The organism is Desulfovibrio sp. Huiquan2017, from assembly GCF_017351175.1.
Taxonomy (GTDB): Bacteria; Desulfobacterota; Desulfovibrionia; order Desulfovibrionales; family Desulfovibrionaceae; genus Pseudodesulfovibrio.
On record NZ_JAFMPN010000001.1, the window covers coordinates 57672 to 283243 of the forward strand.

Genomic DNA, 225572 nt, shown 5'->3' on the forward strand with positions numbered 1-225572 from the left:
ATGCCGTGGATGGACGCGGCCCAGACCTACACCTTACTGACCATCGGTGACGGCCTGGTGGCCACCATTCCCTCGCTGATCATCTCCACGTCGGCGGGTATCATTGTCTCCCGCGCGGCCGCCGAGGCCAAGATGGGCGAGGAATTCATCGGCCAGCTCTCCTACCACCACCGGGCACTCAAGCTTGTTTCCGGCATCCTGGTGATCTTCGGCATCGTCCCGGGCATGCCGACCATCCCGTTCCTGACCCTGGCCGCCATCGTCTTCAGCGTGGCGCGGATCTCATCGCGCCAACAGCACCATCTTACCGTGACCCAGGACGAAAAGGAGCAGAAGCAGCCCACCACCTTGGATACTCCCGAGGAGGTCCAGGCCCTGCTGCCGCTCGATCAACTGGAGCTGGAAGTGGGCTACGGGCTTATTCCGCTGGTGGACGAGGAACAGAGCGGCAACCTGCTCTCGCGCATCCGCTCCATCCGCCGCCAGTTCGCCCTGGACATGGGCGTTGTCGTCCCGTCCCTGCATCTGCGCGACAACCTCCAACTCAAGCCCGGCGAATACCGCGTGCTCATCAAGGGCAACCCGGTGGCCGGTGCGGAACTGCTTATCGACCATTATCTGGCCATGGACCCGGGCGACGCCAAGCACCGTATAGAGGGCGTGGACACCGTGGAACCCGCCTTCAACCTCCCGGCCGTCTGGATTCCCGAGGCCCAGAAGGAAGAGGCCATGCTGGCTGGCTACACCGTGGTCGATCCGTCCACGGTCATCGCCACCCATCTGACCGAAATATTCCGCCGCAACCTGCACGAATTCCTCGGCCGCCAGGAGACGCAGGAACTGCTCAACAACCTGTCCAAGCGCGCGCCCAAGGCCGTGGAATCCCTGGTGCCCGCCGTGCTCAGCCTGGGCGGTGTGCAGAAGGTTCTCCAGGGACTGGTCCAGGAAAACGTATCCATTCGCGACCTGCTGACCATCGTGGAGACACTGGCCGATTACGGCACGGCCACCCAGGATCCGCACCAGCTCACGGAGTACGTCCGCGCCCGCATGGGCCGGACCATCGTCAAGCCATATCTCGGCGACAACGGGGTGTTGCCGATCATCACCCTGAACCCGCAGATCGACGAAATCCTGAACAACGCCATGCGCCCGGCCGAACAGGGCGGTTATCTGGCCTTGGAACCGGGCATGGCCCAGCAGATCATCCAGGCCATCAACCGCTCCACAGAGGATGCCATGGTGGCCGACGGCCAGCCCATCCTGCTGGTCACCCCGCAACTCCGCTCCCAGCTCGCACAGCTCCTGACCCGGTTCATCCCGACCCTGCCGGTGATCTCCCAGGCCGAGATTCCGGCGGACGTCAAAATTCAGTCAGTCGCAACCGTTGAACTCTAGGACCAGATTATGAGAATGAAGACTTACCGGGCGGCCACGTCCACGGCCGCATTCGCCAAGGTCAAATCCGAACTCGGTGATGAGGCCGTCATCCTGTCCAACAAGACCGTCACGGAGAACGGCTGCAAATGCTGCGAGATAGTGGCCGCCGTGGAAAGCGACATCCGACCGCGCCGCCCGCAACAAGACACCAAGGAAGACGTGGTGGACGCCGCACTTCGGGATTCGGTCGGCTGGCAACGCGAGTGGAGCCAGATCAAGGGACAGATACTGGCCCTGATGAAGCCACAGATGGACTTGAACCTCCTCTCGCCCAAGCAGCGCATCGCTCTGGAATATTTGGAACGCGAAGAAGTGGACGAACGGGTTTTGACCCACGTCTACTGCACCATGCGCGAGACCCGCGACCTGCCGGTAATGGGTGCCCTGGACCCGCTGCTCAAGGCCACTCCGTTCAAGGCCGGGACCTGGGCCAATACCTTTCACGCCTTTGCCGGACCCGGCGGTGCCGGAAAAACTTCCAGCCTGGTGCGCCTGGCCCTGCGCATGAAGAAGGAGCAGCCCCGCATGCGGCTGTGCCTGGCCACGGCTGACGGGGGACGGGGCAAGGGCCGCCTGGTCCTCAAGCACTACGCCGAACTGAGCGGCCTGGCCTTCCGCGAGATCATCACCAAGGAAGACTTCGCCCTGCTCCAAAGCGAGGCCCGGCAGTTCGACATGATTCTCATCGACCTGCCCGGCCTGTCCGGCCGGACCACGCTGGAGGAATGGTCGCATCTCTACGGCCTGGACGAGTGCCCCGACCTGTCCATCCACCTGGTCATGAATCCCTATTACAGCAAGGGCCAGTTCGAGCGTTTCGTGGACAAATACAAAAGTGAACAACTAGCCAGCGTTATCTGGACGAAACTCGACGAAGCCTGTACATTCGGGGCAATATTGAACATGGCGTTCGCCGGCGGACTGCCGGTTTCGGCCCTGTCGTACGCTCCCGGCCTGAAAAACAGCATCAGCCCGGCGTCGGAAGAGATGATCTGGCGACTTATGTTCATGCGCAAGCTGCCCGACGGCAACACACAACCCTAAGGAGCGCGTCACCGTCATGAGTTCGAATCTCCCCCTGGTCCTCTCCGTCACCTCCGGCAAAGGAGGCGTCGGCAAGACCAACATGTCGGTCAACCTGGCCTACTCCCTCAGCGCCGCGGGCAAGAACGTGGTCCTGCTGGACGCCGACCTGGGATTGGCCAACGTGGACGTCATCCTCGGTCTTGCCCCTGAGCACAATCTCTTCCACCTGTTCCACGAAGACATGACCCTGGATAAAATCCTCTTCGATACCCCCTACGGCTTCCGTATCCTCCCCGCCTCCTCGGGCGTGAGCGACATGGTCAATCTGGACAAGGGCCAAAAATTGGACCTCCTGGACGCCATGGACTCTCTGGAAGACAGCGTGGACTACCTCATCGTGGACACGGGCGCGGGCATCAACGACAACGTACTCTATTTCAATCTGGCCGTGCAGGAACGGCTCCTCATCATCACCCCGGAGCCTACATCCCTGACCGACGCCTATGCGCTCATCAAGGTTCTCAAGCTACATCACGGCGTGGAAAAATTCCGCGTGCTGGTGAACATGGTCAAGGACGTGAACATGGCCCGGGAGGTCTATCTCAAGCTCCTGAACGCCTGCGACCACTTTCTTGATGGCATTTCGCTCGACCTGGTGGGCTTCGTGCCCTATGACCAGAACGTGCGCAACGCGGTCATCGCGCAAACCCCGTTCTGTCACAAATTTCCCAAGACCCCGGCCAGCGTCGCTGTCCGGCAGACGGCCCAGAAGGTCAAAAACTGGCAGGTAACCCCCAACACCGATGGCAATATTAAATTCTTCTGGAAAAAGCTCCTCTTCCAGGAACGATCCGTGGCTTGAGCTGGAACAGGGCGTCAAGCATTGGGACGATTTTTCCCCGCGCGACCGGGAAAACATCGTCCGCTACTATGCGCCCAAAATCCGGATTCTGGCGTTGCGGCTCAAAGCCAAGTTGCCCCAAAGTGTGGAGCTCAACGAGCTCATCAGTGCGGGCAGCCTCGGGCTTCTGGACGCCTTGGGGAAATTCAACCCGGAATTGGGGATCAAATTCGACACCTATTCGGAAAACCGGATCAAGGGGGCCATGCTCGACGAGCTGCGACGCATGGACTGGTTTTCCCGGGGGCTGCGGCAAAAGGTCAAGGTGCTGGAGGACTCCATGCGCCGGATCGAACACGAGACGGGATCCCCGGCCACGCCGGAACAGCTCTGCGCCCATACCGGCATGTCCGACAAGGAAGTCCAGCAGGGACTCGAAGCCCTGAACAATCAGGTATGTCTCAGTCTCGACACGTTCCAGGAAAACCTCATCAGCCAAAAGAAGATGACCGACAACGAACCGTTCCAGTCGGCCGCCTTCCAGGAGATTGTTGACAAAGTAGCCAATCTAATTGAAGAATTGACGCCAAGAGAAAAATTGGTCATATCTCTCTACTACGGGGAGGAGTTGAACATGAAGGAGACGGCCGAAGTTATGGACATAACCGAGGGGCGCGTCTCGCAACTCCACTCTCAAGCATTGAATAAATTAAGAAAAACGTTCAGAGCTCGTTACGAAAACGAGTAGCATCCATGTAAAGGAGACTTTCGATGGCTTACGACACCAACATGCGCGTTCTGGTTGTAGACGATTTTTCCACGATGCGTAAAATCATCAAAAACATCCTGCGCCAACTGGGTTTCAACAACATCGTCGAGGCCGATGACGGCTCCACCGCCTGGGAAGTGCTCAACAAGGACAATATCGATTTCATCGTTTCCGACTGGAACATGCCGACCATGTCCGGCATCGAACTGCTCCGCAAGGTTCGCGCCAGCGAGGAGTACTCCGACATCCCCTTCCTGATGGTCACCGCCGAGGCCCAGCAGGAAAATATCATCGAGGCAGTGCAGGCCAAGGTGTCCAATTACATCGTCAAGCCGTTCACTCCCGAAACACTGGGCCAGAAGATCGACAAAATCTTCAGCTAAATGACGTTGCCAAATAGGCGTATGCCATGGTCTTGCTCGTCCCGGATGATGCCGATGATGTAACCGACGCTCCCGCGGGACAGCGGAAAGCGGAGTTGGACGATGCCGCGGCGAGTCGGGCCACCCAGAAGGTCGATCTCGACCTCGACGATGCCCCATTCCTTGAAGACGAGGACGAAGAGGAGGAGATCGAGGCCACCGAGAGCGAAATCCCGTTCCCGACCGAGGACGACGCCAAGCCCAAGCCGGGCCTGGTCGCCCTGCTCAAGAACAAATTCGTTCTCATGGGGATGGGCGTCATCCTGATCCTGCTGGTCATCATCGCCATCCTCCTTTTGCGCGAACCCGAATCGCCACCTCCTCCGCCGCCCGCGCCCGCCGAGGAAGCGGCTGCCCCGGAACCGGAACCAGCGGTCCCGGAAACGCCGCAGGTCCTCATCAAGTTGGATCCGTTCCTCATCGAACAACGGGACGAATCAGGCAAGATCCGCTTCCTTGAGATCACTCTCCTCCTGTCCACCGAGGACGAGGGGCTGGCCAGGCAATTCAAACAGGAGACGTTTGCCGTACGCAACGCCCTGTACTACTATCTCAAGAATAAGGATCTCCAATTTCTGTCCGATGAGAAGAACAGCGAGAAGTTAAAAAATGAATTACTGGTCATCGTCAACCAGTACATGGGGTTTGGTCAGTTCGATACGTTGATGTTCGAACAATATCTTGTGAGGTGATCCATGAGCTCCACGCCGTTGGACCTGCCCATACTCATTTCCCAACTGCCCTTCGTGCAGAAGATCGCCCACGCGGAAAAGGCTACGCCCGAGATCAACCAACAACTCTTCGGTCCGTTGATCCAAGAACAGCTCCGTCAGCGCGAGGGCACGGTGCAGAAGGTCCAGGAGAACGCCGCCGCCGATCCCGTGGACCGCGACGGCCATAATGATCAGCGGCAGGAAGCCTCTTCCGAGCGCAAAGGATGCGCCCCCGAAGAGGAAGACCCGGATGCCGGGGCCTCCGACGGGTCCCCCTGGTCCGGCAACATCGTCAACGTCAAGATCTGACCATCAAGAGACAAGACCCATCATGTCCAATATGCTCATCATTCTCTTCACCCTCAGCGAGGTCGTCTTGCTCGGCGTGGTTATTGTCTTCTTCCTCCGGCTGCGCAAATCCGAGATCCTGCTGTCCGGCCTGCACGCCAAGCAGGAGGAGTTCATCAAACGCCTCCAATTCAATACCCAGCTCGAAAATGAACTGGTGGCCACCTTCGAACAGCGGCAGCAGGAACTGGTCGCCTTGAACACCCAACTCGAAAACAAGGCCACCGAACTCAGGAAGCTGGTCAGGCTCGCCAACGAATACGCCAAGTCTCCACAATTCATGCGTGAAATCATCATCCAAGGACACCGTTCCGGCAAGACCGCCACGCAACTCGCCAAGTCATCCGGCCTCGGGCTGGACGAAGTCGAACTGATCATCGACCAATCCTAGGGCACCGCCATGCGCATCTCCGGTTCCGGCACAGGCGGTTTTTCCTTCGACGGCGACAGTCGGTCCGACCGATTCCGCAACCGGCACCGGCCCGGTCAAAAAGTCCGGGGTGTGCTGCTCAAGAACCTTCCGGACTCCATGGCCTGGGTAGACATCGACGGCGAACGGCTTCTGGCCCAGCTCGAAACCGCCCACGCCGAAGGCAGCCGCCTGCTTTTCCTCATCCAGCAACTTGTGCCGCACATTGTCCTCAAGGAGCTGACCGGCGGAGGGCAAGGGCGCACCGCCACCACCCTGTCCAGGGTCGGCGATTTCGATTCCGCGCGTACCCTCTTCGAGAACCGCTTTCGCCCGGCGCTCAAGCAGGCCGGTCTTTTCGGACGCCCCCTATCCCTGCCGGCCTTCCTCGCCCTGCTGGCCGCCTCGCCGCCGCTCCTCGCCGCCTACCAGGACGCGGCCAACTGCGCCTGCCCGCTATCCCGAGCCCTGCAAGACGCGAACAAGGGTATTCTCGTCTATCAACCATGGCTCTCGCCCGCAGCATTGCGCCAGGCCACCATCATCCGCCGCGCCCAAGAGGCCTCCCGGCTCACTGAAACCGTGGTGGAATTCGATCACGCGCGCATGGGACTGACCCGCGTCCAATTCCTGCGCAAAGCGGACGCCCTGTCCTGCCGCGTGCAATTGCAACACCCCGAACACGCCAGCGACCTCTCGCGCTACCTCGATAGCCACTCGCACCCCGAAACAACTCTGCAGGTCCAGTTCCTCGGCGTTACCAAACTCCCCCGGGCCAGCCACAGCGGTCTTCTCCCCGAACTGCTTTTCAAACAATAGAAACGCCTCCGACATCCGGGAGGCGACAAAAAGACGCGCCGCATCTGCCTGCGCACATACGGATAACCGCATGGCGAGGCAGGCCGCGCCGAAGTCGTAAAAATACCCCGCCGGAGGCTAAATTTCCCAGCTCTCGCCGCGAAGCAATTCGCAACGACGCATGGCTCTTTTGGGAAGGCTCTGGGATAGGCCCACCAAAAGGGGCTGTACCAGATAATCAGCCCATATGCTTCTTAACCAACTGTTTCAGTTGTTTAAACTGAGTTTGTGGATTGCTGGTATTAAAACGCCATTCACATTCCTTCAAAAAAAGGGGGAAATGTTTGGTCGGGATACCGTTAAACTTCCTCATATGACGCTTGGCCTGGTTCCAAAAATTCTCGATTCCGTTGATGTGGTTCTGCTTGTCAGCAAACAACTTCGAGTGGTTGATCCTGAAATGTTTGAATTCAGAAATATCCAGAACATTGTAGCTGTAAAGAGCATCTGAGTACACGATACTGTCTGGCCGCACCTTCTTCTGAATGATTGGCAACAGCGTTTTACTTTTGGCGTCAGGAATTACTTGCGTGTAGACCTTTCCGCCTCGCTTAAGGATTCCAAAAACAGGCACCTTGCCTGCGGCCCCTCGGCCTCGTTTACCCTTCCGTTTCCCTCCGAAGTAGCTTTCATCGACTTCAAATTCGCCGAAGTCCATCTCTTCACAGGCCTCTTCTTCGGCTATGATTTTTCGGAGACGGTGAAAATAGAAAGCGGCTGTTTTGACGGTCACTCCGACCAGATCGGCAGCACAGCGGGCTGTGGTCCCTGCCACGAAATGCTCGATCAAACGGAGCTGCTTACTCTGACTCAAACGACTTTTCCGCATTGCCATACCGATACCTCAGAGGAGTTATCTGGTACAGCCCCCACAAAAAAGCCCGCCTTTCGGCGGGCTTTTTCAACTAGTGAAGGGATTGCCTAGGCCACGGCGGGAGCCGGACGGAGTTGTTCGCGGGCCGGAGCTTCCTCGACCGCGGGGATGACTTCCAGCTTTTCCTCCAGATAGAGGTCCCGGTTCTCGTCCAGGTGCCGGAGGAAAGCGTTGTTCAGGGCATGACCCGAAGCGAAGACCTCGAAATGCCCCTGAAGGCGCGCGCCGAAGGTGGCGATGTCGCCGACGAAATCCAACATCTTGTGACGCACGAACTCGTCGTCGAAACGCAGCCCCTCGGCATTGAGGATATTGTATTCGTCCAGAACAACCGCATTGTCCAAGGTGCCGCCCAAAGCCAAGCCGTTGGCATGCAGGTAATCGACTTCCTTGAGAAAACCGAAGGTACGGGCCTTGGCGAGATGCTGGGTGAAATTCTCGGGAGTGATCTCCAGGGACATCTCCTGGCGACCGATGAGCGGGTGCGCGAACTCGATGGTGTAGTCCAGACGCAGACCGTCATAGGGGCGGGCCTTGATGTATTTGCCGTCCTGCTCGAACTCCATGGCCTTCTTGACGGCCATGATTTTGCGGGGCTTGTTCAGCTTGCGGACGCCCGCCTGCTTGAGCAGATAGACGAAAGAGGCGGCGCTGCCGTCCATGATGGGCACTTCCTTGCCCGTGACTTCGATGTGGATGTTGTCGATGCCCATGCCGTTGATGGAGGCCAGCAGATGCTCGACGGTGGCCACGGTCTCATGGCCGTCTCCCAGCACCGTGGCCAGGCTGGTCTCCACGACCAGGGACGGGGCGGGAGTCAGGAAGGTGGACCCGGATCCGTCGCGTAGGGAAAACAGGATGCCGGTGTCTTCCGCTGCGGGCCTAAGGACCAAATCCACCTGCTTGCCGCTGTGGAGCCCGATCCCGGTGCAACGTACTGATCTATGTATAGTTGTCTGAGACATTATTCCTCCGGTTGATTAACCAATCATCCTTTTAGCAAGAACGATGCCAGAGGTTAGAATTAGTGTAATTCATTATTTTACTTGATTTTTTTGACGATCCGCTCATCCAAACATGTGTTGCATTACAGCAAATCTTTGTTTTTTTACAACAAGAAGCGGCTGGAGGTGTTGCATTTCTACGATTATTTTTTCCGCGCAACGACCACACGGTCCCGTCCGGCGAGGTCTTTTTCCACGCCAACCTCTTCGAATAACGGCCGTTTATCAATAATGATATTTATTACTGTCTGACCCTGCCCACAGCCAATTTCCATAAGCAGCCATCCCCTCGGATTGAGCATGGCGGCCACCCCAGGGAGCATGGCCCGGATGTGATCAAGCCCATCCGCGCCGCTGACCAGCGCGCCGGTGGGTTCGAAGCCGGTGACTTCATGGCTGGCGGCCTCAAATTCGGCTTCGGTGACGTACGGAGGATTGGAAACCACCAGGTCGAACGCCCCTTCCACGGTCTCCACGGTGAAGTCGGCCTGAAGAAAGTCGAGCCTATCGGCTACATTGTGCGCTTCTGCATTGGCACGGGCCACATCCAGAGCATCGGCGCTGATGTCCACCGCCACCCCTCTGGCCTCGGGGAAGAGCGTGGTGAGGGTCACGGCCAGAATGCCGGAACCGGTGCCGAGGTCAGCAAACCGAAACGCCTGTTTCTTGGTGAACCGCGCCTCCACGCCCTCGACGATGTGTTCGGTTTCGGGCCGGGGAATGAGCACGGCGGGCGAAACGACGAAATCGAGCCCGTAGAATTCCCGGCTGCCCAGGATATAGGCCACGGGCTCGCCCGCTGCTCGGCGCGCGATCAAGGCCTCTACGGCGGCCAACTCCGCCCCTGTAAGTACCCTGCCCCGCTCAAGGTTCAGGGCCAGGCGTGAGCAGCCCAGGGCATGGGCAGCCAGGAGCTCGGCGCTTAAACGCGGCGAGTCCACGCCGGACAGGCGGGACTCGCACGCTTTCAGCACATCCTGAATGTTTCGGGACACCGGAGCTCCTCGCCGGGAACGACTAGTCGCCCTGCCGCTTGAGGGCTTCGGCCTGGAAATAACTGATCAAGGCATCGGTCAAGTCCTGCAACTCGCCCTCCATAATCTGGGGGAGTTTGTGCAAGGTCAGGTTGATGCGGTGGTCGGACACGCGGCCCTGGGGGTAGTTGTAGGTGCGAATGCGCTCGGACCTGTCGCCGGACCCCACCTGGCTGCGCCGGGTGGCCTCTTCCTCGGCCTTGGCTTTGTCCTGCTCGAGCTGGAGCAGACGGGAACGCAGGACCTTCAACGCCTTGGCCTTGTTCTTGTGTTGGGACTTTTCGTCCTGGCAGATGACCACCAGGCCGGACGGAATGTGGGTCACGCGAATAGCCGAGTCCGTAGTGTTGACCGACTGGCCGCCGGGACCGGAGGAGCGGAACACATCCACGCGCAGGTCCTCGGGACGAAGTTCCACGTCCACTTCTTCGGCCTCGGGCATAATGGCCACGGTCACGGCGGACGTATGGATGCGTCCCTGGGACTCGGTGGCCGGGACGCGCTGCACCCGGTGCGTTCCGGACTCGTACTTGAGCTTGCTGTAGACCTTGTCGCCGGAGATGGAGGCGATAACTTCCTTGTAGCCGCCGGAACCGGTGTGGTTGGCGCTCATCTCCTCGACTTTCCAATGATTGATCTCGGCGTACCGGGTGTACATGCGGTACAGATCGGCCGCGAACAAGGCCGCTTCATCGCCACCGGTGCCCGCCCGGATTTCCAGGATGATGTTCTTTTCATCCATGGGGTCCTTGGGCAGCAGCAGAACCTTGAGCTCGTCCTCAAGCGCGGGCAGTTGGCCTTCAAGGTCGTCGATTTCGGCCTTGGCCATCTCCCGAATCTCGGGATCGGCGTCGTTCATCATCTCGTGGTTGTCTTCCAGATCCCGCGAAAGCTGCTTGTACTTGCGAAAGACCTCGACCACCTCGCCCAGGTCGGCGTGGGCCTTGGAGACCTTCTTGTACCGCTCCTGGTCGTTGAAAATATCGGGCTGGGCAAGCTCCTGCTCCAACTCGATGTATTTTTCCTCAATTTCTTCTAGCTTGCCAAACATGGTCTAGCACTCCTCGGCGTTGACGGCGCAGCGCAGGGCGGCGATGGCCACCTCAAGCTGGCTGTCGTCGGGTTCCTTGGTGGTCAGCAACTGCATCATCAGCCCGGGCCAGCACATCAGTTTGCACAGGCCGTTCTTGCTGTATTTACCGGCAAATTTGATCATCTCATAGGCCACACAACTGACCGGAATCATAAGGAAAAGCTTCATGCCGACGATGTACAGATGTTTGACCATGAAATGTTCCGGCGAATAAAACGTCAGCAGCCAGGGCACAAGCACGGCATAGAGCAGAATGGACACGGCCAGGACGAAAAGCAGGAAGGCTGTGCCGCAGCGCGGATGCAACCGGCTGTAGAAACGGCTGGACGCCGGAGAAAGCTCCTTGCCCTCTTCCCAAGTCCAGATGATCTTGTGTTCGGCCCCGTGATACTCGAAGACCCGCCGGATGTCCGGGATATAAGAAATGGCCAGGATGTAGCCCACGAAGACGACCATCTTGATCAACCCGTCCCAGGCGTGGAAGCTCAGGGAATCCACATCGCCGCCCAAGCCGAGCATCTCCATGCCCACGGACAGGAAATGCGGCAGGACCACAAACAGGCCGAGGGCCGCGCCGAGCGCCAGAACCATGGTCAGAACGAGGTGCCAAGTGGTCAGTTCCCCGTCTTCTTCCTCGGTGTCCTCGGCAGCCTGCATGGCTGAATAGTTGAGGGCCTTGATGCCGTTGACCATGGTTTCCATGAGCACCGGAAAGCCGCGCAGGAAGGGTTTCTTGAGCAAGGGATGTCTGATCAGGGTGAACCATGGCCGGACATCGGTGACGATCTCGCCGTCCGCCTTGCGGATAGCGATGGCGAGCTTGTCCTGGGCGCGCATCATCACGCCCTCGATCACCGCCTGGCCGCCCACGGCCTGGGGTGCGGCCATCGTCAGAATTCCTCGCAGTCTCAAGCAGATACCCTCCGGTATAAGGAAACATCCCCGGGCGGCACGCGCCATGTCCCGTGTGCGGAGAATCATGGATTCCCCGCCGATTGTAAAGCGCCGGATAAAACAATATGCCTCCGAAGGGTACACGACCCCAACGAAGGCATATGGTCTCGGCTTTCGCCGAAAAAACAGCTACTTGGATTTGGCGGCCAAGGTGTTCAGATCGCCGTACTTCTTGCGGAAGCGGTCAATGCGGCCGGCGGTGTCCACAAAGCGCTGCTTGCCGGTGTAGAAGGGATGGCAGTTGGCGCAGATTTCCACCTCGAACGCCTCACCCTTGGTGGTCAGCAGCTCGGCCTCGTATCCGCAGTGACAACGGACTTTAGCCTTGTAAGTCTTGGGATGAATATCGTTTTTCATGACTATCTCCTGTCATTCTTTTTGCCTGGAACTCGGTCTTATACGCACTGCCCCCCTGCTTGGCAAGGGAAATCTCCGGAATTTACCCGGTTATTCTTCGTGCGCCGAATTGCCGACAACCGCGCCCGCCAAGGCGCAAAAAAGGCGGGGGCCGAAGCTCCCGCCTTTGTCAGTCGAGTTCGGTCGAGAACTAGACGCAGCCGGTGGGCTTGGGCAGGCCAGCCATCTTACAGGCTCCCTTGCCGGGTCCGGACGGGAACAGCTCGTAGATCTGCTTCAGCTTGAAGCCGGTGACCTTGGAGAGGATACGGACCATCGGAGCGATGCCGTTCTTCTTGTAGTAATCCTGCAGGAAGTCGATGACCTTCTGGTGATCCTCGGAGATCTCCTTGATGCCCTCGGATTCCTTCACGTATTCGACCCAGACAGGGGTCCAGTCTTCAAATTTCTGCAGGAAGCCGTCTTCGTCAACTTCGAAAGAAGAGCCCTGGAATTCAACAACAGCCATTGTATCCTCCTAAGTGGATGTTTGTCTTGCTGTGGCCCCGAGCAATTCCCGGAGCGACCATATCCGTTTAAACAGCGATCCGCTGCTTAGCTGCGATCAAAAAGACTCGGTGTAAAACCGTGGAGGGACATTACGTCGCCTCCCTAACCTTGTCAAGTACTCGACACATTTCAACAGAACAAAAAGCAACCCGGGGAAACGTCCATAACGGACTAGGATTCCACAATTTCGGACAGATGTTGGTGAGCATACTCCAAGGACGGGTCCATGTCGAGAGCCGCCTGCAAATAATCCGCCGCCTCCCGGAGATTGCCCAAAAACTTATGGCACAGGCCAAGGTTCGCCAGATCGTGGGGCGAGCCGCTGTCGATATCCAAAGACGCCTTGAAGTCCTCGGCCGCCAACTCGTACCGGCCGCCTTTGAAGTGCGCCACGCCACGCAGATTGAAGAACTCCCGGCACTCCCGGTCGAGCCCGATGGCCCGGCCCAGGAGTTCGATGGTCTCTTCCCAGGCCTCCAATCTGGACAGGGCGTAGGCCTGGTAGAAGAGCGCCAGGCCGCGTTCGGCGTCTGCGGGTTGCAGGTCAACGGACTCCTCGAAGCAGGCCGCCGCATAGGTCGGGTCGCCCATGCGCAGGGCGAGCAGTCCACGGAAGAACGGCAGGAAGTAGGCGCCGGGATAAATCTCCTCCAGCACATCCAGCCCTTCCAGGGCTGCGTCGAAGTCGGCCTCCTCGGCCAGGATGCGTCCCACGAAAAGTCCCATGGAGCGATGCGGCGTGCGCTCGCGGAAGTCGAAGCCGGGCACGAAGTTGTAGTTTGCCGTGACCATCAGCTCCGGGTGCCGGGTGTCCACGGAATACAACGTGTCGCCCATGTCTCCGAGGCCGCGCGCCAGGGCGTTCAGTTCATTGAAGATATCCTCGTCCTCCACCGTAGGCAGGGAATCGAGGGCAACCACGTCCCCTTCCTTCAACCATTCGATCTGATCGAGTTCGGTGAATTTGGGCAGTCCCGAGGCCTCGTACACGCGGCTGGTCTCGAAATCGCCCGCCAGCTGGGCCACCTCGGTCACGGCGCGGATGGCGGCCTTGACCGGCGAGGCCGCGGTCCCGGCGGTGAATACTATTTCGCTCAACGCCGGGAAGGTCTTGCGGTCCCAGGCCACGGCCGCCACGGTGGGCACGGGGTAGCCCAGGGAAAAATCCTTGAGGATGATGGTCACGCCGTTACGCTCGAAGCAATCGAGCAGGCGGCGCAGGATCGGGTCGTCACAGGAGGCCGAATCAATGGTCGGGGTCACCCGTCGGCTACGGTCGATGAGCGCGCAGACATGCCGCTCCACCAACTCGCACGCGCCTTGGGCAATGGATTCCTCGAAGGTGTTCCCGGCGGATGAACCGTTAAACTCATTGAGCTTCTTGAACCAATCCAGAGGGACGTACTCTTCCTGCCCGGAACGCACGTTGAGCGCGGGGTGGAACTTCCAACGGATGAGATCCAGGAGCCGAACGGCCTTGTCCGCGGCGATGTCCTCGTTCACCGAACGGATCACCTGGCCGATGTCCATGACCTTGCCGGGCCATCGCTCCTGTGCCTCGGACCAAGTCAGTTCGGTGAAATTGCCCGGATCGGCCCAAAAGCTGAAATAGGAGAACCGCTCCACCAGTTCCATGAGGGCCGAGGCCTCGGCCTGTTCCGGGGACGCGCCCTTGCCCATCTGCTTGCGCGTGGGCATGACCTCGCGGGCTTCGGGACCGCACTCACTGACAAACACCGGAATGCCGAGACGGCCGGTATCCACCCGGTCGGTCTTGGCCAGGACGCCGCTGCATTTCTCGGCCAGAGCGGCCTTGACGCGCTTTACGGTCTCCACCGGGGTGCATGCCTTGTCCTGGTCGGTGGTGAAGGATTTGGGGCAATGTTTGAGCTCGATCACAATGCCTTCCTCTTCATGCGGAACAGGTTGACGACGTTCTCCTCGCCGGTCTCGTTGTCCTTGTAGTTGGCCTCGGACTTCATCATGGCGAAGAGTCCGGCGGCCTTGTCGAAGAATTTCCTGCCCTGCCGCTTCTTGTCCATGGCCATGAGGACCTCGGCGGTCGGGGCCTCTGCCAGCTGGGCGTCGAGGAAATCCGCCAGCGGTTCGTAGACCGCCTCTTCATAGAGTACCTCGCAACCGATAATGTAGTCGAAGCGCCGCCCCAGCGAATCCGTGGTGAAGTCCACCCGCCGGATGTCCACCAAGCCGTCCAGACCGTTCCTGAGAACATTGATCCGGCTGAACAGCAAAGCGTAGGGCTCCACATCGCTCACGGTCACATGGTGGCCAAGCTTGGCCATGACCATGCCGTTCACGGCGCAGCCCGCGCCCACCTCGAGAATGGAGCAGCCGGGCGCGAACGGAAACCGGGTCAGGGTATAGCCCAGCACCAGGCAGGAAGGCCAAACCTTGGCCCACAGGGGCAGGACAATTTTTTTGCCCGCCCGGGATTTGTCCACCAGCTTGTCGAGATACTTCGGCATCTGCTTGACCTGGAGCACCTCCAGGCTCTTGTCGCCGATGTTCACGGTCTCGAATCCGACCTCGCCGAACTCCCGCACGGCAATGTCGATGAGCGCACCGATAGGCTGGTCCAGGTTGAAAACGGTATCCGCCATTTTTCCCTCCGGAATACAAACGCCTCACGAAGAGGCCGCTAATTTTATTGGTCTATCGAATTGATCTTTTCCAGGACCCACAACCCGCCGGGCCCGGCGTCGTCGCGGCCGAAGTCCCAGACGGCCCGGTACTGGACGGGACGGCCATCCTCGCCCACGCGCAACTGCGCGTCATAGTGCACGGAGGCCACGGTCCGGCCGTTGGCCGAATGCAGTTCGGCCAGCAGGGCCGAGACAAGCATGACCTCGGTGCGGGGGCGATCCCCGGCGGCCACGGCGTCGCCGTAGACCCCGTCGGATAAAAAGTCGCGGAGGGCGTCGAAGTCCTCCTTGCCTCTGGCTTCCTGAAAACGGGAAAAGAGGATCTTGGCCCCTTCCAGGAATTCGGCCTCGTCGAAACCGTCCGCCCGGATGGACGGACCGGTGGGCGTCGTGGGCGCGGGCCGGTCGTCGGGTTCCTTGGAACTGAGCATGTCCCAGGTACGCCTGGCGGCTTCGTGCCGGTCCATGGCGCCGGGCCGGGGACGCTCCTCGGTCCCGTCGTCGGAGCGATCCTCCCCGTCGGGCTTGGCCGGATAGTCGGGACGCGACCAACGGCCGGGCTTGGTCCGATCGTCGTCGCCGCCGGAACGCCGCCTGAAGGCGCGGACCAGGAAATAGGCGATGAGCACCAGCAAAAGGATATTCAGAATGGAGCCGGTGCGGCTTGCGGGCCCGGCCTGGGCCAAAGCCGGCGTGGCCGCGAGCAGGACCAGGGCGGACGCCGTCAACAATCGGCCCAGGCAATGGACCGGGCGTGTCGAACGACCGGCCGAACCGGTCGCGTTCGCGTGGATGTCATTGTGCATGGGTGCTTCGTAAAACAAAGTCGGCGGACAGGCAATCAATCGATGAGCGCAAGGTTGCGCAGAATGGCGTAGAGGCTCTCCACCTCGATGGGTTTGGGCAGGTAGGCCGCGGCCCCGCCCTTGTAGTAGGCCCGGACCACGGTCTTCGGGTCGTTCAGAGCGGTAATCATGATGACCTTGGCCTCGTCGGCGGTGGACACGCCCAATTCCTGTTCCATGGCCCGGATGTCCTTGAGGGCCTGATGGCCGTCCTTGTTGGGCATCATGATGTCCATGCAGACCAGATCATAAGGGCGGCCCTCGTCGATGGCGCGACGGAAGGCGTCCACGCACTCCACGCCGTCGGAGGCCGTGTCGCACTCGCCGAAATCGGACAGCAACGCGGTCAAAAGCTTACGGCTGGTGAATTCATCTTCAACTATAAGGATACGCATTGATTCTCCTTCTCGGAAGCAAAACTACACCACTCGACAAAGGAATTCAACGGGCCGGGACAAATCCCGCCGCAATCTATAACGCCTTCATAGGGCGCATCGCCGCCCTGCCGGGGCTTGCCCTAAAGGCGATTGCCACGTAGAAACAGGGCCGCGGCCAACCACGCCGCCCGGAGGAAAACGACCATGGATTTTTCGCACATTCCCGCCCTGCTCGGCGGTTTTTTCGATTTTCTGGACAGCCCGCAATGGCGCGCATGGCCGTTCAATTCCGGGTATGGGGAACACATTCTGCCCGCCGTGGCCCGCCTGCTCTTCGTCTCCCTGATCATGGGAGCGATCCTGCTCTTTCTCCGGCTGCTCTTCGGCCCGGGCGGCCCCCTGCGGGACAAGGAACTCGACGAGGAGGCCCGCCTAGAGACCGAAAAGGAACGGGCCGAGCTCAAGGAGCGGTTCGAAAAGGGAGAAATCTCCGAACCGGAATACGAAGTCAGGATGAAGAGGCTCAAGGATTGACCATGTCCCTGCCCGCACACGAAGAACTGATCCGGGAATTCGCCGAAAAACACCTCACCGGCGAGGAAAACAACGACTACCACATCCGCCTGAAGCTCGACCACACCATGCGCGTCCTGGACAACGCGCGGGCGATCATCGAAGCGGAAAAGATCACCGGCCGCACCGGGGAACTGGCCGTCATGGCCGCCCTGTATCACGACATCGGGCGCTTTCCGCAATTCGCGCGTTACCGGACATTCCGGGACGCGGAGTCCGTCAGCCACGGACGCATGGGCGTGCTCGCCCTGCGCGGCCTCGACCTGCCCGGCGGCTTTTCCCCGGCCGAATGGCGGTTGATCCGAGCCGCCGTGGGCCTGCATAACGCCAAGGATGTCAACCCACGCCTCCGTCCCCCTTTGGCCACCATGGTCGATGTCACCCGCGACGCGGACAAGCTCGACATCTTTACCGTCATCCTGGACTACATGGAGCAGCCCCATACCCCTGGCCGGGCGGTCCTCTTCCGGCTCAAGACAGACCCCACGCGCTGTACCCCGGCGGTTCTGAACGCGGTCTTGTCCGCCGGGTCCTGCGACTATTCCCTGCTCCGCTACGAAAAAGACTTCCTGCTGCTCATGACCGGCTGGATATTTTCCCTGACCTACGCCACCTCGGGCCGACTGCTGCTCGAACGCGGCCTGGTGGCCCGAACCTTCGCGCTGCTGCCCGAAATCCCGGAAAGCGAAATCCTGAAGGCCAAGGTCCTCGACCACCTGCACGCCCGGGGATCGGCCAACTTCTGACATCCGCCGGGTACGCCTCTTCAATCCTCCTCCGGGAACGCAGCTTTACTTCCCCCGACGAGTGCTTATTCTTTGCGGTAACGCACTCTCATTCGAACACAGGAGGACCCCCATGTCCGATACGCTCTACGACGTCGTCATACTCGGTTCCGGCCCCGGCGGCCTTCAGGCGGCCATCCATGCTTCACGCAAAAAGGCCCGGACCCTCATGCTCGGCCGCATCGACAATTCCAGCCTGTACTGGGCTCATGTGGAAAACTACTGCTGTCAGATCAAGATATCCGGCGAGGAAATCCTCAAGAAGGGCCGCGTCCAAGCCGAAAGCTTCGGGGCCGAATTCCGCGACGAAGACGTCCTGGCCATCGAGCCGGACGGCAAAACGTTCTCACTCAAACTCGAATCCGGCGACACGGTCCGGGCCAAGACCATTATCCTGGCCACGGGTTCCAGCCGCAACAAGCTGGGTGTGCCCGGCGAAAAGGAACTGCTCGGCAAGGGCGTGAGCTACTGCGTGGACTGCGACGCGGGCTTCTACCGAAACGAAGTGGTGGCCGTGGCCGGTTGCCGTAGCGCCGCCGCGGGCGGAGCCGTGGCCTTGACCAACTTCGCGAGCGAGGTGCACCTCTACTGCCAGGAACTGGACGTCAACGAAGGATTGAGCAAGCAGTTGACCGACACCGGCGTACACGTCCACGAGGGCGTGACCATCAAGGAAATCCAAGGGGACGACGCGGTCCGGTCCGTGCTCCTGGACGACGGCTCCACTCAAGACGTCAGCGGCGTGTTCATCGAATTGGGCGCCAAGGGCGTGCTGGAATTGACCGCCATGCTCGGCGTGCGGTTGGATGAAAACATGAAATATATCGAGGCGGACAAAAAGCAGCGCACCAACGTGGAAGGCGTGTACGCCGCAGGCGACATCTGCGGCCCGCCCCTCCAGATGGCCAAGGCCGTCGGCGAGGGATGCGTCGCGGGCATCGAAGCCGCCACCTACGCCAAGAAGCTTGAGGTCGGCGCATAGGCCGAAGCAGCTATACCCCGGGGATGCGGCAGCAGACCTGGGCCTCGATGAAACCGGATATCCGCTTGCGGGCATCCGGTTCGTCGTTGTTGAAACGCAGCACCGCATAGTGCGTGCGGTCCTTCATAAAGGTCTTGAACACCGAGCACCCCACGCCGATGCCCTGCCCGTCCATGTCGAAAGGATGAAAGGTCAGACGCACGCGGTCGTCCTTTTCCACGGGACAGCCGCCTCGGTCGTCGCCCAAAAAACGCACGCGGGTGCAACTGGCGGACATATCCTCCAACACCCCCCGGACGGCCTGTCCGCCGTTGACCACGAAAGCCGGGAACGAGCAGGCGCAACGCGGCTCCCTACGCTCCTCGGCGTCGAAGATCTTCCGAGGGGCGGCCAATTCAAAAATTGTGGAAGGCGTGTCCACGGTTTTCAGGACGCGGGTATGGAAGCCGAGCAGCTTGCCGTCGTAGACGTAGCGGACCTGGGCGAAGGCGTCCGTCGCCAATCGCTCGACCACCGCGTCGGGCACATCGGCAAAGACCGTCAGGCGGCCGTCGGCCTTGAGCCCGGCGACCAGCCCGAGGAAGCGGTCCTCGAAGGTCGAGACCTCCAGAATGATGCTGTCGCCCACGGCGATATCCATGCCACCCTCCCGTATTGCTTCAGTAAACCATGGCGTTCCGGCCAGCAATTATATATACGGTTCCCATGCTCAAAACACTCGGAATCCTCGCCTGGGGTGGATGCCTGCTGACCCTGGTCTGGCAAGGCGCCGTCTGGGCCGTCACCGGGACCCGGCCCGTCCTGACTCTCATGGATGTGCTGAGCAAGTTGTTCGGCCTGGACATGCTGACCCTGGCGAGCGAGTTTCCCCTGGATATCGCCGCCAAGGCGGCCTACGTGCTCGTCACCACGGAACTGGCTCTCTTCCTGTGGTGGGCGGGAGCGGCCTTGTTCGGTCTGATGTTCGCCTTCGGCCTGCTCGGCCGGGGATAAATTCAGCGCATCCTCCCTTTCCCCGGACAATGCTCATCCTGACCTCAAAACCTCTTTAAGGTATGGACTAAACCCCACGGTTTCAGCTACAAGTTTGTATTCCGCTCTAACCTATGAGGTTGATCCATTGCAAAAACGGTATCTTCCCATCACCATCGTGACCGCCGTCCTTTTTCTCGTCGCCGTCGGCGGCTACCTGGCTCCGGCCGGTTCGGAAGGACCGCCCGTCCGGGTGCTCCTCGAAAACAAGGGGGGCAAGGTCATCCTGAACCATGCCCGGCACATCGACGACATGAACGGCCGGTGCGCCGACTGTCACCACACCTCGGCCGACGACAACAATCCGCCCGCCTGCGGCTCCTGCCACGTCGCCAAATTCGACGAGGCCTTCAAAGCCGGCCATCAGAAAACCATGGACAAAAGGCAGTGCGCCGCCTGCCATCACGCCGGGGCGAGTATCGCCAAATTCAACCACGCCGAACACGCCGACGACTACACCTCCGGCGACTGCCTGTCCTGCCATCACGACAAGGATATCGAACCCGAACCGCAGGCCTGCGCCAACTGCCATACGGACGGGGCCGACTCCCGCCCATCCCTGCGCGACGCGGCCCACGCCAGGTGCGCGGACTGCCATGAAGACCTTTATAAGGAAGGAGCCGTGGGCTGCACCCGCTGCCACGAGCGCAAGGCCGAACCGGCCGTCGAGGCCAGCTACCGGGCCTGCGCCGATTGCCACACCGGGCCCACCGACCGGCTGATCCCCACCACCATGACGGCTTACCATGACCAATGCCGGGGCTGCCACGAGAAGAACGGCAGCGGCCCGTTCGATGACGACGCCTGCTACCAATGCCACATGAAATAAGGGACCGAAGCGACATGAGCGATTTCAATTTCAGCCTGCTGTGCGGCGAAACCGGGCCCCTGACCACGTCCTCCCGGCCGGACCGGCTGCGCCTGTCCATGGAGGGCCTGACCCCGATCCTGGGCGTGGGCGAACAGGTCCTGGCGGGCACCAAAGTGGCCGTGGGCAACGGTCCGGACAAGGGCGATCTGCACGCCCCCCTGGCCGGAACCATCCTCGAACTGGAGCCCCACTCGATGTTTATCGAGATGGGCAGCGGCGGCAAGCTGGCGCCCGTCACCCCCTGCGTCGAGGGCGGCGATCCCCTCCGGCAATGGCTCAAATCCATGGGTATGGACGTGGGCGCCCTGTACAAGGCCTCCACCCTGATCATCAACGGGGTCCCGCCCGAGCCCGGCATCTCCGCGTTCGAGCCTCTGCTGCGCGACTACCGCAAGACCCTGGAACTGGGGTTGGAAACGATCCGCAAGGTGATCGAGCCAACCAAAATGTTCCTGGTGGCGGCCAAAGGCAACCGGGCCAATGCCTTCGCCAACTGCACCGTGGCCCATGTCCCCCCGGTCTACCCCAACGGGCTCGACCCGCTGGTCTACAAGGCGATCCTCAAACAGGAGGTCCTGCCCGGCTCCCGGCCGAAAAACGCCACCATCCTGTCTGTCCGCGAACTATACGCCGTCGGCCGGGTCATGGAGACGGGCCGCCCCGTGACCGAGACGGTCATGACCATCGGCGGCCAGAACCGGCTGGTGCGCGTGGGCACCCCCGTGGGCCTCCTGGCCGCCGAGGCCGGAGTCCAAGTGCAACCCGGCGACCGCGCCGTCCTGGGCGGCCCCCTACGCGGCCTGGCCGCGGTCAATCTGGAGCAGGGGGTGGACAAGGACACCTACGGCCTGACCCTCATGCGCCGCGAGGCGGGCTTCGAAACCACGGACAATTTCTGTCTCGGCTGCGGCGCGTGCGAACGCCACTGCCCGGCCCGGATCATGCCGGGCATGATCAGCCGCTGCGCCGAATTCAAACAGTTCGAACGGGCCGAGGCCTACCACATACACTCCTGCATGGAATGCGGCCTATGCGGCTATTGGTGCACGGCCCAACGCCCGCTGCTGCAATACATCCGCCTGGCAAAGTACGAACTGGCCCTGCTGGCCGGCGCGCACGCCCCGGACACCCCCCCGGATGACAAACTGAAGGAGCAGACCGGAGACACGCCATGCTGAAGCCGCTCAATCCCATCCTGACCGTGACCGTCCCGCCGCACGTGCATTGCGGCCGGACCATCCAACGCCACATGCTCGACACCCTTCTCGCGCTCATGCCCGCCGCCATCCTGGCCGTGGCCGTCTTCGGCATGGGAGCCCTCCGGGTCATGGCCTTGTCCTGCGCCGTGGCTGTGACCGCCGAGGTCCTGCTCAACCGGATAATGAAGCGCGAGCAGTCCGTGGATGACTACAGCGCCCCGGTCACCGGACTGTTGTTCGCCTTCCTGCTCCCGGCATCGAGCCCATGGTGGCTGGTAACGGTCGGCGCGTTCGCCGCCATCGTCCTGGGCAAGATGATTTTCGGAGGCCTGGGCGGCAGCCCGCTCTGTCCGCCCCTGGTCGGCTGGGCCGTGTGCCGCATCTCCTGGGGAAGCTACATGGACACCAACGCGACCATGCTTTCCTCCCAACTGGCCGCCCCCCTGCAACAGCTCAAATATTTCGGTGCGGAGTCCATCGGCTCCATCCATTACCAAGATCTGCTTCTGGGCAACCAGCTCGGCGGCCTGGGGGCCGTGCATGTGGCCGCCCTCCTGGCGGGTGCGGCCTATCTGCTGCTGCGCGGCCGCATCGCCTGGGAAATCCCGGCAGGGTTCTTCGGCGGGCTGCTGCTGACGGCCTGGCTTTATCGCCTTCTGGACCCCACGGTCTACGCCCCGCCCCTGTTCCATCTGCTGGCGGGCGGCGCGGTCTTCGGCGCTTTTTTCCTGGCCACGGACCCGCCGTCCAGCCCCATAGGGCGGATTCCCGCCCTGCTCTTCGGGCTCATGGCCGGGGCCATGGTCATCGTCATCCGGGTGTACGGCCTGTATCCCGACGGCGTCCCCTTCGCCATCCTCCTGGCCAACCTGTTCACCCCGCTGCTGGACCGCATCCGGCCCAAACCCTTCGGCGGCCCCTACTCCTTCTTCAACGGCACGGAGGGCGCGTAAATGAAGGAAATGATCAAAATGGTCCTGGTCCTGTCGCTCATCTGCGGCTTGTCCGGCCTAACCCTGGCCACGGTACGCCAGTCCACATCCGCGCGCATCGAAGAGCAGGTCATGACCTACGTGCAGGGCCCGGCCCTGTCCCAGATATTCACCGGCTACGACAACAATCCGATCAAGGACCGCAAGACCTTCGACCTGCCCGACGGCCCCGTGACCGTGTTCCCGGCCATGAAGAACGGCAAGCTCCTGGGCGTGGCTTTCGAAACCTTCGGCAAGGGCTTCGGCGGGCCGGTGGGCATAATGGTCGGCTTCAACATCGACGGGACCACCCTGGCGGGCATCGGCACCACCACTCTCAAGGAGACCCCCGGCCTGGGCATGCGTCTGGTCGAGCCCGAATACCGCGACCAGTTCCGGGGACACACCACCAAGTCCGTGGCCCTGACCAAGGACGGCGGCGACATCGCGGCCATTGCCGGAGCGACCATCTCGTCCACGGGCAGCGTGGCCGCAGTCAACGAGGCCATCGGAATCTTTCAACAGATCAAGGACAAAATCCACGAAACGTGGGCATCATAGGACAACCGCCATGAGCACATTGTGGAAGGAATTTTCAAAAGGCCTGTGGCACGACCTGCCGCCGTTCAAGCTGGTCCTGGGACTGTGCCCCACCCTGGCCGTGACCAAGACCGCATACAACGGCTTCGGCATGGGCGTGGCCGTCATCTTCGTCCTGGCCCTGTCGAATATGCTGGTCTCCATGTTGCGCAAGATCATCCCGTCCAAAGTGCGCATCGCCTGCTTCATCGTGGTGGCCGCTTCGCTTGTGGTCTGCGTGGAGTTGCTCATGCAGGCGTATGCCTATCCGCTGTACCTGCAACTCGGTATTTTCGTGCCGCTGATCGTGGTCAACTGCATCATCCTCGGCCGGGCCGAGGCCTTTGCCTCGAAGAATCCGGTCCTGCTGTCCGTGGCCGACGGTATGGGCATGGGCATAGGCTTCACCCTGTCCCTGACCTTCCTGGGCTCCCTGCGCGAGCTGTTCGGCTACGGCACCTGGTTCGGCATGCACGTCATGGGGACCTGGTTCAAGCCCTTCGGCTTCATGGTTGAGGCACCGGGCGCCTTCGTCTGCCTGGGCCTCGTGCTCACGGGCATGAACGCCCTGACAAACTGGCAGCGCAAGACCAAGGGGCTGGAGGCCGTCGAGGGCCCGGTCCACGACTGCAAGACCTGCGGCATGTGCGCCAGCAAGCCGAGAACATAGGGAGACGCCATGGACTACTTCGTACTCGTCATCGCCGCCATCTTCGTCAACAACATCGTGTTGGCGCAGTACCTGGGCAACTGCCCGTTCATCGGCACGTCCAAGGAGTCGGGCGTGGCGCTCGGCATGGGGCTGGCCGTGGTCTTCGTGGCCACCCTGGCCGCCGTCATCACCTGGTGCGTGCAGGAGTACCTGCTTGCCCCCAATGGCCTCGACTACCTCCAGACCATCGCCTTCATCCTGGTCATCGCCGCCCTGGTGCAGTTCGTGGAGATGTTCCTGAAAAAGGTCATTCCGCCCCTGTACAAATCGCTGGGCATCTTTCTGCCGCTGATCACCACCAACTGCGCGGTGCTCGGCATAGCCATCATCTGCCAACGCGAGGAATACGGCCTGTTCGAGACCTTCCTCTTCTCCCTGGCCTCGGGCGTGGGCTTCATGCTGGCCCTGGTCCTCCTGGCGGGCATCCGCGAACGCCTCGACCTGGCCCGGGTGCCCATGGCCATGAAAGGCACTCCGCTCGGCCTGATCATGGCCGGGCTCATGTCCCTGGCCTTCTTCGCATTCAAGGGAATGGCCTCCTAGGAGGGAGCATCCATGATCACCGCTTCCGTACTTATTCTTCTCGGCATCGGGTTCACATCCGCCGTTATCCTGGCCGTGGCCTCCAAGCTGCTCTACGTCTACGAGGACCCGCGAATCGCCCAGGTGGAGAGTGTGCTGGCCGGGGCCAACTGCGGCGGCTGCGGCTTTCCCGGCTGCGCCGGGGCGGCCCAGGGCGTTGTGGACGGCAAGGCCGGAGCCACCGTCTGCGTCATCGGCGGCGACGCCGTGGCCACCAAGGTGGCCGCCATCATGGGCCTCGAATTCGCCACCATGGAAAAACAGATCGCCTTTGTGGACTGCACCGGCGGCGAACGGGCCGAGGAAGTCTACCGCTACGCCGGGGTCAAGGACTGCCGCGCCCAGCACATGCTCTACAGCGGTTCCAAGATGTGCCCCGAGGGTTGCCTGGGCTTCGGCACCTGCGTCACGGCCTGCCAGTTCGGGGCCATAGAGATGGGCCCCAACGGCTATCCGGTGGTGGACCCCAACCTGTGCACCGCCTGCGGCGGCTGCGCACAGGTCTGCCCGCGCGGCGTGATCACCATCTGGGGCATGACCGCGCGCATCACCCACCTGAACCTCGAAACCGACTGCCTGGCCCCATGCCGCCAGAGATGCCCGGGGCAGATCAACATTCCCCGTTACATCGAGCAGGTCTCGCGCGGCGACTATGCCGGGGCCCTGGAGACCATCCGCGAACGCATCCCCATGCCCCTGTCCATCGGCCGGATATGCCCCCACCCCTGCGAGAGCGTCTGCCGACGAGGGCACGTGGACGAGCCCGTGGGCATCAACATGATCAAGCGGTTCGCGGCGGACTGGGAGATGAACTCCGGCGTCCGCCTGCCCATCGCCTGCGCCCCGGAGACCGGCCGCAAGGTGGCCGTTGTCGGCGGCGGTCCGGCCGGACTGTCCTGCGCTTTTTTCCTGCGCCGCCTGGGGCACAGCCCGACCATCTTTGAATCCATGCCCAAACTCGGCGGTCAGCTCAGATACGGCATACCGGAATACCGGCTACCCAAGGACGTGCTCGACTGGGAGATCCAGGGCATCCTCGATCTGGGCGTCGACGTGCAATACGAGCGGTTCTTCGGCAAGGATTTTTCCCTGAACACCCTGCGCGAGGAAGGCTTTGAAGCCGTGTTCCTCGGCATCGGCGCGTGGATGAACCTAAACCTGCGCATCGACAACGAGGACGCCAGAGGCGTGTCCACGGGAACGGAATTCCTGACCAAGATAGGGTTGGGCATCGACACCGGCACCGGCAAAAAAGTCGTCGTCGTGGGAGGCGGCAATACCGCCATCGACACGGCGCGCACCAGCCTGCGCCTGGGCGCGGATGTGACCCTCATGTATCGCCGCACCCGGGACGAGATGCCCGCCAACACGGAGGAGATCATCGGCGCCGAGGAGGAAGGCGTCAACTACCTCTTCCTGGCCGCGCCCACGCGCATCGTCAAAAACGACGCGGGGCACGTGACCCATATCGAATACATCAAAATGACGCTCGGCGAGCCCGACCAGTCCGGCCGTCGCCGCCCCGTCCCCATCGAGGGGTCCGAAACCCTCATGGAAGCGGATACCGTGTACACCGCCATCGGCCAAAAACCCGAGCTCTCCTGCCTGTACGAAAACGGCGTCTGCCCGTTGGAGGAAACGCGCTGGCGGACCCTGGCCGCCGATCCCGACACCTTGGGCACGGCCCTGCCCCACGTCTTCACCGGCGGGGACATGCACACCGGCCCGGCCCTGGTCATCACCGCACTGGGCGAAGGCCGCAAGGCGGCGCGATCCATCCACCAGTATCTCAACGGCGAGACGCCGCACGTGACCGAACGCACTCAGCGCGACCTACTGGCCTACACCATGTTCACCGATGTGCCCGACGTAGGCTATCGCGAGCGCTCCGAGATGCCGCTGCTGGCTCAATGCGACGAGCGAGCCTGCACTTTCGACGAAATCGAGGGCGCGCTGAGCGAAGAACAGGCCAAACACGAAACCTGCCGCTGCCTGCGTTGCGGCCTGACCTGCTACAACCGGGATATAGACAACGGCCAGGAATGCTTCAACGGTGACTGCGTAAAAAATCAGTAAAAAAAGGTTGCAAAGCGCCAGGCTTGGCGATATACAGTGTCTCCCTTGAGGCGATGACCCCAAGGAAAGACCAAAGTGGGCGATTAACTCAGCTGGTCAGAGTGCCATCTTCACACGGTGGAAGTCACAGGTTCAAATCCCGTATCGCCCACCACTTTGAGAAAACAACGGACGCTTGAAATAAGCGTCCGTTTTTTTTGGCGTGCGCCGCCATTCAGGCCTTGATCCATTCACAGATCTGATCCAGCTTTTCCGGCGGGTAGAGCTTGACCTCGCAGTCCATGAGCGATTCGCCGAGCTTGACGCCCCAGCGGGCCCAGGCCGGGCCGCCGACCGCGGTCAGCCTACGGAAATTCCGGCGGTGGGCCAGGCCGAACTTGGCGTCGTCCCACAGAGCCTTGAGCTCCCCCCTTGAAATCCGCATCCATGAACAGCAGCGTCGGCCTTGCCGCCCTTGCCCAGACCCCTTTCCAGGGCCGGAATCCAGACGTCCCTGTAATCCGCGCCCGTCAGCTTGCCCGTTGCGCGGACCGCGACCATTCCCGGCGTGGACTGTTCCATAACGGTGATCATGCGATTCTTCCTTGTTCGGATGCCACGGTTCAAGGATGACAGCCCCCATCCGCACCGTTCTGGGAACGGAACGCGAGCAACTGCATGCCGCCGATCCGCCGAATGCGGGTCAGACGAAGATCACCCGGATGGATACGTAACCGATCATGTCTCCGAGCCCTTCAAAAAACTCACCGGCATCCCGTCCGTTCACTTCGAGAATCTCCGGTTCCTTGTCGCGCAGGAAGTCGGCCAGCACCCCGGCGTCCACCAGGATGCCCCGGGCAAGCAGTCCCCGGCCGATTTCCACGGCCAGGGTGCTAAAGATCTTCATACCCAGCCGGGCCGGAGCAGCCTTGGCGCGGGAGTGATCCTTGATCTCGATCCCGCTGCGGAAACTCTTGTAGAAGTTGTCCCTGCCCATGACGATGCCCACCACCCCGGGCATGGCGCCGCCCAAGGCCATGCGGTCCCCGTCCTTGACGTAGGTCCGGTCCAGGTCGTCCACCGGGCTGTTGTTCAAAAAGATGGTCCGAACCGAGGAATCGATGAATTCGTCGTCGAAACCAAGCGCATCGTGCAGGAACCCGCGCACCGAAACCCCGGAAACGCTGTCCAGCGCGAATCCCTTCTGTAGAATATAATTCCAGCCCCATGCGGCCTCGGCAACCATAGCAATTTCCATACAGCCGTCCTTACTGATTAATACCATTTTCGCCTTCCCCGGGAATTGCACCGAAATGGAACATTATGCCGGAGTGAACATAATCTATTGTTTTTTTTGACATTAATTTTAAAAATACGCTAAGAGAAGACAGTTAGTCTGTTTATCGACAATGCGTCAAGCGGTGCGGTCAATTTCTAAAAACGCAGAGGGTGAATCAATGTCAAGAATTCTGAGAATCAACTGTCGAACGAAGGAATACACTTTCGAGGAGAGCGGTCCCTACGCCGGGCTCGGCGGTCGTGCGCTGACCTCCCGGGTCATCAACAAGGAAGTTCCGGCCACTTGCCATCCGCTGTCCGCCGAGAACAAGCTGGTCATCGCCACAGGCCTCATGGGCGGCTCCACCGCAGCCAACTCCGGCCGCGTATCCGTAGGCACCAAATCCCCGCTGACCGGCGGCATCAAAGAATCCAACTCCGGCGGCCTGTTCGCCCACAAGATGCCCAAGATGGGGCTCAAGGCCATTATCCTCGAAGACAAGCCCGAGGACGGCGCGCCCTTCGCCACCCTGTTCATTACCGAAAATAAGGTCGAATTTCGCGATGCCTCCGATATCGTCGGTATGGACAACTACCCCGCCCATGAGAAACTCCTGGCGGAATACGGCGACAAGCTGGTCGCGGGCATGATCGGCCCTGCGGGCGAAACCCTGCGCAAAACCGCCACCATCCAGTTCACCGATCCGTACAAGCGCCCCGCCCGTTCGGCCGGTCGAGGCGGTGTCGGCGCGGTCATGGGCTCCAAGAAGATCAAGGCCATCATCCTCGACCCGGCGATCAATGTGAAGGTCTCTCCCGTTGACGAGGGCACTTTCAAGGAAGCCCGGTCCACCTGGGCCTCCATCCTCAGGGGCCACCCGGTCACTTCGCAGGGCCTGCCCGCCTACGGCACCAACGTGCTGGTCAACATCGTCAACGAGGCGGGCGCCATGCCCACCAAGAATTTCCGCTACGGCCAGTGCGAGCACGCCGCCGAAATCTCCGGCGAAAAGATCGCCGACCTCATCAAGGCGCGTGGCGGCAAGACCACCGAGGGCTGCCACACCGGCTGCGTCATCCGGTGCTCCCAGCAGTACAACGACGCCGAGGGCAACTACGTGACCTCCGGTTTCGAATATGAAACCGTGTGGGCCCTGGGCGCCAACTCCCTGATCAAGGACATCGACGATATCGCTTTCATGGACCGCATCTGCGACGAAAAGGGTATGGACACCATCGAGATCGGCAACACCGTGGCCGTGGCCATGGACGGCGGAATCATTCCTTGGGGCGACGGCAAGGCGGCCATCGAGCTGCTCCAGAAGGTCGGCACCAGGGATCCTCTGGGCATGATCATCGGCAACGGCGTGGACTTCGCCGGCGGCGCCTTCGGCGTGGATCGGCTGCCCACCGTCAAGGGCCAGTCCATGCCCGCCTACGACCCGCGCGCGGTCAAGGGCGTCGGCGTGACCTACGCCACCACGGCCATGGGTGCGGACCACACCGCCGGTTACGGCGTCACCGCCAACATCCTGGGCGTGGGCGGCACCGTGGACGGCCACCAAAAGGAAGGCAACGTGGAGCTGTCCAAGAACCTCCAGGTAGCCACTGCGGCCATCGACTCCATGGGCTTCTGCCTGTTCGTGGCCTTCGCGGTCCTGGATTCCGAGAACGGTGTCCAGACCATGGCCGATCTGGTCCAGTCCTGGACCGGCACCGCCTTCTCCGTGGACGATCTGGTCGCCCTGGGCGCCGGCGCCATGAAGGACGAGCAGGAGTTCAACGAGCGGGCGGGCTTCTCCAAGATTGATGACCAGTTGCCCCGCTTCTTCGAAACCGATCCCCTGCCGCCCCACAACGTGGTCTGGGACTACTCCGCGGAAGAGCTTCAGGGCGCCAAGGTCTAAGGGCCGCATTGCACTGAATGATATGGGCCGGGGCATGTTCCCCGGCCCCTTTTTATGGTTGACCCCCTTTCCTCAACCGCCTAGGTTCATAACATGGGAATAGAACTCAAATGCTTCGCCACCTTGGCGGAATACTTACCGGAAAACAGTCAGGACTACCCCGTGGAACCAGGGGAGACCATCCGCTCCCTGGTGGCCAAGCTCGGCATCCCGGAGAAGGATGTGACCATCATGTTCATCAACGCCCTGCGCTCCGACCTGGACAGCGCGATCAAGGACGGCGATCGCGTCGGACTGTTCCCTCCGGTAGGCGGAGGCTAGCCCGTTGGACGCCTCCCTCGAAAACGCCATCCGAAGCCTCGCGCAGCCCCGCGCCCTGCCCTGGGGCGGCTCGGGACCGATTCTGGAGGTGACGGACGTGACCGAATTGGCAGGCAAGCACGGTCTGCCCGGCCACGAGGTCGAGGCCCTGGCCCTGGAGCTGGCCGTCACTCCCGCCCGTTACCTGCGCAACCGGGAGTCCATATCCAGCGAAGACCAGATCCGCCTGTTGCGGACGCGCATTGCCCAAGTAGGACTCGGCGGCTTGGGCGGCTCCTTGCTGGAACAATTCCTGCGCCTGGGCGTCGGCACTCTGCGCGCGGCCGACGGCGACGCTTTCGAAACGTCCAATCTGAACCGCCAGGCCCTGGCCACCCTGGACGGGCTCAACCGGCGCAAGACCCGCGCGGCCCGGATCCGCGCGGCGGAAATCAACCCCTCGACCTCGTTGGAAACGCACGCGGAATTCCTTACTCCGGAGACCCTGCCCTCCTTTCTCGACGGCTGCTCGCTGGCCGTGGACGCCCTGGGCGGCCTGACCATGCGTGCGCCCCTGCAACGGGCTGCAGCCTCGGCGGGCATTCCCCTCGTAACCGGCGCCCTGGCCGGCTGGACAGGCTTCGTCGCCGTGGTCCTGCCCGGACAAATCGGTCCGGCGGAGCTTATGGGCACGGACAACGGCGGCGAGGAACGGCTCGGCTGCCCGGCCCCGGCCGTGAACCTCATCGCCTCGCTGATGGCCTCGGAAGTCGTCAACATCCTGACCGACGCGCCGACCCTGGCCGGGCAAATGCTCGTGGCCGACCTGCGCTCGCATTCTTTCGAGACCGTTTCGCTCTAAATCGGTGCCAATTCCCATTTAATTATGTTTTAATTGACGCAATTCGGAAGATTCGTCTATTTTGGTCACTTGGTAGCATATTCTGCTAAATCCGCTTTCTTTGACCAGCGAACTCCGAGGTACCCCATGCAACAACCCCCTGAAACTATTCTAAGATTACGCGTCTGGCTCGAACAGGAAGACCAGACATACATCGGCATAGGCAGCACCCTGCTGCTCCAACAAGTGGAAAAACTGGGCTCCCTGCGCAAGGCGGCCGAGGCCCTGGGCATGTCCTACAGACGGGCTTGGGGCAAATTGAAGAATGCCGAAGAACGCATCGGCAGGCCTCTGGTGGAGAAAACCAAAGGCAAAGGGCAACGATTCAACCTCTCGCCCTACGGCAAAGAAGTCATGGAGCAATTCCTGCACTTCTATCTGGATGTAGAGGAGTACGCCACCAAACGAGCCTCGGAACTGCTTGAACTGGACGTCAAGAAATCCGGTGAATTCTACCGGGACGACATGGAATAGCGCCTCATCTTGTTTGAGGTCTGCGGATATAACTGTTCATCAAATGGAGGAAACAATGAAACGCTTGCTCATCGCCGTCCTGTCCTGCCTGGTCGTCGCGGCCATGGCCCTGCCCGTCATGGCGGGCCAGACCCTGATGATGGCCACCACCACCAGCACCGCCAACACCGGCCTGCTGGATGAACTGGTCGTGCCGAAATTCCTGAAGGACACCGGCATCGAAATCAAATACGTGGCCGTCGGCACCGGCAAAGCCCTCAAAATGGCCGAGAACTGCGACGTGGATGTGGTTTTGGTCCATGCCCCGGCCGCTGAGAAGGCCTATGTGGACAAGGGCGTGCTCATCGACCGCAAGGAGCTCATGTACAATGACTTCGTCATCATCGGCCCGGCCGACGATCCGGCGGGCGTGCAGGGCATGAACGTAGCCGAGGCGCTGAAGACCATCGCCCAGAAACAGGCCGTGTTCGCCAGCCGCGGCGACAACTCCGGCACCCACAAGAAGGAACTCTCCCTGTGGAAGGCCGCCGGAATGGCCGTGCCCGAAAAGGCCGCCTGGTACGTCCAGACCGGCCAGGGCATGCTCCCGACCATCAACATCGCCAACGAGAAAAATGGCTACACCATGACCGACCGCGGCACCTACATCAAGTACGCGGACACCAAGGGCGGCAACCCGCCGCTGGTGGTTCTGGTGGAGGGTGACAAGGTCCTGTTCAACCAGTACAGCGCCCTGGCCGTGAACACCGCCAAATGCAAGGACGCCCAGTACGAGTTGGCGACCAAGTTCATCAACTGGATGGCCTCCCCGGAAACCCAGGCGGCCATCGGCAACTTCAAGCTCTTGGGCAAGAAGCTGTTCATCCCCAACGCCAAATAGCTTTACACCGCTGATTCGGCGGGGGAGGGAAGCGGCAATTCCCTCCCCCGCCTTTACGAGACCATCATGGAATATCTGCTGCAAGGCTTCCTCCAGGGATTCAGGCTCCTCTTCTCGGGCGATCCCGAGGCCTATTCCGCCATCTGGGCCACCGTCTACGCCTCCACGCTGTCCATGATATGCAGCATGGCCATAGGCGTGCCCCTGGGCTTCCTGCTCGGCTACAAGACATTTCCCGGAAAGAAGGTCGTCCGTACCGTGGTGGACACCCTGCTTTCCTTCCCTACCGTGGTCATCGGGCTGGTGGTCTACGCCTTCCTGACCCGCAACGGTCCGCTGGGCGGCAGCGGCCTGCTCTTCACCATTCCGGGCATGGCCATCGGCCAGACGCTGCTCGGCCTGCCCATCATCGTGGCCATGACCGCCAATGCCGTCGAGTCCCTGGACAAGCGGCTGCCCATGACCCTGATTACCCTGGGCGCCACTCCCACCCAGATGATGTGGGCCACGGTCCTCGAAGCGCGCTACTCCATCATGCTCGCAGCCATGGCCGCTTACGGACGCATCGTCTCCGAGGTGGGCATCTCCATGATGGTCGGCGGCAACATCAAATGGCACACCCGAACCATCACCACGGCCATCGCGCTGGAAACAGGCAAGGGCGAATTCGCCGTGGGCATCGCGCTGGGCATGGTCCTCCTGACCGTGGCCCTGCTGGTCAACATCGGGGCCGCCGGACTCAAGAAGCGGGCCGTCCAATGAGCGCGCTCATCACCCTCGACAACATCCGGCAGCGCTATGCGGACCGGACCGTCCTCCAAATCGACCATCTGGAATTCGACGAGGGGACGATCACCGGTCTGGCGGGCCCCAATGGCTCAGGGAAATCCACCCTGTTGCGCCTGCTCGCCTTCCTGGACGCCCCAGCCCAGGGAACCATCAGTTTTCTCGGCCGCCCCGCGCAGGCCCGATCCTCTGTGAACCGGCAGGTCTCTCTGCTGGTCCAGGAGCCCTACTTGCTCAAGCGCACCGTCTTCGCCAACGTGGCATACGGCCTGCGCATCCGAAGCAAGAACGACATCCCGGCCAAAGTAAACAGGGCGCTCGAAATCGTCGGACTGGACCCCGCAGCCTTCGCCAAGCGACAGTGGTATGAACTGTCCGGCGGCGAGGTGCAACGCGTGGCCCTGGCGGCCCGGCTGGTCCTCAAGCCCAAACTCCTGCTCATGGACGAGCCCACAGCCAGCCTGGATGCCAAGAGCGCCGAGCTAATCCATACGGCCGCCCTGTCCGCCAGCCATGAATACGGCGCAAGCTTGGTCGTGGCCAGCCACGACATGCCCTGGCTCAAAGCGCTGGCCGATCACATTCACTATCTGGAAAACGGCCGCCTGGTGCGGACCGTATAACCGTTCGGAGGAATCCATGAAGGCAGTCTCCATCATCGGGCCCAAGAATTCCGGCAAGACCACCCTCGGGCTCAAGCTCGCCCGCCACTTCAAGGACCAGGGACTGACCGTCTCGGCGGTCAAGTTCAGCCACCACGGCCTTAATTTCAGCGACAGCGACACCACCGAATACGCCAAGATATGCAACACGGTGGGCGGCCTGGGTCCCAAGGAGGCCTTCATCCACTGGACGAAACACCGCTTTCTGCCGGATTTGTTGCCGCTTCTCACCAACGACGTGCTCCTGGTGGAGGGCGGCAAGAGCCTCGGCTTCCTGCCACGCGTGCTCTGTCTTCAGGGGGATTTGTCCGACGGCACGGACTGGCTTTCCCCGGAACTGGCCATCGCCAGCGTGGGCGAGACCGCCGTGGACGGCGTGCCGGTAATCAACGACCTGCCGGCTCTGGCCGACACCATCCTGGCCAAGGGGTTCTTCCTGCCCGGCATGGATTGCGAAACTTGCGGCCGCCCGGACTGTCGGACCCTGGCCGCGGAGATCGTGGCCGGAAAGGTCACCCCCAAGGCGTGCCTGGCCATGCACAACTCCATCCAGGTGGACATCGACGGCGCGGTGGTGGGCATGAAGCCGTTCGTGGAGGACATCATCTCGGCCGCCATCCGCGAGATGATCCGGACCCTCAAGGGGTATGCGCCGGGCAAAGCAACCATCAAGCTGGACGTCTAGGCCATGCGCATCGTCCTTTTCGAGCCGGAAATTCCGCCCAATACCGGCAACATCGCCAGGCTGTGCGCAGCCACCAAGACCCCGTTGCACCTCGTCGAGCCGCTGGGATTCTCCATCGACGACAAACACCTCAAACGCGCCGGGCTGGACTACTGGCCCTTCGTGGATGTAACCGTGCACCCGAACTTCGAGCAGTTTCTCGAAACCGTGGCCCCGCCGCGCCTGGTCATGGCCACCACCAAGGCGCGGACCTCACACCACCGTTTCCAATTCCGGGCCGACGACGCCATCGTCCTCGGTCCGGAGACACGCGGCCTGCCCATGGAACTCATGGAGGGACACCCCATGGTGCGCATCCCCATCTGGGGAGAAGTGCGCAGCCTGAACCTGTCCACGGCCACGGGCATCCTGCTCTTCGAGGCCCTGCGCCAAACGGACGGCATCGTGGATGCCTTCCCTGCTTGAATTTTCCCCGCTACGGCGCTAGAATCCACAAAGTCGGAAGATTCCCCCCAACCCTTTCACCCGAGATCATAAATTCCATGAAACTCCTCGTTACCGGCGGCTGTGGCTTCATCGGCACCAACTTCATCCGGCTCATGCTCGACGCCCACCCGGACTGGTCCATCGTCAACCTGGACAAACTGACCTATGCGGGCAACCGCCTGAATCTCCTGGACCTTGAGGAAAACGCGCCACGCTACGAGTTCGTGCACGGCGACATCTGCAACCGCGAACTGGTCATGGATCTCTTGAATGACAAGAGGCTCGACGCGGTGGTCAACTTCGCGGCGGAATCCCACGTGGACCGGTCCATCAACGACCCCTCGCCGTTTGTGACCACCAATGTGGGCGGGGCTCAAAACCTTATGGAATGCGCCCGCCAACGCGGCATCGAACGGTTCGTCCACGTGTCCACGGACGAGGTCTACGGCACCCTCGGCCCTTCGGGCAAATTCACCGAGACCACGCCGCTCTCCCCCAACAGCCCGTACTCGGCCAGCAAGGCGGGCGCGGACCTCATGGCCCGAGCCTACTTCGAGACCTATCATTTCCCGATCCTGATCACGCGCTGCTCCAACAACTACGGGCCGTACCAATTCCCGGAAAAGCTCATCCCGCTCATGTTCCTGAGCGCCAAGGCGGACAAAAGTCTGCCCGTGTATGGCGACGGACTCAACGTGCGTGACTGGATTTATGTGGACGACCATTGCCGAGGCGTGGAGCTGACCCTGACCAAGGGACGCGAGGGCCAGGCCTACAACTTCGGCGGCAATGCCGAAGAAACCAACATTTCGGTGGTCAAGACCATGTTGTCCATATTGGGCAAGCCCGAATCACTGATTACCTTCGTCACCGACCGGCCCGGCCACGACAAGCGTTACGCCATGGACTTTTCCCTGGCGGCCAGGGAGCTCGGTTTCGCCCCGACCCTGCCCTTCAGCGAAGGACTGGCCCGGACCGTCGCCTGGTACGAGGCCAACGGCCCCTGGCTTGAGCAGGTGCAAAGCGGCGAGTACCGGACGTTCATGGACACCTGGTACGAGGAGCGGGGCTGATGCGCCTGGAAGGCTCTCGAATCGCCATCCTGGGCGGCAAGACCGGGCTGCTCGGGCAAGCCCTGGCAACGGCATTCGGCCGCGCCGGCGCCCTGCCCTTCCCCCTGTCCAGCCGCGACTGCGATGTCCTCAATCCGCTCTGTGTCGAGCAATGGCTGGACAAAAACGACCCGGATCTGTTGGTCAACGCCACGGGGTATACCCAGGTGGATCAGGCCGAAGACGAACCGGAAATGGCCTTCGCCCTCAACGGCTCGGCCCCGCCGCTCCTGGCCACCCTGGCCGCGCGTCGGTCCATCCCCTTCGTCCATTACAGCACGGACTTCGTCTTCAACGGAGGAAAGCGCACGCCCTACACCGAGTATGACGAGCCCGGCGCCTCCTCAGTCTACGGCATCAGCAAGGCGGACGGCGAACGCGGCCTGCTCAAGCTCGGCTACGACCGCACCCTGATCATTCGCATCTCCTGGCTCTTCGGTCCTGGAAAATCAAATTTCGTAAAAAAAATTATTGGATTATCGGAAACACACAGCAAGCTGACGGTGGTCAACGACCAGATCGGCTCTCCCTCCTACACCCCGGACATCGCGGCAAATACCCTCAAGCTGCTGGAATTGGACGCCACCGGCATCTTTCACCTGGCCAACACGGGCGAAACATCCTGGCACGGCTTGGCCAACATGGCCGTAAGTCTGGCGGGCAAATCCTGCACGGTCTCACCGGTACCCAGCTCAGGCTATCCCACGAAGGCCGGCCGACCGCCCTACTCGGTGCTGGACCTGGCCAAGTTCATCCGCACCACGGGGACGACGCCGCGCCGATGGGAAGACGCCCTCAAACAGTACGTCCTGGACGACCTCGGCTTCGGGGCCTGAATCCCATCCGCTACAGCATCAGCTCGCGGCCCCGGGCATTGGATTCGGCCAGGCGCTCGGACAGGAGATTGACCAGGAAACGGTTGATGGCCGTGACCAACCTCGGCGCGCGCGCCTCGATGGCGTCGAGCTTGCGCAGGGTCATGCGGTAAAGCACGCATTTTTCCGCAGCACGAACGGTCGCCGATCTCGAGGACAGGGTGTAGATGCCCATCTCTCCAAAAACCGCACCGGGACCGACTTTCTTGAGCCGGATGATCCGGCCGTCGGGCAGTTCCAGCTCCACGTCCAGCCTGCCGGACTCCACGAAGAACATGGAATCCGAGGTGTCGCCCTGGCGAAAGACCGCTTCACCCGCCTGAACCGTCTCACGCTTGAGGACCTTCATCAGCGCCGGGATGTACTTGGGCTCCGGGAAGATCGGCATCAACAGCTCGGGCAGGGTCTTCCGCCTCATCTCCAACATGCCTTCACCATCGAGGACGCGGTTCTCGCACCACTCCAAGGCGTAGTCCAGATTGAAAAAGGTCCGGAACTGCCCCGCCTCGTCGCCCGCATACCCCAGAGCGACCAGATGCGACTCCAATTCCAGCGGAGCGCTGGTGACGACCACCTGGATGCCGCGTTCCGTGGCCAGCTTGTGCAGCTTGGCGAACCCGAAGCTTGAGGCCGAGGCGAAACCCTCGGCCAGCCGGAAGTCGAGAACCAGATATTCCAGGGAAAGCTGATCGCGATCGTCCAACCGCTTGCGGACGGCCTTGATGAGCCGCTCCATGGCTCCCAGGAAGACGAACCCCTGAATACGCATGATGTGGATATGGTCGCCGAACTCCTTGAGGACGCGTCGCTGGGCCGATGCCCGGTCCACATTGCTGGTATGCTGCGAACCGGAGAGTTCGTGGCGCACGACCCCGCCCCGGCCCGCCCGACTGAGCGTGACCATCAGGGCCAGGGCCACGCCGAAACCGATGCCCTCAAGCAATCCGAGAAAAATGGTCGCCGCGAAGGTCAACCGGAGAAACCACAGCTCGGATCGGCTGGTGAAGGAAGACTTGGTGCGCAGCATCCAGTCGCGGATGAGATCCAACCCGGCATAGACCAGCAACCCCTCGGGCACGAACCGGGGGATCATGGGCAGGATGTAGTCGCCATAGAGCAGCCCCACCGCGCAGACCAGCCCGGCCACGATCCCGGCCAGAGGGCCCCGCCCACCCGCACTGTAGCTGCCGGCACTCCGCCCGTAGGACAACGAAACCGGCATGCCGCAACACATGCCCGAAACAATGTTGGTCACGCCCAACGCGCTGTATTCCCGGTTCAAATCGCTCTCGCGGCCTCGAAGGAGTTCCAGCCGCGTAATCCGGAACATGACCGTGAGCACGGCCAGGACGACCATGGCTCCGATATACAGCCCATGGGACTTGATCACCGCCCACTGGATGCCACTGAAGAGCATGGGGGACTTGAGCATCTCGACCAGATGAACCAGCAGGGACCCTTCGGGGAAAGCCACGGGCACGGCCAGATCATGCAGAGCCGGGGTCGGGCCCCAGATGGAGGCAGCATTGCCCGCCCCCACGGCCACCAGGATCAAAGCCAGCAGGAACAGGGAGTTCTTGCTCCGAAACATGGCGAAAAACAGGATCAGGCCGAAGACCACGCTCGGCCCCATGGTGTAGAGGTCCTGCCGGAGATCAAAATTATTCCCCAGGGACAGAGCCAGACTGTAGGCGTTGCTCCAGTCGAGGTTCAGTCCGCCCATCCAGGCGAAGGCCCCGATGAGCACGAACACGCCCACGCCGCCGATGGCCCCGCCGATAATTTGCAGAGGAAGATAGCGGATGTACTCGCCGAGCTTGAATCGGCCGATCGCCAGCAGGCTTAGCCCGGTGAGCAAGGCGGCCACGGCGATACCGGCCAGCAGGGTCGGCAGGATGAGCTCCGGGGCGAAGGTCTCGGCCATCTCCCGGTACATGCTGCCCAGGAACAGAAAGAGCACGGCGGTCAGGACCGTCTCGGGCCCAACCAGAGCAAAGGGAATGCGCGACAGGAAGGAAAAGAAGATGGATCCGACGATGACCCCGGTCAGGGCGGTACCCAACAAGAACGGCAGGTATTGGTGCATGCCCCCCTGAGATGCGGCCAGCAGGGACAGGGCGTATACGAAAAAGAGCGACAGCACGCCGGAGACGACGCCCGCATACAGGTTGAGGGTCTTGCCGCCGCGCAACAGCCTCCAGCGGTCCGGGTCCCGGATTTCCTCAATGCGGGGCCCGTCGACCTCGCCCGGGTAGTCGGCCTCCCAAACCTGCGGTTCACCGGCCTCGGCGAGGTCGCTGACGTCGATCTCGCTCTCGTCCACTTCGGGCAACTCCTCCAAGGTCTCCAGCGGCGCACCGCACTTGGAGCACGCACTGCCGTGTCCAGGTTCCTGCACATGACCGCAGGCCGCGCAAAGGATATCCTCGGGTCCCTCAAAGTCCACGGTCAGGTGCTCGCTGTCCAGATCCATGGCCGCAAGGGGTTCCCCCTCGCCGCCCGAGGGAAGCGGTTCATCCGGGAGAACGCTTCCGGCCGTTCCCTTCATGTCGTCGTAAGATATTTCCGGGGTGTTCGGAGGCCTCTTCCCGGCCGCGATGGTCACGCCCCGTCCGCAATCGGGACATCTTGCCCGCCTTCCGGTCAAGGAGTCAGGGACTTCGCGCTCATAGCCGCAGGAATCACACTGAAAAATAGCCACTGGGGTACCACCGGAGTCAAGAGGTATGCACTAAGCCGGTCGAAACAAAACCGGTTCCCATATTGTTTCACGCAGTTAACTACATACGTCAAGCCCAACGACCGTGCAAGCCGACGAGCCAACGCTTATTGCATATTTTTCCCCAGAAAATTCATCAGTGACCTAAAGTTTACCCTCTGGGTGTCGATACAATAAGTGCGAGTGAGGCAAATTGTGTACACGGACCGTACCACCTCCCCGCGCACGAACCGTGAAATCCCATGGAAGGGCCATCATGCGCAAGCATACCGTTTCCATACTCGTTTCCGATCAGGAAACCCACCCGGGCCTGCCGCGTCTGTTGCAGTCCATCTCCCGACAGTCCGACGGATTGGACCGGATGGAGATAGTGGTGATAGGAAACGGCGGCCATGCCCCCGACTCGGAAGGTCTTTGGCGGGCCATCACAGGTCTCGAGGCCATACGCCTGGAAATCTGCGATCCCGACGTGTCCCCGGGCATGGCGCGCAACCTGGCCGCCGCCAAGACCATCGGCGATCGGCTGGTGTTCCTGCGCCCCGACCACCGGCTGGACCCCAAGTATCTGACCACCGCCGACGCGGTCTTCGCCGACCACTCCGAGACCGATGTCCTGTATGCCGACTACATCCGCCTCGCCCCAAACCGAAACCAAACTCCCGGCCCGATCATGATCCAACTGCCCTCCTTCCGGGACGGCCTGCTCCAGACGCGTGGATTCCTCGGCCCCGGGGTGCTCTTCACCCGCGAAATTTTCGAACGGACCGCGGGATTCCGCGACAACACCGTCTACCGAGACTGGGACCTGTGGGTCCAGGCTGCACAGGCGGGCGCGAATTTCTACCACGCCGGCTATCCGCTGACCTCCTGCGAGCACCGCAAGGTATCCTTCCGCGAACGGGCCGAGGACGGCCGCTGCAAGGCGCTCCTGGTCATCAACAACCAACACTACTTCCACGAGCACAGCGTGCGCTGGGCCCTTGCCTATTTGCGCGGCGATCCCTGGGCCGAGGCATTTGGATTCATGACCATCCCGGGCCCCATGGATGTCACCCGCATGCTCCACGACCACGCCATGAAGGCCATGGGAACCGACACGTTGGCCGAGCAAGCCATCCGGCAATTCGACAAGGCCGTCATCAATTCCTCGAAGATTCTCTGACCAACCGTTCATTTCCCTGAGCAAAGCCACCCCCGGCAAGGCTGCTCCAAAGAGGCAAGCTCCGTGACGGGGGGCGATCCAGCTGGAATCAGTCGTCAAAAGCCGCTTCGCACCGATCTGGCGATTATGCTTCCGGCGGGCAAGAATTCGCCCCTTGCATCTTTTCTTCGCACCTTCGAGGCGGATTTTTCCGCCACGCGGTTTTCGCCCACGGAAATGAAGCTGCCCATATGAGTCCTGTAAAAAAAAGGACCGCCCCAACGGACGGTCCTTGCGAATAGCCTTGTTGCCCGCCCTACAGCGGGATGCCGGTTTCCCGAAGGTCCTTTTGAAGGAGTTCTCGGATGCGCCCTGCTACCGGGCCGGGTTTGACATTGTGAATGGGCTTGCCGTTGAAGCGGACCACGGGAATGGCGTCGCCCGTGGTGCCGACGATAATTACTTCGCGGGCCAGGAGAATCTCTTCTTCGCTGATACTGCGAAAGACAATAGGCACCTCGTTCTTGATCAGGTCCACAGCGCGCATGAGCGTGGTTCCGGCCAGGGCGTTGGTGAATTCCGGGATAATCAGCCTGCCGCCATCGTCCACGATGCAAACGTTTTCCGTGGCCCCCTCGGCCAGGAATCCATTGCTGTCGAAGCAAAACGGGAAATCGTACCCCTTTTCCTCGGCCTCATGCTTCATGAGCACATTGGGCAGATAGTCGATGGACTTGATGGTCGCCAAATACGACTGCTTGGCCGGAATAGAGGTCTTGAAGGCGGTGACGCCTCGCTCGTAGACCGATTCCGGTTTGGGGTGCAGGTCGTAGGCCACCACATACAGGCTCGCCTCGGGGCATTCGGACGGATAGATGCCGAAACCGCCGGGGCCGCGCCCGATGAGCACGCGGACCAAGCCGTCGGCGCGGCCGCCCGCCCGGGCCACGTCCAGGATGAGGCCCCGGATATCGTCCCAGGAACACGGCGGCGTCATGTAAATGGCCTGGCAGGAACGCTGCATGCGGGCCATGTGCGGCTCAAGCTGGTAGAGTTTTCCGCCCACGAACTTCATGGTCTCGAAGATGCCGTCGCCGCGATGGACCAAATGGTCGTCCCAGGGCATGAGCATGAGCTTGGAGTCCGTGCAGATCATACCCACACGGTGCTCGTAGAAGGCCTGGATCTCGTGCGCGCCGGGGCGCTCAACGGCCAGCATGGCCTCCAAATAGGCTTTTGAATCCGCTACCTTTGCCACAGGAATCTCCTTAGGGTACACGCACCAGGTCGCGCTCGATCAGGGTCTCGGCGATCTGGATGGTGTTCAGGGCCGCGCCCTTGCGGATGTTGTCGGAAACGATCCACATGTTGATGCCATTCTCGATGGTCTCGTCCTCTCGGATGCGGCCGACGAAGGTGTCGTCCTCGCCCGAGGCATTGATGGCCATGGGGTAGATGAGCTTCTCCGGGTAGTCCTCGACGGTCACGCCCGGGGCCTTGGCAAGCAGGGCGCGGACATCGTCGGCGGTCAGCTTGAGTTCGGTCTCGATGTTCACGGACTCGGAGTGGCCGTAGAAGACCGGCACGCGCACGCAGGTGGCGGTAACCTTGATGTTCGGGTCGCCCATGATCTTGACGGTCTCGTTGACCATCTTCATCTCTTCCTTGGTGTAGCCGTTGTCCAAGAAAACGTCGATGTGCGGCAGGCAATTGAAGGCGATCTGGTGCGGATACACGTCGGCCACCACGGGCTGGCCGGACATGAGGCGGCGGACCTGATTCTCCAGTTCCTCGATGGCCTTGTGGCCGGTGCCGGACACGGCTTGGTAGGTGGATACGACCACGCGCTTGATCCGGGCTTCGTCATGGATGGGCTTGAGCGCGACCATCATCTGGATGGTGGAACAGTTAGGGTTGGCTATTATGCCCTTGTGCCAGTCCAGATCCTCGGGATTCACCTCGGGCACCACCAGGGGGCACTCGGGGTCCATGCGCCAGGCCGCGGAGTTGTCCACCACCACGCAGCCGGCCTGGGCCGCGATGGGAGCGAATTCCTTGCTGATGGCACCTCCGGCCGAAAACAAGGCGATGTCCACGCCCTCGAAGGAATCCTTGGTCAGTTCCTGCACGGACAGTTCCTCGCCCTTGCACTCGACCTTCTTGCCCACACTGCGGGCGGAAGCCAGGGGAATGACCTTGCTGTAGGGGAAATCCCTCTGTTCCAGGACGCTCAACATCTCCTGGCCCACCGCGCCCGTGGCGCCGCACACCGCGACAACGAAATTCTTGCTCATTTTCCTTACCCTCAAAACTATATATTGAGATTTTTTCCGATTTCCAGAACGGCCTCGGCGCGGTTGAGCGTGTACAGATGCACGCCCGGAGCGCCCCCGGCAATGAGTTCACGGGCCTGTTTAGTCGCGTAGTCGATGCCGAGTTTGTACACGGCATCGTCACCGCCCTCCTCATGCGCCTTTTCCAAGGCGCTCAGGAACTTGCCCGGAATGGCCGCGCCACACAGGCCCAGGATGAACTTGGCGGACTTCAGGCTCATGATCGGCAGGATGCCGGGGATGACCGGCACGTCGGCACCCATGAGCTTGAGCCGCTCCACATAGTCGAAATACATACGGTTGTCGAAAAACAACTGCGTAACCAAAAATTCCGCACCCTTGCGCACTTTGAGGTGGACCATGTCCAGGTCGGACCGGATGGACGGCGATTCACAGTGCGGCTCGGGATAGGCCGCGCCGCCCACGCACAGGGAGGGATAGCCCGCGCGGATGAACTCGACGAGGTCCGAGGCGTGCTTGAACTCCTGGGCATTGAAATCGAAATCCACCACGCCCCGGGGCGGATCGCCGCGAAGGGCCAGGACGTTTTCGATGCCGGCCTCGATGAGGCTCTCCAAAAAGACGTCCAGCTTCTCGGCCGACGCCCCCACGCTGGTCAGGTGGGTGACCGGCTCGATGCCGTGTTCCCGTTTCATGCGGGTGGCGATCTCCAGGGTATTGTCCTGTGTGCCGCCGCCCGCGCCGTAGGTCACGGACGCGAACAGGGGATCAAGGACCTTGAGCTTGTCGACCACCTCGAAAAAGGCGGGCCAGGCCTCCCGCTCCTTGGGCGGAAAAAACTCCATGGAGATGAACGGGGACTTCCCGTCGATCAGATCACAAACGCGCAAAGCATACTCCTTCAACGGACACTTCAAGAACAGCCCACATCGGGCAAGTGAAAATACATACTCCTTCTCGGCCCAACCTTCAATGCCGAAATGGCGTCAATCCACGCCCGGCGGGCATCGCCGCGCGCCATGTAGGGCATCGACGATGACGATGTCGGCGGGCAGGAAATCCAGGACGGGCGGCCGACCGGGATCGACCCAGGCCATGCTCTGATTTTCCATGCTCTGCAACTCGCCTGAATACTTCGTGATATGGAAAAAATACAGGTGTACGGAGAACTCGTCGTACTCATGGCGCAGGTCGCGCCAATAGGCGAACTCATCCGGCGTGACGGCCAACTCCTCGCGAAACTCACGAACCAGGGCCTGCTCGCGCGTCTCCCCCGGCTCCACTTTGCCGCCCGGAAATTCCCACCAACCAGCCATGGGACCGCCATCAGGCCGCCGCACGGCCAGATAGTGTCCGTCGCGCCAGATGATGCCCGCCACCACATCAAGCACGGGCTTGCTCACGACTCGTCACCCGCCCCGGTGATGGCCTCCATGCGGCCTTCGAGTTCGGCCATGTGCTCCATGAGCGTTTCGGCCCATTCGGTGGCGTCCTTGTAGGCCGCGTTGAGCTTGAGGGCCTCTTCGGGCTTTTCGTAGGTTGCGGGATCGTTCATTTTCTTCTCCAGGCTCGCCTGCTCGTCCAGCACCTTCTCCAGATCTTCCTCAAGCTTGTCGTACTTTTTCTTGAGAGGTTTGAGCTCCCGGTAGAGCCGATTGCGTTCTTCGGCCTGACGGCGCTTATCCTCCTTGGTCAGCTTGCGCTTCTCCGGCCCCTCGTCGGCATCGCAAGCGGCCTGGCCGTTGCGGCACGCCTCTTCCTGTTTCTGCAGGGCATGAAACGCCTCGAATCCGCCCACATGCTGGGTCAGTCCATTTTCGTCCAGAGCCCAGACCTCCTCCGCCACCTCGTTCAGCAGGTAACGGTCGTGGGCCACGAAAAGCAGCGTCCCCTCGTAGTCCTGCAAGGCCCGGATAAGCCCTTCGCGGGTCTCTATGTCCAGGTGGTTGGTGGGCTCGTCCAGGATGAGCAGATTGGCTTTGGCCAGGAACAGGGTGGCCAGGAGCAGGCGGGACTTCTCTCCGCCGGACAACCCCTTGACCTTGCGATCGAAATACGGTTCGCCGAGCAGGAACAGGCCGAGCACGCTCATGACCTGCTCTTCGGTCAGGCCGGGACTGGACAGCCGCCGGATCTCGCCCAGGACCGAGCTGTCCAGATTCAGGATTTCATGCTGATGCTGGCTGAAGTAGCCCATCTCCGTGCCGGGACCGATCTTGACGTGTCCGGCCGAGGGCGTCAGGGATCCGGCGATAAGCTTGAGCAGGGTCGATTTGCCCGCACCGTTAGGCGCGACCACGGCCACCTTCTTGCCCCGGAAGAGCTGGAAATTCAGAGCAGGCCAGACCGACTCGCCGCCCTGGTAGTGGAATTCAAGATCCACCACGGAGATAGCGACCTTGTCGCCGCGCTTGGGCTCGGGCAATCGGAAGTTCAGGCTCCGCCCCCGATGATGGGTGGCCTGAACCTCCTTGATCTGGCTCAGTTCGCGCTCCAGCTTCTCCACTTTCTTGAGCTTGCTTTGCGCCTGGGCGGCCTTGCGCGCCTTCACGCGAAACTTGTTGATGTACTTATATTCGTTCTCGATCCTGGCGGAGAGCTTGTCCGCTTCCTTGCGCCGCTGCTCCCGATTCTCCTCGTCCCAAACCAGAAACTCGTCGAAGGAGCCCTTGCGCAGAATCGGCTTGGCCCCGCCCAGGAAGAGCACGTGGGTGCCCACGCGATTCAAGAAGATACGATCGTGGACCACAAAAGCGAGCGCGCCCCGAAAGTTGAGCAGATAGTCCTCCAGCCACTCCACGGCCTCCAAGTCGAGGTGGTTGGTGGGTTCGTCGAGCAGGAGCACGTCGGCGCCCTGCAAGAGCACACGCCCGAGCTTGGCCCGTTCGCGCCAACCGCCGGACAATTCCCCGATGCGCTTGTGCAGGTCATCCTCGGCAAACCCCAGGCCGGTCAGAATGGCCCGCGCCTTGTGGTCGGGGTTGTAGCCGTAACGCTCTTCGAACTCCGCCTGCCGATGGGCCAGGCGCTCGATGCGCGCATTGTCGCCATCGGCCACGGCCCGTTCCCAATCCTCCCAGAACTCGTTCCAGGAAGGCAGGGCGGACAGGACCCAGGCCAGAAGCTGCCGCTCAAGGATTTCTCCGGTCATTTCCTGGGCCACGTACCCCACGCGGGCTCCCTTGGTCAGGGTGACTTGGCCGCCGTCGGGCTCGACTTCCCCGGCCAGGACTTTGAGCAGAGTGGATTTGCCGCAGCCGTTGGGGCCGGTCAGGGCCAGGCGCATGCCGGGCGCGACCTCAAAGGCCACGTCGGAAAAGATCGGCTCGCCGCCGTAAGATTTCTCAAGGCTCTGTACTGTGATGCGGGACATAAATAATGGACCTTTTTCGTTTGGGCATGAGATATAATGGGGAACGAGGATTGGCAACTGTTTTGACCGCGCGCGATCCGACGGGTACATTGGCCCTATGCGGACATGGCACGTTTATCTCCTTCGTTGCGCGGACAACAGTCTCTATTGCGGCATCACCAACGACCTGAACCGACGGCTGGCGGCCCACAACGCCGGGACCGCCTCCAAATACACTCGAGCACGGCTTCCGGTGTCCCTGGCGGCCAGCACGGAGGTGGACGGGAAAAGCTCGGCATTGAAACTGGAACTGGCCATCAAGAAGCTCCCGGCCGGACAGAAGATCCGACGACTGCTGGAATACGCCGGCAAGAGATGTGCTACGGACGGATGACATCCTGAAAACAGACGCATTTTCTTGCCAGGCACGGGGTTTACACGTACCTTGGCTGTGACCCGAATCTTCCCAGAAACCGACAACCCGATACGCAACCGCATGCTGGAAGTCAGTACCCTATACCTTCTCCTGACCATGTTCGGGTTCGTCCTCCTGGGGATCGTCGTGGTTCACCATCACAACTGCTCGGACATGATCCGCCGAAAACGAAACGAAGTCCGGCGGCTGACCGTCCACCTCGAAGCCAAAAATTCCGTCCTGGATGAACAGATCGCCGACCTCAAGACCCAGGTCGAGGAACTCGACGAAAAACTCTCCATCCTGGAACAACGGCAACAGCCATGATGACCTTCAGCACGATTTTTGGCCTGGCTCTGGCCGTATTCTTCGTGATCTTCCGCATGATATCCAAACACCGCTACGCGACCATGAACGAATTGTTCAACCGACAGCATGAACTGGAGCTCCGGCACCAGTCCCTGCGCGACCGAAAACGGACGCTGGAACGGGAGTTGGCCGACAAGGGACAGGCCCTGACCGCCCTCAAAAGCAATCGATTCGAAATCCGAAGCATTTCCGTGGCCGATCTGGAAGCCGACGACACGGATGAAAACGAAAAGATCGGCCGCTATCTCCTCAACCAGGGCAAGATCACCCAGGAACAGCACAAACGGGCGCTCAAAAAGATGGAAATTCTCAAAATGGACTACATCGGCGTATGCATGGCGCTCGGCTTCATCGACCTGGAAACCGGCAGACAGGCTGAGAAGGCGGGAAAACTCAGCTCTCCCCCGCTCTAGTCCGGCCGCACACCGGGGCCCGCGCAAGGGAAAACACGATGTCCGCCATCAGGCGGCTTGCAATGGTTGCTTTCGTTAGAGGAAGGATCTTCAAAAAAGGGCCGCGTCGCAACGACGCGGCCCTTTGTCGTTTTCTTTCGAACCAAACTACATGTTCGCCAGCACGGCTTCGGCCATGGCGGTGCAGCCCACGGATTTGGCTCCCTCCTGCCTGATGTCGCCGGTGCGGTAACCCTGCTCCAAGGTCTTTTCCACGGCCTGTTCCACGCAGTCCGCTTCCTCGGTCATGTCGAAGGCGTGGCGCAGCATCATGGACACGGACAGAATGGTGGCCAGGGGGTTGGCCAGATCCTTGCCCGCGATGTCTGGGGCCGAGCCGTGGATGGGCTCGAACAGACCGGGATTGCCCGCGCCGAGGCTGGCCGACGGCAGCATGCCGATGGAACCGGTGATGGCCGCGGCCTCGTCGGACAGGATGTCGCCGAACAGGTTGCCGGTGACCAGGACGTCGAACTGGGAGGGGTCGCGCACCAACTGCATGGCCGCGTTGTCCACGTACAGATGGGACAGCTCGATGTCTGGATAGTTCTTGTGCTCGTCGATGACGATCTCGCGCCACACGCGGGAAACGTCGAGGACGTTGGCCTTGTCCACGGAGCAGACCCGTTTGGAACGCTTGCGGGCGGCCTCAAAGGCCACCTTGGCGATGCGCCGGATCTCGTGCTCGAAATAGACCATGGTATTGTAGCCGAACCGTTCGCCGTCCTTTTCGCCGTCAAAACGCGGCTCTCCGAAATAGATGCCGCCGGTCAGTTCGCGCACGACCATAACGTCCAGCCCCCTGGCCACGATGTCCGGGCGCAGGTAGCAGGCATCGGCCAACTGCTTGAACAGCTTGGCCGGACGCACGTTGGCAAACAACCCAAGCTCCTTGCGGATGCCGAGCAGTCCCTTTTCCGGGCGGATCGAAGGATCGATGGTATCCCACTGGGGACCGCCCACCGCGCCCAGCAGCACGGCGTCGGAATCCTTGCACTTGGCCACGGTGTCCGCAGGCAGCGGCACACCCTCGGCATCAATGGCGCAGCCGCCGATCAACGCTTCGCTCGTCTCGAAGGTACGGCCAAACTTGTCGCCCACTTTGTCCAGAACCCGCAGGGCCTGGGCCACGATCTCCGGGCCGATGCCGTCGCCGGGCATTACACAAATCTTCATTGCTGTCTCCTGTTGGTGAGGGATGCCTCCGGCGGCGCCTCGCCAGCGGGGCGTCTCCGACGGCTCAAGAACATTTTAAAAAAGGTTCTTGAGAATCTCCAAAACTTTTTGTCGCGCCTTCAGCAGGGCCGGGACGGACAGAATTGCCTCAATCAGAACGATGCGGTCGCAAAGTTCCTATTGCCGCCCCCTCTTTCTCCCATTCCCCAAACAACGATAAAAAGTTGGGGAAAGGATGGGAATGAGGAGAGCGAGGAAAGGGAACCCATTGAAAATGGGTTGTCCCTTCCCCGGCCACCAGCGGCCTGCCTAGGCCAATTTTCTCTTTCCGTATTCGACCAGTCCTCCGGCGTTCAGAATTTCCTGCATGAACGGAGGGACCGGGGCGGCCTGGACGGTCACGCCGGTGGTCAGATTCTTGATCACGCCAGTGGAGGTGTCCACTTCGATCTGATTGGTATCGCTAAACTTGTCGATGTCGTCGCCGATTTCGAGCAGAACCAGGCCCATGTTGAAGCCGTTGCGGTAGAAAATGCGCGCAAAGCTGTGGGCCAGGACCACGGGAATACCCGCGCCCAGGATGGAGATCGGCGCATGCTCGCGAGACGAACCGCAGCCGAAGTTCACGCCGCCGACCATAATGTCGTTCTGCTTAACGCGCTTGACCCACCCGGCCTCCAGGCCTTCCATGCACTTGGCACCCAGCTCCTTGGCGTCGGTGGTCACCAGGAAACGAGCCGGAATGATGGCGTCCGTATCGATATTGTCGCCCACTTTATGGACGGTTCCGGTTACTTTCATTATTGCACCCTTCTACAGTTTGGCGGGGTTGATGATCTCACCGGCCACGGCGGAAGCGGCGGCCACGGCGGGGTTGGACAGGAAGACCTCGGACTCCAGGGAACCCATGCGGCCCTTGAAGTTGCGGTTGGTGGTGGCGATGACGCGCTCGCCACCCGCCAAAATGCCCATATGGCCGCCCAGACAGGGGCCGCAGGTGGGCGGGCCCACAATACAGCCCGCGTCCATGAATATTTCCATCAGCCCTTCCCGCATGCATGCCTTCCAAATGGACGGGGTGGCGGGCAGGATGATGCAGCGCACCTTGGGGTCAACCTTGCGCCCCTTGAGCACGGACGCGGCCAGGCGCATGTCCTCGATACGGCCGTTGGTGCAGGAACCGATGACGGCCTGATGAATCTTGAGCCCGGCGGTCTCGTCCACGGGCTTGACGTTTTCAGGCAGGTGCGGACAGGCCACCTGAGGGGCCATGCCGGTGACGTCGATGTCGAGCACGCGCTCATACTCGGCATCCGCATCGGCGGCCATGAGCGCCCCGCCCTTGAACCCGGCGTTCTTCGAGTAGTCCAGAGCCTTTTGGTCCACCGGGAACAGACCGACTTTGCCGCCCGCCTCGATGGCCATGTTGGCAATGGTCATGCGCCCTTCCATGGACATGGCGTCCACGACCGCGCCGCCGTATTCCAACGCCTTGTAGAGCGCACCGGACACGCCAAGAATGCCAATCTGGTTAAGGACAAAATCCTTGGGACCGACGTACTCGCCCGGGGTGCCGGTCAGATTCACGCGGATGGTCGGGGGGACCTTGAACCAGGTCTCGCCCAGCGCCATGGCCGCGCCGACGTCGGTGGAGCCCATGCCCGTGGCGAACGCGCCCAGGCCGCCGTAGGTACAGGTGTGGGAATCCGCACCCACCACCACGTCGCCGGGACCGACGATGCCCTTCTCGGGCAGCAGGGCGTGTTCCACGCCGACCTCGCCGCATTCGTAGTAATGGGTCACGCCCATTTCTTCGGCGAACTCGCGGACAACCTTGACCTGCTCGGCGGAATCAATGTCCTTGTTCGGGGTAAAATGATCGCAAACCAAGGCGATCTTGTCCTTGTCGAACACTTTTTTGGCACCCATGGCCTTGAAGGCCTTGGCGGCCAGCGGCGCGGTAACGTCGTTGGCGAGGACCATGTCCACCTTGCACTGGACAATCTGCCCAGGGCCGGAGATATCCTGGTCCGTATGATTCTGCAGAATTTTTTCAGCTAAGGTCTGACCCATCTGTCTATTTCTCCTCTTTCGCTTTTTCCAAGCGGTTCAATGCGTTGACCATGGCCAAAGCACTGGCTTTGACCACATCGGCATCGTTGGCGCGGCCCACGGCCTTGACGCCGTCATACTCGATGCGCACGGCGACGCCAGCCAGGGCGTCGGACCCTTCGGTCACGGCGTTGACCGAATAAACTTCGAGTTTCGGGGATACGCCCACCAATGAGTAGATGGACTGAAACACGGCGTCAATGGAACCTTCGCCGAACTTGCTGGTTTTGCGCACTTCGGCCTCGCCTTCGGCCCCAAATTCCATGACCGTGGCCGCGTGTGGCGGCACGTCGCCCGTACCGGAAAACACGGACATGTCCACCAACCGAAAACGGTCCTTACGTCGATACACGGACTCCAAGATGAGCGCTTCCACGTCTTCGTCGAAGATCTGCTCCTTCTTGTCGGCCAGATCCTTGACCGCCTTGAAGAGCACGTTGAGCTGGTCCTCATCCAGGTTGTAGCCCAATTCCTCGGCCTTTTTGCGCACCGCGTGGGAGCCGGAGTGCTTACCGATGACGATCTCATTGGTGGTCAGGCCGATGGAGGCCGGAGTCATGATCTCATAGGTCAGGCGGTTCTTGAGCACGCCGTCCTGATGCACGCCGGATTCATGGGCAAAGGCATTGGCCCCGACGATGGCCTTGTTGGGCGGGATGGGCATGCCGATGATCTGGGACAGGCGGCGGCAGGACGGGAATATCTGTTCGGTAACGATATTGGTCTCCACGCCATAGAGTTCCTTGCGGGTGTTCAGCGCCATGACCAAGTCCTCCAGGGCCGCATTGCCCGCGCGCTCGCCGATGCCGAGCACGGTGCATTCCACCTGGCGCGCTCCCGCCCTGACGGCGGCGAGGCTGTTGGCCACGGCCGAACCCAGGTCGTTGTGGCAGTGGACCGAGATCATGGCCTTGTCGATGTTCCGCACGTTGCCCATGAGGTACTTGATCAGGTCGTAATATTCAAAAGGCTGGGTGTAGCCCACGGTATCCGGGATGTTGACCACGCAGGCGCCTGCGTCGATGGCGGTCTCGGCCACCTTGACCAGGAAATCCCAGTCCGAGCGCGAGGCGTCCTCGGCCGAAAACTCCACGTTGTCCGTGTACTGCCGGGCATGGCGGACGGCCTTGTCGATCATTTCGATGACTTCGTCGGCGGTCTTGCCCAGCTTATGCTTCATATGAATTTCGCTGGTGGCCAAAAAAACGTGAATGCGCGGGTGCCGGGCGTCCTTGACGGCCTCCCAGCAACGGTCGATGTCTTTGGTCACCGCCCGGCACAGCCCGGCGATCTGCGGTTTTTCCACAGCGGCGGCAATGGCCTGGACCGCTTCGAAATCGCCCTGGCTGGCAATGGGAAAACCCGCTTCGATGATGTCCACGCCCAAAGTTTCGAGCTGACGGGCCATGCGGATTTTCTCGTCCAAATTCATGGTCGCGCCGGGCGACTGTTCGCCGTCACGCAAGGTGGTATCGAATACGTACACTCTTTCTGCCATGGTATCCTCCGGGATATCTTCCCCCGCGGGGGCCTGTTCTAAATGTTTGACAATGGGTATGCAACCGCCAAGCACAAAACCCGCACGGGGTAGCGTGGCGATCAAGGTCAGTACGACGTACTAATATGGGATGGGGAGAGAGCTAGTTCAGCTCTTTCTTGGAGCCGTCCCGTAGTAGTCGCTTGTTGGTACGGGATAGTAGGAAAAGGGTGTAGAGCGGGCCGGAAATGAGATAGCCCAGGAAGAAGACGAAGCCGAGCACCTTGGGGCGGGACGCGATGAGGGAAAAAATCAGAATCGCGGTAACCATCCAGCTGAAGGGATGGGCCTTGAAGGCGCTGATTTCCTTGAAGGAGTAGAAGCGGATGGTGCTGACCATGAAAAACGACAGCACGTAGACGAGGACCAGGGTGCCTACGGAGACCACGGAGTGCATGTACTCCTGCGGAACGTATTCGGTGAAGAGCACCAGGGTGGCCAAGGTACAGGCAGCCGCCGGAATGGGCAGGCCCACGAAATGCTTCTTGGAGGAGGTCGAGGCCTGGACGTTGAATCGCGCCAGCCGCAGGGCGCCGCAGGCCATAAACAGGAAGGCGGCCATCAAACCGAGGCGGCCGAAGTCGTTCAAAATCCAGAGATAGGCCATGACCGCCGGGACCACGCCGAAGGCGACCAGATCGGCCAGAGAGTCGAGCTGGACGCCGAATTCGCTTTGCGTGTTGGTGATGCGCGCCACTTTGCCGTCCAGTCCGTCGAAAACGCAACTGGCCAGAATGCACAGGGCACAGGAGGCGATGTCCCCCTGGATGGCCCAGGTCAATCCCAGAAAGCCGACAAACAGGCTGGCCGTAGTCAGCAGGTTCGGCAAGAGATAGACACTCTTATGGCGCGGCAATTTTTTTTCAACCATGGCGATCAGTTTGGTTTTTCTCCGGATCAGGCGGAACGTTTTTCCGCCAGGGCCGTTTCGCCGGCGATGGTCTTTTGACCGACGCTGACAACTGGTACATAGCCATCCGGAATGTAAAGGTCAACTCTTGATCCAAACTTAATCAGACCATATCGCTCGCCGCGCTTGAGCTTGTCGCCCGGTTCGGCCCAGCAAACGATGCGCCGGGCGATGAGGCCCGCGATCTGGACCATGGTGAACCGCTGATTGCTCTTGCCGGTGATGACCACGACGTTGCGCTCGTTGTCCTCGCTGGCCTTGTCAAAGGAAGCGTTGAAGAATTTGCCGGGGATATAGCGGATGGTCTCGACCTTGCCGCTGACCGGCATACGGTTCACGTGCACGTTGAAGACATTCATGAAAATGGCGATGTACTGGCGGTTTTCCCCCGTCATGGGGTCCACGGCCCGACCGACCTTGATGACCTTGCCGTCCGCCGGAGCGGCCACGGCTTCGGCATCCTCCGGGCCGACCCGCTCGGGGTCGCGGAAGAAATGACCGATGAATGCAGTGGCGAACAGCCCGAGCACGGCCACGGGCCAGCAGCCGATAATGGCGAAGATCAGGGTGGTGAATGCGGCGATGACGATGTAGGGCACCCCTTCCAGGGCGACGCCGACTGACGGTTTCAACATAGCGCGTCGAGCTCCTTATTCTATAAAGTCTCAGATCCTTACCCTTGGCTCCCTCAAACCGCAAGTTTGTTTTTTACAATATATTCACCGCAAGGTATACCCCGGGCATGGACCCGGTCACACACCTTTCCTCGGGCCTCATGGGCGGCCTGGCCGCGCGCCGGTGGTTTCCCGAAGCGCGATTTCTCGTGCCCGCCTGCGTGCTTGCGGCCTGGATTCCCGACGCGGACATTTTTTTCGGCGACGGCCCGGAATTTAACCTGCTCTATCACCGGGGCGTCAGCACCTCCCTTTTCGGCACCCTGGTCCTGGCGTTCGCCCTGGCCGGATTGTACAAACTCGCCTTCCGACGTACCCCGTTCGTCAAAATCGCCGCCCTGTTCTACGCGCTCACCCTGACCCACGTCTGGCTCGACCTGATAACCACCTACGGCACCCAATTGCTCGCCCCCTTCTCCAACCACCGCTTCGCCCTGGACGGCGCGTTCATCATCGACCCGGTCTTCACCCTGACCGCCCTTTTGTTTATCGCAGCGGCCCTGTTGCTCCGCGCGCACCGTCACGCCATCGCCCTGGCGGGCATGGCCTGGTTCTTCGCTTATCCCCTCGCCAACATGGGCATGGGGGCCGCGCTCCAGACCGTCTACGCCCACCGCCTCCAGGCCTCGGGCACAGCCTACGAACACGTTCACGTCACCCCGGACGCCCTGTCGCCCCGCTTCTGGAAAGTGGTCGTCACCGCCGGGCCGGACTACCTGCTCGACACCATGGACCTGTTCGGCGACCGCGAACCAGTCGCCCCCCTGCGCGTCAAGCGGGCGGACAAGACCTTCCTGCGCACGCTCGGCAAACAGCAGTCCATGTTCGCCACCTATGCCTGGTTCACCAAATGGCCCTACGTGGAGGAGACCGACACGCCGGAAGGCCGGACCCTGGTCTTCCACGACCTGCGCTTCACCTCCACCAACCCGGTCTTGTCCTGGTATTACGACGACAGGCGGCAGCCCTTCACCCTAACCGCGCACCTCGACCAAGCGGGACGCATCACGTCTTGGTCCTATGAAGGCGGCATCAGCGCCCGGGCCGGGGAATCCACGCAATGATCTGGCTCACGCTCTCCGTGGGCGCAGCCTTTTTCATGGCCACCAATTCCGCATTCATAAAGCGCTTCTTCTCGGATCTGTCGTCCTGGGAAATGGGCCTCATCCCTTATTTTTACGGATGCCCTCTTTTTCTCGCCACCCTCGCGTTCATCGACATCCCGTCCGTGGGGCCCGGCTTCCTGCCGTCCCTGGCCTGGGTCCTGCCTTTACTCATGATCGCCATCACCCTGCACTACCGGGCCATCCACCTGTCGCCCCTGTCCCTGACCCTGCCGTTTCTGAGCTTCACCCCGGTCTTCGTCCTGCTCACCGGCGGCCTCATCCTGGACGAAACTCTCAAGCCCCAAGGCGTGGCGGGCATGCTTCTGGTGGTCGTGGGCGGTTACGTGATCAACCTCGACTCGGCCCGATACGGCTTTCTCGGCCCGATCAAGGCCATCTGGAAGGAACCCGGCTCGGCCATCATGCTTCTCGTCGCCGTCCTGTTCGGCCTGACCTCCGTGGGCGGCAAGGTGATCATCCTCAATTCTTCGCCCATGTTCGCAGCCGTGGTCATCTTTACCTTGTACGGCGTCCTGCTGACACTCATTCTGCTGGCCACGGGCAAGGCGTCCCTCAAGAACCTGATCCGCAGGCCCCTGCTCGGCATCGCGGCCGGGCTGATCGTCTTCGCCGAGGCCGTCTGCCACAACACTGCCATGACCCTGACCTCCGCCGCCTACATGATCACCATCAAGCGCACCGCTGGCATCTTCTCGGTCCTGTATGGCTGGCTGTTCTTTAAGGAACGCGGCATCCGCTTCCGCTTCATCGGCGCCCTGATCATGACCGCCGGAGCCGCTGTCATCGCTCTGTGGGGGGGATGACGCCCCCCCTTCCGATTCTTTACCGCCCCTTCACGAGACGGGACGCGCCGAAACGGACCATGGTGATATGTGTCAATATGGGATCAGGGAAAAGCGGTACGGAGACGCGTTTTCCGCGAGACAGCGGCAAACCGTCGTGGATATCTTTAAGGACCTCTTTCAAGAAAGCCGCAAACGGACAAGGCAATCGGCCACCGAAGGAGTCCCTTTTCCGCGTGGGAATCAGGTCAGATAGCGATAGAAGTCGCCGCCGAGCCGGTGCATGGGCAGGACCTTGCCTTCGAGGATGAGGCCTTGGGGGATAAACTTTTCGGTCAAATATTCGACCGGAGGCTGAAAGCCGTTTTCGCGGGCCAGGATGACCGAGGCGCGGCTGGCCACACTGTGGGCTATGAGCCCCTCGGGGAAGAATACGGTCCGGTCCAGGTTGTCGCCGACGGCATGAAGGAAGGCCCGGTACTTGTGGAAACAGTTGTCCGCGTCCAGGGATTGCTGAATGCCCGCCATGACCTCGTTGGTCACGAAGTTGACGGTCCGCCCCCGGACCAAGTGGAAGGCTTGCTCACGAGTGGGATCGACGAGCATGACGGCCCCCGCCCCCAAGGATTGAACCAGATCGTAGGTACGTTCGCCGGACAGTGGATCGCACTGATATCCCAGGGTCTGGATATCGGAAAAACCGCCGCGCCGGGCCAGGATCTGCAAGGCCAAGAGCATGATGCCGGTCCCGGCCCCGAGGTCCACGCCCATAAACGGACCGCAGCCGGACATGGCGTCGGCGCAAGCCAGGACCGCGCGCATGATGTGGGCCGCGCGCGGGGCGTCGGCCAGGACGCGAAGCACCGGAGACCACATGCGCAGACGGTTCATGATCTCGATGTCGTCACCCGGCTCGTTCATGGACTGGTGGCGTGAAAATTGTTCGTAAAGCCCGGCCAGTTCGCCGTAGGGAACGGCGTCGCGATGGGCGTCCTCGTGCACGTAGGCAAAAAAGTATTTCACGGCCAGATTGAGCAACCGGGCATCCGACACCGGCTCCGCGGGATCGCAGAGATGCTCCACATCCGAGACCAGAGGGTCGGTGGTATAGAAATCCGGAGCTATGGCCGGGGCCGGAGAATCGACCATGGCCGTGAAGTTCCGGGCCTGCATGCCCGCCGAGGCCAGGGGCGAACCGGTCAGTCCGCCGGGGACCGCGCCGGAAAGATGTATTTGCGTGTGGTGTATGCTCGTTTTGCTCATGATCGTCCAGGCGGCGGGTTACGGGAAATTGTTGCCGTCCAGCCGGTATCTGCACGGACCATACCGAGCGGATAAAAAAAAGCGCATCAAAAACGCTATTTATTTATAATACAACAAAACAAATAGGTTAAACCGTGGCTTCGGACAAAAAAAGGCCGACCCTCATGGATCGGCCTGGAATTTCGTGGAGCGGGAAACGGGATTTGAACCCGCGACTTCAACCTTGGCTAGGTTGCACTCTACCACTGAGTTATTCCCGCGGATCTTCGGCGGCGGGCTCCCCTAAAAATGCCGGTCTCTCGCGGAGACCGGCTTAATTAGCTGGAGCGGGAAACGGGATTTGAGCCCGCGACTTCAACCTTGGCAAGGTTGCACTCTACCACTGAGTTATTCCCGCGTATCTTCGGCGGCGGGCTCCCCTAAAAAAGCCGGTCTCTCGCGGAGACCGGCTTAATTAGCTGGAGCGGGAAACGGGATTTGAACCCGCGACTTCAACCTTGGCAAGGTTGCACTCTACCACTGAGTTATTCCCGCCGAGTGGAGGCGACATCCGGATTTGAACCGGAGAATGGAGGTTTTGCAGACCTCTGCCTTACCACTTGGCTATGTCGCCGACTTTTTGGAGCGGGAAACGGGATTTGAACCCGCGACTTCAACCTTGGCAAGGTTGCACTCTACCACTGAGTTATTCCCGCGTATCTTCGGCGGCGGGCTCCCCTAAAAAAGCCGGTCTCTCGCGGAGACCGGCTTAATTAGCTGGAGCGGGAAACGGGATTTGAACCCGCGACTTCAACCTTGGCAAGGTTGCACTCTACCACTGAGTTATTCCCGCCCTCAAAAGCGAACCACTGTTTACCCGTGGCCCCGTTGGGTGTCAAGCGGATTTTGATTTTTTTTGAAATTCGGGGGAGTATGAACTCCCCGTAATTTTTGGCCTAATGGAAAGACTTTACTTTTTGAGCCTTTTTGGTATACCAACGCGTTCTAATTCAGTAGAAAAGGGGTTGCACCCTAAGCTCCTCAACAGACTGCTCACTCACAGAGGGGGAGGTTCATATGGAAGCGAACGATCTAAAGTACTTCAAGGAAACTTTAAACGGCATGCTCGATGACATCCTCAGAAAAAGCGAGGCGACCATCGAGGACATGAACGAGTCGGGTGAAATCTACGCCGACCCTGCCGATCGGGCCACGGCCGAAAGCGACCGGGCCTTCACCCTGCGTCTGCGCGACCGCGAACGCAAGCTGATCAAAAAAATCCAGCAGGCCATCAACCGCATCGACGACGGCGAGTTCGGCATCTGCCAGGAGTGTGGCGACGATATCTCCATTGCCCGGCTCAAGGCGCGGCCCATGACCACGCTGTGCATAAACTGCAAAAGCAAACAGGAAGAAGACGAGGCCGTGCGCGGCGACTAGCCGCCCGACCAATTCCGGACGAGAACGGCCATGGAAGCCAATTTCTTCCGCTTCCTGAGCGCGGAACTCGCGTCTACTCTCTCCGGCCGTCGAATAGACAAGGTATTCGGCCCGGCCCCCGGCGCTTGGGTGCTGGCCATCCAAAATACCGGCGAACCACTTCATTTGATCTTCAGGCCCGCCAAGTCGGCGGGCCATTTATTTCTCTCCCCGGTCAAGCCGGTCAACCCGCAAACAGCTCCGGCCATGGCCATGTGGTTCCGCAAGCGGCTCCGCAACCGCAAAATCCTGGCCGCGCACAGCGACTGGCCCAACCTGCGCCTGGCGCTCAAACTCTCCCCACGCACCGACCCGGACGGCAAGACCTTCCTCATCTTCGACTGCCGCACCGGCATGTCCCTAGCCGACGACCTGCCCCCGTCCTTCACCATTGAGCCCGAATGGCCCGCCCTGGAGGACGTCCTTGAAGAGCCGGACATCTGGCGCGACTATCCGCATATCTCCCCGCCTCTGCGCAAAGCCCTGGCGGGTCTCCCCGTAGATGACGCCCACGCGCTCTATTTCGGCGTGGCCACGGCTTCGACGGGGCACTTTCACCTGGCCCGGTCCGGGGACGCATGGTCGCCTCCCACGGTATGGCCGTCCGGCGGGAACGACGAAATCTTCGACACGGCTCTGGCCGCCGCCCGGGCCTACGGCGAGCGCACCCTCTTCCCCCTGCTCGACATGGAGGAGGACAAGGCGCAAACCATTCAGCTCAAACGAGTACGCAAGAAGCTCAAACGCAATCTCGCCTCCCTGGACAGGGAACAGGCGCGCCTTGAGCAACTCGCGGCCGAACAGGTCAAGGCCGAGGCGCTCCAGGCCGAGCTCTACCGTTTCAAAAATACCGAAGGCCTCGAATCCGTGGACGTGACTCATCCGGCGCTCGGCCCCATGACCGTGCCCCTCAATCCGTTCATCTCGCCCACCGAGAACATGGAGCGATATTTCAAGCTGGCGGCCAAGGCCCAGCGCGGCTTCCCGCACGTGGAACGCCGCCGCCGGGAACTCCTGGCCGAACTCGCCCGGGCCGAGGACGGCACCCTCGAACTGCATCCGGCCTCGCTCCCTCATGGGGCTCCCGCACCCGAAGGCCCGACCGCCCTACCCAAACGCTTCCGGGGCCTGGCCGTGCGCCTGTTCCGCACCAGCGACGGCTTCACCGTGATCCGGGGCAAAAACAAGACCGCCAACCACCACATGCTTAGCCAAGCGGCCTCGCCCTTCGACTATTGGTTCCATGTGGAGGACGGCCCCAGTTCGCACGTCATCCTCAAACGCGACCACCCCGGCCAGGACGTCCCCGAAACCTCCCTGGTCCAGGCCGCCGTCCTCTGCGGCCTCAAGAGCTATCGCAAGGACGACGGCAAGGCCGACGTCATGTACGCCCTGATCAAGGACGTGCGCAAGGTCAAGGGGTTCAACCTCGGCCAGGTGGCGGTGGACCGCAAACTCGGCACCCTGCGCGTCGATCTCGACCCGTCGCTGGAAGAAAAGCTGAGCTAAAAGCGCCCCTTGGCCCCCATCCCCTTCCTTTTCCATTTTGTTTATCGCCGCTTCGCGAGCGGATCGCGGGAAGATGTACCCAATTACTGGAATATGTGATGGATGCGATGGTAATCCGAAAAGATGCACGGAGCATGCTGACGCACGATTCCCGCGAAACAGCCCAAAACATTCTGGAGATTCTTAAGAACCTCTTGGAAGCGGTTCTTAAGCGGGTCCAGGGCAGCGCCCTGGCCGCCGGAGGCATTCTTTTTTTCGCTAGACCATCCGGTTGACGGACATCTTCTCCAGCATATTCAGGGCAAGCTGTTTTTCGGAATCCATGCGATTGACCACGCTTCGGCGGATGCGGGCAGTGGAGGAACCGAACTGATCCTTGCGGGTCTCATAGACCCCCTTGATGAGCTGGGCATTAAAATCCTCGCCCTGCCCCTTGTTCAGGAACCGGCCGATGACCTTGTTGAAGATGTTGGCCGCCCCCGTGGGTCCGTGCTGGACCGAGGTGGACCAGAGGACTTCCTGAAGCGCGGGAGGAGCGTTGTCGAAATCGAGCCCGGTGCGCTCAAGAATCATGTCCCGGGCCGGGCCGTAGGTCCGGCGGGCGATGAAATCATGTTGAGCCTGCTCGAACCCGGCGGGATCTTCGGCAGCGATGGCCCGCCAGACGGCGGGCATGCCGCCCTGCCTGGAGCCCGTGTCGGCGGGCCCGGCCTCGCGCAGACGTTCGGCCCACTCCGGGCGGTCCGCGTCGAGGTAGGTCAGAAACTCGTCCATGGTGCCGGGCTTGGAGGCAATCTGATACGTACCGTAGGAGGTCCCGCCCACGCCGTCATAGCCGATGGCGGCCGTGCCGTCCGTGCCCGATTCGAAACCGGCCGACAGCGTGCCGGGGACATGGACGTTGGCGTTGGGCCGAACAGTCTCGACGGCCCGCGCCGGGGCGACGGATGGCCGCGCGGCGGGGGCCCGCACCCCGGCCTCGTCGCGCATGATGCGGGAGAGGGCGGACAAGGCTTCGAGCATCTGGGAATCATTGATGATGGAGACGTCAAAAGACCCTTCGTCCTCACCGGGCGTATCGGCCCCGTCGCCGAACAGGGCCTTGGTCATGCGCATCTGGTTATCGAAGGAGGTCCGCCGGGCGAGCTGCCCGGCGTCACGCCCGGAGGCGGGGGTCCGCGTTGCGTTGAGGGTCTCGTAACCGTCGATCTTACCGATGGACATGGGCTGCTCCTGCGCTGAAAACGTCAAAATATTGGCCCCCGAAGGGGATGCGCAAGGAGAGAAGCAAGGGCTGTGCCTATGAATGCAGCCCACTGAAATGGTTGAGAATCAGGATTTGAATAGATGCGTATACCGCATATCGGCGAGCATGCGGTCCACAAGCTTGCGATGCCCTGAGGGCAAAGCGTAATTGGCCAGATCCGCCGGAGGCACGAACCCGCCTTTGACCGCCTCATGGAAGACCGGCTCCCTGGGATCGCCGTCGTAGCGGCACAGGAAACAATCCATGGTCACACGATAACGGGTGTAGCTGTAGCGGACCACGGTGATCTTCTCCACCGGTTCCACGGCCAGCTCCACTTCTTCGAGGTATTCACGCCTGAGGGCCTGTTCCGGGGTCTCGCCCGGCTCGATGCAACCGCCGGGGAACTCCCACAGGCCGGGCCAGACGTCGCCGGGCTTGCGCTTCTGGATGAGCACCCTGCCCCGATGGACCAGGAACCCGGTGGCCATGTCCACGCGGATGACCTGCTTGGCGGCGGGAAGGACGGGACGCAGGGGAACCGTGCCCATTTCGCGGGCCCGGCAGAATTCGCGTACCGGGCATTCCTCGCAATACGGATTCTTGCGGCAGATCAGAGCTCCGAATTCCATGAGCGCCTGATTGAAGTCGCCGGGCCGGTCCTCGGGAATGAGCCGTCGGACCGCGTCCTCGACCATGTTCCGCCCCGCCCTGTCGCGGACAGGGAGGTCCATGTCCAGGAGCCGGGCAAAGACCCGCAGGACGTTGGCGTCCACGGCGACCTCGTGTTGCCCGAAGGCGATGGAAGCCACGGCCCCGGCAGTGTAGTCACCCACCCCCGGCAGGGAGCGGATATCCGCGAATTCGGTAGGGAAATTGCCGCCGAATTGGTCTTCGATCAAAACAGCGGCGCGGTGCAGGTTGCGCGCGCGGGAATAGTAGCCGAGCCCTTCCCAGAGGTTCAGGACATCTTCCTCGTGGGCTTCGGCCAGGGAGCGGAGATCGGGAAAGCGATCCATCCACCGCTTGTAGTATTCCACCACCCGGTCCATCTGGGTCTGCTGGGCCATGATCTCTGAAACCCAGACCCCGTAGGGGCTGGGCTCGCGCCGCCAGGGCAAATCCCTGTGTTCGGCGTCGTACCATTGCAGCAGTTTGCGCGTGAATCCGGTCCGGTCCATGACCGATGTTGTCTACTCCCCCTTGGCTTGGTTGGCAACCGCCTCGGCGGCCCTGACGGCGGCCTCCTGATCGCCCAGATAATAATGCCGCACCGGGGTCAGGTCGTCGTTCAACTCGTAGACCAGGGGCAGCCCCGTGGGAATGTTCAGCTTGGTGATCGCCTCGTCGGACATGGAGTCCAGGAACTTGACCAGCCCGCGCAGAGAATTCCCATGGGCCACGATGAGCACCCGCTTGCCCGCACGCACCTGGGGCGCGATGGTCTCGAACCAGTAAGGCATGGTCCGCCCGATGGTCAGCTCCAGGCTTTCGCAGCGCGGCAGTTCGTCGGGAGCGAGTGAAGCGTAGCGAGGATCATTGCCGGGAAATCGGGCGTCGGCGCTGTCCAGCTCCGGCGGCGGCGTATCGAAGCTGCGCCGCCAGACAAAGACTTGCTCGTCGCCGTACTTCTGCGCGGTCTCGGCCTTGTTCAGCCCCTGCAACGCGCCGTAATGGCGCTCGTTGAGCCGCCAGGTCTTGAAGACCGGCAACCACATGAGATCCATCTCGTCCTGGACCAGCCACAGGGTGCGGATGGCCCGCTTGAGCAGCGAGGTGTGGGCCACATCGAAAGTCAGCCCGGCCTCCTTGAGCAGCCGGGCACCGTCCACGGCCTCGTGCACGCCCTGCTCGGTCAGGTCAACGTCGGTCCAGCCGGTGAACCGATTCTCCAAATTCCATTCGCTCTGCCCGTGCCGGATCAATACCAATGTATGCATGTCGCCTCCGATACATGTTCGGTTCATGAAACGACAGCATAACCCCAGAACGGGTTTCTTGAAAAGGGAGTGCTTACGGCGATCAGTACCGCTTGGGCGCGGCCTTGCGGATATCCTTGTCGATCTGGTCAAAGAGCTCACGCTTGCGCTTGTCGAAGGTCAGGGCGCTCTTGACGGCGGCCACGGACACACTCAGGACGCTCAGGATGATGACCAACCCCTTGGATATCTCCCACCGCTGGCTCGGATCCTTGATGGTGTCCAGGATGATGTTGCCCTCGATCCCGTGGGTGAAATAGATGAGCGAAGGCACGGCGATGAGCAGTATCCCCAAGCCGATGAGTTCAAGCCAGATGAAATTGCGGCCGAGCATGAGGATGAACAGAGTGAAGTCACGGATGATGCGCAAAGTGACCAGCCGCTTCTGAAGGCTGTCGATATGTTCTTCGATTTCCCCCACAAAACGCAGGGATTTGCGAAAATTGTCCGCATCCTGAAGACGTTGGGTGCGTATCCAGTTAATCTTGTCCACGCAATAGTTGAACTCCTTGTTGAATTCCCGAAGAAGCTTGGGAAACGGGAACCAAGCGGCCTCGCGCTGGATGTCGCGCACCCGGTGCGTAAGGTATTCGACGTTGGCGTTGATCCGCTTTATTTCGCGCCGAACCTCGTCATTCAGGGCGTCCTGGAACTTCTGGGCGCCTTTGAGCAGTCGATGGTAGGCGACGTAATTGTTGGTCCTGCCGTAGTTACGCAGTCGATCCAGTTCCTCATTGGCTGTTTCGAAAAAAGGGTGGGTCTCGTCGAACCGCTTGGCGATGTCGTCGGTCAGGACCTCCACCTGCTTGCGCATGGACTCCACCGAACTCTCGGCCTCGTTCCACTTCTCCCACATGGCGCTCAGGAGCTGGACCCTACCCCTGTCGAGTTCCGGGTCCACCAGGACGCGGTTGAAGATGTTCGGGTCGCGGACCACCAGATCGAGCAGAGTGTCCATGGCCTGGCCGGTGAAGCCCATCTTGATCATGCAGACCGCCTGCCGATAGATCGGCTGCAGCCAGGTGGGTGACAGCGAGTTGACCCGCTTGTAGGTGTTGATGGCGTCCTTGTAATCGCCTTCCACCTCCATGAGCCGAGCCTGCAAAAAAGCCATGCACCCCTGTTGCAATGGGGTGTAGCTCATGCGCTCGGCCTCCTGCCAGTGGAACAGGGCCTGGTTGGTGTCGCCCTTCTCCAGATACCAATAGCCCCACAGGGATTGCGGCTGGTAGCTCCTCGGGTACTTGATCTGGGCATCCTTGAGCAGCCGCTCGGCCTCGTCCATGTCCCCTTTTTCAAGGCTCTCCATAGCCCCCCAGATATACTCGCCTTCCTGAGGAACGAGTTGCTTGAACCCGTCCCCCCACTCCTTGGCCCGGCTGCGCCAGACCAACTTCAGGGTACGCAGTTGCACCGGCACGTTGATCTCGAATACAGCCCGGGCCAACAGGCTCTCCAGATCGTTCCTGGACTCCATGATCTTGAAGATGGAGGAGACGAAATCATCCTTGGACACATCCTTGTCCAGGCCTGAAAAACTTTCGGAAAATTCGTTGATGTCCGCTTTGGCCAACAACCGCCAAACCTGAGGCTGAGGAGTGGCTATCTTCTTGCTCGGGCATTCGGACACTCCGTGATTCTTGAGCCCGCAATAGAAGCACTCCCGCCCTTCGTCCGTGCCGGACAGGACGTTGGGCAGGGCCACCTGCATGGTCCCGTAGCCCTTGCCCTCGTCGCCGTCTTTGAGGGACAGGGCGCACCAGGAATCCAGGGCGACCGGCCCCGCGCCGTAACGCGCCTCGTTCATGCGGAACCACGGGGATAATAAAAATCCGTCCATAAAGTGTACGTGCGGGTAATCCGGGGTGAGCCGGTTCCAGTCCAATCCCACCTTGCGGGGCAGGTCGGCGGTGAAGTGCAGGTCGCCCTGAGGCACGGCGGCCATGATCACAGGCCAATATTTCTTGTCCTGGGCCTCTTTGGTATAACGGATGAGATTCATCATCTCGGTGGTGAAGGACTTGAGCAGCCGGAAGTTGTCCAAGGGCAGGAATATCGCCCCTTCCTTGATGTCGGAAATGTATTTGAGCCCGAGGCGCTGCAACAATTCGACGACCTCGGTGGAGAAGTCGCGCCAGCCGAGAATGCTCTCCTTGTCCGACATGCGCCCGAGCGGTTTGATGATGAAATACCAGCGCAGGGTGGATTCGTAGTCGAGCCCCTGATCGGCCACCAGGCGGAGCCATTCCACGTTGGCCAGCCCGTCCACGTGGGGAGCGGGTTCGGTGGACAACCCGGACACGGATTGAATCCGCCCCTTGAGCTTGGGATGGATGACCACCTCGAATTCGTCGGGGGCGGGCACGGTCTGGTTGTCCAGCTCCACGGACAGGGATACGGAGTACCCGAGATCGTAGCCCACCAGGAAAGTCAGGGGCACAAGCTGGCAGAAAACCGGCATGGGGTTGACCCGAGCCCATATCTGAAGCCGGGCCATGGCCCGGAAGACCTCCACGGTGTTGCAGTACCACAGGGCCTGCTCGCCGTCCTTGGCCACGCACAGGGCGCCGTATTCCTGCAGGGTATTGTCCACCGCGCCGTGCAGGTCGCCCTTCCAGACCACCCAGATACCGAAACCGGAGGCCACCAGCCGGGACTGGCTAATGACGGGAAGGGTTTCCAGAAGCTTGACTATGTTTGGCACGGGGTCACCTCACGCCCTGCGGCGGTCGTTCGCAACGGGAAAAGCATGCGGTGCGGGATGAACCGACCGGCATGCGCTAACGCAATGTATTCAGAGGAACTTCTTTCCCCTCGCGGACCATGCAAAACAGGTTCCAAACACGTTCCGCCTCGGCACTTCTACCTCTTTTTTCACACCCTTGCATGTATATCTCGACCTTTCGCCGCAAGGCCTCCAGGGCCAGCCCCTGCCGGGTTTCGTCAAGTTTCCGACTTTGCAGGATTTTCACCAGCGCCCGGATACGATGCAAATCGGCGCAGGGCACGCATACGGAGAGTTGGTCCGGCCTGCCGCCATGTTTCCGGGTCAACGGTTCGCGGACCAGCCCCACCGGAAAATGCAGACAGGCGCGCAACCACATGTCGTAATCCTCGCAGGACGGCATGGCCGTGTCGAAGGGCCCCATGACCTCCCAGGCCCGGCGGGTGAACATGGTACACGACGGACTGATCAGGCACATCTCCAGGGAAGCCTCGAAAAACCACCCTTCGGGCTTGGCGTAACGCGCGGGCTGGTTGACCCGCTTGCCGCCCCGGTACCAAATTTCCTCGGTCTGGCAGATTTCGTAACCATGTTCGGCCATGTAGGCGAGCTGGGTTTCGAGCTTGCGCGGCAACCACTCGTCGTCGGAGTCGAGCAAGGCCGCGACCTCGCCCACGCATTCAGCCAGTCCGGTGTTGCGCGCCCCCGAGACGCCCTGGTTCGCCTGGCGGCGATAATGGATGCGCGGGTCGGCGTAGCGGGCCACCACCGCCTCGGTGTCGTCGGTAGAGCCGTCATCAATGATCCGGCATTCCCAGCGGGCGTAGGTCTGGGACAAGACAGATTCGAGCGCCCTGCCGAGATATTCCGCCCGGTTGTAGGTGGGCAGGATGATGGAGACCAGAGATTTTTTCATGTATCGGAACCCTTGCTTTCGCCGTCGCGAACTGTCATGTTGTGTATCCAACAGTCCACCCAGGCGCAATCAATGAGAATATTTCAAGTCATCAATGTCCGCTGGTTCAACGCGACCGCATGGTACGCCATAACCCTGAGCAAACTCCTGGCCGACGCGGGACACGAGGTGCTGGTGCTGACCCAAGCCGGGACCCAATCCGAAGATATGGCTCGGAAAGCCGGACTGGACACCGTGGCCGTGGACCTGAACACGACCAATCCCGTGCGGTTCGCCGCTGCCGCAAGGCATATCACACAACTGTTGCGCACGCATCGTCCGGATATCGTCAACTGCCACCGGGGAGAAGGCTTTTTCCTCTGGGGGCTGCTCAAATTTTGCGGCTTCCACTACCGGCTGGTGCGCACGCGCGGCGACCAACGCCCACCCCGTTCCGATGCGATCAACCGCTGGCTTCACGCGGGCGTGGCCGACGCCGTGGTGGTCACCAACCGGCGCATGGCGGACTATTTCCTGCAAAAGATGCGCACCCCGGGGCACGGAGTGTGGCTCATCCACGGCGGCGTGGATACGGCAAAATTCCACTTCGATCCGACCGGGCGCGACAAGGTTCGCGAAGAATTCGGCTTCGGCCCGGACGACCTGGTCATCGGCCTGCTCGGCCGCTTCGACCGGGTCAAGGGCCACCAGGAGACCATCGAAGCCGTGGCAGGCCTGCGCCGACGCGGCCTGGACAACATCCGCCTGTTCCTCATTGGCTTCGATACCGCCATGACCACGGACCAGATCCAAGAGCATATCCGCGACGCTGGAGTCGAGGACATCACCCGCATCAGCGGCCGCAGGGACGATGTGGCCGCCTGCATCAGCGCCCTGGACATCGGCGTGGTCGCATCCCTGTGGTCCGAGGCCATCGCCCGCTCGGCCCTGGAGATCATGGCCGAGGACCGTCCCCTGGTATCCACTGACGTGGGCGTCATGCCGGACCTGGTGGATCCCGCCGTGATGGTGCGCCCCGGCGACGTGGACGGGCTGGCCAAGGCCATCGAAAGCGTCGCCACGGACGCCCGGCTGCGCGAACAGGTCCTGACCGCGCAGAAGCGGACCATGTCCCAACTGACCCTGGACGAATTTCTCAAGCGATCCCTGAATCTTTACCAGAGCCTGCTGGACGGGGACTGATCCGGTCAGCCGCCGAAGAGTTCCCGGGTCTTGGCGATTCGGTCGGCCACGGCCAAAACGGTCATGGCGTAGCTCTCGGAATGATTGTAGCGATAGATGACCTTGAGCTTCTGCGCATCGGTCATGGAATCCTTCCAGCCGTGCTCGGCCACGAAGTTGGCCATGGAATACAAAGCGTCCCGGGTGTCGAAGAGGTCCACGCGCCCGTCTCCGGTCCCGTCCCGGCCATAATGCTCGGCATTGGTCGGCATGAACTGGCACAGACCGATGGCCCCATACACGGAGCTGCGGATGGTCAGCGGATCCTGGCCGTTTCCCTTGGCGTAAAGGATGAGCGCCTTGAGCTCCTCATAGGCCCAATCCCCCTTCTCTCTGGTCCGTTTCTTCAGCCAATCCAATGTCTCTTCGGAAATATCCGCGCGCTCGATGCGTCCCCGGATAAGCTCGAAATCACCGGCCAAAGCCATGGATGCCAGGATGGTGAAGGCATTGTAATCGCCAACGCTCATGCCCAACCGCGATTCCAGCAACATAAGCGCCGTCAGGACGTCGCCCGGCACGCCATACCGCTCATGAATCAGGGTCAGGTCGGCCCGATGCTCACGATAAAAGGCATAGGCCCCGGCGATGAGCAGCGGATTGAGGTAGCGGTCCATGACCTCGGGTTTCGGCTGAGGCCCCGGAGCCCTGGCCGAAAGACGGGTGTTGAGCAGAACATTCATCTTGCGGGCCATGATCTCGGGCTGAAACTCAAGGTCCGGACTGGAAAAAAAATAGGTGATCTTGCGCCGTTCAAAGCCGTCTAGGGTCAGCCGCCCCACGAGCGGGTCCCACACGGACCCGGCCAAGGCCGTTCCCGCCGCCCCCAAAATCGTCAGGGCACAAATGAAAACGGCGGCCAACGTCGTTCCGATGGCCGCGCGTTTCATGCGCCGTTTGGGCTTTGGATCAAATTCGATCCATGGGGACAAAACCCATCTCCTCTTCGAAGTCCTCGTCCATTCTGGAGAAGAACTCCTTGAGATCATAGACCTTGCCGCAGGATGGGCATTTCAACGTAACCTCGCGACATCCCCGGTAGGCGGTCAGATCGAGACCGCATTTCTCGCACTTCATGCCCCTGGCGCACCAGGTACGCTTGCGACCGGAAAACACGGTGCTACTTGACCTCCTTGAGGCCGAGGTTCTTTTCGCCCATGGCCACGTAGAGTTTGGATACGGCGGTGCCGTAGTCGGCCAGAGCCTGGGACAGCTGAGCCTCGGACAGGCTAAGGCGTTCCTGGGCATTGAGCACGTCGGTGTTGGTGCCAACCTGGGCCTGATATCGGGCCACGGCCATGCGGTAGGCCTCTTCGGCGGCAACCACGGACTTCTTGGCCACGGAGATGCGGTCGGCCGCCTCCTGCAAATTCAGGATGGAGCTCTTGACCTCGAAGCCCGCGTTGAGCCGGGTGTTCTCCAGGTCGGCCTGCATCTGCTTGACCATTTCGTCGTACTTCTTGGAGTCGTAGTAGTCGGAACCCCAAGAGAAAATTTCCATGGAGGCGTCCACCCCGGCAGTCCAGTATTCGCCGGCCTTCTCGGAGGAGTACCCGTTGCCGTTACTGGCGGGATCGTCACCGCGGGTGACGTAGTCCCAATGCCCGTTGACCGAAGGATAGAAACTGCTCTCGGACATGGTCACATCCTTCTGGGCCATCTCCACGCTCTTCTGACCGATGAGCAAATCCGGCCGATGGTCATAGGCCCGAGTCAGGCAATCCCTAAGGGACAAATCGAAGGGGATGTACTTCAGTTCGCCCACGTATTGGATCGGAGCTTCCAAGGGTATGTTCAGCAGGGTGTTCAACTGGGCTTCCTGGGTGAAGACGTTGTTGCGCGCCTTGAGCAGCTCCTGCTTGGAAGTGGCCAGATCGACCTCGGCGTCGAGGACCTCGGCCTTGGGCCGCAGGCCGACCTCGTAGAAGGCGTTGGTTACCTTGAGCTGGGATTCCAGACGGGCCACGGAGTCCTCGGCGGACTTCACATCCATACGCGCCTTGAGCAGAGAAAGGAAATTGGCCTGAACAGCCTCGATCAGAGTCAATTCCACGTTGGTCAGGGACGCCTCGGTGGACTCCTTGTTCAGCTTGGCCTTCTGCCAGTTGGCCAGCAGGTTGAACCCCTGGAAGATCGGCTGCGTCAGGTTCACGGAGGCGACCCAGTCTCCGTCCTTGCCGCTGTAGGTGTAATCACGGTTGTAGTGAGTGTACCCGTAGGAACCGCTCAGGGCCGGGCCGAACTTGCCCAGGGCTGAGCGCTGACCGTGCGCGGCGCCACGCAGTTGGGCGCGGATGGACTGCATGTTCGGATTGTATCCCAGAGCCCTCTGCACGCACCGTTCCAGATCGTAGGGTCCGGAAATGTCTTCGGCCCCGCCTTTATCCATGGCGGGGTCGGCGTCCTGGGCGAATGCGATTCCGGCCGAAGCCAGCAGGGCTGAAAGCATCAGAGCCAAAAATAAAAACCGTGTGCGGTCCATATTGAAATTCCTACTTGAAATTACTCGTTAAGTTGAACCATCAACAATCATCAACCCAACTATTTAACGACTTTTTTTCGAGTCCGCAAGCTTAAACGTCATACCTTTCGCAAGGCCGCACAGTCCGACGGATCGCCCTGAAGCTTTTCCAGGGTATGTCGGAAAGTCGGGAGCAGCGGCTCCAGGCACTCGGCCACGGCCTTGGGGCTGCCGGGCATGTTGACGACAAGCGCCCCGCCCAAGGTCCCGGCGACGGCCCGGGAGATAGCCCCGTGGGGAGTTTTGGCCAGGCTGGCCATGGTCATGGCCCGTTCATAGCCGGGCAACCTTTTTTCGATGACGGCCAGGGTCGCTTCCGGGGAGACGTCCCTGGGGGCCACGCCTGTGCCGCCCGTGGTCAAAATAAGGTCGAATCCCTGGTTCAGGGCCAGGTCGGCAAGCAGTCCCTTGAGCTGGGCGGCCTCGTCCGGAATGACGAACCCCTGCACGCAGTTCAGGTCCAGAACCGCGCCCACGAGCCTGCCCACCAGCGGGCCGGATTCGTCCACGCGCTCCCCCCGGGCTCCCTTGTCGCTCAGGGTGATCCAGGCCAGAGCGTAGCCGGTACGCGCGACCTCGAAGACGCCCTCCCCGGCCGCTGCGTCGTCCAGGACCTCCATCAGATACAGGGGGCTCGACGCCGCGCCCGCGCCCTGGGGCAGCCAGGTCGTCGAACGCACCAAAAACGCCCCCCCTTTCCCGGTCAGCCGGTCGCCGACGCGCAGGCCGGGCCGGACCGTGTCCGTAACCAGGGCCGCTGGGAACGGGGTCTCGTCGCCGGAACAGAGATAGACGAAGCCGCCCTTCTCCACCGGGGCCGCCAGACGGCAATTCAGACTCTTGCAGGACATGAGGATTCTCCCTTGATTATCAGGCCAGCAGGACCGACAGGATGCCCGCCACGAACACGCCGCCGAAAGTGCCGGGACCGCCGATGGAGACCACCGGCGTCCCCACCCGGTTGCGGAAGCGCGGCACCAGCAGCGGGATAAGGTTGCCGCCGAGCACGGCCCCCATGGTCCCGGCCACGTAAGCGGCCACCGGGCGGTACTCCGGGGGCACGAAAAAATAGACGCACAGAAAGGTGATCAAGGCGGGCAGAACCAGCGGGATGCGCATGCCGGTAAAGGGATCGGGCTTGGACATGGCGTAGCATCCGGCCGCGACCATAAGCATGACGAAACCGATCCAGGGATAAACTCCGCCTGCCTGAAAGATCATGTGTTGGCGGATGATAAAGGTGAGACTCAACAACAGGGGCATGAGGAAGCCGCCAACGTTGATGGCGAAGACCTGCTTCTTGAGTTCGCTTTCCGCCTCCTCCTCGATGCGCACGGGGCGGCCGCCCTCGTCCATACCGAAACGCATGGACCGGGGCTTGGAGACCACCACCAGGCGCTCGCTGGTGTGTACAGGGATATTGATCATCCGGCCGAGCAGGATGGCGATGAGCATGAGCACACCCTGAGCCGGCGTCAGCCCGAGCTTGGAGAAGGCGTCGGCCACCAGGGACACAGGCAGGAACACGAACAGAAAGAAGAGCGCCACCAGCAGGAGCAGCGCCGGGATCATGCCGCCGGAATATTGAAAATAGGGGTTCATAGTCAACGCCTTGATTGCGGACGCGTCCCGGCCGGTTGCTTTTGCCTTTATCCCGGACCTATAGTAAGGACGCATCCATGAGGTTCGGATGTATCCTAACCTGAAACCGAAGTAAATCAAAGCACTCAGAGGCATACATGAAAGGCATCATTCTCGCGGGGGGAGCGGGCACCCGGCTCCACCCCCTGACCCGGGTGGTCAGCAAGCAATTGCTACCCGTGTACGACAAACCGATGATCTACTATCCCCTGTCCACCCTGATGTTGGCGGACATCCGGGACATCATGATCATCTCCACCCCCCACGACCTGCCCAACTTCCGCAAGCTCCTGGGGGACGGCTCCCGGCTCGGCCTGAACCTGACGTACCGCGAGCAGCCCCAGCCCGAGGGCCTGGCCCAGGCATTTCTCATCGGCGAGGACTTCATCGGTTCCGACAATGTCTGCCTGGTGCTCGGCGACAATATCTTCCACGGCCACGGCCTGAGCTCCCTTCTCATGGCGGCGGGACAGCTGACCCGGGGCGGCCGGGTCTTCGCCTATCTGGTCAAGGACCCGGAACGCTATGGCGTCGTCGAATTCGACAAGAACTTCAAGGCGCTGTCCATTGAGGAAAAACCGAGCAAGCCCAAGTCCAAATATGCGGTCACCGGACTGTATTTCTACGACAACGACGTCATCGGCATGGCCAAATCGCTCAAGCCCTCGGCACGCGGGGAGCTGGAGATCACGGATATCAACCGGCTCTACCTTGAACGCGGCGACCTGGAGGTCCAAACCCTGGGCCGGGGCTACGCCTGGCTGGATATGGGCACCCACGAGTCCCTGCATGGGGCGGCAGGCTTCGTGCGCGCGGTCCAGGCCCGGCAGGGCTACGTCATTTCGAGCCCCGAGGAGATCGGCTACCGCATGGGGTTCATCTCCCGCGAACAGCTCATGCAGCTGGCCTCGGAAATGAGCAACAACGACTACGGCAGGTATCTCATGGAAATGGCCAAGGAAGACCTCGGCAACTCCTAACGGGACGACCCGTGGGCGAAAACGACGAAGCCGCCTCCCCCGACAATGGGAAGCGGCTTCATGAGAGAGAAAAAAACGCGGTCCGAAGACCGCGTTTTTCATGTGCTAGTGATGGTCGCTGTGCATGGCCTCGCGCACACGGATGATACCGATGGTGAGAATCCAGGCCAGGTAGATGAAAATCAGGGACACGCCGACAAAGCCGGGGCCCGAGCTCTGAGCCATACCGTGAAGCAGTTCGCCAATCATGTTATCCTCCTCAATCACCCTTTTTTAGCTTGAAAAGATGTATCTTATTGCCCCCCGAATCGCCTTGTTGTCAACCCCATTCCGCCATTTGCCCAGCTCCTCGACGCCCGTTTGAACAGCTGCTCGCGCAAGCCTCGCCGGAGGACGGCCGCGCTTTCGCGTCCACATTCGCATCCAGCCCAGCCGCTTGTCACAACCCCGGCTTTGCCCTAGTATTATCCCACAAGGGCAGCACCCTCTTCAGAAAACGGTACGCAATGGGCATCCTGGATTCTCTCGGCAAGCTATTCTCCAAGTCCGACAAGGGCTCCTCGCCGGCCAAAGGCAAGGCTTCCCGGCCCGTTGAGCGGATGCGGAAGCAGGACGACGTGTCGCTCGAAAAAACGTCCGACGCGAAACCCGCCGCCTTCCGCCCCGCCCCCGTGGACGAAGCCGCCCTGGGTTTCAGCATCACCATCAAGGATGGACGGATCACCAAACGCAAGGCGTTCCGCATCTCGGTGGAAGGCCTGACCGTATTCGTCCACCGGCTGGGCAAGACCTTCCCGGTGACCGATATCAGCGCCTCAGGCCTGGGTTTCCGTTTCCCCAAACCACGCATGAAGTGCGGTGTGAAGATCAAGATGGACCTGCATCTCAACGGAGGCAGGGAAGTCGAAGGCGTGCTCTGCCAGGTCATGCGCCATGAGCGCGGCGTGGTCGGCTGCGCCTTCGTAGACCTGGACCGCAAACAGGAGGACGCGGTGGGCCGGATCGTCCTGGAAGGCGAAAAGCAGCTGGCGGCGCGCAGGACCGCTTCGAGGAAGACGGGCCGGAACTAGCCATCGGCCCGAACGCGTAATTCCTCTATATATGCCTCAAGATCGTTGAGGTCGCCCGGTTTATAGTCCTCGGGATAGAGCAGCGCGGTCATGAAGAAGACCGAACCGATGCGCAGGGCCGTGCTGGCGCTCATGGAGAACTGCTCAAGCCGCCGGGCCACGCCCTCGGCATCGTCGCCGCGCAGCCGCTCCACCAGGACCCAAGCGTTTTCGGCCAGCCCGGCCAGAAGCTTGGCCTTCTTCTCCAGACAACCCTGGAAGGCGGTCTGTCCGCCCTCGGCCAGGGCTACTTCCCCCTCGGCCTCGATACGCTTCACGTCGGCGTTGACGTGTTCCAGATAGGTTATCAATTCGGACAGAGCGTTGTCGGACATGGATCTCTCCTGTTTTTTGGACGAAGCATAGCCGCGAAACTTCAGGAAAACAAGGGCGCGCGGAACATATGGACGGCCGCCTTGCCGGTAAATCCGCTTTACACCGGAGCCAAGAGGTTTTACCTCATTGGGTCCCGGAACTCGAACCCCCAAGGAGACTCGAATTGAGCATACTCTCCACCAGCCTCGGGCTGACACGTTACCGCATCATCGAGGAGGTCCCCGGCGAACTGCTTCAGCAGGTACCCGACAAGCTGAAGCAATTCTGCATGGTGGACATCGACGGCACGGCCGACGAACGCTCCTTCGGCTGGACCAACATCGACGACATGCTGGATATGAACTGGGCCGCTTCCCCGCCGGAAAAGGCCTCCTACTTTGCCTTCTCCCTGCGCCTGGACACCCGGCGCATCCCGCCCTCGGTGCTCAAGAAGCACAACACCATCGCGGTGAACAAGGAGCTTGCGCAAAACAAGGAGCAGGGCAAGAATTTCATCTCCCGCGACCGCAAACGCGAGATCAAGGAACAGGTCACCCTGCGACTGCGGGCCCGTACCCTCCCCATCCCGGCGGTCTTCGACATCATCTGGAATCCCCCGGCCAACCGTATCTACCTGGACACCACCAACGCCAAAGTCCGGTCCCTGTTCGAAGATCACTTCGCCCTGACCTTCGACCTTCACCTGGAACCGCTGACCCCGTTCTTCATGGCCATGGACATCCTCGGCGAAGAAGCCGCGCCCAGGCTGGAAAACCTCGACCCGACCATCTTCGTCTAGGAGCGCCCCATGGATCTTTCACTTGTTGAACGCGAAAACACTCTGCTCGGCCAGGACTTCCTGACCTGGCTGTGGTTCAAGACCGACCAGGACACCGTGCTCTTCCAGCTTGAAGACAACCGGACCTTCACCCTGCACATGGAACAGAAGCTGTCCGTTCAAGGCGGCGAGGGCGAAACCAAGGCCACGGCCACGGTGACCAGCCCCGCCGGGGAACTGTCCGAGGCCAAGACCGGCCTGAGCACCGGCAAGAAGGTCAACAAGGCCCAATTGCTCTTCTCCATCGACGAAGACGAGTGGCTGGTCACGGTCAGCGCCGCGGACTTCGGCCTGTCCGGCCTGAAAACCCCGAAGATCAGCACCAAGGACGACGAAGGCGACGACCCGGACGCCAAATTCCTGGAAAAAATGTTCCTGGTGGAACGCTGCCTGGAGATGTTCGACGTGGTCTTCACACAATTCCTCAATCTCCGGCTGAGCAGGGACTGGGCCGAGGAATCCGCCCGGGTCAAGCTCTGGATCAACGGCTAGCCCCATGGCCGACGCGGTGCGCATAGCCTGCTACGGCGACAGCCTGACCGAGGGATACGGCCTGGACCCGGACGAGGCCCTGCCCGCAGTCCTGGAACGCGGTCTGCGCGACCGAGGAATCGAGGCCCGCTGTCTCAATTTCGGGATATCCGGCGACACGACCGAGGACGGCCTTGGCCGCCTGAACGCGGTCCTCGATGCCGATCCGGACGGAGTGGTCCTGGCCTTCGGAGCCAACGACTGCTTCCTGGACGAGCCCGTGGACGAGGTCGCAGCGCGCCTGTCCAAGCTGATCGAGACCTTCCGTAAACGGAATGTCCCGGTCCTGCTGGTGGGCATCAACGCGGGGCTCAATCCGGACGGGGAGTACAGGGCACGCTTCGAAGCGATCTTCCCGGACCTGGCCGAGCGTTACGGGCTGGCCTTGTTCCCGGACATTCTCGTCCCGTACCAGGGGAATCCGTCCCTGACCCTGCTGGACGGGCTGCATCCCAACGCGGCCGGGGTAGAGGCCATCGGCCGCGCCCTGCTCCCCCAGGTGGCGGACCTGGCTCGGGGACTCAGGCCGTAGGCGGCCGCCCTTCCTCCTCCTTCTCTTCGCCTTCAAGGAACTTCTTCTTCATCCGGTGCACCACGATGGCCACGACCATGCCCGCCACGCCCAGGGCGATGGCCGCGCCCACCGGGACGCGTCCCCGCACGCCCGAGGAAAGCAAATGTCCGCCCGAGGCCAGAAATATGGTCTCGGGCAGCATGGCCACCCAGGAAAGGAGCGCATACGGCAGGGAACGGACCTCGGTGATCCCGAGCAGATAGCTGGTCACCGGAAAGGGCAGAACCGGAATGATCCGGCTTAAGGAGATGAGGTGCAGGGGGTGGATGCGGCTCAGGGAGAGCATGCGCCCATATATGGGATTGTCCGCGAACCGCGCCTTGAGCCGCTCGCGCACGCCGTAGCGGGCCAGGAGAAAGGCTCCCACAGCACCGATAGTCATGCCCGCCGAGGCGTAGGCCGCTCCGAACTTCCATCCGAAGAGCGCCCCGGCGGCCACAGTGAAAAGCACCTGCGGAACCAGCAGCATGGTCAACAGCGCGTTGACCGCAATGAAGATCAGCGGTCCCAGCTTGCCCTGCGCCTCCACCAATGCGGTCAGCCGGGTCATGTTCCGCTCGCCCCAGTGCTCCATAGCGAAGGAAAGCAGACCGAGCAGGACGAAGGCCGCCGCGAATTTGAGGACAATCGGCCAGGATACGGACCGTTTTCCCTCATTCCGTTTCATGTGACGCGCCCTCCCGGGGCCGGGTCTTGTGCTCCGACGAGGAATGCCATAGCGTAACGCCGGGTTCCGCCCCCCATCCTTTTACGGGGTTATCGGCGGAAAATGAAGAGGAAAACCAAAGGACGACCATGCGCTACAAACTGCAAATGATGAATACGGATTTCGGGGTGGGCATGTTCGCCGCCCTGCCGGACACGAACCTGAGCCACAACGAAATGATGGACCATCTCCGGGCGCACCCCTTCGACGACTACATGCATGAGTTCGTACTCCAGGGGTTCAAGGAATTTCGCCCGCGCAAGCTGGAAAAAATGATCTCGGAAGTCATGCGCGATCGGGGCGAATCCGACCCGGTGGCCACTGCGGTCATGTATGAGGCGTGCATCTGCCATCAACGGCTGAACCGGCTCCTGCCCCTGTTCGACGGCGTCGATCCCGAGAAACTGCTCGCTTTCACCCCGGCCATCCATATCCGCTCGCGCATGCTTGAGGACCAACCCCTGCACCGGGAATGGGCCCGCATCTTCGGCCGCAACATCTTCACCCTGGCGCCCCTACCCGCCCCGGCGGACGCGCCCGCACCACCCTTTTCCGCAGAGGAGCCGACCGGCCCCGAACCGGTGAGCGCCGCGACCGTACGCGCAGACCTGGACGGCGAACTGCCTCCGCCGCTGGCGCGCCGACCGCTCACGGAGACCATTGAAACCGCCCTGCCCGCCCTGGGCAAGGCCGATGCCTTCATGGGCCCGCCCATGGATCACAAGGCCTCCCTGTCGCCCTACGCCCGGCTACGTCACTGGTCGGTCAAGACGCGCACGACCAACGGCAACCTGTCCAATTCCCTGAACGGCCTGCAGACCTGCTACGGACGCGGCCTGACCAAAGAGCGGGCCGACGCCTCCTACGCCATGGAGATGGTCGAGCGCTTTTCCTCCTACGCCAGCTTCGGCCCCAAGGGCGTGCTCGGCTACGCCCGCGAGTACCCGCTGACCTTCGCGGCCTACGACGAGCTGGACGTCCCGGCGATGAATCCGGCGGACATCCGGCTGGAGGTGCCTTACGCTGGCCAAAAGCTGCATTGGATGGAAGGACACGCCGCGGACGGCTCACCTATCCTGATTCCGGCCCAGTTCGTCTTCCTGTTCTGCAACCTGGACGAGCCGTCCCTGTTCAGCGCGCTCGGCTCCACCGGACTGGCCTCGGGCAACACCCTGTTCGAAGCCAAGGAGGCGGCCCTGACCGAAGTCATCGAACGGGATTCGGACGCCACGCAACTTTTCGACCCCAGGCGCTGTTTCCGCGTGGAAAGCGACGACCCCGAAATCGGCCCACTGCTTGAAAAATACCGCGAGGACGGCATCCACGTCTGGTTCATGGACATGACCACCGAGTTGGGCGTGCCCTGCTACAAATCCGTGGTACTCGGCAAGCACGGCGACGTGAACAAAGGCGGCGGCTGTTCGCTGAACGGCAGGTCCGCCCTGGTCTCGGCCATGACCGAGACGGCCTATCCCTACCCCGGTCCGGCCAGCGGTCCGGTGCCGGAAGGACTGCCCGTGCGCAGGCTCGAAGACCTGCCTGACCTGTCCACCGGCAGTGCCGAAGGCGATGTGATTGTGTTGGAAAGAACGCTTGCGGCCAACGGCTACCGCGCCGCCTATGCGGACCTGACCCGCCGCGACCTGAACATCCCGGTGATCCGGGCCCTGGTCCCGGGGCTGGAGATCATCTCCGACTTCGACCAATATTCACGGATCAGCCCGAGACTGTACCGGAACTACCTCAGAGCGAAGGCGTAACCCGGGCCTGGCGGCGGCGCTTGCGCGGCCCCTTGGTGCCGATGGTCCGATAGAAGACCTCCAGGACGCCCGCCCCGCCGAAAAGCGCGAGCAAGACCCAGGCCGTGGCCGGGTTGGTGCCCACGCTCTGCCAAACCATGGCCACGAAGGCCCCGGTACAGGTCAGCACGCCCAGGGCGGACAGGACACGTCCTGCGCCCCAACCGTCCTCGTCCTTGAAATTGGCCGCGTTGACCACGGCGAAGATCGACAGGAAGCCCGCGCTGCCCAGGGTGGATATGGCCGAAAGGTCGGCCACGTTGGCCAGAATCAGGGCAAGCACGGTGGTGACCACCAGCCCTTCGGCGGGTGCGCCCCACATCTGCCGCTCCAGTTGGGAGGGCAGTTCCCCCTCCTTGGCTATGGTGTAGCACAACCTGGAAGCGCCATAGAGAGTGGCATTGATGGCGGAGAAGGTGGACAGTAGCGCGGCCACGGCGATGAGGGTGAATCCGGACTGCCCCAGGAATGGCTTGGCCGCCTCGGCCAGGGCGTAATCACGGGCGTTGATGATGTTGCCCAGCGGCAGGTTGCCCACCACCACGATGGCGATGGCCACGTAGAGCAGAATCACGAACCCCACGGAAATGTAGAAGGCCAGCGGCAGGTTGCGCTCGGGATTGCGGATGTCCGCTCCGGTATTGGCGATGAGCTCGAATCCCTCATAGGCCACAAAGATGATCATGCCTCCCGCCACCAGGGGAAGCAAGGGCACCCAGGTATCCGTGGCCAGCCGAGCGGGCTCCACGCCCTTGACGCCCACGGCCAGGAAGAAAAGCAGGATGGATATTTTGATGACCACCACGTAGGTTTCGGCCTTGCCCACCACCTTGGCACTGGCCAGGTTCAAGACAGCGGGCACGACGATGGCCAGGGAAATGAGCCCGTGGAGCACAGGTGCGCCGCCCCCCTTGGGAAAGAAGACCGCCCCGTAGGAGCCGAAGGCGTGGGCGTAGAGGGCCAGCATGACCACATAGGAAAACCACAGCAGGACGTTGAGCGCGCCCACGTGCATGGAATTGCCGAAAATCCGGTCCAGGAAGACCACGGTGCCGCCCGGCCCGGCATAACGCACGGACAGTCGGGCATAGGATGCCGCAGTGATCAGGGCCACCGCCCCGGCCACGGCAAAGGCCACGGGCGTGCCGCCCTTGGCCAGTTCCACGCTCAATCCCAGCACGGCGAAAATACCGCCGCCGACCATGCCGCCCACTCCGATGGACACGGCTCCCCACAGCCCCATTTTATTGTCTTTCGAAACCATGATTCGCCCTGGTTGCAGATTGAAGGCAGCCCCCTCGGGCCTTGTATGCGGACATCCCGTCCGCCGGAATCCGGCGGACTCGGCCAGGATAGCCTAATCCCCCGGAAGAATAAAGCGAACCGCCCCCCGGCCCTCCCGCGCCCACCGACAACCGGCCAAAACCATTGACTCACTACCGGATTGCACGATAGTGAAACAACCCTCAAGCCCGGGTGGTGGAATTGGTAGACACCAGGGACTTAAAATCCCTTGGAGCTTGCTCCGTGCGGGTTCAAATCCCGCCCCGGGTACCAATAATCACAAGGAGTTATGTGTAAACATGGCTCCTTTTCTTTTGTTCCACTTGAATTATTGTTCCATTTTTGTTCCACTAAGAGTCAGAGGAGCATCAAAATGGCGAGCATAAACAAACGCGGCACCAAGCAGTGGAATGTCCGGATCAGGCGTAAGGGCTACCCCCTCCAAACAGCCACCTTTGAAAAACGCGAAGACGCCGAGACCTGGGCTCGTGATGTCGAAAGCAAAATGGACAAGGGAGCTTTCCTCTGTACAAAGGAAGCCGAACGGACGAGCCTCCACGAGGCCCTTGATCGCTACATCAAGGAATATGCCCCTTCCCTTGCTGACCATCAGCGCGAGGTCAACCGGGCCAAGTTCCTTCAAAAGCGAAAAATCGCCCAAATGTCATTGGCCAAAGTTCGAGGGATGGACATTGCAGCCTTTATCAAGGAGCGCGAAGCCGAAGGAGTCGCCGGCAACACGATCAGACTCGACCTAGCTACCTTCTCTCGCCTCTTTGAGACAGCCCGCAAAGACTGGGGCATGGAATACCTAGACAACCCCGTCAAGAAGGCCAGAAAGCCTAAAATATCGAGGGGACGAGAACGTCGGCTCCAGGACGGTGAGGAAGAGAAGCTTCTCAAGCATGCGCCGGAGGGCTTCAGGCCTATCATCCAGTTTGCCCTTGAGACGGCCATGAGGCGCGGCGAGATCGCCAGCCTACGCTGGGAAAACGTCAAGCTCAAGGAAAGCACCTTATTTTTGCCCAAGACGAAGAATGGAGCGGCACGCACAGTGCCACTCTCTCCGGCCGCGTTAAATGTGCTGAAGGAGCTCCCAAGAGACATAAAAGGATCGGTGTTCAGGTTGACGCCTGATGAAATCACTCAGGCTATGAAGAAGGCCCGAGCTGGCGCAAAACTCAAGAACTTGAGGTTTCACGACCTCAGACATGAAGCCGTATCCAGACTATTTGAAAAAACCAACCTGGACATCATGCAGATCCAGATGATTACTGGCCACAAAACATTGCAGATGCTGGCGAGGTATACCCATTTGAGGGCTGTTGACTTGGTTAAAAGCCTAGCGAGCAACACCTAATGAATACAACCACCAATAATTCTTGATCAATCTTTATTCCTTAGAGCAGCGTCAAGCCCTTTACCCCATAAGCAATAAAGCAAAGTACCGGGCCATACCCAAGCGAATAAGGTTATGAACCATATAACCATTCCATCCACTTCACCGCCTATGCTCTTATACCAAAAGAAAATCACTAACCAAGCTATCACGACAGTGACTAGATAAAGAGCCATAGCTACCTCCCTTTTCTTTCGCTATAATACAGTTTCAATTTTTCCTGAATAGCATTCATGCAATATCCCCAAAAACGTTCATGCACTCTGTGGCCGTTAGGGAAGGAGACAAGGAAGGCTTATCAATTTGATGATTCATCCGGATTTAGGATTCTTTTCTAGCGAGACAAAAATACGCTTGACCTTGTGAAGCTAGAAAGCGGGGGACCAGGGGGCGGCAGCCCCAGGATTGCTCTTTCGACGTTCCCGACGAAGGAGGGCTTGAGTTGAGCCATATTGCCGCGCACGAATTCAGCAACGATTCGTTCCACATATTGTACTACACACGGCATCATCACGACGCTCTCATTGGCCAATAAGAAAGCCCCCACATGGGGGCTTTCTTATTTCTTATCTTTTGAATTTATCTATGGAACTGAAGCAATAAATCCAAACATAAAAAGGACCGCAAACAACATCGCTCCGAGCAGAAACGCCACGACTTTAAAAAAAAATGAAAAGAAACCTCCTCCTGATTCCACATAACTTGGAGAGGATAAATAACTCCATTGCTCTTCCATCTGTCGCTGCTGTTGTTTCAGCGCTTTCCTTTCTTTATTATTAAACTGCCTCATATCATTATCCTTCTTCAAGATCATTCAGGAATGATTTGTCCCAAAAACATCTCGCGTCAAGTACACCATGTAAATAGTGATACAGCGGAGTTTCTCTTATTTCATCATGGGCCGTTTCAAGCAAATTCTTCAATTCAGTAAGCTTGCAGAAAGGCCCCATATCATCAGCCTTTGATACGAATTCCCAAAGTTGCTGTTCCTGATCCTGCATGCCGTCACCAGTCCATTCCAGGACGATGCCTATCCTGATCTTCAAATTTTGGTTCATAACCAATTCCATGAAGATACTTTTCAGCCGCCTCAGCTTGCTCGGGATATCCAATCTGATCAATCTGATCAGCCAGTTTTTCAGCCAGTTTTTTCAACTCTCCGGGTTCCACCAGGACTCCCTTTCTGGACATATCTTCAAGCTTCCCCCGAAGATCTGCCTTGATTTTCTCGTTGTCTCCGAGGGACGCATACCCCTCAAATTCAACTAACTTCTCCAAGGTTTCTGCATATGCAGCAAATGGAACCTTGGGGGCATCTTTGGGATTGGGAGACGGTTTGGATTGAATATCTCCATTGATAATCCGTTCCAACTCCTCTCTATTGGCAATTTGGATGCCATACTCATCGGCTGCTCGAAGACATTTCTCAATGAATCTCGGACTCTTACTCGTCACCATAACATTGCCTTCACCCCATCTAGCATTTCCATAGATGAGGGATGCCGCAACCGCCTCATAACTGTCTTGATTTACGTATAATTTTCTTCCGTCCGGCTGCTCATAGAACTGGACTTCTCCCTGCTCATTAGAGAACAAGGCCCAGCCGTCTTCCTCCTCTTCCATCTGAATGCCTTCAAACAGCTCAGCGGCACGATTCCGCGCAGCTTCAAGGGCTTCTTGACGGGAGCATGTGGGGGTTGGAAGGCCTCCCTCATCGTCTTCTGCGGAGGAGATAATGAATATGGGTTTATCCAGCTTCTTCATGGGCTCGGGCAAAATGATCCTTTGTCGAATCGACTGCCAGGGGATACCGACCTCATGGCCTTGAAAGTGTTCACCTTCACAATCAAGACCGAAACCCATAATTTTTTTAATCTTTTCATTGTAGTGAAGCTTTGCTTCAATACCCTTTTCTCTCAAAGCGGCGGCGAAATCCATCAATTCAATCCGCTCTTCTTCTTGGTCCATAATTTCGCTGATTGTTGCCCGAACCTGATTTTGTAAGCTCTCTCTATCCATTTTTGTATCCTCCTCTATTGTAAGAGATTTTGACGCACCCATTGCTGAGATTCCGGGGGCATCGTTTGGTATTTTTGCACTACCCTGTCCCAATTGGACGCTTTCATTGCGAGGTTGTTGAACCGGACCTCTATCCACCCAATGGTGCCCAGCGCCAAGATCATGCCCATCAAGAGACTGCACAGTAGGATCTGTTTCAGTTTTGGGCTTTGAGCCTGAGCCGGCGGACTGGAAAACGTCCTGAGGATTGATAAAGTTTCTCCCTGTCGTCGATTCGTTCGGGCGAGGCCTTCCAGTATCTCGCTGAGCCGATCTTTCCCGGCCTGCGCCCGAGCTTTCTCCTTCATTTGGTCTATTTTGCCCATTCACGTTCTCCTCAAGCACCCGCGCAACCTGCTTATAAGAATATGATTTACCAATGTCGGAGGCCTTGTAAGAGCACTCTTCGCCTGTCGTAGGCTCGACATAGTTGAGCCTGTAGCCTGCTCCTCTGGCATTCCTCTTCAACTCGATCCCGCTCAAAGACAGACCTGCGGTCAAATCCTCCCAAGATTTCGATTTCAGCAAAGCCTCGTCGATAGCTGCGGCAATGACAAATTTGGGCGGAATTTCAACCCCTTTGCGCAACCACATTTCAGCTTCTCGTTTCGAGCATTTGATGGTCTTTTGTGGTCGATATTTTGATGAGTCGCGATTTCTGGTGACAACCAGGCCAAGCTGACGTTCGATGAGGTCTGATGCTTTTTGCGCTGCATCAGCATCATGCTGGCCGTGCCAAAGCTCCCCACCAAGCCCAATGCGGGAAGCGATTACATGGATATGGTCATGCTCTGTGTCCTGATGGCGTATCGCGACGAATTGGTGGCTAGCAGACGACAGCCCTACTGACTCCACCAATATCTCAGCAGCCTTGTTCCACTGTTGGTCTGTGAGATGTTCCCCCGGGGCAGCACTTAAGCTGACATGCCACACAGGACGGCCACATTCAGGTCGAAGTTGCCGCGATATTGAAAATTCAGAAGCCAATTCCCGAGGATTTACCCCATCTAAATTGCCTCCGACGATCACCGCTCCTTTTTTGGCAGAAAGGGCATAATTGAGTACGCCACGAAATCCAGATCCACGCACAACGTTAGGTCTCATCAGACACTCCGATAAGCTGACGCCGCAATTCTGCTATTGCTTTGCGTAACTCTGTCAGCATGGCCGGATCAAAAGAGGGACGACCTCCCACTTTGGCCACCTCGACCAAATAAGTTAGCCCGCCAGCCACCTGCGCAAGATAAGCCCAGGCTTCACGGTTAATTTTTGGTATTATTCTCGGTGGTCGTTGCAGTGCCGCAGTTCTCAACCAGGCCGCGCGAGAAATGGCTCCTCGCCGGGAATCGACCACAGCAAGCTCCGCTGAAGTCAAACGGCAATTAACTTGGTGCCGCCGCAGCTCAATTTCCGACTTAGTTTTTGGTCCTGGTTTTCTCATTCCGCCCTCCGCGTAGGAGGAACCGGATGAGCATCACAATCGGCAGATTGTGATAGCGAAATCATAGGTTCCTCCTCACCATTTTGAGCGAGAGCGGCAAGTCGCTGAGCACGGAACTTCTCCGCTACTCGGCGCCCCTCTTTTTGACGCTCAGCCTCAGCGGCTTGTTGCTCTACTTCTCTTCGCTTTTGGTTTGCCTCAGCCTGCTTAACTCGCTGAATTGACGCTTCTCTCGCTCGCTCTATGCGGAGATCTTCCCGTTCTTTGGAACGGAGAGCATCCAGACACGATAGATCAAGCGTTCCCAGCAGGGCTCGTTTTTTTAACGTTTCGACTAAACCAGCCTTGTTCGTTTTGGTGTTGTACTTGGCATAGAGCCGGATGAAGTCTTCTTCATCCGCAGAGAGTACACGACCACAACCACCTTGTTCTTGCACAGAGGGAGATGTTGTGGGTGGTGTTTTGGATGAAAGGGAAGAAGAAGGAGAAAAAGTAGTTGTAGTTAAAGGGGGTGGATTTTGCTTGGTGCTTTGCTTAATCAAATATGGATTGCCACCACACTTCCCAGCGGCACTCCTCACCTCACTAAGAGCCTGATTTCTCAACATTCTCGCACAATATATGCAACCTTCATCATCCTGTTTTAAAACATTTGAATCGACTAATTCGCGAAGTATTTTTTGAAATTTTTTCGGCGTAATCCTAAATATTTTAGAACATTTTTTTGCGAAATTTTGATCAGAAAATGGATCTCGTTTTTCTCCTGCCACCCACAAAACGCCATACTCAGGCGAATCGTGAGTCACACATATGAACGCTATCATGATGGCCTGAGCTTGAAGAGAGCAGCCCTGCAGATCGAGGTCATTTAGCCAATCGCGGGGGTAGAACTGGAAAGCAGGACGTTGATTCATCGTTACCGCTTCCTTGGCCGACCTGGACCGCGCCTGACTGGCATTTGGCCGGCATCAAGAGAGGCCAGAAATCCGTTCACATCAGAAAGCCTGAAGCGGACAGAACGACCTATCTTCACCGAAGGGGGCAAAAGCTGGGGAGATTTTGAACAATAAGTCCTTACGGTATGGACTGACAGATCAAGGATATTGGCCAGCTCGATTACGCCAATTAATTTGTCTTCAACTTTCATAAAACAGCCTTGTGTTTACGAGTACAAGTTGAGACAAATCATACGCTATTTTTATTTTTTATCAAATCAAGTCAGCCAGTTATCCCATTCAAACGTTATACAGGTAAATTTTGAAAATGTGAAAAAATCTGCAGAAAATTGTGCAATAATTTGCAGAACAAATCTCTAGATTTAATCTAAATTCAAACGTTATATGTATAAAATTGGAATTTTATAATCAGAGCCACCACTGAAAAAAACTTTGCAAACTATTACAGTGTAATATAAGTATATATTGAACTTTTTTAATATTGTTATAGAGGTTGCATCATTTTTTCGTCCGACATGCCACTTGGCTAGATCATATTGACTTGACGGTTCGGTTTGTCGGTTTTAGGGGCTAACGATAAAAAGCGACTTGCTAGCGTAAAGGTCATTCTGCTTCGTTTTTTATAGTTCAGGTCCTAAAGACACTGGACAGAGACAGGCTGAACATATCATAGAACTAGACGGCGGCATCCCTTTGGGGAGGACACCGTTCAAGGGAGCGCGAACATGGGTTTCACTTACAGCCCTCTGAGATATCCTGGTGGGAAATCATCCCTTGCCCCATTCCTGACAGAGGTTGTCAAGCTGAACGGAGTCGAGGGCGGAACCTATATTGAACCATTCGGAGGGGGGGCAGGGGCAGCTCTGGCGTTACTCTTGAAAGGCGTTGTTCAACAGATCGTAATTAACGATTATGATCCCCTCTTGGCGTCCTTTTGGAAGTCACTACTGAGTGAGACGCAAAGATTCCTCGAAATGGTCGCCAATGTGCCGTTGGATATTGAAGAATGGCATCGACAAAAAGCAGTTCTCGCAAATCAGAAAACAGCATCTCGGTTTGATCTAGGCTTTGCGGCCTTTTATCTCAATCGATGCAACCGGTCTGGAATTCTTAAGGCAGGCCCGATAGGAGGGAAGCTGCAAAATGGCTCGTATACCTTGGATGCTCGGTTCAACCGTGAAGGTTTGATAGAAAAAATTCAGCACATTGAAAGGTATAAGGACCATATTATTGTGCATGAAAAGGACGCAATTGAACTGCTTGAGTCCGTTGTGCCTTCGATATCTGGGCCAAAGATTATTTACCTCGACCCCCCATATTATATGAAGGGTCAGCAGTTATACATGAACGCCTATAATCATGAAGACCATGAAAACTTAGCATGGCTCCTTTCCTCTACATGCAAAGATGAACTCTGGGTATTGACCTATGATGATGCACCCGAGATACGTGGTATGTATGATGCCGGAACGGTTTTAACATACTCGCTCAACTACTTTGCCCACCATGCAAAAAAGGGGAGTGAGTTGCTCATCACTCCCCCTAGTCTCAAGCTTCCGAATGAAGTAGCGGTTAGCTATGGCTTGGCTTAATCTTGTAGAAGTAGATCAATGATCTGTTCGACGTGCCCCCAGAAGTTTCGGAGGTCGTCCTTTGTGGGCTTTCCATAGTCGCCATGGACGTAATCGTTTAAGGTTTCAATATGCACAAACGACTCACTGTCTTTCGCTGTAAATCGTTTGAACTTAACGCAGGTAGAACGATCAGGGAACCAATCTGCATGATTCGAGACTAAGAAGTTAATCCGCTTAGATAGACCTTTGGTCCTGCCATCTTCATTCTTGGTTTCGTCAAGCTTCCCATTGATCTCGTAAAGACGCTGGACGGAAAGGTCGAGGATCGACCTCAACAACATCCCGCTTGCGTGCGGATAGGACCCGACAGACATTTTATGGCCTTCCGAAAGCAACTCGTTCAGCTTCCCCATCCCAGTGTTGAAAGACATAGTGTCAGGGACAAGGCGCTCCTTCTTCCGACGAGGTCTTGGTTTTCGCGTTTCCTTTTTCTCGCCCCCATCTTCAGTTGGCGGTGCTTCAAACTCGTACTCTCCTGATTTGCCACTTGAAAACTTGATGAAAACATCTTCAATGAATTTGGCACGTTGATCCACATCTTTATGCGTCCTAGCTGTAAGCTTACCGTCCACGATTAGCTTGCATAAATGCAGAATGACCTTCAAAAATTCATCTTGAGGAATTGTGTACGTAAGCTTTGAACCAACAAGCTGCAATCCAGCGAGCTCTTGGAAACGCTTAGCTTCAAAAATTCTGGAGAGGGTAGATGTTTGGAATTTTTCGTGAAGATAAGCGTCCTTCACAGTATCAGGGATGTCAGCTCCTCGGATCATCTCCCTCAAAAGGATTGTAATAGCCGCTGTGCGGACTTCAGCGATTTTTACCGAATACCGGTCAGCGATCTCTTCATGATTGACCCCTCGAAGGACTTCACCTGCCAAGAAACGCATTTTCATAATGCGTTGCCACGGCGAGGTCATCTCTGATCCGTGTCTTGCAATAAGAATAGGTGCGACTTCATCCTTGCTTGGCGCAATGTAGACACTCAGCTTTTCCCATTGAGAGACATCAATATCTTCTGCAAGGCGGATATATGAATACTTCTTGCGCGGAGGAGCGAGGGCAGGATTCCTGAGAAGTTTTAGGGCTGTGATACGCCGATTGCCCTCCACAACAACAAACTTCTTGCCAACTTTTGCCACAATTGGTGTTTCATTGATGAAGAAGCCGTTTTGGGCGATGCTTTTTGCGATTTCAAGCACCTTAAACTCGTCAACTAGGAAATGAATTATTGCTGACTGACTTTGCTGAAGCATTTCCTCGGGCAGGCGCGGGTTTTCTCGGTCCAATTGCAGAGCATCTACTGACAACTTTCTCAATTCCCAATTCGAGTAATCTATCATCTCCTTCTCCCGTTTCCGTTCAAGACAGTCCTTGCAAGACACACTCTCGATATTGTGCATTTGGTAACAAGTCAATCTGAAGTCGAGAATAAAGCGAAAGGGAGGCGGGGACTTAAACCGAGCAATTACAGAGGGGCTATTGTTAACAGCCTCTAATCAAAGGATTTGTGCAACTGGCGCATATTACCCTTGTTGCTCCATTTGTTCCATTTTTGTTCCACTCAGCGTATAGATTGGAACAAAACGATATGCATCTATCCAAATCCATATTAAATGAATTCAAATAGTTGTATAAAAAATTCAACAATACCAGCTTACTAGATTGCGACTTAAAATCCCTTGGAGCTTGCTCCGTGCGGGTTCAAATCCCGCCCCGGGTACCAGATAAGCAACGGCCCGCAACGCATGCGTTGCGGGCCGTTTTTCCTTTTCTTGTCCGGGACGTGTCCCTACAACTGCACCGTGTTCAGGACCACGGACATGGCCTTGAACCAGAACTCGACCCCGTCGCCGGGTTCGAGAGCCAGGTCGCGGGCGCTCAGGGCGGAGATGAGGGCGCAGACGTCGGAGCCGTCCGGCAACCGGCCCAAAACCTCGGCCAGGACCGGCGTGTCGGTGATCCGGATGATTTCCGCCTCCAGGCGATTGCGCGCGCTGCCCATGGGACGTCCCGCACGGCGCAGGACGTTGACCAGCGGGGCCTTGACCGTAGCCACGACCGGGCTGCCCTCGCGAAGCCTAAGGTTGCGCAGGGAGTCCATGGTGATGACCGCGCTGATTTTGATGCCGGAACGGGTCTCAAGGACGACCTGGGCCATGACCGGATCCGTGATCACCTCGACGACGTGACCCAGAAAGGAGTTGCGCGCCGAGGTACGCTTGCGCATGGCCTCATGGGCGGTGCGCACGATGGATTCCACGTCACCCGGCGAAAATTGCTGGAAGTTGGCGGTCAGGTCCAGGGAGGACTGGCCAAGAATTTCTTTGACGATGGTAATGGGCACGCCGCTGCGCAACATCTCCACGGCCCGGGTATTGCGCAGGGACTTGGGACAGACCAGATCCTTGGCCAGGCCGCAGTCCTTGCCGCGCTCGTAGCAGACGCGCCGGAAATAACCGGGGTCCACCCGGAAGACCTCCCCGCGCAGACCGTATCCCATGGGGCTCTCCAGAAAATCGGCCAGCTCGACGTAGAAATCCTCGGGCAACGGGACATCACGGATGCGGTCCTCCCTGCCCAGCCGCACGGACGGACCGGCGGCGTTGAAGGCCTCGGCGTCATCCAGGGAGAGGATCTCGCCCAGGCGCGCGCCTGTATGCCGGACGAGTTGAAAAAGCAGCCAGAGCCGGGTCCGGGCCCGGACACTGTCCATGCGCCGAGCCGCATCCCTCCATCCCTTGAAAGATTCTTCCAATGCGCGCATCTGCGACGGCTCCAGGTAGCTGACCTGATCCGAAACGCTGAAAAACTCGCGTGGACACATCCGGCCCGAAGGCTTGATTTCCTGCATTAATGACCCACCTGCCGGGTTATCACGCTTTTATCTATTCGCGTGACTTGGTTGCGATATAACAGCACAGAACATAGGGAATTTAGGGACGGGACACAACCTGTTCGACAATCGCACATCCCACCGCGCCCCGCGCGGAGAAACCAAGGAGACGCCCCCATGCATTTCATCCGAATCTGCACTTTGATGCTCACCCTGCTTCTCTCCCTTCCGGCAAGCGCCTGGGCCGACGGCAATGTGGTTCTGGCCGCCGGAGCGGGCTATAAAAAAATGGTCAACGCCCTGAACACCGCCTATGAGAAAAAGACCGGGCAGACCATGGACCTCATCTATGGCAACATGGGCCGGGTGACGACCCTGGCCAAGGAAAGCGGCAAGGTGGACATCGTTCTGGGCGACCAGCAGTTTCTTCTGGTACGCGCGGCCCTGCCCGTGACCGAAAAGACCGAGTTGGGCCGAGGCAAGCTGGTCCTGGCCTTCGCCAAAGGATCCAAATTCTCCAAAATCGCCGACCTGGACGATCCCGCAGCCGGGCGCATCGCCATGCCCGACACAAGCAAGGCCATCTACGGCAAGGCCGCCCGGGAATACCTGACCAACACCGGCAGACTGCCCGGCATCAAGCCCCGCCTGGTGGAAGTGGCCACCGTGCCCCAGGTCTTCTCCTATCTGGCCACCAACGAGGTGGACATGGGCTTCATCAATCTGACCCATGCCTTGAACGTCAAGGACAAGCTGGGCGGCTACAAGGTTCTGGACGAGAAGGACTACTCCCCCATCAGCATCATCGCGGCCATCCTGACCTCCGCCCCGAACAAGGACAAGGCGCAGGCGTTCCTCGACTTCGTCAAGACGGACGAGGCCCAGGCCATAGTCAGGGCTAACGGCCTCTAGGAATATGGACTTCGTCGGCATCCTGGCCCAGCCGGAAACCATCAATCCTCTCCGGCTCACCCTGAAGGCACTGGCCGTGTCCGGCGTGCTGCACCTTGTGGTCGGCGTACTCATCGCCTACTATCTGACCTCGGGCAAGGGACCACTGCGTTCGATCGTGGACTTTCTGGTCACCCTGCCCCTGGTCTTTCCGCCCATAGCCACCGGGTTCATCCTGCTTTTGCTCCTGGGACGGGCCGGGTGGCTGGGACGGTTCTCGCCGGTGGACATTGTCTTCAACTTCCCCGGCGTGGTCCTGGCCTCATTCGTGTCCGGCCTGCCGCTCATGGTCAAACCGGTGGAGGCGGCCCTCAAGGGCGATGTGCGACGGCTGGGCGAGATCGCCCAGGTCCTGGGCAAAAGCGACTGGCAGACCTTCTGGCTGGTGCTCCTGCCCAACATCCGGCGCAACGTGACCGCAGGCTGGTTTCTGGCCCTGGGCCGTTCCCTGGGCGAAGTCGGAGTGACGCTCATGCTCGGCGGCAACATCATCGGCAAGACCAACACGCTGTCGCTTGAAATTTATAACGCGGTCTTCAGCGGCGAATTCGATCGGGCCATGGTCCTGGCGGTGGTCATCGGTCTTTTCTCGCTGACTATCTTCGCCGCTCTAAAAAAATTGTCCGCCGTTTAGGAGACGAAATGCGTTCCATCCTTGAAATCGTGCACCAAAAAGCCTTGGATCTCTGGACCAAGGAAGGTATTCTCGACGAAACCATTACCGTGACCGCCGCGCCCCTGAGCGTCAAAGAGGCCATCGGCACGCCCGAAGGCACTGACTTTCCCATTCAGAAGGGTAAGGAAAAACTCATGGAGGCCAATTTCCGCGATGCGCGCGGCCAGGCATTCACTGACAATTATGGCAATTATGCCGGAACACTGCGTGAGATCGCCGCACTTCCTCTGGAAAACAACTATCATCGGGCCGTGTTCATTTCGACCATGAACGCGGTGTGCCGCTCCCTGGGGATGACCCGGAACACGGTTCATTGCCGCGACACGGGGCCGGCCGAATGTGCCCGGGGCGTCTTTCAATATATCGACGACTATTACGGCAAGGGACGCGTAACCATCATCGGTTTCCAACCCACCCTGGCTCAGGCCGTAAGCAGCGGGACCGAGGTCCGGCTGGTGGACCTGGACCCGGACAACATCGGGCAGACCAAGCGCGGCGTGCTCATTGAAGGCGGCGAGGCGACCAACGACGCCATCGACTGGGCGGACCTCCTTCTGGTCACCGGCACCACCCTGGCCAACTCGTCAATCGACCTTTTTCTCACCGGCAAACCCGTGCTATTCTACGGCACGACCATTGCCGGAGCGGCCAGCCTCATGGGTTGGAATCGCTACTGTCCGCAGAGCAGTTAGGGAGTCTCCTCCATCCCCTCCCCGGCTGCGGGGAAAGGGTTTCCGTTTGCCGCATGGAAACCCTTTCCCAAGCGGCGGGCCGCCAAAGGCAAACTAAAGACTTGCGGCCGCAAAAAACGCCTTTCATGTCGGCAATCCACAAAGCCGGAACACGTCCCAACCCTTTCCCTCCATTGTGTCCTTCGCGACGCATCGGCAACATGCCGCCCCCGTGCAGCCCGTCCGTACACGCGCAAACCACCCGCATTCCCCCCGGAGCGCACCGGCCGTGCCGATTTATCCTCGACCGATCTGACAATAAATGATAACGATTACTCTCAGAACGAACGACAATCGCGAAGCAATCCTCGCGCCCGTCAACACGGGGCACGGCATCCCGCCCCGTAACGCGACGGAACCGACACAAAAACGACAGCCCCATGATCCGCAGACCGCTTATCGTCCTCGCCGCCCTTCTGCTCATGGCCGCACCGGCCTGGGCCGATGTGGTGCGCACGGTCTCCACCGAATATTACGAGGTGGACGGAACCACTCCCCCGGCCATCATTGCGAGCCTGAAAAACAGCTCCCCCGTAAACGAAGGGTCCACGACCTACCAGGCCAACACACGCACGGACATCCGGACCACCTATAACATCGAGCAACGGGGCGACCGGTGCCGGATCAAAAACGTGGTCGTCCATCTCCGGCTGATCTATCTCTATCCCAAGCTCAAGCACAGCGTGGATTTCGAAACCCGCAAATGGTGGAAGAAATTCTCCCGCGAACTGGAAAAACATGAACGCATCCATGGCGATATTTCCACCAAGGCGGCCTACAAACTCAGCGACACTCTGGAACGGACCCCGCCCGGCGACTGCTCCGGATTCAAAAACAGAATCAAGGCTCAACTCCGCAGGATTATGGATGAAATGAAGAGAGACCAGGTGGCCTACGACAAACTCACCCAGCACGGCCTCAAGCAACAGCGAAACATGGGCCGCTACCCCTAGTCCCGGACATCCCACCGCATCCCCGGTCATGTGACGAGGATATCAAAAAAGGGCGGCGAGAGAATCTCGCCGCCCTTTTCGTATTTATTCCACCCCGCCCTATTCCATAGGGGCCGGATTTTTCATGTCCCAGATACCGCAAGGGCAAGCGTCGGCGCAGAAGCCGCAGGCTATGCACTTGTCGGGATCGACCACGCGCTCGAAACCGCCGTCGGGCAGCTCCACGCGCTTGATGGCGCTTTGCGGACAGAGGGTGTCGCAGATGTAGCAATCGCGGCAGGAACCGCAACTGGAACATTCCGCGCCGCACTGGTTGGCGTCGCTGAACTCGATGACACGCGGATCGAAATATTCGAGCGTCATGCGGGTATAGTCGATCATCTCGCGAGTATCGCTTTGCGGACGGCGGTTGTTGAAGATGTCGTCGATGACTTCGGCAGCCCGGCGACCGTGGCCGATGGCGTGGGTCAGCAAACCGGGCCGGACGGCGTCGCCGATGGCGAAGACCCTCGAATCCGTGGTCTGGTAGTCGTCGTTGACGACCACGTGGCCGCGATCCAGAGCGATGTTGTCGGGCAGGAAGTCCACGTCCGGCTGATCGCCGATGGACATGATGACCGTGTCCGCCGGAAGCAGTTCCCCGGATTGCAGCAGGACACCCTCGTCGGTGATCTCCTTGGTAAAGCAGGGCCACTTGAAGCGAGCGCCCACGGCCTCGGCCTCCTTGCGTTCCTTGCCGAAGGAAGCCGGTTCCTGGATGTCGATGAGGGTGATATCCTCGGCCCCCACTGAGGCGGCCATGGTAGCCACGTCGCAGCCCACATTGCCCGCGCCGATGATGACCAGCCGCTTGCCGATCTTGGCAGTGCCCGCCTTAGCGTCCTTGAGGAATGTCAGAGCCGGATAGATACGCTCGTGGCCGGGCACCGGGATAATGCGCGGCTTTTGGGCGCCGATGGCCAGAATGACGAAGTCGTACTCCTGCTTGAGTTCCTCGAATTCCTTGGTCTTCAGTTGCTGTTGCAGGTGCACGTGCGGAATGACCTTGGCGGCGCGTTCGACCTCGGCCTCGACGATCTCCTTGGGTACGCGATTGTAGGGAATGGCGGCGGTGATCTTGCCGCCCAAGGTCTTGGCCATATCGTAGACCACGGCCTCATGCCCCTTCATGCGGATCTGCCAGGCCACGGAGATGCCGGCCGGGCCGCCGCCGATGACGGCCACACGCTTGCCGGACAAGGGCGGCAGCTCGGGAGCCTTGGATTTGTGGCCCTGGCGGCCGAGCTTGGTGATGTCCACGGCGGCCATGTTCTGCTGCGTGGAGCGGGTACAGCCCTGCATGCACAGGTTCGGGCAGAGGTAACCGCAGACCGTGGCCGGGAACGGCGTATAGGCGAGGGCCAGGTCCACGGCCTCGTCCACCAGTCCGTCGCGGACAAGCTGCCAGCGTTTCTGTACAGGCATGCCCGTGGGGCAACTGGCCTGGCACGGAGCCATGTACTTGCGGTTTTCCCACACGGGTACCTTGCGGCGCAGGTCGCCGTGCACGATGAGCGGAATGGGCGAGCGGTCCAGGTCGGTCAGGTCGCCGAAGATACCTCCTCTGCCCAGTTCCGCGTCCCAGGTTCCGGCCCGGAAATCATGCATGGCGCGGCGTACCCTGCCCTTCTTTTCGAAGGGAGTCTTGGCCCGGATGAGCTGCCACTCCTCGCGGCGGGTCAATCTTTTCAGCAACCGCGACCGTTTGATTTTCTTGAGGAACTGTTCGAGATTCTCGACCAGCCAGCCCCAGGCCGCATCGTCGATGGGCTCCATGAGCGAATCAGATTGGGAAAACCCGTCAATGGGGCCGCGCACGAAGATGCGGCCGCCGACCATGCCCACGCAGGGACGATAGCCGAGGACGTTCCCGGGATTCTGAGCCTCATGCCCGCAGACCACGGCCGTGCCTCCGGCCATGAACTCGGCGAAGTAGTCGCCCACCGCCCCCAGGACCCATAGTTCGGGCGGGTCGAAACGGGGGTTGGTCTTGGTCATGGTCATGCCGCGCGAGCCGATGTTGCCCGCGATGAAAACCTTGCCCTGGGCCATGGCGTTGCACACACCGTTGGATGCATTGCCGTTGACGATGATCTCCGCGCCCGCGTTCAGCCAGCCCACGTCGTCCGAGGCCGGGCCCATGACCTGGATGGTCGTGCCCGGGAACCCCTTGGAACCAATGCGCTGGCCAGGCGAGCCGGTGAGGGTTACGGAAATGGGCTCTTCCTTGGAAATCCAGAGCCTGCCGCCAATGCCGTGCTGGCCCCAGGCGTCGATCTCCAACCGGCGCGCGCCCTGCCGGACCGCGTTCTGGATGCGCTCCTCCAGGATGCGGGATTCCACGCGGACACCGTTCTCGTGTCCGTCTATGCGCTGTGTTTTCTTTGCCATTGCGTACTCCGATATATCCTGAGGCTGCGATTAGATGACGTACTTGATGTCCAGACGTTCCGCCGCGTCCTTGTCCGAGATGCCGAGCGCGTCGGACATGCCGACGGGCAGGGACGTGGACCGGCCCAGCGGCGCGATGACCTTGCGCAGTTCCGTGTCGAAGCTCAGGTAGAAGTCCACCACCCGCTCGGCGACCTTTTCGGGGTCGAGACGGCGGTAGAGGCGCGGATCCTGGGAAGTGATGCCCTTGGGGCAGACGCCGATATTGCAGACGTTGCAGCGATCTTTCTCGCTGCCGAGACAACCCGCGCCCGCCTGCATGACGTACTTGCCGATCTGGACCATGCTCGCGCCGAGCATAATCAGGGCCGCCGCGTTGGCGGCCAGATTGCCATGCTTGCCGATGCCGCCGCCCGCGATGAGCGGAATCTCGTTCTGGGCTCCGGCCACGCACAGCGCCTTGTAACAGTCGCGCAGGTTAGAGGCGATGGGATGGCCCATGTGGTTCATGGACACATTGTAGGCCGCGCCCGTGCCACCGTCCTCGCCGTCAAGGGCCAACCCCGCCGCATAGGGATTGCGGACCAGGTTGTTGAGTACGGCCAGCGAGGTCGAAGAAGCGGAAATCTTCGGATAGACCGGCACGCGGAAGCCCCAGGCCATGGACATGGACTGGATCATCTTGGCCACGGCCTCCTCGATGGAATACTTGGTCTGATGCGTGGGCGGGCTGGGCAGGGATACACCGGCGGGCACGCCGCGGATGGCCGCGATGAGCTTGTTGACCTTGTACCACATGAGCAGGCCGCCGTCGCCCGGCTTGGCACCCTGGCCGTACTTGATCTCGATGGCGCAGGGGTCTTCCTTCATCTCGGGGATGGCGTGAATGATCTCATCCCAACCGAAATATCCCGAGGCGATCTGCAAAATGACGTACTTGAGGAAGCGGGAGCGCAGCAGGCGCGGCGGGCAGCCGCCCTCCCCCGTGCAGATGCGCACCGGCATGTTCATTTCCTCGTTCAGGTAGGCCACGCCCATCTGCAATCCTTCCCACATGTTCGGGGAAAGCGCGCCGAAGGACATGCCGCCGATGACCAGGGGATAGATCTCCCGGACCGGGGGCTTCCAGCCGTGATCGCGATGACACGTGATTTCGGCTTCGGGCGAGAGCACCCGGCCAAGCAACGTGCGCACATCGAATTCATGACGGCCCGCGTCAAGCGCCGGGTCGGTAAGCATGGAGATGCGGATGAACTTGATCTGGTCCAGCAGGGACTCGGCATTGTTCCGCCGACCGCCGCGCGTCCTGGGCTGTCCGCCCCGGTTGCTCTGGAACTGGAGCGTGGTGGAGTCATACTGGCGGGTGGGCTCGATGGCGTTGTTCGGGCAGACCATGTTGCACATGGCGCAGCCGATGCAGGCATATGCCGGATCCGTGCGCTGGCGGATGCCGTAAAAAGTGGAAAACTCCGCGGTCGGCTTGGCCGAGAGGCCCATGGGCGGCTTGACGTCCCGCTTGCGGAACACGCCCAGTTCAATGGCGTTGACCGGACAAACCGAGGTACATCGGCCGCACTTGGTGCAGGTGTTGATATCCCACTTGATCTGCCAGGGCAGGTCCTTGCGGCTTAAAGTTGAAGGCGTAACGGGTCGTTCTGCGAGCATTGTTGAACCTCCCGGCAATCGGGTCCGACGATCGCCGTGTCGAGATGCATAGGTTGAAAATCCTTGGTCTTGTCACGTTCGGGGATGGCGGCGTTGAGCCCGCAAATCTCGGAGGAAAATCCGTAGATACCGAGTTCGGGATTGCCGCCGACCACGCCGGGACGGAACTTCTTGCGGTCTTGCGCCATGAACATGGAGCCGTCGGGCAGACAGCCGATGACGCAATTGGGTCCGTCGATGATCAGCTTGCGACAGGAGCGTTTGAGGTCGGCCAGGAATTCCCGGTCGGGATGGTCGCGCATCTCGTCGTCGTTCATGGGTGTGATGATGTGCTTGTAGGCACGGATATCCAGGCCCAGCCGCTTGGTGGTGTAGTGGGCGATGTGCGTGAACACCTCGGAATCGGACTGGTAGCCCCGGTAGCCGGTGACCCCGCGCGATGTGAGGTATTCGCGGATGGGCACGAAGGCCGTGTTCTCGCCGTTGGTCATGGTGGAGATGCCTTCGAGGAAGAAGGGATGGCAGGCATACAGATTGATGGCGTAGTTGGTGTTCTGCCGTCCCTGAGCCAGGATATGGCGGGCGTAGAGCTCCTCGCGGTCGAGCCTGAGATACCCGGCGATGGTCAAGGGGTCGCCCACTTCCTTGATCATGATCGTATCGGGCCAGAAGGAAAAGACCATTATGTCGCCCTTCTCCTCGCCCATGGCGCGAAGGTCCAGGCGCATCTGAACCAGATTGGAATCCACCTGGGCCTGGGTCATCCCCTTCCACTCGTCCGGAATCCTGAAGGCGATGGAGGCGTAGGTCCCCCGCTTCGGCGTCCCGACCGGCGGTTCGACGTCCGGCTTGAAGGTTGCGGAATACTTGGACTGGAATCCGTTCCTCGTCATGTATTCCGACATCCGCGCCAACCCGGCGTCGGTAAAGATGCCGGACAGTATGGGATATTCCTTGAGTTCCTCCCACGGTCCTCCCAGACCGCTGAGGAACAACCCCACGCCGGAGCCGTCATGCCCTTCCTTCATGACATTGAGGGCATCGACGGCGCGCATGGGTGACACCGGGTCACGACTTGTGAGCGCAAATAAACGGCACATAGTCTCGATTCACTCCGCAGTTAAAGTTCCTTCGCCCCGCCGCGAAAAAGCGGCGGCGCGCATGGCGGACACCGGACAAAAATCCAATGATTCCCAAAATTCCAAAGCCGAGGAAACGCGCATCCCGCAAGGGGCAAAAAAGCCTGCTCTGCGACCGGGAAAACGATCGCGGCAGGCTCTCCGGCTCAAGAGTTTCACAATAATGCAACTTCCAAGGAGCTGTTCACCGTTGCATTGTATAATAAGTTTATACAAACCCCGGAAGGTGAACCTAGATCAAAACGGGAGAACGTGCAACCGTAACGCATTCATGGCATTTGTCAATTTTGTTAACAACAAAAAGGCGACGCAAAAAACGTCGCCCTAGTCCCCAAGAATGACAGGAGAATTAAATTCTCATCCGCGTACGAGACGAGTCTGAAAAAAATTACGGAATGGTGGATTCAGGGGGGTCAGACAGCGAATATATCGGTTTTGATCGCCAGACGCGACGCGGCCGCCAGGAAATCGGCGGGAGAAACTCCATACTGACGGCAATACTTCTCAATTCTGGCCAGGAGATGAACGTGCATGACCATTTCGAACTCTTCGAAGTCGCTCCCATCCCCTTGAACCGAGATATTGATCGCTTTCTTGTCCATATTTTCGGGTTGCGCGAGCAAAACCTTCTTTTTCGAGGGGGCCGGAAGGACTTCACCCTGTTCCAGACGATCCTCCACGAACATGGCCAGGGCTTCATGGGCATTATCCACCGCTTCGTCCAGGTCCTCGCCGAAACTGGTGCATTCCGGGAAATCCGGGAACGTCACGGACACGCCGTGCTTCTCCTCTTCGAACAGGGCTACGTATTGCATCCGCCGCCTCCTTTGATGATGAAACAGAGTTGAAAAATCTATTCGATGCAGCCCGGCAGGGAGGCAATAACCCGCTTACTCAGGAGCATAAAGACCTCGGCCCCTTCCTGCAGGTGTCCAGCCAGGGACTCGGCCTCCTGGCCCGTGCCGCAGAAGAGGTCCATTCGCGTGTTCTGGATGGCTCCGCCCGTATCCTGGGCCAGAACCAGGGAAAAGAACGGATCGGCCTCGCCGGTGCCGTAATCCATAAGCGAGGTTCGCAGGGCGAGCACGCTGCCCAGCGGAATCATGCGCCGGTCCACGGCCACGCTAACGCGCGGGGTCAGGATGGAGCCGATGGAGCCGAAAGGCCCCTCGTCCGCCAACTGGAAAAAAACGTAGCTCGGATTGCGGAAGAGGATGTCCTCGGCAACGTCAGGGTGCGCGTTCAGAAACTCGCGGATGCGCTGCATGCTCATCTCTTCCTTGGGAATGTAGCCCTTTTCGATGAGCACCCGGCCAATGGATACGTACTGGCGGCCGTTCTTGCCGCCATAGAGGATGTGCTTGTAGGTCCCGTCGGGCAGATCCAGCCTGCCGGACCCCTGGATCTGGAGAAAGAAGACATCCACCGGATCGGCGGCCCAGGCGATCTCGTCACCCTTGCCCGCTAAAGCGCCCTGCCCGTCGATGTCCGCGCGGCCGTAGTACGGTTTGATCGTGTCCCCTTCCACACGATAGACCAGCCGCTGTCCGGCCCAACGCGGATGAAACCGGCCCAGATCCGCTACTTTAAGATCGCCGGGCACGCCGTACAACGGATACTTGTAGGTCGCGTCCGGGGTCAGCGAGGCCTTGAGCCACGGCTCGTAATAGCCAGTCAGCAATGTCCCGGGCTCCAGCCGAAACCAGGCGAACCGCTCGGCCAACAGGGAGGGATCCTCGTCCAGCCGATCGAGCAACGCGTCGAGTTCGCTCACGGAATCGTACAATTGCCCCCAGGTCAAAAGCAGTCCCGGCTTTTTGACGCAAACCGCGTCTTGCGGCCGGGAGCGTATGTAGCGCAGGTTGTCCGTGATGCCGGGGCGCAGGTCCTTCCATGAAGCCAGGCCCTGCGGTTTGAGGGACAAGGCGGAGGTCAGTCCCCTGGCCGCCCGCACGTCCACGGGCACATAAGCCGGAGTCGTGGGCACGGGCTGCGGCGCGGGAGGTTCGGTCACGCAACCGGCGAGCGGGAGCAGGACCAGCAAGGCCAAAACGCAAAGCGAATTTCGGGAAATCATCAAATCGCCTCTTCGTGATCGTCCAGGTCGTCGGCGTATTCCTCCAGGTAGATTTGCAGCATGACCATGACGAAGCTCAGGATCAGCGGGCCGTAAAAGATACCCAGCATGCCGAAGGAGTAGATGCCGCCGAGGATGGCGATGAAGATGTAAAAGGTCGAAACGCGCGAGGCTTCGCGCATGAAGATGGGCCGCAGGATGGTGTCGATGCCGACGACGAAGATGCCGCACCACAGGGCCAGGAAAAGGGCCGGCTTCCACTGCCCGGAGAGAAACAGATACCCCACGGCGGGCACCCAGATCAAACCGGTGCCGAGCACGGGAATGAGCGAGGAAAGAGCCATCATGCCGCCCCAGAAAAAGGCCGGGATGCCGGCCACGGCCAGCCCCACCCCTCCAGCGAAGCCCTGGAGCACGGCCACCAGAAGGCAGCCCATGAGCACACCCCGGGCCACCCGCTTCAGGCTGTCGATGATATAATCCTCCTGCTTGGGCCGCAACGGCGAGAGGCGCTTGATGTAGGCGACCATCTTGGTGCCGTCGCGCATGAAGTAGAAGAGGATGAAGACCATCAGCAGAAAATGCATGACCAGCTTGGCCCCGTCCCGGGCCAGAGACGTTCCGAAGGACAGCATGTTCTGGGCGAACTCGCGGGAATATTGGAGAATACCCGCCTGGATCTGGACCTCGTCAATGCGCAGGAACGGCAACTGCTCATGGAGAAGATTCGCGTATTTGTCGAGCATCTCCAGGCTGAGGAAAGACTTGTAGGAACCCTGGGCGATCCAGGCGTTCAGGGAGACCAAAGACTCCACGCCCTGGCTGATCAGGGCCATGAACAGGAAGGCCAAGGGCAGAACCAGGGCGAAGACGATAATCCCCACGGTCAGGGCCGAGGCCCAGGTCCGCCGTCCCTTGCACAACTTCAAGGCCCAGTTGAAGACCGGAGTAAACAGGACGGCCAACACCGTGGAAAAGATCATGGTATGCATGAAGGGTTCCACCAGCGAGAACCCCAGGTACAGGGAAAACAGCAGGAGGAGGATCAGGAATACCTTGTAGATGCCCCCGCTGATCAGGGGGGCCGGACCATTCGATTCGCTCATATTTCGTTCAAGCTCCGTGGAAGGGGCGGCAGGGCCGGAATTGTTCCTTCTTCAGGGTTGATTGTATGATTGCGGCGACGGTGTCAACGTCAACCGGCTTGGAAACATAATCATCCATACCCGCGTGCAGGCAACGCTGCTCGTCGCCCCACATGGCCCGTGCGGTCAGGGCCACGATGGGCACGGCCGGGTCCAGGCAGCCGATTTCCGGGTCCCGGATGCGCCGGGTAGCCTCAATGCCGTCCATTTCGGGCATTTCCACGTCCATAAGCACGATGTCGAAAGGCCCTTCCTTGAGGGCCTTCACAGCCTGCGCGCCGTCCGCGGCCAGGACGACCGCGCAGCCCATCTTTTCAAGCAGGCGCACCAGATAACGCTGGTTGACCAGATCATCCTCGGCCACCAGGACTCTGACGCCCGCAAGAGGCGAATCCTCGCCCAGAACCGAGGCGGACGGCGAGGAGTCCTCATAGGGGCTGCGCTCCAGCGGTACGGTCACGGCAAAGACGCTGCCCCTGCCCACCTCGCTTGAGCAGCGCAGGGTGCCACCCAAGAACTCCACCAGCCGGTTGGCGATGGCCAGCCCCAGGCCGAGGCCGCCCGTGGCGTGATGAAGATGGTCCGCGCCCTGATGAAAGCTCTCGAAAATTTCTTCCAGCTTGTCGCCGGGGATGCCGACACCCGAGTCCCGGACCAGGACCTGCACGGCCAAGGCACCATCCGGCGAGGACGCCCCCCCCTCCCCCGCCGTCGGAGAAACATCCACCAAGACCTGCCCCGAAGGCGTAAATGAGACCGCATTGGCGACAAGATTGCCGATCACCTGGCGCAGCTTGGACGGATCACCGCGCACCCAGTCCGGGATATCCGGGGAAATGGAGTATTCCAGGCGCACGTTCTTGGCCTGGGCCGCCCGGCGGTGTTGCGAGAGCACGCCGGTGACGAGGTCCTCGATGCGGAAGTCCACCTTGCGGACGGTCAGGGAGCTGGCCTCCAGCTTGGAGTAGTCGAGAATCTGATTGAGTACCGACAGCAGTCCCATGGAGGATTCCTTGATGAGCCGGACGTTCTCGCGATACGGCTCGCCCAGGTCGGACAGAAGCAGCAATTCGGTCATGCCGAGCACGCCGGTCATGGGCGTACGCAGTTCATGACTGACCGTGGCCAGGAACGAGGCCTTGGCGCGACTGGCGGCTTCGGCGGCCTGCTTGGCCTTGCGCAGCTCCCGTTCCATCTGGTGCTTGTACAGCCCGACCTCGATGGCCGCGCGCAGCTCGATGTGGTCCACAGGCTTGACCAGATAACCGAAAGGACCGGTCACCGTGGCCCAGTGCAGGGTCTCCTCGTCCACCACCACAGTCAGGAATATGACGGGAATGTCGAAACGAGTGCGCAGCTCACCTGCAGCCTCAAGACCATCCATGTCGCCTTCGAGCAAAATGTCCATGAGTACAATGTCCGGGGCCAACCGGTCGGCCAGACTCAAGGCCTCCTCCCCCCGGCAGGTCATGCCGACCACGTCATATCCAGCCCGCTCCAGGGCCAGCTTGATATCCAATTGCGCCAGAGCGTCGTCCTCAACGACCAATATCTTGCTTGTGGGCATGTTTTTCTCCGTTGCAAGCTCATCTTGGGATCGTTTTGACCTCTGTATCTTTCCTATCCTGATCCTGCGCCCAAAAAAAGGATAAATATATTTTTCCGGGCGGCATCTTTCATCTTTTTCCGAAACGACCGAACAGACTTCCTGCATGCGGGATTTATTCCCGGACAATTCAGACCCTTATTCTGCGTTTAACAGAATCTCCGCAAAATATTCGGCCCAAAACGAGATCCCGGCAACCGTCGCCAACCGAGAACCATCTTGAAATTTCCGGACATTGAGGGTAGGAAGGACTGTCGTTCTGTGAACAAAATCGTTCAATACGGATTCGACGGAGAGGAACCCAAGCCCATAGGCCGTGTACCCGGACGGAACCAGGGGCCGAGGATACCAACCACCAACCAACCTACTGTTTCATTGGAGGAAAGGATGAAACGCATTATTACCCTTGTGGCCGTGCTGTCTCTGCTGCTGTGCGCCGCCATGTCCGCTCAGGCTGCCGACATCGAACTCGCCAAGAAATCCACCCTGGAGCAAATCGTCCAAAGCGGCACCCTGCGCGTGGGCCTCGAAGCCGGCTACATGCCCTTTGAAATGACTGACAAAAAGGGCAACATCGTCGGTTTCGACGTCGACATGGTTAAAGAAATGGCCAAAGCCATGGGCGTCAAGCTCGAACTGATCAACACCGCCTGGGACGGCATCATCCCCGGCCTGCTCTCCGGCAAGTACGACCTCATCGCCTCCGGCATGACCATCAACCAGGAGCGCAACCTGAAGGTCAACTTCGCCTCCCCCTACATCATCGTCGGCCAGACCGCTCTGATCGCCAAGAAGTCCGCCGACAAGTTCAAATCCTGGAAGGATCTGAACCAACCGGGCGTCGTCATCACCTCCAAGCTGGGCACCACCGGCGAACAGGCCGCCAAGCGCCTCTTCCCCAAGGCCACCTACAAATCCTTCGAGATGGAGGACCAGGCCATGCTGGAAACCATGAACGGCAAAGCCGACGCCACGGTCTACGACCTGCCCATGACCTCCATCTTCTACAGCCAGCACGGCAAGGATGCAGGCATGGTTCTCCTGAAGGAGCCCTTCACCTATGAGCCGCTGGGCTGGGCCATCAACAAGGGTGATCCCGATTTCTTGAACTGGCTGAACAACTTCATCGTCCAGATCAAGAATGACGGCCGTTACGAGCGGATCTACAATAAGTGGTTCGGCTCCAACGACTGGTACAACAACATCCAGTAATCACCGAACGATTGTCCGGGGGTCGCGCACAGCGACCCCCGGTTTTTTTCGCGCACCTACCCCATCGAGCTTACAATGAATGAAACCGCGAAGGTCGAACCCAAGAAAGAGTTCGACAGGAATCTGTTCTGGAAAGTGGCATACGCAGTCACGCTCATCGTCGTGTGCCTGGGCTTCTACTGGGCCACCACCCAGACCGACTATATCTGGCGTTGGAACCGCATTCCCAAATATTTCTACTATGTGGACACCGTCAACGTAAACGCCGAGATGGAAGGCGACGTGACCTCCATCACCAGGAAAGACGACGACTCCGTGGTCATCGTCTCCGACGGCACGAATTCGGAATACTACACGGTCCCGGACTCCAACCTGAACGTGAGCGAAGGCGAGACCGTGTTCATGGGCGATACCCTCGGCACATATACCGAAGGCAAGATCGGCCTGTTGCTGGAAGGCACGCTCATCACCATCGAGGTCAGCGTGCTCTCGATCTTCTTCGGCATCCTCATCGGCCTGTTCACCGGGTTGTCGAGAATATCGAGCAACCCGTTCCTGAAGATGTCGGCCATCACCTACATCGAACTCATTCGAGGTACCCCGCTCCTGGTCCAGATCATGATCTGGTACTTCGTCCTCGGCACCATCCTGAATAACCTGCTCATCAAGGCGGGCCTGTTCCAAATTCCCGAGTTGTGGTTCGGCGTGGCTTCGCTGGCCATTTTCGCCGGGGCCTACGTGGCCGAGATCGTCCGCGCGGGCATCCAATCCATCCACAAGGGACAGATGGAGGCAGCGCGCTCGCTGGGCATGACCAAGGTCACGGCCATGCGCAGGATCATCCTGCCCCAGGCCTTCAAACGCATCTTGCCGCCGCTGGCAGGCCAATTCATCAGCCTGATCAAGGACTCCTCGCTGCTCGGCGTCATGGCCATCCGCGAGTTGACCAAGGCCACCCGCGAGGCGGTCACCACCAGCCTGATGCCCTACGAACTGTGGTTCGTATGCGGCGTGCTCTACCTGGTCATCACCTTCACCCTGTCCATGTTCGTCCAACACCTTGAAAAACGGACAGCGGAGGCCTAGCCATGATTGATGTCAAAAACGTCTTCAAAACCTTCTTCGTCCCGCACGAGGTCCAGGCCCTGCACGACGTGTCCTACCACATCAACCCCGGTGAGGTGGTCGTGGTCATTGGCCCGTCCGGATCCGGCAAGTCCACCTTCCTGCGCTGCCTGAACCGGCTGGAAAAGGCCAATTCCGGACACATCATGATCGACGGCGTGGATGTTCTCGATCCCAAGACCAACATCAACAAGGTGCGCATGGAGGTGGGCATGGTCTTCCAGTCCTTCAACCTCTTCCCGCACCTGACTGTGCTCGAAAACGTCACCGTGGGCCAAACTTCGGTGCGTAAGCGCGGCAAGAAGGAATCCGCGGAAAAGGCCATGACCCTGCTCAACAAGGTCGGCATCCATGCCAAGGCGGACAACTATCCGGGCCAATTGTCCGGCGGCCAGATGCAGCGCGTGGCCATCGCCCGCGCCCTGGCCATGGATCCCAAGGTCATGCTCTTCGACGAGCCCACTTCGGCGCTCGACCCCGAAATGGTCGGCGAGGTTCTGGACGTCATGAAGACCCTGGCCAAGGAGGGCATGACCATGGTCGTGGTCACCCACGAAATGGGCTTTGCCCGCGAAGTGGCCGACCAGGTGGTCTTCATGGACGAAGGCAAGATCGTCGAGGTGGGCACCCCGGAACACTTCTTCACCAACCCGCAAAACGAGCGGACGAAGCTGTTCCTGAGCCAGATATTGTAGAATACCCGGCGAAAAGGCTTTACGGAATCAGGTCCATCCCGATGGACCTCCGCACGGCCCCCCGCAAACGGGACAGAACATAACCAGACAGAACCGGGCCGGAGGAAAAGGACTTCCCTCCGGCCCGGATCACACCCCCTTCGGGGCATTGCATTTTTCGGGTAACGTCTACGAATCGCGCCCGCCGCCTCCCCTCCGATCGACGGGAAAAGAATCCCGCTACGCGCCCGCCTGGAGAAACTCCCGGTAAATGGCCAGCAGCTTCTCGACATACTTCTCCATGGAATACTCCGGAGCGATGGAAAGCGCCGCCTGGGAGAGCGTGTCATGCAGTTGCGGATCGGACAACACCTGCAGCAATTTAGCCGCGACGTCCTCAACCCGCGTGGAGCAGACCAGCGAGGACGGGGCCGCGATTTCAATGGACGGGACATGTTCCGAAATCACCGCCGGAAGGCCACAGAACACCCCTTCCACATGCGTCACGAGCAAACCTTCGTAATAACATACGCCGCCCTCAGAGGAGCCACGGCCAAGTTGAAGAGTCGGTCCCTCACTCCGCCAAACGGCAACCCGCCGACAATGTGAACGACATCAAGAGAGAATCGCTCATTGATCGCCTCCACGGCGTTCCAAACACGTGTCGAGAAAGTCCGAAAATTCGGAAAGTACCCGCTCGGGCGCATACTCCCGAAGGCACTCGAATGTCCCGAGCTTGCAGGTATTCCGGTTGCACATATGGCATCCCTCCTGCCGGATGAGACTCAAATGGTCGCTGCTGGGGAATCGCCAGGCGGTACTGGTTGCTCCTTGGATGGTCACGCTCGGCGTATTGACCGCCACTGCGAAGTGGCGGGGGGAAGAACAGTTGCCCAGATGCAGCACCGCTTTTTCCATGACCGCCGCCATCTGGCGCAGGGTCAGCATCGCTTCGGGGAGCAGGACGTTGCCGCCGCTTTCCGAAAGGATCTGCTCCGCCAGATCCTTCTCCCCCGGCCCATAGAGAATGAGGACCTTCAAAGCCGGATACCGGTCCTCCAGTAATTTGAACAGGCCCGCATAATGCCCCGCGGGCCATCGGCGGGTCTCGCGGCGATGGCTGGGCCCCACGGTGATGAACGGCACCCCCGACAACCCTTCCCGCTCAAGGAGAGCCCGCGCCTGGACGCGCTCCTCGTCGGTGAGGAAAATTTCCGGCCGCTGCCCGTCCCACTTGATTCCGAGGGGAGAGAGAACGCTCGCCTTGGCCAGGGCCGCATACCCCGGGGTCATGTCCGACCAATGGGTATACAGAAATTTATTATACCATGGAGGCGTATATGTAAGCCTTACCGAGGCATGGGAAAACAGCAGTACCCATTTGCAACGGGGAAGCTGCTGAAAATCCACAATCAAGTCGTACTCCACCCTGCCAATTTCCGCATAGTAGCTCAAGGCCGTGAAGGGATTTTTCAAAGCCTTCTTGTCAATGGGCCAAACCCGGCTCAAATGCGGATTGTTCTCCAGCACCGGAGCGCATTTCTTCTCGGTAAGCATATCGATCTCTGCTTCCGGGTACTTCTCTTTGAGCAGTCGCAGGGAGGGAGTCGAAAGCAGCACGTCGCCGATCTGTCGCAATTGACAGACAAGTATGCGCTTCGGGTGGATATGGATGCTATTGTCTTTTGTCATGGGCCCCATGGGCGGCAAATTATTTTTCCAAGCAAAACGGCCTCGGCGCAATACCAGGCCGCCTTCCCCAATCGATATTCGTCGGTACGCATCCCGAACCCTTTAGATTCGAGGACGACGGCATCCGCACTCGACATGGTCCGGCGCGGAGCAATGCGGAAAACACCGGGAGCCCAACGACGCACAAGCCACGGCAAGCCATATGCGCCGACGACGTATGCTGTCCAGTTGTTGATGCGTTTACGGTTGATCCCGATCACTGCCGTTTGTCTGATAGCCGATCCCGTCGAAAAAAGCACACCCCGTCCGCCCCCGGATCCCGGGCGGGAAACCTGCCAATCAAACGGTTCAGGTAAAAACGAGATGAAGGCCGCCTTCTCACCCTCAAACGGGCTCCAGTGGCCGCAGCAGGCGAAAACAATAATGCGGAAGCGGAGACGTTCATGCCTATCTTTGAGCGGACTCGTCAGGCGCGGCCGTTGCAGGCTCCGCCCTATTTTTTGCGGTCATCCTGGCGGTTCTTGAAGGTAATGGAGGCCAGACAGCCCGCCAGGCCGCCCAGAGCCACGGCCTTGCCCGGAGCCATCATATCCGTAAAGCTGAAAAGGTAGCCGATGGCCGCGCCCGCGATGATCCCCTTGGCCAGGACATCGATCCATTGCATGAATTCCCTTCCGTCATCATCCATGGGGATCTCCGTGTGTTAATGGTTGCCGAGCGCTGACAATATCATTACTATACGCGCGCAAACAACGGCATCTGACCATAAAACACAGCGGAAGACAAGGGATACCGGGCTGTTCAAACGCTCCGACCGATCCGCTTTTTTTTGGCATTTTACTTGACTTTGATTCTCAACATCACTATCAAGTGGTTGTCCGGCGTTGTTGCCGGAAAAAACTTTGGGGGAATTCATATGCTCGACACCATCATTGTCGGGGCCATAATTGCCATTGCGGCCTTTTTCGTGGGCCGTCGACTATTGCGATCCTTCACCGCCAAGCAACCCTCATGCGGTTGCGGGGGGTGCGGACAATCCGGTTCGTGCTCCGGCGCAAAGGACGGCCCAGGCAAGCACGACTGCTGCGGTTCAAGGTAATTTTTTTTGACCAACCATTGAGAACAATTCTCAACAAACGCTTTTCGAGGATATAAAAAAATGGCTCAAGACATGTGTTTACGCAAAGCCAAGGTCAACCAGAAACTCAAAATCCGCACGGTAACCGCAGACGGGGAACTCGGCCGCCGCATCCGCGACATGGGGCTTATCCCCGGCACCGAAGTCACGGTCATCGGCAAGGCGCCCCTGCGCGACCCCGTGGCCCTCAGACTCCGCGACTTCACCCTGACCTTGCGCAACAGCGAGGCTGACCACATCACCGTCACCCCTCTGGAGGACTAAACGCATGGGTACATACACCATCGGCATCGCAGGCAACCCGAACTGCGGCAAAACCACTATGTTCAACGCCCTGACCGGGGCACGTCAGCACGTGGCCAACTGGCCCGGCGTGACCGTCGAGAAAAAAGTCGGCCATATCCATGTCGGAGCCGATTCCGTCGAGCTCGTGGACCTGCCGGGAACCTATTCCCTGACCGCCTACACCCAAGAAGAGCTGGTCGCGCGGAACTTCCTGGTGGAGGACCGCCCCCAAGCGGTCATCGACATCATGAACGCCGACGCGCTTGAACGGAACCTTTACCTGGCCGTACAGATCCTGGAACTCGGCGTACCGCTCATCCTCGGTCTGAACATGATGGATGAGGTGCGCAAGTCCGGTAAACGGATCGACAGCGCGCGCCTTGAGGAGTTGTCCGGTTGCGCCGTGGTCGAGACCGTGGCCCGCTCCGGCCAGGGGGCCCAGGAGCTGCTGCGCTCCACCCTTGAAGTGGCCGAAAAGAAAGGCGGCGAATGGAAGCCCTTGAACATCTCCTATGGCCCGGACCTCGACCCGGTCCTGTGCGAGATGGAAAAGATGATCCAGGAAGCCGAATTCCTGACCGACAAGGCACCCGCCCGCTGGGTCGGCATCAAGTACCTCGAACGCGACGAGGATGTCATCGTCAAGGGGCGCTTGGCCAACACCACGCTCTCGGAAAAGCTCGAGGCCATGGCCCGCGAAGTGGCCGACCACACCAGCAAGACCCTGAACATGCGGCCCGACGCGCTCATCGCCGACTACCGCTACGGCTTCATCGCCGCCATGATCAAGGACGTGGTCACCTACCCCGCCTCCAGCGCCGACCGCATCAGCCGGTCCGACAAGATGGACAAGGTCCTGACCCACAAATTTATCGGCCCCTTGATCATGCTCGCCGTCGTCTACCTCATCTACGAGGTGACCTTCGCCGTGGGTGAAATTCCCATGGGCTGGCTGGAAGCCCTGTTCGGTTTCCTCGGCGACACGGCCACCAACCTGATACCCGAGGGACATCTGCAATCGCTCATCGTCTCCGGCATCATCGACGGCGTTGGCGGCGTGCTCGGCTTCGTGCCGCTGATCATGTTCATGTTCCTGATGATCTCCGCCCTGGAGGACTCCGGCTACATCGCCCGCATGGCCTACATGCTCGACCGCATTTTCAAGATATTCGGCCTGCACGGCACCTCGGTGCTGCCCTTCATCGTCTCCGGCGGCATCGCGGGCGGTTGCGCCGTACCCGGCGTCATGGCCACCCGTACTCTGCGTTCGCCCAAGGAAAAACTGGCCACCCTGTTCGTGGCCCCCTACATGACCTGCGGCGCCAAGGTTCCGGTCTTCCTGATGCTCGCCGCCGCCTTCTTCCCCGAGGACTCGGCCGCGATCATGCTGATCATCACCCTGTCCGCCTGGGCCATGGCCCTGCTCGTGGCCCGGTTGTTGCGTTCCACGGTCATCAAGGGCGCGTCCACCCCGTTCGTCATGGAACTGCCGCCCTACCGCATGCCCACTCTCCAGGGCGTGCTGATCCATACCTGGGAACGCACCTGGGAATACGCCAAGAAAGCCGGTACCGTGATCCTGGGCATCTCCATCCTCATCTGGGCCATGATGACCTTCCCCGAACTGCCCGCCGACCGCGTGGCCCAGTACGAGGCCCAACGCGCCGCGGCCCAGTCCGAGGAGCAGATCGCCACCATCGACAACACCGAGGCCGAGGAAGCCATCCGCCACACCTACGCGGGCCGCATCGGCACCGCTCTGGAGCCGATCTCCGAACTGGCCGGCTTCAACTGGCGCGTAAACATCGCCCTGACCGGCGGCTTCGCGGCCAAGGAAGTCATCGTCTCCACCCTGGGTACGGCCTACTCCCTGGGCGAAGTGGACGCCGAGGAAGCCCAGCCCTTGTCCGACCGGCTGGTGGCCGACCCGGACTTCTCCGCAGCCACGGCCATCGCCCTGATCATCTTCACCATGCTCTACGCGCCCTGCTTCGTGACCGTGGTGACCATGGCCCGCGAATCGAGCTGGCGATGGGCCGCCTTCAGCGTGGTCGGCTCCACCGGTCTGGCTTACGTCATGGCCGTCATCGGCTTCAACGTCGCCAAGGCCTTCCTGTAACGCCCGACCGACACATCACCATAAAAAAGGGCGCCGCGAATGCGGCGCCCTTTCCTGTTGGAAAAGCCGAGCGGGCGTACCGAAAAGAGGAGAAGGACTCTTTTCTTTTGCACTTCAATACCCTATCCTCCGCACCGTAAAGGAGCCCCGCTGTGACGAAACTCTTCACGACGTTGAAGGCCATCTTCCACGAGACCGTGGACGCCTGCCTGCAATTGTTCAAAATCATGATTCCGGTGCTCGTCCTGGTCAAGGTTCTCCAGGAGTTTGGCCTGATCCGGTATCTGGCCTGGCCCCTGGAACCCATCATGGGCGCGCTCGGTCTGCCCGCCGAGATGGGACTAGTCTGGGCCACCACCCTGATCAACAACATCTACACCGGCATGATCGTCCTGACCTCGCTCATCGGCGATGTCCATCTGACCGCCGCCCAGGCCACGGTGCTCGGCGTGCTTATGCTCGTGGCCCACGGTCTGCCGGTGGAAACCGCCATCGCCGACCGTTCCGGAGCCCGCTTCCTCTTTCAATGTTTCGTGCGCATGACCGGAGCTTTCGTCCTGGCCTGGCTGCTTCACCTGATCTATTCGGCTTCCGGCACCCTGAGCGGTCCGGCGGTCATGCTCTTCCAGACCGACCCCACGGCCGGGACCGGCTCCATCGCCTCCTGGGCCCTGGGCCAAATCCGAAACCTGGCGTCCATCTTCTGCATCATCTTCGCCCTGATCTCCATCATGCGCGTCCTCGGCGCCATCGGGGCCATCGACCTCATGAACCGCATCCTCAAACCCGTGCTCGACCTCATCGGCATCGGGCCCAAAGCCTCGGCCATCACGGTCATCGGGCTGACCATGGGACTTTCCTACGGAGGCGGGCTGATCATCAGCGAGGCCCGCAACGGGAGCCTGGGCAAGGAGGACATCTTCTATTCCCTGACCTTCATGGGCTTGTGCCATTCGCTCATCGAGGATACGCTGCTGATCATACTTATAGGCGGGCACCTGAGCGGCGTGCTCTGGGGGCGGCTCATTTTCGCCATACTGGCCATGACCATCATCGTCCAGATCGTCCGCCGCGTGCCAGAACGCGCCCGCACCGCATACCTGTGGACCGGAAAATAACCACCGACAAGGAGAACATCATGTCCGATATCCAACTCGTCCATACCGACAAGGCCCCGGCCGCCGTGGGTCCTTACTCTCAAGCCTCCGCCGTGAACGGTACCCTGTACGTGTCCGGGCAACTCGGCATCATCCCGGCCGAAGGCAAGCTGGCCGAGGGTTTCCAAGCCCAAACCCGCCAGGCCCTGGAAAACATCAAAACCATCCTCGAAGAGGCCGGATCCTCCCTGAACAAGGTCCTGGCCGTGGACGTGTTCATCATGGACATGAGCCGGTTCGCCGAGCTGAACGCCATCTATGCCGAGTATTTTCCCGAACACAAGCCCGCCCGCGCCGCCGTGCAGGTGGCCGCCCTGCCCCTGGGCGGCCTGGTCGAGTTCAAGTGCGTGGCCGTCATCGACTGATCACGTCACGGAAACGTCGCTTGACAGAGCTTGCATAAAACGGCTACTTGAAACGCATGCACAGCAATACCGCCCGTTTCTTTTTCTTTTTTAGCTTTATCAGGAACGTCTGCGGTCTTGGTGTGCGCTAGTTCATAAACAACGAAGAACAAACCAAGAGGCCGCGGGCATAGTCCGCGGCCTCTTTCTTTTTGGGCCGCGCCGCAGCCGGAAGCAACAAGGAGCGACGTCATGCATCTCGGGAAAGCCATTCGGATGGAACGCATCATGAACCGCAACAACGGCCGGACCATCGTGGTCCCCTTGGACCACGGGGTAACCGTGGGCCCCATCTACGGCATCGTGGACCTACGCGAGACCGTCAACCAGGTGGCCGAGGGCGGGGCCAACGCCGTGCTCATGCACAAAGGCATTCCCCGCTGTTCCCACCGCGCGGGCGGCAAGGACATCGGTTTGATCATCCACCTGTCCGCATCCACATCCCTGTCGCCCCACCCCAACGCCAAGACCATGGTAGGCTCGGTCACCGACGCCCTCAAACTCGGCGCGGACGCCGTATCCATACACGTCAACCTCGGCGATGAAACCGAACCGCAGATGCTCTCCGACCTCGGCGCGCTCTGCTCCGAAGCCAACGAATGGGGCATGCCGGTCCTGGCGATGATGTATGCACGCGGTCCCAAGATCAAAAACGAATACGATCCACAGATAGTGGCCCACTGCGCCCGCGTGGGCGTGGAACTCGGCGCGGACATCGTCAAGGTCAACTACACCGGCGACCCCGAGACCTTCTCCCGCGTGGTTGAAGGGTGCTGCGTGCCCGTGGTCATCGCGGGCGGCCCCAAGCTCGACTCCGAACGCGACCTCGTCCAGATGGTCCACGACTCCATCCAGGCGGGCGGCTCCGGCCTGTCCGTGGGCCGAAACATCTTCCAGCATCCCAACCCGGCCAAAATCGTGGCCGCCCTGAACAAGGTCGTCCACCAGGACTGGACCGTCGAAGCCGCCATGGAGCTGCTCTAAAAGGAGCCTCCGGCGATCGGGGGAAGGCAAAACCCTTCGGAAGGGGGCTTTGCCTTCCCCCGTCCCCGTCTTTTCTTGAAACGTTCGACACCCATCGCGGGAGTGAACGCGTGCATGCGGTGTTGTCGCAAAGATATGAAGAGGGGAAACGCCGCCGAAAGTTACGCCGGCCAAGCGCGCGGCGTCCGCAAGTCAACAGCCCTCAAGCCGTCGCGGCCCACTCCCGGAGACCTTTTTTTCTAGCCGTCGAATTCGACCTGGACGGTATCGAGGTAATGGGCGAGGGTATCCATATGCTTTGCCAGAGCGTCGGAATCGCCTTTCTGGGCGGCCAGTTCGATGTCGTGTCCGATGCGGCCCATCCCCTTGAAACCGTAACCGCCGCCGGTCCCGCGCGCGGTGTGGCCCAGGCGGACCAGGGTTTCGAAATCCCGGACATGCAAGGCGTTGCGCATCCGTTGGAGATCATCTCGGGACACGGCAAAAAATCGATCCAGCAATTGTTCCAGATCGGGCGGTATCCGCTCGACCTCCGGATGGGTAGGCATGAAGATATCCTTGGTGCAGCCCTCTGCACTTGGTTGAACACTTGAAGAGTTAAACGTATGATTCAGCGGGACATTAAGGATCGGCAACATGGTGTCAAACAAAACAATCATCACAACAATATGACACGAATCATTTCCATTCTGGCCCTGCTCTGCCTGCTCGTCTCCTGTTCCCGATACGATGCCTTGCGCATCGCCCGCGCCGCCGCCACGGGCAACCCGGCGGCCGCGGCCGAATCCCTGGCCCGGAACAAGGCCATCGGTTACGCGAGCAACCCCGCAGCCCTGGGCAACGACCTGAAAAACTTCCAAAAGCTCGTGGAAGACTTCATCAAGACCGTCGGCGGCGTCTGGGGCGCGGACAACGTCCGGGTACCCGCGCCCAAACAATACGTCAAGTACACGGAGAACTATCTTTCCAGGGCCAGCGTGGATTTCGACACCGGGGAAATCGTGGTCGAGACCGTGGCCGACAAGGAACCGCTCAAAAGCCTGCGCAACGCCATCGTGACCACCCTGCTCACGCCCGGCGACCCGCGCGCCGTGGACCTTTATTCGGCCAAGACCATCAAACTCGGGGAGACCCCATTCCTGTTCGGTGAGGTCAAGGACGCGGATGGCAAGGACATCCGCTGGGCATGGCGGGCCGAGCGATATGCCGATCACCTCATCGCGAACGCCCTCAAGACGCGCAAAGTCGAGGGCCGGACCGCCCGTTCCGTCACCTTTCACATGGTCGGGGACCATCTCAACGTGCGTGCGGCCAAATACCGGGAATTGGTGGCAAAAAACGCCAAACGGTTCAAGGTCAGCCGAAATCTGATCTACGCCATCATGAAGGTCGAATCGGACTTCAACCCGTTCGCGGTGAGCGGGGCTTCGGCCGTGGGGCTGATGCAGGTGGTCCCATCCACGGCAGGCAGCGACGTATACCGGCTGCTGCACGGCAAGGCCGGACAGCCCTCGCGCGGGGACCTGTTCGAGCCGCCGACCAATATCACCTACGGCACGGCCTACCTGCACCTCCTGGACACCCGCTTCCTGAGCGCCATCACCAACCCCGTATCGCGTGAATACTGCGTCATCGCCGGATACAACGGCGGCGCGGGCGGAGTACTCCAAACCTTCGACACGGACAAAACCCGGGCGGCGGGGAAGATCAACGCCCTGCAACCTGCGGGCGTGTACGCAAAGCTGCGCAGGGAGCTTCCCTTCGAAGAAACCCGGCGCTACCTTGGCAAGGTTCTTGAAGCCAAGAAGCAATTCGTCAACTTCTAGTCAGCGCACGCCATGAACCTTCAGGAACTCCTCTCATCCGCCGAGGAACAATTCGAGCGGCTCATCGCCCTACTCCTTCCCGACGCGTCTCCGGACCAGCTTCGCATGATCGGCGGCACACTCCTCGGGCTGTCGGCGCTCATCCTGCTGTTCATCGGACTACGCCTGTTGCGCCGCCCCCGGCACAACCCGCCATCCACGCGTACAGGCATCCCGCGCACCCTGCAGCACAAGGGCGCGGTCGTGGACATGCTGGCCGGACCGGACGACGAGTCCGTGGCCGTGCGCTGCGTGATCACGGCCGCCAAATCCAACAAGATCCAGTGCGAGATCATCGAGCGGCTGGACGTCCTCCGGACGAAGCCGGGCCACGACCTGGTCTGCGTGTTCGCTCCCATGAAGACGCGCAAGGGACGGATCAATTCCTTCACGGCCACCCTGATGGAATCGGATCGCGCGGGACGCGAGACGGACCGGCTGGTCCTTGCCGGCCCCACGGACTACGCGCTTATCCCGCGCCGCAAGCACCAACGCAAGCGCGTGGCCGACCAGCAGTTCATCCGGGTCAAGCTATGGACCGCCTCGCCGCAGGACTCGGACCTGACCTTCGAGGACGCGGCCCCGCAGATCGGAGTCAACTCATTCGCCACGGACGGCCCGGGGCAGGGCGCCAACGCGGTCATCAACATCTCTGACGGCGGGCTCGGACTGTCTGTGCTCAACCGGCTCGTTCCCGAGACCTGCACCGTATCCACCCCGGTGGTCATCAATCTGTTCATGTTCAATTTCCGGGAAAAGACCTTCAAGCCATACTGGTACGCGGGCGAGGTCCGCACCCTGGAGGACGGTCGCCCCGGCTTCACGCGCATGGGCATCGCATTCACCGCCACAGCCCGGGCGGACGGGGATTCCGGGCGCCTGCACTGGATCGCCCTGTAGGCGGCGGAAAGATTCCCGCCAAAACGCCGTCCGTCTGCCCACAGGCAAAAACGATGATCGACAGCCTTCTCTCCACCCTTCGATGACGGACTGCGATCCGACGCGGCCCCCTTTGTCCACCCTTCGCAATAAGGAAGCCGACGGGATGAGTCCCAAACGGCATTATGTAGGAGCCGCACAAGGCTCATCTTGAGATAGAACATGCCCCGTCGTAAGATGGGGGCATGACTTATAGAACACGTAGATCACCGGTATTAGTGGCACTTTCCAAGAAGCGGTCTTTGTTGTCCCGTGAACTATTGGACCTGGAAAAACAGATAGCTGACAAGCAGACCGAAATCGACACACTGGATTGCACCATGCTGATGCTGGGCATCGCGTGCGACATGGAATTGGCCCGCCCCAGGCAGGTCTACACACGAACATTCGGCTATGGCGAACTGAAACGGATGATTTTGGATATTCTGAAGAACGCGAATGCCCCCATGACCACACGGCAGGTCACAGATGAAGTGCGTAGACGCAAAAAGCTGTTGCAGGATTACCGTCCGCACGTGAAGCGGGCACTGATGCGGTACCGGATCACGATCCAGGTCGGCAAGACGGAATCCGGCGAATCGCTGTGGGCGTTGAAGGGGCAGGCCGCCAGGGCCAAGGACGGCTGTGCATCGCCGCTGCGGCTTGTCCGGTCCCAATAGCCCCGGAACCGGGGCTTTGACTTCACAAGGGTGAGGAGCTTGGTGATCATGTCGAAGGACGTACGCCGGTTGTTCCAGCGCCTGACATCTTCCCGGTAGGCGATTTCATTGGCATACAGGTCCAGATATTCCACGCTGAGATGATGGACCTGCCCACGGATGAAGCGGCGTAGACGGCTGAAATAGGATTCGGCCTGGTTGGTGTTCTCCCCGCTGGGGCCGACGAACTCGATGTCATGGTTGACCTGGGTGTGGTCGAAATATGCCATCAAATCCGTATAGGAACCATGTTGGTCCGTGATCACTTCCGATCCCTTCACCAGTTGCTGCTCCACGATATCCATGATGTCAGCCGAGTTCTCCGTGTCGATGACATAGGTCAGGGTGCGTATGGCCCCCTCGCCGGGGTTGCCCCGCTGGCGAAGCACCAAGATGCATTTGGATGGCTTCGGAGACTTCTTGGACAGTGTTTTGCGGTCCTTTGCGCGATTGGAAAGCCGGGTGGAGGAGTGGAGATACGCCCCATCGATTTCGACCTTCCCGGTCCATGCCGGGAACTCAGGCCGCGCCGCATATAAGGCTTCTCGCAAACGATGGTAGAATACATAGGCCGTCTTGTACTGGACGTTCATGTGACGCATGAGCTGCAAGGCCGACATCCCCTTGACCGCATTGGCCAGAGCCACGATGCCCATAAGGATCTTCTTCAAGGGCAGCTTGGTGGATGCCAGCCAGGTGCCGCTGGTCAAGGAGAAGGTGTGGCCGCACCCCTTGCACCGCCATTGTTTCCTGGTTTGCAGGTAGTAGTGGGGATCAACACACCCACATTCAGGGCATACAGATTCCCCGTCGGTCTCGGGCCACCGTAGTTCCTGGAACGTGGCGCGAACCGTTTCGTCATCCCATTCCGCGACTTCCGGAAGGGATATTTTGCGTGCCTGCGCTTCAAGCAGGAAGTGTTGATTATGCATATAGTCACCGAGAGACTTCGATGACTATTATATGACACGAATTAATAAAAAAGTCAATGATGGCAATGTTTTGCCATAAGTGTTTGAAATCGCGGTGAAGAGTTTATCTTTTTCTTTTTTCCAATCACTTACGCATTCTCATACGCTTGGCATAGATTTATGTTGGCGGTCGCCATGTTCATTCTTACTCGACTCTTTTTTTCGGTCAGGCTATGTCATCACCATCCGGGGAATGTGGGAGATGCTACAAATTAGCGACAAAGGTGTATGAATGATCAAAGTAATACTAAATGGAAAGAAGATGTTAACGCGTCAGACACTTCATGCAGAACTTAAGGAAAAACTGGATTTACCTGATTACTACGGGGCAAATCTGGATGCCTTGTGGGATTGCTTAACAGGTTGGATAGATACTCCATCCCACATTGTTTGGGAGGATGCCTCAGTAACCAAAGAAGTAATCCCTGAGTATTTCAAAAGGACACTCAGCGTATTTAGGGAGGCTGAGAAAGAAGGCTTTGTAGTTTTGACAATAACGAATTGAATTGTTTAGCAATACAAGAACCACACGGAGCGATGACACCTATCAGTTTTGTCTTGTGCATTTCCTACATAATGCCGGTCCCAAAGAAAAAGCCCCGACCGTGTGGCCGGGGCTTTTGCATCGTCTTTGGGGAAAGATCAGCCTTTCTTGTTCACAAACCTTTCCTTGGCCAGCCGGGGCATGTTCCCGGCGCCGAAGCTGTAGCCCGCGATGCGCCGATTCTGACGTTTCATGCTGCCCAGGTCCTGCTTCAAGGATTGCCGCAGGCTCCTGGCCTCGCCGGTGATCCTGTCGTGCAGGGATTTCATCTCCACGAGCTTGTCCGCCAACTGTTTCAAATGTTCCCCGGACAGGCCGTTCACGGCCTCGTCCAGGAGCCGTTCGCGGGAACGGGCAAGCCGTTCGGCCTCGAAGACGTCCCCGGCCTGCAGGGAATGCAGTTCCTTTTGCCCGATGGAGATGGCTTCATCGAGCATATGGGCGCGACTGGCCATGTCTATTTCTTCACCATACGGATGTCGTCCCGCAGGGCTTTGATGACCTTCTTCCATTTTTCCACCGCAGGCAGGAATTCGTATTCGAGCAGGTCGGCCAGAAGAATCCAATCCTCGTTTTCGAGCACGGAGCTCATTTCCGTGAACATGGAATTGAATTCCTCGGCGCTCTCCAGGTAGGCCGGATGGTCCTTGAGGGAGTATTCATCGCGCAGGATACCGATCATGTTCAGGAAGTTGCGGATGACGTCGATGAGATCCTGGTAAGTTTCCAGGGCTTCAGCGTCGTCGGCCTGGCGGAACAGGGTCGCCACGCGCTTGCCGCCCTCGCTCATGAGATTGACCACCTTGTAGAGTTCAAGGGTGATCTCCACGGCCATGTCCTCGGTGGCCATGGTCACGATCTCCACGGACTCCACCTCGGACATGTCGATGTCCTCGGCCTGGTGGGGATAAATCTCGGTGAACGGCTCTTGGTTGATCATGACGTCGGTCACGATGCGGTCTTCCAGGTGACCATCCTCGACCATCTTATCGAAGACCTGCTCCAGGTTCTCGAAATTCTGGACCCCGATATCGTATTGTTTTCCATCAATGATAATCATGCTGACCTTCTCCTCCGTGAGTAGATAAAATTTGCCGATTTTTCCGGTGCGAACCAGATAATTCAAAATCCGTGCCGATCAGTCCAAATCGGCGAGCAACCCGCCGAGCAGCCCGGAATGACGCTCGGCCACAGCCAGAAGCGAGGCGAGATGGTCACCTTGACGCTGACTTTCGAACATCCACAATAATGCCAATATATTCAAAGAATTATTCGAAGACAAGATGTTTTGCACACGTTGCCAGGAAGCCAGGAACTTGGCCTTCGCCTGGGGTCGTGGATTGACGCGCAACAACGCGCCCTGCTGGGAGAGCAAAAAGAGCATGTCCCGCGCGCTCGTCAAAGTTTTGAACAACTCCTGCCGCATGGCCGGACTCAGCCGTGCGCCCAGGCCTGTCCGGCCCGCGTCCGGCCTGCCGTCCAAAAATGCGCTGAAGTGCGCCCGCTGCAATCCGATCCACAGGGCTCTGTCCGTACCGTCGTGCCCGGACAGGGACTCGAGTTCCATGAGCCCATCCTCGCCGGTGCGCGTGCGCCAGATGCGTGCGCCGGTCACCGGGCCGGGCTCGCCGCCGGAAATCTGGGCATGGACGCAGGCGTACATGGTTTCCGGGGTCACGGACCGGCGGCAGGCTTCCCCATGGGGGCAGGACTTGCCGAATCCGCACGGATGGCAATCCATGTCCGGCTCCAGGCAGATATTTCCCGCCCGGTAGGGCCCGGTATCCCAAGGCTGGGCCGTGGCCAAAAAAACCGCGCACAGAGGCACCCCCAGCCCAGCGGCCAGGTGCATGGTTCCGGTGTCGTTGGTCAACAAGGCCCGACACCGGACCAGGACCCCGGCCAGTTCGGTCAGGGAGGTCTTGCCCATGCAGTCGATGAACGGAAAATCCGCGCCCTCTGCGAAACGCGCGCCGAGCCCGGTTTCGCCCTCGGTTCCGAGCAGAACCGGCACCAGGCCGTCGCACTCGAAAAGCATACGGGCGGTTGCAATGAAATATTCCACGGGCCAACGGCGGCGCTCCTCGCTGGCCCCCAGTTGCAGGGCGACGAATCCCTCCGCCCCGGCGTGCCCGGCCAGCAGTTCATCCGCCCGGCCCAAGGCCTCGTCGCCGGGATCGGCCAAGATCAGGCCGTTGCCCCCATGCCCCAACCCGGCGGCCCGCCGAAAGAGATCGCAGACGTTGAACGGGCTGGCCCCCCGGTTGGCCCCGGCCATTTGCAAAAAAGCCGCCCAGGAGGAGGTATCCGCGTTGAAGCCGAGCTCGTCCACGGTGAATCCCGTGGTCCGGCCCGACTCCGGAGTCAGGCCGTAAGCCAGGAGACGCGAGGCCACCGACGGCGTCAGGTTCACGATTTCATCGGGAGCGAAGGCGTCGAGCACCCCCCGGCGGAACCCATCGAGATCGCGCACGGCCAGCCGCCAGTCCCGGTCCAGCCCGGACAACAGCCCCGCGCCAGGAAAGGCGAAAACCCGGTCCACGTCCCGCAGCAGGGTGGCCGCCGAGACGAAATTGGCCAGGCAGACCAGCCCCACCCTGCACCCCCGCTCCTTGAAACCGGTGATCACGGGCTGGGTCTGGATTAAATCGCCGAAGCGAGTCAAATTGATGATCAGGACGTTCACGAGCCAAATCCTTATATATGGGTGCGCCGTCGAAAAACCGCCGGGTCGCGCCATTATTGCAAAAAAAGAGCCGAATCAAAGGCCGGAACCGGCCTGGACCAAGCGAACGAGCTTTTCCACCGCGTGGATGGCCGCCTTGAGCCGGACGCGCTCCCCCTGATCCAAGGCTGCGGGGTTGACGTAGTTGTGCGGCGGCAGCCCGGACCGGTCGCATTCCAGGCCTATATCGAGCCGCTTGCGTTGCAGATATTCCCAGCCACCCAACAAAGCCCGGGCGTGATGTCCGTCGATATGCCCAGCCCCACCCAGGGCGCGGATGCGATCGCAGGTATTGTGCGGGCGCACACCGTATTTGAGGGCCAGGATGCGCGCGCTGTTGGTCAGGTGGGCCAGGACCGACTTCTTGATATTCAGGAACCCGTGCCACGGGCCGTCGCGCTCGGTGACGAACGCTCCGAACAAGGTCAGGGGCAGCCGATAGTCGGTCAGTTCGCGGACCAGCAGGGACAGGGCGATGGGCTTGGTGCGCACGTATTCCCAAAGCCGCTCGCGCATGCGCCGGACCTCGTCGCCTGCCCCGAACACGGCCCGAAAGTCGAGAATCAGCCCGGATTGCCATGGTCCCTTTTCCGCCGGATTGGACAACCAGCCGGTCAGCCGGGCCAGCCAGGCGTCGAAATTTCCACGCCATTCGGGATTGCTGACCATGACCCCGCCGTCACACAGGGGCAGCCCGGCCCCATCCAGGGCAACGACGATGGACTGGGTGCAGGCGTCCAGCTCCGCTTCGTCCACCGCGACAGGCACGAGCAGGCCGTTGTCCTGGTCCGACCCCGGCACCATCTCTTCCCGGCCGCCAGAGCCGAATTCCATGAAGGCGCATTGGGCGAGCCATGGATATTCCGCAATGTGGGCCTCAAGCACGGCGGAAATCACGTCGTGGTTGAACCGGGTCAGCCGCTTGCATGCGATCTCGGCGGACGCTCCCCGATCGAGCCATTCCTCGACCAGTTCGAGCCGCGTCCGGCGCACCGCCGCCAGCCTACCCTCGCGGGCCATGAGCCGCAATTCGTCCAAGAGACCTTCCGGGACGCCGAAATCGCCGTTCACGGGCCCCTTGCCGTTCAAGTTATCCTCCAAATTGACGCTCCATGGCTGAAAGTCCGACCGTTGACCGGAAAAAACCGTCCATTCGCCGCCGAGGCGAAAGGTCCTGAGCCCACGACCGTCCGGGTTCGACCGCTTACCTGAAAACGGATGCTCCCTTTGTTTCCCCTACTGTAAAAGGGCTTCAACGGCAAACCTGCAACCGCAATGGGGGTATTCACCATGGATCAGATCGAAAGGATTCGTAAACGGCAACTGCGATTCGCGCTCGGCGTGGGCGTGCCCTATTTCGCCTTCGTCATCGGCATCTTCCTGCTCGTCTACCTGGCCGGCGCATGGGTAACCGGCATCTCCATTCTCGGTTTCCCCCTGCACTACTGGCTGGTGGCCATCGCCATCTATCCGATAACCTGGGGACTGTTTATCTGGTACGTGAGCAAAGCCAATCAAATCGAAGACGAAATAGCCGACGCCGTCGAAGGAGAATAACATGGAACTCGGATATCAGATACCGGTCACGGCCCTGTTGCTCATCGGCTGCATGCTGGCCTTCACGGTGGTCACCACCTTCATGTTCCGGAGCCAGAAAACCTCGGCCGACTATTATCTGGCCGGACGCAAGGTCAATTCGTTCATCAACGCCTCGGCCATTTCCTCGGACTACCTGTCCGCCGCCTCCTTCCTCGGCGTGGCGGGCGTGGCCTTCCTGTTCGGCTTCGACGGTATCATCTACGCGCTGGGCTTCTTCGTGGGATACATCGCCCTGCTCCTCTTTCTGGCCAGCCCCCTGCGCAAGTTCGGGCGCTACACCGTGCCCGACTTCGTCTCGGAGCGGTTCCACTCCAAGCCCGCCCGCGTGCTCGGCGTGATCGGCGTGCTGTTCATCTCCCTCTTTTACATGGCCCCGCAAATGCTCGGCGCGGGCAAGGTCATGGGTCTGCTGCTCAATCTGGACTACTCCACGTCGATCATCATCATCGCCTGCATCATCACCTTCTACGTTACCGTGGGCGGCATGAAGGCCACCACCGTCAACCAGCTGGTCCAGTTCTGGATCCTGTTCGGAGCCATGTTCCTGTTGGCCTTCATCCCCTTCATGATCAAGGGCTACACCTACACGGACGTGGTCAACTTCCTGCATGAATTCAAGGGCCCGACGCCCATCACCGGCAAGGAATTCGACGGCGCGGCCTACACCGATCCCGCCTATTGGCTGACCAGCCTCAAGGACACCCTGTCCCTGCTGCTTGCGCTGATGTTCGGCACCGCCGGGCTGCCGCACATCCTGGTGCGTTTCTACACCGCCCCGGACGGCAAGGCCGCGCGCAGGACCGTCATCTATGTGCTCCTGCTCATCGGCATGTTCTACATCATGAGTCCCTACGTGGGCCACGTCATCCGCTATGTCTTCCTGCAAGGCGACGCGCTCGGCGTGTCCCCGCACCTCATGCAGTGGCTGGCCGACAACGGCAAGAACCTGGCCGTGCCCGTGGCGGGCTCCCACTTCGGCGGACAGGTCCTGCTCGGCATCGTGGTGGCCGGAGCCTTCGCCGCCATCCTGTCCACCGTGGCCGGGCTGATCATCGCCTGCGCCGGGGCCATCGGCCACGACCTGGTGGTCAATGTCTTCAATCCGGACATGCCCGAACGCTCCCGCGTCAAGGTCGCCCGCATCGCCTCCATCTGCGTGGGCCTGCTCGGCATCCCGCTGGGCTTCTGGGCCGAATCCATGCAGATCGCCATCCTCGTGGGGTTGGCCTTCGCCATCGCCGCCTCGACCTTTTTCCCGGTCCTGGTCATGGGCGTGTGGTGGCCGAAGATGACCAAGGGCGGAGCCTGCGCAGGCCTGGTCACCGGCATCATCGGCTCGTTCTTCATGATCCTCGGCAAATCCATGCTGCCGCACTTCCTCCAGTACAACAATCCCGGCGGATTCGTCATGATCCTGACCTTCATCGCCATCTACGCGGTCTCCAAAATGGAATACGCCGCCAAGGGCGAAGCCGCCCTGCCGCCCGACACCATGGAAGTCATGGCCCTGCTTCACGGTCCGGAAAGAGCGTAATACTCCTACACCATTTCACCACAAGGGGCGGCGTCGATGGAATTCGACGCCGCCCCGCCCTTTGGGAAAGCCCTGTTCCCCTGCCGTATTATACTTCCGCAATGACCCGGCACGGCAGGCCCGTGGCGTCAACAAGCCGCATGGGATAGCAATGCACCACGAACGCATCGCGCCCCGCTTCGGCGGCAAGGCTTTCAAGCGCAAACACGTTCTCCACCACGAAGGTGCCGGCATCCGCGCACAGCATATCCGCTTCGCGATGTTCTTTTGACCTGCGCACTCCGGCAAAGTCTATGCCGATCATGGCGACCTTTCTCTCCAGCAATCTGGCGATCAGATCCCACGACAACTGGATCGGCGCGGACAGATACTCTTTCGACGCATAGGGATGGGACGCCAGGCATCCGCTGAGGAAAAAGATGAAATCCCTTTCCCGAACGCGGGCCAGGTCGATGTCGTCCGCCTCGATGTCCCGATCCGCGACGGAACGCACGTCGAAGACTTGTCCGGAAAGCGTAAAATACGCATCGGGATACGTCTTGCCCATCAAGTCCAGATGGGTGCCGAGATGCCCGAAATAGTCCACCTTCGGAACATGTCTGTTTTTTGCTGTGAAAGACTCCACGGCCGTAATCGCCGCATTATCAAGCGGCAATGTCAAATCGATGCGCTGCATGAAAACTCCTTTGAGGTTAATGGCGAGACGCCACTATTGTTGACAGGGAAACTATTTTCATTTTATTTCCACGTCAACCAAAATGTTTCCTCGTTGACAAATTCGAAGAGAGGAGGCAAACGGATGGCCCGAACTTGAAAGAAAAGGTTGGCGACAATGCGAAATACGGACAATTCCCACGATTCAATCCACCGCGACACGTTCAATGGGCTCACGGCGCTGATGCGCCAATTCGCCGTTGTGGACTCCCTGATGGGAAAAATCCTCAAACAGATAGCCCTGTCCGGGAGAGAATCTCCCCTCTGCGACCTCTCGCTTGCGGAAATCCATTTTCTTTCGGCGGTAGCCGAGTTCGCTCCCATCAATGGGACCATGCTGACGCAAAAGATAGGCCTGACCAAAGGCGGCGTCTCGAAGATGGCCGCCCGCCTGGCAAGCAAGGGGATGATTGAATCCGAAAGAATCGAGGGAAACAAGAAATCGCAATACTACGTTCTCACGGCGGATGGCGAATTCGCTTGCGACGTACACACCGCGTTACACGACATCGCAAACAACAAGATCATTTCGTCTCTGTCGCGATATGACGTTGACGAATTGACGGCTTTCAACAAGGTGCTGAACACCCTCTCGACCGCCATCAAGGAATCTTCCGAGGATGTCTCCGCCAACTTCAGGAAGTATCTGGCCGACGACGGCATCCATATCGATTAGCCCGCGTTTCGCCTGCCACGAAAACGGAGGATGAGGAATGCCCCAGCGAAAAACAGCGTGGAGGCCCCCATGCCCCCGATACCAAAGCCCGCGCGAATGCCCCGGGCACGGAAGCGGCATGCCGGAGGCTTTTCTTGACACAACGGATGGGGGTACCTACTTAAGGACGCACCACAACTTCCAAGGAGAGCGACATGAATTATGATATCCGGCTGGTCAAGCTCGTGAGCGGCGAAATGGTTGTCGGCAACTTCGTCGGCAGCGACATTGAGGAGCCCGCCATTTTGCAGGCCATGCCCACCCAACAGGGCACCCAGATGATCCTGTTGCCGTACGGCTATCCCTTCGACCAGGAAATGCATGGCAAAATCGCCCAGGACCACGTGCTCTTCGAGTACAAGAATTGCCCTGAGGAATTGAAGACCAAATACATCGAAGCCAAAACCAACATCTCCCTGTCCAGCGGCGGACTCGACCTGTCCGGCATGGGCGGCACGGGCGGCATGGGCGGCGGAGGCCTCGACCTCGGCTAGCCGACCCGCGCGAAACCTGTTATCCCGGACGGGGCCGGTTCTGAAGAACCGACCCCGTCCTTTCCGTTCAACGACAGCCCCACAAAAATGAAAGAACTGTTGCCCATCCTCCCCCGCCCCTCCCGCTACCTCGGCAGCGAATGGGGCGCCGTGTTCAAGGACCCGTCCACCGTGACCGTGCGGTGCGCCCTGGCCTTCCCTGACATGTACGAGGTGGGCATGTCCTACCTCGGCCAGAAAATCCTGTCCGAAGCGCTCAACGCCCACCCCGGCTACTGGGCCGAGCGGGTCTTCACACCCGACGAGGAGGCCGGGGCCATATTGCGTGAGCACGGCGCGCCACTGGCCACGTTGGAGTCGGACACCCCCCTGGCGGACATGGATGTCGTCGGCTTCAGCCTGACCCACGAGCTCTGCTACACGAATATCCTGTACATGCTCGACCTGGCCGGAATTCCCTTCCGCAGCGCGGATAGGGAAGCCGCCCTGCCGCTCATCGTGGCGGGAGGCGGCGCGGCGTTCAACGCCGAGCCCGTGGCCCCGTTCTTCGACGCCATGGTCATCGGCGACGGCGAAGAGGCCATGGTTCAAGTCCTGGCCGCCGTGGACCGCGCCAAGAGCGAGGGGCTGTCCAAAGTGGAACTGCTCGAAAGCCTGACCGCCATTCCGGGGCTGTACGTTCCGTCGTTTTTCAAAGACCAGGGAGCGGGCACGCCGACCCCCCTGCGCGAAGGGTACGAGAGCGTGGAAAAGGCCGTGGTGGACGATCTCGACCGCACGCCCTTCCCCACGGCCCAGACCATTCCCTTCGGAGCCATCCACGACCGACTGACCATGGAAATCGCCCGGGGCTGCACGCGCGGCTGCCGGTTCTGCCAGGCGGGCATGATCTACCGCCCGGTACGCGAGCGCTCCCTGGACGGGCTCGACGCCATCCTGACCAATGGGCTGGCCGAGACCGGCTATGAGGAAACCTCCATGCTGTCGCTGTCCACCGGCGACTTCTCGGGGCTGGACTCCCTATTCACCCGCAGCTTCGATAAATGCGCGGCTGAACAAATCGCCATCTCCCTGCCGTCCCTGCGCGTGGGCTCCCTGTCCGCGCCGATCATGGAGCGCATCTCCTCCATCCGTCGCACGGGCGCGACCATCGCCCCGGAGGCGGGCAGCCAACGCATGCGCGACGTGATCAACAAAGGCGTTGACGAGGAAGGACTGCTGGAGCACGTCCGGCTGCTCTTCAACAACGGCTGGCAGGGAGTGAAGCTTTATTTCATGATCGGTCTGCCCACCGAGACGGACGAGGACCTGGACGCCATCCTGGACCTCTGCCTCAAGGTCCGCGACGCCGCGGGCCGGCACATCAAACGGCTCCAGGTCACGGCGGCGGTTTCGCCCTTCGTGCCCAAGCCGCACACCCCGTTCCAGTGGGAACCACAGATTCCGCTGGATGAAATCTACCGCCGCATCAACCACCTTCGAGACATCTTCCGGCCGCACAAACGCATTTCCATCAAGTATCACGAACCCGAGATGACCTCGCTCGAAGGCGTCTTCTCGCGCGGCGACCGCCGCCTGGCCGAAGTGGTCGAACGGGCCTACGCCAAAGGCGCGCTCTTCTCCAGTTGGAAGGATCACCTGCGCCTCGAACCGTACCGGGAAGCCATGGCCGAGGCCGGGCTCGATTGGGAGGAGTACACCGGCTCGCGCGATCCCGAAGGCCCGCTGCCCTGGGATCACCTGTCCAGCGGCGTGACCAAACGGTTCCTGCTCAAGGAGCGCGAACGCGCCCTAGGCGGCAAGATCACCGAGGACTGCCGCTACGGCGCATGCCGCAACTGCGGAGTCTGCCAATTCGACGGCCGGATTTCCACCCTGGCCGGACAGGCCGGGGACAAGGACATCCGCCCCAGGCTGGTCTTCCACCAACGCGACCAGGAGAGTGAGCAGCCGCCCTACAACGTGGAAAAGCCGGATCTGACCGGCAAGGCGGCACACTTCCGGATATGGTATGAAAAGACAGGATCGGCCGCCTTCCTCAGCCAATTGGAGCTCCAGGCCGTGTTCGAACGCGCCTTTCGCCGGGCCGGACTGCCCATGACCTTTTCCGCCGGGTTCCACCCCATGCCCAGGCTGTCCTTCGGCAAGGCCCTGCCCGTGGGCGTCGAGAGCCGGTGCGAATGGATCAACGTCTTCCTGCGCGAGGACTTCGGCCCGGATGAGGTGGTTGAACGGCTGGCGCGGACCATGCCCCGTGGGCTGACTCCCTACCGGGCGGACAGCCTGTCCATGGGCCGCAAGCAGTCCCAGGCCGTGGAGGAAATTTACGAGTTGCGCTTCCCGGCCGATGAGGCGCTTCGCCGGGAGCAGTGGCGGGCATTCATGGCTGAAGAACACCATTTCATCGAAAAGAAGACCAAAAAGGGTAAGCCCAAGCAGGTTGACCTGCGTCCCATGGTCCGGGAAGCGGTCGAGACCGAGGACGGCCTGACCTTGGTCCTGGACTGGCGGGAGCAATACATGAGCCCGCTGACCCTGTGCGCGACGGTCATGGCGAACGCCGGGCCGATGGACTTCGGGCTGACTAAAACGGAACAGCGGTTCGCGCCGGAAGAGGACGCTACGGCCTAACCGAACCAGCCGCCGCCCTTGCCCACGGTTACGGTCACCTGCCGGTAGACGTCCACCTCACCCCCGCCCTCGGGGGCCATACGGATGAGCACATCGGTCGCGCCCTCCTCCAGGGCGGTGAACAGATAGCGCGCCCGGGGCTCACCGTCGTCGTCATACTCCAGATAACGCTCCATGCGGAGCATCTGCGGATCGAAGGCCGCTCCGGTGATGCGAAACCCCTTGCCCTCCGGCCTGCGCATGTCCAGGGCGAAGACATCGCCTTTTTCCACGCCCAGCGCAGCGGTGTAGCCGTCGTCTAAAACAATTGTTTCAGCCGGGGACAACCCGCCATTAACCGAAGAAGAACCGGAGCATGCGGAAAACACCAGAATAAAAATCGTAAAAAACACAAAAAACAGATTCTTTTTGAACAAGATTCGTTCCCCTATGTGCATCATCAAATTCATTACGCTATTGTTAAAGCCAAGCGAAGCGTGTATGACTATTTCGTTTTCGCCCGCTCAAGCTACGCTGTCCCGTGGGGTTCATGCAACCCCCGGGAAAGCCGGTTTTTTCGGGCTGCGTCCATGCGGCGCAAGAGAGGTATGGAACGCGCCAGTGCTGGCGCAATCGGATTAATTTATGGAGGAATAACCTATGAAAGTGTCGACGTTCAAAACCGCCGGCAAATTCTCCCTGCTCGTTCTCTCACTGCTCGTAGCCGCCCTGATGCTGGTCGGTTGCAGTAGCGAGGAAAAGAAAGAGACAGCCGAGAAAGCCGCCCCCGCTGCACCTGAAAAAGTCACCCTCAAGCTCGCCATGGATGCCGACCCGGTATCTCTTGATCCGCAGGTCCAACTGTCCGGCGGCATGCTGCAATTCTCTCACCTGGTCTTCGACCCGCTCGTCCGTTACGACAAGAACATGAATTTCGTGCCCCGTCTGGCCGAAAGCTGGGAACGCATCGACGACCTGACCATGCGCTTCCACCTGCGCAAGGGCGTCAAGTTCCACTCCGGCAACGACTTCACCGCCCAGGATGTGGTTTTCACGCTTGACCGCCTGAAGAAGTCCGACGACTTCAAGGGCCTCTTCGAGCCCTTCTCCGGGGCCGTGGCCGTGGACGATCACACCGTGGACCTGGTCACCAAGAAGCCCTATGGCCTGGTGCTCAACATGGCCACCTACATCTTCCCCCTGGACCACAAATTCTACACCGGTACCGACGACAAGGGCAAACCCAAGGACACCATCGTCAAGACCGACTACTCCTTTGCCAACGAAAACGAATCCGGCACCGGTCCCTTCACCGTCACCAGCCGTGAGCAGGGCGTGAAGACCGTCTTCGCCCGGTTCAAGGACTACTGGAACAAGGACACCGGCAATGTCGAGGAAATCATCCTTTCCCCGATCAAGAACGACGCCACCCGCACCGCCGCGCTGATGTCCGGCGACGTGGACTTCGTCATGCCCGTGCCGCCCCAGGATCTGGACCGCATCAAGTCCACCGACGGTCTGCAACTGGTCACCATGTCCGGTTCGCGCATCATCACCTTCCAGCTCAACCAGAAGCGCAATCCCGCCCTAGCCGACCCCAAGGTCCGCCTGGCCATGGATTACGCCTATGACAACCAGGGCGTTGTCGAAAAGATCATGAACGGCTTCGCCACCGCGGCCGGTCAGATGTCCCCCAAGGGTTACGTCGGACACCTCGACTCCCTGGTGCCCCGCTATGACCTGGAAAAGGCCAAGGCCCTCATGGCCGAGTCCGGCTACCCCAACGGCTTCGAAGCGACCATGATCGCCCCGAACAACCGTTACGTGAACGATGAAAAGATCGCCGAGGCCTTCGCCTCCATGATGTCCAAGATCGGCATCAAGATCTCGCTCAAGACCATGCCCAAGGCGCAGTACTGGGATCAGTTCGACGCCCAGGTGGCCGACATCCAGCTGATCGGCTGGCACTCCGACACCGAGGACTCCGGCAACTTCTCCGAGTTCTTGTCCATGTGCCGCAACGCCGAGACCGGCTACGGCCAGTACAACTCCGGCAACTACTGCAACCCCAAGGTTGACGAGCTGACCCTGGCCGCCCAGACCGAGACCGATCTGGCCAAGCGCGCCGCCGACCTGCAGGAAGTGGAAAAGATCCAGTACGACGAAGCGGGCTTCATCCCGCTGCACTGGCAGAACCTGTCCTGGGCCTCCAAGTCCAACATGAACACCGAAGACATCGTGAACGTCATGAACTTCCCGTACTTCGGCGACCTGGTCATCAACTAACGCCCAGATCATTTGCATCAATCGTGAAGTGATCATACAGGGGAACCCCGGTCTTACCGGGGTTCCCCCCTTTCATACAAAATCTCGGTCCTGAGGCCGAAACTGTTGCGGTCCACCCTTTGGCCGGTCCACAATCCTGTGACCGGAAAACATAAAGTCAACGAGTCAACATGTTTGCATTCACCGTAAAGCGAATCCTCCAGGCTGTGATCGTCATGCTGATCATCAGCTTCATCGGGTTCGCCATCAAACACAACTTCGGCGATCCGATCCGCGACCTTGTGGGGCAGCGGGTCACTGCGGCCGAGCGGGCCGAAATCCGCGATCGCCTCGGGCTGAACGACCCGTTCCCGGTACAGTACGTGCGTTTTCTGCGCGACGCCCTGCACGGCGACCTGGGCCAGAGTTATTTCTTTAAAAAACCGGCCACCGAGGTCATCATCAAGAAGGCCCCGGCCACCCTGGAGCTCGTCTTCTGTGCCGCGCTGCTCATCGTGCTCCTGTCCATCCCGCTGGGCATCTACTCGGCCATCCGCCCCAAGAGCCTCTTTTCGAAGTTCATCATGGGCGGGTCCATTGTCGGCGTCTCCATGCCGGTCTTTCTCACGGCCATTCTGCTCATCTACATATTCTCCGTCGAACTGCACTGGCTGCCCTCCTACGGACGGGGTGACACCGTGCTTCTGTTCGGCTGGTGGGACAGCGGCCTGTTCACGGCGGACGGTCTCAAGCACCTGATCATGCCGTCCATCGCCCTGTCCTCCATCATGCTTCCACTGTTCATCCGGCTCATCCGCTCCGAGATGATGGAAGTCCTGGAGAGCGAATACGTCAAATTCGCCTGGGCCAAGGGCATCAAGCCCTGGCGTGTCTGGCTGGTCCACGCCTTCAAGAACACCCTGCTCCCGGTCATCACCGTGGGCGGCGTCCAGCTCGGCATCATGGTGGCCTTCACCATCCTGACCGAGACCGTGTTCCAATGGCAGGGCATGGGCTCCATGTTCATAGAATCCGTGGAGCGTTCCGACACCTCGCTCATGGTCGCGTACCTGGTCTTCGTGGGCATCATCTTCGTGCTGGTGAATACGCTGGTGGACATCATCTACGGCCTGGTCAACCCCATGGTCCGCGTGGCAGGGAGGCAGTAGAATGAGAACCCGCTGGCAACGCTTCAAAGAATCCTACATGCTCTACAGCTTCCTGCGCGACCCCATGGCCATGACCTGCTTCATCATCCTGGCCATACTGGTGATCACCGCCTTTACCGCGCCGATCATCGCCCCGCACGATCCATACAACACCAAGACCATCGACATCATGAACGCCCAGATCCCGCCGGTCTGGGAACACGGCGGCACCGCCGACTTCCTGCTCGGCACCGACGCCCAGGGCCGCGACATGCTCTCGACCATGCTCTACGGCATGCGCGTGTCCATCATCATCGGCATCGGCGCGGTCTGCCTTCAGGCCTTCATCGGCATCGTGGTTGGCCTGCTCTCCGGATACATCAAGCGGCTGGACAACATCCTCATGCGCATCGCCGACGTCCAGCTCTCCTTCTCCACCTACATGGTGGCCATCTTCATCGGCGCCATCGTCCAGACCGCCTTCGGCGTGGCCGGGTACGACCGCGTCGCCGTGCCGCTGATCATCGTCATCATCGGCCTGGCCGAATGGCCTCAGTACGCCCGCACCGTGCGTGCCTCGGTGCTGGCCGAACGCAAGAAGGAGTACGTGGAGGCGGCCCGGGTCATCGGCCTGTCCAAGTCCCGGATCATGTGGCGGCACATTCTGCCCAACACCCTCTCCCCGGTTCTCGTCATCTCCACCGTCCAGGTGGCCAACGCCATCATGAGCGAAGCGGCCCTGTCCTTCCTGGGGCTGGGCATGCCCGTGACCAAGCCCTCGCTGGGATCCCTGATCACCGCCGGTTTCGAGTACATATTCTCCGGCTCTTGGTGGATCACCATCTTCCCCGGTATCCTGCTGGTCTCCCTGATCCTGGTCATCAATCTCCTGGGCGACTGGGTCCGGGACTTCCTCAACCCCAAACTCTACAAGGGGTAAGGCGTGGAAAAACTCATAGACATCAAGAACCTGCGCGTTGACTTCGAGCTGCGATCCGGCAGGGTCCGGGCCGTGCGCGACGTCAGCCTGGTCATCAACAAGGGTGAACGCCTCGGCATTGTCGGCGAATCCGGCGCGGGCAAATCCGTGCTCGGCTTTTCGCTCATCAACCTCATCTCCAAGCCCGGCAAGATCACCGGCGGCCAGATCATCTTCGACGGCCGCGATCTGACCAAGCTCAACGCCGACCAGATGCGCCACATTCGGGGCAACGAGATCTCCATGATCTTCCAGGACCCGATGATGACGCTCAACCCGGTGCTGACCATCGGCACCCAGATGAAGGAAACCATCCTGGCCCACATGGACGTCTCGGACAAGGAAGCCGAGGCCATCTGCCTGGACAAGCTGCACAAGGTCTACATCCCCTCCCCGGAGAAACGGCTCAAGCAGTACCCGCACGAGTTCTCCGGCGGCATGCGTCAGCGCATCGTCATCGCCATCTCACTGCTGACCAGCCCCAAGCTGATCATCGCGGACGAACCGACCACGGCGTTGGATGTGACCATCCAGGCCGAAATCATGGATCTGCTCCTGGAGCTCTGCAAAACGGAAAACATGGGGCTCATCCTGATCACCCACGACCTGGCTGTGGTCTCCGAGGTAACTCAACGCATCGCCGTGCTCTATGCGGGCAAGGTGGTCGAACTCGGCGCGGCCGACCAGCTCATCAAAAACCCGCAGCACCCCTACACCAAGGGGCTCATCCAGGCCCTGCCGCAGATGGCGGGCGGAAAGCGGCGGCTCAACCAGATTCCAGGCATGATGCCCTCGCTGCTGAACATGCCCAAGGGGTGTCCCTTCGAACCCCGGTGTACCGTAAGCTATGAACGCTGCAAGACCGAAATCCCCACACTCCATGAATTAGAGAACGGAGCGCAGGCCGCCTGTTTCAAATGCGAAGGAGGCGAATAACCATGAGTGCCATCCTCGAAGTCAAGGACATCGACAAACACTTCGACATCTCCGGCTCGGTCATCGACCAGATACACCTCTCCGGCGGTAAACTCTCCCGCCGGAAAACCTTGGTCAAGGCGGTCAACAGCGTCTCCCTGGACGTCCAGGCGGGCGAGACCTTGAGCGTGGTCGGCGAGTCCGGCTGCGGCAAGTCCACCCTGGCCCGCACGGTTATGGGATTGTACCGACCCAACAAGGGCGAAATCCACTACAGGGGGGCGCGCATCGACAACCTCAGCTCCCACCGGATGCTCCCCTATCGAACCAAAATGCAGATGGTCTTCCAGGACCCCTACGCTTCGCTGAACCCGCGCATGACCGTGCGCCAGATCCTTGAAGAGCCGGTCCGTTTCCACAACCCGGAGATGAATCGCGACGAGGTCCGCGACCGCGTGGCCGAGGTCATGCTCCAGGTAGGCGTGGATCCGGTCTGGGCCACCAACTTCCCGCACGAATTCTCCGGCGGCCAGCGCCAGCGCATCTCCATTGCGCGCGCCCTGGTCCTCGACCCAGAATTCATTGCGGCCGACGAGCCCATCGCCGCGCTCGACGTGTCCATTCAGGCCCAGATCCTCAACCTGCTCATGGACGCCCAGGAGCAGCGCGGCCTGACATATCTGTTCATCAGCCATGACCTGAGCGTCGTCGAGCACATATCCAGCCGCGTACTGGTCATGTACCTCGGCTGCGTTTGCGAACTGGCCACGGCCAAGGAGCTGTTCTCCAACCCCAAGCATCCCTATACGCAGGCCTTGCTGTCCGCCATCCCCAAACTCGGCGGCATGGCAGGGGGGCACGTCCGGTTGTCCGGCGACGTCCCCACTCCCATCAACCTGCCTACCGGCTGTGTCTTCCATGGCCGCTGTCAACACGCCAACGAACGCTGCTCCCGGGAAATTCCCAAGCAGCACACCCTCGCCAACGGCACCGTGGTCGCCTGTCACGGCGTTGAGGAAGGCCGGATATAGGCCCTCGACGAACATAAAAAAGAAAAACGGCGTACCGTAACGGTACGCCGTTTTTTTCTGTCGGGAGGCTAGATGATTCCGTGCTGCCGAAGTTCGCGAACCACGAAGTCGCGGTCCAGGGGCTTGACGATGTAGAGGCTCGCCTTGGCGTTGAAGAACGCTCGGTCCACACTGGTATCGTCCACCACACAAGTGATCATGGCCAGCTTGAAGCGTTTCTCTTTGACCACCCCAGCCTCGCGTTCGCGGGCGCGCATGCGCTCCGCCGCCTGATGGCCGTCCATGCCGGGCATGAGGATATCCATGAAGACCGCATCAAAAGGGCGTCCCTCGGCCAGGGCGTCCGAGAACATCTCCACTGCATGCGCGCCGTCCTTGGCCGTGACGCATTCCCCATAGGGAGTCAGGATGACCTGCAGATAGAGATGTATGCTCTCGTCGTCATCGACGATCAGAAACCGCACAGGGCCTCCAGCGCCCGCATCGCATCCGGACTAGAGATTGACTCCGAACTTCTTGATGGCCGCCATGCCGCCGTGGATATTGGTGACATCCTTGTACCCCTTGTCGTCGAGCATGATCTGCGCTTCGTAGGAACGCGCCCCCGTATTGCAAACCAACACGATGGGGCGATCCGTGGGAATTTCGTCCAGGCGGTCATAGATCTCGCCCTGTGGAACATTGTGCCAGAACTCCGGGTTGCGCTCCATGAACGAAGCGGCGTCACCCTTTTCCCGGCAATCCAGGAAGAAACAGGCGTCCTTCTCGCGGTTGTCCCACAACTCTTTGAACCCGGCCGGGCCGACGCCCCGGTTGATACCGGCGAGAGCGTTGTCCGCCAGATTGGCCAAGGTGTTGAGGATGTCCATGGCCGCGGCGAAAGGCGGGGAATAAGCCAGTTCCATGTTGGACACATCGTCGATGGTCGGGGCGGACTTGAGGATGGCGGCTACCGCGTTGATCCTGCCCACCATGGCATCGCCCGCCGAGCCGAAACCCTGTACACCGAGCACGCGGCGGGTGGGCTTGTCCACGACCATCTCCAGTGTCATCAGTTCCTTGGTCGGGTAAAAATGCGCCCGATCCAGCTGGATAAGCAGCACACTCATGGCGTCGAACCCGGCCGCCTTGGCCGATTCCAGGCTCAACCCCGTACCCGCCATGGAGGTTTCGAAGAGCTTGACCACGAAGGAGCCGACCACGCCGTCGAAGGTGGACGACCCGCCCGCCAGGTTGGTGCCGATGATCCGGCCCTGGCGGTTGGCCATGGAGCCGAGCGGCAGGAAGGCGTCCTTGCCGGTGATCAGGTGCTTGACGAGACAGCAGTCGCCGCCCGCATAGATGTCCGGGTCGTTGGTGCGCATGAACTCGTCCACGTACACCCCGCCGCGCTCATGCACGGCCAGCCCGGCTTCCTTGGCCAGATCCGAATTGGGGATGACTCCGGCCGAGATGATCACGGCGTCGGCGTCGAGGACGCGCTTGTCCGTGACCACGCGCTTGACCACGCCATCCTCGCCCTCAAGGGCCTTGACGGTCTCACCGAAGTAGAAGGAAACGCCGTTCTCCTCCATATGTTTTTGGCCCATGGTGGCCAAAGTGGGACTGACCAGACGAGGCATGAGCTGTCCGGTGATCTCCACCACCGAGGTCTCTACGCCCCACATGTCGGCGAAGGCCTCGGCCATTTCCAGACCGATGAAGCCCGCGCCGATGATCACGGCGTTGCCCACCTCGCCCTTGGAAATGGCCTCACGGATGCGCGTGGCATCGCCGGGGTTTGCCACATAATTGACGCCCCGCAGGTCCTCGCCGGGCAGCCCCAACCGACGCGGAGAGGCGCCGGTGGCGATAACCAGCTTGTCGTAGGTAATGCATTCCTTGTCGCCGGTCTGGACGTTCTCCAGCTCCACGCACTTGTTTTCACGGTCGATACGCGTGGCCCTGGTCAGGATGCGAACGTCCACCCCCTTGACCTCCTTGAAGAACTTCGGGTCGCGCAACATGTGAAAACTGGTGGTGGACAGTTCGGACGCGTCCGAAACATCGCCGGACACGTAATAGGGAATGCCGCACCCGCCATAGGAGATCATGGCGGTCTGGTCGATCATGGTCACCCGGGATTCGGGTTCCAGGCGCTTGAAACGGCAGGCGGCCTTGGGCCCGAGGGCCACGCCGCCGATGACTACGATGTGCTGAGACATAAAACCAATCCTTGGTGTCTTGAGCCCGGGGCGTCCCTCGCGCCCAAAGCGTTACTTCAGGAACGACTGAATGGACTTGCCCAACCTTTTGATGCCCTCCTCGATCCGAGCCTCGTCCGAATTGGAAAAGTTCAGGCGCAGGGTGTTCTCACCCGAGCCGTCCACGTAGAACGGCCTACCGGGCACGAAGGCGACCTGGTCCTTGATGGCCATGTCCAGAAGCTCCATGCTCGAACAATTCCCGGGCATGGTCACCCACAGGAACATGCCGCCCTCGGGCTTCGTGATGGTCACGGACTCCGGAAAATACCGGTCGATCATCTCGACCATGCACTCCCGTTGACGGCCGTAGCGCTCGCGGATGAGGGCCACGTGAGCCTCGATATCGTTGGTTTCGAGGTAACGCCGCATGATCGCCTGGGAAACGGTGGAAGTGTGCAGGTCGGCCGCCTGTTTGGCGACGACCAGCTTGTCGTAGATATCCTTCTCGGGGGCGACCACCCAACCGATGCGAAAGCCCGGCGCGGCGATCTTGGAAAAGGAACCGCAAAGCAGCCCTTTTTTCTCGCAGAAGGAAAAGACGCTCGGCAGATCCTTGCCCAGGAAGCGCAGTTCGCCATACGGATCGTCCTCAACGAAGAGCACGCCGTAGCGGTCGGTCAGGGCGGCCACGGCCTTACGCTTTTCCAGGGAGTAGCTCACGCCGGACGGATTCTGAAAGTTGGGTACTGCGTAAAAGCACTTGGCCCCATCCTTGAACGCCGCCTCAAGCTCTTCGAGGTTGGGGCCGTCATCATCCAGCGAGACGGCCACGAACTCGGGCTCGAACAGGGAAAAGGCCTGGATGGCTCCGAGGTAGCCGGGCCGTTCGATGACGACCTTGTCGCCCCGGTCCAAGAAGACCTTGCCCCCGAGGTCGAGAATCTGCTGGGAGCCGGTGGTTACCAGGATGGTATCCGGGTCCACGGTCAGGCCGCGCTTCTTGTACCGCTCGGCGATGATTGCCCTGAGCCCCGCGTCGCCCTCGGTGGTGGAGTACTGCAGGGAACTGGCTCCGATATTCTCGAAGACCTCGTGGGCCGCTACATCCATGGCCGGGACGGGGAAAAGTTCGGGGTTGGGCAGGCCGCCCGCAAAGGAAATTATTTCCGGATCAGCCGTGACTTTCAGGATTTCCCGGATGAACGAGCGATGCACGGTGCTCATTCTCCGGGCGAATTGATGGGACATGTTTTTTTCCTCCAAGCCACTTGGGATACTCTGAAAGACGCCCCCTTGCAAGAGGGGGCGCCAACCAAGCCGGGCAAAAGTCCACGCCGTGTTTCTTGGCCGCGGAAAGACAAAAAAAGAGGACCGGGGATCAATCCGGTCCTCAAGGGGCAAGAAGAGGAGAATATGCATGTACCATGCGGTCCAGTCGTCACGCTCCGCCCGAAAACACTCCGTCCGGGGTAACGACGATTGCACATCAAAAGTAACTATTATCGAAAATATGTCAAGCCGATTCCACATTTTTCACATTCATTCGACAGGAGAAACCCAGCCCCAAAAACCACCCCGCTCGGGGATGGAATATATATTGCTTAATCGAGAAGGATTCATTAAGTGACCTCAGCACACAAGGATCCCATGAAACACATAGCAATCATCACGTTTTCCCTCGTCCTGAGTCTAGCCGCCGCATCTTCCGCGCGGGCCGAGCATTTCATCGCCATGGCCGCACCCTACCCGCCCTACTCCATCAGCAACGGATTGAGCGTCAAGGGGATGGCGGTATCCACCCTGACAACTATCATGGACATGTGCGGCACGCCCATTGGGGAACAGGAAATCAAACTGATGCCCTGGGCCTACGCCTACGAGAGCGCGGCCCGGCAATCGCGGCGCATCCTGCTCAACGCCCAGCGCAATCCCAACACGGAACATCTGTACAAATGGGTCGGCCCGATGACCACGGCCAAGACCGTGCTCATCGGCCGCAAAAGCGACAAGTTGTTCATCCCCACCCGGGAACATCTCAAGGACTACCGCATCGCCACTGTTCGCTGGAGCCGCCCCGAAAAGACCCTGCTGGCGGGCGGCGTGGAGGAGACGCAGCTGTGCCGCAGTCCGAGCCACGTCCAGGCCCTGCGCAGACTCGACGGCGGCGAGGTGGACCTGTTCGCGTCCACCGAACTCGGAGCCCCCTGCCTGCTGGCGGGAATGGGAATGCGTCCGGAGGACTACACCATCTACTTCACCTTCGACGAGGAACCCCTGTATTTCGCCTTCAGCCGCGACACGGACGACAAGCTCATCGCCCGGCTCAACCGGGCATTGCAGGAAATCAAGGCCACCGGCCCGCATGGGGTCAGCCGCTTCGATCAAATGTTCACCGATTAGGGACGGTTTCGAGCCCGGGAAAGCAGACGGGAAAGAGTCCGGCACGCCGGACGGAATCAAACGCAAAAGAGAAAGGGGCCGAAGGCCCCTTTGTCATTTATTCCTTGTCCGGTGACCAGTTCGGGTCGCGATACTTTTCAGGATTGTAGAGACGCCAGTCGGAGCCGTCGTCATACTTTTCATCCGCGCCGGGGTACGGAGTGTAAAGCTTGTCGTCCGTGCCGGCGTTATCGTGAGAGTCCACGTTTTCAAAATACGCATGTTCCATGACAAACCTCTGATATCCTGGACTATATCCACCTCGATGCGGTCTGCGTTCGAGGCGGGACGCTAAGCGCCCCGACCTCTTCGTGAATCAATTACACGGCAGTGTCAAGTTTCGGTTTGACGTACAATTCACCGCCATGGCAGTCATTGATGACCAGCAGAGGGAAATCCTTGACTTTCATGGCCCGGACGGCCTCGGGCCCCAATTCCTCGAAGGCGATGACCTTGGACTCCACGATGGAATTGGACAGCAGTGCGCCCGCGCCGCCCGTGGCGCCGAAATAGACACCCGTATACTTCTTCATGGCCTCCTTGACCTCGTCCGAACGCTTGCCCTTGCCGATGGACGCCTTCATGCCCAACGAATGCAGGCGGGGCGCATAGCTGTCCATGCGGTAGGAAGTGGTCGGTCCGGCAGAGCCGATGGGGCGACCCGGAGGGGCCGGGCTCGGGCCCACGTAATAGATGGCCGAGCCTTCGAGCTCAAAGGGCAGTTCCCGGCCCGAGTCCAGCAACTCCACGAGCTTCTTGTGAGCCGCGTCCCGCGCGGAATAGATGGTCCCGGACAGAAAGACCACATCCCCTGCCCGCAACGGTTCCATGTCCGCGTCCGTCAAGGGGGTGTTCAGCTTGTATTCGGCCATTACAGTTCGACCTCCTCGTGCCGCTGGGAGTGACATTGGACGTTGACCGCCAACGGCAGGCTGGCCAGGTGGCACGGTTCCATGGTGATCTTCACGCCGAGCACGGTGGTCTTGCCGCCCAGGCCCATGGGACCGATGCCCAGCGCGTTCAGGGCCTCCTCCAATTCCTTTTCCATGGCCGCTATCTTGGGATCGGGATGGACGTCGTCCAACTTCCGCAACAGCGACCGCTTGGCGATCTTGGCCGCATGCTCGAAGGTCCCGCCGATGCCGATACCGATGATCGTGGGCGGACACGGATTCGGGCCCGCCTCGGCCACCCGCTCGATCACGAACTTCTTGATGCCCTCCCAGCCCTGGGCCGGGGCGAGCATGGTCACGCGGGACATGTTCTCGGCCCCGCCGCCTTTGGCCATGTAGGCGATCTTGAGCTTGTCGCCCGGGACCATGTCGAAATGGATGACCGCGGGGGTGCCGTCCCCGGTATTGGCCCGGGTCAGCGGATCGCACGCGGACTTGCGCAGGTAGCCGTCGGCATACCCCTTGCGCACGCCCTCGTTGATCAACTCGCGCAAGTTGCCGCCCACGATCCTACAGTCGTCGCCGACCTCCACGAACAACACGGCCAAGCCACAGTCCTGGCACAACGGCAGTTTGGTCTCGTGGGCCAGGTCCGCGTTTTCCAGCAACTGCCGCAGGACCTCCCTAGCCGACGGCGATTCCTCCGCGGCCATGGCCTGCTCCAACTTCGCGCGCACGTCTTGCGGCAATTCCGTGTTCCCCTTCATGCACATGGCGGCCACGGCCTCCACCACGTCCGTTCCTTGAATCTCTCTCATTGTTCAGCCTCCGATTGACGCCTCCAGCGGCCAGAGGGGAAACTTTTGAAAAAATTTCCCCTCTGGACTCCCCTTCAAAACGTTTTGGCGCTCGCTTCGCTCGAAGCCGTGCGGACGCATTACCTATTAAATATAAACGGTATGTACAGTTGTCCCATACAACGTCGCCCCCGGCCGCCGAAGGCAGACTACTTCCTGAAAATGCGTTTCAATGAAGTGATGCCCATTTTTCGTCGCAGGAAACCGAGCTGATTTTGCAACGGCAGATGTTTGGGGCAGACATCCTCACAGGCCAACAGGCCCATACAGCCAAAAATGCCCATGTCGTTGCCGATGATCTCGTAATAGTCGTTCTCGGTCCGCTGGTCGCGCGGATCGATGAGAAACCGGGCCACACGATTGAGCGCGGCCGCCCCCATGAAGTCCTCGCGCAGCCGGGCGGTGCCGCAGGCCGCGATGCAGCAGCCGCATTCGATACACCGTTCAAGCTCGTAGATGGCCACGGCGTCCTTGTTGTCCATGCGCTCTTCGAGCGCCGTGGGATCGAAGACCTTGTTGGTATGGATCCAGGACTCGGTCTTGTCGTACATCTCGCGAAACCACGTGCCGGTGTCCACGGACAGATCGCCGACCAGCTTGAAGACGGGCAGGGGCAAAAGCGTGATCTCACCCGGCAGGTCGCGGGTCTTGGTATGACAGGCCAGGCCGGGACGGCCGTTGATGACCATGCCGCAGGAACCGCAGATGCCCGCCCGACAGCAGAAGTCGAACTGCAGGGACGGATCCTGCTCCTCGCGGATGCGGTTGAGCGCGATGAACAGGGTCATGGCATCGGTCTCTTCCAGGACGAACGCCTGCATGTGCGGCGAGGACTGCTCGTCCTCGGGATTGTACCGGAAGATGTTGAGTTTGAGTAATCTGGACATGGTCTATTCCTTTTTGTCGTCGGCGCTGATGATTTCCGAATGTCCGTATCCACGGTCTCCGGGCGGAATCTCCACCACCGTGGTGGCCGGCTCGTACTCAAGGGTCGGCAGGGTGTCCTCCGGCTTTTTCCAGTAGGCCAGAGTGCGGGTCAGCCAGTCGCGGTCGTTACGCGCCGGGAAGTCCTCGCGATTGTGCGAACCGCGCGATTCGGTGCGCATGAGCGCGCCGTAGGCGACCATCAGGGCGAGCTTGACCTGGCCTTCAAGCTTCAGCGCGGCGGCCAGTTCGGGGTTGACGCCCTTTCCGTTGGAACGCAGGCCGACGTTCCGGGCCCGGATAAGCGTCTCCTGCAAGGCGGCCACGCACTTTTCCAGTCCTTCCTGGGTGCGGAAGATGTTGGCACCTTTGTGCAAGGCTTCCTGCATGGCGGACCGGACCCGGTAGACATTCTCCGAGCCGTTGGTCCCGTTGATCAAGGCGTCGATGCGGGAACGCTGCCTGCCGACCTCGTCGTTGATCAGCGACGTCTTGAACTCGGTCTCGCACCCTTCCAGGTATTCGGCGATCCGGCGGCCGACGATACCGCCCGCGACCACGGTTTCAGCCAGGGAGTTGCCGCCCAGACGGTTGAAGCCATGCATGTCCCAACAGGCGGCCTCGCCCGCGGCAAAGAGCCCCTTGAGTCCATAGGCGGCCCCGTCCTTGTCCGTGCGCACGCCGCCCATGGAATAGTGCTGGGTCGGCCGCACGGGAATGAGTTGATGGATAGGGTCCACGCCCAGGAAGGAGGTGCAGATTTCGTAAACCTCGCGAAGCTTGCCGGTGATGTGCTCCTTGCCCAGATGACGGATGTCGAGCCAAAGGTGCTCGCCGTAGGGCGACTTCACGCCGTGGCCCTCGCGCATGTGGTGGGTCATCCAGCGGGAGACCACGTCGCGGGAGGCCAACTCGGCCTTCTCGGGCTCGTAGATCTGCATGAACCGCTTCTCGTCCACGTCGAGCAGGGTGCCGCCGTCGCCCCGGCACCCCTCGGTGACCAGGATGTCGGTGGGCACGATGCCCGTCGGGTGGAACTGCACGGCTTCCATGTTGCCCATGGGAACCACGCCGGCGGCCAGGCACATGGCATGCGCCCCGCCGTCGCAGATGACCGCGTTGGTGGTGTTCGGGTAGATGCGCCCGAAGCCGCCCGCCGCGATCATGGTCGCCTTGGACAAATAGACACGCAGCTCACCGGTGCGCAGACAGCGGGCGACCACGCCGTAACAGGTCTCCCCGTCCTGAAGCAGGGCTATGGCCTCGGTCTTGTCGTGGACCTCCACGCCCTTTTCGGCGCAACGGTTGTCCATGGTGCACATGACCGCATGGCCGGTGCCGTCGGAAGTATAGCAAGTGCGCCACTTAGCCGTGCCGCCGAAGGAGCGGGCCATGATCAGCCCCTCCTTTTCCTCGGCCTCGACCTTCTCGTACTGCTTNAGTATAGCAAGTGCGCCACTTAGCCGTGCCGCCGAAGGAGCGGGCCATGATCAGCCCCTCCTTTTCCTCGGCCTCGACCTTCTCGTACTGCTTGCCGCCCTTGTAATAGATGGACTTACCCGGGACCACGCGGTTCCACGGCACCCCCCAATGAGCCAGACGGCGCATCTCGATGGGAGCGGTATCGGCGAAGAGGCGGGCGACTTCCTGGTCGCAGCCCCAGTCGGACCCTTTGACCGTGTCCGCGAAATGAATGTCGGGATTGTCGCCCTCGCCCATGACCGAATTGCCGAGGGACGCCTGCATGCCGCCCTGGGCGGCGGAGGAATGGGATCGCCGGGCCGGGACCAGGCTCAGACAGATGGCGGAGAATCCGGCCTCGGCCGTTTCCACGGCCGCGCGCTCGCCCGCCAGACCCGCGCCGACAACCAGAAAATCGGTGTAGATAGTCTGCATGGCAAATTCTCCGTTAATTGAGGCTCAGAAACAAAAAGCGAACCAGGGTAATCAGACCGATGCCGATAAACATGAGCGTCAGCAGGTTTTCGCCGCGCTTGAACTTGCCCCGCTCCCGGTCCGTGATAAAGCCCCACTTGACCCCGATGCGGTAGAAGCCGATGCCGACATGCAATTCGGCAAGGGGCAGCAGGCACAGGTAGAACACGGCCCAGAACCCGCTTTGCACGCGAGCGGCGGATTTGACCGCCGTGATGGGGAGATCGGTCAGAACCACCCACATATGGATGGACCCCATGACCAGGATAAGCATGGCGGAGACGATTTGGACCACCCAAAGCCAGGTGTCCCCGTGGTGCATCATCCGGGCGTGTTGCCAAATGGTCTTCTGACCCTCGGCGCGGAAGGGAATCTTCCGGGCGGCCAGGGCGAAATGAAGCAGGAAGGCGAGAAAGATGAGCGGTCCGCCCACCTGGGCCATATACGTCGCCTCGAAAAATTCGGCGAGGGCGTTCATCAGCCTCGGGCTGATGACGACGCTGGAAACCAGCAACATGTGACACCACATGAACAAGATCAGGCTGGCGCCGGACAGCATTTGCAGCCAATCCAGCACGCCGTCCCACTTGCCGGATTTGCCAGCCGGTGCGTAACTAATGGACATTCATTCCTCCGTTTGGTTAAACACAGAAGCGCCCTAGACAATTGCCTGAATACGTAGGCCGGGGAAAAGAAATTTGTCAATATCTCCAAGGCCATCTCACTGGCTCTCCGCCTTGCGGACAGGGGGTGCGGACAAGAAAAAAGGCATTGATTGCACGGTCAAACGGCGGATTCCCGCCTATCCGCCCGTTAACAAAAAATTGGTAGTCCCGTTCCTCCCCTTTTCCGGTTTCCATTTCCGGTCGCCTCGGGTAGGGTGCACTCCTGCCTCGGCTGTGGACCTCTCCGCCCGCTTGCCATCCCGGTTTGAAGACTTACCCTATGGGACGTACAGACAACCGATTCGATGCGCGTGGCAGAGCGCATGACCAAATTTATGGAGCCATACCCATGTTCCGAAAACCGATATTGCTGGCAGGGCTTGTACTGATCCTTGCCGCCTGTCAAACCGTAAATATGAACAAACGAACCGAAACCGTCCCGACACCGGCCCCGACAACCGCCAAGGCGACCTCCCTTCCCGCCCTGGACGGTTCCGACCAGGCGGCCACGCACATCGTCAAGCTCAAAAACGGCCTGACCGTGCTCATCAAGGAAGACGACCGGTTCCCGCTGGTCAACGTCCGACTCTACGTCCACGCGGGCAGCGCCTACGAGACGCCCGACATCGCGGGCATCAGCCACCTGCTTGAACACATGGTCTTCAAGGGCACGGACAAACGCGGCCCGGGCGAGACGGCCAGGCAGATCGAGTCCGTGGGCGGCAGCCTCAACGCGGCCACCAGCTTCGACTACACGGTCTATTACGTGGAAGTGCCGGAGACCCAATGGAAACTCGGTATGGACGTGGTCACGGACATGGCCTTCCACCAGACCATCGCTCCCAAGGAGCTGGAAAGCGAAAAGAAGGTCGTGCTCGAAGAGCTTGAACGCGGCGAGGACACGCCCACCAGCAAGCTGTTCAAGACCCTCCAGTCCATGGTCTGGAAGGGCACCAGCTACGAATGGCCGATCATCGGCTTCCGCGAGACCGTATCGGGCATCACCAGGCCGCAGATCAAAAATTACATCGCCACCCACTATCAGCCGCAATCCATGCTGCTGGCCGTGGTCGGCAAGGTCGATCCCGACCAAATCCTGGCCGAGGCCAACCAATTGGTCGGATCCCTCAAGAACACCCGATCCTTCACCCCGCCCGCGCCCCTGCCCGTGCCCGAAGCGGGCGACGGCCCCCGCGTGGTCAAACTGACCGGCAAGTGGAACAAGGTCTACATGGGTGCGGCCTTCCCCATCCCCTATGGAACCTCGGCCGAAATCCCGGGCCTGGAGATGCTCTGCCAACTGCTCGGCGGCGACGATACTTCGCGCCTCTACCGGACCTTCAAATACGACAAGCAGCTCGTTGACGATATCTCGATCTCGCCGCTTTCCCTTGAGCGCGGCGGCATGCTCTACGTCCACGCCGTGCTCGACGCGGACAAGGTGAACGAATTCTGGACCGAGTTGAACAAGGAAATGGCTGGATTCGACCCGGCGAACTTCACCGACCGTGAGATCGAGCGTGCCCGCCTGAACCTAGAAAACTCCCTGTTCCTGGCCAAGGAAACCCTCTCCGGCCTGGCCGGGAAACTCGGCTATTTCCAATTCTTCGACAACGGCGAGCAGGCCGAGAAGAACTACCTCTTCGCCCTGAGCCAGGTGAACCGAGCCGAACTCAAGCGACTGTTCGATGAATATATCCGGCCCGACCGCCTGGCCTTGGCCGTGCTCACGCCCGAAAACGAACCGATCTCCGCCGACGCGCTGACCGAAATCACCAAGGCCAACTGGCCTTCCAAGAAGGCCACCGAGGCCAAACAGGCCGCCACGCAGGCCACGGGGCCGGCCGAAATCGCCCTGCCCGGGGGCTCCAAGCTGATCCTGTTGCCCGACGACACCCTGCCGTACACGGCTATGTCCATGTACTGGACCGGCGGCGACGGCGAACTCGATGCGTCCAGGCAGGGCCTGGCTTCCCTGACGGCCGCGGCCCTGACGCGTGGCACCTTGAAAATGTCCGCCACCGAGCTCCAAGACTTCCTGTCCGACCACGCGGCCAGCCTCGGCTCCACCGCCGGGCGCAACGTCTTTGCCCTGGAGGCCAAGTTCCCCACCCGGTTCACGGATCAGGTCCTGCCGGTTATCGGCGACACCCTGACCGCGCCGGCCTTCAACCAGACCGAGGTGGAACGGGCCAAACAGGACCAGATCGCGGCCATCAAGCAGGGCGAGGACCGGCCGCTCGGCCTGGCCTTCCGCCACCTCTTCCCGTTCCTGTACAAGACCGGCCCCTACGCTCTGCTCCATCAGGGCACCCCCGAAGGCGTGGAACGGTTCACTACCTCGGACATCATCCGCTTCTGGAGCCGCCAATCCATGCACCCGTTCACCCTGGCCGTGTGCGGACAGTTTGATCAGGCGGCCATGGAGAAGTTTGCCGCCGGCATCGCCAAAACCCTGACCGCGCCCACCGGACAATACGCCTTCACCACCCCCGAATGGGGCACCGAGAAGGAGGATTCCCTGCACCTGCCCGATCGCAACCAGGCGCACGTCCTGATGATCTTCCCCACCCCGGGCAAGACCGACCAAGAGGCTTCGGCCAAGCTCGAACTGCTGCGCGCCGCCCTGGCCGGCCAGTCCGGACTGCTCTTCCGCGACCTGCGCGACAAACAGGGATTGGCCTACACGGTCACTGCCATGCTCTGGCAGAGCCGCAACACCGGGTTTATGGCCCTGTACATCGGCACCGGGCCGGACAAGGTGGATCAGTCCATCGCGGGATTCAAGAAAGTCCTGGCCGACCTGGCCGCCAAGCCGCTGCCCCAGGACGAAATCGACCGCGCCCAAAACATCCTGACCGGCGATTACTACCAGGACCACCAATCCCTGCTCTCCCGCAGCCGTGAGGCCGCCAGCCTCCAGGTGCGCGGCTTCGACCTCGACTACGAGCAACAGCTCATCAAGCGGGCCCAAACCATCACCCCCGCCGAAATCCAGGATATGGTCGCCCAGTACCTGACCCCGGACAAGGCCTACCTCATGACCGTCACCCCGTAGGGTACGCCATACTTGAAACAACAGAGGCCGGTGAAAACCGGCCTCTGTTGTTGGCGCCCCCCCATCGCCCCCCTCCCCTTGCGGACGCCCCGCGCAGATCCTCGCCCACAGGGCACAAAGCGGTTGAAGAGAAAAGCCGAAAGGACGGCTTTTCCAAAGAACTTCCCTCGGTCCGCCAAGGACGCCACTCCATCTTGACAGAACTAGACGACCGGTCTATTATACTTCCATGAGCGAGGACACGAAACAGCGGATCATTGAGGCCGGGGCCGAGTTGGTGCACCGGCAAGGGTTCAACAACACGGGCCTGAAGGACATCCTGCGCGCGGCAGGCGTGCCCAAGGGGTCGTTCTATTTCTATTTCGACAGCAAGAAAGCCTTCGGCATCGAAATGGTCAACTATTTCGGTATGATGTTCCGTGGCATCATCGATGGTGCCCGCAACGATCCGAGTCTGACTCCGCTGGAACAACTGCGAAAGATTTTTGACGGATTCGCCGCCCACTTCGCTGCCCACGGATATACGCGAGGCTGTCCTGTCGGTAACCTGGCCCAGGAGATGAGCGACCTGAGTGAACCGTTCCGCATCCGGCTCATCCAAGCCTTGGACGGCATGGCTTCGGGCCTGGCGGCCATCCTGGACAAAGCCAAGGCCAGAGGGGAAATCCCAGCCGACATGGACACGCGGGAAACGGCCATTTTCATGGTCGAGGCATGGCACGGCGCGATTATCCGCATGAAGGTCACCAAAGACGGCGAACCGCTCGCCCTTTTCACCCGATTCATTTTCGACAAAATCCTGAAATAGCCGCCGCCACAACCCGGTGGCGGTTTTCGTTTACCCGACTAGTAGACGACCGGTCTACTACATCTCAAGGAGCAAGACATGTTTATGATTGAGTACGTTCGGCCCGAGCAGGCCCAAGGCGCGGTACGGGAAATCTATTCGTCGTTCCCCGCGCACATTCCCGTACCCGACCCGATCCAACTGTACAGCGCAAGCCCGCGCTACCTGGCCAGACAGACGGCCATCGCCGAAGATCTCAGGCAAAACGAGGCCTATTCACCGGAATTGCTGGCCGCTCTGCGCTACCTCGGCGCATCCACGGCCTGCTTCGGTTTCTGCACCACCTTCAACCGAGGCCTGCTCACCTCCATGGGGCTGACCGAGGCCGAACTCGACGCGCTCGCCACGACCCCGGCCCGGGCCTTCGAGGAAAAGGACGCGGCCCTTCTCAGCTTCGTGGCCAAGGCCGTGCGGGAACCGGACGGCGTAACCCGAAACGATGTGGACGCGGCGCGCTTCGCGGGCTGGACCGATGCACAGATATTCGAGGCCACGGCCTACGCGGCCCAGATGGCCACCATCGGCATCGTCTTCCGCGCCTTCGTGGAAAAGTAACCCTCCACCGGGGATCGGCCCCACGCCGGTCCCCGCCCTTGTCCCGTCCGTATTCCAAGGGCTTGCCCCCTGCCCCGTGGTGCGCTACAAATCTTGAGCAACAACTTTTAGTTACTCACTATCGAGGGGAGACGCATGGCGCTCATATTCGGTTCGCCCAGAAAGCAGACTTTGGACAGGGACGACGTCGGCACCGACCACCGCCTGACCATGGCCAAGGACATTTACATGGCCGGAAAGATGAAGATCGTCACCACCGAGGCCGTGCCGGGCCGCGACATCCAGTCCGCCTTCGGGCTCATCGTCTGCCGCAGCTACGTCTTCGACAACGCCTTTTACGGACTCATGGCCCAGGCCGTGGACGTCAACGCCGACGCCATCGTCGGTTACCGCGAGACCGTGGCCTTCCACCCCGAGGGCGACAAGTACTATTCCTGCTATGGCACGGCCGTGCGTTTGAAAAAACTCAAGTAGTCCATGAACAACACGTCCGCGCCATCCCGCTGGTTTCCCCACACCTTGGCCGCGACCTTCCTGATCTTCTGGACGATCATGGCCGCAAACCCGGTCATGCGCGACGTGTGGTGGGCCGAAAACATCCCGGTCATGGCGGTCTTCCTGCTCCTGGCCGGTACCTACCGCCTCTTCCGCTTCTCCAATCCGGCCTACGCGCTCATGGCCTGCTGGCTGTTCCTGCACACCATCGGCGGCCACTACACCTTCGCCAACGTGCCGTTCGGTTTCGTCACCGACCTGTTCGGCTTTTCGCGCAACCACTTCGACCGGCTCGGGCATTACACCATCGGCTTCTATGCCTTTCCCATCGCCGAACTGCTGACCCGCAAGGACCTGGCCAAGCCTATAATAGTCCACCTGTTCGGCCTGTTTGCCATCATGGCCCTGGCCGCGGGCTACGAGATCGTCGAATGGTGGTACGCCGTGCTCGCGGGCGGCGAGGCTGGCATCGAATTTCTCGGTTCCCAAGGGGACGTCTGGGACGCCCAGACAGACATGCTCTGCGACACCCTTGGCGCGATCACCGCATTGGTGCTGTTCGCCTTCTCGGGGATTAAAGCAGAGGGAGAAAGACCGCTTCGCGCCCATAACGGATGATTTAGCCTTTCCCCCCGGCTGTCCCCACGGAATCGTCGGTGGGTCCGAGTTCACCCCCGGCATCCCGTTCAGGCCTGCGGCGCGGTAGTGAAATTCCAAAGGGCCGATGCACAGAGTGCATCGGCCCTTTGGAATATCGCGATGCCGTTACGGCCGCTAGTCGCGCACGCCCAGCCGCCGGTCGAGAAGGAGTAAATCCGCGATGGTCAGGGCCATCATGGCCTTGAGCACCGGATTGATGCGCGGGATGGCGCTGATATCATGGCGGCCGCCAACCATGATGAAGGTGGGTTCGCCCGTGGTGGTGATGGTCTGTTGTTCCTGAAGGATGGAGGCTATGGGCTTGATGTAGGCCCGGGCGACTACGTCCTGGCCGGAGGAAATGCCGCCGAGGATGCCGCCCGCGTTGTTGGACAAAAAGCCGTCCGGGCCGATGGGATCGTTGTTCTCGCTGCCCAGCGAGCGCGCGGCTGCCATGCCGGAGCCGATCTCCACGCCCTTGACCGCGCCCACGGACATGAACGCCGCCGCGATGCGCGCATCGAACTTGCCGAAGACCGGCTCGCCAAGCCCGGCAGGCAGTCCCGTGGCCCGAACTTCGACCACGCCGCCCAGAGTGTCCTCGTCGTCGCGGACCTTGACGACCCGTTCGTTCCAGGCCTCGACGATATCCGGATCCGGGCTGAAATAGGGGCGGTCGCAAGCCCCCTCGATATCCCTGACCTCGGCGGGAATGGAACCGAACTCCACAGTATAGGCGTAAATCGAGATGCCCTCCAGGCGCAGCAGTTCCTGGGCGATGGCCCCTCCCGCCACGCGGGACACGGTTTCTCGGCCCGAGGAACGCCCACCGCCCCGGTAGTCGCGGAACCCGTACTTGGCGTTGTAGGTAAAATCGGCATGCCCCGGCCGGAACACGTCCTTGATCTTGGAATAGTCATGGGAGCGCTGGTTGGTGTTCTCCACGAAGAAACCGATGGGCGTGCCGGTGGTCCTGCCCTCGAACACGCCGGACAGGATCTTGACCCGGTCCGGTTCGTTGCGGGTCGTGGAGGCCAGCCCGCCCTGGCCGGGCCTGCGCCGGTCCAGTTCAAGCTGGATGATGGATTCGTCCAGGGGAATGCCCGCAGGACAACCGTCCACCACGCCGCCCAGGCCCGCGCCATGGGATTCACCGAAAGTGGTCAGCCGGAAAACCCGTCCGAAGGTATTGCCGCTCATAGTCGCTCCCTAAAATTTTTCAACCCGCATGATGTCCTCGGTACGCCCGAGAAGAACCAGGACGTCTCCATTTTTCAGCGCCCTGTCCGCCTGGGGCACGAAATGGAACTCCGAATCCCCGGCCAGCCGGAAGGCGATGACCTGCACTTGGTACTTGTTGGTCAAGTCCAGATCGCGCAGGGTCTTGCCGATCCAGCTGTCCACGATGATTTCCCGTACGGCCACATCCTTGCCCAGGCCGAAGTACTCCTGTAACCCGGGGGCGGTCAGCCGGTTGGCCATCTGGGCGGCCACGAACGCCTCGGGGAAGACCACGAAAGGGACCCCGAGCTTGTAGAGCACCCGCTCATGGGCCTCGCTGATGGCCTTGACCCAGATGTTCTTGACCCCGGCCGCCTGAAGATTCAGGACCACCAGAATGCTCGCCTCCATGGAGTCGCCGGTGGAGACGATGACTCGATCCAGCTCCTTGATGCCGATCTGGCTGAGCATCTTTTCATCCGTGGCATCCGCCTCGTAGGCCTGGGCGATGATGTCCTGAGCCCGGCGCACGTACTCGGGGTTGATGTCTACCCCGACCACGGAATGGCCCAGCTCGGTCAGGGCCTTGGCCAGGGCGTAGCCGAACTTGCCCAGGCCGATGACGGCGATTTCCTTTTTTGCAGCCATAACGTTTCTCCTTATCGATCTAGCCGAAGGGCAGCGTGGCGGTCGGGACCTTGAAACGCCGCTCGGTCTGCCAGCTTTGCAAGGCCGAGAGCATCCAGATGGGTCCAAGTCTTCCCACGAACATGAGCACGATGAGCGTGACCCGCTCGAAGTTGTCCAAAAGCGGGGTCATGCCCGTGGACAGCCCCACGGTGGCGAAGGCGGAAATGGATTCGAACATGTCGGCGATGAACTCGCCGCGCGCCATGAGATAGGAGCTGTCCCCGCTCTCCAGCGAAGTCAGGATCATGGTCCCCACGCCGACCAGAAGCAGGCTCATGGTCACCAGGGAAACGACCTTGTTCATGGCCTTCTGGTCCAGGGCGAACCGGCCGATGCGGACCTGCTCCCAGCCCCGAAACTCGGCCCAGACAAAGCCCACCAGAGCCCGGAAGGTGGTGGTTTTGATGCCGCCCGCGCAGGAACCCGGCGACCCGCCGATAAACATGAGGACCATCATGAAGGCCAGGGAGACATTGGTCATGCCGCCGATGTCCACCGTGTTGAACCCGGCGGTGCGGCAGGTCACGGACTGGAACAGGGCGTTCCAGAAGTGTTCGAGAAAATTGTCCGGCGCGTTGCCCGCAGCGCCTTCGGCGACGAAGATGACCACAGTTCCGGCCACCACCAGGGTCAGGGTGGTCTTGAGCACGATGGACGTATGCCAACTCATCCTCGGCCGTCCGCTCCGGCGTCCGCCACGCTTGAACAGCGCATTCCAGATCAGAATGCCGCATTCGTTGAGCACGTAGAAGCCCAGTCCACCGGCGGTGATAAGCACGATGAAGACCATGTTGACCCCGCCATCCCCGGCCCAGCGGGTCAGGGAGTCGGGGTACAGGGAAAATCCGGCGTTGCAGAAGGCCGACACCGAGTGGAAGACCGCCGAGTAGGGGCTGAATCCCACGGGGTCCATGAACCACAGGCAAATTGCCCCCAGCGCTTCGAAGGAAAAGGCCCAGACCACCACGCGCATGAGGAACCTGGGCAAGCTGAAGGACGGATCGTGCAGCAGGGATTGGCCCACTGCCAGCCGGTCGGTCAGGGAGACGTGATGCCCGAGCAGGTGGATGACCAGGGTGGTGAAGGTCATGATCCCCAGGCCGCCGAGCTGGATGAGGACCAGAATGACGTCCAGGCCCAGCGTGGAAAAGTAGGAACCGGTGTCCACCACGGCCAGCCCGGTGACACACATGGCCGAGGTGGCCGTAAACAGGGCGTCCACAAAGGACAGCGGGCCGCCGGGGTGGCTCACATCCAGGTGCAGGATAAGTGCGCCGACGAGGATGGCTCCGGCAAAGAACCAGACCGGCATCCAGTACGGCGAAAAGACTTTAGTGCGCATGGTTCTCCACGCTTATATGCTTGACGGCACAACCTGTCAAAAACGCTCAGGAAAGGTTTTCCACGGCCCGCCGGGCAGCCTCGACGGTCCCGGCCAGGTCCTTGCCCTCAATGACATGGTGGGCGCACTCCTCGTACAGTAGGGCGCGGGCCGCCAGGACCTCGCGGATCTCGGCGGCCACGGATTTGCCGGTCAGGGAGGGGCGCTGCGCCTCCAGCGGATCGGCCAAAAGCCGTCGGGCCAATTCATCGGGGTCGGCCTTGAGATAAAGAACCACGCCCTCGGCCAACACGGCCCGGTTCTCGCTGCGCAGGACCATGCCCCCGCCGCAACCGATGACCCGGCCGCCGGACGCCGCCTCGCGCACGAGGGTCGCGGCCTCCTCGTCGCGGAAGGCCTCCCAGCCATGCGCTTCGACGAAAGCGGCGATGTCCATGCCCACGGCCTCGGCAAAGGCCTGGTCCGTATCCACGAACTCCATGCCCAGCCGCTCGGCCAGAGCCCGGCCCACGCTGGTCTTGCCGCAGGCTCGCGGCCCAATGAGAAAAATGTTCCTCTCCTTGTGCATGTCAGGCACCCTAAGGGAAAACCGGCCCGCCTTCAACGGTTTGCAAAGCGTTGCGCCTTTGCATTCCCGCCCATTGTTGATATCTTTCGCCAAAGCCTTTCGGGGACGGCCACCCGCCCTTCGTTTTCGCAAAGGAGAAAGACATGAAAACCGCCATCTTCGGTTTCTCCGGCTCAGGCAAGACCGATCTGTTCGCCGCCCTGGCTGGCCCTGCGGCCGCCGCCGCGGGCAATCGGGCCATGGTCAAGGTCCCGGATGCCCGGCTCGACCCGCTGATCAAACTCTTCCACCCGAAAAAGGTCACCCACAGCGAGATCGAATATCTGGACATCCCGGGCGGGGGCGGCAAAGGCGCGGGGCTGGGCGAGCGTGTGCTCAACGAGGTGCGCCCCTATGACTGCTTCATCGGCGTGCTCGACGGATTCTCGGGCATGAACGACCCCGAACGGCAATGGCAGGCCATGGAGGCGGACATGATGGTCTCGGACATGGCGGTCATCGAGAAGCGGCTGGAAAAGCTGGCGGCCGACGGGAAGAAGAACAAGGCCCTGGTGGACCCCAAGGAGGAAGCGGGCCTCAAGCGGGCGCTCGCCTTGCTCGAAGAGGAACGCCCCCTGCGCACCGACGGGGAGCTGTGCGCCCTGCCCGAACTCAAGGGCTTCAAATTCCTGTCCGCCCGGCCCATTCTCTATGCCTGGAACTGCCCCGAGGGCGAGGAGGAGGCCCGGGAGCTGCCGGACGACACCCCGGGCATGGCCCACATCGCCGTGGCCGCCAAGCTCGAACGCGAGCTGGCAGAGATCGACGACCCGGCGGAAAAGGCCGAGTTCCTGAACGACCTGGGCATCACCGAATCAGCCCTGGACAAGGTCATTGGCAAGACCTACCGGCTCCTCGGCCTGATCTCCTTCCTCACGGCCGGCGAGGACGAATGCCGTACCTGGCCGTTGCGCGCAGGCTCAACCGCGCCCCAGGCGGCGGGCGTGATCCACACCGACTTCGAGAAGGGCTTCATCCGCGCCGAGGTCATCGGCTTCGACGACTTCCTGGCCTACGGCGATTTCAAGAAGGTCAAGGAAGCGGGCAAGGCGCGCCTTGAAGGCAAAGAGTACATCGTCCGAGACGGCGACATCATCGAATTCCGTTTCAACGTGTGACGGCTAGCACTTTCGGGCGCAGGCGATGAGGCGGGCCTCCCGGCCCGGTATGCTCCGGAAGTCCGGCGGCTCGAAACCGGCCTCGTCCAGAGCTGCGGCGAGCTCTTCGCGGCCGATAAAATGAGAAGCATATCCGGCCAGCCGGGTGACCAGCTCCAGGCAAGCCTCGGGCAACGTCTTGTCCGGGCCGTCGCTCCCGCAAGAGTGATGGGAGATGAACCAGCCACCGGGTTTCAGGCCGTCGGCGATCTTGCGCAGCGCCCCGCTCAGATCGGCCTTGAAAGCATAGAGAACGTGCGAGGCCACGGCCAGATCGTAGCGAGCTTCGGGCAGCGTCTCCTCCCGGAAATCCATGCCCACGGAGCGTACCCGGCTTCCATAGCCCAACCTCTCGCAACGCCGGGCGGAATGCTCGACCACCGACGGCAGGTCGAAAATGGTCCCGCGCAGAGCCGGATTACGATCGAGCACGGCCATGGTATACAGGCCGTGGTTGCCTCCGATGTCGCACATTTCCCGGAAGGTCTCGAACCCGGGAAGGGAAGCGGCCGCATCCGCCACGGCACGCGCTCCGCCCCTCAAGGCGTCCTGCGCGGAGCCGTTCATGGCCCGGTCCTCGGACCACCCGCGATCTGTGCCCTCCCGATTCACTTCCCCTCCCGCCAAGAGTTTCAGGAGGGATTGTTCGACAGAGGCCGAAAACCCCATGGTCAGCGCAAGAAAATCCCCCTGGTACAACGGAGACGAACTGACAAGATACTCCTCTCCCATGGGCGCATTGGCGTAGCCTTCCCCATCCCGGACCAGCAGCCCCACGGCGGCAAGGATGCCGAGAAGCGGTTCCAGCCGCTCGGGCACCAGCCCGGCCTTGTCCGCAATATCCGCCAAGGTCAGCCGCCCTCCGGAGAGGAGGTCGAAAAGCTTTAGTTCCGCCGCCGCCATGACGGCTTTGGCTGTCACGGACTCCATGATCATGTTGTTCAACTGCGTGAAATCGGTTTTCGGCTCAGGAAACAGCATGGATCCTCCATGGGTTAATACTAAATTTGTTGCTCAAAAAAAATCAGAGATATGCGTCCATCCAGCGGTTCAGCTGCGCGCCGATCTCCTCGACCCGGGCGAAATCCGCATCATCAAGGCCCGCGAGATAGTCGAGAAACACCTTATCGTGCTCCCGGTGAAACTTCAGGTGATTCTCGCTGGCGACATGGCCCGTTTCTGTGGTCCGGATGACCACCCGCGTCCGATTCAGCGGATCAGGCTCCTTGACCAAAAGCCCTTTGTCCACCAACCGGGTGACCACCTGCGAAACCGCGCCCTTGGTGACGCCGAATTCTTCGGCCAAGTCGGTCACGCCTACCCCGTCATGGCGATCCACCCGGCTGACCATGTGTATCTCCGACGGATACAAGGCAACCCCAACTCCGAAGTCGGAGGCGTGGCTGTCCACGCGGGCATACTTTGCCATGGCCGCGCCGAAGCGGTTGAGCAGCGGCAGGATTTCTTCAAAGGAACGCATGCAAATTGTTTAGCTCCTAAACAAATGACTGTCAAGCACTCGCTGGAACCGCGGGCAATCCTGACGAGTGAGTCCGGAATTCCACTTGTCAAAACAGGGAGCAGTAACTATTATCAAGATATGAGCAACACCAATACCTGTACCAAGCATCGTGAAGTGGCCATCGAGTTGGGGGACTGCCGCTCCTGCCAGGGGTGCATTGATCTCAACCCGGACGTTTTTCAATGGGACGAGGCCTTGGATATGCCCTATGTGACCCGGTCCGAGGTCACGGAGGACGAGGTACGCGACATCATGAATTCCTGCCCGGAAGGCTGCATCGTCTTCGTGGACTGACGCCTCCCCCGCAACCGTCCTTTCAACAAAAAAGCCGGGCCCAGGCCCGGCTTTTCCGCATTCGAAGTGCGCTCGACTCTCAACCTACTTCTTCGAGGGCATGGGCGGCAACGAGCATTCACAGTGGTCGCCGCAGACGAAACCGCAGTAGGTGTGAAAAACACGGGTCTGCTTTTCTCGCTGCTCGGCGGTCAACGGCCCGACTTCGATTTCGGCGACCATCGCCATGAGGCGATCATACTCGGGCACGGCGTTCATGCCGCGCGCCAGTTCATCGCCGGTGCGCACGTCGAGGAGCGTAGCGTCCATGGTGTCGGTGACCAGGGCATAGGGCACAGGACCGCCGTCGATGAGCCGGGCCGCGCACACGGTCTCGCGCTCGAAGGTGGCCACATCGCCCGCGCAAAACATGACCAGGAACACGGGGACGCCCTTTTCATCGTAGAATACGAAATCGATGATCCGTTCGTACTCCTTGCCTTCCACGCAATATTTCAGCGAAATTTTGGCCTTGAGCCGATCCTTGGGGTAGCCCTTTTCTTCCACCAGAAGACGGGCCAGGAGCTGCCGAAACTCCTCGAAAGTGGTTTCGTCGATCTCCTCGCCGGAAAGATAGTCGCGGAGCGTGCCGCCCAAACTCGATTCATGCATGGATTCCCTCCCTTCCCTATTACGATAAATCGCCTTCCGGCCCGACGCAAGCCGATGCGCCGGGCCGGGCGCTCCGCCGACCGCAGAGGCTAGAAGAAATACCGGGGCTCCAAGCGCTCGCGGCAATTCTCGGCCAGCCATTTAGCGAATCCCTCCACCGGACTGCCGGGCTTAGTGCTGCGGGCATGCTCGGGGCAGGCCTTGATGCAGGCGCAACATTTGATGCACTTCTCGGCATCGGTGCGGCCATAGTCTTCCGCACTGATGGCCTCCACAGGACAGTGCTCGGCGCAAACGCCACACCGCACGCAGTTGTCGCCAACCTGAATGAAGTCCACGGGGCCGCCCTTTTTGCGTTCCTTGTAGGGGCGATCACCCGGAATGGCCGGTTCAGGGGCCGCGTCGAGGGACGGGAGGGCGTCCAGAGTTTCGCGCACCCTGCGCCCGAAGTCTTCCGCGCCGCGCAGGTCCTCGGCGTCGGGCCGGGCCACGGCCACCGGATATTGCTCCGAGGAAAAGGAATGTTCCCCGACGAAGGCTGCCCCGCCCACCACGACTCCGCCCCGCTCGGCGACCAGATCGGCCAGCTCGATCAGGGCGTCCTCAAAGGCACGGTTGCCGAATACGGCAACGCAGACCACCGGGGTCTTGTCCAACTCCAGACCGCGCAACCACGGTTCGAGAAGCTCGGGTATGCGCCCGCCGTAGACCGGCGCAGCGACCACGAGGAGGTCTTCGCCCGAAACCTTCAACATCTGCTTACGGGCGTCCGGCATGGTGATGTCCACATCCTCGACGTTGTCGTAGCCGAACCCGCGCGCCATGGCGCGGACGACGGCGGAAGTGGTTCCGGTGGGAGAAAAATAGGCCAATTTTAGAGATCGGACGTGCATGAGAAATCTTCCTATGTGTTGAGATAATGATATAAGACATTCAAAAAAAACGGACTGCGCTCCCTCGACGCACTCCCCCGACAGCCCCCCATCCGCCCCGAGATACACGGGTAAATATTGTAGACCGCCCTCCCGTCCCGGTCAATCGCCCCGGGAAAAAGCCCCGGGAAAGGCTCCAGAAACCGTCCCTCTGGACGACTGGCGTTAAAAAAGGGCGGAAGCACCGCTTCCGCCCCTTACATGTAATGCAGCCTGTTCTAGTGACCGCCGCCCGCGAAGGTGACGGATATACCGTACAGGGTCTTGCCCGCATTGATGGCGAAGTTGAACAAGGGAGCCGGAATCATGCCGATTACCAACACAGCCGCGGCGAGCATGCCCGCTCCGGCCGAGGCGAACCAGCCGTTGTCGGGCGGGGCCACCTGGCTGGGCGTCTTCTCTTCGGTGAAGGCGTGCCGGAACAGGGCCAGGTAGTAATAGATGGCGATGGCCGAGTTGACCACCAAAGTGATGACCAGCCAGTTGTAGCCGTGGTCCCAGGCCGAGGTGATCAAGAAGAACTTGCCCATGAATCCCATGGTCGGCGGCAGGCCGACCAGGGCAAACGCTCCGGCGGCCAGCGAGAACGCCAGGACCGGAGCCTTTTTGTACAGGCCGTTCAGATCGCTCAACTTGAGGTTGCGGCCGTCGGAGGCCACGCGGCTGACGATCCAGAATACGAGCAGGTTCATGACCAGGTAGGCCATGCCGTAAAAGGCGGCCGCGGCGATCCCCTCGGGAGTGCCCGAAACCAAGCCGACCATGATGTAGCCGGCATGGGCCACGGACGAGAAACCGAGCAGGCGCTTGATGTCCGTCTGGGCCAAGGCCGACAGGTTGCCGAAGGTCATGGAACACGCACCGAGCACCGCCAGGATGGTGGTGATCTCCAGGCCGGGCTTGAGGAGCACGGCCAGGCGGCACAGGACCACGATGGCGCCCATCTTGGGCATGGTCGCCACGAACGCCGCAGTCTCGTTGCTGGCGCCCTGATAGACGTCCGGGCACCAGAAGTGGAACGGGAACAGGGCCAGCTTGAAGAACATGCCGCCCAGGAAGAGCGACAGGCCGACAACGGCCATGGGCTGGTCGGCGAACGACCAGGACTTGTTCATGAGCTCGGCGATGTAGGTCGTATGCTGGGTGGCCATGATGTAGGACAGGCCGTACAGGGCCAGGGCCGTGGCGACCGCGCCGAACATGATGTACTTGATGCCCGCCTCGGCCGCGCCCTTGTCCTTGGCGCGCAGCGGAATGACCGCGTACATGGAATACGAGGCCAGCTCCAGGGCCAGGTAGATGGTGATCAGCTCCACGGAAGAAGCGAGCAGCATCAGGCCGAAGGTGGAGAAGCCGAGCAACATGTAATAATCGGCCCGCTTGCCCTCTTCAAGCGTCGGCTGACGCGAGGCGTTGAGCACGACCACGTAGAACCCGAAGGTAATGACGATCTTGAAGAACTGGGACATGAGGTCCACTTTGTAGACATCCCAGAACATGGTTCCGTGCAGGTGGAAGCCCGTGATGGTCACGAAGAAGGCGGCGCAGGCACCAAAGGGCAACCACCGCTCAACGGGCGGTTTCCACTCCCTGGTACCCAGCGACTGGACCATGAGGGTCAGGACCAGGCAGAGGAAGAACAGTTCCGGGACAAGCGCAGTGATGTTGAAGTTCACGTCGTTAGCCCCCTATTCCTTTTCCGCCAGCAGACCCAAGACGTCTGCGGCGGCTGTTTGCATGGGCTGTTCGGTTTCGACGACAGCGACCTTGCGCTTGTCGAAGTCATTGAGCAGCTTGTCGACCGACGGGTCGATGATATTGAAGAACGGCGCGGGCGCCAAACCGATCCAGAGCACGAACACGGCCGGGATGGTCAGGTAGATCCACTCGCGGGCATTGAGGTCGCGCCAGGTCTTGGCGGAACTGGGCTTGCCCCAAGCCATCTTCAAGGAAACGCGGAACATGTAGGCCGCGCCCAGCAGCGCGCCGGGAACCAGGAACATGCCGATGAACGGCGACACCTGGAAGGCGCCGATGAAGACCAGAATTTCGCCCACGAACCCGTTGGTTCCGGGGAACCCGAGGGAGGCCAGCGCCATGAGGCCCCAGAAGAACATGAAGGCGGGCATGTATTTGCCCAATCCCAGGTTCTTCGAGATCTCGCGGCTATGGCTCCGCTCGTAGACAGCGCCGATCATCATGAACAGCGCGCCGGTGACGATGCCGTGGTTGAGCATCTGGAAGAGCGCGCCTTCCACGCCACGCTGGTCGAACAGGAAGATGCCGAGCGTCACGAAGCCCATGTGACCCACCGAGGAGTAGGCGACCAACTTCTTGATGTCGGACTGTCCGAGGGCGATGGCTCCGCCGTACAGGATGGACGCGATGGAGATGGCGATCATCATGGGGGCGAAGTACTGGGAGGCCGCCGGGGTCAACGGCAGGCAGAAGCGCAGGAACCCGTAGGTACCCATCTTCAGCAGCACGGCCGCCAGGATGACGGAACCGGCCGAAGGCGCCTGCACATGGGCCGCGGGCAGCCAAGTGTGGAACGGGAACATGGGAACCTTGATGGCAAAGGCGAGCGCCATGGCCAGGAAGGCCCAGAACTGGAAGCGGAAGCTGAAGTTCATCTGCATCAGATCCGGGATGGAGAAGGTCCCGCCCGTGATCCGGAAGGCCACGATGGCCGCCAGGAGCAGAGTGGACCCCGCCAGGGTGTACAGGAAGAACTTGAGCGACGCGTACTTGCGGTCGTCGCCGCCCCAGACCGCGATGAGCAGGTACATGGGGATAAGCATGGCTTCCCAGAAGACATAGAACAGGACCAGGTCGAGTGCGCAAAACACGCCGAGCACCGCCGAGGTCATGAACAGCAGGCAGAAGTGGAATTCCTTCTCCCGCTTGCCGATGTAGGTCCAGGAGCACATGACGCACAGCGGCAGGACCGCAATGGTCAGAAGGACCATAAGTATGCTGATCCCGTCGATGCCGAGATAGTACTGAAGGCCCCATTGGTGGACCCAGTCGATTTTCTCGACGAACTGGAAGTCAGCGTTCAGTTTGAAGCCCATGAGCGGCACAGCAAGCAGACATTCGATGAGGGACACCGCCATGGTGTAGTACCTCACCACCTGCGGAGCCCGCAGGAAGAAGAGTCCGCACGCCGCAATGAGCGGGAATGCGATCAATATCGTGAGTACCGGATATCCGAAGTCCAAAATGAGCTCTCCTTAGATTGTCCGGCTTAGCCGAAGTACCAAACCAGGGCAAAGATGCCCAAGCCGAGAACGGCGGCCATCGCCAGGTAGTCCTGCAGGTTGGCCGTTTGGGCCTTGGCCCCCAGCCTGCCGAGATTCCTGACGGTGTAGGCGCTGCCGTCCACCACTGTGTCGATGCCCTTCTTGTCGAACCAAGAAGTGCCTCTGCCCATGCCGATGAGACCCCGCAGGCCGACGGTCCGGTAGACCTCGGTCCAGACGTCGTCAACCTTGGACGCGGGCCAGCATATGGCGCGCATGGTCACCCTGCCGATGAGGCGGTAGAACCAGTCGAAGTCCAGGTTGAGCGCCTTGTGCGGCGTAATGATGTAGCGGGTCAGGTAGAAGGCCAGGCCGGAGAAGCCGAGCAACAGACCCGAGTTGATGACCTTGTCGATGGTCCAAGGCTGGAAGGCGTGTCCTTCCACCGCCATGGGCAGGTACTTATAGAGCATATGCGGGTAAACGCCCTGCGCGATGCACAACAGGCCGCACAGCGCCATGCCCACGTACATGTTGACGGGCAGCGGCTTGACCTCGCCCTCGTATTCCTTTTTACGCCCCCAGAACGCGAAGTATGGGAGCTTGATGCCCACCGATATGAACGTACCGACCGCGGCGATCTCCATGCCCAGGGCAAGGAGGGTGCGATGGTGTTCGGCGGCGCCCGCAATGGTCATCGTCTTCGAGATGAAGCCGTTGAACAGCGGCATGCCGGAGATGGACAGGGCCGCGACCATGTACCAGACCATGACCCAGGGCAGCTTGGTGGCCAGGCCGCCGAGCTCATCCAGCTTGGCCGTGCCGACCGAGTACAGGATCGCGCCGGTGCCCATGAAGAGCAGCCCCTTGTAGAGGATGTGCGCGTAGGCATGGGCCACGGCGCCGTTGATGGTCATGGCCGTGCCGATGCCGATGCCCGCGACCATGTATCCCACCTGGGAGACGATGTGGTAGGACAGGATGCGCCGGGCGTTGTTCTCAATGCACGCGAAGAGCACGCCGTAGACCGCCATGACGGTTCCGGCGATGGCCAGGACCTCCCAGCCCGCAAAGCCGCGGCAGAGCACATAGACCGCAGTCTTGGTGGTGAAGGCGCACATGTATACCGCACCGGCCACGGAGGCCCGAGGGTAGGCGTCGGGCAGCCAGGCGTGCAGGGGCACGACGGCGGCGTTGACGCAGAAGCCGGTCAGGATCAGCCAGTCGTACAGCTGGGCCTCGGCCGGGTTGACCAGGTCAAAGGCGAAACCGCCCGTGGCCTTGTATTTGAGCAGCAGGCCGGCCAGCAGGAACAGGCCGCCCACGGTGTGATACAGGAAGTAGCGGAAACCGGCTCCAACGGACTCCGTGGTTCTGGCCTGCCAGATCAGGAAGGTCGAGCCGATGGACATCAACTCCCAGAACAGGAAGACCGTCAGCAGGTCGCCCGCGAACACGCAGCCGAAACCGCCCGCCACGTAGAGCGAGGCGCAGACATAGTGTCCCTTGTCCTCCACGTGCATGCCGTAGATGCAGCCGATAAAGGAGATGATGGCGAAGACCTGGCCGAAGACGATGGACAGCTTGTCCACACGCCCGAAGATCAGGGCCTGATCAAGGTAATGCAGTTGACCGTAGGCGCCCGCCTCCACCGTGAAGATGGAATAGAGGGCGATAAGCGGCGCGAGGATCGCCAGGGCGCCCCGCAAGGATTTGCTCTTCCACAGGCTCGCGGGCACGAACGGCACCAGCAGAGCGAGGAGAAGAAAGCCCGCAGCGGGGTGGATAAAAACATCAGTCCCCATAGTAGTCCTCCTTGCGGGCGATGAACGGCTGGACGATCTTCTTCATGATAATGACCATGGCCAGCCCGACGACAAGGCCGAATCCGGCCCAGAACCCGGGGTACCCGTCGAAACCGAAGTGCGGGTGGTGCGTGACGAACGGGATGTTGAGCAGCACGAGCACGCCCAACACGACGAAGAAGATGGTCCTCCACGTCTTCCAGTTGTCTCTCCATTTGGCGAGAAGCTCGCCCAATCCTTTCTGTTGACTCATATATACCCCCCTAGAACTTGCCGAACGCGTTGACGAAGTTCAGGAATGTCTGCGGATACAGACCCAGGAACACCGAGATGAATGCTGTGATGCACAGCGGAATGACCATGGTCATGGACGGCTCGTTGTACTGGCCGATGTTGGCCTCCGGACGGGGCTTCTTGAAGAAGGCCCGGTAGGTGATGGGAACGAAGTAGCCCGCGTTGAGCGCCGTTGACAGAAGCAACGCGCACAACAGCGGCCACTGGTGCGCATCGAGCGTGCCGTTGACCAGATACCATTTGGAAACGAAGCCGCAGACCGGCGGCATGCCGATCATGGACAGGGAGGCGATGCCGAACGCCCCGAAGGTGAACGGCATACGGCGGCCCAGGCCGTCCATGAGACTGATCTTCTTCAGGTGGCAGGCGACGTAGATGGCGCCCGCGGCCATGAAGAGCGTGATCTTGGAGAAGGCGTGGTGGGCGATGTGCATGACGCCGCCCTGTACCGCCGAGTCCACCAGCATGGTCACGCCGATGACGACGTAGGAGAGCTGGGCCACGGTCGAATAGGCGAGCCGCGCCTTGATGTCGTCCTTGGTCAGGGCGATGAACGAGGCCACCGTCAGCGTGAAGGCCGCGATGTAGGCGGTGCCCATGCCCATACTAAGGTCGCCGAGCCAGGTGCCGGGCGAACCGATGTAGATCTGGCTCATGGTCAGGGCCGCGGCGGTCTTGGTCCCGAAGGCCGAGAGCACTATGCGGCTGACGCAGAAGACGCCCGCCTTGACGACCGCCACAGCATGCAGCAGGGCCGAGACCGGGGTGGGCGCGACCATGGCCGACGGGAGCCAGTTGTGGAACGGCATGAGAGCCGCCTTGCCGATGCCGAGGATGAACAGCCAGTAGGTGAGAGTCACCAGTCTGGGATGCGCGGCGATGACCTGGGCGGAGAACATACCGTGTTGGATGTCGGTCAGATTGAAGTCGAGATTGCCGACCAGCACGTAGGTCAGGACCATGGCGGGCAGGAGGAAGAGCTTGGAGGTACCCATCAGGTAGACGATGTACTTCCGGGCGCCGACCTTGGCCTCCGCGTCCTCATGGTGGTAGACCAGCGGATAGGTGAACACGGTAATGATCTCGTAGAAGAGATAGAGCGTGAACACGTTGGCCGACAGGGCCACGCCCACGGCGCCGAAAATGGCCACCGCGAAGCAGACGTAGTACCGGGTCTGCGCGTGCTCGTTGAGCCCGCGCATGTAGCCGACGTTGTAGCTCGTCACCAGAAACCAGAGGAACGGGGCGATCAGGGCGAAGACCATGGACAGCCCGTCCACGGCAAAGGCGATGTTGATGCCCGGCAGGATGGTGGTTACGTGATAATAGAGGACCTGTCCGGAGAGGACCTTCGGCGCCATCCAGAGCACCGAAGTGAAGGTCAGGAACGCACCGATGAAGCTGATCGCCTCCCGCCGGTTCTCATCCCCCCGACAGAGATAGATGAAAAGCGGCGTGAGGAGCGTGAACACCACCGGCAGAAGAATTGGACTATATGTCGTTACACCTTCCATCATAGCTATTCCTTCAGGGTAGTGATGTCACTGGATTTGGCGGATTTGAAACGCCGCGCAACCACCACGATCATGGCCAGGACCAGCGTGGCTTCGGCTGCGGCCAGCCCCATGACGAACAGGGTGCCGAGTTGCCCCATGACCGCGCTGAAGTCGGTCAACTGCGCGGCCGCCACCATGGACAGCCCTGCGCCGTTGAGCATCAGCTCCACCGAGATCAGCATGCCGACGAGGCTCCGGCGCTGGGTCAGGCCAAACAGGCCCGCGCACAGGAGGATCAGGGCGACGAGTTGGAATAAGGTCAATGCGCTCATTATTTCTTCCCCCTCTTTTCCCAGACCAACAGGACGGCGCCGGACATGGCGACCATCAGGATGACCGAGATCAATTCGAAGGGCAGGAAGTAGGATCCGAGCAACCCTTCACCGAGCTGCTTGATGGGCACTTCCACGGGCACGGCCACGGATGCTGCGGGCCGGGTCATGATCATCCAGCCCAGCAGGGCCGCCGGGGTCATGGTGGCCGCCAGGCCGAAGATGTAGCGCTTCATGGGCGCCTTGTCGGCCTCGTCGCCGCCCTGCTCCGCCCGGGTCAGCATGACCGCGAAGAAGATCAGGACGCTGACCGCGCCGACGTAGATGAGCAATTGCATGAAGGCCATGAAGGGCGTGGCCAACAGCAGGTACATCCCGGCCACGCCGACCAGCGTGGTGATCAGCCCGATCAGGGCGCGCACCAGGCTGCTGCTCGACACGGCGAGGACGGCCCCGCCAAGAATGACGAGCGTGTACACGCCGAATGCTATTTTTGCCAAGACTTCCATATTACGCCTCCTTCTCCGCCGCGGCCGCAACAGCCTCGGTCTTGTGGACAGGCGCGGAGAGTTCCGTGGCCTGTGCCTTGAGCCGGGCGAGAAGATCGAGTTTCATCTCTTTCCTGGAAGTCGCCACCCAATAGATGTCATTGGAGAATCTCAGCGACTTGGCCGGACAGTTTTCGATGCAGGTGCCGCACAGCGAGCACAGGCTGTAGTCATAGATGAACTTGGCCGGATTCTTGGGGGCCTTGGGCTTGGCGACCTTTTCCCCCGCTTCCTCGGCCGCCTTCATGGCCGCCTCCTCCGCAGCAGTGGGCTTGGGAGGCTTCGACTTGACCACGGTCAGGCATTTGCTCGGGCAGTTGGTCACGCACATCATGCAGGAGATGCATTTGGGCATGGCCGGGTCCTTGGACTTGCCGATGAGTTCGACATGCCCGCCGTATGTACGCAGGTTCTCGTCGTCGAGGACTTCTCGCGGATAATGGACCGTGATCAGGGGCTTGCAGAAGTACTTGCCCGTGATCTTGAGTCCGACGATCAGGCTCCAGCAATCGAGAATCGGCTGAATGACGTTTTCCTTGAATTTACCCATATCTCTCTACCCCTACAACTTCATGATCAGCGCGGTGGCCAACAGGTTGAACGTGGCCAGCGGCAACAACCATTTCCAGTTGATGTTCAGCAGCTGGTCGAAGCGCACGCGAGGGAAGGTCCACCGCGCCCATATCATGAAGGACAACAGGGCGAAGGTCTTGAGGATCATCCACCACCAACCGTCAACGCCGGGGAACGGGCCGTGATAGCCGCCCAGGAACAGAACGGAGCAGACGGAGCACATGACCACCATGTAGCCGTATTCGGCCAGGAAGAAGAGGCCGAAGCCCATGGCCGAATACTCGGTGTGGAAACCGGCGGTCAGTTCGGACTCGGCCTCGGCCAGGTCGAACGGCGCGCGGTTGGTTTCGCCGAACATGGCCACCAGGAAGATCAGGAAGGCCAGAGGCTGTTTGAAGATGTACCAGTTCCAGATGTACCCGGCCTGCAGGTTGGTGATCTCCGTCAAGTTCAGGGTGCCGGTCATAAAGGAAATAGCCAGCACCGTCAGAAGCAGCGGAATCTCGTAAGCCACGGTCTGGGACACGGCGCGGGCCGCACCCAGCAGACCCCATTTATTATTGGAGGACCAACCCGCCAGGATAACGGCCAAGGCGCTGAAGCTGGAAAAGGCCAGGATCAGCAGCAGGCCGAGGTTGACTTCCATGCCCGTCAGGATCGGGCCGTAAGGGATGGGCATGTAGAGCAGCATCACCGGGATCATGGACAGGAGCGGGGCCAGCCAATACAAGACCGCGTCCGCGTTATCCGGGGTGAGGAGCTGTTTGCCCATAAGCTTCAGGCCGTCGATAAGCGGCTGGAGGATACCATGCGGACCGACCTCGAAGGGACCGGGCCGGCGCTGGATGTGGCCGGCGAACTTGCGTTCGCAGTAGACCCACACCAGGGCGTTGAGGCCCAGCCATATCATGGCCGCAATGACCGCGATAACCAGGGGAATCAGGTGTTGTAAGAATGCGTTCATGAATTACACCTACCTGTCGATTTCAGGAATGATCAGGTCCAGGCTGCCCAGAATGGCGACGGCGTCCGCAATGAGCGTGCCGGTGGCGGCCTCGACAAAGGCGTTCAGGTTGGACAGGCCGGGCGCGCGCAGCTTGATGCGATACGGAACCTTGCCGCCGTCGGAGACGACGTAGACGCCGATCTTGCCGCGGCCGCCTTCCACGCAGAAGTAGGCCTCGCCGACGGGCGGCTTCATGGACGGCTTGGGCGCCTTGTCCATGATGTACTTGCCCTCGGCCGACGGCAGTTGCTCCAGGGCCTGCTCGATGATGCGCAGGGACTGTTCCATCTCCGCCAGGCGGACATGGTAGCGTCCGGCCGAGCAGCTGGTGTCCTGCGTCGGGATCTCGAAGTCGAACCGGTCGTAGACCGAGTACGGCTCGTCCCGGCGCACGTCGAAAGGCACGCCCGCTCCCCGCAGTACGGGGCCGGTGCAGCCGTAGCGGCGGCACATGTCCTGATCGATGATCCCGATGCCCTCGATGCGGCGGCGCAGGATGAAATTCCCGGTAACGAGATCGTGATACATGGGCAGCCGTTCCCGGAAGTGCGGGATGAACGCCTTGATCAGTTCGATACATTTATCGTCCATGTCCATCTGCACACCACCGACGCGGAAGTTGCTGTAGGTCAGCCTGGAGGCCGACGGCCTTTGCAGGATGTCCAAGATCATTTCGCGGTCTTCGAAGGCGTACAGAATGGGGGTAAAGGCCCCCAGGTCGAGGATGTAGGCGCCCCACCACAGCAGGTGGGAGGCCAGGCGGTTGAGTTCGGTCATGATGACGCGAAGGTATTCCGCCCTTTCGGGCACCTCGATGCCCATCAGTTTTTCGACAGCGCCCACGTAGGCCCAGTTCCAGGCCATGGCGTGTCCGTAGTCTACGCGGCCCATATTGGGGATAAATCCTCCCCAGGTCTGGGTCTCGCCCATTTTTTCATGCATGCGGTGCAGGTAGCCCAGCACGGGCTCGGCGCGGACGATGTATTCGCCGTCCACCTCGATCATAACCCGCAAGACACCGTGCGTTGACGGATGCTGCGGGCCGAAGTTGATGATCAGGGTTCCGTCCTGCTTCCCGGCCTCGAACTTCTGGGTGTAGAAATCACCCTTCATTTGTTCTAAATTCTGGTAAGCCGACATACACTCTCAGTCCGGTTTTTAATACCGACCGGTCGCCCCGGCCTACGCGTCGGAGGCCTCCCCGGCCTCCGCTTCCGCAAACAACTCCTCGACTTCCGCAGAACAGGACTCGATTTCTCCCAGGGAAAGCAGGTCCTTGATGGACTTGCGCACCTTGTCGGTCTTGCGCAGCGGAAAAAGATCCCGGTCCTCCACCGCCAAGAGCAACGGCACAAGGTTGGGATGGCCCTCGAACACGACGCCATGGAAGTCGCGAGTCTCGCGCTCATGCCAGTCGGCGCCGTCGAAGACGGACGTGATGGACGGAATCACCGGGTTGTCCTTGCCGATCAGCACTCGGAGGACGACCCGTTCGTTGATGGTCCATCTATTGAAATGATACTGCACCAGGAACCCCTCTTCCAGGTCCAACGCGAAGATGTCTTCGAGAGAATACTCCGCCTCGTACAGTTTCCGGGCGGCCTTGACTATCTGGCCCGGCGCCAGAAAGACCGACCAGGCCTGCCCCGTGGCCGCCGGGTCCTGTTTGGCGACGCACTGGGTCGCCACTCCTTCCAAAGCCTGCAACATGGCTAACCCTCCACCTTGGCGGCGACGGGCCACCAGCGTTTACCAGTGATCAGACGCTGCAATTCAAAGAACCCCTCGAGCAGCCCCTCGGGCCTGGGCGGGCAGCCCGGCACGTAGACATCCACAGGGATGAGCGTGTCCACGCCCTGGATCACGTTGTAATTGTCCTTGATCTTAAAGGGCCCCCCGGAAATGGCGCAGTTGCCCATGGCGATGACCCACTTGGGTCCGGGCATCTGTTCGTAAAGCCGGACCACCGACGGGGCCATCTTCTTGTTCACGGTGCCTGCCACGATCATGACGTCGGACTGGCGCGGGGAGGGCCGGAAGACCTCCGCCCCGAACCGAGCCATATCGAACCGGGCCATGCCGGTAGCCATCATTTCGATGGCACAGCAGGCCAGTCCGAAGGTCATGGGCCACAGAGACATGGCCCGGCAGACGTTCATGATGTCCTGGGCCAACTTCATGTTGACCAGCGGCGGGTCCATGTGATGATTGCCCGCCGTCAGGAACTCCTTTTGCACTACTGAATCCTGCGCGGCCATGTGAACACCCCTTTCGCCCAAAAATAGATGACGGAAAAAATAAGAAAGAACAGGAAAATGAAGACCTTTACGAAGGGAACCCAGCCCTCGGCGTCAGCATACGCCGTGGAAACCGGGAACAGGTAAAGGACGTCAACGTCGAAGGCCAGGAAGATCAGGGCGTATACATAATATGATACGCCCCACCTGGACCACGAGCTGCCGTAGGGAACCATGCCGCACTCGTACGGCATGCCGATGTCCCCGCCCCGTGCTTGGGGGGCAAGCAGCACAGCAAGCAACAACGGCCCGACGGCGAAGAGCACGCCGCCAAGCAAAAACAATACGATTGCAAAATGCAGCCAGTCGAAAAGCATACCCCATCCTTTGGCAGTAAATTTGCGGGAATCTTGAAACAAAAAAATTTTCAAGAATTAACGAGTTCCATGCCCCGAAAAAAGCGGCAAGTCAAGCACCTTGCGCTTTTTTTCGTAAAGAACCCACCTCCTAAGTATGTAATTTTCTTCACTCTGCTCCGAAACCCGCCGGACGGGCTTCCAACCGTCCATTTCCCCTCCCCAACGGAGTTGAATTCCACTTTTGCGGCCACGAAAAAGGAGCGTTCCGCCCTGCGAAACGCCCCTGAAAAAACCGGAAAACAATCCTGTCGCCGACCTACTCCGGCGTGTCGTATTCGGCGAAGGTGCCGTAATCGGCCCGCCCTTTCTTCTTGGCTCCGTACATGGCCGCGTCGGCCCGACTGATCAGGGTCACGGTGTCCTTGCCATCGTCGGGGTAGAAGCTGATGCCGACAGTCGCCCCGATGTTCAGCGCCCGGCCGCCGACTTCGTAAGGCTGCCGCACCATGTCCAGGAGGTTGCGGGTAAAGCTCAGAGTGCCCTGCTGATCCGTAATACCGGACAGAAGGATGCCGAATTCGTCCCCGCCCAGACGAGCCAGGGTATCGGATTCGCGGGTTCGCTGTTGCAGCCGCTCGGCCACCTGGCAAAGCAGGTCATCGCCGGTCTGATGGCCATAGGTGTCGTTGACCTGCTTGAAATTGTCTAGATCGACGAAGAGCACGGCCACCTTGGTCTCATAGCGCTTGGCCACGGCCAGGGCGTGCTCCAGGCGATCGAAGAAGCGATGCCGGTTGGCGATGCCGGTCAGGCTGTCCCGGGTGGCAAGCTTCTTGAGTTCAAGCTCCACATTCTTGCGCTCGGTGATGTCCTCAAGGACCCCCTCGATGAATTCGTCGCCCAAATCGTTGCGGATCACCCGGGAGGACTCCGAACACCAAACGACCTCCCCGTTGCGCCGTTGCAGGCGGAACTCAAAGCCGGTCACGGCCCCGCTGTGCGCCAACAGCTCCCGATAGAGCCGCCGCTCGGCCTCCTCGGGCATGACCCGATCGCGAAACCCGGGCCTGCCGAGCACCTCCTCCATGCGGTCATAACCGAGAATACGCAGCATGGCCGGGTTGGCCTCCAGCAACTCTCCTTCCCAAGTGCACTGAAAAATTCCCTCAATGGCCCGCTCGAATATGGAGCGGTATTTTCCCTCGGCCACGCGCAAGGCGGCCTCGGTGAGACGGCGCTGCTCCACCTCCTGCGTCAGCAGAATCTTCTGGCGGTGCATTTCGAGAAACGCCCGAACCTTGCTGATGAGGATGTCCATGTCCACGGGCCGGAACAGGTAGTCCACGGCCCCGGTCTCGTAGCCTTGGCGGACGTTTTCCTCGTCCTGGAAAATGGCGGTGATGAAAATAATCGGCACGTGGCGGCTGCGTTCGTGTTCCTTGATCCTGGCCGCGGCCTCATATCCATTCATGCCGGGCATCTGAATGTCCAGCAGAATCAGGGCGAAATCGTCGTTGCGGGCCAGGTCCACGGCCTCCTGGCCGCTGTCGGCCTGGATCACCTCGCACTCCACGTCGCGGAGCATGTGGTTGAGCAGGGCCAGATTGGTCCGCGAATCATCGACGATAAGGATCTTCAACTGATTGATCATGTCGCCCCCCTCAGGCGCTCGTTCCTCCGGCCACGGCGACCCTGTTGAGCCGGACGCCGCCATCCACCGGTTCGCCCTTGAGCACGAAATCGAAACGGTCCAGGTCCATGCACAGGTCGAAGTCCGCCTCCGGGCAATCATCCCGGGTCTCGTCGAAAAACTTGGCCGCCGTATCCACGTCCCGCAGGAAATTCTTCAGCGTCTTGAAACTGTTCGGATACTCCTCGATCTCATTCTTGATGTACATGGCGCACATCATGTCTTCCTGGGCGCGCATGACCCCGCCGGTCCCCATGGCCACCAGGGTGACCACCTCGGGATTCCGGGCCCGGACGTAATCCACCACAGCCTGCGCGTTGACGAAGGACCCCATGATAACCTCGTCCGCCTCGGTGCAGACCATCAGCCCGCGCGTGCCCGCGTTGGTCACATGGATCAGGGTTTCGCCCCGGATATCCGCCTGCTCGATGAGCGCCGGGGAGTTGAGATAGTCGAATTCCCGGGGAGGGACGTCCACCAGTTCACCGATGACCTTGCCGCCGCGCTCGGCTGCCATGGCCCGGGCGCGGTCCAGGCTGTCGGTGACTATGTACTCGGCAGCCCCACCGGCTGCCAGGAAGCAGCCCAGGGTGGTGGACCGGAACACATCCACAATAACGACCAACCCCTTGGCACGCTGTGCGCCGGACAAACACTCAACCACATTCACGATCATCGGGAAATCCTGTCGGTTCTGCACCGGGCCCCTGTTCCTAAACCGCCTCAACCTCTTGAATATCATGCGGAACATGGCCACCCGAAGCCGGTTTATCATTTCTCTTAAACCTGCAACGCGGAAACAGTAAAGGGTTTTCCACCCGGTTGATGGCCCGCTCATCTTGTTGCAACTTGGCGACATGACGAAAAATCGCGTATTGGTTACCGGCGGCTCGGGTTTCCTCGGTTCGCACCTGTGCGAACGACTCCTGGACATGGGCCGCGAGGTCATTTGCGTGGACAATTTCTTCACCGGAAACAAGGACAACATCCTGCACTTGCTGGACAACCCATTTTTCGAGGTGGTCCGAAACGACATCACCTTCCCCTCTACGTGGAAGAGGACGGAATTTACAACCTGGCCTGTCCCGCCTCGCCCATCCACTATCAGCACGATCCGGTCCAGACCACCAAGACCTCGGTTCACGGGGCCATCAACATGCTAGGTCTGGCCAAACGCCTGCGGGCCAAGATATTTCAGGCCTCCACCTCAGAGGTCTACGGCGACCCCAAAATCCATCCGCAACCCGAGAGCTACTGGGGCAACGTCAACCCCATCGGCCTGCGCTCCTGCTACGACGAGGGCAAGCGTTGCGCCGAGACCCTGTTCTTCGACTACCACCGCCAGCACAAGCTGCGCATCAAGGTCTGCCGCATCTTCAACACCTACGGCCCACGCATGGCCATGGACGACGGCCGGGTGGTCTCCAACTTCGTGGTCCAGGCCCTCCGGGGCGAAGACATTACGATCCACGGCAGCGGGGAGCAGACACGCAGCTTCTGCTATGTTTCGGATCTGGTGGACGGCATGATCCGGTTCATGGAGGATACGGACGACGGATTCATCGGCCCCATGAACCTGGGCAACCCCGACGAATTCACCATCCGCGAACTGGCCGAAACGGTCATCGACCTGACCGGCTCGCCCTCGAAGATCATCTACAACCCCCTGCCCTCGGATGATCCCATGCAGCGCAAGCCGGATATCGACCTGGCCCGCGAAACCCTGGGCTGGGTTCCCACCATGGATTTGCGCACAGGCCTGGCCCGGACCATCAAATATTTCGAGGACGAACTCCGGTCCCTTTAATCGTCCTTGCCCGCAACGCGAAGGGGCCGGGGGACATTCATCCCCCGGCCCCTTCGTGCTGTACGGCTGACTATTTCCCGTCCAACAAGCGCTCGACCATATCCACATACGGCTCCAGGCCCGACGGCACGTCCCCGGGCCACTGAAACGGACCGGGCCGGGGCTCGTCGGCCACGCGCCGGACCATGGCGGCCATGGCCCCCTCGTCGGCCGGGTCGGGAAAGACCCAACGCTGCGGCAGGAAATAGGCGCTTCCGTTCATGGCGCTGGACACGGACCGGCAGCCGCAGGCCAGTGCCTCAAGCACGGCGTTGGAGCAGGCATCGTAGAACGAGGCCAGAACAAAGACGTCGGCCGCCCGGTAAAAGGCGGGCATGTCGTCCACCCGTCCCAAAAAGTTGACGCGGTCGGCCACCCCGAGCTCCCGGGCCAACCGTTCGTACTTGGCGGGATTGCGCCCCCCGGCCACGCGCAGGACGTAATTCTCCGGCAACAGAGCGAGCATGCCCACCAGATGGCGGACCCCTTTGAGGGCGAAGTTGGTGGCCGCCGTGGCCACCACCACCTGATCCTCGCGAATGTGGGAAGCGGCTCGCAGACGCAGCCGCTCCTGGTCGCCGATGGGCGAAAACCGCTCCAGGTCCGGCCGGTTGTAGACCACCGCGATATCATCCCGGTTCAGCGAGGGATGCGACTCCACCAGCCAGTCGCGGACCAGGTGGGAAACACAGACGATATGCGGAGTCCGGCGCATGCGGATGCGGTCGATGAGAAATATGGCCCAGTTACCGGGGGACAACCTGCGACGGAACATCTTGAAGGAACGGGCGAATCCCCGGGGCCAGGCGCGCTTGGACAATTCCCAAAACTTGGAAATAGGCCCGCCGCCGATACGCAGGATGTCCTGGTTCAGGGTCTTGCCCATGCCGAAGACCAGATCGTAATGCCCCTTGCGGCGCGCCCTGTCCGCCCCGAAGGCGAAGCGCAGGATCTTTATCAGGCGGAAGGCCCCGAACCTGCCGAGGATCACGGGCTTCACCCCCTCGGGCGGATCGGTTTCGCGGCGGGCGCAGATGAAGTCCACCTCGTGGCCGCGCGCGGCCAGGGCCTCGCTCAGCCGCCAGGCAAAGGATTCCGCGCCGCCATACCGGCTCAGCCTGGGCATGGTCACCGCCAGCCGCTTTTTCTTCAACACCTTTTCCATGGAGGGGACTCTCGAACCTTTTTTATGGTTTGGCAACCGTGGAGTTGCCCGCCGGAGCAAAGACGGCTATGCATTCCAAAAAATCGAAAGGAACGCCATGTTTTTCGCCACGCCCGCCCTTGACCTGCATCTTTTTCTGCTCATCAACCAGCATTGGCACTCCGGCCTGCTGGATACGATCATGCCGCTCTTTTCGTCCATGGCCGTGCTCATGACCCTGCTGGCCGGAGCCATGGCCGTGACCGTGCTCAAAGGCGGCAAAAAACAATTGATCATCTTCCTCGTCCTGCTCGCGGGCATGGGGATGTCGGACTTCTCCACCAAGCTGGCCAAGGAACAGATTCACCGGGTCCGGCCGCTCAACGCCCTGGCGGGCACCCGCTACGTCGAAGACGGACAGTGGCGCACCCGTCCGTACACTTTCGTCCGCACCAAGGAAAACGGCTCCTCCTACCCCTCGGCCCACGCGGCCAACACCATGACGCTGGCCCTGCTGGCCCTGCTCCTGTGGCCGAAGCTCAAGGCGTGGCCGCTTCTGCTGCCGCTTGTGACGGGCTACTCCCGCGTCTATCTGGGCAAGCACTACCCCACGGATGTTCTGGCCGGATGGCTCTGGGGCGTGATCGTGGCCGGAGCGGTATGGCTTCTGTGGAGAGGGCTTTCGCGCCGCTATCCCGCGTTGCGCCGGAAATAACACCCGGGCCGTCCTTCCCTCAGCCTTCCCCGGACTATTCGTCCGTGTCCTCCAAGACTCCGGCCTGTTTGCGATAGCGCCGGTAGACTCTGACTCCCAGCCAACCCGAGACCACGAAAAGCGCGACGCTCATGCCCACGGACAGGACCACGCCCGTGGTGGACTCGCGATTCATACCCGCGCCGAACAGGGCGAAGATGAAATTCTGCGGAATATAGCCCAGGGTCGAACCGATCACAAAAGACATGAGCGGAATGGAGCTCACCCCGGCGGCCAGATTGGTGATCAGGTTGGACCCCAGGGGGAACAGCCGGATGGCCAAGGCCGTGTTGAACGGCTCATGACGGAGGAAATGATTGATCTTGTGCACGCGCGGCCCGAGCCTGCGTTCCACCAGCTCCCGGCCTCCCATGCGCGCATACAGCGCGGCCATGGCGCATCCCAACCCCGCGCCCACGGTGGACAGCACCGTACCGCTGAAGGTCCCGAAGGCGAAACCGCCCAGGAACCCGATGAGCTGGCGGGGCAGCCCCACGGCCGTGAAAACCGCGCCCACGGCCAGGAAGATGACCACGGAAAGCGGACCGCGCCCGAGTACATGGTCGTTGAACCACTGGGTGTCCGCAAGCATGTCGCCCAGGCCCAGGGAACGGGAGAGGAACACGGCCCCCCCGAGGACGGCCAGCATGACCAGCCCCTTGGCCAGTGATTTCAAATTCAAAGAGGAGTCTTGCTTATCTGAGGTCATTTCGCTCACGTTGCATGCAGTGGTACAGGGCCAGCAGGCAGGCCTGGCCGATGACGAACAGCGGGTCGCGCTGCACGAAACCGTAACCCAGCCCGGCCAGCCCGGAGAGCGCCAAAACGGCCAGCGCCGGGCGCGCCAGAGGTTGTACTCCTTTCCCGCGCATTCGTAAAACCGCGATGCGCACGAAAAAAAGCCCCTGCGCGACCACGACGAAGGCCAGCAGCCACCAGTGGTCGGGCAGGCTCATGCCTAATTCTTCTCTTTGACGGTGTAGCCGATATGCCGGGAGATGAGCCACTTGACCCCAATGAGATCCCAGATGCCCGCCAGAGCGCGGTCCAGGGTGCCATACTTGGACACGCCCGCCCCGCGTTCCCGGTGATTGACCTTGACCTCGTGGATGCGCGCGCCCTCCATCTTCATCAGTATGGGGAAATAGCGGTGCATGTTTTTGAATCGGGGAATCCGGCGCAGCAGGTCCGTTCGCATGACCTTGAGGGAACAGCCGGTGTCGTGCACTCCGTCGTCCACGATGGAGTCGCGGATCTTGTTGGCGATCCTGGACGAGATGCGCTTGATAAAGGTGTCCCGGCGTTTGGCCCGCCAACCGATGACCATCTCGCAGTCCCGGCCGAAGGCGGCGAGCATGTCCGGGATGTCGGCCGGATCGTTTTGCAGATCCGCGTCCATGGTGACCACGATGTCCGAATCCGCCGCGTCAAAACCGGCGCAGAACGCGGCCGACTGCCCACGGTTCTCGGCAAAGGCCACATAGCGCACCTCGGAGTGCCGCTCGGCCAGGTCGCGGATGATGTCCAGGCTTCGGTCCGTGCTGCAGTCGTCCACGAACACGGCCTCCCAAGGGCGGCCCGTGGAGTCGGCCGCAGCCCTGATCTCGGCGAACAGGGTCTGCAGGTTGTCCTGCTCATTGTAGACCGGCAGGACCACGGAAAACTTTTCAGCGTTGTTCATAGGGGTGATTCTCTACGGAATTCGCGGGCGGTTGTAAACTTTTTGCTGGCCGTTTCCCCGCCGGGCCGCTGTCTTGGTGGCTCCGGCAATCTTTTTTGGAATTTCTCTAAATTTGCTGTTGACAAAAATCCGCCATCAACCTAGAACCTCTTTCTCACGTGTCGCGGGGTGGAGCAGTACGGTAGCTCGTCGGGCTCATAACCCGAAGGTCGTAGGTTCAAATCCTGCCCCCGCTACCAAAGAAATCAAGCGGTTGCATCTGAATGGATGCAACCGCTTCTTCTTTTGTCCAATCGGCGCGGCCGGGCCTTCCACGGGAAGCGCACGGTGAATGCGTTCTCCCGCCCTGGGCTCAAGGGTATCGAAGGCGCGGCCGCCCTCCCCTTGGTCCCGTCGCCCTTTGTTTCTTCAGCGGACTGTTGCTCCCCCAATAGGACGGATAACGACCGAGGGCGGCGACAAACAAGCTTACCTTCAGCACCCAATCCAGCAGTATAGGAAAATATTCTGGCCCATTGTCGGGCCTCCCTCGACCGCGCCCATCGGCAATGACCTTTTGTCCGGCAGCGCGGCCCTCCGCGCGACAGCCCATGGACAGACCGTTCTTGGGTCGGCTTGTCCGTGACTTTGCCGCCCCTCGGAGAGGGCCCGCCCCCGCAATACCCCCGCGAAAGTGCGCAACGTACAGCCCTTAAAATGGTATATAGTTACTAAAACCAACAAAACATCATGATAATCATTATAGGAGACAAGTCCGCATAAATACTGCGAAGAGGCAAGAAATCGTCCCCCGGGGAGATCCGCACGCATTGTTAATTTCTAAAAAGCGATGAGTAGATGGATTGACTGTAGAATTTAATTGGTGCATTGGGAAAATAGGATACAAAATATCCGACGGTGCAAATATTTTCGGCATGGCAATCGTTCATTTCTGCAACCTGACAGCAAACCGTGCACCCAATCGAGGTTTGGTACCATGAAGACTCTCCTCAAGTTCTCCCCAGTCATCGTGGCCGTGCTCATGGCCTTGCTGCCCACGCCGGAGGGATTGGCTCCCAACGCGTGGTATTTTCTTTCCATCTTCGTCGGCGTCGTGGTCGGCCTGATCATCGAGCCGGTCCCGGCGGCGCTGGTGGGCCTGACGGGCGTCGCCCTGGTGGCCGTGCTCGGGCTCATCGACCCGAGCCCCACCGTCAACCGAAACTGGGCCCTGTCCGGCTTCTCCAACGGCGTCATCTGGCTGATCTTCTCGGCCTTCATGTTCGCCCTGGGCTATCAAAAGACGGGGTTGGGCAGACGCATCAGCCTGCTGCTCATCCGATTCCTGGGCAAGTCCACCCTGGGGCTGGGCTACGCCATTGCCTTTTCGGACGCCATCCTGGCCCCGTTCATGCCGTCCAACACCGCGCGCAGCGCGGGCACCATCTACCCCATCGCCAGCAACATCCCGCCCATGTTCAACTCCACACCGGACAACGAGCCGCGCAAGATGGGCGCATACCTGACCTGGGTGGGCATCAGCGCCACCTGCGTGACCAGCTCCATGTTCCTGACCGCCCTGGCCCCGAACCTGCTGGCCGTAGACATGATCCAGAAGAGCGTGGGCGTAACCATCGGCTGGGGCGATTGGGCCAAGATCATGATCCCGGCCATGCTGCCCCTGTTCATCCTGACTCCCTGGCTGGGGTATCTGATCTACCCGCCGACCCTGAAGCACTCGCCCGAGGCTCCGGCCTGGGCCACCGAAGAACTGCGCAAGATGGGCCCGGTCAGCATCAAGGAATTGATGATGCTCGGCTACGCCATCCTGGCCCTGATCTTCTGGATATTCGGCAAGCAACTGCACGTGAATTCCACCGTGGCCGCCGTCTTCGTCCTCACCCTGATGGTCCTGACCGACATCATCACCTGGGAGGACGTCATCACCAACAAGGGCGCATGGAACGTCCTGACCTGGTTCGCCACCCTGGTGGCCATGGCCGCGGGCCTGAAGAAGACCGGCGTGCTCGACTGGGTGGGCAACATGATCTCCAGCAACCTCACGGGCATGTCCCCGAGCGCGGTGGTCATTTTGCTGGTCATCCTCTTCTTCGTGCTTCACTACTTCTTCGCCAGCACCACGGCGCACACCACCGCCCTGCTGCCTTTGTTCATGGCCACGGCCGCCCCGTTGCTGCCGCCCGAAATGTTGCCCAAGATCGCCCTCATGCTGGCCGGTTCCCTTGGCCTCATGGGCATCATCACCCCCTACGCCACCGGCCCTTCGCCCATCTGGTACGGCGCGGGCTTCATCAGCCAGGCACGCTGGTGGGCTCTGGGCGGCATCTTCGGCCTACTCTACCTTCTGTCCATGATCGCGGTCACCGTTTTCTACGTCTAACCGCCGATAACCCGGGCCGACCGCATGACAAATGCGGTCGGCCTTTTTTCGTTTCCCCCCAAAAAAAAGACCCGGCAGTTCGGCCGGGTCTTCCTTTTTCGCGGGAAAAAGATCCTAGAGGACGTGATGAAAATCGATCAGGCGCTGAAAGACATCGCCCAGGGGGTCGAAAGTGTCCGCAAAGGAGCAGGCCGATAGGTCGGCCGCAGGCACGCAGTGTTCCGCGCCGAACAAGACGGGTGCATATCCGGTCTCGTCGCCATGGTGCAAAACCACCCCTGCGGGACCGTCGGAAAACAATTCGGAATAAGTCAGAATACCGCCCCCGTGGTTCATGTGCCCGCCGGAAACATGGGCCGGATCCGGGACAACATGCTCATCCGCTTCGGGGATCAGGCCCCCTTTGGAGTCGATATGGACCTGTACCTCTTCGCTCGTGGAGTGGTCCGCCAGGGGACCGGCCGCCGTTTCCACATCCAAGGCAGCGTCGCTGAAGGCGAACAAATAAATGTTGCCGGGCACCTGCTCGCCGCCGTGCAATTCGAACTCGGGCAGGACTCCCTCCTGGGCCATGGCCAGATAATCTTTGATGATGACCACGCCACCTGACTCGCCCGTCAGGATCAGATCCTGGCCGTTGCAGGAAAAAAGCACCTCGGAAACGTAAAAGCCGAATTTGACCGGGACATCGGGAGAGAGCGTGTACTCGACGACGTTGCCGGGTTCGGGAAGATCCACCAGCATGGACGAATGAGAAGAAGCTGATTCCGCCACGATAGCCTCCTGGGGATGAAGAAAGCGGCATCGAGAAGGGACGCCGTATTTGAACATTCTTACCACACCCGGGCGTTACTGTCAAAATCACTTTAATCCCGGCAGTTACGCTGTGGATAAATCCAAGTTGACAGAAATTTGGACAAGAAAAGCCCCATTTGCTGAAGAAACGCGGGAACAGGTTGACGCCGGGGCCCGTTTACCGGTTATATGACAAATTATGAAAACATCGGTCATTCCCCCTCTCCCGAAAGGTCTTCGTCGCCAGCAGCTGCTCTTGCTGCTGGCCCTGTATTTCCTCCTGCCGTCCGCTCCGGCTGTCGCCGCCGACCCAGCACAGGAAATCACGCCCTGCCTATCCTGCCATACGGTGGAACGCATTTGCCGAAACATAGACCAAGGTGGCGAATTCTGGACCTCCACGGTCAGACGAATGATCGACAAGGGCGCGCATGTGGGCCCTGACCAGGTCCCAGGCCTGGTCAGGCTGCTCTCCGGCCCGAACCGCGCCGCCGCCCTGGGCTGCCCGCCGGACAATCCCGAAACCGAGGCGGCCGCTATATCAATCGCCCCACGCATGGCCCATCCCCTGCTCATGGGCCTGACCCTGCTCCTGGCCCTGTGGGTGGCCCGGCAAGGCGTGAATCGCGCCCGATTCACCTTGTTCCGGCATAAAGTGGCCTTCAACTGGAAGGGGCACACGCGTCTAGGGCTCACCGTCATGGTCCTGTGGCTGCTCGGCATGACCGCAGGCACGGTCATGACCATCCTGGTCCACGGGACGCCCGGCGTGTACGGCATCCACCGGTCCGTGGCCCTGTTCATGCTGCCGCTCATTCTTTTCGGCGCGGCCTCGGGCCTGTACATGGATCGCAGGAAAGCGCCGCGCACGACCCTGCCCCTGTTGCACGGCGCGATCAACATGGTCCTCGTCCTCCTGGCCCTGGGCCAGCTCATCACGGGAACCGCCATTGTCGCCCGAATACTCGCACCATAGGCCGATCGACGGAGAATCTCCACGGCGGGGCTTGCAACCCCGCCTTTTTTATGTCCATTATCCGGCACCATGACCGTATTCAACGACAACGCCATCGGCGCACTGGAATTCACCGTGACCTGGGAACGGGACGGCGAACGCCACGAGGAATGGTTCCTGGGCCGCAAGATCAATCCGGCGAACGACATCTTCCCGCGCGGCATGCGCGAAGCCCTGGAGGGCAAAAAGGCCGGGGAGGCGGTATCCTTCACCTACGCCCCGCGCCTGTGCATCCCCCGGCGCAAGGAAAGCATGGTCCTGCGGCTGACCCGCGACCGGCTGCGGCGCAAGACCGTCAGAGGGGAGCCCATCCTCCCCCGCCTGGGCCGGTTCTACCCTCAGGGACACATCGACGGACTGCTGGACGTCTACCCGGACACCCTGACCCCGTTCCGGCTGGTCGGCCTGGACGACGAGACCTTCACCGCCGACCGCAACCACCCCCTGGCCGACGTGCCGGTGACCATCGAGGCCAAAATCCAATATCTGGAGGAACGCGACAGCGGAAGCTACGGCTCCCTGACCCACTGGCGCGAGGCGACCTGCGACTGGGGCCCAGGCATGCAGGCCATGCTCGAAGGCGAGCCGCCGGACTTTTTCCACAACGCCTTCTTCGACCGCGACGCGGACCTCGACGAGTCCTTCCGTCCGCCCCAACCCGACGCGGCGGCCCTGCGCAATCACCAACGCATCCTCGACCGCTTCATCCGGTCCGACATGCGCGTGCTGGACCTTTCGCCTGAATCCGAGCGCCCAACGGGCAAATACGACGCGGCAACCTGTCTATGCGCCCTGGAATACATGGACCGCCCCGTGGACATCCTGCGATACATCGCCTATTTCCTGCCGCCTGGCGCACCCGTGATCCTGGCCTTCACCGAGACCTTCGACCCGGACCGGGCCATTCGGGGCTGGCGGGAACTCCTGCCCTTCGAGCGCATGGGACTGGCCCTGGAATACCTGCGCATGGCCGGATTCACCCAGGGGCTCGGGACCATTTCCATGCGCAACGATTGGCGCGACCGCGACGACCCCCGATTCATGGAGACCCGGGGCGTCAGCGATCCCGTATTCGTCGCCTACGGGCGCAAGACATAAAAAACGCGCCGCAGTTTTCCTGCGGCGCGGACATGCTCCCCCGTCTCTCCGGCCTGGACCGGGCGCGTCCCTACTTTCCCTTCTCCCGGAGGAACGCGTTGAGCCCGGCGATGAACTCCTCCGGGTTGGGTATGTTGCGGACATCCAAAAGCTTGCCCAGGCTGCACGGGTAGCTCCCCGAGCACTGGTAGGGAGAGAATCCCCGTTGGATGCAGTAGGTGATGACGCCCGGAATGCCGAGCATGTCCTCGACCATGGTTTCGGCGGTGACCTGTTTTGCTTCGCTCATGCGCGCCTCGCTGTTCCAGGACGCCCGGACGGCGGAATCTCCGTCGTCCGGGGCCGGTTAGGGTTAATACAGTCCCAGCTTCTCGTCCGAGAGGCTGATGAAGATATTCTTGTTTTGGGTGTAGTGGTCGAGCATCATGCGGTGATTCTCACGGCCAATGCCGGACTTCTTGTACCCGCCGAACGGGGCGTGGGCGGGCAGCATGTTGTAGGTGTTAACCCACATGCGTCCCGTCTGCACGCTGCGGGCCACGTGCATGGCCCGGTTGATGTCCTTGGTCCAGACCGCACCGCCGAGGCCGTAATCGTTGTCGTTGGCCATGGCGATAACCTCTTCCTCGTCGCGGAACTTGATGCAGCAGACCACCGGGCCGAATATCTCCTCACGCGCGACGCGCATGGAGTTGCTCACGTCGCCAAGGAGCGTCGGCCGCATGAAGGAGCCCTTGGCCAGCTCGCCGTCGGACAACCGTTCCCCGCCCGTCACAACCGTGGCCCCTTCGTTGCGGCCCACCTCGACGTAAGCGAGGATCTTCTCCAGCTGCTGGGCGTTAATCTGAGTGCCCATCTGGGTCTCGGCCTCCCAGGGGAGCCCCACCCGGACGTTGTTGAAGGCCTCGCTGGCCGCGCCCACGAAGTCGTCGTAGATGTCCTCGTGGATGAAGGCGCGCGAACCCGCGCAACAGACCTGGCCCTGATTAAACAGGATGCCGAGCTGCAACCCTTCCAGGGCCTTGTCCCAAGGGGCGTCGGGGAAGAAGATGTTGGCGGATTTGCCACCGAGTTCCAGGGTGCTCGGCACGATCTTCCTGGCGGCGGCCTCGGCCACGGTGTAGCCGACCTCGGTCGAACCCGTGAAGGCCAGTTTGGTGAAGCCCGGATGCTGAAGCATGGCGTTGCCCGCCTGGGAGCCTTTGCCGGTGATCACGTTGACCACGCCCGCGGGCAGCACATCGGCCATGAGCTTGGCCAGCTCCAGGACGCTCAGCGAGGTCTCGATGGACGGTTTGATGACCACGCAGTTGCCTGCGGCCAGGGCGGGCGCGATCTTCCACGCGGCCATGAGCAGCGGGAAGTTCCAGGGAATGATCTGGCCGACCACGCCGATGGGCTCCTTGAGCACGATGCTCATGGTCTGGTCGTCGATCATGGTGGCCAGCCCTTCCTCGGTGCGGACTGCGGAGGCGAAGTAGCGGAAGTGGTCCGAGGAGTACGGCACATCGATGGAGGAGGTCTCGCGGATGGGCTTGCCGTTGTCCAGGGTCTCCACCATGGCCAGGTGTTCGGCGTTCTCGTCGATCAAATCCGCGATGCGCAAAAGCATGGCCGCCCGTTCCTGGGGGCTGGTCCGCTTCCAGGAACCAAAGGCCGCCCAGGCCGCGTCAACAGCCTGGCCGACGTCCTCAGGCGAGGCGTTGGTGCAGGTGGCCAAATCCTCGCCGTTGGCGGGGTTGACGGCAGTGAAGGTGGTGCTGCCGGCGCTGTCGACCCATTTCCCATTGATAAAAAGTTTGTAGTGGTCGTCCAGTTGCGCTTTCATGCTGAATTCTCCTTGCGATTTGGAGGCGTGATCGTGTGTCACGTCGAGGTTGAGAGCACGAAAAGCCAGCCCCGTCGCTGCCGCCGTGACCTCACGGCGGGAAAAGGGGCTCGCCCGGAGGGACGCCTGGCCCGACTCTTGACCGTTCATTGGCGACCCTCCCCGGCTGTTACGAAAGACAAGAACGTAACACCGTATTATGCTAACTTAAGCATAATATTAACAAGGGGCAAAAGACTAAATCATCCTCAAGATTATGCACCGGATGCACGATGCGGCCCCGGACGGGGCCAGGCGGCGGAGACGAAAAAGCCCCGGAGGCGAACACCTCCGGGGCCGGTTTACGCGGTCGGACGGCGATTCTAGTCGTCCAGCTGGATATCCTTGCCCTCCAGGACGCGATTCATGTTGCGCACGGCGCACATCTTGCCGCACATGGTGCAGGAATCCTTGTGCTCGGGCTCCGAGGACTTGCGGTATTCCACGGGCTTGACCGGATCCATGGCCAGGGCGAACTGAGCGTCCCAGTCCAGGGCCGCGCGGGCCTTGGCCATGTTGTTGTCCCAGTCGGTCGCACCGGGGTAGCCTTTGGCGATATCTGCGGCATGAGCGGCGATACGGGTGGCCACGATGCCTTCCTTCATATCTTCGAGGTTGGGCAGGCGCAGATGCTCGGCCGGGGTGACGTAGCACAGGAAATCCGCACCGGCCGCGCCCGCGATGGCCCCGCCGATGGCGGCGGTGATGTGGTCGTAGCCCGGGGCCACGTCCGTGACCAGCGGGCCGAGAACGTAGAACGGCGCGTTGTGGCACAGACGCTTTTCCATCATCATGTTGCCGGGGATCTCGTTCATGGCCATGTGGCCGGGCCCTTCGATCATGACCTGGACATTACGCGCCCAGGCCCGCGTGGTCAGCTCGCCCAAGGTAATGAGTTCCTCCACCTGGCAGGCGTCGGTGGCGTCATACAGGCAACCGGGACGGCAGCCGTCGCCAAGGCTCAGGGTCACGTCATATTCCTCGCAGATGTCCAGGAGGCGATCGAAGTGCTCGTAGAACGGATTCTCGGCATTATTGATCTCCATCCAGGTGAACAGCAGGGAGCCGCCGCGCGAAACGATGTTGGTCAGCCGCTTGGCGCTCTTGACCTTCTCGGCGGTGTGCTTGTTCAGGCCCGCGTGGATGGTCAGGAAGTCCACGCCGTCCTGGACATGGCGCTCGACCACCTTAAAGAACTCGTCCACGGTGATGTCCTGGAGGTTCTTGTCATAGAAGCCCACGGCGTCGTAGATGGGCACGGTGCCGATCATGGCCGGGGACATTTTGACCAGTTTCTGGCGGAATTCCTGGGTCTTGCCATAGCAGGACAGATCCATGATGGCCTCGGCCTTCATGTCCAGGGCGGCTCGGACCTTGTCCAACTCGGGCTCCACGTCGCAGCAGTCCTTGGAAATGCCCAGGTTGACGTTGATCTTGATACGCATGCCCTCGCCAACGGCCTCGGCGTCCAGGTTCGTATGATTCTTGTTGGCGGGGATAATGACCGCACCACGGGCCATCCGCTCCATGAGGTCCTCGATGCGAATGTTTTCCTTGCGGGCCACGGTCTCCATCTGGGGGGTGACGATGCCCTTGCGGGCCGCGTCCATCTGCGTTGTGTAAGTCATGGGTTCACTCCTTCGCCGCTTTCATTGTTTTGCGCAGCGCGGTTATTTTTTCCGAAATATTCGTTTCCCCGACGATCTCGGTGACCAGAGCCGCGCAACGCGCGCCGTGCCGGACCACCTCGCCGAGGTTGTGTGCCTTGATGCCACCTATGGCCACGAAGGGGATGTCGTGATGGGCGACCACATAGTCGAGGTACTCGAACCCCACGGGATCGACCACGTCGTCCTTGGTGTAGGTGCGGAAGATCGGGCCCACGCCGATGTAGTCCGCGCCGCGCCTGATGGCGTCGCGGGCCTGCTCCGGGCTGTGCGTGGACAGGCCTATGGCCATGTCCGGACCGACCAGCCGCCGGACCTCCTCCACGGGCAGGTCTTCCTGGCCCACGTGCACGCCGTCCGCGCCCACCAGGATGGCGATGTCGATGTCGTCGTTGACAACGAAAGCGGCCCCGGCTTCCCGGGTCATCTCGCGGATGGCGCGGCATTCCTCAAGCTTCGCGCCCGCCTTCTTTTCCTTTTCGCGATACTGGACGAGTTTGACGCCCGCGTCGAGCATGGCCCGGACCACCTCGACGTTGGACCGACCCAGAGAGAACTTCTCGGCGGTCAGGCAATAGAGATCCGTGTCCAGGATATTCTGCCGGGTAATGCCCATCAGATCCCCTCCTTGTTGTTCAGCGGCCCCAGGAAATGGGCCAGGACCACATCCGCCTGTTTGGCGGCGGCGATGCCCACCCGGGGCGACAAGGGCGGCGTGTCCAGATTGCACTCGGTGGTCCCGTCGCCGATGAGATAGAAGTTGTCCCGCACCTTGCGGGTGACCAGGGCGTCGCCGTCGCCGCAACCGCCGATGCCCGAGGCAGAGACCACCAGGCACCCCAGGGGCAGCAGAGCCTCGACGAGCCGCTTCTTGGCCTCGGCCCGGTCAAAGGCCTCAATCACGGCGTCGCAATCGACGAACAGCCGCTTCACCCGGGCCACATCGACCCGCTCGACGTAGATTTCCAGTTCGAGTTCGGGATTCACGGCGCGCATGTTGGCGGCCAGGGCCTCGGCTTTGAACTCGCCCACCTGGAGGCTGAAGAACGCCTGGCGGTTGAGGTTCGAGAATTCCACGCGGTCGAAGTCCACCAGGACAAAACGGGTGAAGCCGCTGCGCACCAGATGCATCGCGCAGTTGGAGCCGAGCCCGCCGCATCCGGCGATGCCGATCCTCGCGCGCTGCAACCGGGCCAGCCGCTCCTCGCCGATATGGACGGCGATTCCTTCCTCTACCCGATTCACAGGCCCTCCTCCACGCCCTGCGGCGCGGTTTCGAAGATAGACTCCCAGTCCTTGAAGACCGGCTGGTATCCCTTGCCGCGCAGGGCCGCGCAAACCTCGTCCACGCTGCGCGCGTCGCTGATGTCGAACTGACCGGTGTTTTCCTCGCCGCAGGTCTCGTCGGAATGCCCGCCCACGGCCGTGGACACGCCCGCCGACATGCGGGTCACGCCCAACGGCAGGATGTTCTCACGGAATTCGGCATTCTCGCGCGTGGACACGGTGATGCCCACCCGGGGCATGAACAGGCGCAGGGCCATGAGGAATTGGACCATATCCCTGTCCGAGACGATGGTTTGGGGTTCCCAATCGCCCACGTGCGGCCGCATGCGCGGCAGGGACACGGCAATGTCCGTCTCCGGATATTTGTGCATGAGGTAGGCCGCGTGCAAACCGGTCAAGAGCGCGTCGCGCCGCCAGTCGCCGAGCCCCAGGAGTGCGCCGATATTGACCACGCGCATTCCCGCCATGCAGGCCCGCTCCGGCGCGTCCAGACGGAAGCGGTAATCCCGCTTGGGCCCCTTGGGATGCAGCACGGCGTACAGCTCCTCGTCGTAGGTCTCCTGGAACATGGTCATGCCGTCCACGCCCGCCTTGACCAGGCGCGCGTATTCCTCCTCGGTCAGGGCAAAGACCTCAATGGACACGGACGGAAAGTGTTTGTTCAGGACCTTGGTGCAGGCCTCAAGGTAGTCCACTCCGGTCTTGGCCGGGGCGTCGCCGGTGAGGACAAGCAGATTCTTGAGCCCGGTGGCCGCGATGGCTGCCCCCTCCACGTCCACTTCCTCCAGGCTGAGCATGGAACGGTGGATCTTGTTGGTGCAGTTAAAGCCGCAGTAGACGCAATGGTTGGTGCAGATGTTGGCCAGGTAAAGGGGCGTGAACAGGCAGACGGTCCGGCCGAAATGCTGGATGGTCAACCGGTTGGCCTTGCGCGCCATCTCTTCCAGCAGCCCGGAGGCGGCCGGGCTCATCAAGGCCATGAAATCCTCCACCGTGGCCGTGGTCCGGTTCAGGGACCGGAGCACGTCCTGTTCGGTGAAGTCGTCGAAACGCGCGTCGGGCAACGCCTCGGCGTAGGTTGCGATATGCGGATAAAAACTCATGCCGCGCCTCCCAAAAAGCCGGTCAGGGGCGAGGAGGCGTCGGCCAGCACATGCTTGGCGCCGGGGCCGGCCAGATAGGCCTCGCGCCCGGCCTTGACCGCGCGCCCGAAGGCGCGGGCCATCGAAACGGGATCGCCCGCCGTGGCGATGGCCGTGTTGACCAGGACCGCGTCCGCGCCCATTTCCATGGCCTCACAGGCTTCGGACGGACGGCCGATGCCCGCGTCCACCACGATGGGCAGGTCGATCTCCTCGATGAGGATGCGGACCATTTCGCGGGTCTTGAGCCCACGGTTGGTGCCGATGGGTGCGCCGAGCGGCATGACCGCGGCCGCGCCCGCATCCACCAGCGCCTTGGCCACGTACAGATCGGCATTGACGTAAGGCAGGACCGTAAAGCCCTCCTTCGCCAGGATCTCCGTGGCCCGGACGGTCTCATAGCCGTCGGGCAGAAGGTAGCGGTTGTCCGAGATGACCTCGATCTTGATCCAGTCGCCGCAGCCCATGGCCCGAGCCAGCCGGGCAATGCGCACGGCTTCGTCGGCGTTGCGCGCGCCCGAGGTGTTGGGCAGCAGTTGCATGTGTTCCGGGATACAGTCCATAACGTTGCCGGTGGTGGATTCGAGATCCACCCGGCGCAGGGCCACGGTGATGACCTCGGAACCCGAGGCTTCGCAGACGGCCGGGATAACCCCGTCGTCGCCATATTTTCCGGTGCCGGTGAACAGACGGCTGGTCAGAATCCGGCCACCGATGGTGAAGCTGTCCTCGCTCATGTGTACTCCTAACCTCCGCCCACGAAGCGGAGGACTTCCAGATGATCACCGTCGTTCAGACGCACTTCGCCGAACTGTTCGCCGGGCACGATGTCCCCATTGCGTTCGACAACCACGGCTTGAGGCGCGATCTCCTTGAGTTCAAGCAAGGCGTGTATGGTCAGGGGCTCGTCCAGCTCCGCCGCCTTGCCGTTGATGGTGACGATCATAGTGGTCTCCTTGCAGGCGCAATGCCAAAAAAAAAGCGCCTGTCTCCCGATGTGAGACAAGCGCGACATGATGACGATATTCCATCCTGTGGCAGCTTCCCTACGTCGGTATTGCCCGAATCAGGTTCGAAGGGTCGGATCGATCTGATCCATCTCAGCCACAAGGGCCCCCCTAGCTGGCAAAACACTATGCTCTTTTACAACCTCTGTAAAGTTATTCATAAACACTAAAGTACCCTATCGATTCCGCCGATAAGGGCTTCGTGGCACATAAGACAACGGGGGATTCGTTCATGTTTTCCACACTGTATCAGGCAACCGGTTTCAAACGGGCCCTTGACTTGTTCGAAGCGGGTCGGTTCGACGAGGGCAAGGTCCTTCTCAAAAGCCTCCAGGATGAGTTCCTGGCGGTCTGCGATGAGAACGAAGCCCTCAAACGGCAATTGGCCGAGGTGGCAGAAATCCTCGATCTTGCTGAAAAAATTCACTTCGATGGTCAGAAATACTGGCTTGACGAGGACGATGAGCGCAAGGGGCCGTTCTGCCAGGTCTGTTATGACCGGGAAGGCCTCCTGGTCCATCTGCACGAACACGAAAATCATTGGGAATGCCAGAGCTGCCACAGCCTGTATATGGCCTCCCACGAGACCGAAAAAACCGTTCCCAGGAAACCACGCATACGCGCCTCCCTTGAAAAAGGCCTCCCTCTGTTCCTGGAACAGGAAATAAACTGACCCGATCAGAAGACGCGAAAAAGCCCCCGCGCGGCGCACCGTGCGGGGGCTTTCCTTTCATCCCGGGCCTACAGGAACTTGGTCCCGAACAGGGTGGCGCGCCGCGTCCATAGTTCGGTCATGCCGTCGAAATCGAACCGGACCATGCCCCAGGCCATGTCCTCCACATCCATACCCGGCAGATAAACCTCCACGAGCACATTCTTGGTCACCCGCCTATGGTCCTTCCACAGGCTGGAAGCGAAGTCCTTGAGCGCCGCGCGGTCGGGCAGTTTGGTGGTGGCCAGGAAAACCTTAAGGGTGATCCAGATCTGGCCATACTCGCGGGTCTCGGACTTTTCGAGGAACTTGAAACGATAGCCGTGGGCCGTCTGGTCCGGGGTCGGGTCGGGCCGCTTTGCGTCCTTGAAGGCGGATCGGTCGATGACCAGGGTCTGCTGCTTCCCCGGCTTGGGGGCGGTCCGGGGCTCAATGGCCGGCTCGGGCGAGGCCTCGGGGGCCGAAGGCCGGGGGACGGACTTGACCGCCTCAGCCTTGATGGCGGCGGCCGAGACCTCGGACGCACCGGATTCGACGGGCGCAGCCGGAGAGGCGGAGGGCGTAGGCGCGGCCGGTTCGGCAGGAGCCGGACCCGCGGCCCGCGCCGTCACTCCCGCCTCGCGCGAATTGGCCTCCATGGCCGAACGCAGGGCGTAACCGATGGAACTGCTCTCCGAACGGATCATGTCGCTGGCCTTGAAGACCGCATACCAGCCGTTTCGCAGCAGCCCGAGCTGGACCATGTCACCGGGCCGCAAGGTCTGGACCAGCGGAGAATTGGTGGTTCGACTCTGATGCACGTTAACCTCATTGGTCAGGGCCACCCGGCGGACACCCTCGGACGGAGGCTCAGGCGCGGAGGCCGGAGCAGGCCGCTCCACCTCGCGGCGGGCGGCGGACGAAGCCGATGCACTCCGCTCCCCTGCCGGGACCGGCTCCAGATACTTGGCGCTGCAATAACCGATACCGTTCATCTTGGAACGGATGGTGGCATCGGACGAAAAGACCATGATCCACTCGTCTTCGGGAAAATCGGTGAGCACGGGCTCTCCGGGCTGCAGAGTGCGAACCTTCGTTCCCCGGACGCTCGGCTCGGAGCGGATGTTCAGTTTGGTCGCCGAACGGACCATCTCGCCCCACTCCTTGGGCTCGTAGCGCCCACGCGTCGGCTTGAGAAACTTGGCGTTGGAATAGCCTGCGGCCTTGGCCTCGCTCGGGTCCGTGGCCGAGGGCTCATACACGGCCACCCAACCGTTCTCTTCGTGGGCCACCCGAACCTTCTGCCCGGCGTACAAACTGCCGATCCACTCGGCGCGGGGCGAACGGCCATCGCGCAGGTTCAGCGGACGGTCCGCATACAGAATCCGGCCGAAGGCGAACGCGGAGGATGCGGCCAGAAGCAAGGCCAGGACGGCAACATAAATCAGGGAGAATCTACGCATGCTCGTCACCGCCTATATCATGGAATTGAGCTCACGGATGACCCGATCCGTGATGTCCATGTTGCTGTCCACAAAACCGATGATCTCCGGGTCGGTCAGAATCATGGTGAAGCCCCGCTCCCGGGCTATTTCCTTGAGAATGGAGTCCGCCCGCCGCATGACGAAACGAATCAGACTGCGCTCCTCGTCCTGAATCTCCTGGTTGCTGTTCTTGACCAGTTGTTCATAGTCGCGCACGGCCTGACGCAGTCCGGTCTCGCGGCTCTGCTGCTCACTCACGGACAAGGCGTCCTCCTTGAGGCCCGCCTGCAACTTGTTGACCTTGTCCAGGGCCAGGCGGACGCGCCGGTCCTTTTCCTTGCCCAATCCGGCCAGGTCCTCCTGGGCGATCTTGCCGATCTTCGACTCGTTGATGATCCGTTGCGGGTTGACGAACCCGACCTTGGAAACCTGGGCCAGGGAAGGGACCGCAGGAAGAAGCAAGACGGCGCACAGCCACAGGGATAGGAAAAGACGCTTCATAGGGAGAGATTACCTCGTTGTCGTTGCGGAATTGGGCCAACGTAGCCGACAACCCGGCCCCTTGTCGATAGCTATAGGGTGGACAGGGGATCGAGGTCCAAGCCGGTGCGCACGGCGCGTGGATCGGGATTGGCCCGGACCAGGGCCGCGTACAGCCCCCGGACCTTGCTCCAGTCGTCGGACTTGAGCAGGCAGTTGAACCGCTTGCGGCCGCGCAGCATGGCCAAAGGCGCCGGGGCCGGGCCAAGCACGCTGATGCCGAGCGCCCTGCCTTGCTCGCGCAGGACCTGGCCCAGGAGATTCACGGCGGCCGGACCATTGTCGAAATCCGCCGGAAAACTGATGCGCACCAAGGCCATGTGCGAAAACGGAGGGTAATGGAACAGAGTCCGCCGGGAGACCTCACGATCGAAGAATCCCTGGTAGTCGCCGCTCAGGATCTCCTTCCAGATGGGGTGATCGGGATTGCGCGTCTGAATAAGCACCCGGCCCGGATGTTCGCCGCGCCCGGCCCGGCCCGCCACCTGGACCAGAAGCTGGAAAGTCCGCTCCGAGGATCGGTAGTCCGGCAGATTCAGGCCAAGATCGCCGTCGGCCACCACCACCAGGGTCACGCCCGGGAAATGATGTCCCTTGGAGATCATCTGGGTGCCCACCAAAACTTGGGCCTCGCCCCGCCCGAACGCCCCGAGGATTTCCTCCAGCCGCTCCTGTCGACGGGTGGCGTCGCGATCCAGGCGCAGGACCTGGACGTCTTCGGGCAACAGCTCGGTCAAGGCTTCCTCAAGCTGTTCCGTGCCTTCGCCCATGGGGATGAAATTCGCGCCCCCGCATTTACGGCAGGTCAGCGGATACGAATAGGTCCGGCCGCAATAATGGCAGACCAGCCGCTCGCGCCCCTTGTGATAGGTCATGCCCACCTCGCAGTCCGGACAGCGCACGGTCTCGCCGCAGTCCAGGCAGTACATGAGCGGGGCATAGCCGCGCCGATTGAGCATGACGATGACCTGTTCCCCTGCGGCCACGGTCTCACGCACGGCCTCGCGCACCCGATTGGAGAGCAAGTGCTTGGAATTGCCCAACTCGGCGATGTTGACCAGTTCCACCTCGGGCAGACGGGCGTCGCCCACCCGCTCTTTCAGGGTGGACACCCGGATTCGCCCGGCGGCCGCCGCCTGGAAGGTCTTGACGTCGGGTGTGGCCGAACCGAGCAGGAGCAGGCCCTTGTTGCGGCCCGTGCGGAACCAGGCCACCTCCTTGGCGTGGTAGGCCAGCCGTTCCTCCTGTTTGAAGGACTCGTCATGTTCCTCGTCCATGACCACCATGCCCAGATCGGGCAAAGGCAGGAACACGGCGGACCGGGTGCCGACCACCAGGACAGGGTCCTCGCCCCGGGCCAATTCGCGGAAGGAGGCCTCCCGCTTTTTCGGGCTCTGATAGCCGTGGTAGAAAATCGTCCGGTACTGCGGGAACCGCCGGGCCACGGTGCGGTAGAGCTGACAGGCCAGGGCCACCTCGGGCGCGAGAAAAAGCACGGACCTGCCCCGCTCCAAGAGACGCCGGGCCATCTCCATATACAGCACGGTCTTGCCGCTGCCGGTCACGCCGTGAACCAGGTGTGCGCCCCCGCCCCCGTCCAGGGTCTCGGTCAATTCGTCCAGGGCGACCCGCTGCTCGTCGGTCAACGTGAACTCGCAGCCCGGATCGTCCGCGTCCTCGCCGCCGGCCCGGTCCACTTCGGCCAGGAGATCGGCGGTCAATTCGCCCATGCGGACCACGCCCGCGCTCTCCAGCTTGACGGCCACATCCGGAGCCCAGTCTCCCAGGGAATGACGTAGTGAGTACAGGCTCTGCGGCCCGTTCTCCATGAGGTGCTCAAGAAGGTGAAGCTGCCGCTTGGCATTGGGCCGCACGGCCCACGGCGGGTCGGATTCAAGCGATACGAACCGTTCCTCGGCTTCCTTTTTGGCGTTGACGCGCACGCGCATGCGACCGTCCAGCCAAAGCGCCAGGAACGCGGCCCGATCCTTGTCCCCGGCCCGGACGATGTCCGAGGGACGCAGGGACGCAGGCAGGTCGCGTTCGGTCATGTGCCGGTCCACCTTGAAACTCACCGCCGCCGTGCGCAAACCGCGCGGCAGGGCGATCTCCAGGATGCGGCCCACATGGACCATCTGGCGGGCGGCCAGGTTCACGGCCATATCCACGAAATCCTTGTCCAGCAGCGGCGTGCGTTCGAGCGGCCAGATCATCTCCCGGATTTCCACACCTTCGGGCGCGACATCGGCCGGACCGACCACCACGCCAGCCCGGTGGGACTTGCCGAAGGGGATGATCACCCGCTGCCCCGGGGAAAGAGACGGGAAATGGAGAGGACGCCCGTAGGTCCACGTCGCATAGGGCGGACTGACGAGCGTTACTTGCCAGAGATCGGCCATGGCGGGACTACTGGGCCCCGGGATAGCGGAAGGAATCGCGCAGAAGGCCGAACGGCTGGGGCGGCTCGGCGCACAGCGCGGGATCCAGCCCGTCGCGGGCGTAGAGCTCCTCGCCGCCCGCGTTGTTCAGCCGGGTCCATTCCACATCGGCGGCCAATTCGCCCCCGCCCATGCGGACCGTCAGCTTCCGCGGCACGCGGTAGCCCGCATAGGTCTGATAATCCGAGAACGCCACGGTGATCATGCCCGCGTCCGAGGGATAGCGGACCAGGAGCGGAGCAAGGTCCTCGTTGTTCAGGTACACCGTAGGCCTGTCCGCATCGGCCGGGTCCACACCGAGCATGAGGCACGCGTCCTCGCCGCAAAAACCGTAACCGCCCACGGTCACGTCCACGCCCCAGGACTGCCAGGTCTCGACCGGATGGGGAACCAGCCAGACGAACAGGGGCGACAAGGGGAAACTCCCGACGACGCAACTGCCGACCACATTGCCCAACGCCCCCACGGCCACGGCCGTGCCGCCCGCCGTCCACTCCTGCCGCCAGCGGCCGTTCGCGTACCACAGGTCCACGGACACGCCCGGATAGGCCGGAAAAGTCATGGAGGCCTGCCAGGAACGCATGGGGCCGTAGTTCTTTTGCAGGCGCACGGCCAACTCCTCGCCGTCGGGCACGAAGGCGTGGACGGGCAGAGCGGTCAGACATAGGAGCAATAAGGTCAACAGGGTCTTCATGGTCTCTCTGTTCTCGGATCAAGACGGCGGACGCCCGGGGCGTCCGCCGGTTCAAGACGTGTTAGGATGAGGAGCAGGACAACAGCTCCCGCAACCGCTTGACAAGTTCGTCGCGCAATTCCTCGTCCTGCAAAGCGAAATAGATGTTGGCCGTGAGGTATTCCACCCAGTCGCCCGCGTCAAACCGCTGTCCGCCCAGCCGAACAGCCAGGAGCTTGTCCCGATCGGCCAGTCCCTGGAGGGCGTCGGTCAACTGGATTTCGCCGCCCACGCCCGCGCGCTGGCCTTCGAGAATGTCGAAGATCTCCGGCAGCAGGACATAGCGACCGATGATGGCCAGGTTGGACGGAGCCTTCTCGGGCGTGGGTTTTTCCACCAGGCTGGTTACGCGATAGGTATGCGAGTCGATGGCCTCGCCCTGGATCACCCCGTAGCGGCTGACTTTGCTCGGGGGAACTTCGATGACGCCGATGACCGCCTTGCCGGTTGCCTCGGCGGTCTTGATCAGTTCACCGATGCCGGTCTGCACACCAAACATGAGATCGTCGCCGAGCATGACCGCGAAAGGTTCATTCTGGCAGACCTCGCGGGCGGTGAGCACCGCGTGGCCAAGACCGAGCTGCTCCTTCTGGCGCACACCGATAACGTTGACCAGGCTGGCCACGCGCCGGACCTCTTCAAGCATGGAGGTCTTGCCCGCACGTTCCAGGAGTTGCTCCAAGAGGAAGTTGCGGTCGAAATGGTCCTCGATGATGGTCTTGTTCTGGTTGGTGACGAAGACCACGTCGGTCAGGCCGGCGCCGATGCCCTCCTCCACGATGTACTGGACGATGGGCTTGCGGAAGATCGGCAGCATCTCCTTAGGGACGTTCTTGGTGGCCGGGAGTGAACGGGTGCCCCAACCCGCGACAGGGATGACGGCTTTTGTGATATTCATAAAGTCCTCCACTGTGGGTATTCTACTATTTCAGATATTTTTCGCATGCTTCGACGATATCGCCGGTCAATTTCTCGACCAATTCCGTATCCTGTCCCTCGACCATGACGCGGCAGACCGCCTCGGTCCCCGAGTAACGCAGCAGCACGCGGCCCTTGCCCGCCAGAGCGGCTTCACCCCGGCGCACGGCCTCCTGGACCTGCGGGGCCTGGTCAAAGGGAATCTTGCGCTTGACGTGGACGTTGCGCAGCACCTGGGGAAACGGCTCAAGCAGCCCGGCCAATTCGGACAGCGGACGCTCCCGTTCACGCATGATGCGCAGCAGTTGCAGCGCGGCCAGAAGTCCGTCTCCCGTGGTGGCGTGATCCATGAAAATGAGGTGCCCGGATTGTTCGCCACCCAGGGTCGCCCCCTCGCGGCGCATGGCCTCGACCACGTAGCGGTCGCCCACGTCCGTACGCAGCAGCTGACCGCCGTGATCCGCCATGAACAGTTCAAGCGCCATGTTGGACATGACCGTGGCCACGAGCATGTTCTTAGGCAGCTGATCCTTTTCCATAAGCTCCAGGGCGCACAAGGCCATGATCTGGTCGCCGTCCAGGATGCGGCCGTTCTCGTCGCAGACGATGAGCCGGTCCGCGTCGCCGTCCAGGGCGATGCCCATGTCCGCGCCCTCCTCCACGACCATCCTGGCGATGACCTCGGGATAGAGGGAACCGCACTTCTGATTGATGTTCAGGCCGTCCGGAGCCACGCCGACCTTGATCACCTCGGCCCCCAGCTCTTCGAGCACGTCCGGGGCCACGCCGTAGGCCGCGCCGTGGGCGCAGTCGAGCACGATCTTGAGCCCGTCCAGGGTCAGGTGCGGAGAAAAACTGTTCTTCAGGAAAACGATATACCGACCGCGCGCGTCGCTGATGCGGTGAGCGCGGCCCACGTTCTCGGCCGGGGGGTAATCCCAACGGGTGTCCCGGTTCAGGACCAGTTCACTGATCTCGTCCTCGACTTCGTCGGGCAGCTTGAAGCCGGTGCTGTCGAAAAACTTTATGCCGTTGTCCATGAACGGATTGTGCGAAGCGGAGATGACCACACCGAGATCGGCGCGCATGTTCCGGGTCAGGAAGGAAATGGCCGGAGTGGGCATGGGGCCGACCAGAAAGACGTCCATGCCGTTGGCGCACAGTCCACTGGTCAAGGCGGTCTCGAAGACATAGCCGGACAAGCGGGTGTCCTTGCCTATGACCACCCTATGGTGCTTGTCGCCGTTGCGGAAGTACTGCCCGGCCGCCAGGCCGAGCCGAAGGGCGATCTCGGGAGTCATGGGGAAAATATTCCCCTGCCCCCGCAGGCCATCGGTTCCGAAAAGCCTTTGTTTCATGAAATACTCCAACTTGTCGCCCGACGGGCGGCTAATTCTTTTTGATGACGGTGGTAACCGTTTCGGGATTCTTCTTTTCGAGTTTGCACCCTTCGGGCAGGGTCACGTCGTAGTCCAGTTCGAACCGTCCCTCCACCACCTTGCCGCCGAAGACCACGGAGGCCAGAATGGCCTTGCGGTACTCGTCGTCATGGAACAGGAAGAGCGGCCCCTGGATGAGCAAACGGACATAGCGCTGCGAAACCGAGGCCTTGAACCCTTCGGGATTCTGATATTCGATGGGCACCTTGACCCAGATTTCGCGGGTCTTGGGCGCGAAATAGGCCTCCACGTTGACCTGTCCGGGCGAGGCCTCGATCTCGTCGGGGACCTCCAGGGCCACGTCTTCGGCCCAGGACCTGGGCACGTCCTCGGGGAAATCCCCCTTGAGGACCACGCGGGTCTTGGAAATCTTGCGCAGCAGGGTCTCGGGCCCCCGGACGGTAACCACGTCGGGCGAGGCCTTGACCTCCTGCAACTGGTAGTCGGAATTGAGATTGCCCGCCCAGGCGGCCTCCACCGCGACCTCCTTGGAGATGCGCCGGTCCACCGTGAGGCGGAGCCGATTGGGACGGACCTCAATGATCTCGTAGGTGGAGGACAACGGAATCTTGGCCGGGTCGATGTCCACCACCTGCTCGCCGACCTTCAGGTTGCTGACGTTGATCGGGTAGACCAGATTCTGGGAGGAGAGGTTGCCGACCAGCCCCTTGGGACCGCGCAGCCGGACCTGGATCTTGTCCACCAGGCCGTCCTCGATGATCAATCCCTCGGGCGGGTTGGTCATGACCACGGGCATGTCCACCCAGGTCTCGACCACTTCCCGGCCGGTGACCAGGAACCAGGTAAACACGGCCAGGGCTATGGACAACAATATGGTTTGCCAGTTCTTGAGCATGTCAGCGCCCCAAAGCGTTCTTGAGCACGCGCCGCAAACGCGTTTCGTCCAGGCTGGTGGTCAAGCGGCCGTTCATGGCCACGGAAACTTCACCCCGTTCCTCGGAGACCACGATGGTGATGGCGTCAGAGCCTTCGGAAATGCCCAGTGCCGCCCGGTGCCGGGTGCCGTACATGGGTTGCCCCCGCAGCTTGTTGGACAGGGGCAAAATGCAGGCAGCGGCCACGATGCGGTCGCGGCGGACGATGATTGCCCCATCATGCAGGGGCGTGTCCGTGAAAAATATGGTTTCAATCAGTTCTTTGTTGACCTTGGCGTCCAACTCGATCCCGCGTTCGATGATGTCGCCCAGCGGCATGTTCTTTTCGATGACGATGATCGCGCCGGTGGAGGTGTGCGACATGGTCATGACCGCCTGGGTCAATTGGTCCAGGGTGTCGTCGCGCACGTTGGACTTGGTCCAGAACCGCCTGGTGCCCACCGAGGCCAGCGCCTTGCGAATGTCGGTCTTGAACAGTATGACCACCACCAGGAACAGGGAGGTCAGAAATTCGCCGAGCAGTGCGTTCAGGGTGTAAAGATTGAACTTTTCAGCTACATAGTAGACCACGAGCACGACCACCAGGCCGTAGAGCACAGCGGCGGCGCGGGTTCCCCGGACAAGGACGATGATGTTGTAGTAGATGAAGGCCACCAGCCCGATATCGAGCAGGACCCTCCAGGTAACTTGAATTCCGAAAAGCTCAAACATGTTGTTTAACTACGCCAATTCACGAACTACGGTCAACGTCTGTCGCGTCAATTCGACTTCGTGCACGCGGTGGATGGGAACGCCCTTGGCCGCCAGCACGGCCGTGGCCGCCTGGGTGGCGTTTTGCCGTTGCCCGGTTTCAAGGCCCAAGAGCCCCTGCCACAGGGACTTGTTCGACAGCCCCATGTAAACGGGCAGCCCGAATTCGTTGAAGCGCTCGATCTCCCGCAGGATCTCCAGGTTGTGTTCGAGCCGCTTGCCGAAACCGATGCCCGGGTCCAGGGCCACCCGGTCCAGAGGCAATCCGGCCTGTTCCAGAACCCCCAGGCGTTCCTCGAAGAAGGCCATGATATCGCCGACCACGTCGTCGTAGCGCGGTTCGTCCTGCATGTCCCCGGGACGGCCCAAGGAGTGCATGAGCACGTAGCCGGGTTTGTACTCGGCAAGCACATCCAGTATCTCCGGCTCGAAACGGAACCCGGACACGTCGTTGATGATGGCGGCCCCGGCCTCCAGGCAGCGGGCGGCCACCTTGGCCTTGTAGGTGTCCACGGAAATGACCGCCGGGGTCCGGGCCGCGATCAGCCCTTCGATCACGGGCAGGACACGGGCAAGCTCGTCGGACTCGCTCACCGGGTCGCCGTAGGGCCGGGTGGACTCGCCGCCCACATCCAGGATGTGCGCGCCCTCCCCGACCAGTTTGAGCCCGTGGGCCACGCCCGAAGCGGTGTCGGCATGAGCCCCGCCGTCGTAAAAGGAGTCCGGTGTCACGTTGACGATTCCGGCAATGAGGAAGGGGGCAGGTCCCAAGACCTTGCCCCCCTTAACTGTCCACGTCGTATCGTTCATGATCTGCATGTTCGGTAATTATTGAAGCTTGTTCTTGCCGTCGTCTCCGTCAGGATCGTCCCCCTCGCCGTCGTCGAGGATGAAGTCGTCCCCGGAACCGCGGGAAGAACCTTCGGAGTCGCCGGCGTCGCCGGGCTTCTCGCTCACGGGTTCATACCCAGGCCCCGAAGATTGGGCGGCCCGGCCGTCGGCGGTGTAGCCCGAAGCCGTATCCGCCGAGGCGGAGCCGGAACCGGAAGACGCGCCCGAAGAGCCGGAACCGGAATGGTTGGACGGTTCCATGGGCGGCAGCGGCTTGCCCTCCATGATCAGATCGATGTCGGCGCCGGTAATGGTCTCCCGCTCCAGCAGGGCCATGGCGATGGCGTCGAGCGCCTCACGGTTGTTTTTGATCAGGCTGGTGGCCTTCTCATACGCCTCGTCCACGAACCGCCGGACCTCGGAGTCGATCAGCTTGGCCGTCTCCTCGCCGTAGTTCTTGTTGTGGATGAGCTCGCGACCCAGGAAGACCTGCTCCTGGTTGTCGCCGAAGCTCATGGGGCCGAGCTTGTCGGACATGCCCCACATGCAGACCATGTTGTGTGCCGTCTTGGTGGCCCGCTCGATGTCGTTGCTGGCCCCGGTGGTCAGTTGGTCGAGAACGACCTCCTCGGCCACGCGGCCGCCCATGAGCACGGCCATATTGTTCGTGAGGAATGCCTTGGAATAATTGTGCCGGTCCTCACCGGGCAACTGCATGGTCACGCCCAAGGCCTGGCCGCGCGGGATGATCGAGACCTTGTGCACAGGGTCGGTACCGGGCAGGAGCTTGGCCACCAGGGCATGACCGCCCTCGTGGTAAGCCGTGGTCCGCTTTTCCTCTTCGGAGAGGATCATGGACCGCCGCTCGCGGCCGCCCATCATGACCTTGTCCTTGGCCTCCTCGAAATCGCTCATGTCCACGCGGTCCTTGCCAAGCTTGGCCGCGCTCAACGCAGCCTCGTTGACTAGGTTCTCCAGATCCGCGCCCGAGAATCCGGGGGTGCCCCGGGCGATAATCTCCAGGTCCACCTCGGGGGACAGCGGAGTCTTGCGGCAATGCACCTTGAGGATGCGCTCGCGGCCGCGCAGGTCCGGATTGGGCACGACCACCTGGCGATCGAAACGGCCGGGCCGGAGCAGGGCCGGATCGAGCACGTCCGGGCGGTTGGTGGCGGCCACCAGAATAACGCCCTCGTTGGACTCGAAGCCGTCCATCTCGACGAGCAATTGGTTCAGGGTCTGCTCGCGTTCGTCATGTCCGCCGCCCAGCCCCGCACCGCGCTGGCGGCCAACGGCATCGATCTCGTCGATGAAGATCAGGCAGGGAGCGTTCTTTTTGCCCTGGGCGAAAAGGTCCCGCACGCGGGAAGCGCCCACGCCGACGAACATCTCGACGAAGTCCGAACCGGAGATGGAAAAGAACGGGACGCCCGCCTCGCCGGCCACGGCGCGGGCCAGCAGGGTCTTACCCGTTCCCGGGCTGCCCACCAGGAGCACACCCTTGGGGATACGGCCGCCCAGGCGGGTGAACTTGCGCGGCTCGCGCAGGAAATCGACGATTTCCGAAAGTTCTTCCTTGGCTTCGTCCACGCCGGCCACGTCGTCAAAAGTGACCTTGGCGGTTTCCTCGTTGATCAGCCGCGCCTTGGAACGGCCGAAGCTCATGGCTCCGCGTCCGCCGCTGCCGCCGCCCTGCATCTGGCGCATGAAGAAAATCCACACGCCGATGAGCAGGATCATGGGGAACCAGGACAGGAGCAAAGTCAGATACCACGGCGACTCGTCCGGCGGCTCCGCCTTGACCTCCACGCCCTTCCCGATGAGGGTCTGGATCATATTGGGATCTTCGGGAGCGTAAGTCTGGAATTGCTCACCGGAGCTCTTCAGGCCGGTGATCTTCTGTCCCTGGATCTTGACCTGGGCCACAGTGCCGCTGTCCACCATGGCCAGGAACTCACTGTAGGAAGGCGTGTCCTTGGGGACCGGCGGTTGGTTGAAAAGGTTGAACAGGACGACCATCAAGATGAAGATTATCGCCCAGATGACAAGATTTTTCATATGGTTGTTCAAAGGAGAGTCCTCCGTAAGGGTCAATTGAACGGCCCGGGGGGCCCGCTGACTTCGCGTTGACGCGATTTCAGGAATCTAGAGTAATGCCGTCGTTTCAAAAATCAAGCTAATCGGCAAAAAAACTCGGATTACGAAAACACCCTAGAGAGACCCGAGCCACTCCCGCAGCGCCCCCATCTGTGCGGCCACGGATGCCGGTCCGGTGCCGCCTGGGGTGATCCGCCGCCGGATGGCCGCGTGATAATCAAGCACCCCGTAGACGTCTTCCCCGATCTCGCCGGAGAACCGCCTCAGTTCGGCGAGGTCCAGATTTTCAAGGCCCACGCCCTTTCCTTCGGCATAGGCCACGGCCGCGCCGGTGATGTGGTGCGCTTCGCGGAAGGGCACGCCCTTGGCGGCCAGGTAGTCGGCGAGTTCCGTGGCGTTCAGGAAACCGCGCTTGACGGTCTCTTCCATCTTCCCGGGCACGAATTCCATGAGCCGAAGCATGTCCGCCATGATGCCCAGCGAGGCCGAAACCGTGCGGTCGGCGTCGAAGAACGGCTCCTTGTCCTCCTGCATGTCCCGGTTGTAGGTCATGGGCAGCCCCTTGATCAGGACGAGCAGCCCCATGAGGGAGCCGACCACCCTGCCGGTTTTGCCGCGCATGATCTCGCAGGCGTCGGGATTCTTCTTCTGGGGCATGATGGAGGAGCCCGTGGCGTACTGGTCGGGCAGTTTGACGTAACCGAAATTCGGATTGGCCCAGATGATCAATTCCTCGCACATGCGCGACAGATGGGTCATGATCAGGGAGCCCGCGAACACCGCTTCGAGTACGAAGTCGCGGTCGGAAACCGCATCCATGGAATTGGCAAAGATCGCCGGAAAGCCCAGGTCCTCGGCCACGCCCCGGGGGTTCACCGGATGGGTGGTTCCGGCCAGGGCCGCCGCGCCGAGCGGCATGACCCGGACGCGCTTCAGACCGTCGGCCACGCGCTCGTGATCGCGCTTGAACATCTGGCAATAGGCCAGCAGATGATGGCCCAGAGTCACGGGCTGGGCGGGCTGAAAATGGGTGCAGCCGGGCAGCATGGTATCCTTGTGCTCCTCGGCGCGGTCCACGAACACCTGGATGAGCGCGGCCAGATTTTCCTGCCACGCGGCGAGCCGGGTGGCCACGTGCAAACGGAAGTCCAGGGCCACCTGGTCGTTGCGGCTGCGCGCGGTGTGCAGCTTGCCGCCCAGCGGCCCGATGATCTCGGTCAGCCGGGACTCGACGTTCATGTGCACGTCTTCCATTTCGGTCTTCCAGACGAACTCGCCGGACTCGATCTCGGACTTGACCCGGTCCAGGCCATCGCAGATGATCCGGGCCTCGTCGTCGGTCAAAAAGCCTTGCTTGGCCAGCATGCGGGCATGGGCCTGGGAACCGCGGATATCCTCGGCGTAAAGGAGCCGGTCAAAGGACACGGACTCGGAAAACGCCTCCATGGACGCGGCGGTTGCCTTGGCGAACCGCCCGCCCCACATCTTCTTGTCTGCCATAATTTACTCGCAGGAGTCTTCGGTCTCTTTCCCGCCCCATTTGGACTGCTGCATGCGGCCCTTGAGTCTGAGCCCCACCAGTTTGATGAACCCGGCGGCGTCGGCCTGGTCGTACACGTAGTCTTCCTCGAAAGTAGCCAGCTCGGAGTTGTACAGGGAGAACGGCGACTTGCGGCCCAACGGCACGCAATTGCCCTTGTACAGCTTGACCCGCACGGTGCCGGTGACCTTTTCCTGAGACTTGTCGATCATGGCCTGCAAGGCTTCGCGCTCGGGAGAGAACCAATAGCCATAGTACACCATTTCGGCATAGCGGGGAATGAGGGAATCGCGCAGATGCATCATCTCGCGGTCCATGCACAGCCCTTCCAGGTCGCGGTGGGCGGCGGCCAGGATGGTCCCGCCGGGGGTCTCGTACACGCCGCGCGACTTCATGCCGACGAAGCGGTTCTCGACCATATCCACCCTGCCGATGCCGTGCTTGCCGCCCAACTCGTTGAGCTTGGCCAGCAGGGCCGCGGGGGAATATTTCACGCTGTTGACGGCGATGGGATCACCGGCCTCGAAGTCGATGGTGATCTCCTCGGCCTCGTCCGGGCACTTTTCGGCCGGGGTGATATTACGATAGCAGTCCGGGCCGGGCGCGTTCCAAGGATCTTCCAACTCGCCGCCCTCAAAGGAGGTATGCAACAGGTTGGCGTCGATGGACCACGGCTTCTTGCGGCTGACCGGGATGGGAATCTCATTGGTCTTGGCAAAATTCATCAGGTCGGTACGAGACTTGAGTTCCCATTCGCGCCACGGGGCAATGGTCGTCAGCCGGGGATTGAGGGCCATGGTGGCCAGTTCGAAGCGAACCTGGTCGTTACCCTTGCCCGTGGCGCCATGGGCCACGGCCTGGGCGCCTTCCATCTCGGCGATCTCGACCATACGCTTGGAGATCAGCGGCCGGGCGATGGCTGTGCCGAGCAGGTAACGGCCCTCATACAGGGCATTGGCCCGGAACATGGGGAAGACGTAGTCGCGCACGAACTCCTCGCGCAGGTCTTCGACGTAGGCCTTGACCGCGCCGGTGTTGAGCGCCTTTTCCTCGATGCCGTGCATCTCCTCGCCCTGGCCGAGATCCGCAGTCATGCAGATCACGTCGCAGTCGTAGTTGATCTTGAGCCACTTGAGAATGATGGAAGTGTCCAACCCGCCGGAGTAGGCCAGCACGACCTTGTCTATCTTCTGCATTGTATAGTCCTCGTACTCTCTCGAATTATTTAAAGATCCACTCAAGGATCGCCTTTTGCGCATGGAGCCGGTTCTCGGCCTGGTCCCAGACAATGGAGGCCGGGGATTCGAAAACCCCCTCGGAAACTTCTTCGCCCCGGTGGGCGGGCAGGCAGTGCATGAAGCCAGCACCCGGGGCGGCCAGCGCCATGAGCGCCTCGTCCACCATGTACCCGGCGAACGCGGCCTCGCGCTTCTTCTGCTCCTCTTCCTGGCCCATGGAGGCCCAGACATCGGTATTGACGTAGTCCGCTCCGGCCGCGGCCTTCTTCGGGTCGTCGGTCAGGGTGATCTTCGCGCCGAGGCCGACGGCTTTGTCCAAAATGGCCATATCCGGGGTATACCCCTCGGGACAGGCCAGGGAAAGTTCGTAGCCGAAGACCGCCGCGCCATTGATGAAGGAATGGGCCATGTTGTTGCCGTCGCCCACCCAGGCCACCTTGAGCTTGTCCAGGTCCGGGGTGCGCTCGTACATGGTCAGGACGTCGGCCATGACCTGACACGGATGGTATTCGTCGGTCAGGGCGTTGACCACCGGGATGTCCCCGTAATCGACCAGGGTTTCCAGCTTTTCCTGACCGAAGGTGCGCATGACGATCCCGTCGGCGTACCGGGACAGGACCCGGGCCGTGTCCTTGATCGGCTCACTGCGGCCCAACTGGGAGTCGCGGGCGGAAATAAACACCGGATCGCCGCCCAATTGGCGCACTCCCACTTCGAAGGAAACGCGGGTCCGGGTGGACGCCTTTTCGAAAATCAGCAGCACGGTCTTGCCGTCCAGAAGATCGGTGCGGACCTTGTTGTCCTTCATTTCCTTGGCGCGCAGGATGACCTGCTTCACTTCATCCCTGGGGATGTCCAGAATGGTCAAAAAATGTTTGGGCATCGTGTGGTTACTCCGTCAGCTATTACCTTGATATCAGGAAAGAGATGGAGTTTGGCCCATATTACCATGAATGTAAAGGAATTTGGCCCCCGGGAAAATGGGGAAAACCCAAGCGGGACACGGACGCGCGGCTATTGATGTTTCTTCAGCCAGTCGTGAAACTGCTTGAGCGTCAGGGACCGGCTGGCCGGGCCGCTGCGCACGAAGAACTCCTCGCCCTTGGCCGCATCCAGAATGGCCGGAGCCGGGGCCGGGACGCAGTGCACACGCAGGACCCGCTTCTCGCACACTTCAATGACCTTGCTGTCGATATAACGCGAGAATTCGGTCCCGATATGCCGATCCACCAGGTTGTTGAAGTGCAGGAGCGCCTTGTCGTCGCTGTCGAACCGGTCCTCGTCGAAACCGGTCACGGTGCCGTCGTCCGCCACACCGATGAGCAGGGTACCGCCCTCGGTGTTGAGGAAGGCGGACACGGTCTTTAGACAGGCGTGTTCGATCTCCTTGCCATTCTTGCCCGACTTGAGGTTGAAACGCAGGGTCTGCTTGAATTCGAGTCTGCCGCCCTCCCCCGCCTGGATGAGATCGGTCACGTCCCCGGCGGTGAGGGCCGCCGCACGACGCATGCCCAGGGATTCGATGCGCCCCCGGTTGCGGTGCAGAATGAAGAGCACGCCGAAGGCCATGAGTATGAGGACCACGGCGCCGCCCTGGAGAAAGGAGTCGCTGGTCAGGGTGGACAGGACGTTCTTGCGCGGCACGGCCACGCCCAGGGACAAGGTGTCTCCGAAGATGGACAAGGGCATGGCCCAGGTCCACCAGATCTCGTGGTTGTTGACGAAGGAAAACGGTTTGTCCGGGGCCTTGTTCATTCCTTTGTCACGGGCGGCCAGACCGGATACGGCCTGCCGGACCACGGGATCGGGCAATTGGTCCGGAGTCAGGGACTGCCCGGCCAGATCCGGGCCGACGTCCGCGCCGAGCCCGCTCACGGGCATGGCCCGGCCATCGCCCCAATACAGAAAAATCCGTTCGGCTCCGCCCCGCTCGGCCTCGCTCAACTGGGACAGGATGGCTTCGGCCGGAAAGGCGAAGGAAAGCATGAGGCGCTCGCCCGATCCCGAATCCACCAGGGAGGAAGCCGTGATCCAGGCCACGTTGACGTGGTGGAAACGGCCCGCGCTGCGCCAGTTGACCTGGCCCGGCTCCAGATGGCTGAACTCGTCGGACAGGACATGGTCCACCTGGGGCAGCTCCAACTCCCAGCCCGAAAAGGGTTTGTCGTCCGCCTTGCCGTCCTTGAACAATGTCCAGGCCACGGCGGAATGCATCTCGTCGGGCACGGCCTCGACCATGCCGCCGAAGCGCCGGGTCAGCAGGTAGCGCAACCCCTGGCCGTCGCTGACCATGACGGCCGCGAGATTCTGATGGTCCTTGAGCACCGCGCCGAATTCCTTGCGCAAGGCGGCTGGCTTGAGACTCTTGAGCAGCCCCTGGCCCATCTCCTGATTGGAGTTGCGCACCGCATTGAGGAGCACGGTGACCGCGCCGGACAGGCCGCGGGCCGAATTTTCCACCGCCACCACGGCTGCGTCGTGACGGATCTCGCGCACGCCCGTGTAGACCAATGCGCCCACGGCGGCCACAGCGAAGATAACCCCGTAAAAAACCAGTCGGTAAAGCTGTTTGCCTTTGATGCCGTGCATGGCTATGCCACGCCCTCCCCGTGTTCGAGCAAGGCTTGATCCACGGCCGTGTCGGTCATGTCGAACATGACCTCGCCATGGTCGAACCCGGCCAGGTGTAGCAACCCGTGCGCCAACAGGCGGGCCAGGTGTTCCAGGGGAACCTGGCCATAAAGGTCGGTCTCCCGGACCAATCCGTCCACGGACAAGGCCAGTTCACCCAGGAAGGCCTCATCGCCGGGCCCGCCGCCCACCCCGTCCTGATCGCCGGAATCGACCTCGCCGGAATCGACCTCGTCGGCATCGCGGGCCGGAAAGCTCAGGATGTTGGTCGGACCGGAACAGCCCAGGAATTCACAGTTGAGTCGGGCGATCTCGCGATCGTCCACCAGCTTGAGAAGAAAGGTTCGCCCGGTGAGGCCCAGGGCCCCCAGAAGGGTTTCCGCCAATGCGGCCAGCTCGCGCCGAGCCAGGGGAAACCTCGGGTCAAGCCGGGTTTCGAAAAGGATGTCGACCGGACCGGTCATACTCATTCCCCGTTGCCCTCGTGGGCTTCGTAGGCCTTGACTATACGCCCTACCAGGGGATGGCGGATGACGTCCTGCTCGTCGAAGTTGACGAATTTCACGCCCTTGACCCCATCCAGGATGCGCCGTGCGTGGAGCAGGCCGGACTTGGAGTGGACGGGCAGATCAATCTGGGTCACGTCGCCGGTGACCACGGCCTTGGAGCCGAAGCCGAGCCGGGTCAGGAACATCTTCATCTGCTCGGGCGTGGTGTTCTGGGCCTCATCAAGGATGATGAAGGCGTCGTTCAGGGTGCGGCCGCGCATGAAGGCCAGAGGAGCCACCTCGATGACTCCGGCCTCCTGATAGTCCTGGACCTTGGCGAAATCGAGCATGTCGTGCAAGGCGTCGTACAAGGGCCGCAGGTACGGGTTGATCTTCTCGGCCAGATCGCCGGGCAGAAAGCCGAGCTTCTCGCCCGCCTCCACGGCCGGACGGGTCAGGACGATGCGCTTGACCTCGCGCCGGCTGAGCGCGCCCACGGCCATGGCCACGGCCAGATAGGTCTTGCCCGTGCCCGCCGGTCCGATGCCGAAGGTCATGTCCGAGTCCCGGATGGCGTCGAGATATTCCCGCTGATTCAAGGTCTTGGGTGACACCGTCCGCTTCGCCGAGGTGGCGTAGACGTCCCCCTTGAAGACCTCGCAGACGTCGGCCGAGGGCTGGCGTTCGAGAATGCGGCAGGCGAAGTCCACGTCCTGCGGATACACGGACTTGCCGCGCCGAATCATGGCGTAGAGCTGGGTCAGGACCTGGGCGGCCAGGTCGCCCTTCTCCTCCTCCCCGTCCGGGGAGTGGATGACCAGGGTGCTGCCCCGGCTTTCTATGCGGACTCCGAGGCGTTCGCCCAGAAGTTTCAGGTGTTGACCTTGTGGGCCGAAGAGTTGACTGGCCATATGGCCATCGTCGAATTCAAGTTTGGTGACGGGCAGAACAATTCCCTCCAAATTAGTCCTTGGCACGCAGGAACATCCACCTGCACGCCTTGCGTTCCAGCACATTGGCGATTTCGTACAGGGCCGCGCCCATGATGGACATGCCGAGGATGCCGGAGAACATGGTTAGATAATCCATGGCCCCCCAGGCGTCCATGATCATATAGCCCAGCCCCCGGCTAGTGGCAAAGGATTCAACGAAAAAAAGCACGGCCACGGACACGCCGGTGCCCAGGCGCAGGGCCGTGAAGCCATGCGGCAGGGCCGCCGGGAGCAGGACCTCGCGCAGGACGTCCAGGGGTGTGCCCCCCAGGGAACGGACCGAATCGAAATATTTTGGATGGATGGAGCGCACCCCGTCGCGGGTGGTAACCAGGATCTGGTAGCCGAGAATAAGCGCGATCATGGCGATCTTCGAGGTATCCCCCAGGCCGAGAAGAAGCAGGAAGATGGGCAGGAGCACTATCTTGGGCACCGGATAGGTCAAAAAGACGAAGGGGGACAGAATCTTGTCCACCCGCTTCACGCTGCCCATGATCAACCCCAGAGGAAAGGCGATGATCCAGGCCAGGGCCATGGCCGTGACCGAACGGTACAGGCTGACGCCGAAATGCTCCCAGAATATCCGGGTGGACATGGCCTGGCAGAGAGCGGCCAGGGCGTCTTCGGGATGCGGCAGGATAACACCGCCCAGGGAGATGGCGGCCAGCTTCCAGAGCACGCCCATGACCAGAATGACCAGGCCGTAACGCAGAACGGAATGGAACAGCTTCACCACTGGGCCTCCACGGTGTGGCGCAGCTCCTTAAGAAGCGCGAAGCAGCCCTCGGTATCGCGGATGCGCGCATCACCGAAGCCGGGATTGTCGAACACGGCTACGGGCCGGGCAGGACGCGCGGACATGACCATGATCCGCTGGCCGAGCATGACCGCTTCCTCCAGGGAATGGGTAACCAGCACATAGGGCACCCGGCGCACCTGCCAGGCGTCGAGCAGAGCCAATTGCAGCCGCTCGCGGGTCAGGGCGTCCAGAGAGGAAAATGGTTCGTCCAGCAGGGTCAGGCGGGGCCGGGTGACGAAGGCCCGGGCAATGGCAACGCGCTGCTGCTCCCCGCCCGAGAGGTTGGCCGGATAGTCGTTGTCCCGCCCGTCGATGCCGACCTCGGCCAATTGGGCCCGGGCCAGTTGCAAACGCTCGCGGCGGCCCATGCCCTGAATCTTGAGGCCAAGGGCCACATTGTCGATGACCGTGCGCCAGGGCAGCAGGCCGTAGTCCTGGAGAATTATGGAGATATCCGACGCCGGGCCGGTGATGGGCTTGCCGTCCAACAGCGCCCGGCCGGTGTCGGGCGCGGACAGCCCGCTCAACATGTAGAGCAGGGTCGTCTTGCCGCAGCCGGACGGGCCGACCACGGCCAGGGTCTCCCCCTCGGCCAGGGTGAAGGAAACATCCGTGATGACGGTCCGACCGTCATAGGACTTACCCAGGTTCTCGGCGGTCAGCATGGGCTAGTCATGTGCGGGCGGCAGGGCCACGGAGTCGGGCACAGGCTTCTTGAGCAGCCCTTTGGCGACCATCCAGTCCTGGACCTCGGCCAGTTCGGCCGAAGCAGGCAGCGCGGGCGCCGGGTAGGGATAAATCGGGAACTGGGGGACCAACGGCTTGGGGATACGGCAAGTCTCGGCCATGAGCGCCCGATACTTCTCCGGACTTTCGGCCAAAAGCCGGAGCGCATCGGCATAGGCGGCCAGGAACTTGCCGTAGGCCGCGCCGTTGTTTTCGAAATAGCGCTTGTGCAGGCAAAGTACGGTCACGGGCAGGTTCAAATCCTCGGCCGTGGCCAGGACGTTGCCGCCCTTGAGCCGGGCCAGGGACAAAAGCGGTTCGGGCAAGAGCGCCGCGTCCACCTGGTCGGTCAGGAGCATTTGCAGCCGGATGGGCAGTTTTTTGACTTCCAACTGCGAAAAATAGCCATGCCCCACGCCGAGATGATTCTCCAGCTTGTCGCAGAGAAATTCCATGATCGTGGATCTGGACAGGGCCAGGGAACGCCCCCGCATGTCGGCCAGCGTCCTGTCGCGGCCTGCGGGTGACAGGGCGATGCCGAACATGGGATAGCCCGGCGTGGTCCGCCAGGAAGTCAGGGCGATGTGCATAGGCACGCCGCGATCCAGGAGCAGGTAGGTAGCGATAAGGTCGCCGAAATAGGCGTCGATCTGGCCGGTCTGCATGGCCGTATCTCGCTCCAGGGCGGACATAAACCGGACCAGGGTCACGTCCAGGCCGTGCTTGGCGAACAGCCCTTCCCTGTCGGCGACTTGCAGCGGCAGGGTGTCGATGACCGGCAGCACGCCGAAGCGCATGCCGATATTCTCCGCGCGGGCGGTGGTGGCCAGAGCCAGGGTCATGGCCAACGCAAGCAGTATTTTCTTCATACTGATTCCCCTTGGATTTGCTGGCGGGCTTTTAGCATGATGCGCAGGGAAAGGAAAGGCGCGACCGCCCGGGAAGGCCGCGTCAAAGGAAACGCCTCCGGCCGAAACCCGGAGTCAGCTTCGGCAGTCCGATTCTCCCCGAACGAACAGCCCGGCGAAACTCTTGGCCACCAGCGCCAGCAGGATCACGGCGCAAGGCACGCCCACCCAATGGGGCAGCAACTCGCCCACTTCCGAGACCGTGGCCCGGATATCCAGGCCCAACGCGGCGTAGAGATGATCGGTGCCCCAGGCCAGGGCCAGGGAACAAATCATGATGGAGGCCACGTAGAGCCCCGCGGCGCGCTTGCCCAGGGTCTTGAGCATGACCGTGATGGTCGCCCCGTTGGTGGCAGGCCCGGCCAGGAGGAAGACCAGGGCCGCGCCGGGGGAAAGTCCCTTGAGCAGAAGCGAGGCCGCAATGGGTGTGGAGGCCGTGGCGCAGACATAGAGCGGCAGGGCCACCACCAGCATGGCCAGGTAGGAGAGCAGCCCCGTGCCCACCCAGCGGTCCAGAGCGTCAGCCGGAATGGCCGCCGCGATGATCCCGGCGATGACCACGCCCACCAGAAGCCAGCGGCCGATATCCTCGATCATCTCGCCAAAGGCGTAGCGCATGCCCGCGAAAAAACGTCCTTCAATGGTGGACGGCGGCGCCGCAGAGCACGCGCCCCCGCAACCGCAACCCGAGCAGCCGGTCGAACCGTCGGCCAGTCCGGCCAAAGGCAGGGGGTCGGCTTTCTCATCGGGGAAGGCATTGATCAGCACCCCGGCGAACACGGCGGTCAGGGACGCGGCCACGGGCCGGATCACGGTCATAAGCGGGTCGATGAGGGCGTAGGTCACGGCCATGGAGTCCACCCCGGTCTCGGGCGTGGAGATCATGAAGGCCGTAGTCGCTCCCTTGCTGGCCCCCTGCCGACGCAGCCCCAGGGCCGCGGGCAGCACGCCGCAGGAACAAAGGGGTAGCGGCACGCCGATGACGGCCGCCTTGAGCACCGCGCCCAGAGACTTGCCGCCCAGATGACGGGCCATGAATGAATCGGGCACGAACCCCTTGAGCAGACCGGCCACGAAAAAACCGAAAAGGACGTAGGGAGCGGCCTCCACCAGCACGTTCCAGGACTCCAACAGGACATTGACAAAAAGATCGGCCATACAACAAACCTACAACTACATTTTATTCACAAGTGAGTACGTATTCATAACACCGGGCAAAAAAAAGGAGGAGACGGACTACGCCTCTTCCTTGATGTGATCCAGCCCCTGTGAGACCAGGTTGCGCACATGGTCGTCGTCCAGGGAGTAAAAGACGTTCTTGCCTTCCTTCCGGTAGCGCACCAGCTTGGCGGCGCGCAACAGCCGGAGCTGATGGGAGATGGCCGACTGGGACATATCCAGGACCTCGGCCAGTGCGCACACGCAGAGTTCGCCAATGGACAGGGCGAACAGGATGCGCACCCGGGTATAGTCCCCCAGGGCCTTAAAAAGTTCCGCCAGGAACAGGAACTCCCGCTCGGAGAGCATGGCCTTTCGCGCAGCCGCCACGTTCTTGACGTGCTGCTCGGTATCACTGCAAGCAATATTCGACATTTCTTTCCTCACATGAATAATCACTCATTTGTTATAATAATACGGTCATACACCCCGCTTGTCAAGCCTGGCGCCCCTCGATTGCCGAGAGGCGCCGGCGGTTTTTTCGTCTGTCGCCCTATCCCAGCCCGAGGCGATCCAGGGTCAGCAACTTGCGGCCCGAGAAGTCCAAAATGCGGTCGATAAGTTCGGCATGCAGCAACCCCGCTCCGCGAACCTCGGCCATGAGCCCGGCCACCACCTTTTCCTGTTCGAGATAACCGAAGACCACCTCGCGCACGTTGCGCAGGCGGACCAGCCGATCGGCCCAATCCATGCCCTCCTGATAGAGCATCTTGGCCGAGATGAACGAGGCCAGCAGGGCCAGTTGATGTGCGCGCGGCAGGTCGCCGACCACCCGCTCGCGGTATTTTTCGGCCAGCACGGCCGGGCAATAGGACAGCAGGACCTCGACCAGGCCCGGATCGTCGGCCACCCGCTCCACGGACTCCATGAGCACTCCGTCCACCTGGTCGGCCAGCGCGTTGATGGACGCGGACAGGGCGTAGGACAGCTCGGTGATGGTCCGCCCGCCCCCGGCCAGCTTGTATTCGCGCATGAGCACGCGCGCCTCGGAGCGCGCCCGCAACCTGAGGATATCCAGGAGTTGCCGGACGTACTCGTCCTTGATGTCCAGAAATTCCTTTTCGTCGAGGATGAGCCCCGCCAGGATTTCATAGGACGAACAGATGACCCCGGTCTTGTTGGCCGACGGGCCGGGCACCACCAGGACTCCCGCCCTTTCGAGCTGGGCGCGGGCGTCGGCCGAGATGAAGATGTTCGCCCCCTCGACTATGCCCCGTGCCGAGGGCGTGCCGTCCTCTAGCAGGAATTCCTTCCAGTTGGACATGTTGACCGTGTCCGGCCTGCCGCCCGAGGGGATGAAGATGTCGGCCACGGCAATATTGTGCAGGGTGTTGCGAATGCGCGCGCCTTCCGGTTCGCCCGTGGAAACCACGAAGGCCCCCTCGCCCCGGAGCGCATCCCGGCTGAAGTCGGCGGCCTTCAGATTGCCGTCCATGAGCCGGAGCAATTCGGCGTGGTCCATCCCGTCCGGATCGAAGACCGCGCCGTGTCCGTCGGTCATGGCCACGATTCTCGCGTTGTCGCCATATTCACGCATGAGAATGCGCATGACGTTGGAGGCAACGTCCCCGGCCGGACCGCCGGTCAGCTTGACCGTGAACGGATCGCTCTTCGGGTCGATGCCGAGCGTGCGCAACAGTTCCTCGGCAAAGACGATGACCCCCTCCGAGGTTACGCCGTATTGCTTGTGGGCGATGCCCGCGCCGGGCTTGGAGCTCATGAAGGCGCTGGGCCATTTGTAGCCGCGCGCGGCCGCCCGGTCGGCCATCCATTGAATATGGGATGGGGTAATGTTCTCGTCCGGGCCGAGGAATATGATCTCCTCGCGGCCCAGGTAGTCCACGATGCCGGGCTGGACGAAGCCGTCGGCCCCCTCCGGGACGACAAGCAGATCCAGAAAGGAATCCACCATGGACTTGACCGCCAGGTCGATGTCCCCTTCCGGGCCGAGGAGGATAACCGCCTTGGACCCGCCTTCGGGGATATCCTTGTTCTTGAACTGCTGGGCGCGGGCCAACTTGGTGACCTCGTCCAGAAGCCGGTTGGACTCCACCTCGAAATGCTCCTGGCTCCAGGTACGGACCACGCGCACTCCACCCCGGGCCATGTCGCGATAGCGCACGTGGAAGGCCCAACTATACGGACCGTGAAAACAATAGACCCCGAAAGGACGCTCCTTGCGGGGCAACGGGGCCAGGATGAGCGGATCGAGCCTGAAGCTCAGGCCGAACTTGTGTTCCAGATAGTAATTGGTCCGCAGGGTATAGCGGAAGAATTTGTAGACATAGGTCAGGATGTCACGATGGATGGCGTTATCCACGTTGCGGATAGCCGCGCGCACGCGGTTGCGCTGATCGCGCACGGCATTGGCGCGGTCGCCTTCGAAGGCCGGGTCGAAACGAACCCGGAAGTAATCCATGAGCAGCCGGGTCGCGTCCCGGTGCTTGAGCAGGGCATAGACGATGCGCGACGAGGTGTAGGCGTGCAGATTCCGCCGGATGAGGAATTGGTGGGCGAATTCACCCGCAGCCTGCATGAGCATGACCTGAGCCAGCTCCCATCCGTCCTCGTAGGCCAAAGCCTCCAGGCCGTGGGGCGCGAACCACTTGCACATCTCAAGCTGACGCTTGAGCCGGAGCCAGCGCGCGCTCCCCTCCTCCAGGTCCACGCGCCGCCGGTCGAGATAGAAGCTCATGATCGAGATAGCGGGCAACCCCGGACGCTCAAACTCGTCGGCATAGGCCCGGTCCACGGGAATGCCCTCCCGGGCGATGACGTTGACCACCGTGTGCAGCAACCCCTTTTTGGGCGGCTGGACCATGGCCACGCCGATACGGTCGAAGCCGGGATGGACCTCCTTTTCGAGCTGCACCTGGACGCGCTCCTCGTTCTCCACGCAACCGCAGGTCTTGAAATGACGCACGGCACGGCCCGGCTCGAACTTCTCCATGTAGTCCTCGCTGACCCAGCCGAGGAACCGCTCGAACCCGTTCAGATCGCCGGGAGCGAGATCCATCCGCCCGGCCCGGGCCTTTTCCAGAACTTCCTTCACGCCCACATCGTCCGCCGCACAGGCGGGCTGGGGGCCGAGGACGAAGGTGTCCAGCCGGATGGTATCGTCGCGGCTGGAATAGATGCGCGCATGCTGGATGTCCTTGTCGCGGTACTGCTTGAGGACCCAGCCCAGAGTGTCCGTGTCTCCGCTCGGCGAGATGTGTGTTACCCGGGAGCCGCACGGGCTGTGCAGGGCGATGGCCTGTTTCTCCTCGCGGACCATCCCGGAAATCAAGGCCATGAGGTGCCTGACCTGTTCGTCCTCGCCGTGGGTCTGGAAATAATACTCCGGCATTTCGGCGTAGAACCACGGAACCAGGGTGGCAGCCGAGCCTTCCAGAGTTTCCAGAAGCCTTTTCCGAATCTTCTCCGGGTCAACAGGCGGTTTGCCGTCCATCGTGCATCTCCCTTTGGTTCAGGTAACTTTTTCGCGTTTCTCTTTTGTGCATGGACGCGGCCACCGCGTCAAGCCCGCGAGGCGACCGGAGCAATCTCCTAAACACGTTATAAATGTCTTAGTTCTCAATCTAATGGCGTGGACATAAAAGGTGTGACAGCGTAAAGACTATGGGCATGACCACTCTGGAAAGAGAATCCGATAAGGGAGCAGACAAATGAGTAAAAGCGCCATAGATACCGGCATCCTCCTGGAGACGGGAACCAACGAGCTCGAAATACTTGAGTTCTACATCAACGAGATCCGCGAAGAGGGCCAGGAACCCGTGCCCAATTTCTTCGGCATCAACGTCGCCAAGGTCATGCAGGTCATCGAGACGCCCAATCTCGAGCCGCCTGAATCCGCTCCCCATCCATCCTTCATGGGCACCATTCCCCTGCGCGACCTGATCCTCCCGGTCCTCGATCTGTCCGTCTGGCTCGAACTGAACATGCCCAAGACCGAACGGGACATCGTCATCGTCACCGAGTTCAGCAAATCCGTAACCGGCTTCCTGGTCTCGGGCGTAACCGAGATCCACCGCGTGGGCTGGGGCAAGGTCATCCCGCCGTCGAGCATCATCTCGACCAACACCGACGCCATCATCGGCCTCATCGACAAGGGCGACTACTTCGTCCAGCTCCTGGACCTGGAAACCATCCTGTCCCAGTTCGAGCCCGACGACGGCGTGAAAATGGCCGTGTCCGCCAACGAATACAAAGTCCTGGTGGCCGACGACTCGGCGACCATTCGGGCCATGATCAAAGCCAATCTGAGCGAGGCCAACTTCAAGCCGATCATCACCAACAACGGCAGCGAGGCGCTGCATACCATCCGGGAACTCAAGGCCAAGGCCGAAGCCGAAGGCAAGGATATCAGCGAATACGTGGACCTGGTCATTTCCGACATCGAAATGCCGCTCATGGACGGCTTCAGCCTGACCAAGAACATCAAAGAGGATCCGGTCTTGCGAAAACTACCGGTCATACTGTATTCTTCCATCATTACGAACGAACTGCGACACAAGGGCGAGTCGGTCGGCGCGGACATGCAGATATCCAAACCCGACTTGCACACCATCCCCCAGGTGGCGCTCGAACTCATTGAAGGTGGCACGGATTGATACAGAAGGGAGATCCAGTCCTTGAAATCTTTCTTGAGGAGACGGCCGAACGACTCGATTCCATCGAGTCGGGCCTACTCCATTTGGAGAATTGCGGCGGAGAATGCGGCCCTGAGACCATCAACTCCATCTTTCGCGATGCCCATTCGGTCAAAGCGGGCTCCAACCTGCTCAAGCTGACCAACATCGAGGACCTTGCCCACAAGCTTGAAAACGTCTTGGAGATGATCCGCAAAAAACAGATCGTCCCCTCGGAGATAATCGTCACGGCCTGCCTCGAATCCGTGGACAAGCTGCGCGAACTCATCGAAAATATCGAGAACAGCGAAAGCATCTCCACCCGGCTACACAAGCACATGCTTGCCATGGCCGTCCAGAAGACCCTGGAAGAGGAATAGGAATATTCGACAGCACCAAAAAGAAGCGGCCGTGCCCCAAGGGACGCGGCCGCTTCTTTTTGGATGAAAACTAGTTTTCCAGGGTCGCCAGGAGTTCCTGGGCCTCGCTCATGCGGGCGAAGGATGTATTTTTGAAGACCTCGCCCTCCACGGCCTTGACGAATTCGTCATACGTCATGATCCGGAAATCCATCATCACGCCCTTGACCTTGAAGTACAACTCAAGGAAGGCGAAGACCGGCTCCTCCTCGAAGCACTTGGCCAGCTCCCGGCCGCTATTCAAGGCCGTAAACGGCTTGTTCAGGCCGCCCAGGTGGAACATGTCCAGGCCGGACTGGCCGTCCGTGACCACGCCGAGAAGGTTGAAGGTCTGAAGCTTGGACGCGAATGCTTCGCTCATGTTCGGGAATTCGAGGAGATCCTTCTTGGGATACATGCCCACAAAGACCATCTGTCCGCCCTCTTCGGTCATGGTGTGCCGAAAGACGTGCTCATCCCGGTTCTTCCGGGCAGCCTTGACGGTTTCGTAGAGATCGAGGGCAAAGGCGAGTTTCAATTCTTCGGCGACGTTCCGGTCCATGTGCTTCTCCATTAGATGATGCCGTGCAGGGGGCCGCCCTTGGCTCCCAATTCGTCCACGCGCTTCTCCACCTCGGGATCCTCCTCAAGGGGCGGCGCATGGTAGGTTTTCAGTCTTGCGTCCAGCACCAGGGCCTTGTCCGCGCCCCAGTGCTTGGCGTGGGTGAAGGCCCCCGCGCCATAAATGTCCGTGGCCGGATCGGACCGGGTGAAGGTCACCCACAGGAAATTGTCCCATCCGTCCGCCGTGAAGCGGGCGTCATCGGCCACCACGATGAGCGGGAACCCTTCGATGCCCGGGACCCTGCCCAGCGTCTCTCCCAGCCGCTCCAAAGCCGGGTCCTGCTGATCCCGCTTGCGGCGATGCCGGGGGCCCTTGACGATCAGAATGCCCGGCGCGAAGACTCTCGGATCGCGGAAACCGCGCGGCAGGTCGAGCCCGGACGGAAGTTCGGTCCCCAGTTCACGCTTGCGCCCCCCGGCCACGGCGAGAATGAGCTTGGAGCCCTGGTTCAGACTGATGCCCGAATAATCCAGGGTGTCGATGGTTGTCCGGGTAATGAAATGCAAATCGCGGGTCAGATCCACCCGTTCCAGCAAATGGCGGAAAAAGGCGGGCACGTCGTGGCAGCCGGTCCCGGCGGGCAGGTCCTCGCGAGCCGCAATGAGCACGTATTTGGACAATGCGGTCTGAGTGTTGCCGAGCAGAGCCATGGCGTTGGTTAGAAGCTCCTGGGGCTGACGCTCGGCCGCGTAGGGCACATATCGCTCGCTGCCCACGGCCAGGAGCAGCGGGTGCACTCCGGCCGCGTCCACGGCATGGACTTCATGCACCCCCGCGAAGACCGACGGGACCAACTCGGCGGTCAGTTCATGGACGAACTGGCCGAACAGGGTATCTTCCTGGGGGGGGCGTCCCACGGTCGTGAAGGGCCAGACCGCGTCGTCGCGGTGATAGACCTTGTCCACACGCAGAACCGGGAAATCATGGACCAGGCTGTAATACCCCAGATGGTCGCCAAAGGGCCCCTCGGGCTTCTCGCCGCCCTTCACGACGGTTCCGCAGATGCAGAAATCCGCCTCGGCCGGAATAGGCAACCCTCCGGGCCGCCGGACCATGGGGATGCGATGCCCGCCCAGCGCGCCCGCAAAAAAAAGTTCGGCCAGCCCTTCGGGCAAAGGCATCATGGCCGCCACGGTCATGGCAGGCGCACCGCCCACCGCGATGTTGACCTTGAGCGGCTCCCCCCGGCGGAGGGCTTCGGCGTGGTGGTGGCCGATGCCCCGATGGATCTGGTAATGCAGCCCCACCTCCCGGTCCGGCACATAGTCGTTGCCAGACAATTGGACGCGGTACATGCCCAGGTTGGACCCGGCATACCCGGGCCGGGACGGATCCTCGGTATAGACTTGGGGCAACGTCACGTAGGCGCCGCCGTCCATGGGCCAGGACTTGAGCCCCGGCAGGCTGGAAACGGCCGTCTCATTGGCCATGACCGGCCCGTCGGCGACCGTCTTGGGCAAGGTGTGCCAAGCGGTCCGGGGCGCGCCCAGGTATTGCCACGGATGACGCAGCAACTCCATGGGATCCAGTTTGAGCTTCATCAACCGCTCCACCGTGTCCACGGTGTCGCGAAAAAGAAAGCGCATGCGCTCGCGGGTGCCGTAAAGATTTGCGGCCATAGGGAAACGGCATCCCCGGACGTTGCCGAAAAGCAAAGCCGGGCCCTTGGCCCGGAACACCCGGCGCTGGATGGCGCCGATCTCCAAATCCGCATCCACGCATTTGTCGATGCGAACGAGTTCCCCCGCGGCCTCAAGGGCCTCAAGGCATTCACGCGTATTCCTGTATCCCATTGCGGTTCCCGTTTGTTGACTTGTAGCGTGACAATCTAGACGGAAACAGCGGAAAAGTTAAGCGAAGAATCAATTCGAACGGGGGTCGGGAAGCGGGAGCCGCCGGGCTAGTGCGCAGCGGCGGGAGGTTGCCAGACGCAGTCGTACTCCGCGAGCGACAACCGGCGGTAGGCCAGGTCAAGCTCCTCGTCCAGCGGCTTCATCCAGCGCGAGGCGAGATTACGGCATGTGTTGCAGAACTCTCCGGGGAAACGGCATACCAGGCAATAAGGCTGATAGTCGTCGCAGCTTGCGGAATTCCAGGGACGCTGATGGCCGAGAATGCATTTCTTGTGATGGAATACGCATTCATGACAATCATTTGACATCGTTAACATTTTACGCATTGCTCAATCCTCCGAACCGGGTAATGTCTCAGTCTGCCCTGTAAGCACGGCCAACGCTTTTTTTGTATTATAATTTAAACGCCCTCGCCCGAGGTCCCCACGCCGGACGGAACATCGCGACCAACCGGCCGGAATTGCGTCACTCTTTCGCGACAACGTTTCCCGGCCTTGTCATTCGTCGGGTATCTGCTAGATTTGCCGCACCCAAAACACACGTTCGGAGGATACTAATGCCCCTCATTCAATGGGATGAAACCATGTCCGTGGACATGGACGAGCTGGACGAGCAACACAGGGAATTGATCGACCTGATCAATGAGACCTATACGGCCATCCAACGCCACGACGAGCCGCAGATGATTCTGCTCCTGGATAAAATGCGCGATTATTCCATCGTCCACTTCGAAGCCGAGGAGGCGATCCTGCGCAGTTGCGGCTACCCCGGGACCGAGGCCCACGCCGCGCAACACCGTTCCTTCGAGGCCAGGGTGGCCGACTTCCGGCGCGACATGTTCACCAAGACCAACCTCTCCCAGGTTTTCATCTTCCTCAGCCGCTGGCTGAGCAGCCACATCATGCACGAGGACCGCAAATTCATTCCCTGGCTCCCGGAAACGGACGACGAGGGAGCATAAAAAACGACAAAGGCCCCTGCCGATCGGCAGGGGCCTTGTTCTTCGCGGTGGTGGGCTATGCAAGATTCGAACTTGCGACCTCTTGCTCCGGAGGCAAGCGCTCTATCCAACTGAGCTAATAGCCCGCGGAAGGAAGTAGCTATACTTCGCCTTCACCTTTGTCAAGGCTATACTAATCCCTGAAAAGATGAAACAGGAAACGGGGCGAAGTCGCACCGGGCGGTTTCCCCTTGCAAAAAAATCTCAAAAAAGTCTATATGCTCAGGTGTCACCCGAGCGGGAGAACGCATGGAATCAAAACGCATCATTCTGGCGGTCAGCGGCGCGAGCGGCAGTCTGTACGCCGCATCCCTGATCAAGGGACTCGTCAACCGCGACGACGTGGAACTGCACGTCATCATTTCCGACGCCGCCCGAAAGGTGCTGGCCCTGGAGACCGATCTTCAGCCCGACGCCCTGACCCGAGGCGCGGCCGGGGTCCACGCCCCCGACGACATCACCGCCCCGCCCGCCAGCGGCTCGTGGAAACATGACGGCATGATCATCTGCCCCTGCTCCATGGCCACCATGTCCGCCGTGGCCACGGGCTTCGGCCACACCCTCATCCATCGGGCGGCGGACGTGGCCCTCAAGGAGCGGAGAAAGCTGATCCTGGTGCCGCGTGAAACCCCGCTGTCAGCCATCCACCTGCAAAACATGCTCACGGCCACCCGCGCCGGAGCTATCATTCTACCGGCGAGTCCGGGCTTCTACCAACGCCCGGCGACCATTGCGGACCTGACCGACCAGGTGGCCGGCAAGGTCCTTGATCAACTGGACATCCCCCACACCCTGTTCCGGCGGTGGGGCGAATAGGAGAAACGTCATGGAAATTACATGGTTCGGCCACGCGAACTTCAGAATCAAAGCCGCCGACGCCACCCTGTTCATCGACCCATTTTTCGTGGGCAACCCCAGTGCCCCCGCTTCCTACAAGGATGTGGACGAATGCAACCTCATCCTGGTCACCCACGACCACCATGACCACATCGGCCAGACCTTGGAGATGGCCGTCAAGCACGACGCCGAGGTCGTGGCCATGTTCGACGTGATCCAGGCCCTCATCAAGCAAGGGCTGCCGGAGCGCCTGGGCGTGGGCATGAATATCGGCGGCACGGTCAGCCGCCTGGGGCTGGACATCCAAATGGTCCAGGCAATGCACTCCTCGGCCCACGGCATGCCCGCGGGCTTTATCATTACCCAGCCGGGTGGCCTGTGCGTCTATGATTCGGGCGACACGGGCCTGTTCGGGGACATGGAACTGATCGGGGAACTTCACGACATCGACGTGGCCATATTGCCCATCGGCGGCAGGTTCACCATGGACGCGCGACAGGCGGCCTACGCCTGCAAGCTGCTCAAA

The 225572-nt window shown here is 60.8% G+C and carries 230 protein-coding genes, 10 tRNA genes, 3 pseudogenes and 1 riboswitch (2 of these 244 cut by a window edge); of the genes and pseudogenes, 96 read left to right on the forward strand and 147 right to left on the reverse strand.

Going from position 1 to position 225572, the window contains the following annotated elements:
• The 9 genes in view from flhA to J0909_RS00305 are tightly spaced (at most 26 nt apart) and all read left to right on the forward strand, a layout consistent with a single transcriptional unit that may run on beyond the window.
• Window positions 1–1398, forward strand: the 3' portion of a protein-coding gene (gene flhA / locus J0909_RS00265) for a flagellar biosynthesis protein FlhA (protein ID WP_207259601.1). The gene continues 702 nt to the left of window position 1, outside the view; the window shows 1398 of its 2100 coding nt (coding positions 703–2100); its start codon lies beyond the left edge, outside the window; the stop codon is at window positions 1396–1398.
• 9 nt (window positions 1399–1407) lie between these two features.
• Window positions 1408–2484, forward strand: a complete 1077-nt coding sequence (locus tag J0909_RS00270) for a flagellar biosynthesis protein FlhF (protein WP_207259602.1) — start codon at window positions 1408–1410, stop codon at window positions 2482–2484.
• A 16-nt stretch (window positions 2485–2500) separates the two neighbouring features.
• Window positions 2501–3328, forward strand: coding sequence for a MinD/ParA family protein (locus J0909_RS00275; RefSeq protein ID WP_207259603.1), 828 nt, complete (start codon window positions 2501–2503; stop codon window positions 3326–3328).
• Complete coding sequence (locus J0909_RS00280; RefSeq protein WP_207259604.1) at window positions 3270–4055, forward strand: FliA/WhiG family RNA polymerase sigma factor; 786 nt, start codon at window positions 3270–3272, stop codon at window positions 4053–4055. The genes J0909_RS00275 and J0909_RS00280 overlap by 59 nt, the downstream gene beginning before the upstream one ends.
• Before the next feature lie 23 nt (window positions 4056–4078).
• On the forward strand, window positions 4079–4459 hold the full coding sequence (locus J0909_RS00285; protein ID WP_207259605.1) for a chemotaxis response regulator CheY: 381 nt from the start codon (window positions 4079–4081) through the stop codon (window positions 4457–4459).
• Window positions 4460–4485: 26 nt separating this feature from the next.
• Window positions 4486–5190, forward strand: coding sequence for a flagellar basal body-associated FliL family protein (locus J0909_RS00290; protein ID WP_207259606.1), 705 nt, complete (start codon window positions 4486–4488; stop codon window positions 5188–5190).
• A 3-nt stretch (window positions 5191–5193) separates the two neighbouring features.
• Window positions 5194–5520 carry a hypothetical protein gene (locus J0909_RS00295; RefSeq protein WP_207259607.1) on the forward strand — a complete coding sequence of 109 codons (327 nt, stop codon included), beginning with the start codon at window positions 5194–5196 and terminating at the stop codon, window positions 5518–5520.
• 22 nt (window positions 5521–5542) lie between these two features.
• Entirely contained in the window at window positions 5543–5950 is a 408-nt protein-coding gene (locus J0909_RS00300) for a hypothetical protein (RefSeq protein WP_207259608.1), read from the forward strand.
• Between the two features lie 9 nt (window positions 5951–5959).
• Window positions 5960–6787, forward strand: a complete 828-nt coding sequence (locus J0909_RS00305) for a hypothetical protein (protein ID WP_207259609.1) — start codon at window positions 5960–5962, stop codon at window positions 6785–6787.
• A 217-nt stretch (window positions 6788–7004) separates the two neighbouring features.
• Here J0909_RS00305 and J0909_RS00310 read toward each other — a convergent pair whose 3' ends face one another.
• The 11 genes from J0909_RS00310 to J0909_RS00360 form a co-directional block, all read right to left on the reverse strand.
• The gene (locus J0909_RS00310; RefSeq protein WP_207259882.1) at window positions 7005–7655 is read right to left on the reverse strand and encodes an IS1595 family transposase; all 651 of its coding nucleotides are present in this window, start codon (window positions 7653–7655) and stop codon (window positions 7005–7007) included.
• Between the two features lie 92 nt (window positions 7656–7747).
• The gene (lpxC, locus tag J0909_RS00315) at window positions 7748–8665 is read right to left on the reverse strand and encodes a UDP-3-O-acyl-N-acetylglucosamine deacetylase (RefSeq protein WP_207259610.1); all 918 of its coding nucleotides are present in this window, start codon (window positions 8663–8665) and stop codon (window positions 7748–7750) included.
• 182 nt (window positions 8666–8847) lie between these two features.
• Window positions 8848–9699 carry a peptide chain release factor N(5)-glutamine methyltransferase gene (prmC, locus tag J0909_RS00320; RefSeq protein WP_207259611.1) on the reverse strand — a complete coding sequence of 284 codons (852 nt, stop codon included), beginning with the start codon at window positions 9697–9699 and terminating at the stop codon, window positions 8848–8850.
• Window positions 9700–9721: 22 nt separating this feature from the next.
• Window positions 9722–10789, reverse strand: coding sequence for a peptide chain release factor 1 (gene prfA, locus J0909_RS00325; protein WP_207259612.1), 1068 nt, complete (start codon window positions 10787–10789; stop codon window positions 9722–9724).
• A gap of 3 nt (window positions 10790–10792) precedes the next feature.
• Complete coding sequence (locus J0909_RS00330) at window positions 10793–11719, reverse strand: DUF1385 domain-containing protein (protein WP_207259613.1); 927 nt, start codon at window positions 11717–11719, stop codon at window positions 10793–10795.
• 195 nt (window positions 11720–11914) lie between these two features.
• Window positions 11915–12142: a 50S ribosomal protein L31 gene (rpmE, locus tag J0909_RS00335; RefSeq protein WP_207259614.1), complete on the reverse strand. Its 228-nt coding sequence runs from the start codon at window positions 12140–12142 to the stop codon at window positions 11915–11917.
• Between the two features lie 190 nt (window positions 12143–12332).
• Window positions 12333–12650, reverse strand: a complete 318-nt coding sequence (locus J0909_RS00340) for a TusE/DsrC/DsvC family sulfur relay protein (protein ID WP_014321317.1) — start codon at window positions 12648–12650, stop codon at window positions 12333–12335.
• Window positions 12651–12862: 212 nt separating this feature from the next.
• Complete coding sequence (locus J0909_RS00345; RefSeq protein ID WP_207259615.1) at window positions 12863–14590, reverse strand: YcaO-like family protein; 1728 nt, start codon at window positions 14588–14590, stop codon at window positions 12863–12865.
• Window positions 14587–15312, reverse strand: a complete 726-nt coding sequence (locus J0909_RS00350) for a class I SAM-dependent methyltransferase (protein ID WP_207259616.1) — start codon at window positions 15310–15312, stop codon at window positions 14587–14589. The genes J0909_RS00345 and J0909_RS00350 overlap by 4 nt, the downstream gene beginning before the upstream one ends.
• Before the next feature lie 44 nt (window positions 15313–15356).
• Window positions 15357–16160, reverse strand: coding sequence for a Tim44 domain-containing protein (locus tag J0909_RS00355; protein WP_207259617.1), 804 nt, complete (start codon window positions 16158–16160; stop codon window positions 15357–15359).
• A 35-nt stretch (window positions 16161–16195) separates the two neighbouring features.
• Window positions 16196–16594 (reverse strand): response regulator, encoded by a 399-nt coding sequence (locus J0909_RS00360; RefSeq protein WP_207259618.1) that lies wholly within the window; start codon window positions 16592–16594, stop codon window positions 16196–16198.
• 186 nt (window positions 16595–16780) lie between these two features.
• Between J0909_RS00360 and J0909_RS00365 the strand changes: the two genes are divergently transcribed.
• The 3 genes from J0909_RS00365 (at window position 16781) to J0909_RS00375 (ending at window position 18916) form a co-directional block, all read left to right on the forward strand.
• Window positions 16781–17110, forward strand: a complete 330-nt coding sequence (locus tag J0909_RS00365) for an SHOCT domain-containing protein (RefSeq protein WP_207259619.1) — start codon at window positions 16781–16783, stop codon at window positions 17108–17110.
• Between the two features lie 2 nt (window positions 17111–17112).
• Entirely contained in the window at window positions 17113–17895 is a 783-nt protein-coding gene (locus J0909_RS00370; RefSeq protein WP_207259620.1) for an HD domain-containing protein, read from the forward strand.
• A gap of 112 nt (window positions 17896–18007) precedes the next feature.
• Window positions 18008–18916: an NAD(P)/FAD-dependent oxidoreductase gene (locus J0909_RS00375; RefSeq protein ID WP_207259621.1), complete on the forward strand. Its 909-nt coding sequence runs from the start codon at window positions 18008–18010 to the stop codon at window positions 18914–18916.
• A gap of 10 nt (window positions 18917–18926) precedes the next feature.
• Here the strand turns inward: J0909_RS00375 and J0909_RS00380 are convergent, their stop codons facing one another.
• A complete protein-coding gene (locus J0909_RS00380) occupies window positions 18927–19556 on the reverse strand; it encodes a PilZ domain-containing protein (protein ID WP_207259622.1) in 630 nt (209 codons plus the stop codon).
• A 65-nt stretch (window positions 19557–19621) separates the two neighbouring features.
• Between J0909_RS00380 and J0909_RS00385 the strand changes: the two genes are divergently transcribed.
• The 9 genes from J0909_RS00385 to J0909_RS00425 all read left to right on the forward strand — a co-directional run bounded on the left by J0909_RS00385 (window position 19622) and on the right by J0909_RS00425 (window position 27092).
• Window positions 19622–19909, forward strand: coding sequence for a potassium:proton antiporter (locus J0909_RS00385; protein ID WP_207259623.1), 288 nt, complete (start codon window positions 19622–19624; stop codon window positions 19907–19909).
• Window positions 19910–20036: 127 nt separating this feature from the next.
• Entirely contained in the window at window positions 20037–20777 is a 741-nt protein-coding gene (locus tag J0909_RS00390; protein ID WP_207259624.1) for a cytochrome c3 family protein, read from the forward strand.
• A 14-nt stretch (window positions 20778–20791) separates the two neighbouring features.
• Window positions 20792–21997, forward strand: a complete 1206-nt coding sequence (locus J0909_RS00395) for an electron transporter RnfC (protein ID WP_207259625.1) — start codon at window positions 20792–20794, stop codon at window positions 21995–21997.
• Entirely contained in the window at window positions 21991–22971 is a 981-nt protein-coding gene (locus tag J0909_RS00400; RefSeq protein ID WP_207259626.1) for an RnfABCDGE type electron transport complex subunit D, read from the forward strand. The genes J0909_RS00395 and J0909_RS00400 overlap by 7 nt, the downstream gene beginning before the upstream one ends.
• Window positions 22972–23550 carry an RnfABCDGE type electron transport complex subunit G gene (gene rnfG, locus J0909_RS00405; protein ID WP_207259627.1) on the forward strand — a complete coding sequence of 193 codons (579 nt, stop codon included), beginning with the start codon at window positions 22972–22974 and terminating at the stop codon, window positions 23548–23550.
• Between the two features lie 10 nt (window positions 23551–23560).
• Entirely contained in the window at window positions 23561–24238 is a 678-nt protein-coding gene (rsxE, locus tag J0909_RS00410; protein ID WP_207259628.1) for an electron transport complex subunit RsxE, read from the forward strand.
• A gap of 9 nt (window positions 24239–24247) precedes the next feature.
• Window positions 24248–24823 (forward strand): electron transport complex protein RnfA, encoded by a 576-nt coding sequence (locus tag J0909_RS00415; protein WP_207259629.1) that lies wholly within the window; start codon window positions 24248–24250, stop codon window positions 24821–24823.
• Between the two features lie 12 nt (window positions 24824–24835).
• The gene (locus J0909_RS00420; protein WP_207259630.1) at window positions 24836–26938 is read left to right on the forward strand and encodes an FAD-dependent oxidoreductase; all 2103 of its coding nucleotides are present in this window, start codon (window positions 24836–24838) and stop codon (window positions 26936–26938) included.
• A gap of 77 nt (window positions 26939–27015) precedes the next feature.
• Window positions 27016–27092 (forward strand) — tRNA-Val (locus tag J0909_RS00425).
• 60 nt (window positions 27093–27152) lie between these two features.
• Here the strand turns inward: J0909_RS00425 and J0909_RS18310 are convergent.
• Both J0909_RS18310 and J0909_RS00435 read right to left on the reverse strand, forming a co-directional pair.
• The gene (locus J0909_RS18310; protein WP_286181645.1) at window positions 27153–27362 is read right to left on the reverse strand and encodes a SpoIIAA family protein; all 210 of its coding nucleotides are present in this window, start codon (window positions 27360–27362) and stop codon (window positions 27153–27155) included.
• Window positions 27363–27620: 258 nt separating this feature from the next.
• Entirely contained in the window at window positions 27621–28175 is a 555-nt protein-coding gene (locus tag J0909_RS00435) for a hypothetical protein (RefSeq protein WP_286181646.1), read from the reverse strand.
• Between the two features lie 199 nt (window positions 28176–28374).
• On the opposite strand from J0909_RS00435, the gene J0909_RS00440 reads away from it, so the two are divergent.
• The 11 genes from J0909_RS00440 to rfbD all read left to right on the forward strand — a co-directional run bounded on the left by J0909_RS00440 (window position 28375) and on the right by rfbD (window position 37224).
• Window positions 28375–30102, forward strand: coding sequence for an aldehyde ferredoxin oxidoreductase family protein (locus tag J0909_RS00440; protein WP_207259632.1), 1728 nt, complete (start codon window positions 28375–28377; stop codon window positions 30100–30102).
• Between the two features lie 93 nt (window positions 30103–30195).
• Window positions 30196–30423 carry a MoaD/ThiS family protein gene (locus tag J0909_RS00445; protein ID WP_207259633.1) on the forward strand — a complete coding sequence of 76 codons (228 nt, stop codon included), beginning with the start codon at window positions 30196–30198 and terminating at the stop codon, window positions 30421–30423.
• 4 nt (window positions 30424–30427) lie between these two features.
• Window positions 30428–31264, forward strand: a complete 837-nt coding sequence (locus J0909_RS00450; protein WP_207259634.1) for a HesA/MoeB/ThiF family protein — start codon at window positions 30428–30430, stop codon at window positions 31262–31264.
• Window positions 31265–31390: 126 nt separating this feature from the next.
• Window positions 31391–31777 carry a winged helix-turn-helix domain-containing protein gene (locus tag J0909_RS00455; RefSeq protein WP_207259635.1) on the forward strand — a complete coding sequence of 129 codons (387 nt, stop codon included), beginning with the start codon at window positions 31391–31393 and terminating at the stop codon, window positions 31775–31777.
• A 55-nt stretch (window positions 31778–31832) separates the two neighbouring features.
• Entirely contained in the window at window positions 31833–32657 is an 825-nt protein-coding gene (locus tag J0909_RS00460; RefSeq protein ID WP_207259636.1) for an ABC transporter substrate-binding protein, read from the forward strand.
• A 66-nt stretch (window positions 32658–32723) separates the two neighbouring features.
• The gene (locus J0909_RS00465) at window positions 32724–33419 is read left to right on the forward strand and encodes an ABC transporter permease (protein WP_207259637.1); all 696 of its coding nucleotides are present in this window, start codon (window positions 32724–32726) and stop codon (window positions 33417–33419) included.
• Window positions 33416–34066 carry an energy-coupling factor ABC transporter ATP-binding protein gene (locus tag J0909_RS00470; protein ID WP_207259638.1) on the forward strand — a complete coding sequence of 217 codons (651 nt, stop codon included), beginning with the start codon at window positions 33416–33418 and terminating at the stop codon, window positions 34064–34066. Before J0909_RS00465 ends, J0909_RS00470 begins: the two co-directional genes overlap by 4 nt.
• Window positions 34067–34082: 16 nt before the next feature.
• Window positions 34083–34790, forward strand: a complete 708-nt coding sequence (locus tag J0909_RS00475) for a molybdopterin-guanine dinucleotide biosynthesis protein MobB (protein ID WP_207259639.1) — start codon at window positions 34083–34085, stop codon at window positions 34788–34790.
• A 3-nt stretch (window positions 34791–34793) separates the two neighbouring features.
• Window positions 34794–35255, forward strand: a complete 462-nt coding sequence (locus tag J0909_RS00480; protein WP_207259640.1) for a tRNA (cytidine(34)-2'-O)-methyltransferase — start codon at window positions 34794–34796, stop codon at window positions 35253–35255.
• 77 nt (window positions 35256–35332) lie between these two features.
• Window positions 35333–36349: a dTDP-glucose 4,6-dehydratase gene (gene rfbB, locus J0909_RS00485; RefSeq protein WP_207259641.1), complete on the forward strand. Its 1017-nt coding sequence runs from the start codon at window positions 35333–35335 to the stop codon at window positions 36347–36349.
• The gene (gene rfbD, locus J0909_RS00490; RefSeq protein ID WP_207259642.1) at window positions 36349–37224 is read left to right on the forward strand and encodes a dTDP-4-dehydrorhamnose reductase; all 876 of its coding nucleotides are present in this window, start codon (window positions 36349–36351) and stop codon (window positions 37222–37224) included. Before rfbB ends, rfbD begins: the two co-directional genes overlap by 1 nt.
• 10 nt (window positions 37225–37234) lie before the next feature.
• On the opposite strand, the gene J0909_RS00495 is transcribed toward rfbD, so the two are convergent.
• A complete protein-coding gene (locus J0909_RS00495; RefSeq protein WP_353616719.1) occupies window positions 37235–39868 on the reverse strand; it encodes an SLC26A/SulP transporter family protein in 2634 nt (877 codons plus the stop codon).
• A 370-nt stretch (window positions 39869–40238) separates the two neighbouring features.
• Here J0909_RS00495 and J0909_RS00500 point away from each other — a divergent pair, with 370 nt between their 5' ends.
• On the forward strand, window positions 40239–41144 hold the full coding sequence (locus J0909_RS00500; protein ID WP_207259644.1) for a glycosyltransferase family 2 protein: 906 nt from the start codon (window positions 40239–40241) through the stop codon (window positions 41142–41144).
• A gap of 295 nt (window positions 41145–41439) precedes the next feature.
• Here the strand turns inward: J0909_RS00500 and J0909_RS00505 are convergent, their stop codons facing one another.
• From J0909_RS00505 to J0909_RS18615, 6 genes and pseudogenes are all read right to left on the reverse strand, one after another.
• Window positions 41440–42381: an aminotransferase class IV gene (locus J0909_RS00505; protein WP_207259645.1), complete on the reverse strand. Its 942-nt coding sequence runs from the start codon at window positions 42379–42381 to the stop codon at window positions 41440–41442.
• Between the two features lie 10 nt (window positions 42382–42391).
• Window positions 42392–43417: an aspartate-semialdehyde dehydrogenase gene (locus tag J0909_RS00510; RefSeq protein ID WP_207259646.1), complete on the reverse strand. Its 1026-nt coding sequence runs from the start codon at window positions 43415–43417 to the stop codon at window positions 42392–42394.
• A 17-nt stretch (window positions 43418–43434) separates the two neighbouring features.
• A complete protein-coding gene (gene metF / locus J0909_RS00515; protein WP_207259647.1) occupies window positions 43435–44307 on the reverse strand; it encodes a methylenetetrahydrofolate reductase [NAD(P)H] in 873 nt (290 codons plus the stop codon).
• Between the two features lie 96 nt (window positions 44308–44403).
• Entirely contained in the window at window positions 44404–44820 is a 417-nt protein-coding gene (locus J0909_RS00520; RefSeq protein ID WP_207259648.1) for a (deoxy)nucleoside triphosphate pyrophosphohydrolase, read from the reverse strand.
• Window positions 44817–46283 (reverse strand): ABC-F family ATP-binding cassette domain-containing protein, encoded by a 1467-nt coding sequence (locus J0909_RS00525; protein WP_502757422.1) that lies wholly within the window; start codon window positions 46281–46283, stop codon window positions 44817–44819. The genes J0909_RS00520 and J0909_RS00525 overlap by 4 nt, the downstream gene beginning before the upstream one ends.
• Window positions 46284–46295: 12 nt before the next feature.
• A pseudogene (locus tag J0909_RS18615) lies at window positions 46296–46715 on the reverse strand (ATP-binding cassette domain-containing protein); the annotation flags it as partial.
• 172 nt (window positions 46716–46887) lie between these two features.
• Between J0909_RS18615 and J0909_RS00530 the strand changes: the two are divergent.
• The 3 genes from J0909_RS00530 to J0909_RS00540 all read left to right on the forward strand — a co-directional run bounded on the left by J0909_RS00530 (window position 46888) and on the right by J0909_RS00540 (window position 47966).
• Window positions 46888–47163, forward strand: a complete 276-nt coding sequence (locus J0909_RS00530) for a GIY-YIG nuclease family protein (RefSeq protein ID WP_207259650.1) — start codon at window positions 46888–46890, stop codon at window positions 47161–47163.
• A 102-nt stretch (window positions 47164–47265) separates the two neighbouring features.
• Window positions 47266–47511 carry a hypothetical protein gene (locus tag J0909_RS00535; protein ID WP_207259651.1) on the forward strand — a complete coding sequence of 82 codons (246 nt, stop codon included), beginning with the start codon at window positions 47266–47268 and terminating at the stop codon, window positions 47509–47511.
• Window positions 47508–47966, forward strand: a complete 459-nt coding sequence (locus tag J0909_RS00540) for a hypothetical protein (protein ID WP_207259652.1) — start codon at window positions 47508–47510, stop codon at window positions 47964–47966. The genes J0909_RS00535 and J0909_RS00540 overlap by 4 nt, the downstream gene beginning before the upstream one ends.
• 147 nt (window positions 47967–48113) lie before the next feature.
• Here J0909_RS00540 and leuB read toward each other — a convergent pair whose 3' ends face one another.
• The 6 genes from leuB to J0909_RS00570 form a co-directional block, all read right to left on the reverse strand.
• On the reverse strand, window positions 48114–49181 hold the full coding sequence (leuB, locus tag J0909_RS00545) for a 3-isopropylmalate dehydrogenase (RefSeq protein WP_207259653.1): 1068 nt from the start codon (window positions 49179–49181) through the stop codon (window positions 48114–48116).
• A 309-nt stretch (window positions 49182–49490) separates the two neighbouring features.
• Complete coding sequence (locus J0909_RS00550) at window positions 49491–49982, reverse strand: 3-isopropylmalate dehydratase small subunit (protein ID WP_207259654.1); 492 nt, start codon at window positions 49980–49982, stop codon at window positions 49491–49493.
• Between the two features lie 12 nt (window positions 49983–49994).
• Entirely contained in the window at window positions 49995–51254 is a 1260-nt protein-coding gene (leuC, locus tag J0909_RS00555) for a 3-isopropylmalate dehydratase large subunit (protein WP_207259655.1), read from the reverse strand.
• Between the two features lie 4 nt (window positions 51255–51258).
• A complete protein-coding gene (locus tag J0909_RS00560; RefSeq protein ID WP_207259656.1) occupies window positions 51259–52791 on the reverse strand; it encodes a 2-isopropylmalate synthase in 1533 nt (510 codons plus the stop codon).
• A gap of 142 nt (window positions 52792–52933) precedes the next feature.
• Window positions 52934–53701 (reverse strand): CDP-diacylglycerol--serine O-phosphatidyltransferase, encoded by a 768-nt coding sequence (gene pssA / locus J0909_RS00565; RefSeq protein ID WP_207259657.1) that lies wholly within the window; start codon window positions 53699–53701, stop codon window positions 52934–52936.
• A gap of 26 nt (window positions 53702–53727) precedes the next feature.
• Window positions 53728–54375 carry a phosphatidylserine decarboxylase family protein gene (locus tag J0909_RS00570; RefSeq protein WP_207259658.1) on the reverse strand — a complete coding sequence of 216 codons (648 nt, stop codon included), beginning with the start codon at window positions 54373–54375 and terminating at the stop codon, window positions 53728–53730.
• A 107-nt stretch (window positions 54376–54482) separates the two neighbouring features.
• Here J0909_RS00570 and J0909_RS00575 point away from each other — a divergent pair, with 107 nt between their 5' ends.
• Together J0909_RS00575 and J0909_RS00580 are read left to right on the forward strand one after the other, a co-directional pair.
• Window positions 54483–55478 (forward strand): metal-dependent hydrolase, encoded by a 996-nt coding sequence (locus J0909_RS00575; protein ID WP_207259659.1) that lies wholly within the window; start codon window positions 54483–54485, stop codon window positions 55476–55478.
• Complete coding sequence (locus J0909_RS00580) at window positions 55475–56344, forward strand: EamA family transporter (protein WP_207259660.1); 870 nt, start codon at window positions 55475–55477, stop codon at window positions 56342–56344. Before J0909_RS00575 ends, J0909_RS00580 begins: the two co-directional genes overlap by 4 nt.
• A 222-nt stretch (window positions 56345–56566) precedes the next feature.
• On the opposite strand, the gene J0909_RS00585 is transcribed toward J0909_RS00580, so the two are convergent.
• The 7 genes from J0909_RS00585 to J0909_RS00615 form a co-directional block, all read right to left on the reverse strand.
• On the reverse strand, window positions 56567–57586 hold the full coding sequence (locus J0909_RS00585; RefSeq protein WP_207259661.1) for a hypothetical protein: 1020 nt from the start codon (window positions 57584–57586) through the stop codon (window positions 56567–56569).
• A gap of 185 nt (window positions 57587–57771) precedes the next feature.
• Window positions 57772–57846 (reverse strand) — tRNA-Gly (locus tag J0909_RS00590).
• A gap of 62 nt (window positions 57847–57908) precedes the next feature.
• Window positions 57909–57983: transfer RNA gene (locus tag J0909_RS00595), tRNA-Gly, on the reverse strand.
• A gap of 62 nt (window positions 57984–58045) precedes the next feature.
• Window positions 58046–58120 (reverse strand) — tRNA-Gly (locus tag J0909_RS00600).
• A gap of 4 nt (window positions 58121–58124) precedes the next feature.
• Window positions 58125–58199: transfer RNA gene (locus tag J0909_RS00605), tRNA-Cys, on the reverse strand.
• A 7-nt stretch (window positions 58200–58206) separates the two neighbouring features.
• Window positions 58207–58281 (reverse strand) — tRNA-Gly (locus tag J0909_RS00610).
• A gap of 62 nt (window positions 58282–58343) precedes the next feature.
• Window positions 58344–58418: transfer RNA gene (locus J0909_RS00615), tRNA-Gly, on the reverse strand.
• A gap of 224 nt (window positions 58419–58642) precedes the next feature.
• On the opposite strand from J0909_RS00615, the gene dksA reads away from it, so the two are divergent.
• Window positions 58643–59005 (forward strand): RNA polymerase-binding protein DksA, encoded by a 363-nt coding sequence (dksA, locus tag J0909_RS00620; RefSeq protein WP_207259662.1) that lies wholly within the window; start codon window positions 58643–58645, stop codon window positions 59003–59005.
• Between the two features lie 30 nt (window positions 59006–59035).
• Window positions 59036–60553: an NFACT RNA binding domain-containing protein gene (locus tag J0909_RS00625; RefSeq protein WP_207259663.1), complete on the forward strand. Its 1518-nt coding sequence runs from the start codon at window positions 59036–59038 to the stop codon at window positions 60551–60553.
• 258 nt (window positions 60554–60811) lie between these two features.
• Here J0909_RS00625 and J0909_RS00630 read toward each other — a convergent pair whose 3' ends face one another.
• From J0909_RS00630 to J0909_RS00650, 5 genes are all read right to left on the reverse strand, one after another.
• Window positions 60812–61777 (reverse strand): VgrG-related protein, encoded by a 966-nt coding sequence (locus tag J0909_RS00630; RefSeq protein WP_207259664.1) that lies wholly within the window; start codon window positions 61775–61777, stop codon window positions 60812–60814.
• A 108-nt stretch (window positions 61778–61885) separates the two neighbouring features.
• Window positions 61886–62980, reverse strand: a complete 1095-nt coding sequence (gene mutY, locus J0909_RS00635; protein WP_207259665.1) for an A/G-specific adenine glycosylase — start codon at window positions 62978–62980, stop codon at window positions 61886–61888.
• A 12-nt stretch (window positions 62981–62992) separates the two neighbouring features.
• Window positions 62993–63739: a 2,3-diphosphoglycerate-dependent phosphoglycerate mutase gene (gene gpmA / locus J0909_RS00640; RefSeq protein ID WP_207259666.1), complete on the reverse strand. Its 747-nt coding sequence runs from the start codon at window positions 63737–63739 to the stop codon at window positions 62993–62995.
• Between the two features lie 82 nt (window positions 63740–63821).
• Entirely contained in the window at window positions 63822–66482 is a 2661-nt protein-coding gene (locus tag J0909_RS00645; RefSeq protein WP_207259667.1) for a tetratricopeptide repeat protein, read from the reverse strand.
• 76 nt (window positions 66483–66558) lie between these two features.
• Window positions 66559–67419: a glycosyltransferase family 2 protein gene (locus tag J0909_RS00650; RefSeq protein WP_207259668.1), complete on the reverse strand. Its 861-nt coding sequence runs from the start codon at window positions 67417–67419 to the stop codon at window positions 66559–66561.
• Window positions 67420–67491: 72 nt separating this feature from the next.
• Here J0909_RS00650 and J0909_RS00655 point away from each other — a divergent pair, with 72 nt between their 5' ends.
• On the forward strand, window positions 67492–68601 hold the full coding sequence (locus J0909_RS00655) for a glycosyltransferase family 4 protein (protein WP_207259669.1): 1110 nt from the start codon (window positions 67492–67494) through the stop codon (window positions 68599–68601).
• 5 nt (window positions 68602–68606) lie between these two features.
• Here the strand turns inward: J0909_RS00655 and J0909_RS00660 are convergent, their stop codons facing one another.
• The 5 genes from J0909_RS00660 to J0909_RS00680 form a co-directional block, all read right to left on the reverse strand.
• Window positions 68607–69572: a lytic murein transglycosylase gene (locus J0909_RS00660; RefSeq protein WP_207259670.1), complete on the reverse strand. Its 966-nt coding sequence runs from the start codon at window positions 69570–69572 to the stop codon at window positions 68607–68609.
• On the reverse strand, window positions 69550–69756 hold the full coding sequence (locus tag J0909_RS00665; RefSeq protein ID WP_207259671.1) for a dual CXXC motif small (seleno)protein: 207 nt from the start codon (window positions 69754–69756) through the stop codon (window positions 69550–69552). The genes J0909_RS00660 and J0909_RS00665 overlap by 23 nt, the downstream gene beginning before the upstream one ends.
• A 4-nt stretch (window positions 69757–69760) precedes the next feature.
• Entirely contained in the window at window positions 69761–71122 is a 1362-nt protein-coding gene (locus tag J0909_RS00670) for a TolC family protein (protein WP_207259672.1), read from the reverse strand.
• Between the two features lie 98 nt (window positions 71123–71220).
• Window positions 71221–72012, reverse strand: coding sequence for a MogA/MoaB family molybdenum cofactor biosynthesis protein (locus J0909_RS00675; RefSeq protein ID WP_207259673.1), 792 nt, complete (start codon window positions 72010–72012; stop codon window positions 71221–71223).
• A gap of 19 nt (window positions 72013–72031) precedes the next feature.
• On the reverse strand, window positions 72032–72763 hold the full coding sequence (locus tag J0909_RS00680; protein WP_207259674.1) for a DUF1614 domain-containing protein: 732 nt from the start codon (window positions 72761–72763) through the stop codon (window positions 72032–72034).
• A 137-nt stretch (window positions 72764–72900) separates the two neighbouring features.
• Here J0909_RS00680 and rfbA point away from each other — a divergent pair, with 137 nt between their 5' ends.
• Window positions 72901–73782 carry a glucose-1-phosphate thymidylyltransferase RfbA gene (rfbA, locus tag J0909_RS00685; RefSeq protein WP_207259675.1) on the forward strand — a complete coding sequence of 294 codons (882 nt, stop codon included), beginning with the start codon at window positions 72901–72903 and terminating at the stop codon, window positions 73780–73782.
• Between the two features lie 105 nt (window positions 73783–73887).
• Here rfbA and J0909_RS00690 read toward each other — a convergent pair whose 3' ends face one another.
• Window positions 73888–74031, reverse strand: coding sequence for a hypothetical protein (locus tag J0909_RS00690; RefSeq protein WP_207259676.1), 144 nt, complete (start codon window positions 74029–74031; stop codon window positions 73888–73890).
• A 257-nt stretch (window positions 74032–74288) separates the two neighbouring features.
• On the opposite strand from J0909_RS00690, the gene J0909_RS00695 reads away from it, so the two are divergent.
• Window positions 74289–74852, forward strand: coding sequence for a PilZ domain-containing protein (locus J0909_RS00695; protein ID WP_207259677.1), 564 nt, complete (start codon window positions 74289–74291; stop codon window positions 74850–74852).
• Here J0909_RS00695 and J0909_RS00700 read toward each other — a convergent pair.
• Window positions 74849–75226, reverse strand: coding sequence for a hypothetical protein (locus J0909_RS00700; RefSeq protein ID WP_207259678.1), 378 nt, complete (start codon window positions 75224–75226; stop codon window positions 74849–74851). The genes J0909_RS00695 and J0909_RS00700 overlap by 4 nt on opposite strands.
• Before the next feature lie 164 nt (window positions 75227–75390).
• On the opposite strand from J0909_RS00700, the gene J0909_RS00705 reads away from it, so the two are divergent.
• The 3 genes from J0909_RS00705 to J0909_RS00715 are packed head-to-tail and all read left to right on the forward strand — an operon-like array spanning window position 75391 to window position 77107.
• Window positions 75391–76005 carry a recombination-associated protein RdgC gene (locus tag J0909_RS00705; RefSeq protein WP_207259679.1) on the forward strand — a complete coding sequence of 205 codons (615 nt, stop codon included), beginning with the start codon at window positions 75391–75393 and terminating at the stop codon, window positions 76003–76005.
• 9 nt (window positions 76006–76014) lie between these two features.
• Complete coding sequence (locus J0909_RS00710) at window positions 76015–76536, forward strand: hypothetical protein (protein WP_207259680.1); 522 nt, start codon at window positions 76015–76017, stop codon at window positions 76534–76536.
• Window positions 76537–76540: 4 nt separating this feature from the next.
• Window positions 76541–77107 carry an arylesterase gene (locus tag J0909_RS00715; protein WP_207259681.1) on the forward strand — a complete coding sequence of 189 codons (567 nt, stop codon included), beginning with the start codon at window positions 76541–76543 and terminating at the stop codon, window positions 77105–77107.
• Here J0909_RS00715 and J0909_RS00720 read toward each other — a convergent pair.
• Window positions 77097–77816 carry a TVP38/TMEM64 family protein gene (locus J0909_RS00720; RefSeq protein WP_207259682.1) on the reverse strand — a complete coding sequence of 240 codons (720 nt, stop codon included), beginning with the start codon at window positions 77814–77816 and terminating at the stop codon, window positions 77097–77099. The genes J0909_RS00715 and J0909_RS00720 overlap by 11 nt on opposite strands.
• A 128-nt stretch (window positions 77817–77944) precedes the next feature.
• On the opposite strand from J0909_RS00720, the gene J0909_RS00725 reads away from it, so the two are divergent.
• The gene (locus J0909_RS00725) at window positions 77945–79615 is read left to right on the forward strand and encodes a YcaO-like family protein (protein ID WP_207259683.1); all 1671 of its coding nucleotides are present in this window, start codon (window positions 77945–77947) and stop codon (window positions 79613–79615) included.
• Here J0909_RS00725 and J0909_RS00730 read toward each other — a convergent pair.
• Window positions 79599–80918, reverse strand: a complete 1320-nt coding sequence (locus J0909_RS00730) for an APC family permease (protein WP_207259684.1) — start codon at window positions 80916–80918, stop codon at window positions 79599–79601. The genes J0909_RS00725 and J0909_RS00730 overlap by 17 nt on opposite strands.
• Before the next feature lie 206 nt (window positions 80919–81124).
• On the opposite strand from J0909_RS00730, the gene J0909_RS00735 reads away from it, so the two are divergent.
• Window positions 81125–81211 (forward strand) — tRNA-Leu (locus tag J0909_RS00735).
• Window positions 81212–81311: 100 nt separating this feature from the next.
• Window positions 81312–82298: a tyrosine-type recombinase/integrase gene (locus J0909_RS00740; RefSeq protein ID WP_207259685.1), complete on the forward strand. Its 987-nt coding sequence runs from the start codon at window positions 81312–81314 to the stop codon at window positions 82296–82298.
• A gap of 622 nt (window positions 82299–82920) precedes the next feature.
• Here the strand turns inward: J0909_RS00740 and J0909_RS00745 are convergent.
• The 6 genes from J0909_RS00745 to J0909_RS18510 are packed head-to-tail and all read right to left on the reverse strand — an operon-like array spanning window position 82921 to window position 86983.
• Window positions 82921–83151, reverse strand: a complete 231-nt coding sequence (locus tag J0909_RS00745; protein ID WP_207259686.1) for a hypothetical protein — start codon at window positions 83149–83151, stop codon at window positions 82921–82923.
• A complete protein-coding gene (locus tag J0909_RS00750; RefSeq protein ID WP_207259687.1) occupies window positions 83132–83338 on the reverse strand; it encodes a hypothetical protein in 207 nt (68 codons plus the stop codon). The genes J0909_RS00745 and J0909_RS00750 overlap by 20 nt, the downstream gene beginning before the upstream one ends.
• A gap of 4 nt (window positions 83339–83342) precedes the next feature.
• A complete protein-coding gene (locus J0909_RS00755; RefSeq protein ID WP_207259688.1) occupies window positions 83343–85499 on the reverse strand; it encodes a relaxase/mobilization nuclease domain-containing protein in 2157 nt (718 codons plus the stop codon).
• The gene (locus J0909_RS00760; RefSeq protein WP_207259689.1) at window positions 85489–85836 is read right to left on the reverse strand and encodes a hypothetical protein; all 348 of its coding nucleotides are present in this window, start codon (window positions 85834–85836) and stop codon (window positions 85489–85491) included. Before J0909_RS00760 ends, J0909_RS00755 begins: the two co-directional genes overlap by 11 nt.
• Entirely contained in the window at window positions 85833–86750 is a 918-nt protein-coding gene (locus J0909_RS00765) for a hypothetical protein (RefSeq protein ID WP_207259690.1), read from the reverse strand. Before J0909_RS00765 ends, J0909_RS00760 begins: the two co-directional genes overlap by 4 nt.
• Before the next feature lie 2 nt (window positions 86751–86752).
• Entirely contained in the window at window positions 86753–86983 is a 231-nt protein-coding gene (locus J0909_RS18510) for a helix-turn-helix transcriptional regulator (RefSeq protein ID WP_207259691.1), read from the reverse strand.
• A 534-nt stretch (window positions 86984–87517) separates the two neighbouring features.
• On the opposite strand from J0909_RS18510, the gene J0909_RS00775 reads away from it, so the two are divergent.
• Entirely contained in the window at window positions 87518–88384 is an 867-nt protein-coding gene (locus J0909_RS00775; RefSeq protein ID WP_207259692.1) for a DNA adenine methylase, read from the forward strand.
• On the opposite strand, the gene J0909_RS00780 is transcribed toward J0909_RS00775, so the two are convergent.
• On the reverse strand, window positions 88381–89769 hold the full coding sequence (locus J0909_RS00780) for a ParB/RepB/Spo0J family partition protein (RefSeq protein ID WP_207259693.1): 1389 nt from the start codon (window positions 89767–89769) through the stop codon (window positions 88381–88383). The genes J0909_RS00775 and J0909_RS00780 overlap by 4 nt on opposite strands.
• Window positions 89770–90218: 449 nt before the next feature.
• A complete protein-coding gene (locus tag J0909_RS00785) occupies window positions 90219–91280 on the reverse strand; it encodes a TOBE domain-containing protein (RefSeq protein ID WP_207259694.1) in 1062 nt (353 codons plus the stop codon).
• A gap of 159 nt (window positions 91281–91439) precedes the next feature.
• On the opposite strand from J0909_RS00785, the gene modA reads away from it, so the two are divergent.
• The 4 genes from modA (at window position 91440) to J0909_RS00805 (ending at window position 94573) form a co-directional block, all read left to right on the forward strand.
• Complete coding sequence (modA, locus tag J0909_RS00790) at window positions 91440–92174, forward strand: molybdate ABC transporter substrate-binding protein (RefSeq protein ID WP_207259695.1); 735 nt, start codon at window positions 91440–91442, stop codon at window positions 92172–92174.
• Window positions 92175–92178: 4 nt separating this feature from the next.
• Entirely contained in the window at window positions 92179–92847 is a 669-nt protein-coding gene (locus J0909_RS00795) for a molybdate ABC transporter permease subunit (protein ID WP_207259696.1), read from the forward strand.
• Between the two features lie 8 nt (window positions 92848–92855).
• Window positions 92856–93581, forward strand: coding sequence for a Rossmann-like domain-containing protein (locus J0909_RS00800; protein WP_207259697.1), 726 nt, complete (start codon window positions 92856–92858; stop codon window positions 93579–93581).
• A 419-nt stretch (window positions 93582–94000) separates the two neighbouring features.
• Window positions 94001–94573, forward strand: a complete 573-nt coding sequence (locus tag J0909_RS00805) for a DUF922 domain-containing Zn-dependent protease (RefSeq protein WP_207259698.1) — start codon at window positions 94001–94003, stop codon at window positions 94571–94573.
• Window positions 94574–94672: 99 nt separating this feature from the next.
• On the opposite strand, the gene J0909_RS00810 is transcribed toward J0909_RS00805, so the two are convergent.
• From J0909_RS00810 to J0909_RS00840, 7 genes are all read right to left on the reverse strand, one after another.
• Window positions 94673–97003 carry an FAD-dependent oxidoreductase gene (locus J0909_RS00810; RefSeq protein ID WP_207259699.1) on the reverse strand — a complete coding sequence of 777 codons (2331 nt, stop codon included), beginning with the start codon at window positions 97001–97003 and terminating at the stop codon, window positions 94673–94675.
• A 30-nt stretch (window positions 97004–97033) separates the two neighbouring features.
• Window positions 97034–98668, reverse strand: a complete 1635-nt coding sequence (locus J0909_RS00815) for a glutamate synthase-related protein (RefSeq protein WP_207259700.1) — start codon at window positions 98666–98668, stop codon at window positions 97034–97036.
• Entirely contained in the window at window positions 98632–99768 is a 1137-nt protein-coding gene (locus J0909_RS00820) for a class II glutamine amidotransferase domain-containing protein (RefSeq protein ID WP_207259701.1), read from the reverse strand. The genes J0909_RS00815 and J0909_RS00820 overlap by 37 nt, the downstream gene beginning before the upstream one ends.
• Window positions 99769–100220: 452 nt before the next feature.
• Entirely contained in the window at window positions 100221–100622 is a 402-nt protein-coding gene (locus tag J0909_RS00825; RefSeq protein WP_207259702.1) for a type II toxin-antitoxin system HicB family antitoxin, read from the reverse strand.
• Between the two features lie 38 nt (window positions 100623–100660).
• A complete protein-coding gene (gene mltA, locus J0909_RS00830) occupies window positions 100661–101884 on the reverse strand; it encodes a murein transglycosylase A (RefSeq protein WP_207259703.1) in 1224 nt (407 codons plus the stop codon).
• The gene (locus tag J0909_RS00835) at window positions 101884–102990 is read right to left on the reverse strand and encodes an AI-2E family transporter (RefSeq protein ID WP_207259704.1); all 1107 of its coding nucleotides are present in this window, start codon (window positions 102988–102990) and stop codon (window positions 101884–101886) included. Before J0909_RS00835 ends, mltA begins: the two co-directional genes overlap by 1 nt.
• Before the next feature lie 7 nt (window positions 102991–102997).
• Window positions 102998–104596, reverse strand: coding sequence for a hybrid sensor histidine kinase/response regulator (locus J0909_RS00840; RefSeq protein WP_207259705.1), 1599 nt, complete (start codon window positions 104594–104596; stop codon window positions 102998–103000).
• Between the two features lie 426 nt (window positions 104597–105022).
• Between J0909_RS00840 and J0909_RS00845 the strand changes: the two genes are divergently transcribed.
• The 3 genes from J0909_RS00845 (at window position 105023) to J0909_RS00855 (ending at window position 107667) form a co-directional block, all read left to right on the forward strand.
• Complete coding sequence (locus J0909_RS00845) at window positions 105023–105847, forward strand: transporter substrate-binding domain-containing protein (RefSeq protein WP_207259706.1); 825 nt, start codon at window positions 105023–105025, stop codon at window positions 105845–105847.
• A 75-nt stretch (window positions 105848–105922) separates the two neighbouring features.
• Window positions 105923–106933 carry an amino acid ABC transporter permease gene (locus tag J0909_RS00850; protein ID WP_207259707.1) on the forward strand — a complete coding sequence of 337 codons (1011 nt, stop codon included), beginning with the start codon at window positions 105923–105925 and terminating at the stop codon, window positions 106931–106933.
• 2 nt (window positions 106934–106935) lie between these two features.
• The gene (locus tag J0909_RS00855; RefSeq protein WP_207259708.1) at window positions 106936–107667 is read left to right on the forward strand and encodes an amino acid ABC transporter ATP-binding protein; all 732 of its coding nucleotides are present in this window, start codon (window positions 106936–106938) and stop codon (window positions 107665–107667) included.
• A 219-nt stretch (window positions 107668–107886) separates the two neighbouring features.
• On the opposite strand, the gene J0909_RS00860 is transcribed toward J0909_RS00855, so the two are convergent.
• The 3 genes from J0909_RS00860 to J0909_RS00870 form a co-directional block, all read right to left on the reverse strand.
• Window positions 107887–108114, reverse strand: a complete 228-nt coding sequence (locus tag J0909_RS00860) for a glycosyltransferase (RefSeq protein ID WP_207259709.1) — start codon at window positions 108112–108114, stop codon at window positions 107887–107889.
• Between the two features lie 162 nt (window positions 108115–108276).
• Entirely contained in the window at window positions 108277–109338 is a 1062-nt protein-coding gene (locus tag J0909_RS00865; protein ID WP_207259883.1) for a glycosyltransferase family 9 protein, read from the reverse strand.
• A 493-nt stretch (window positions 109339–109831) separates the two neighbouring features.
• Window positions 109832–110026 carry a hypothetical protein gene (locus J0909_RS00870; protein ID WP_207259710.1) on the reverse strand — a complete coding sequence of 65 codons (195 nt, stop codon included), beginning with the start codon at window positions 110024–110026 and terminating at the stop codon, window positions 109832–109834.
• A gap of 228 nt (window positions 110027–110254) precedes the next feature.
• Between J0909_RS00870 and J0909_RS00875 the strand changes: the two genes are divergently transcribed.
• From J0909_RS00875 to J0909_RS00895, 5 genes are all read left to right on the forward strand, one after another.
• Window positions 110255–110437 carry a FeoB-associated Cys-rich membrane protein gene (locus tag J0909_RS00875; RefSeq protein WP_207259711.1) on the forward strand — a complete coding sequence of 61 codons (183 nt, stop codon included), beginning with the start codon at window positions 110255–110257 and terminating at the stop codon, window positions 110435–110437.
• A 60-nt stretch (window positions 110438–110497) separates the two neighbouring features.
• Window positions 110498–110740, forward strand: coding sequence for a FeoA family protein (locus J0909_RS00880; RefSeq protein ID WP_207259712.1), 243 nt, complete (start codon window positions 110498–110500; stop codon window positions 110738–110740).
• A 4-nt stretch (window positions 110741–110744) separates the two neighbouring features.
• Complete coding sequence (gene feoB / locus J0909_RS00885) at window positions 110745–112880, forward strand: ferrous iron transport protein B (RefSeq protein ID WP_207259713.1); 2136 nt, start codon at window positions 110745–110747, stop codon at window positions 112878–112880.
• A gap of 152 nt (window positions 112881–113032) precedes the next feature.
• The gene (locus J0909_RS00890; protein WP_207259714.1) at window positions 113033–113998 is read left to right on the forward strand and encodes a nucleoside recognition domain-containing protein; all 966 of its coding nucleotides are present in this window, start codon (window positions 113033–113035) and stop codon (window positions 113996–113998) included.
• Between the two features lie 20 nt (window positions 113999–114018).
• Window positions 114019–114402: a Rid family detoxifying hydrolase gene (locus J0909_RS00895; protein WP_207259715.1), complete on the forward strand. Its 384-nt coding sequence runs from the start codon at window positions 114019–114021 to the stop codon at window positions 114400–114402.
• A gap of 5 nt (window positions 114403–114407) precedes the next feature.
• Here J0909_RS00895 and J0909_RS00900 read toward each other — a convergent pair whose 3' ends face one another.
• Window positions 114408–114635: a hypothetical protein gene (locus J0909_RS00900; RefSeq protein ID WP_207259716.1), complete on the reverse strand. Its 228-nt coding sequence runs from the start codon at window positions 114633–114635 to the stop codon at window positions 114408–114410.
• Between J0909_RS00900 and J0909_RS00905 the strand changes: the two genes are divergently transcribed.
• Window positions 114634–115425, forward strand: a complete 792-nt coding sequence (locus J0909_RS00905; RefSeq protein WP_207259717.1) for a 2-amino-3,7-dideoxy-D-threo-hept-6-ulosonate synthase — start codon at window positions 114634–114636, stop codon at window positions 115423–115425. The two genes, J0909_RS00900 and J0909_RS00905, sit on opposite strands and share 2 nt — an antisense overlap.
• 239 nt (window positions 115426–115664) lie before the next feature.
• Here the strand turns inward: J0909_RS00905 and J0909_RS00910 are convergent, their stop codons facing one another.
• Window positions 115665–115973, reverse strand: coding sequence for an Hpt domain-containing protein (locus tag J0909_RS00910; RefSeq protein WP_207259718.1), 309 nt, complete (start codon window positions 115971–115973; stop codon window positions 115665–115667).
• A gap of 120 nt (window positions 115974–116093) precedes the next feature.
• Here J0909_RS00910 and mltC point away from each other — a divergent pair, with 120 nt between their 5' ends.
• Both mltC and J0909_RS00920 read left to right on the forward strand, forming a co-directional pair.
• Window positions 116094–117251: a membrane-bound lytic murein transglycosylase MltC gene (gene mltC, locus J0909_RS00915; RefSeq protein WP_207259719.1), complete on the forward strand. Its 1158-nt coding sequence runs from the start codon at window positions 116094–116096 to the stop codon at window positions 117249–117251.
• A gap of 12 nt (window positions 117252–117263) precedes the next feature.
• Window positions 117264–118190, forward strand: coding sequence for a hypothetical protein (locus tag J0909_RS00920; protein WP_207259720.1), 927 nt, complete (start codon window positions 117264–117266; stop codon window positions 118188–118190).
• Window positions 118191–118731: 541 nt separating this feature from the next.
• On the opposite strand, the gene J0909_RS00925 is transcribed toward J0909_RS00920, so the two are convergent.
• Entirely contained in the window at window positions 118732–119859 is a 1128-nt protein-coding gene (locus J0909_RS00925) for an IS1595 family transposase (RefSeq protein WP_207259721.1), read from the reverse strand.
• A gap of 271 nt (window positions 119860–120130) precedes the next feature.
• On the opposite strand from J0909_RS00925, the gene J0909_RS00930 reads away from it, so the two are divergent.
• Complete coding sequence (locus tag J0909_RS00930; RefSeq protein ID WP_207259722.1) at window positions 120131–120403, forward strand: barstar family protein; 273 nt, start codon at window positions 120131–120133, stop codon at window positions 120401–120403.
• A gap of 137 nt (window positions 120404–120540) precedes the next feature.
• On the opposite strand, the gene J0909_RS00935 is transcribed toward J0909_RS00930, so the two are convergent.
• From J0909_RS00935 to J0909_RS00950, 4 genes are all read right to left on the reverse strand, one after another.
• Window positions 120541–120897, reverse strand: a complete 357-nt coding sequence (locus J0909_RS00935; RefSeq protein WP_207259723.1) for a hypothetical protein — start codon at window positions 120895–120897, stop codon at window positions 120541–120543.
• 2 nt (window positions 120898–120899) lie between these two features.
• A complete protein-coding gene (locus J0909_RS00940) occupies window positions 120900–121502 on the reverse strand; it encodes a DUF8043 domain-containing protein (protein WP_207259724.1) in 603 nt (200 codons plus the stop codon).
• A gap of 78 nt (window positions 121503–121580) precedes the next feature.
• Window positions 121581–123128: a glycosyltransferase family 9 protein gene (locus J0909_RS00945; protein ID WP_207259725.1), complete on the reverse strand. Its 1548-nt coding sequence runs from the start codon at window positions 123126–123128 to the stop codon at window positions 121581–121583.
• Window positions 123129–123203: 75 nt separating this feature from the next.
• Entirely contained in the window at window positions 123204–124268 is a 1065-nt protein-coding gene (locus J0909_RS00950; protein WP_286181653.1) for a putative nucleotidyltransferase substrate binding domain-containing protein, read from the reverse strand.
• Between the two features lie 189 nt (window positions 124269–124457).
• On the opposite strand from J0909_RS00950, the gene J0909_RS00955 reads away from it, so the two are divergent.
• A complete protein-coding gene (locus J0909_RS00955) occupies window positions 124458–124724 on the forward strand; it encodes a DUF485 domain-containing protein (protein WP_207259726.1) in 267 nt (88 codons plus the stop codon).
• Between the two features lies 1 nt (window position 124725).
• A complete protein-coding gene (locus J0909_RS00960) occupies window positions 124726–126300 on the forward strand; it encodes a sodium/solute symporter (RefSeq protein WP_207259727.1) in 1575 nt (524 codons plus the stop codon).
• Between the two features lie 88 nt (window positions 126301–126388).
• Here J0909_RS00960 and J0909_RS00965 read toward each other — a convergent pair whose 3' ends face one another.
• Window positions 126389–126976 carry a cyclase family protein gene (locus tag J0909_RS00965; RefSeq protein ID WP_207259728.1) on the reverse strand — a complete coding sequence of 196 codons (588 nt, stop codon included), beginning with the start codon at window positions 126974–126976 and terminating at the stop codon, window positions 126389–126391.
• A gap of 156 nt (window positions 126977–127132) precedes the next feature.
• On the opposite strand from J0909_RS00965, the gene J0909_RS00970 reads away from it, so the two are divergent.
• From J0909_RS00970 to J0909_RS00980, 3 genes are all read left to right on the forward strand, one after another.
• Complete coding sequence (locus tag J0909_RS00970; protein WP_207259729.1) at window positions 127133–127690, forward strand: MarR family winged helix-turn-helix transcriptional regulator; 558 nt, start codon at window positions 127133–127135, stop codon at window positions 127688–127690.
• 194 nt (window positions 127691–127884) lie between these two features.
• Window positions 127885–128223, forward strand: coding sequence for a hypothetical protein (locus tag J0909_RS00975; RefSeq protein WP_207259730.1), 339 nt, complete (start codon window positions 127885–127887; stop codon window positions 128221–128223).
• Between the two features lie 87 nt (window positions 128224–128310).
• Window positions 128311–130854, forward strand: coding sequence for a TIGR03960 family B12-binding radical SAM protein (locus J0909_RS00980; protein WP_207259731.1), 2544 nt, complete (start codon window positions 128311–128313; stop codon window positions 130852–130854).
• Here the strand turns inward: J0909_RS00980 and J0909_RS00985 are convergent.
• Window positions 130851–131126 carry a hypothetical protein gene (locus J0909_RS00985; protein ID WP_207259732.1) on the reverse strand — a complete coding sequence of 92 codons (276 nt, stop codon included), beginning with the start codon at window positions 131124–131126 and terminating at the stop codon, window positions 130851–130853. The two genes, J0909_RS00980 and J0909_RS00985, sit on opposite strands and share 4 nt — an antisense overlap.
• Window positions 131127–131493: 367 nt before the next feature.
• On the opposite strand from J0909_RS00985, the gene J0909_RS00990 reads away from it, so the two are divergent.
• The 5 genes from J0909_RS00990 to J0909_RS01010 all read left to right on the forward strand — a co-directional run bounded on the left by J0909_RS00990 (window position 131494) and on the right by J0909_RS01010 (window position 137171).
• Window positions 131494–133119 (forward strand): ABC transporter substrate-binding protein, encoded by a 1626-nt coding sequence (locus J0909_RS00990; RefSeq protein ID WP_207259733.1) that lies wholly within the window; start codon window positions 131494–131496, stop codon window positions 133117–133119.
• A 170-nt stretch (window positions 133120–133289) separates the two neighbouring features.
• Window positions 133290–134267, forward strand: coding sequence for an ABC transporter permease (locus tag J0909_RS00995; protein WP_207259734.1), 978 nt, complete (start codon window positions 133290–133292; stop codon window positions 134265–134267).
• Between the two features lies 1 nt (window position 134268).
• Complete coding sequence (locus J0909_RS01000; protein ID WP_207259735.1) at window positions 134269–135186, forward strand: ABC transporter permease; 918 nt, start codon at window positions 134269–134271, stop codon at window positions 135184–135186.
• A 3-nt stretch (window positions 135187–135189) separates the two neighbouring features.
• A complete protein-coding gene (locus tag J0909_RS01005; protein ID WP_207259736.1) occupies window positions 135190–136161 on the forward strand; it encodes an ABC transporter ATP-binding protein in 972 nt (323 codons plus the stop codon).
• A gap of 2 nt (window positions 136162–136163) precedes the next feature.
• Complete coding sequence (locus J0909_RS01010) at window positions 136164–137171, forward strand: ABC transporter ATP-binding protein (RefSeq protein ID WP_207259737.1); 1008 nt, start codon at window positions 136164–136166, stop codon at window positions 137169–137171.
• Window positions 137172–137239: 68 nt separating this feature from the next.
• On the opposite strand, the gene J0909_RS01015 is transcribed toward J0909_RS01010, so the two are convergent.
• Genes J0909_RS01015 through J0909_RS01025 form a run of 3 tightly spaced genes read right to left on the reverse strand, consistent with a single transcriptional unit; the run spans window position 137240 to window position 140605 of the window.
• Window positions 137240–137635, reverse strand: a complete 396-nt coding sequence (locus tag J0909_RS01015; protein ID WP_207259738.1) for a response regulator — start codon at window positions 137633–137635, stop codon at window positions 137240–137242.
• 30 nt (window positions 137636–137665) lie between these two features.
• Entirely contained in the window at window positions 137666–139375 is a 1710-nt protein-coding gene (locus J0909_RS01020; RefSeq protein WP_207259739.1) for an FAD-dependent oxidoreductase, read from the reverse strand.
• 51 nt (window positions 139376–139426) lie between these two features.
• Window positions 139427–140605: an aminotransferase-like domain-containing protein gene (locus J0909_RS01025; RefSeq protein WP_207259740.1), complete on the reverse strand. Its 1179-nt coding sequence runs from the start codon at window positions 140603–140605 to the stop codon at window positions 139427–139429.
• A 399-nt stretch (window positions 140606–141004) separates the two neighbouring features.
• Here J0909_RS01025 and J0909_RS01030 point away from each other — a divergent pair, with 399 nt between their 5' ends.
• Window positions 141005–141757, forward strand: a complete 753-nt coding sequence (locus tag J0909_RS01030; RefSeq protein WP_207259741.1) for a substrate-binding periplasmic protein — start codon at window positions 141005–141007, stop codon at window positions 141755–141757.
• Window positions 141758–141854: 97 nt separating this feature from the next.
• Here the strand turns inward: J0909_RS01030 and J0909_RS01035 are convergent, their stop codons facing one another.
• From J0909_RS01035 to J0909_RS01060, 6 genes and pseudogenes are all read right to left on the reverse strand, one after another.
• A complete protein-coding gene (locus tag J0909_RS01035) occupies window positions 141855–142025 on the reverse strand; it encodes a hypothetical protein (RefSeq protein WP_207259742.1) in 171 nt (56 codons plus the stop codon).
• Between the two features lie 91 nt (window positions 142026–142116).
• The gene (locus J0909_RS01040; RefSeq protein ID WP_207259743.1) at window positions 142117–142668 is read right to left on the reverse strand and encodes a Fe-S-containing hydro-lyase; all 552 of its coding nucleotides are present in this window, start codon (window positions 142666–142668) and stop codon (window positions 142117–142119) included.
• A complete protein-coding gene (locus tag J0909_RS01045; RefSeq protein ID WP_207259744.1) occupies window positions 142668–143507 on the reverse strand; it encodes a fumarate hydratase in 840 nt (279 codons plus the stop codon). The genes J0909_RS01040 and J0909_RS01045 overlap by 1 nt, the downstream gene beginning before the upstream one ends.
• A 188-nt stretch (window positions 143508–143695) precedes the next feature.
• Window positions 143696–144433: a fumarate reductase iron-sulfur subunit gene (locus tag J0909_RS01050; protein ID WP_207259745.1), complete on the reverse strand. Its 738-nt coding sequence runs from the start codon at window positions 144431–144433 to the stop codon at window positions 143696–143698.
• 3 nt (window positions 144434–144436) lie between these two features.
• A pseudogene (locus tag J0909_RS01055) lies at window positions 144437–146366 on the reverse strand (fumarate reductase flavoprotein subunit).
• 13 nt (window positions 146367–146379) lie between these two features.
• Window positions 146380–147030: a succinate dehydrogenase/fumarate reductase transmembrane subunit gene (locus J0909_RS01060; protein ID WP_207259746.1), complete on the reverse strand. Its 651-nt coding sequence runs from the start codon at window positions 147028–147030 to the stop codon at window positions 146380–146382.
• A gap of 389 nt (window positions 147031–147419) precedes the next feature.
• Between J0909_RS01060 and J0909_RS01065 the strand changes: the two genes are divergently transcribed.
• From J0909_RS01065 to J0909_RS01085, 5 genes are all read left to right on the forward strand, one after another.
• On the forward strand, window positions 147420–150128 hold the full coding sequence (locus J0909_RS01065; protein WP_207259747.1) for a M16 family metallopeptidase: 2709 nt from the start codon (window positions 147420–147422) through the stop codon (window positions 150126–150128).
• A 229-nt stretch (window positions 150129–150357) separates the two neighbouring features.
• Window positions 150358–150936: a TetR/AcrR family transcriptional regulator gene (locus J0909_RS01070; protein ID WP_207259748.1), complete on the forward strand. Its 579-nt coding sequence runs from the start codon at window positions 150358–150360 to the stop codon at window positions 150934–150936.
• A gap of 78 nt (window positions 150937–151014) precedes the next feature.
• Entirely contained in the window at window positions 151015–151530 is a 516-nt protein-coding gene (locus J0909_RS01075) for a carboxymuconolactone decarboxylase family protein (protein WP_207259749.1), read from the forward strand.
• Window positions 151531–151665: 135 nt separating this feature from the next.
• Window positions 151666–152004 (forward strand): hypothetical protein, encoded by a 339-nt coding sequence (locus J0909_RS01080; RefSeq protein WP_207259750.1) that lies wholly within the window; start codon window positions 151666–151668, stop codon window positions 152002–152004.
• 3 nt (window positions 152005–152007) lie between these two features.
• The gene (locus J0909_RS01085; RefSeq protein WP_207259751.1) at window positions 152008–152643 is read left to right on the forward strand and encodes a DUF2238 domain-containing protein; all 636 of its coding nucleotides are present in this window, start codon (window positions 152008–152010) and stop codon (window positions 152641–152643) included.
• A 156-nt stretch (window positions 152644–152799) separates the two neighbouring features.
• On the opposite strand, the gene aroC is transcribed toward J0909_RS01085, so the two are convergent.
• The 4 genes from aroC to aroL are packed head-to-tail and all read right to left on the reverse strand — an operon-like array spanning window position 152800 to window position 156485.
• Window positions 152800–153864, reverse strand: a complete 1065-nt coding sequence (gene aroC, locus J0909_RS01090) for a chorismate synthase (RefSeq protein ID WP_207259752.1) — start codon at window positions 153862–153864, stop codon at window positions 152800–152802.
• 9 nt (window positions 153865–153873) lie between these two features.
• Entirely contained in the window at window positions 153874–154533 is a 660-nt protein-coding gene (locus tag J0909_RS01095; RefSeq protein WP_207259753.1) for a potassium channel family protein, read from the reverse strand.
• A gap of 19 nt (window positions 154534–154552) precedes the next feature.
• Complete coding sequence (locus J0909_RS01100) at window positions 154553–155917, reverse strand: TrkH family potassium uptake protein (protein ID WP_207259754.1); 1365 nt, start codon at window positions 155915–155917, stop codon at window positions 154553–154555.
• Between the two features lie 46 nt (window positions 155918–155963).
• Window positions 155964–156485 (reverse strand): shikimate kinase AroL, encoded by a 522-nt coding sequence (aroL, locus tag J0909_RS01105; protein ID WP_207259755.1) that lies wholly within the window; start codon window positions 156483–156485, stop codon window positions 155964–155966.
• A gap of 143 nt (window positions 156486–156628) precedes the next feature.
• Between aroL and J0909_RS01110 the strand changes: the two genes are divergently transcribed.
• Complete coding sequence (locus tag J0909_RS01110) at window positions 156629–157642, forward strand: DUF933 domain-containing protein (RefSeq protein ID WP_207259756.1); 1014 nt, start codon at window positions 156629–156631, stop codon at window positions 157640–157642.
• A 3-nt stretch (window positions 157643–157645) separates the two neighbouring features.
• Here J0909_RS01110 and J0909_RS01115 read toward each other — a convergent pair whose 3' ends face one another.
• A complete protein-coding gene (locus tag J0909_RS01115) occupies window positions 157646–158662 on the reverse strand; it encodes a methyltransferase (protein WP_207259757.1) in 1017 nt (338 codons plus the stop codon).
• 43 nt (window positions 158663–158705) lie between these two features.
• On the reverse strand, window positions 158706–159161 hold the full coding sequence (locus J0909_RS01120) for a MarR family winged helix-turn-helix transcriptional regulator (RefSeq protein WP_207259758.1): 456 nt from the start codon (window positions 159159–159161) through the stop codon (window positions 158706–158708).
• A gap of 120 nt (window positions 159162–159281) precedes the next feature.
• Between J0909_RS01120 and J0909_RS01125 the strand changes: the two genes are divergently transcribed.
• Window positions 159282–159497, forward strand: a complete 216-nt coding sequence (locus tag J0909_RS01125; RefSeq protein WP_207259759.1) for a ferredoxin — start codon at window positions 159282–159284, stop codon at window positions 159495–159497.
• A gap of 84 nt (window positions 159498–159581) precedes the next feature.
• Here J0909_RS01125 and J0909_RS01130 read toward each other — a convergent pair whose 3' ends face one another.
• From J0909_RS01130 to J0909_RS18515, 18 genes are all read right to left on the reverse strand, one after another.
• Window positions 159582–160148, reverse strand: a complete 567-nt coding sequence (locus tag J0909_RS01130) for a type I restriction enzyme HsdR N-terminal domain-containing protein (RefSeq protein WP_207259760.1) — start codon at window positions 160146–160148, stop codon at window positions 159582–159584.
• 89 nt (window positions 160149–160237) lie between these two features.
• Window positions 160238–161041: a 4Fe-4S binding protein gene (locus J0909_RS01135; RefSeq protein ID WP_207259761.1), complete on the reverse strand. Its 804-nt coding sequence runs from the start codon at window positions 161039–161041 to the stop codon at window positions 160238–160240.
• A 257-nt stretch (window positions 161042–161298) separates the two neighbouring features.
• Entirely contained in the window at window positions 161299–162756 is a 1458-nt protein-coding gene (locus tag J0909_RS01140) for an NADH-quinone oxidoreductase subunit N (RefSeq protein ID WP_207259762.1), read from the reverse strand.
• Window positions 162757–162768: 12 nt separating this feature from the next.
• Window positions 162769–164304 (reverse strand): complex I subunit 4 family protein, encoded by a 1536-nt coding sequence (locus J0909_RS01145; protein ID WP_353616721.1) that lies wholly within the window; start codon window positions 164302–164304, stop codon window positions 162769–162771.
• 23 nt (window positions 164305–164327) lie between these two features.
• Window positions 164328–166127, reverse strand: a complete 1800-nt coding sequence (locus J0909_RS01150) for a Na(+)/H(+) antiporter subunit D (protein WP_207259764.1) — start codon at window positions 166125–166127, stop codon at window positions 164328–164330.
• Window positions 166117–166380: a hypothetical protein gene (locus J0909_RS01155; RefSeq protein WP_207259765.1), complete on the reverse strand. Its 264-nt coding sequence runs from the start codon at window positions 166378–166380 to the stop codon at window positions 166117–166119. Before J0909_RS01155 ends, J0909_RS01150 begins: the two co-directional genes overlap by 11 nt.
• Before the next feature lie 10 nt (window positions 166381–166390).
• Window positions 166391–167938 carry a monovalent cation/H+ antiporter subunit D family protein gene (locus J0909_RS01160; protein WP_207259766.1) on the reverse strand — a complete coding sequence of 516 codons (1548 nt, stop codon included), beginning with the start codon at window positions 167936–167938 and terminating at the stop codon, window positions 166391–166393.
• A gap of 2 nt (window positions 167939–167940) precedes the next feature.
• A complete protein-coding gene (nuoK, locus tag J0909_RS01165; protein WP_207259767.1) occupies window positions 167941–168249 on the reverse strand; it encodes an NADH-quinone oxidoreductase subunit NuoK in 309 nt (102 codons plus the stop codon).
• Window positions 168249–168758: an NADH-quinone oxidoreductase subunit J family protein gene (locus J0909_RS01170; protein ID WP_207259768.1), complete on the reverse strand. Its 510-nt coding sequence runs from the start codon at window positions 168756–168758 to the stop codon at window positions 168249–168251. Before J0909_RS01170 ends, nuoK begins: the two co-directional genes overlap by 1 nt.
• A gap of 1 nt (window position 168759) precedes the next feature.
• Entirely contained in the window at window positions 168760–169347 is a 588-nt protein-coding gene (locus J0909_RS01175) for a 4Fe-4S binding protein (RefSeq protein ID WP_207259769.1), read from the reverse strand.
• A gap of 12 nt (window positions 169348–169359) precedes the next feature.
• Window positions 169360–170334, reverse strand: a complete 975-nt coding sequence (nuoH, locus tag J0909_RS01180) for an NADH-quinone oxidoreductase subunit NuoH (protein ID WP_207259770.1) — start codon at window positions 170332–170334, stop codon at window positions 169360–169362.
• Between the two features lie 9 nt (window positions 170335–170343).
• Entirely contained in the window at window positions 170344–171516 is a 1173-nt protein-coding gene (locus tag J0909_RS01185) for an NADH-quinone oxidoreductase subunit D (RefSeq protein ID WP_207259771.1), read from the reverse strand.
• Between the two features lie 42 nt (window positions 171517–171558).
• Complete coding sequence (locus J0909_RS01190) at window positions 171559–172086, reverse strand: NADH-quinone oxidoreductase subunit C (RefSeq protein ID WP_207259772.1); 528 nt, start codon at window positions 172084–172086, stop codon at window positions 171559–171561.
• A gap of 2 nt (window positions 172087–172088) precedes the next feature.
• A complete protein-coding gene (locus J0909_RS01195) occupies window positions 172089–172634 on the reverse strand; it encodes an NADH-quinone oxidoreductase subunit B (RefSeq protein ID WP_014321488.1) in 546 nt (181 codons plus the stop codon).
• Window positions 172613–172990, reverse strand: a complete 378-nt coding sequence (locus J0909_RS01200; RefSeq protein WP_207259773.1) for an NADH-quinone oxidoreductase subunit A — start codon at window positions 172988–172990, stop codon at window positions 172613–172615. The genes J0909_RS01195 and J0909_RS01200 overlap by 22 nt, the downstream gene beginning before the upstream one ends.
• 298 nt (window positions 172991–173288) lie before the next feature.
• On the reverse strand, window positions 173289–174623 hold the full coding sequence (locus J0909_RS01205; protein ID WP_207259774.1) for a GGDEF domain-containing response regulator: 1335 nt from the start codon (window positions 174621–174623) through the stop codon (window positions 173289–173291).
• A gap of 10 nt (window positions 174624–174633) precedes the next feature.
• On the reverse strand, window positions 174634–175338 hold the full coding sequence (locus tag J0909_RS01210) for a 2-phosphosulfolactate phosphatase (protein WP_207259775.1): 705 nt from the start codon (window positions 175336–175338) through the stop codon (window positions 174634–174636).
• A gap of 37 nt (window positions 175339–175375) precedes the next feature.
• Window positions 175376–175657 carry a hypothetical protein gene (locus J0909_RS18515; protein ID WP_353616722.1) on the reverse strand — a complete coding sequence of 94 codons (282 nt, stop codon included), beginning with the start codon at window positions 175655–175657 and terminating at the stop codon, window positions 175376–175378.
• Between J0909_RS18515 and J0909_RS01215 the strand changes: the two are divergent.
• Window positions 175538–176469: pseudogene (locus tag J0909_RS01215) on the forward strand (UDP-glucuronic acid decarboxylase family protein). The gene J0909_RS18515 and the pseudogene J0909_RS01215 sit on opposite strands and share 120 nt — an antisense overlap.
• A 70-nt stretch (window positions 176470–176539) precedes the next feature.
• Here the strand turns inward: J0909_RS01215 and J0909_RS01220 are convergent.
• Complete coding sequence (locus J0909_RS01220; RefSeq protein ID WP_207259776.1) at window positions 176540–177673, reverse strand: glycosyltransferase family 4 protein; 1134 nt, start codon at window positions 177671–177673, stop codon at window positions 176540–176542.
• Window positions 177674–177770: 97 nt separating this feature from the next.
• On the opposite strand from J0909_RS01220, the gene J0909_RS01225 reads away from it, so the two are divergent.
• A complete protein-coding gene (locus J0909_RS01225) occupies window positions 177771–178367 on the forward strand; it encodes a phosphatase PAP2 family protein (RefSeq protein WP_207259777.1) in 597 nt (198 codons plus the stop codon).
• 34 nt (window positions 178368–178401) lie between these two features.
• On the opposite strand, the gene J0909_RS01230 is transcribed toward J0909_RS01225, so the two are convergent.
• Genes J0909_RS01230 through J0909_RS01240 form a run of 3 tightly spaced genes read right to left on the reverse strand, consistent with a single transcriptional unit; the run spans window position 178402 to window position 180087 of the window.
• Window positions 178402–179088 carry a TVP38/TMEM64 family protein gene (locus J0909_RS01230; protein ID WP_286181657.1) on the reverse strand — a complete coding sequence of 229 codons (687 nt, stop codon included), beginning with the start codon at window positions 179086–179088 and terminating at the stop codon, window positions 178402–178404.
• Window positions 179089–179101: 13 nt separating this feature from the next.
• Entirely contained in the window at window positions 179102–179362 is a 261-nt protein-coding gene (locus J0909_RS01235; RefSeq protein WP_207259779.1) for a lipid A biosynthesis domain-containing protein, read from the reverse strand.
• Window positions 179363–179364: 2 nt separating this feature from the next.
• On the reverse strand, window positions 179365–180087 hold the full coding sequence (locus J0909_RS01240) for a glycosyltransferase family 2 protein (protein ID WP_207259780.1): 723 nt from the start codon (window positions 180085–180087) through the stop codon (window positions 179365–179367).
• 162 nt (window positions 180088–180249) lie between these two features.
• Here J0909_RS01240 and J0909_RS01245 point away from each other — a divergent pair.
• Window positions 180250–180326: transfer RNA gene (locus tag J0909_RS01245), tRNA-Met, on the forward strand.
• A gap of 737 nt (window positions 180327–181063) precedes the next feature.
• Window positions 181064–182467 (forward strand): anion permease, encoded by a 1404-nt coding sequence (locus J0909_RS01250; RefSeq protein ID WP_207259781.1) that lies wholly within the window; start codon window positions 181064–181066, stop codon window positions 182465–182467.
• Window positions 182468–182581: 114 nt separating this feature from the next.
• Here J0909_RS01250 and J0909_RS01255 read toward each other — a convergent pair whose 3' ends face one another.
• Entirely contained in the window at window positions 182582–183241 is a 660-nt protein-coding gene (locus J0909_RS01255; protein WP_207259782.1) for a hypothetical protein, read from the reverse strand.
• A 277-nt stretch (window positions 183242–183518) separates the two neighbouring features.
• Here J0909_RS01255 and J0909_RS01260 point away from each other — a divergent pair, with 277 nt between their 5' ends.
• The gene (locus J0909_RS01260; RefSeq protein ID WP_207259783.1) at window positions 183519–184238 is read left to right on the forward strand and encodes a DUF4079 family protein; all 720 of its coding nucleotides are present in this window, start codon (window positions 183519–183521) and stop codon (window positions 184236–184238) included.
• A 69-nt stretch (window positions 184239–184307) separates the two neighbouring features.
• Entirely contained in the window at window positions 184308–185375 is a 1068-nt protein-coding gene (locus tag J0909_RS01265; protein ID WP_207259784.1) for a class I SAM-dependent methyltransferase, read from the forward strand.
• 70 nt (window positions 185376–185445) lie between these two features.
• Here J0909_RS01265 and J0909_RS01270 read toward each other — a convergent pair whose 3' ends face one another.
• The 8 genes from J0909_RS01270 to thiS form a co-directional block, all read right to left on the reverse strand.
• Window positions 185446–185664 carry a hypothetical protein gene (locus tag J0909_RS01270; protein WP_207259785.1) on the reverse strand — a complete coding sequence of 73 codons (219 nt, stop codon included), beginning with the start codon at window positions 185662–185664 and terminating at the stop codon, window positions 185446–185448.
• Window positions 185665–185727: 63 nt separating this feature from the next.
• Window positions 185728–187203, reverse strand: coding sequence for an aldehyde dehydrogenase family protein (locus tag J0909_RS01275; RefSeq protein ID WP_207259786.1), 1476 nt, complete (start codon window positions 187201–187203; stop codon window positions 185728–185730).
• Between the two features lie 362 nt (window positions 187204–187565).
• Window positions 187566–188870, reverse strand: coding sequence for a phosphomethylpyrimidine synthase ThiC (thiC, locus tag J0909_RS01280; RefSeq protein WP_207259787.1), 1305 nt, complete (start codon window positions 188868–188870; stop codon window positions 187566–187568).
• Window positions 188871–188874: 4 nt separating this feature from the next.
• Window positions 188875–189525: a thiamine phosphate synthase gene (gene thiE, locus J0909_RS01285; protein ID WP_207259788.1), complete on the reverse strand. Its 651-nt coding sequence runs from the start codon at window positions 189523–189525 to the stop codon at window positions 188875–188877.
• On the reverse strand, window positions 189525–190154 hold the full coding sequence (gene thiF, locus J0909_RS01290) for a sulfur carrier protein ThiS adenylyltransferase ThiF (RefSeq protein ID WP_207259789.1): 630 nt from the start codon (window positions 190152–190154) through the stop codon (window positions 189525–189527). The genes thiE and thiF overlap by 1 nt, the downstream gene beginning before the upstream one ends.
• Window positions 190151–191299: a 2-iminoacetate synthase ThiH gene (thiH, locus tag J0909_RS01295; RefSeq protein ID WP_207259790.1), complete on the reverse strand. Its 1149-nt coding sequence runs from the start codon at window positions 191297–191299 to the stop codon at window positions 190151–190153. Before thiH ends, thiF begins: the two co-directional genes overlap by 4 nt.
• Window positions 191296–192075, reverse strand: coding sequence for a thiazole synthase (locus tag J0909_RS01300; RefSeq protein WP_207259791.1), 780 nt, complete (start codon window positions 192073–192075; stop codon window positions 191296–191298). Before J0909_RS01300 ends, thiH begins: the two co-directional genes overlap by 4 nt.
• 8 nt (window positions 192076–192083) lie before the next feature.
• Complete coding sequence (thiS, locus tag J0909_RS01305) at window positions 192084–192284, reverse strand: sulfur carrier protein ThiS (RefSeq protein WP_207259792.1); 201 nt, start codon at window positions 192282–192284, stop codon at window positions 192084–192086.
• A gap of 80 nt (window positions 192285–192364) precedes the next feature.
• A riboswitch (TPP riboswitch) is annotated at window positions 192365–192468 on the reverse strand.
• Window positions 192469–192577: 109 nt separating this feature from the next.
• On the opposite strand from thiS, the gene J0909_RS01310 reads away from it, so the two are divergent.
• Window positions 192578–193018, forward strand: a complete 441-nt coding sequence (locus J0909_RS01310) for a hypothetical protein (RefSeq protein WP_207259793.1) — start codon at window positions 192578–192580, stop codon at window positions 193016–193018.
• Between the two features lie 68 nt (window positions 193019–193086).
• On the opposite strand, the gene J0909_RS01315 is transcribed toward J0909_RS01310, so the two are convergent.
• The 22 genes from J0909_RS01315 to J0909_RS01420 all read right to left on the reverse strand — a co-directional run bounded on the left by J0909_RS01315 (window position 193087) and on the right by J0909_RS01420 (window position 219153).
• Window positions 193087–194499 carry an SH3 domain-containing protein gene (locus J0909_RS01315; protein ID WP_207259794.1) on the reverse strand — a complete coding sequence of 471 codons (1413 nt, stop codon included), beginning with the start codon at window positions 194497–194499 and terminating at the stop codon, window positions 193087–193089.
• 12 nt (window positions 194500–194511) lie between these two features.
• Window positions 194512–195021, reverse strand: a complete 510-nt coding sequence (locus J0909_RS01320) for an OmpH/Skp family outer membrane protein (protein WP_207259795.1) — start codon at window positions 195019–195021, stop codon at window positions 194512–194514.
• A 71-nt stretch (window positions 195022–195092) separates the two neighbouring features.
• Window positions 195093–197459 carry a replication restart helicase PriA gene (gene priA / locus J0909_RS01325; protein WP_207259796.1) on the reverse strand — a complete coding sequence of 789 codons (2367 nt, stop codon included), beginning with the start codon at window positions 197457–197459 and terminating at the stop codon, window positions 195093–195095.
• Window positions 197460–197466: 7 nt separating this feature from the next.
• Window positions 197467–198192 carry a hypothetical protein gene (locus tag J0909_RS01330; RefSeq protein WP_207259797.1) on the reverse strand — a complete coding sequence of 242 codons (726 nt, stop codon included), beginning with the start codon at window positions 198190–198192 and terminating at the stop codon, window positions 197467–197469.
• Window positions 198193–198253: 61 nt separating this feature from the next.
• Window positions 198254–199129, reverse strand: coding sequence for a UTP--glucose-1-phosphate uridylyltransferase GalU (galU, locus tag J0909_RS01335; protein ID WP_207259798.1), 876 nt, complete (start codon window positions 199127–199129; stop codon window positions 198254–198256).
• Window positions 199130–199154: 25 nt separating this feature from the next.
• Window positions 199155–200507 carry a phosphoglucosamine mutase gene (gene glmM / locus J0909_RS01340; RefSeq protein WP_207259799.1) on the reverse strand — a complete coding sequence of 451 codons (1353 nt, stop codon included), beginning with the start codon at window positions 200505–200507 and terminating at the stop codon, window positions 199155–199157.
• 31 nt (window positions 200508–200538) lie between these two features.
• Window positions 200539–201444, reverse strand: a complete 906-nt coding sequence (locus J0909_RS01345) for a CdaR family protein (protein ID WP_207259800.1) — start codon at window positions 201442–201444, stop codon at window positions 200539–200541.
• 1 nt (window position 201445) lies between these two features.
• Window positions 201446–202195 carry a diadenylate cyclase CdaA gene (gene cdaA, locus J0909_RS01350; protein ID WP_207259801.1) on the reverse strand — a complete coding sequence of 250 codons (750 nt, stop codon included), beginning with the start codon at window positions 202193–202195 and terminating at the stop codon, window positions 201446–201448.
• A 9-nt stretch (window positions 202196–202204) separates the two neighbouring features.
• Window positions 202205–203044: a dihydropteroate synthase gene (folP, locus tag J0909_RS01355; RefSeq protein WP_207259802.1), complete on the reverse strand. Its 840-nt coding sequence runs from the start codon at window positions 203042–203044 to the stop codon at window positions 202205–202207.
• Window positions 203045–203062: 18 nt separating this feature from the next.
• Window positions 203063–205135 carry an ATP-dependent zinc metalloprotease FtsH gene (gene ftsH, locus J0909_RS01360; protein WP_207259803.1) on the reverse strand — a complete coding sequence of 691 codons (2073 nt, stop codon included), beginning with the start codon at window positions 205133–205135 and terminating at the stop codon, window positions 203063–203065.
• 141 nt (window positions 205136–205276) lie between these two features.
• A complete protein-coding gene (argH, locus tag J0909_RS01365) occupies window positions 205277–206662 on the reverse strand; it encodes an argininosuccinate lyase (protein ID WP_207259804.1) in 1386 nt (461 codons plus the stop codon).
• Between the two features lie 3 nt (window positions 206663–206665).
• Complete coding sequence (locus J0909_RS01370; protein ID WP_207259806.1) at window positions 206666–207898, reverse strand: argininosuccinate synthase; 1233 nt, start codon at window positions 207896–207898, stop codon at window positions 206666–206668.
• 25 nt (window positions 207899–207923) lie between these two features.
• Complete coding sequence (argF, locus tag J0909_RS01375) at window positions 207924–208823, reverse strand: ornithine carbamoyltransferase (RefSeq protein ID WP_207259808.1); 900 nt, start codon at window positions 208821–208823, stop codon at window positions 207924–207926.
• Window positions 208824–208954: 131 nt separating this feature from the next.
• Window positions 208955–210529, reverse strand: coding sequence for an AlbA family DNA-binding domain-containing protein (locus J0909_RS01380; RefSeq protein ID WP_207259810.1), 1575 nt, complete (start codon window positions 210527–210529; stop codon window positions 208955–208957).
• A gap of 2 nt (window positions 210530–210531) precedes the next feature.
• Window positions 210532–211041 (reverse strand): rRNA maturation RNase YbeY, encoded by a 510-nt coding sequence (gene ybeY / locus J0909_RS01385; protein ID WP_207259814.1) that lies wholly within the window; start codon window positions 211039–211041, stop codon window positions 210532–210534.
• A complete protein-coding gene (locus tag J0909_RS01390; protein ID WP_207259816.1) occupies window positions 211038–211970 on the reverse strand; it encodes a PhoH family protein in 933 nt (310 codons plus the stop codon). The genes ybeY and J0909_RS01390 overlap by 4 nt, the downstream gene beginning before the upstream one ends.
• A 52-nt stretch (window positions 211971–212022) precedes the next feature.
• Entirely contained in the window at window positions 212023–212787 is a 765-nt protein-coding gene (locus J0909_RS01395; protein ID WP_353616720.1) for an ABC transporter permease, read from the reverse strand.
• Window positions 212781–213515 carry an ABC transporter ATP-binding protein gene (locus tag J0909_RS01400; RefSeq protein WP_207259818.1) on the reverse strand — a complete coding sequence of 245 codons (735 nt, stop codon included), beginning with the start codon at window positions 213513–213515 and terminating at the stop codon, window positions 212781–212783. Before J0909_RS01400 ends, J0909_RS01395 begins: the two co-directional genes overlap by 7 nt.
• Before the next feature lie 3 nt (window positions 213516–213518).
• On the reverse strand, window positions 213519–214445 hold the full coding sequence (locus J0909_RS01405; protein WP_207259824.1) for an ABC transporter substrate-binding protein: 927 nt from the start codon (window positions 214443–214445) through the stop codon (window positions 213519–213521).
• Between the two features lie 114 nt (window positions 214446–214559).
• Window positions 214560–215642: an SO_0444 family Cu/Zn efflux transporter gene (locus tag J0909_RS01410; RefSeq protein WP_207259828.1), complete on the reverse strand. Its 1083-nt coding sequence runs from the start codon at window positions 215640–215642 to the stop codon at window positions 214560–214562.
• 78 nt (window positions 215643–215720) lie between these two features.
• Window positions 215721–216077: an ArsR/SmtB family transcription factor gene (locus tag J0909_RS01415; protein WP_207259829.1), complete on the reverse strand. Its 357-nt coding sequence runs from the start codon at window positions 216075–216077 to the stop codon at window positions 215721–215723.
• Window positions 216078–216195: 118 nt separating this feature from the next.
• A complete protein-coding gene (locus J0909_RS01420) occupies window positions 216196–219153 on the reverse strand; it encodes an NAD-glutamate dehydrogenase domain-containing protein (protein ID WP_207259830.1) in 2958 nt (985 codons plus the stop codon).
• A 217-nt stretch (window positions 219154–219370) separates the two neighbouring features.
• On the opposite strand from J0909_RS01420, the gene J0909_RS01425 reads away from it, so the two are divergent.
• Both J0909_RS01425 and J0909_RS01430 read left to right on the forward strand, forming a co-directional pair.
• Window positions 219371–220315: a chemotaxis protein gene (locus tag J0909_RS01425; RefSeq protein WP_207259831.1), complete on the forward strand. Its 945-nt coding sequence runs from the start codon at window positions 219371–219373 to the stop codon at window positions 220313–220315.
• Window positions 220312–220713, forward strand: coding sequence for an Hpt domain-containing protein (locus J0909_RS01430; protein WP_286181660.1), 402 nt, complete (start codon window positions 220312–220314; stop codon window positions 220711–220713). The genes J0909_RS01425 and J0909_RS01430 overlap by 4 nt, the downstream gene beginning before the upstream one ends.
• A gap of 70 nt (window positions 220714–220783) precedes the next feature.
• Here the strand turns inward: J0909_RS01430 and J0909_RS01435 are convergent, their stop codons facing one another.
• The 3 genes from J0909_RS01435 to J0909_RS01445 all read right to left on the reverse strand — a co-directional run bounded on the left by J0909_RS01435 (window position 220784) and on the right by J0909_RS01445 (window position 223535).
• Entirely contained in the window at window positions 220784–221293 is a 510-nt protein-coding gene (locus J0909_RS01435) for a hypothetical protein (RefSeq protein WP_207259832.1), read from the reverse strand.
• Window positions 221294–221304: 11 nt separating this feature from the next.
• Window positions 221305–223149: a UbiD family decarboxylase gene (locus J0909_RS01440; RefSeq protein ID WP_207259833.1), complete on the reverse strand. Its 1845-nt coding sequence runs from the start codon at window positions 223147–223149 to the stop codon at window positions 221305–221307.
• 107 nt (window positions 223150–223256) lie between these two features.
• Window positions 223257–223535, reverse strand: coding sequence for a hypothetical protein (locus J0909_RS01445; protein WP_207259834.1), 279 nt, complete (start codon window positions 223533–223535; stop codon window positions 223257–223259).
• 230 nt (window positions 223536–223765) lie between these two features.
• Here J0909_RS01445 and J0909_RS01450 point away from each other — a divergent pair, with 230 nt between their 5' ends.
• Window positions 223766–224170 carry a bacteriohemerythrin gene (locus J0909_RS01450; RefSeq protein ID WP_207259835.1) on the forward strand — a complete coding sequence of 135 codons (405 nt, stop codon included), beginning with the start codon at window positions 223766–223768 and terminating at the stop codon, window positions 224168–224170.
• 48 nt (window positions 224171–224218) lie between these two features.
• Here J0909_RS01450 and J0909_RS01455 read toward each other — a convergent pair.
• A tRNA-Arg gene (locus J0909_RS01455) sits at window positions 224219–224295 on the reverse strand.
• 163 nt (window positions 224296–224458) lie between these two features.
• On the opposite strand from J0909_RS01455, the gene J0909_RS01460 reads away from it, so the two are divergent.
• Entirely contained in the window at window positions 224459–225025 is a 567-nt protein-coding gene (locus tag J0909_RS01460) for a UbiX family flavin prenyltransferase (protein ID WP_207259836.1), read from the forward strand.
• A gap of 10 nt (window positions 225026–225035) precedes the next feature.
• On the forward strand, window positions 225036–225572 hold the 5' portion of the coding sequence (locus tag J0909_RS01465; protein WP_207259837.1) for a metal-dependent hydrolase. It continues 141 nt past the right edge of the window; the window shows 537 of its 678 coding nt (coding positions 1–537); the start codon lies at window positions 225036–225038; its stop codon lies beyond the right edge, outside the window.

Excerpts from the sequence above, each read along its gene's own strand:
- J0909_RS00270 (WP_207259602.1), top strand. The coding sequence starts at position 1,408 with ATGAGAATGAAGACTTACCGGGCGGCCACGTCCACGGCCGCATTCGCC.
- J0909_RS00275 (WP_207259603.1), top strand. The coding sequence starts at position 2,501 with ATGAGTTCGAATCTCCCCCTGGTCCTCTCCGTCACCTCCGGCAAAGGA.
- J0909_RS00280 (WP_207259604.1), top strand. The coding sequence starts at position 3,270 with ATGGCAATATTAAATTCTTCTGGAAAAAGCTCCTCTTCCAGGAACGAT.
- J0909_RS00285 (WP_207259605.1), top strand. The coding sequence starts at position 4,079 with ATGGCTTACGACACCAACATGCGCGTTCTGGTTGTAGACGATTTTTCC.
- J0909_RS00290 (WP_207259606.1), top strand. The coding sequence starts at position 4,486 with ATGGTCTTGCTCGTCCCGGATGATGCCGATGATGTAACCGACGCTCCC.
- J0909_RS00295 (WP_207259607.1), top strand. The coding sequence starts at position 5,194 with ATGAGCTCCACGCCGTTGGACCTGCCCATACTCATTTCCCAACTGCCC.
- J0909_RS00300 (WP_207259608.1), top strand. The coding sequence starts at position 5,543 with ATGTCCAATATGCTCATCATTCTCTTCACCCTCAGCGAGGTCGTCTTG.
- J0909_RS00305 (WP_207259609.1), top strand. The coding sequence starts at position 5,960 with ATGCGCATCTCCGGTTCCGGCACAGGCGGTTTTTCCTTCGACGGCGAC.
- J0909_RS00310 (WP_207259882.1), bottom strand. The coding sequence starts at position 7,655 with ATGCGGAAAAGTCGTTTGAGTCAGAGTAAGCAGCTCCGTTTGATCGAG.
- lpxC (WP_207259610.1), bottom strand. The coding sequence starts at position 8,665 with ATGTCTCAGACAACTATACATAGATCAGTACGTTGCACCGGGATCGGG.
- prfA (WP_207259612.1), bottom strand. The coding sequence starts at position 10,789 with ATGTTTGGCAAGCTAGAAGAAATTGAGGAAAAATACATCGAGTTGGAG.
- J0909_RS00330 (WP_207259613.1), bottom strand. The coding sequence starts at position 11,719 with ATGGCCGCACCCCAGGCCGTGGGCGGCCAGGCGGTGATCGAGGGCGTG.
- rpmE (WP_207259614.1), bottom strand. The coding sequence starts at position 12,142 with ATGAAAAACGATATTCATCCCAAGACTTACAAGGCTAAAGTCCGTTGT.
- J0909_RS00340 (WP_014321317.1), bottom strand. The coding sequence starts at position 12,650 with ATGGCTGTTGTTGAATTCCAGGGCTCTTCTTTCGAAGTTGACGAAGAC.
- J0909_RS00350 (WP_207259616.1), bottom strand. The coding sequence starts at position 15,312 with ATGGCGGATACCGTTTTCAACCTGGACCAGCCTATCGGTGCGCTCATC.
- J0909_RS00355 (WP_207259617.1), bottom strand. The coding sequence starts at position 16,160 with ATGCACAATGACATCCACGCGAACGCGACCGGTTCGGCCGGTCGTTCG.
- J0909_RS00360 (WP_207259618.1), bottom strand. The coding sequence starts at position 16,594 with ATGCGTATCCTTATAGTTGAAGATGAATTCACCAGCCGTAAGCTTTTG.
- J0909_RS00365 (WP_207259619.1), top strand. The coding sequence starts at position 16,781 with ATGGATTTTTCGCACATTCCCGCCCTGCTCGGCGGTTTTTTCGATTTT.
- J0909_RS00370 (WP_207259620.1), top strand. The coding sequence starts at position 17,113 with ATGTCCCTGCCCGCACACGAAGAACTGATCCGGGAATTCGCCGAAAAA.
- J0909_RS00375 (WP_207259621.1), top strand. The coding sequence starts at position 18,008 with ATGTCCGATACGCTCTACGACGTCGTCATACTCGGTTCCGGCCCCGGC.
- J0909_RS00380 (WP_207259622.1), bottom strand. The coding sequence starts at position 19,556 with ATGGATATCGCCGTGGGCGACAGCATCATTCTGGAGGTCTCGACCTTC.
- J0909_RS00385 (WP_207259623.1), top strand. The coding sequence starts at position 19,622 with ATGCTCAAAACACTCGGAATCCTCGCCTGGGGTGGATGCCTGCTGACC.
- J0909_RS00395 (WP_207259625.1), top strand. The coding sequence starts at position 20,792 with ATGAGCGATTTCAATTTCAGCCTGCTGTGCGGCGAAACCGGGCCCCTG.
- J0909_RS00400 (WP_207259626.1), top strand. The coding sequence starts at position 21,991 with ATGCTGAAGCCGCTCAATCCCATCCTGACCGTGACCGTCCCGCCGCAC.
- rnfG (WP_207259627.1), top strand. The coding sequence starts at position 22,972 with ATGAAGGAAATGATCAAAATGGTCCTGGTCCTGTCGCTCATCTGCGGC.
- rsxE (WP_207259628.1), top strand. The coding sequence starts at position 23,561 with ATGAGCACATTGTGGAAGGAATTTTCAAAAGGCCTGTGGCACGACCTG.
- J0909_RS00415 (WP_207259629.1), top strand. The coding sequence starts at position 24,248 with ATGGACTACTTCGTACTCGTCATCGCCGCCATCTTCGTCAACAACATC.
- J0909_RS00420 (WP_207259630.1), top strand. The coding sequence starts at position 24,836 with ATGATCACCGCTTCCGTACTTATTCTTCTCGGCATCGGGTTCACATCC.
- J0909_RS18310 (WP_286181645.1), bottom strand. The coding sequence starts at position 27,362 with ATGCGGATTTCAAGGGGGGAGCTCAAGGCTCTGTGGGACGACGCCAAG.
- J0909_RS00435 (WP_286181646.1), bottom strand. The coding sequence starts at position 28,175 with ATGGAAATTGCTATGGTTGCCGAGGCCGCATGGGGCTGGAATTATATT.
- J0909_RS00440 (WP_207259632.1), top strand. The coding sequence starts at position 28,375 with ATGTCAAGAATTCTGAGAATCAACTGTCGAACGAAGGAATACACTTTC.
- J0909_RS00445 (WP_207259633.1), top strand. The coding sequence starts at position 30,196 with ATGGGAATAGAACTCAAATGCTTCGCCACCTTGGCGGAATACTTACCG.
- J0909_RS00455 (WP_207259635.1), top strand. The coding sequence starts at position 31,391 with ATGCAACAACCCCCTGAAACTATTCTAAGATTACGCGTCTGGCTCGAA.
- J0909_RS00460 (WP_207259636.1), top strand. The coding sequence starts at position 31,833 with ATGAAACGCTTGCTCATCGCCGTCCTGTCCTGCCTGGTCGTCGCGGCC.
- J0909_RS00465 (WP_207259637.1), top strand. The coding sequence starts at position 32,724 with ATGGAATATCTGCTGCAAGGCTTCCTCCAGGGATTCAGGCTCCTCTTC.
- J0909_RS00470 (WP_207259638.1), top strand. The coding sequence starts at position 33,416 with ATGAGCGCGCTCATCACCCTCGACAACATCCGGCAGCGCTATGCGGAC.
- J0909_RS00475 (WP_207259639.1), top strand. The coding sequence starts at position 34,083 with ATGAAGGCAGTCTCCATCATCGGGCCCAAGAATTCCGGCAAGACCACC.
- J0909_RS00480 (WP_207259640.1), top strand. The coding sequence starts at position 34,794 with ATGCGCATCGTCCTTTTCGAGCCGGAAATTCCGCCCAATACCGGCAAC.
- rfbB (WP_207259641.1), top strand. The coding sequence starts at position 35,333 with ATGAAACTCCTCGTTACCGGCGGCTGTGGCTTCATCGGCACCAACTTC.
- rfbD (WP_207259642.1), top strand. The coding sequence starts at position 36,349 with ATGCGCCTGGAAGGCTCTCGAATCGCCATCCTGGGCGGCAAGACCGGG.
- J0909_RS00500 (WP_207259644.1), top strand. The coding sequence starts at position 40,239 with ATGCGCAAGCATACCGTTTCCATACTCGTTTCCGATCAGGAAACCCAC.
- J0909_RS00510 (WP_207259646.1), bottom strand. The coding sequence starts at position 43,417 with ATGAGCAAGAATTTCGTTGTCGCGGTGTGCGGCGCCACGGGCGCGGTG.
- J0909_RS00530 (WP_207259650.1), top strand. The coding sequence starts at position 46,888 with ATGCGGACATGGCACGTTTATCTCCTTCGTTGCGCGGACAACAGTCTC.
- J0909_RS00535 (WP_207259651.1), top strand. The coding sequence starts at position 47,266 with ATGCTGGAAGTCAGTACCCTATACCTTCTCCTGACCATGTTCGGGTTC.
- J0909_RS00540 (WP_207259652.1), top strand. The coding sequence starts at position 47,508 with ATGATGACCTTCAGCACGATTTTTGGCCTGGCTCTGGCCGTATTCTTC.
- leuB (WP_207259653.1), bottom strand. The coding sequence starts at position 49,181 with ATGAAGATTTGTGTAATGCCCGGCGACGGCATCGGCCCGGAGATCGTG.
- J0909_RS00550 (WP_207259654.1), bottom strand. The coding sequence starts at position 49,982 with ATGAAAGTAACCGGAACCGTCCATAAAGTGGGCGACAATATCGATACG.
- leuC (WP_207259655.1), bottom strand. The coding sequence starts at position 51,254 with ATGGGTCAGACCTTAGCTGAAAAAATTCTGCAGAATCATACGGACCAG.
- J0909_RS00560 (WP_207259656.1), bottom strand. The coding sequence starts at position 52,791 with ATGGCAGAAAGAGTGTACGTATTCGATACCACCTTGCGTGACGGCGAA.
- pssA (WP_207259657.1), bottom strand. The coding sequence starts at position 53,701 with ATGGTTGAAAAAAAATTGCCGCGCCATAAGAGTGTCTATCTCTTGCCG.
- J0909_RS00570 (WP_207259658.1), bottom strand. The coding sequence starts at position 54,375 with ATGTTGAAACCGTCAGTCGGCGTCGCCCTGGAAGGGGTGCCCTACATC.
- J0909_RS00575 (WP_207259659.1), top strand. The coding sequence starts at position 54,483 with ATGGACCCGGTCACACACCTTTCCTCGGGCCTCATGGGCGGCCTGGCC.
- J0909_RS00580 (WP_207259660.1), top strand. The coding sequence starts at position 55,475 with ATGATCTGGCTCACGCTCTCCGTGGGCGCAGCCTTTTTCATGGCCACC.
- J0909_RS00585 (WP_207259661.1), bottom strand. The coding sequence starts at position 57,586 with ATGAGCAAAACGAGCATACACCACACGCAAATACATCTTTCCGGCGCG.
- dksA (WP_207259662.1), top strand. The coding sequence starts at position 58,643 with ATGGAAGCGAACGATCTAAAGTACTTCAAGGAAACTTTAAACGGCATG.
- J0909_RS00625 (WP_207259663.1), top strand. The coding sequence starts at position 59,036 with ATGGAAGCCAATTTCTTCCGCTTCCTGAGCGCGGAACTCGCGTCTACT.
- J0909_RS00630 (WP_207259664.1), bottom strand. The coding sequence starts at position 61,777 with ATGTCCATCGGTAAGATCGACGGTTACGAGACCCTCAACGCAACGCGG.
- mutY (WP_207259665.1), bottom strand. The coding sequence starts at position 62,980 with ATGGACCGGACCGGATTCACGCGCAAACTGCTGCAATGGTACGACGCC.
- gpmA (WP_207259666.1), bottom strand. The coding sequence starts at position 63,739 with ATGCATACATTGGTATTGATCCGGCACGGGCAGAGCGAATGGAATTTG.
- J0909_RS00650 (WP_207259668.1), bottom strand. The coding sequence starts at position 67,419 with ATGAAAAAATCTCTGGTCTCCATCATCCTGCCCACCTACAACCGGGCG.
- J0909_RS00655 (WP_207259669.1), top strand. The coding sequence starts at position 67,492 with ATGAGAATATTTCAAGTCATCAATGTCCGCTGGTTCAACGCGACCGCA.
- J0909_RS00670 (WP_207259672.1), bottom strand. The coding sequence starts at position 71,122 with ATGGACCGCACACGGTTTTTATTTTTGGCTCTGATGCTTTCAGCCCTG.
- J0909_RS00675 (WP_207259673.1), bottom strand. The coding sequence starts at position 72,012 with ATGTCCTGCAAGAGTCTGAATTGCCGTCTGGCGGCCCCGGTGGAGAAG.
- J0909_RS00680 (WP_207259674.1), bottom strand. The coding sequence starts at position 72,763 with ATGAACCCCTATTTTCAATATTCCGGCGGCATGATCCCGGCGCTGCTC.
- rfbA (WP_207259675.1), top strand. The coding sequence starts at position 72,901 with ATGAAAGGCATCATTCTCGCGGGGGGAGCGGGCACCCGGCTCCACCCC.
- J0909_RS00690 (WP_207259676.1), bottom strand. The coding sequence starts at position 74,031 with ATGATTGGCGAACTGCTTCACGGTATGGCTCAGAGCTCGGGCCCCGGC.
- J0909_RS00695 (WP_207259677.1), top strand. The coding sequence starts at position 74,289 with ATGGGCATCCTGGATTCTCTCGGCAAGCTATTCTCCAAGTCCGACAAG.
- J0909_RS00700 (WP_207259678.1), bottom strand. The coding sequence starts at position 75,226 with ATGTCCGACAACGCTCTGTCCGAATTGATAACCTATCTGGAACACGTC.
- J0909_RS00710 (WP_207259680.1), top strand. The coding sequence starts at position 76,015 with ATGGATCTTTCACTTGTTGAACGCGAAAACACTCTGCTCGGCCAGGAC.
- J0909_RS00715 (WP_207259681.1), top strand. The coding sequence starts at position 76,541 with ATGGCCGACGCGGTGCGCATAGCCTGCTACGGCGACAGCCTGACCGAG.
- J0909_RS00720 (WP_207259682.1), bottom strand. The coding sequence starts at position 77,816 with ATGAAACGGAATGAGGGAAAACGGTCCGTATCCTGGCCGATTGTCCTC.
- J0909_RS00725 (WP_207259683.1), top strand. The coding sequence starts at position 77,945 with ATGCGCTACAAACTGCAAATGATGAATACGGATTTCGGGGTGGGCATG.
- J0909_RS00730 (WP_207259684.1), bottom strand. The coding sequence starts at position 80,918 with ATGGTTTCGAAAGACAATAAAATGGGGCTGTGGGGAGCCGTGTCCATC.
- J0909_RS00740 (WP_207259685.1), top strand. The coding sequence starts at position 81,312 with ATGGCGAGCATAAACAAACGCGGCACCAAGCAGTGGAATGTCCGGATC.
- J0909_RS00745 (WP_207259686.1), bottom strand. The coding sequence starts at position 83,151 with ATGATCTTGAAGAAGGATAATGATATGAGGCAGTTTAATAATAAAGAA.
- J0909_RS00750 (WP_207259687.1), bottom strand. The coding sequence starts at position 83,338 with ATGCAGGATCAGGAACAGCAACTTTGGGAATTCGTATCAAAGGCTGAT.
- J0909_RS00755 (WP_207259688.1), bottom strand. The coding sequence starts at position 85,499 with ATGAGACCTAACGTTGTGCGTGGATCTGGATTTCGTGGCGTACTCAAT.
- J0909_RS00760 (WP_207259689.1), bottom strand. The coding sequence starts at position 85,836 with ATGAGAAAACCAGGACCAAAAACTAAGTCGGAAATTGAGCTGCGGCGG.
- J0909_RS00765 (WP_207259690.1), bottom strand. The coding sequence starts at position 86,750 with ATGAATCAACGTCCTGCTTTCCAGTTCTACCCCCGCGATTGGCTAAAT.
- J0909_RS18510 (WP_207259691.1), bottom strand. The coding sequence starts at position 86,983 with ATGAAAGTTGAAGACAAATTAATTGGCGTAATCGAGCTGGCCAATATC.
- J0909_RS00775 (WP_207259692.1), top strand. The coding sequence starts at position 87,518 with ATGGGTTTCACTTACAGCCCTCTGAGATATCCTGGTGGGAAATCATCC.
- J0909_RS00780 (WP_207259693.1), bottom strand. The coding sequence starts at position 89,769 with ATGATAGATTACTCGAATTGGGAATTGAGAAAGTTGTCAGTAGATGCT.
- J0909_RS00785 (WP_207259694.1), bottom strand. The coding sequence starts at position 91,280 with ATGCAGGAAATCAAGCCTTCGGGCCGGATGTGTCCACGCGAGTTTTTC.
- modA (WP_207259695.1), top strand. The coding sequence starts at position 91,440 with ATGCATTTCATCCGAATCTGCACTTTGATGCTCACCCTGCTTCTCTCC.
- J0909_RS00795 (WP_207259696.1), top strand. The coding sequence starts at position 92,179 with ATGGACTTCGTCGGCATCCTGGCCCAGCCGGAAACCATCAATCCTCTC.
- J0909_RS00800 (WP_207259697.1), top strand. The coding sequence starts at position 92,856 with ATGCGTTCCATCCTTGAAATCGTGCACCAAAAAGCCTTGGATCTCTGG.
- J0909_RS00805 (WP_207259698.1), top strand. The coding sequence starts at position 94,001 with ATGATCCGCAGACCGCTTATCGTCCTCGCCGCCCTTCTGCTCATGGCC.
- J0909_RS00810 (WP_207259699.1), bottom strand. The coding sequence starts at position 97,003 with ATGGCAAAGAAAACACAGCGCATAGACGGACACGAGAACGGTGTCCGC.
- J0909_RS00815 (WP_207259700.1), bottom strand. The coding sequence starts at position 98,668 with ATGCTCGCAGAACGACCCGTTACGCCTTCAACTTTAAGCCGCAAGGAC.
- J0909_RS00820 (WP_207259701.1), bottom strand. The coding sequence starts at position 99,768 with ATGTGCCGTTTATTTGCGCTCACAAGTCGTGACCCGGTGTCACCCATG.
- J0909_RS00825 (WP_207259702.1), bottom strand. The coding sequence starts at position 100,622 with ATGCAATACGTAGCCCTGTTCGAAGAGGAGAAGCACGGCGTGTCCGTG.
- mltA (WP_207259703.1), bottom strand. The coding sequence starts at position 101,884 with ATGATTTCCCGAAATTCGCTTTGCGTTTTGGCCTTGCTGGTCCTGCTC.
- J0909_RS00835 (WP_207259704.1), bottom strand. The coding sequence starts at position 102,990 with ATGAGCGAATCGAATGGTCCGGCCCCCCTGATCAGCGGGGGCATCTAC.
- J0909_RS00840 (WP_207259705.1), bottom strand. The coding sequence starts at position 104,596 with ATGCCCACAAGCAAGATATTGGTCGTTGAGGACGACGCTCTGGCGCAA.
- J0909_RS00845 (WP_207259706.1), top strand. The coding sequence starts at position 105,023 with ATGAAACGCATTATTACCCTTGTGGCCGTGCTGTCTCTGCTGCTGTGC.
- J0909_RS00850 (WP_207259707.1), top strand. The coding sequence starts at position 105,923 with ATGAATGAAACCGCGAAGGTCGAACCCAAGAAAGAGTTCGACAGGAAT.
- J0909_RS00855 (WP_207259708.1), top strand. The coding sequence starts at position 106,936 with ATGATTGATGTCAAAAACGTCTTCAAAACCTTCTTCGTCCCGCACGAG.
- J0909_RS00865 (WP_207259883.1), bottom strand. The coding sequence starts at position 109,338 with ATGACAAAAGACAATAGCATCCATATCCACCCGAAGCGCATACTTGTC.
- J0909_RS00870 (WP_207259710.1), bottom strand. The coding sequence starts at position 110,026 with ATGGATGATGACGGAAGGGAATTCATGCAATGGATCGATGTCCTGGCC.
- J0909_RS00875 (WP_207259711.1), top strand. The coding sequence starts at position 110,255 with ATGCTCGACACCATCATTGTCGGGGCCATAATTGCCATTGCGGCCTTT.
- J0909_RS00880 (WP_207259712.1), top strand. The coding sequence starts at position 110,498 with ATGGCTCAAGACATGTGTTTACGCAAAGCCAAGGTCAACCAGAAACTC.
- feoB (WP_207259713.1), top strand. The coding sequence starts at position 110,745 with ATGGGTACATACACCATCGGCATCGCAGGCAACCCGAACTGCGGCAAA.
- J0909_RS00895 (WP_207259715.1), top strand. The coding sequence starts at position 114,019 with ATGTCCGATATCCAACTCGTCCATACCGACAAGGCCCCGGCCGCCGTG.
- J0909_RS00905 (WP_207259717.1), top strand. The coding sequence starts at position 114,634 with ATGCATCTCGGGAAAGCCATTCGGATGGAACGCATCATGAACCGCAAC.
- J0909_RS00900 (WP_207259716.1), bottom strand. The coding sequence starts at position 114,635 with ATGACGTCGCTCCTTGTTGCTTCCGGCTGCGGCGCGGCCCAAAAAGAA.
- J0909_RS00910 (WP_207259718.1), bottom strand. The coding sequence starts at position 115,973 with ATGCCTACCCATCCGGAGGTCGAGCGGATACCGCCCGATCTGGAACAA.
- mltC (WP_207259719.1), top strand. The coding sequence starts at position 116,094 with ATGACACGAATCATTTCCATTCTGGCCCTGCTCTGCCTGCTCGTCTCC.
- J0909_RS00920 (WP_207259720.1), top strand. The coding sequence starts at position 117,264 with ATGAACCTTCAGGAACTCCTCTCATCCGCCGAGGAACAATTCGAGCGG.
- J0909_RS00925 (WP_207259721.1), bottom strand. The coding sequence starts at position 119,859 with ATGCATAATCAACACTTCCTGCTTGAAGCGCAGGCACGCAAAATATCC.
- J0909_RS00930 (WP_207259722.1), top strand. The coding sequence starts at position 120,131 with ATGATCAAAGTAATACTAAATGGAAAGAAGATGTTAACGCGTCAGACA.
- J0909_RS00935 (WP_207259723.1), bottom strand. The coding sequence starts at position 120,897 with ATGGCCAGTCGCGCCCATATGCTCGATGAAGCCATCTCCATCGGGCAA.
- J0909_RS00940 (WP_207259724.1), bottom strand. The coding sequence starts at position 121,502 with ATGATTATCATTGATGGAAAACAATACGATATCGGGGTCCAGAATTTC.
- J0909_RS00955 (WP_207259726.1), top strand. The coding sequence starts at position 124,458 with ATGGATCAGATCGAAAGGATTCGTAAACGGCAACTGCGATTCGCGCTC.
- J0909_RS00960 (WP_207259727.1), top strand. The coding sequence starts at position 124,726 with ATGGAACTCGGATATCAGATACCGGTCACGGCCCTGTTGCTCATCGGC.
- J0909_RS00965 (WP_207259728.1), bottom strand. The coding sequence starts at position 126,976 with ATGCAGCGCATCGATTTGACATTGCCGCTTGATAATGCGGCGATTACG.
- J0909_RS00970 (WP_207259729.1), top strand. The coding sequence starts at position 127,133 with ATGCGAAATACGGACAATTCCCACGATTCAATCCACCGCGACACGTTC.
- J0909_RS00975 (WP_207259730.1), top strand. The coding sequence starts at position 127,885 with ATGAATTATGATATCCGGCTGGTCAAGCTCGTGAGCGGCGAAATGGTT.
- J0909_RS00980 (WP_207259731.1), top strand. The coding sequence starts at position 128,311 with ATGAAAGAACTGTTGCCCATCCTCCCCCGCCCCTCCCGCTACCTCGGC.
- J0909_RS00990 (WP_207259733.1), top strand. The coding sequence starts at position 131,494 with ATGAAAGTGTCGACGTTCAAAACCGCCGGCAAATTCTCCCTGCTCGTT.
- J0909_RS00995 (WP_207259734.1), top strand. The coding sequence starts at position 133,290 with ATGTTTGCATTCACCGTAAAGCGAATCCTCCAGGCTGTGATCGTCATG.
- J0909_RS01000 (WP_207259735.1), top strand. The coding sequence starts at position 134,269 with ATGAGAACCCGCTGGCAACGCTTCAAAGAATCCTACATGCTCTACAGC.
- J0909_RS01010 (WP_207259737.1), top strand. The coding sequence starts at position 136,164 with ATGAGTGCCATCCTCGAAGTCAAGGACATCGACAAACACTTCGACATC.
- J0909_RS01020 (WP_207259739.1), bottom strand. The coding sequence starts at position 139,375 with ATGTCTCAGCACATCGTAGTCATCGGCGGCGTGGCCCTCGGGCCCAAG.
- J0909_RS01025 (WP_207259740.1), bottom strand. The coding sequence starts at position 140,605 with ATGTCCCATCAATTCGCCCGGAGAATGAGCACCGTGCATCGCTCGTTC.
- J0909_RS01030 (WP_207259741.1), top strand. The coding sequence starts at position 141,005 with ATGAAACACATAGCAATCATCACGTTTTCCCTCGTCCTGAGTCTAGCC.
- J0909_RS01035 (WP_207259742.1), bottom strand. The coding sequence starts at position 142,025 with ATGGAACATGCGTATTTTGAAAACGTGGACTCTCACGATAACGCCGGC.
- J0909_RS01040 (WP_207259743.1), bottom strand. The coding sequence starts at position 142,668 with ATGGCCGAATACAAGCTGAACACCCCCTTGACGGACGCGGACATGGAA.
- J0909_RS01045 (WP_207259744.1), bottom strand. The coding sequence starts at position 143,507 with ATGAGAGAGATTCAAGGAACGGACGTGGTGGAGGCCGTGGCCGCCATG.
- J0909_RS01050 (WP_207259745.1), bottom strand. The coding sequence starts at position 144,433 with ATGTCCAGATTACTCAAACTCAACATCTTCCGGTACAATCCCGAGGAC.
- J0909_RS01060 (WP_207259746.1), bottom strand. The coding sequence starts at position 147,030 with ATGTCCATTAGTTACGCACCGGCTGGCAAATCCGGCAAGTGGGACGGC.
- J0909_RS01065 (WP_207259747.1), top strand. The coding sequence starts at position 147,420 with ATGTTCCGAAAACCGATATTGCTGGCAGGGCTTGTACTGATCCTTGCC.
- J0909_RS01070 (WP_207259748.1), top strand. The coding sequence starts at position 150,358 with ATGAGCGAGGACACGAAACAGCGGATCATTGAGGCCGGGGCCGAGTTG.
- J0909_RS01075 (WP_207259749.1), top strand. The coding sequence starts at position 151,015 with ATGTTTATGATTGAGTACGTTCGGCCCGAGCAGGCCCAAGGCGCGGTA.
- J0909_RS01080 (WP_207259750.1), top strand. The coding sequence starts at position 151,666 with ATGGCGCTCATATTCGGTTCGCCCAGAAAGCAGACTTTGGACAGGGAC.
- J0909_RS01085 (WP_207259751.1), top strand. The coding sequence starts at position 152,008 with ATGAACAACACGTCCGCGCCATCCCGCTGGTTTCCCCACACCTTGGCC.
- aroC (WP_207259752.1), bottom strand. The coding sequence starts at position 153,864 with ATGAGCGGCAATACCTTCGGACGGGTTTTCCGGCTGACCACTTTCGGT.
- J0909_RS01095 (WP_207259753.1), bottom strand. The coding sequence starts at position 154,533 with ATGGCTGCAAAAAAGGAAATCGCCGTCATCGGCCTGGGCAAGTTCGGC.
- J0909_RS01100 (WP_207259754.1), bottom strand. The coding sequence starts at position 155,917 with ATGCGCACTAAAGTCTTTTCGCCGTACTGGATGCCGGTCTGGTTCTTT.
- aroL (WP_207259755.1), bottom strand. The coding sequence starts at position 156,485 with ATGCACAAGGAGAGGAACATTTTTCTCATTGGGCCGCGAGCCTGCGGC.
- J0909_RS01110 (WP_207259756.1), top strand. The coding sequence starts at position 156,629 with ATGAAAACCGCCATCTTCGGTTTCTCCGGCTCAGGCAAGACCGATCTG.
- J0909_RS01115 (WP_207259757.1), bottom strand. The coding sequence starts at position 158,662 with ATGCTGTTTCCTGAGCCGAAAACCGATTTCACGCAGTTGAACAACATG.
- J0909_RS01120 (WP_207259758.1), bottom strand. The coding sequence starts at position 159,161 with ATGCGTTCCTTTGAAGAAATCCTGCCGCTGCTCAACCGCTTCGGCGCG.
- J0909_RS01125 (WP_207259759.1), top strand. The coding sequence starts at position 159,282 with ATGAGCAACACCAATACCTGTACCAAGCATCGTGAAGTGGCCATCGAG.
- J0909_RS01130 (WP_207259760.1), bottom strand. The coding sequence starts at position 160,148 with ATGCATGAATCGAGTTTGGGCGGCACGCTCCGCGACTATCTTTCCGGC.
- J0909_RS01135 (WP_207259761.1), bottom strand. The coding sequence starts at position 161,041 with ATGCACGTCCGATCTCTAAAATTGGCCTATTTTTCTCCCACCGGAACC.
- J0909_RS01150 (WP_207259764.1), bottom strand. The coding sequence starts at position 166,127 with ATGGGGACTGATGTTTTTATCCACCCCGCTGCGGGCTTTCTTCTCCTC.
- J0909_RS01155 (WP_207259765.1), bottom strand. The coding sequence starts at position 166,380 with ATGAGTCAACAGAAAGGATTGGGCGAGCTTCTCGCCAAATGGAGAGAC.
- J0909_RS01160 (WP_207259766.1), bottom strand. The coding sequence starts at position 167,938 with ATGATGGAAGGTGTAACGACATATAGTCCAATTCTTCTGCCGGTGGTG.
- nuoK (WP_207259767.1), bottom strand. The coding sequence starts at position 168,249 with ATGAGCGCATTGACCTTATTCCAACTCGTCGCCCTGATCCTCCTGTGC.
- J0909_RS01170 (WP_207259768.1), bottom strand. The coding sequence starts at position 168,758 with ATGGAAGTCTTGGCAAAAATAGCATTCGGCGTGTACACGCTCGTCATT.
- J0909_RS01175 (WP_207259769.1), bottom strand. The coding sequence starts at position 169,347 with ATGGGTAAATTCAAGGAAAACGTCATTCAGCCGATTCTCGATTGCTGG.
- nuoH (WP_207259770.1), bottom strand. The coding sequence starts at position 170,334 with ATGAACGCATTCTTACAACACCTGATTCCCCTGGTTATCGCGGTCATT.
- J0909_RS01185 (WP_207259771.1), bottom strand. The coding sequence starts at position 171,516 with ATGTCGGCTTACCAGAATTTAGAACAAATGAAGGGTGATTTCTACACC.
- J0909_RS01190 (WP_207259772.1), bottom strand. The coding sequence starts at position 172,086 with ATGTTGCAGGCTTTGGAAGGAGTGGCGACCCAGTGCGTCGCCAAACAG.
- J0909_RS01195 (WP_014321488.1), bottom strand. The coding sequence starts at position 172,634 with ATGGCCGCGCAGGATTCAGTAGTGCAAAAGGAGTTCCTGACGGCGGGC.
- J0909_RS01200 (WP_207259773.1), bottom strand. The coding sequence starts at position 172,990 with ATGCTTTTCGACTGGCTGCATTTTGCAATCGTATTGTTTTTGCTTGGC.
- J0909_RS01205 (WP_207259774.1), bottom strand. The coding sequence starts at position 174,623 with ATGATCAATCAGTTGAAGATCCTTATCGTCGATGATTCGCGGACCAAT.
- J0909_RS01210 (WP_207259775.1), bottom strand. The coding sequence starts at position 175,338 with ATGATCGTGAATGTGGTTGAGTGTTTGTCCGGCGCACAGCGTGCCAAG.
- J0909_RS01220 (WP_207259776.1), bottom strand. The coding sequence starts at position 177,673 with ATGGAAAAGGTGTTGAAGAAAAAGCGGCTGGCGGTGACCATGCCCAGG.
- J0909_RS01225 (WP_207259777.1), top strand. The coding sequence starts at position 177,771 with ATGTTTTTCGCCACGCCCGCCCTTGACCTGCATCTTTTTCTGCTCATC.
- J0909_RS01235 (WP_207259779.1), bottom strand. The coding sequence starts at position 179,362 with ATGAGCCTGCCCGACCACTGGTGGCTGCTGGCCTTCGTCGTGGTCGCG.
- J0909_RS01240 (WP_207259780.1), bottom strand. The coding sequence starts at position 180,087 with ATGAACAACGCTGAAAAGTTTTCCGTGGTCCTGCCGGTCTACAATGAG.
- J0909_RS01250 (WP_207259781.1), top strand. The coding sequence starts at position 181,064 with ATGAAGACTCTCCTCAAGTTCTCCCCAGTCATCGTGGCCGTGCTCATG.
- J0909_RS01265 (WP_207259784.1), top strand. The coding sequence starts at position 184,308 with ATGACCGTATTCAACGACAACGCCATCGGCGCACTGGAATTCACCGTG.
- J0909_RS01270 (WP_207259785.1), bottom strand. The coding sequence starts at position 185,664 with ATGAGCGAAGCAAAACAGGTCACCGCCGAAACCATGGTCGAGGACATG.
- J0909_RS01275 (WP_207259786.1), bottom strand. The coding sequence starts at position 187,203 with ATGAAAGCGCAACTGGACGACCACTACAAACTTTTTATCAATGGGAAA.
- thiC (WP_207259787.1), bottom strand. The coding sequence starts at position 188,870 with ATGACTTACACAACGCAGATGGACGCGGCCCGCAAGGGCATCGTCACC.
- thiE (WP_207259788.1), bottom strand. The coding sequence starts at position 189,525 with ATGGGCATTACCCGGCAGAATATCCTGGACACGGATCTCTATTGCCTG.
- thiH (WP_207259790.1), bottom strand. The coding sequence starts at position 191,299 with ATGAGTTTTTATCCGCATATCGCAACCTACGCCGAGGCGTTGCCCGAC.
- J0909_RS01300 (WP_207259791.1), bottom strand. The coding sequence starts at position 192,075 with ATGAGCGAGGACAGCTTCACCATCGGTGGCCGGATTCTGACCAGCCGT.
- thiS (WP_207259792.1), bottom strand. The coding sequence starts at position 192,284 with ATGATCGTCACCATCAACGGCAAGGCGGCGGAGCTGGACGAGCCCCTG.
- J0909_RS01310 (WP_207259793.1), top strand. The coding sequence starts at position 192,578 with ATGTTTTCCACACTGTATCAGGCAACCGGTTTCAAACGGGCCCTTGAC.
- J0909_RS01315 (WP_207259794.1), bottom strand. The coding sequence starts at position 194,499 with ATGCGTAGATTCTCCCTGATTTATGTTGCCGTCCTGGCCTTGCTTCTG.
- J0909_RS01320 (WP_207259795.1), bottom strand. The coding sequence starts at position 195,021 with ATGAAGCGTCTTTTCCTATCCCTGTGGCTGTGCGCCGTCTTGCTTCTT.
- priA (WP_207259796.1), bottom strand. The coding sequence starts at position 197,459 with ATGGCCGATCTCTGGCAAGTAACGCTCGTCAGTCCGCCCTATGCGACG.
- J0909_RS01330 (WP_207259797.1), bottom strand. The coding sequence starts at position 198,192 with ATGAAGACCCTGTTGACCTTATTGCTCCTATGTCTGACCGCTCTGCCC.
- galU (WP_207259798.1), bottom strand. The coding sequence starts at position 199,129 with ATGAATATCACAAAAGCCGTCATCCCTGTCGCGGGTTGGGGCACCCGT.
- glmM (WP_207259799.1), bottom strand. The coding sequence starts at position 200,507 with ATGAAACAAAGGCTTTTCGGAACCGATGGCCTGCGGGGGCAGGGGAAT.
- J0909_RS01345 (WP_207259800.1), bottom strand. The coding sequence starts at position 201,444 with ATGCTCAAGAACTGGCAAACCATATTGTTGTCCATAGCCCTGGCCGTG.
- cdaA (WP_207259801.1), bottom strand. The coding sequence starts at position 202,195 with ATGTTTGAGCTTTTCGGAATTCAAGTTACCTGGAGGGTCCTGCTCGAT.
- folP (WP_207259802.1), bottom strand. The coding sequence starts at position 203,044 with ATGAACGATACGACGTGGACAGTTAAGGGGGGCAAGGTCTTGGGACCT.
- argH (WP_207259804.1), bottom strand. The coding sequence starts at position 206,662 with ATGGCAGACAAGAAGATGTGGGGCGGGCGGTTCGCCAAGGCAACCGCC.
- J0909_RS01370 (WP_207259806.1), bottom strand. The coding sequence starts at position 207,898 with ATGCAGAAGATAGACAAGGTCGTGCTGGCCTACTCCGGCGGGTTGGAC.
- argF (WP_207259808.1), bottom strand. The coding sequence starts at position 208,823 with ATGCCCAAACATTTTTTGACCATTCTGGACATCCCCAGGGATGAAGTG.
- J0909_RS01380 (WP_207259810.1), bottom strand. The coding sequence starts at position 210,529 with ATGCACGGCATCAAAGGCAAACAGCTTTACCGACTGGTTTTTTACGGG.
- ybeY (WP_207259814.1), bottom strand. The coding sequence starts at position 211,041 with ATGAGTATGACCGGTCCGGTCGACATCCTTTTCGAAACCCGGCTTGAC.
- J0909_RS01390 (WP_207259816.1), bottom strand. The coding sequence starts at position 211,970 with ATGGCCAGTCAACTCTTCGGCCCACAAGGTCAACACCTGAAACTTCTG.
- J0909_RS01400 (WP_207259818.1), bottom strand. The coding sequence starts at position 213,515 with ATGCTGACCGCCGAGAACCTGGGTAAGTCCTATGACGGTCGGACCGTC.
- J0909_RS01405 (WP_207259824.1), bottom strand. The coding sequence starts at position 214,445 with ATGAAGAAAATACTGCTTGCGTTGGCCATGACCCTGGCTCTGGCCACC.
- J0909_RS01410 (WP_207259828.1), bottom strand. The coding sequence starts at position 215,642 with ATGGCCGATCTTTTTGTCAATGTCCTGTTGGAGTCCTGGAACGTGCTG.
- J0909_RS01415 (WP_207259829.1), bottom strand. The coding sequence starts at position 216,077 with ATGTCGAATATTGCTTGCAGTGATACCGAGCAGCACGTCAAGAACGTG.
- J0909_RS01420 (WP_207259830.1), bottom strand. The coding sequence starts at position 219,153 with ATGGACGGCAAACCGCCTGTTGACCCGGAGAAGATTCGGAAAAGGCTT.
- J0909_RS01425 (WP_207259831.1), top strand. The coding sequence starts at position 219,371 with ATGAGTAAAAGCGCCATAGATACCGGCATCCTCCTGGAGACGGGAACC.
- J0909_RS01435 (WP_207259832.1), bottom strand. The coding sequence starts at position 221,293 with ATGGACCGGAACGTCGCCGAAGAATTGAAACTCGCCTTTGCCCTCGAT.
- J0909_RS01440 (WP_207259833.1), bottom strand. The coding sequence starts at position 223,149 with ATGGGATACAGGAATACGCGTGAATGCCTTGAGGCCCTTGAGGCCGCG.
- J0909_RS01445 (WP_207259834.1), bottom strand. The coding sequence starts at position 223,535 with ATGCGTAAAATGTTAACGATGTCAAATGATTGTCATGAATGCGTATTC.
- J0909_RS01450 (WP_207259835.1), top strand. The coding sequence starts at position 223,766 with ATGCCCCTCATTCAATGGGATGAAACCATGTCCGTGGACATGGACGAG.
- J0909_RS01460 (WP_207259836.1), top strand. The coding sequence starts at position 224,459 with ATGGAATCAAAACGCATCATTCTGGCGGTCAGCGGCGCGAGCGGCAGT.